At 63.8% G+C, this 218799-nt stretch carries 185 protein-coding genes, 6 tRNA genes, 1 other RNA gene, 2 pseudogenes and 1 riboswitch; of the genes and pseudogenes, 115 read left to right on the top strand and 79 right to left on the bottom strand.

Going from position 1 to position 218799, the window contains the following annotated elements; all coding sequences use genetic code 11:
- On the top strand, positions 1 to 1034 hold a 1034-nt coding region (locus E1809_RS05160; RefSeq protein WP_133203140.1), incomplete at its 5' end, for an L-idonate 5-dehydrogenase.
- Between the two features lie 44 nt (positions 1035 to 1078).
- Here the strand turns inward: E1809_RS05160 and E1809_RS05155 are convergent.
- Positions 1079 to 1807 carry a FadR/GntR family transcriptional regulator gene (locus E1809_RS05155; RefSeq protein WP_133203139.1) on the bottom strand — a complete coding sequence of 243 codons (729 nt, stop codon included), beginning with the start codon at positions 1805 to 1807 and terminating at the stop codon, positions 1079 to 1081.
- A 232-nt stretch (positions 1808 to 2039) separates the two neighbouring features.
- On the opposite strand from E1809_RS05155, the gene gndA reads away from it, so the two are divergent.
- Together gndA and E1809_RS05145 are read left to right on the top strand one after the other, a co-directional pair.
- Positions 2040 to 3476, top strand: coding sequence for an NADP-dependent phosphogluconate dehydrogenase (gndA, locus tag E1809_RS05150; RefSeq protein WP_133203138.1), 1437 nt, complete (start codon positions 2040 to 2042; stop codon positions 3474 to 3476).
- A 143-nt stretch (positions 3477 to 3619) separates the two neighbouring features.
- Positions 3620 to 4453 carry an oxidoreductase gene (locus tag E1809_RS05145; protein ID WP_133203137.1) on the top strand — a complete coding sequence of 278 codons (834 nt, stop codon included), beginning with the start codon at positions 3620 to 3622 and terminating at the stop codon, positions 4451 to 4453.
- Here E1809_RS05145 and epsC read toward each other — a convergent pair.
- The 3 genes from epsC to msrA form a co-directional block, all read right to left on the bottom strand.
- Positions 4450 to 5034, bottom strand: a complete 585-nt coding sequence (gene epsC, locus E1809_RS05140) for a serine O-acetyltransferase EpsC (RefSeq protein ID WP_133203136.1) — start codon at positions 5032 to 5034, stop codon at positions 4450 to 4452. The genes E1809_RS05145 and epsC overlap by 4 nt on opposite strands.
- Before the next feature lie 50 nt (positions 5035 to 5084).
- A complete protein-coding gene (gene cysK / locus E1809_RS05135) occupies positions 5085 to 6020 on the bottom strand; it encodes a cysteine synthase A (protein WP_133203135.1) in 936 nt (311 codons plus the stop codon).
- 75 nt (positions 6021 to 6095) lie between these two features.
- Positions 6096 to 6620, bottom strand: a complete 525-nt coding sequence (gene msrA / locus E1809_RS05130) for a peptide-methionine (S)-S-oxide reductase MsrA (protein WP_133203134.1) — start codon at positions 6618 to 6620, stop codon at positions 6096 to 6098.
- Positions 6621 to 6767: 147 nt separating this feature from the next.
- Here msrA and E1809_RS05125 point away from each other — a divergent pair, with 147 nt between their 5' ends.
- On the top strand, positions 6768 to 7691 hold the full coding sequence (locus tag E1809_RS05125) for a Nif3-like dinuclear metal center hexameric protein (RefSeq protein WP_133203133.1): 924 nt from the start codon (positions 6768 to 6770) through the stop codon (positions 7689 to 7691).
- 69 nt (positions 7692 to 7760) lie between these two features.
- Positions 7761 to 8498 (top strand): zinc ribbon domain-containing protein, encoded by a 738-nt coding sequence (locus E1809_RS05120; protein ID WP_133203132.1) that lies wholly within the window; start codon positions 7761 to 7763, stop codon positions 8496 to 8498.
- Here the strand turns inward: E1809_RS05120 and E1809_RS05115 are convergent, their stop codons facing one another.
- Positions 8499 to 9263: a YaaA family protein gene (locus E1809_RS05115; RefSeq protein WP_133203131.1), complete on the bottom strand. Its 765-nt coding sequence runs from the start codon at positions 9261 to 9263 to the stop codon at positions 8499 to 8501. It abuts the gene before it with no gap.
- A 56-nt stretch (positions 9264 to 9319) separates the two neighbouring features.
- Here E1809_RS05115 and rnpB point away from each other — a divergent pair.
- The 4 genes from rnpB (at position 9320) to E1809_RS05095 (ending at position 12676) form a co-directional block, all read left to right on the top strand.
- Positions 9320 to 9711, top strand: an RNA gene (gene rnpB / locus E1809_RS05110) — RNase P RNA component class A.
- A gap of 257 nt (positions 9712 to 9968) precedes the next feature.
- The gene (locus tag E1809_RS05105; RefSeq protein WP_133203130.1) at positions 9969 to 11462 is read left to right on the top strand and encodes a glyceraldehyde-3-phosphate dehydrogenase; all 1494 of its coding nucleotides are present in this window, start codon (positions 9969 to 9971) and stop codon (positions 11460 to 11462) included.
- 105 nt (positions 11463 to 11567) lie between these two features.
- Positions 11568 to 11777, top strand: a complete 210-nt coding sequence (locus E1809_RS05100; RefSeq protein ID WP_133203129.1) for a hypothetical protein — start codon at positions 11568 to 11570, stop codon at positions 11775 to 11777.
- A 101-nt stretch (positions 11778 to 11878) separates the two neighbouring features.
- Positions 11879 to 12676 (top strand): HNH endonuclease family protein, encoded by a 798-nt coding sequence (locus E1809_RS05095; RefSeq protein WP_133203128.1) that lies wholly within the window; start codon positions 11879 to 11881, stop codon positions 12674 to 12676.
- Positions 12677 to 12700: 24 nt separating this feature from the next.
- Here the strand turns inward: E1809_RS05095 and def are convergent, their stop codons facing one another.
- The 3 genes from def to orn form a co-directional block, all read right to left on the bottom strand.
- On the bottom strand, positions 12701 to 13273 hold the full coding sequence (def, locus tag E1809_RS05090; RefSeq protein ID WP_133203127.1) for a peptide deformylase: 573 nt from the start codon (positions 13271 to 13273) through the stop codon (positions 12701 to 12703).
- Between the two features lie 160 nt (positions 13274 to 13433).
- A tRNA-His gene (locus E1809_RS05085) sits at positions 13434 to 13506 on the bottom strand.
- A gap of 129 nt (positions 13507 to 13635) precedes the next feature.
- Positions 13636 to 14262, bottom strand: coding sequence for an oligoribonuclease (orn, locus tag E1809_RS05080; protein WP_133203126.1), 627 nt, complete (start codon positions 14260 to 14262; stop codon positions 13636 to 13638).
- Between the two features lie 151 nt (positions 14263 to 14413).
- Here orn and mptB (E1809_RS05075) point away from each other — a divergent pair, with 151 nt between their 5' ends.
- Positions 14414 to 16057: a polyprenol phosphomannose-dependent alpha 1,6 mannosyltransferase MptB gene (gene mptB, locus E1809_RS05075; RefSeq protein WP_133203125.1), complete on the top strand. Its 1644-nt coding sequence runs from the start codon at positions 14414 to 14416 to the stop codon at positions 16055 to 16057.
- A 30-nt stretch (positions 16058 to 16087) separates the two neighbouring features.
- Here mptB (E1809_RS05075) and E1809_RS05070 read toward each other — a convergent pair whose 3' ends face one another.
- Both E1809_RS05070 and E1809_RS05065 read right to left on the bottom strand, forming a co-directional pair.
- A complete protein-coding gene (locus E1809_RS05070) occupies positions 16088 to 17326 on the bottom strand; it encodes a glycosyltransferase 87 family protein (RefSeq protein ID WP_133203124.1) in 1239 nt (412 codons plus the stop codon).
- A 49-nt stretch (positions 17327 to 17375) separates the two neighbouring features.
- Positions 17376 to 18689, bottom strand: coding sequence for a glycosyltransferase family 87 protein (locus E1809_RS05065; RefSeq protein ID WP_133203123.1), 1314 nt, complete (start codon positions 18687 to 18689; stop codon positions 17376 to 17378).
- A 332-nt stretch (positions 18690 to 19021) separates the two neighbouring features.
- On the opposite strand from E1809_RS05065, the gene mptB (E1809_RS05060) reads away from it, so the two are divergent.
- Positions 19022 to 20605 (top strand): polyprenol phosphomannose-dependent alpha 1,6 mannosyltransferase MptB, encoded by a 1584-nt coding sequence (gene mptB / locus E1809_RS05060; RefSeq protein WP_235835450.1) that lies wholly within the window; start codon positions 19022 to 19024, stop codon positions 20603 to 20605.
- A 15-nt stretch (positions 20606 to 20620) separates the two neighbouring features.
- On the opposite strand, the gene E1809_RS05055 is transcribed toward mptB (E1809_RS05060), so the two are convergent.
- The 4 genes from E1809_RS05055 to E1809_RS05040 form a co-directional block, all read right to left on the bottom strand.
- Positions 20621 to 21298, bottom strand: a complete 678-nt coding sequence (locus E1809_RS05055; RefSeq protein ID WP_133203122.1) for a DNA alkylation repair protein — start codon at positions 21296 to 21298, stop codon at positions 20621 to 20623.
- 36 nt (positions 21299 to 21334) lie between these two features.
- Entirely contained in the window at positions 21335 to 21868 is a 534-nt protein-coding gene (locus E1809_RS05050) for a GNAT family N-acetyltransferase (protein ID WP_165962204.1), read from the bottom strand.
- A gap of 149 nt (positions 21869 to 22017) precedes the next feature.
- Positions 22018 to 22090, bottom strand: a tRNA-Arg gene (locus E1809_RS05045).
- A 51-nt stretch (positions 22091 to 22141) separates the two neighbouring features.
- The gene (locus tag E1809_RS05040; RefSeq protein ID WP_133203120.1) at positions 22142 to 23431 is read right to left on the bottom strand and encodes a hypothetical protein; all 1290 of its coding nucleotides are present in this window, start codon (positions 23429 to 23431) and stop codon (positions 22142 to 22144) included.
- 245 nt (positions 23432 to 23676) lie between these two features.
- Here E1809_RS05040 and E1809_RS05035 point away from each other — a divergent pair, with 245 nt between their 5' ends.
- The 3 genes from E1809_RS05035 (at position 23677) to ettA (ending at position 26757) form a co-directional block, all read left to right on the top strand.
- The gene (locus tag E1809_RS05035; RefSeq protein ID WP_133203119.1) at positions 23677 to 24258 is read left to right on the top strand and encodes a single-stranded DNA-binding protein; all 582 of its coding nucleotides are present in this window, start codon (positions 23677 to 23679) and stop codon (positions 24256 to 24258) included.
- Between the two features lie 91 nt (positions 24259 to 24349).
- On the top strand, positions 24350 to 25027 hold the full coding sequence (locus E1809_RS27325; RefSeq protein WP_235835449.1) for a DUF6993 domain-containing protein: 678 nt from the start codon (positions 24350 to 24352) through the stop codon (positions 25025 to 25027).
- Between the two features lie 47 nt (positions 25028 to 25074).
- On the top strand, positions 25075 to 26757 hold the full coding sequence (gene ettA / locus E1809_RS05025; protein WP_133203118.1) for an energy-dependent translational throttle protein EttA: 1683 nt from the start codon (positions 25075 to 25077) through the stop codon (positions 26755 to 26757).
- Positions 26758 to 26878: 121 nt separating this feature from the next.
- On the opposite strand, the gene E1809_RS05020 is transcribed toward ettA, so the two are convergent.
- Complete coding sequence (locus E1809_RS05020) at positions 26879 to 27787, bottom strand: acyl-CoA thioesterase (protein ID WP_133203117.1); 909 nt, start codon at positions 27785 to 27787, stop codon at positions 26879 to 26881.
- A 63-nt stretch (positions 27788 to 27850) separates the two neighbouring features.
- Here E1809_RS05020 and E1809_RS05015 point away from each other — a divergent pair, with 63 nt between their 5' ends.
- Positions 27851 to 28516, top strand: coding sequence for a hypothetical protein (locus E1809_RS05015; protein WP_133203116.1), 666 nt, complete (start codon positions 27851 to 27853; stop codon positions 28514 to 28516).
- Between the two features lie 135 nt (positions 28517 to 28651).
- Here the strand turns inward: E1809_RS05015 and E1809_RS05010 are convergent, their stop codons facing one another.
- The 4 genes from E1809_RS05010 to pepN form a co-directional block, all read right to left on the bottom strand.
- Entirely contained in the window at positions 28652 to 29125 is a 474-nt protein-coding gene (locus tag E1809_RS05010) for a globin (RefSeq protein ID WP_133203160.1), read from the bottom strand.
- A 1-nt stretch (position 29126) separates the two neighbouring features.
- The gene (locus E1809_RS05005) at positions 29127 to 29861 is read right to left on the bottom strand and encodes a mechanosensitive ion channel family protein (protein ID WP_133203115.1); all 735 of its coding nucleotides are present in this window, start codon (positions 29859 to 29861) and stop codon (positions 29127 to 29129) included.
- Between the two features lie 137 nt (positions 29862 to 29998).
- The gene (locus E1809_RS05000) at positions 29999 to 30490 is read right to left on the bottom strand and encodes an OsmC family protein (protein WP_133203114.1); all 492 of its coding nucleotides are present in this window, start codon (positions 30488 to 30490) and stop codon (positions 29999 to 30001) included.
- Positions 30491 to 30560: 70 nt separating this feature from the next.
- On the bottom strand, positions 30561 to 33122 hold the full coding sequence (gene pepN / locus E1809_RS04995; RefSeq protein ID WP_235835448.1) for an aminopeptidase N: 2562 nt from the start codon (positions 33120 to 33122) through the stop codon (positions 30561 to 30563).
- A 139-nt stretch (positions 33123 to 33261) separates the two neighbouring features.
- On the opposite strand from pepN, the gene E1809_RS04990 reads away from it, so the two are divergent.
- The 3 genes from E1809_RS04990 (at position 33262) to E1809_RS04980 (ending at position 35800) form a co-directional block, all read left to right on the top strand.
- Positions 33262 to 34275 (top strand): hypothetical protein, encoded by a 1014-nt coding sequence (locus E1809_RS04990; protein WP_235835447.1) that lies wholly within the window; start codon positions 33262 to 33264, stop codon positions 34273 to 34275.
- A 137-nt stretch (positions 34276 to 34412) separates the two neighbouring features.
- Positions 34413 to 34895: a ribose-5-phosphate isomerase gene (locus E1809_RS04985; protein WP_133203112.1), complete on the top strand. Its 483-nt coding sequence runs from the start codon at positions 34413 to 34415 to the stop codon at positions 34893 to 34895.
- A complete protein-coding gene (locus E1809_RS04980; protein ID WP_133203111.1) occupies positions 34895 to 35800 on the top strand; it encodes an Fpg/Nei family DNA glycosylase in 906 nt (301 codons plus the stop codon). The genes E1809_RS04985 and E1809_RS04980 overlap by 1 nt, the downstream gene beginning before the upstream one ends.
- A 130-nt stretch (positions 35801 to 35930) precedes the next feature.
- Here E1809_RS04980 and E1809_RS04975 read toward each other — a convergent pair.
- Positions 35931 to 36004: transfer RNA gene (locus tag E1809_RS04975), tRNA-Gly, on the bottom strand.
- A gap of 194 nt (positions 36005 to 36198) precedes the next feature.
- Here E1809_RS04975 and E1809_RS04970 point away from each other — a divergent pair.
- The 6 genes from E1809_RS04970 to E1809_RS04945 all read left to right on the top strand — a co-directional run bounded on the left by E1809_RS04970 (position 36199) and on the right by E1809_RS04945 (position 41449).
- Positions 36199 to 36273, top strand: a tRNA-Pro gene (locus E1809_RS04970).
- 68 nt (positions 36274 to 36341) lie between these two features.
- Positions 36342 to 37721 (top strand): trigger factor, encoded by a 1380-nt coding sequence (gene tig / locus E1809_RS04965; RefSeq protein WP_133203110.1) that lies wholly within the window; start codon positions 36342 to 36344, stop codon positions 37719 to 37721.
- 254 nt (positions 37722 to 37975) lie between these two features.
- Positions 37976 to 38587, top strand: a complete 612-nt coding sequence (locus E1809_RS04960; protein ID WP_133203158.1) for an ATP-dependent Clp protease proteolytic subunit — start codon at positions 37976 to 37978, stop codon at positions 38585 to 38587.
- A gap of 36 nt (positions 38588 to 38623) precedes the next feature.
- Positions 38624 to 39283, top strand: a complete 660-nt coding sequence (locus tag E1809_RS04955) for an ATP-dependent Clp protease proteolytic subunit (protein ID WP_133203109.1) — start codon at positions 38624 to 38626, stop codon at positions 39281 to 39283.
- A 184-nt stretch (positions 39284 to 39467) separates the two neighbouring features.
- A complete protein-coding gene (gene clpX / locus E1809_RS04950; protein WP_133203108.1) occupies positions 39468 to 40754 on the top strand; it encodes an ATP-dependent Clp protease ATP-binding subunit ClpX in 1287 nt (428 codons plus the stop codon).
- A 125-nt stretch (positions 40755 to 40879) separates the two neighbouring features.
- Positions 40880 to 41449 (top strand): mycothiol-dependent nitroreductase Rv2466c family protein, encoded by a 570-nt coding sequence (locus E1809_RS04945; protein WP_205754101.1) that lies wholly within the window; start codon positions 40880 to 40882, stop codon positions 41447 to 41449.
- A gap of 15 nt (positions 41450 to 41464) precedes the next feature.
- On the opposite strand, the gene E1809_RS04940 is transcribed toward E1809_RS04945, so the two are convergent.
- Positions 41465 to 42340: an Fpg/Nei family DNA glycosylase gene (locus E1809_RS04940; protein WP_133203106.1), complete on the bottom strand. Its 876-nt coding sequence runs from the start codon at positions 42338 to 42340 to the stop codon at positions 41465 to 41467.
- 425 nt (positions 42341 to 42765) lie between these two features.
- Positions 42766 to 45387, bottom strand: a complete 2622-nt coding sequence (gene valS / locus E1809_RS04935) for a valine--tRNA ligase (RefSeq protein WP_133203105.1) — start codon at positions 45385 to 45387, stop codon at positions 42766 to 42768.
- A gap of 82 nt (positions 45388 to 45469) precedes the next feature.
- Here valS and E1809_RS04930 point away from each other — a divergent pair, with 82 nt between their 5' ends.
- The 7 genes from E1809_RS04930 (at position 45470) to ndk (ending at position 53206) form a co-directional block, all read left to right on the top strand.
- Positions 45470 to 45871, top strand: coding sequence for a DUF488 domain-containing protein (locus E1809_RS04930; RefSeq protein WP_133203104.1), 402 nt, complete (start codon positions 45470 to 45472; stop codon positions 45869 to 45871).
- 50 nt (positions 45872 to 45921) lie between these two features.
- Complete coding sequence (locus E1809_RS04925; protein ID WP_133203157.1) at positions 45922 to 46506, top strand: class I SAM-dependent methyltransferase; 585 nt, start codon at positions 45922 to 45924, stop codon at positions 46504 to 46506.
- Positions 46507 to 46515: 9 nt separating this feature from the next.
- Positions 46516 to 47274: an SDR family oxidoreductase gene (locus E1809_RS04920; RefSeq protein ID WP_133203103.1), complete on the top strand. Its 759-nt coding sequence runs from the start codon at positions 46516 to 46518 to the stop codon at positions 47272 to 47274.
- 333 nt (positions 47275 to 47607) lie between these two features.
- Complete coding sequence (gene ileS, locus E1809_RS04915; protein WP_133203102.1) at positions 47608 to 50913, top strand: isoleucine--tRNA ligase; 3306 nt, start codon at positions 47608 to 47610, stop codon at positions 50911 to 50913.
- Between the two features lie 3 nt (positions 50914 to 50916).
- Entirely contained in the window at positions 50917 to 52278 is a 1362-nt protein-coding gene (locus E1809_RS04910) for a bifunctional folylpolyglutamate synthase/dihydrofolate synthase (RefSeq protein WP_133203101.1), read from the top strand.
- Positions 52279 to 52280: 2 nt separating this feature from the next.
- Positions 52281 to 52733 (top strand): DUF4233 domain-containing protein, encoded by a 453-nt coding sequence (locus E1809_RS04905; RefSeq protein ID WP_133203100.1) that lies wholly within the window; start codon positions 52281 to 52283, stop codon positions 52731 to 52733.
- A gap of 53 nt (positions 52734 to 52786) precedes the next feature.
- A complete protein-coding gene (ndk, locus tag E1809_RS04900; RefSeq protein WP_133203099.1) occupies positions 52787 to 53206 on the top strand; it encodes a nucleoside-diphosphate kinase in 420 nt (139 codons plus the stop codon).
- Between the two features lie 73 nt (positions 53207 to 53279).
- Here ndk and E1809_RS04895 read toward each other — a convergent pair whose 3' ends face one another.
- The gene (locus E1809_RS04895; protein ID WP_133203098.1) at positions 53280 to 53978 is read right to left on the bottom strand and encodes a vitamin K epoxide reductase family protein; all 699 of its coding nucleotides are present in this window, start codon (positions 53976 to 53978) and stop codon (positions 53280 to 53282) included.
- 468 nt (positions 53979 to 54446) lie between these two features.
- Between E1809_RS04895 and E1809_RS04890 the strand changes: the two genes are divergently transcribed.
- The 12 genes from E1809_RS04890 to E1809_RS04835 all read left to right on the top strand — a co-directional run bounded on the left by E1809_RS04890 (position 54447) and on the right by E1809_RS04835 (position 67810).
- Entirely contained in the window at positions 54447 to 57695 is a 3249-nt protein-coding gene (locus E1809_RS04890) for an Rne/Rng family ribonuclease (protein ID WP_235835446.1), read from the top strand.
- A gap of 148 nt (positions 57696 to 57843) precedes the next feature.
- Positions 57844 to 57940: riboswitch (TPP riboswitch) on the top strand.
- Positions 57932 to 59452: a bifunctional hydroxymethylpyrimidine kinase/phosphomethylpyrimidine kinase gene (gene thiD / locus E1809_RS04885; RefSeq protein ID WP_133203096.1), complete on the top strand. Its 1521-nt coding sequence runs from the start codon at positions 57932 to 57934 to the stop codon at positions 59450 to 59452. It overlaps the preceding riboswitch by 9 nt.
- Positions 59453 to 59861: 409 nt before the next feature.
- A complete protein-coding gene (rplU, locus tag E1809_RS04880; RefSeq protein WP_133203156.1) occupies positions 59862 to 60170 on the top strand; it encodes a 50S ribosomal protein L21 in 309 nt (102 codons plus the stop codon).
- A 60-nt stretch (positions 60171 to 60230) separates the two neighbouring features.
- A complete protein-coding gene (gene rpmA / locus E1809_RS04875; RefSeq protein ID WP_003803426.1) occupies positions 60231 to 60494 on the top strand; it encodes a 50S ribosomal protein L27 in 264 nt (87 codons plus the stop codon).
- A 141-nt stretch (positions 60495 to 60635) separates the two neighbouring features.
- Entirely contained in the window at positions 60636 to 62228 is a 1593-nt protein-coding gene (gene obgE / locus E1809_RS04870; RefSeq protein ID WP_133203095.1) for a GTPase ObgE, read from the top strand.
- Positions 62218 to 63408, top strand: a complete 1191-nt coding sequence (gene proB / locus E1809_RS04865; protein ID WP_133203094.1) for a glutamate 5-kinase — start codon at positions 62218 to 62220, stop codon at positions 63406 to 63408. The genes obgE and proB overlap by 11 nt, the downstream gene beginning before the upstream one ends.
- On the top strand, positions 63405 to 64775 hold the full coding sequence (locus tag E1809_RS04860) for a glutamate-5-semialdehyde dehydrogenase (protein ID WP_133203093.1): 1371 nt from the start codon (positions 63405 to 63407) through the stop codon (positions 64773 to 64775). The genes proB and E1809_RS04860 overlap by 4 nt, the downstream gene beginning before the upstream one ends.
- A gap of 77 nt (positions 64776 to 64852) precedes the next feature.
- Positions 64853 to 65089 carry a hypothetical protein gene (locus tag E1809_RS04855; RefSeq protein ID WP_133203092.1) on the top strand — a complete coding sequence of 79 codons (237 nt, stop codon included), beginning with the start codon at positions 64853 to 64855 and terminating at the stop codon, positions 65087 to 65089.
- A gap of 55 nt (positions 65090 to 65144) precedes the next feature.
- Positions 65145 to 65768 (top strand): nicotinate-nucleotide adenylyltransferase, encoded by a 624-nt coding sequence (gene nadD, locus E1809_RS04850; protein WP_235835445.1) that lies wholly within the window; start codon positions 65145 to 65147, stop codon positions 65766 to 65768.
- Positions 65769 to 65775: 7 nt separating this feature from the next.
- Positions 65776 to 67128 carry a hypothetical protein gene (locus E1809_RS04845; protein ID WP_133203090.1) on the top strand — a complete coding sequence of 451 codons (1353 nt, stop codon included), beginning with the start codon at positions 65776 to 65778 and terminating at the stop codon, positions 67126 to 67128.
- 63 nt (positions 67129 to 67191) lie between these two features.
- Positions 67192 to 67590: a ribosome silencing factor gene (rsfS, locus tag E1809_RS04840; RefSeq protein WP_133203089.1), complete on the top strand. Its 399-nt coding sequence runs from the start codon at positions 67192 to 67194 to the stop codon at positions 67588 to 67590.
- A gap of 144 nt (positions 67591 to 67734) precedes the next feature.
- A tRNA-Ala gene (locus E1809_RS04835) sits at positions 67735 to 67810 on the top strand.
- Positions 67811 to 68058: 248 nt separating this feature from the next.
- On the opposite strand, the gene E1809_RS04830 is transcribed toward E1809_RS04835, so the two are convergent.
- Positions 68059 to 68316 carry a hypothetical protein gene (locus E1809_RS04830; RefSeq protein ID WP_133203088.1) on the bottom strand — a complete coding sequence of 86 codons (258 nt, stop codon included), beginning with the start codon at positions 68314 to 68316 and terminating at the stop codon, positions 68059 to 68061.
- Positions 68309 to 68590 (bottom strand): hypothetical protein, encoded by a 282-nt coding sequence (locus E1809_RS04825; RefSeq protein ID WP_133203087.1) that lies wholly within the window; start codon positions 68588 to 68590, stop codon positions 68309 to 68311. Before E1809_RS04825 ends, E1809_RS04830 begins: the two co-directional genes overlap by 8 nt.
- A gap of 316 nt (positions 68591 to 68906) precedes the next feature.
- Here E1809_RS04825 and E1809_RS27320 point away from each other — a divergent pair.
- Positions 68907 to 69041, top strand: a pseudogene (locus E1809_RS27320) (NAD(P)H-hydrate dehydratase); the annotation flags it as partial.
- A 15-nt stretch (positions 69042 to 69056) separates the two neighbouring features.
- On the opposite strand, the gene E1809_RS04815 reads toward E1809_RS27320, so the two are convergent.
- The 8 genes from E1809_RS04815 to E1809_RS04780 all read right to left on the bottom strand — a co-directional run bounded on the left by E1809_RS04815 (position 69057) and on the right by E1809_RS04780 (position 81139).
- Positions 69057 to 72479 (bottom strand): error-prone DNA polymerase, encoded by a 3423-nt coding sequence (locus E1809_RS04815; RefSeq protein ID WP_133203086.1) that lies wholly within the window; start codon positions 72477 to 72479, stop codon positions 69057 to 69059.
- An 89-nt stretch (positions 72480 to 72568) separates the two neighbouring features.
- On the bottom strand, positions 72569 to 74068 hold the full coding sequence (locus tag E1809_RS04810; protein WP_235835444.1) for a DNA polymerase Y family protein: 1500 nt from the start codon (positions 74066 to 74068) through the stop codon (positions 72569 to 72571).
- An 86-nt stretch (positions 74069 to 74154) separates the two neighbouring features.
- Positions 74155 to 74811, bottom strand: a complete 657-nt coding sequence (locus E1809_RS04805) for a hypothetical protein (RefSeq protein ID WP_133203084.1) — start codon at positions 74809 to 74811, stop codon at positions 74155 to 74157.
- Between the two features lie 96 nt (positions 74812 to 74907).
- Positions 74908 to 76680 carry an ABC transporter permease subunit gene (locus E1809_RS04800; RefSeq protein WP_133203083.1) on the bottom strand — a complete coding sequence of 591 codons (1773 nt, stop codon included), beginning with the start codon at positions 76678 to 76680 and terminating at the stop codon, positions 74908 to 74910.
- Positions 76680 to 78218 (bottom strand): ABC transporter substrate-binding protein, encoded by a 1539-nt coding sequence (locus E1809_RS04795; RefSeq protein ID WP_205754096.1) that lies wholly within the window; start codon positions 78216 to 78218, stop codon positions 76680 to 76682. Before E1809_RS04795 ends, E1809_RS04800 begins: the two co-directional genes overlap by 1 nt.
- A 45-nt stretch (positions 78219 to 78263) precedes the next feature.
- Positions 78264 to 79535, bottom strand: coding sequence for an MFS transporter (locus E1809_RS04790; RefSeq protein WP_133203082.1), 1272 nt, complete (start codon positions 79533 to 79535; stop codon positions 78264 to 78266).
- A gap of 9 nt (positions 79536 to 79544) precedes the next feature.
- On the bottom strand, positions 79545 to 80345 hold the full coding sequence (locus tag E1809_RS04785; protein ID WP_133203081.1) for an ABC transporter ATP-binding protein: 801 nt from the start codon (positions 80343 to 80345) through the stop codon (positions 79545 to 79547).
- The gene (locus tag E1809_RS04780) at positions 80342 to 81139 is read right to left on the bottom strand and encodes an ATP-binding cassette domain-containing protein (protein WP_205754095.1); all 798 of its coding nucleotides are present in this window, start codon (positions 81137 to 81139) and stop codon (positions 80342 to 80344) included. The genes E1809_RS04785 and E1809_RS04780 overlap by 4 nt, the downstream gene beginning before the upstream one ends.
- Positions 81140 to 81254: 115 nt before the next feature.
- Here E1809_RS04780 and E1809_RS04775 point away from each other — a divergent pair, with 115 nt between their 5' ends.
- The gene (locus E1809_RS04775) at positions 81255 to 81824 is read left to right on the top strand and encodes a hypothetical protein (RefSeq protein ID WP_133203080.1); all 570 of its coding nucleotides are present in this window, start codon (positions 81255 to 81257) and stop codon (positions 81822 to 81824) included.
- Between the two features lie 85 nt (positions 81825 to 81909).
- Positions 81910 to 82281 carry a sec-independent translocase gene (locus E1809_RS04770; protein WP_133203079.1) on the top strand — a complete coding sequence of 124 codons (372 nt, stop codon included), beginning with the start codon at positions 81910 to 81912 and terminating at the stop codon, positions 82279 to 82281.
- A gap of 26 nt (positions 82282 to 82307) precedes the next feature.
- On the opposite strand, the gene E1809_RS04765 is transcribed toward E1809_RS04770, so the two are convergent.
- Positions 82308 to 84029 carry an amidase gene (locus tag E1809_RS04765; RefSeq protein ID WP_133203153.1) on the bottom strand — a complete coding sequence of 574 codons (1722 nt, stop codon included), beginning with the start codon at positions 84027 to 84029 and terminating at the stop codon, positions 82308 to 82310.
- A complete protein-coding gene (locus E1809_RS04760) occupies positions 84029 to 85072 on the bottom strand; it encodes an agmatine deiminase family protein (protein ID WP_133203078.1) in 1044 nt (347 codons plus the stop codon). The genes E1809_RS04765 and E1809_RS04760 overlap by 1 nt, the downstream gene beginning before the upstream one ends.
- 87 nt (positions 85073 to 85159) lie before the next feature.
- Here E1809_RS04760 and E1809_RS04755 point away from each other — a divergent pair, with 87 nt between their 5' ends.
- A complete protein-coding gene (locus E1809_RS04755; RefSeq protein ID WP_133203077.1) occupies positions 85160 to 85795 on the top strand; it encodes a TetR/AcrR family transcriptional regulator in 636 nt (211 codons plus the stop codon).
- 6 nt (positions 85796 to 85801) lie between these two features.
- Here E1809_RS04755 and E1809_RS04750 read toward each other — a convergent pair whose 3' ends face one another.
- Positions 85802 to 86803, bottom strand: a complete 1002-nt coding sequence (locus tag E1809_RS04750; RefSeq protein WP_133203076.1) for a LacI family DNA-binding transcriptional regulator — start codon at positions 86801 to 86803, stop codon at positions 85802 to 85804.
- Between the two features lie 183 nt (positions 86804 to 86986).
- Between E1809_RS04750 and E1809_RS04745 the strand changes: the two genes are divergently transcribed.
- The 4 genes from E1809_RS04745 to E1809_RS04730 are packed head-to-tail and all read left to right on the top strand — an operon-like array spanning position 86987 to position 91435.
- Positions 86987 to 87247, top strand: coding sequence for a hypothetical protein (locus E1809_RS04745; protein WP_133203075.1), 261 nt, complete (start codon positions 86987 to 86989; stop codon positions 87245 to 87247).
- Complete coding sequence (locus tag E1809_RS04740) at positions 87244 to 88752, top strand: sodium:solute symporter family protein (protein ID WP_133203074.1); 1509 nt, start codon at positions 87244 to 87246, stop codon at positions 88750 to 88752. The genes E1809_RS04745 and E1809_RS04740 overlap by 4 nt, the downstream gene beginning before the upstream one ends.
- 45 nt (positions 88753 to 88797) lie before the next feature.
- Positions 88798 to 90402, top strand: a complete 1605-nt coding sequence (locus E1809_RS04735; protein ID WP_133203073.1) for an amidohydrolase — start codon at positions 88798 to 88800, stop codon at positions 90400 to 90402.
- Entirely contained in the window at positions 90383 to 91435 is a 1053-nt protein-coding gene (locus tag E1809_RS04730) for a ScbA/BarX family gamma-butyrolactone biosynthesis protein (RefSeq protein ID WP_133203072.1), read from the top strand. The genes E1809_RS04735 and E1809_RS04730 overlap by 20 nt, the downstream gene beginning before the upstream one ends.
- Before the next feature lie 10 nt (positions 91436 to 91445).
- Here the strand turns inward: E1809_RS04730 and E1809_RS04725 are convergent, their stop codons facing one another.
- Positions 91446 to 92123 (bottom strand): ScbR family autoregulator-binding transcription factor, encoded by a 678-nt coding sequence (locus tag E1809_RS04725; RefSeq protein ID WP_235835443.1) that lies wholly within the window; start codon positions 92121 to 92123, stop codon positions 91446 to 91448.
- Positions 92124 to 92177: 54 nt separating this feature from the next.
- Here E1809_RS04725 and E1809_RS04720 point away from each other — a divergent pair, with 54 nt between their 5' ends.
- The 8 genes from E1809_RS04720 (at position 92178) to E1809_RS04685 (ending at position 101887) form a co-directional block, all read left to right on the top strand.
- Positions 92178 to 93101, top strand: a complete 924-nt coding sequence (locus E1809_RS04720) for an NAD-dependent epimerase/dehydratase family protein (protein WP_205754094.1) — start codon at positions 92178 to 92180, stop codon at positions 93099 to 93101.
- Between the two features lie 234 nt (positions 93102 to 93335).
- Positions 93336 to 93411, top strand: a tRNA-Ala gene (locus E1809_RS04715).
- 448 nt (positions 93412 to 93859) lie between these two features.
- Positions 93860 to 95407 carry a sugar transferase gene (locus E1809_RS04710; protein WP_235835442.1) on the top strand — a complete coding sequence of 516 codons (1548 nt, stop codon included), beginning with the start codon at positions 93860 to 93862 and terminating at the stop codon, positions 95405 to 95407.
- A 195-nt stretch (positions 95408 to 95602) separates the two neighbouring features.
- Positions 95603 to 96682, top strand: a complete 1080-nt coding sequence (locus tag E1809_RS04705) for a glycosyltransferase family 2 protein (protein WP_133203070.1) — start codon at positions 95603 to 95605, stop codon at positions 96680 to 96682.
- A complete protein-coding gene (locus E1809_RS04700) occupies positions 96679 to 98232 on the top strand; it encodes a lipopolysaccharide biosynthesis protein (protein ID WP_165962201.1) in 1554 nt (517 codons plus the stop codon). The genes E1809_RS04705 and E1809_RS04700 overlap by 4 nt, the downstream gene beginning before the upstream one ends.
- A 1-nt stretch (position 98233) precedes the next feature.
- Entirely contained in the window at positions 98234 to 99478 is a 1245-nt protein-coding gene (locus E1809_RS04695) for a rhamnosyltransferase WsaF family glycosyltransferase (protein WP_133203068.1), read from the top strand.
- Positions 99475 to 101013, top strand: coding sequence for an O-antigen ligase family protein (locus tag E1809_RS04690; protein WP_235835441.1), 1539 nt, complete (start codon positions 99475 to 99477; stop codon positions 101011 to 101013). Before E1809_RS04695 ends, E1809_RS04690 begins: the two co-directional genes overlap by 4 nt.
- Positions 100991 to 101887 carry a GumC domain-containing protein gene (locus E1809_RS04685; protein ID WP_133203067.1) on the top strand — a complete coding sequence of 299 codons (897 nt, stop codon included), beginning with the start codon at positions 100991 to 100993 and terminating at the stop codon, positions 101885 to 101887. Before E1809_RS04690 ends, E1809_RS04685 begins: the two co-directional genes overlap by 23 nt.
- 74 nt (positions 101888 to 101961) lie before the next feature.
- Here E1809_RS04685 and E1809_RS04680 read toward each other — a convergent pair whose 3' ends face one another.
- Genes E1809_RS04680 through E1809_RS04660 form a run of 5 tightly spaced genes read right to left on the bottom strand, consistent with a single transcriptional unit; the run spans position 101962 to position 106981 of the window.
- Positions 101962 to 103080 (bottom strand): DegT/DnrJ/EryC1/StrS family aminotransferase, encoded by a 1119-nt coding sequence (locus E1809_RS04680; protein WP_133203066.1) that lies wholly within the window; start codon positions 103078 to 103080, stop codon positions 101962 to 101964.
- 42 nt (positions 103081 to 103122) lie between these two features.
- Positions 103123 to 103773, bottom strand: a complete 651-nt coding sequence (locus E1809_RS04675; protein ID WP_133203065.1) for a NeuD/PglB/VioB family sugar acetyltransferase — start codon at positions 103771 to 103773, stop codon at positions 103123 to 103125.
- A gap of 3 nt (positions 103774 to 103776) precedes the next feature.
- Positions 103777 to 104922 carry a DegT/DnrJ/EryC1/StrS family aminotransferase gene (locus tag E1809_RS04670; protein ID WP_133203064.1) on the bottom strand — a complete coding sequence of 382 codons (1146 nt, stop codon included), beginning with the start codon at positions 104920 to 104922 and terminating at the stop codon, positions 103777 to 103779.
- Between the two features lie 2 nt (positions 104923 to 104924).
- Positions 104925 to 105917 (bottom strand): NAD-dependent epimerase/dehydratase family protein, encoded by a 993-nt coding sequence (locus E1809_RS04665; RefSeq protein WP_133203063.1) that lies wholly within the window; start codon positions 105915 to 105917, stop codon positions 104925 to 104927.
- On the bottom strand, positions 105914 to 106981 hold the full coding sequence (locus E1809_RS04660; protein WP_235835440.1) for a Gfo/Idh/MocA family protein: 1068 nt from the start codon (positions 106979 to 106981) through the stop codon (positions 105914 to 105916). Before E1809_RS04660 ends, E1809_RS04665 begins: the two co-directional genes overlap by 4 nt.
- A gap of 325 nt (positions 106982 to 107306) precedes the next feature.
- Here E1809_RS04660 and E1809_RS04655 point away from each other — a divergent pair, with 325 nt between their 5' ends.
- Complete coding sequence (locus tag E1809_RS04655; protein ID WP_235835439.1) at positions 107307 to 108644, top strand: hypothetical protein; 1338 nt, start codon at positions 107307 to 107309, stop codon at positions 108642 to 108644.
- Between the two features lie 67 nt (positions 108645 to 108711).
- On the opposite strand, the gene E1809_RS04650 is transcribed toward E1809_RS04655, so the two are convergent.
- From E1809_RS04650 to E1809_RS04630, 5 genes are all read right to left on the bottom strand, one after another.
- Positions 108712 to 111558 carry a WecB/TagA/CpsF family glycosyltransferase gene (locus E1809_RS04650; RefSeq protein ID WP_133203061.1) on the bottom strand — a complete coding sequence of 949 codons (2847 nt, stop codon included), beginning with the start codon at positions 111556 to 111558 and terminating at the stop codon, positions 108712 to 108714.
- A 50-nt stretch (positions 111559 to 111608) separates the two neighbouring features.
- A complete protein-coding gene (locus tag E1809_RS27685) occupies positions 111609 to 116300 on the bottom strand; it encodes a DUF4082 domain-containing protein (protein ID WP_133203060.1) in 4692 nt (1563 codons plus the stop codon).
- Between the two features lie 266 nt (positions 116301 to 116566).
- Positions 116567 to 117775 (bottom strand): L-2-hydroxyglutarate oxidase, encoded by a 1209-nt coding sequence (gene lhgO / locus E1809_RS04640; RefSeq protein ID WP_133203059.1) that lies wholly within the window; start codon positions 117773 to 117775, stop codon positions 116567 to 116569.
- On the bottom strand, positions 117772 to 118365 hold the full coding sequence (locus E1809_RS04635; RefSeq protein WP_133203058.1) for an N-acetyltransferase: 594 nt from the start codon (positions 118363 to 118365) through the stop codon (positions 117772 to 117774). The genes lhgO and E1809_RS04635 overlap by 4 nt, the downstream gene beginning before the upstream one ends.
- A 150-nt stretch (positions 118366 to 118515) precedes the next feature.
- Positions 118516 to 118893, bottom strand: coding sequence for a cupin domain-containing protein (locus E1809_RS04630; RefSeq protein WP_133203057.1), 378 nt, complete (start codon positions 118891 to 118893; stop codon positions 118516 to 118518).
- Positions 118894 to 119093: 200 nt separating this feature from the next.
- Here E1809_RS04630 and E1809_RS04625 point away from each other — a divergent pair, with 200 nt between their 5' ends.
- On the top strand, positions 119094 to 120239 hold the full coding sequence (locus E1809_RS04625) for a class I SAM-dependent methyltransferase (protein ID WP_235835438.1): 1146 nt from the start codon (positions 119094 to 119096) through the stop codon (positions 120237 to 120239).
- A 77-nt stretch (positions 120240 to 120316) separates the two neighbouring features.
- Here the strand turns inward: E1809_RS04625 and E1809_RS04620 are convergent, their stop codons facing one another.
- The gene (locus E1809_RS04620; protein WP_133203055.1) at positions 120317 to 121204 is read right to left on the bottom strand and encodes an aminoglycoside phosphotransferase family protein; all 888 of its coding nucleotides are present in this window, start codon (positions 121202 to 121204) and stop codon (positions 120317 to 120319) included.
- A 127-nt stretch (positions 121205 to 121331) separates the two neighbouring features.
- Between E1809_RS04620 and E1809_RS04615 the strand changes: the two genes are divergently transcribed.
- From E1809_RS04615 to E1809_RS04600, 4 genes are all read left to right on the top strand, one after another.
- Positions 121332 to 122585: an ROK family protein gene (locus tag E1809_RS04615; RefSeq protein WP_235835437.1), complete on the top strand. Its 1254-nt coding sequence runs from the start codon at positions 121332 to 121334 to the stop codon at positions 122583 to 122585.
- Positions 122586 to 122689: 104 nt separating this feature from the next.
- On the top strand, positions 122690 to 124045 hold the full coding sequence (locus E1809_RS04610) for an extracellular solute-binding protein (RefSeq protein ID WP_133203054.1): 1356 nt from the start codon (positions 122690 to 122692) through the stop codon (positions 124043 to 124045).
- 9 nt (positions 124046 to 124054) lie between these two features.
- Entirely contained in the window at positions 124055 to 124948 is an 894-nt protein-coding gene (locus E1809_RS04605) for a carbohydrate ABC transporter permease (RefSeq protein ID WP_235835436.1), read from the top strand.
- Positions 124949 to 125022: 74 nt separating this feature from the next.
- Entirely contained in the window at positions 125023 to 125817 is a 795-nt protein-coding gene (locus E1809_RS04600; protein ID WP_235835453.1) for a carbohydrate ABC transporter permease, read from the top strand.
- An 18-nt stretch (positions 125818 to 125835) separates the two neighbouring features.
- On the opposite strand, the gene E1809_RS04595 is transcribed toward E1809_RS04600, so the two are convergent.
- Complete coding sequence (locus E1809_RS04595) at positions 125836 to 126039, bottom strand: hypothetical protein (protein ID WP_133203052.1); 204 nt, start codon at positions 126037 to 126039, stop codon at positions 125836 to 125838.
- Positions 126040 to 126489: 450 nt separating this feature from the next.
- Between E1809_RS04595 and E1809_RS04590 the strand changes: the two genes are divergently transcribed.
- Both E1809_RS04590 and metE read left to right on the top strand, forming a co-directional pair.
- Complete coding sequence (locus tag E1809_RS04590) at positions 126490 to 127458, top strand: methylenetetrahydrofolate reductase (RefSeq protein WP_133203051.1); 969 nt, start codon at positions 126490 to 126492, stop codon at positions 127456 to 127458.
- 51 nt (positions 127459 to 127509) lie between these two features.
- On the top strand, positions 127510 to 129852 hold the full coding sequence (gene metE / locus E1809_RS04585) for a 5-methyltetrahydropteroyltriglutamate--homocysteine S-methyltransferase (protein WP_133203050.1): 2343 nt from the start codon (positions 127510 to 127512) through the stop codon (positions 129850 to 129852).
- Positions 129853 to 129942: 90 nt separating this feature from the next.
- Here metE and E1809_RS04580 read toward each other — a convergent pair whose 3' ends face one another.
- Together E1809_RS04580 and E1809_RS04575 are read right to left on the bottom strand one after the other, a co-directional pair.
- Positions 129943 to 130449 carry a DUF2004 domain-containing protein gene (locus E1809_RS04580; protein ID WP_133203049.1) on the bottom strand — a complete coding sequence of 169 codons (507 nt, stop codon included), beginning with the start codon at positions 130447 to 130449 and terminating at the stop codon, positions 129943 to 129945.
- 51 nt (positions 130450 to 130500) lie between these two features.
- On the bottom strand, positions 130501 to 131478 hold the full coding sequence (locus E1809_RS04575; RefSeq protein WP_133203048.1) for a LysR family transcriptional regulator: 978 nt from the start codon (positions 131476 to 131478) through the stop codon (positions 130501 to 130503).
- Between the two features lie 524 nt (positions 131479 to 132002).
- Between E1809_RS04575 and nrdH the strand changes: the two genes are divergently transcribed.
- From nrdH to E1809_RS04545, 6 genes are all read left to right on the top strand, one after another.
- Positions 132003 to 132245, top strand: coding sequence for a glutaredoxin-like protein NrdH (gene nrdH, locus E1809_RS04570; protein ID WP_133203047.1), 243 nt, complete (start codon positions 132003 to 132005; stop codon positions 132243 to 132245).
- Between the two features lie 92 nt (positions 132246 to 132337).
- Entirely contained in the window at positions 132338 to 132808 is a 471-nt protein-coding gene (gene nrdI / locus E1809_RS04565) for a class Ib ribonucleoside-diphosphate reductase assembly flavoprotein NrdI (RefSeq protein ID WP_133203046.1), read from the top strand.
- An 11-nt stretch (positions 132809 to 132819) separates the two neighbouring features.
- Positions 132820 to 134967 carry a class 1b ribonucleoside-diphosphate reductase subunit alpha gene (gene nrdE / locus E1809_RS04560; protein ID WP_235835435.1) on the top strand — a complete coding sequence of 716 codons (2148 nt, stop codon included), beginning with the start codon at positions 132820 to 132822 and terminating at the stop codon, positions 134965 to 134967.
- 121 nt (positions 134968 to 135088) lie between these two features.
- Positions 135089 to 136063, top strand: coding sequence for a class 1b ribonucleoside-diphosphate reductase subunit beta (gene nrdF, locus E1809_RS04555; RefSeq protein WP_120521948.1), 975 nt, complete (start codon positions 135089 to 135091; stop codon positions 136061 to 136063).
- 106 nt (positions 136064 to 136169) lie between these two features.
- On the top strand, positions 136170 to 136739 hold the full coding sequence (locus tag E1809_RS04550) for an isochorismatase family protein (RefSeq protein WP_133203045.1): 570 nt from the start codon (positions 136170 to 136172) through the stop codon (positions 136737 to 136739).
- A 52-nt stretch (positions 136740 to 136791) separates the two neighbouring features.
- A complete protein-coding gene (locus E1809_RS04545; RefSeq protein WP_133203044.1) occupies positions 136792 to 137649 on the top strand; it encodes a prephenate dehydratase in 858 nt (285 codons plus the stop codon).
- Between the two features lie 18 nt (positions 137650 to 137667).
- On the opposite strand, the gene E1809_RS04540 is transcribed toward E1809_RS04545, so the two are convergent.
- The 3 genes from E1809_RS04540 to E1809_RS04525 all read right to left on the bottom strand — a co-directional run bounded on the left by E1809_RS04540 (position 137668) and on the right by E1809_RS04525 (position 142724).
- Entirely contained in the window at positions 137668 to 138162 is a 495-nt protein-coding gene (locus E1809_RS04540) for a DUF2087 domain-containing protein (RefSeq protein WP_133203043.1), read from the bottom strand.
- A gap of 681 nt (positions 138163 to 138843) precedes the next feature.
- Positions 138844 to 140751 (bottom strand): HNH endonuclease signature motif containing protein, encoded by a 1908-nt coding sequence (locus tag E1809_RS27305; protein WP_235835434.1) that lies wholly within the window; start codon positions 140749 to 140751, stop codon positions 138844 to 138846.
- Positions 140752 to 141833: 1082 nt separating this feature from the next.
- Positions 141834 to 142724, bottom strand: a complete 891-nt coding sequence (locus E1809_RS04525) for a ribonuclease Z (protein ID WP_133203042.1) — start codon at positions 142722 to 142724, stop codon at positions 141834 to 141836.
- Positions 142725 to 142819: 95 nt separating this feature from the next.
- Between E1809_RS04525 and E1809_RS04520 the strand changes: the two genes are divergently transcribed.
- On the top strand, positions 142820 to 143473 hold the full coding sequence (locus tag E1809_RS04520) for a DNA alkylation repair protein (protein WP_133203041.1): 654 nt from the start codon (positions 142820 to 142822) through the stop codon (positions 143471 to 143473).
- Here E1809_RS04520 and E1809_RS04515 read toward each other — a convergent pair.
- Entirely contained in the window at positions 143462 to 144622 is a 1161-nt protein-coding gene (locus E1809_RS04515; RefSeq protein ID WP_133203040.1) for a PDDEXK nuclease domain-containing protein, read from the bottom strand. The two genes, E1809_RS04520 and E1809_RS04515, sit on opposite strands and share 12 nt — an antisense overlap.
- 207 nt (positions 144623 to 144829) lie before the next feature.
- On the opposite strand from E1809_RS04515, the gene E1809_RS04510 reads away from it, so the two are divergent.
- From E1809_RS04510 to E1809_RS04495, 4 genes are all read left to right on the top strand, one after another.
- Positions 144830 to 145024, top strand: coding sequence for a DUF1918 domain-containing protein (locus E1809_RS04510; protein ID WP_133203039.1), 195 nt, complete (start codon positions 144830 to 144832; stop codon positions 145022 to 145024).
- Positions 145025 to 145135: 111 nt separating this feature from the next.
- Positions 145136 to 145687: a DedA family protein gene (locus E1809_RS04505; protein ID WP_133203038.1), complete on the top strand. Its 552-nt coding sequence runs from the start codon at positions 145136 to 145138 to the stop codon at positions 145685 to 145687.
- A gap of 31 nt (positions 145688 to 145718) precedes the next feature.
- Positions 145719 to 146522: a thioesterase family protein gene (locus E1809_RS04500; protein ID WP_133203037.1), complete on the top strand. Its 804-nt coding sequence runs from the start codon at positions 145719 to 145721 to the stop codon at positions 146520 to 146522.
- Positions 146522 to 147316: a lipoate--protein ligase family protein gene (locus tag E1809_RS04495; protein WP_235835433.1), complete on the top strand. Its 795-nt coding sequence runs from the start codon at positions 146522 to 146524 to the stop codon at positions 147314 to 147316. Before E1809_RS04500 ends, E1809_RS04495 begins: the two co-directional genes overlap by 1 nt.
- A 77-nt stretch (positions 147317 to 147393) precedes the next feature.
- Here the strand turns inward: E1809_RS04495 and E1809_RS04490 are convergent, their stop codons facing one another.
- The 3 genes from E1809_RS04490 to E1809_RS04480 all read right to left on the bottom strand — a co-directional run bounded on the left by E1809_RS04490 (position 147394) and on the right by E1809_RS04480 (position 148601).
- Positions 147394 to 147651, bottom strand: a complete 258-nt coding sequence (locus E1809_RS04490; RefSeq protein WP_133203036.1) for a mycoredoxin — start codon at positions 147649 to 147651, stop codon at positions 147394 to 147396.
- 120 nt (positions 147652 to 147771) lie between these two features.
- A complete protein-coding gene (locus tag E1809_RS04485) occupies positions 147772 to 148194 on the bottom strand; it encodes a VOC family protein (RefSeq protein WP_133203035.1) in 423 nt (140 codons plus the stop codon).
- Positions 148195 to 148211: 17 nt separating this feature from the next.
- The gene (locus tag E1809_RS04480; RefSeq protein ID WP_133203034.1) at positions 148212 to 148601 is read right to left on the bottom strand and encodes a hypothetical protein; all 390 of its coding nucleotides are present in this window, start codon (positions 148599 to 148601) and stop codon (positions 148212 to 148214) included.
- A 227-nt stretch (positions 148602 to 148828) separates the two neighbouring features.
- On the opposite strand from E1809_RS04480, the gene E1809_RS04475 reads away from it, so the two are divergent.
- On the top strand, positions 148829 to 150028 hold the full coding sequence (locus E1809_RS04475; RefSeq protein WP_133203033.1) for an MFS transporter: 1200 nt from the start codon (positions 148829 to 148831) through the stop codon (positions 150026 to 150028).
- A gap of 2 nt (positions 150029 to 150030) precedes the next feature.
- On the opposite strand, the gene E1809_RS04470 is transcribed toward E1809_RS04475, so the two are convergent.
- The 5 genes from E1809_RS04470 to E1809_RS04450 form a co-directional block, all read right to left on the bottom strand.
- On the bottom strand, positions 150031 to 151278 hold the full coding sequence (locus tag E1809_RS04470; RefSeq protein WP_133203032.1) for an APC family permease: 1248 nt from the start codon (positions 151276 to 151278) through the stop codon (positions 150031 to 150033).
- Between the two features lie 48 nt (positions 151279 to 151326).
- Positions 151327 to 152577 (bottom strand): Nramp family divalent metal transporter, encoded by a 1251-nt coding sequence (locus E1809_RS04465; protein WP_133203031.1) that lies wholly within the window; start codon positions 152575 to 152577, stop codon positions 151327 to 151329.
- Positions 152578 to 152703: 126 nt separating this feature from the next.
- Complete coding sequence (gene trxB, locus E1809_RS04460; RefSeq protein WP_133203030.1) at positions 152704 to 153681, bottom strand: thioredoxin-disulfide reductase; 978 nt, start codon at positions 153679 to 153681, stop codon at positions 152704 to 152706.
- A 119-nt stretch (positions 153682 to 153800) separates the two neighbouring features.
- Positions 153801 to 154388 carry a TMEM175 family protein gene (locus E1809_RS04455; protein WP_133203029.1) on the bottom strand — a complete coding sequence of 196 codons (588 nt, stop codon included), beginning with the start codon at positions 154386 to 154388 and terminating at the stop codon, positions 153801 to 153803.
- 161 nt (positions 154389 to 154549) lie between these two features.
- A complete protein-coding gene (locus E1809_RS04450) occupies positions 154550 to 155593 on the bottom strand; it encodes an NAD(P)-dependent alcohol dehydrogenase (protein WP_133203028.1) in 1044 nt (347 codons plus the stop codon).
- Between the two features lie 369 nt (positions 155594 to 155962).
- On the opposite strand from E1809_RS04450, the gene E1809_RS04445 reads away from it, so the two are divergent.
- Complete coding sequence (locus E1809_RS04445; protein ID WP_133203027.1) at positions 155963 to 156223, top strand: hypothetical protein; 261 nt, start codon at positions 155963 to 155965, stop codon at positions 156221 to 156223.
- A gap of 111 nt (positions 156224 to 156334) precedes the next feature.
- On the opposite strand, the gene E1809_RS04440 is transcribed toward E1809_RS04445, so the two are convergent.
- Together E1809_RS04440 and E1809_RS04435 are read right to left on the bottom strand one after the other, a co-directional pair.
- Complete coding sequence (locus tag E1809_RS04440) at positions 156335 to 156967, bottom strand: DUF305 domain-containing protein (protein ID WP_133203026.1); 633 nt, start codon at positions 156965 to 156967, stop codon at positions 156335 to 156337.
- Between the two features lie 145 nt (positions 156968 to 157112).
- Complete coding sequence (locus E1809_RS04435; RefSeq protein ID WP_133203025.1) at positions 157113 to 157517, bottom strand: DUF6153 family protein; 405 nt, start codon at positions 157515 to 157517, stop codon at positions 157113 to 157115.
- A gap of 385 nt (positions 157518 to 157902) precedes the next feature.
- Here E1809_RS04435 and hrpB point away from each other — a divergent pair, with 385 nt between their 5' ends.
- From hrpB to E1809_RS04415, 3 genes are all read left to right on the top strand, one after another.
- A complete protein-coding gene (gene hrpB / locus E1809_RS04425; protein WP_205754093.1) occupies positions 157903 to 160599 on the top strand; it encodes an ATP-dependent helicase HrpB in 2697 nt (898 codons plus the stop codon).
- Between the two features lie 41 nt (positions 160600 to 160640).
- Positions 160641 to 161396, top strand: a complete 756-nt coding sequence (locus tag E1809_RS04420; protein ID WP_235835432.1) for a M50 family metallopeptidase — start codon at positions 160641 to 160643, stop codon at positions 161394 to 161396.
- A 126-nt stretch (positions 161397 to 161522) separates the two neighbouring features.
- Positions 161523 to 163679 carry an elongation factor G-like protein EF-G2 gene (locus E1809_RS04415; RefSeq protein WP_133203023.1) on the top strand — a complete coding sequence of 719 codons (2157 nt, stop codon included), beginning with the start codon at positions 161523 to 161525 and terminating at the stop codon, positions 163677 to 163679.
- 2 nt (positions 163680 to 163681) lie between these two features.
- Here E1809_RS04415 and E1809_RS04410 read toward each other — a convergent pair whose 3' ends face one another.
- The 7 genes from E1809_RS04410 to E1809_RS04380 all read right to left on the bottom strand — a co-directional run bounded on the left by E1809_RS04410 (position 163682) and on the right by E1809_RS04380 (position 170083).
- Positions 163682 to 164347 carry an alpha/beta hydrolase family protein gene (locus tag E1809_RS04410; RefSeq protein WP_133203022.1) on the bottom strand — a complete coding sequence of 222 codons (666 nt, stop codon included), beginning with the start codon at positions 164345 to 164347 and terminating at the stop codon, positions 163682 to 163684.
- Positions 164348 to 164349: 2 nt separating this feature from the next.
- A complete protein-coding gene (locus E1809_RS04405; RefSeq protein WP_133203021.1) occupies positions 164350 to 164970 on the bottom strand; it encodes an L-threonylcarbamoyladenylate synthase in 621 nt (206 codons plus the stop codon).
- Between the two features lie 26 nt (positions 164971 to 164996).
- Positions 164997 to 165875: an ABC transporter permease gene (locus E1809_RS04400; RefSeq protein WP_133203020.1), complete on the bottom strand. Its 879-nt coding sequence runs from the start codon at positions 165873 to 165875 to the stop codon at positions 164997 to 164999.
- On the bottom strand, positions 165862 to 166839 hold the full coding sequence (locus E1809_RS04395; protein ID WP_133203019.1) for an ABC transporter ATP-binding protein: 978 nt from the start codon (positions 166837 to 166839) through the stop codon (positions 165862 to 165864). Before E1809_RS04395 ends, E1809_RS04400 begins: the two co-directional genes overlap by 14 nt.
- Entirely contained in the window at positions 166836 to 167912 is a 1077-nt protein-coding gene (locus E1809_RS04390) for a LolA-like protein (RefSeq protein ID WP_235835431.1), read from the bottom strand. The genes E1809_RS04395 and E1809_RS04390 overlap by 4 nt, the downstream gene beginning before the upstream one ends.
- A gap of 90 nt (positions 167913 to 168002) precedes the next feature.
- Positions 168003 to 168842, bottom strand: a complete 840-nt coding sequence (locus E1809_RS04385) for a PaaX family transcriptional regulator (protein ID WP_133203017.1) — start codon at positions 168840 to 168842, stop codon at positions 168003 to 168005.
- Complete coding sequence (locus tag E1809_RS04380) at positions 168839 to 170083, bottom strand: kynureninase (RefSeq protein WP_133203016.1); 1245 nt, start codon at positions 170081 to 170083, stop codon at positions 168839 to 168841. Before E1809_RS04380 ends, E1809_RS04385 begins: the two co-directional genes overlap by 4 nt.
- Positions 170084 to 170250: 167 nt before the next feature.
- On the opposite strand from E1809_RS04380, the gene E1809_RS04375 reads away from it, so the two are divergent.
- From E1809_RS04375 to E1809_RS04345, 7 genes are all read left to right on the top strand, one after another.
- Positions 170251 to 171621: an aspartate kinase gene (locus E1809_RS04375; RefSeq protein ID WP_133203015.1), complete on the top strand. Its 1371-nt coding sequence runs from the start codon at positions 170251 to 170253 to the stop codon at positions 171619 to 171621.
- 106 nt (positions 171622 to 171727) lie between these two features.
- Positions 171728 to 173140 carry a diaminobutyrate--2-oxoglutarate transaminase family protein gene (locus E1809_RS04370; RefSeq protein ID WP_133203014.1) on the top strand — a complete coding sequence of 471 codons (1413 nt, stop codon included), beginning with the start codon at positions 171728 to 171730 and terminating at the stop codon, positions 173138 to 173140.
- Entirely contained in the window at positions 173127 to 177206 is a 4080-nt protein-coding gene (locus E1809_RS04365; protein ID WP_133203013.1) for a Pls/PosA family non-ribosomal peptide synthetase, read from the top strand. The genes E1809_RS04370 and E1809_RS04365 overlap by 14 nt, the downstream gene beginning before the upstream one ends.
- A gap of 52 nt (positions 177207 to 177258) precedes the next feature.
- Positions 177259 to 177756, top strand: coding sequence for an HAD domain-containing protein (locus E1809_RS04360; protein ID WP_133203012.1), 498 nt, complete (start codon positions 177259 to 177261; stop codon positions 177754 to 177756).
- Between the two features lie 170 nt (positions 177757 to 177926).
- Positions 177927 to 179141, top strand: a complete 1215-nt coding sequence (locus tag E1809_RS04355) for an inorganic phosphate transporter (protein ID WP_133203011.1) — start codon at positions 177927 to 177929, stop codon at positions 179139 to 179141.
- Complete coding sequence (locus E1809_RS04350) at positions 179138 to 179359, top strand: hypothetical protein (RefSeq protein ID WP_133203010.1); 222 nt, start codon at positions 179138 to 179140, stop codon at positions 179357 to 179359. The genes E1809_RS04355 and E1809_RS04350 overlap by 4 nt, the downstream gene beginning before the upstream one ends.
- A 73-nt stretch (positions 179360 to 179432) precedes the next feature.
- Positions 179433 to 179984 (top strand): dihydrofolate reductase family protein, encoded by a 552-nt coding sequence (locus E1809_RS04345; protein ID WP_133203009.1) that lies wholly within the window; start codon positions 179433 to 179435, stop codon positions 179982 to 179984.
- A gap of 34 nt (positions 179985 to 180018) precedes the next feature.
- Here the strand turns inward: E1809_RS04345 and E1809_RS04340 are convergent, their stop codons facing one another.
- Positions 180019 to 180486, bottom strand: coding sequence for a hotdog fold thioesterase (locus E1809_RS04340; protein ID WP_133203008.1), 468 nt, complete (start codon positions 180484 to 180486; stop codon positions 180019 to 180021).
- 169 nt (positions 180487 to 180655) lie between these two features.
- Between E1809_RS04340 and polA the strand changes: the two genes are divergently transcribed.
- The 4 genes from polA (at position 180656) to rpsA (ending at position 187274) form a co-directional block, all read left to right on the top strand.
- Positions 180656 to 183298, top strand: a complete 2643-nt coding sequence (gene polA, locus E1809_RS04335) for a DNA polymerase I (RefSeq protein WP_235835452.1) — start codon at positions 180656 to 180658, stop codon at positions 183296 to 183298.
- A 72-nt stretch (positions 183299 to 183370) separates the two neighbouring features.
- The gene (locus tag E1809_RS04330) at positions 183371 to 184675 is read left to right on the top strand and encodes a GNAT family N-acetyltransferase (RefSeq protein ID WP_133203006.1); all 1305 of its coding nucleotides are present in this window, start codon (positions 183371 to 183373) and stop codon (positions 184673 to 184675) included.
- Positions 184676 to 184761: 86 nt separating this feature from the next.
- Positions 184762 to 185631 carry a polysaccharide deacetylase family protein gene (locus E1809_RS04325; RefSeq protein WP_133203005.1) on the top strand — a complete coding sequence of 290 codons (870 nt, stop codon included), beginning with the start codon at positions 184762 to 184764 and terminating at the stop codon, positions 185629 to 185631.
- A 167-nt stretch (positions 185632 to 185798) separates the two neighbouring features.
- A complete protein-coding gene (gene rpsA / locus E1809_RS04320) occupies positions 185799 to 187274 on the top strand; it encodes a 30S ribosomal protein S1 (RefSeq protein ID WP_133203004.1) in 1476 nt (491 codons plus the stop codon).
- A gap of 369 nt (positions 187275 to 187643) precedes the next feature.
- Here the strand turns inward: rpsA and E1809_RS04315 are convergent, their stop codons facing one another.
- On the bottom strand, positions 187644 to 188333 hold the full coding sequence (locus tag E1809_RS04315; protein ID WP_133203003.1) for an IMPACT family protein: 690 nt from the start codon (positions 188331 to 188333) through the stop codon (positions 187644 to 187646).
- A gap of 22 nt (positions 188334 to 188355) precedes the next feature.
- On the opposite strand from E1809_RS04315, the gene coaE reads away from it, so the two are divergent.
- The 5 genes from coaE (at position 188356) to E1809_RS04290 (ending at position 194656) form a co-directional block, all read left to right on the top strand.
- Positions 188356 to 189585, top strand: coding sequence for a dephospho-CoA kinase (gene coaE / locus E1809_RS04310; protein WP_133203002.1), 1230 nt, complete (start codon positions 188356 to 188358; stop codon positions 189583 to 189585).
- A gap of 9 nt (positions 189586 to 189594) precedes the next feature.
- Complete coding sequence (locus E1809_RS04305; protein ID WP_133203001.1) at positions 189595 to 189924, top strand: hypothetical protein; 330 nt, start codon at positions 189595 to 189597, stop codon at positions 189922 to 189924.
- Positions 189925 to 189953: 29 nt separating this feature from the next.
- Positions 189954 to 192041, top strand: coding sequence for an excinuclease ABC subunit UvrB (gene uvrB / locus E1809_RS04300; RefSeq protein WP_133203000.1), 2088 nt, complete (start codon positions 189954 to 189956; stop codon positions 192039 to 192041).
- Between the two features lie 139 nt (positions 192042 to 192180).
- Complete coding sequence (locus E1809_RS04295; RefSeq protein WP_133202999.1) at positions 192181 to 193215, top strand: TerC family protein; 1035 nt, start codon at positions 192181 to 192183, stop codon at positions 193213 to 193215.
- A gap of 76 nt (positions 193216 to 193291) precedes the next feature.
- Positions 193292 to 194656 (top strand): MFS transporter, encoded by a 1365-nt coding sequence (locus E1809_RS04290; RefSeq protein ID WP_133202998.1) that lies wholly within the window; start codon positions 193292 to 193294, stop codon positions 194654 to 194656.
- On the opposite strand, the gene E1809_RS04285 is transcribed toward E1809_RS04290, so the two are convergent.
- From E1809_RS04285 to E1809_RS04275, 3 genes are read right to left on the bottom strand one after another with little or no spacing between them, the layout of a single operon-like run.
- Positions 194619 to 195947, bottom strand: coding sequence for an alpha/beta fold hydrolase (locus tag E1809_RS04285; RefSeq protein ID WP_235835430.1), 1329 nt, complete (start codon positions 195945 to 195947; stop codon positions 194619 to 194621). The genes E1809_RS04290 and E1809_RS04285 overlap by 38 nt on opposite strands.
- Positions 195940 to 196440 carry a GNAT family N-acetyltransferase gene (locus E1809_RS04280; RefSeq protein ID WP_133202997.1) on the bottom strand — a complete coding sequence of 167 codons (501 nt, stop codon included), beginning with the start codon at positions 196438 to 196440 and terminating at the stop codon, positions 195940 to 195942. The genes E1809_RS04285 and E1809_RS04280 overlap by 8 nt, the downstream gene beginning before the upstream one ends.
- 23 nt (positions 196441 to 196463) lie before the next feature.
- On the bottom strand, positions 196464 to 199010 hold the full coding sequence (locus tag E1809_RS04275; protein WP_133202996.1) for a DEAD/DEAH box helicase: 2547 nt from the start codon (positions 199008 to 199010) through the stop codon (positions 196464 to 196466).
- A 170-nt stretch (positions 199011 to 199180) separates the two neighbouring features.
- Between E1809_RS04275 and E1809_RS04270 the strand changes: the two genes are divergently transcribed.
- The 16 genes from E1809_RS04270 (at position 199181) to E1809_RS04195 (ending at position 217909) form a co-directional block, all read left to right on the top strand.
- Positions 199181 to 200920: an ABC transporter ATP-binding protein gene (locus E1809_RS04270; protein WP_235835429.1), complete on the top strand. Its 1740-nt coding sequence runs from the start codon at positions 199181 to 199183 to the stop codon at positions 200918 to 200920.
- A gap of 89 nt (positions 200921 to 201009) precedes the next feature.
- Complete coding sequence (locus tag E1809_RS04265) at positions 201010 to 202890, top strand: ABC transporter ATP-binding protein (protein ID WP_133203141.1); 1881 nt, start codon at positions 201010 to 201012, stop codon at positions 202888 to 202890.
- Complete coding sequence (locus E1809_RS04260) at positions 202887 to 203267, top strand: GntR family transcriptional regulator (protein WP_133202994.1); 381 nt, start codon at positions 202887 to 202889, stop codon at positions 203265 to 203267. The genes E1809_RS04265 and E1809_RS04260 overlap by 4 nt, the downstream gene beginning before the upstream one ends.
- A gap of 64 nt (positions 203268 to 203331) precedes the next feature.
- A complete protein-coding gene (gene uvrA / locus E1809_RS04255) occupies positions 203332 to 206259 on the top strand; it encodes an excinuclease ABC subunit UvrA (RefSeq protein WP_133202993.1) in 2928 nt (975 codons plus the stop codon).
- Positions 206260 to 206357: 98 nt separating this feature from the next.
- On the top strand, positions 206358 to 207074 hold the full coding sequence (locus tag E1809_RS04250) for an HAD hydrolase-like protein (protein WP_133202992.1): 717 nt from the start codon (positions 206358 to 206360) through the stop codon (positions 207072 to 207074).
- Complete coding sequence (locus E1809_RS04245) at positions 207061 to 207729, top strand: lysophospholipid acyltransferase family protein (protein ID WP_133202991.1); 669 nt, start codon at positions 207061 to 207063, stop codon at positions 207727 to 207729. Before E1809_RS04250 ends, E1809_RS04245 begins: the two co-directional genes overlap by 14 nt.
- Positions 207730 to 207864: 135 nt before the next feature.
- The gene (gene uvrC, locus E1809_RS04240) at positions 207865 to 209907 is read left to right on the top strand and encodes an excinuclease ABC subunit UvrC (RefSeq protein ID WP_133202990.1); all 2043 of its coding nucleotides are present in this window, start codon (positions 207865 to 207867) and stop codon (positions 209905 to 209907) included.
- A 70-nt stretch (positions 209908 to 209977) separates the two neighbouring features.
- A complete protein-coding gene (gene rapZ, locus E1809_RS04235) occupies positions 209978 to 210901 on the top strand; it encodes an RNase adapter RapZ (RefSeq protein WP_133202989.1) in 924 nt (307 codons plus the stop codon).
- Positions 210901 to 211917, top strand: a complete 1017-nt coding sequence (locus tag E1809_RS04230; protein ID WP_133202988.1) for a gluconeogenesis factor YvcK family protein — start codon at positions 210901 to 210903, stop codon at positions 211915 to 211917. Before rapZ ends, E1809_RS04230 begins: the two co-directional genes overlap by 1 nt.
- A 9-nt stretch (positions 211918 to 211926) precedes the next feature.
- Positions 211927 to 212907, top strand: coding sequence for a DNA-binding protein WhiA (gene whiA, locus E1809_RS04225; RefSeq protein ID WP_133202987.1), 981 nt, complete (start codon positions 211927 to 211929; stop codon positions 212905 to 212907).
- Between the two features lie 109 nt (positions 212908 to 213016).
- Complete coding sequence (locus tag E1809_RS04220; RefSeq protein ID WP_133202986.1) at positions 213017 to 213640, top strand: superoxide dismutase; 624 nt, start codon at positions 213017 to 213019, stop codon at positions 213638 to 213640.
- A gap of 296 nt (positions 213641 to 213936) precedes the next feature.
- Positions 213937 to 214947: a type I glyceraldehyde-3-phosphate dehydrogenase gene (gene gap / locus E1809_RS04215; RefSeq protein WP_133202985.1), complete on the top strand. Its 1011-nt coding sequence runs from the start codon at positions 213937 to 213939 to the stop codon at positions 214945 to 214947.
- A gap of 9 nt (positions 214948 to 214956) precedes the next feature.
- The gene (locus E1809_RS04210) at positions 214957 to 216183 is read left to right on the top strand and encodes a phosphoglycerate kinase (protein WP_133202984.1); all 1227 of its coding nucleotides are present in this window, start codon (positions 214957 to 214959) and stop codon (positions 216181 to 216183) included.
- A gap of 84 nt (positions 216184 to 216267) precedes the next feature.
- Positions 216268 to 217083: a triose-phosphate isomerase gene (gene tpiA, locus E1809_RS04205; RefSeq protein WP_133202983.1), complete on the top strand. Its 816-nt coding sequence runs from the start codon at positions 216268 to 216270 to the stop codon at positions 217081 to 217083.
- Positions 217084 to 217127: 44 nt separating this feature from the next.
- Complete coding sequence (secG, locus tag E1809_RS04200; protein WP_133202982.1) at positions 217128 to 217385, top strand: preprotein translocase subunit SecG; 258 nt, start codon at positions 217128 to 217130, stop codon at positions 217383 to 217385.
- Between the two features lie 128 nt (positions 217386 to 217513).
- The gene (locus tag E1809_RS04195; RefSeq protein ID WP_133202981.1) at positions 217514 to 217909 is read left to right on the top strand and encodes an RNA polymerase-binding protein RbpA; all 396 of its coding nucleotides are present in this window, start codon (positions 217514 to 217516) and stop codon (positions 217907 to 217909) included.
- On the opposite strand, the gene pgl is transcribed toward E1809_RS04195, so the two are convergent.
- Both pgl and E1809_RS04185 read right to left on the bottom strand, forming a co-directional pair.
- Positions 217862 to 218680 (bottom strand): 6-phosphogluconolactonase, encoded by an 819-nt coding sequence (gene pgl, locus E1809_RS04190; RefSeq protein ID WP_133202980.1) that lies wholly within the window; start codon positions 218678 to 218680, stop codon positions 217862 to 217864. The genes E1809_RS04195 and pgl overlap by 48 nt on opposite strands.
- A gap of 8 nt (positions 218681 to 218688) precedes the next feature.
- Positions 218689 to 218799: pseudogene (locus E1809_RS04185) on the bottom strand (glucose-6-phosphate dehydrogenase assembly protein OpcA); the annotation flags it as partial.

Below are 218799 nucleotides of genomic sequence, written 5' to 3'. Positions count from 1 at the left end.
CCACGCCCGCGGTCGTCGCGCATGCCGCGGGTGACCTGCGCATCGAGGACATCGAACTTGCGGCACCTGCTGCCGATCAGACCGTCGTCGAGATCGCCTACGGCGGGATCTGCGGTTCGGACCTGCACTACTGGCTCCATGGAGCAGCGGGCGAATCGATCCTGAAGGCGCCCCTGGTGCTCGGACACGAGATCGTGGGCACCGTGGTGCAGCAAGCGGCCGACGGAACCGGTCCGGTGGCCGGGACCCCGGTGGCGGTCCACCCGGCCACCCCGGGCCCGGGTGCTGCGAAGTACCCCGAGGACCGGCCGAACCTGTCCCCGGGCTGCACCTACCTTGGCAGCGCGGCACGCTTCCCGCACACCGACGGGGCCTTCAGCCGTTACGCGGCCTTGCCCTCCCGGATGCTCCGGCCCCTTCCCGCAACGTTGGGCCTGCGCACTGCCGCCCTCGTGGAACCGGCCAGCGTCGCCTGGCACGCCGTATCCCGTGCGGGCAATGTGGCAGGCAAGACCGCGCTCGTGATCGGAAGCGGGCCGATCGGTGCGCTGGCAGTCGCTGTCCTGAAGCGGGCGGGTGCGTCCCGGATCGTGGCCGTGGACATGCACGACAAGCCGCTGGAGATTGCCCGCGCGGTCGGCGCCGACGAGGTCCTCAAGGGCGACGACGCCGAGGCGATCGCGGCGGTGGAAGCCGACGTCGTGATTGAATCCTCCGGCAGCCACTTTGGCCTGGCATCGGCCATCAAGGGCGCCGTGCGCGGCGGCAAGGTGGTCATGGTCGGGTTGCTGCCCTCCGGTCCCCAGCCGGTCTTCATCTCCCTGGCGATCACGCGCGAACTCGAACTGCTCGGCTCGTTCCGTTTCAACGACGAGATCGACGACGTCATCACCGCCCTCGCGGACGGCTCGCTCTACGTCGACCCCGTGGTCACGCACGAATTCACCCTGGACAATGGCCTTGAAGCCTTCGAAGTGGCCAAGAATTCCGCCGAGTCAGGCAAAGTCCTCCTGAACTTCGGTCCGGTCGCGTAGGGTTCGCTGGCTTTTGACCGTGTGGGCGGCGCTGGCGTTCCTTGTCAGCGCCGCTCGACCGGAACAAACACCCTCGGCTGGCCTGCCCAGCCGGGGGACAGGTCCGCGATGGTCTCGCGCATGATGCTCGACGAGGCCTCGCGCGCCTTGTCGCCGTCGCCATCGCTGATGGCTTGAGCCACTTCCACATGCCATTGCAACGCGGCTTCCTTGGGGTGCTCGGGCATGAGTCCGTGGACCGTCCGGCCTGTGAGTGTCTCGGTGACCTGGCCGATCAGGTTGGCGAACATCTCATTGCCGGAGCCCGAGAGCACCAAGGCGTGGAAGCGGATGTCGAGTTCCAGGAAGGTGGCCATATCGCCGGCCCGGCCGGCCTCGCGCATGGCCAGGGAGATCTCCACCAATTCGCTCCGCAAGGTGCCGGGAGCGTTTTCCGCTGCAAGTTCCGCTGCCGCGGGCTCGACGGCGAAACGGAGTTCGGCGAGCGAGCGCAACTGGGCGCCGCGTCCTTCGCCGGCCAAACGCCAGCGGATGACCATGGGGTCGAAGGGGTTCCACCGGTGTGCCGGAAGCACCCTGATGCCAACCCGTTTGATGGTCTCCACCAGTCCGAGGGACTGCAGCACTCTGACGGCTTCCCGGACCACAGATCGCGACACCTTGAGCTCGTCCTCGAGGTGTTCGGCCAGCATGACGTGGCCGGTTGGGAGCTTTCCGCTGACGATCCGGGTGCCCAAATGCTCGATGGCGCGGAAGTGGAGACTGGTTGACATAGTCGTAAGCATAATGGCGCCGCCAGGCGCCACCGGGCGCCGTCCACGAGTATCGGCTCCGCACGGGACGGTCTCCGCACATAGACTCTTTTGTGACGCGGGGCGTTCCGAAACGTGGACAGCAGCTTCCCAGGATGCCGATTAAATACGTATGGTTTATTCCAGCTGTTGCTTTGGAAAACGTTTCCTCGCGCTGAGCAGGACTCGATGCACACGAAGAATTGGAGTTTTGATGTCTGCACATATTGGTGTGACTGGCCTTGCAGTGATGGGCGCCAACTTGGCGCGCAACCTGGCTCGCAATGGTTTTACCGTTGCTTTGCACAACCGTTCCGTGGAAAAGACGGATGCGTTGTTGGCCAAGCATGGTTCCGACGGGGACTTCATCCGTACGGAGAGCCTGCAGGAGCTCGTGGATTCCTTGGAGAAGCCGCGGCGGGTGCTGATCATGGTCAAAGCCGGCAAGCCGGTGGACGCAGTAATTGATCAGTTGGTGCCGTTGCTGGAACCGGGCGACATTGTGATCGACGCCGGTAACTCCCACTACGAGGACACGCGCCGCCGCGAAGCAGCCCTGGCGGAGAAGGACCTGCACTTCGTGGGCGTCGGGGTTTCCGGCGGTGAAGAGGGCGCTTTGAACGGCCCCTCGATCATGCCGGGCGGCTCGCGTGAATCCTACGACGCTTTGGGCCCGTTGCTGGAGAAGATCTCCGCGAAGGTCGACGGGCAGCCGTGCTGCGCCTGGATCGGCACCGACGGAGCCGGCCACTTCGTGAAGATGGTCCACAACGGCATCGAATACGCCGACATGCAGGTCATTGGTGAAGCCTTCGACCTCCTGCGTTCGGGTGCGGGCATCGAACCCGCCGAGCAGTCCAAGATCTTCGCCGAGTGGAACAAGGGCGAGCTTGCCTCGTTCCTGATTGAAATCTCCGCCGAGGTCCTGGGCCACGTGGACGCCAAGACGGGCAAGCCGTTCGTGGATGTCGTCGTGGATGCCGCTGGCCAGAAGGGCACCGGACGCTGGACCGTGATTTCGGCCCTCGAGCTGGGCTCGCCGGTCTCCGGCATTGCGGAGTCCGTCTTCGCCCGTGCGCTGTCCTCCCAGGCCGAACAGCGCAAGCTGGGCCAGGAACTGCTCGCCGGTGAGGAAATCGCCGTCGAGGTTCCGGAGAACTTCGTCGAGGACGTCCGCCAGGCGCTCTACGCCTCCAAGCTGGTCTCCTACGCCCAGGGCCTGGACATGCTGACCTCCGCCGCGAAGGAATACGGCTGGGAGCTGAAGCTGGACGAGATCGCTTCGCTGTGGCGTGGCGGATGCATCATCCGTGCCGAACTCCTGAAGGAAATCACCAACGCCTACGCTGCCGAGCAGAAGCCGGCGAACCTGCTGTTCGCCCCGGCCTTCACCAAGGCAATCGCCGAAGCGCTGCCGGCTTGGCGCCGCGTCGTGGCCACCGCCGTGCAGCTTGGCATCCCGGTACCGGTGTTCTCCTCCTCGCTGGCCTACTACGACGGACTGCGCCGCAAGCGCCTGGCCGCCGCCGTGATCCAGGGACAGCGCGACCTCTTCGGAGCCCACACCTACGGCCGCGTGGACGCCGAAGGAACCTTCCACACCCTCTGGAGCGAAGACAAGTCCGAAATTTCGGCCGTCGACACTCACTGACGCACATTTGGAGGAGTGGAGCGGGCTGCCCCGCTCCACTCCTGACAAGGCCGGTGCTTCCCCGATACTGTGGGAGGCGCCGGCCTTTGCCGTACGCTGCAAAGTCGGCCGGGCCTCAACCGTTCGCAGACAAGGAGCAGTCCATGCCGAAACGAGTAGCATTCGTGACAGGTGCATCAACCGGAATCGGTTTCGAGTCGGCCCTGCGGCTGCGCAAGGCCGGACTCCTGGTCTACGCGGGTGCCCGAAGGGTCGAACGGATGGAGCCCCTGAGGGCTGCCGGGATCAAGGTGTTGTCCCTCGATGTCACCGAAGAAGACTCCATGCGGGCCGCGGTGGATCTCATCCTTGCCGAGGAGGGACGGATCGATGTCCTTGTGAACAATGCCGGCTACGGATCCTATGGTTCGCTCGAGGAGGTACCGCTGGACGAGGGGCGCCGCCAATTCGAGGTCAATGTCTTCGGGCTCGCCAGGCTGAGCCAATTGGTGGTTCCCGCGATGCGGGCCGCCGGGTCCGGCCGGATCGTGAATGTCTCCTCCATCGGCGGCAAAATGTACGAGCCCCTGGGCGCTTGGTACCACGCGAGCAAATTTGCGGTCGAGGGCCTCAGTGATTCGCTGCGCCTTGAGTTGAAGCCGCACGGGATCGATGTCGCCATCATTGAGCCTGCCGGTACGGACACCGAATGGGGCACGATCGCCGGTGAGGGGTTGCTGGCGGTTTCCGGTGAAGGTCCGTACAGGGAGCAGGCGCGCGTTGTCGCGGCGGCCTTGGCGTCGACGTCGGGAACTGCTCTTTCCACGCACCCGCGGACCGTGGCGGGAGCAGTGCTCCACGCCGCCACGGCACGTCGGCCCAGGACCCGATACCCGGTGGGCAGGGGAGCCAGGACCATTCTGGGTTTGCGGCGCATCCTTCCGGACCGCGCCTTCGACGCGGTCTTCTGGAACGCCTACGTTCGCTTTTCCGGCTAGATCCGGTATTCGATGTAGTACTCGGCGGGGTCCACCGCCGGTTTGGTTTCGCTCTTGGCGTCGCGGTGGCGCCAGGTTGCAGGGACGCCTGTGATGATGGACTCCGGCGGAGCGTCTTTGACGACGACGGCGTTGGCACCCACGGCGCTGTCCGCGCCAATGGTGATGGGTCCAAGGACCTTCGCGCCGGCACCGATCGTGACGCGGTCTCCGATGGTGGGGTGGCGCTTGACCTTGGCCAAGGAGCGGCCACCAAGGGTGACGCCGTGGTAGATCATGACGTCTTCGCCGATTTCAGCGGTTTCGCCGATGACCACGCCCATGCCGTGGTCGATGAAGAACCTCCGGCCGATGGTGGCTCCGGGGTGGATCTCGATTCCGGTCAGGAACCGGGCGAGTTGGGAGATAAGCCGCGCGGGGAACCGGAGGTCCGGGTTCTGCCACAACTTATGGGTCAGGCGATGCGCCCAGATGGCATGCAGCCCGGAGTACGCAAAAAAGTTCTCAAAGGAGCCCCGGGCCGCCGGGTCATGTGACCGGGCGGCCTCGAGGTCTTCCCTCAGCCTTGCGAAGAAGCTCACAAAGACCTTTCTACAGGAAATGAAAGAAAGCGGTGGAGCGGAGTCCGCAATCAGCCGCGAATGTCGTCAAAAAGGACGGTGGAGATGTAACGTTCGCCGAAGTCGGGAACCACCGCAACAATGAGCTTGTCCTTGTTCTCGGGACGCTTTGCCAATTCCAAGGCCCCCCACACGGCCGCGCCGGCCGAGATGCCGCCGAGGATGCCTTCCTTGGTGCCGAGCGCACGGGCGGTGGCAACCGAGTCTTCGAGGGTGGCGTCCAGCACTTCGTCGTAGACGTTGGTGTCAAGGACTTCCGGCACGAAGTTCGCGCCGAGGCCCTGGATCTTGTGCGGGCCGGGAGCACCGCCGTTGAGGATGGGGGAGTCCTTCGGTTCAACGGCGACTACCTGGATTTCAGGCTTGCGCTCCTTGAGGACCTGCCCGACGCCGGTGATGGTACCGCCGGTGCCCACGCCGCCAACGAAGATGTCCACTGCGCCGTCGGTGTCCGCCCAGATTTCTTCTGCCGTGGTGGTGCGGTGGATCCAGGGGTTCGCTTCGTTGGCGAACTGCTGGGCCCAGATCGAGTTCTCGGTGTTGGCGACGATTTCCTGGGCCTTTTCGACGGCGCCACGCATGCCTTCGGAGCCCGGAGTCAGGACGATCTCGGCACCGTAGGCGCGAAGCATGACGCGGCGCTCGGTGGACATGGTCTCCGGCATGGTCAGGATGACTTTGTAGCCGCGGGCTGCGCCCACCAGTGCGAGCGCGATTCCGGTGTTGCCGGAGGTACCTTCGACGATGGTGCCGCCCGGCTTCAGCGCACCGGACTTCTCGGCGGCGTCGATGATTGCCACGCCGATGCGGTCCTTGACACTGTTGGCCGGGTTGTAGAATTCCAGCTTCACGGCAACCTGGGCTTCGAGGCCTTCGGTGAGCCGGTTCAAGCGGACCAAAGGGGTTCCGCCGATCAGCTGGGTGACGTCGTCGTAGATCCGTGCCATGTATTCATGCCTATTCTCTGAATTCGCTGAAATAGCTACTGCTGAGGTCAGCCTAACGAGCGGTGCTAAACGCTGCTACGCGCGGAGCCACGAAGAGTAATATTTCCTGGCTTTGGCGAGCTTTGGGTTGATGATGACCTGGCAATAGCCCTGTCCGGGGTACTTCGCGTAGTAATTCTGGTGGACCGCTTCGGCTTCGTAGAACTCCGGAAGCCGGACAACCTCGGTCACAATCGGCTTCGACCACAGCTCCTGGTTACGGAGGATGGCTTCTTCGAAGAGGATCTTCTCTTCCGTTGTGGAGTAGAACATCGATGAACGGTACTGGGTCCCGACGTCGTATCCCTGCCGGTTGAGCGTTGTGGGATCGTGCATGGCGAAGAACATGTCCAGCACGATGTCGGCGGGAATGGTGTCTTCGTCGAATGTCACGGCAACCACTTCCGCATGGCCGGTCATTCCGGAACAGACGTCGTAGTAGTCGGGGTTGCGGACGTGGCCGCCGGTGTATCCGGAGACGACGGACGTGACGCCCTTGGTCTTTTGGTAGACGGCATCAAGGCACCAGAAGCAGCCACCGCCAAGTACAAAGGTTTTCATGATCTCTTCAATGGCCGGGGACGCTGGATGATTCCCGCACAAACTTACGGGAGTATGACGTCGCACCCGCGTTGAGCGGTACCCGGTCTTGAAGCCGGAGGAGGGCGTACGCGTGTCCTTCCTCCGGAATGGGTAAGAATGGAAGGCATGGAAGCTGTAAACACCGCCGTTACTGATGCAGGGTCCGGGGAAGAGCCGGAAGACGGTGCAGCCGGAACGCCAGGAACGGGAATCCCGAACCTCGGCCAGGTGTTGCTTGCCGTGGAAGAGCTTTGGCCGGAGTCCCTCGCGGAAGAGTGGGACGAGGTCGGACTGGTGGCCGGACGCCCCGCCGCCGCGGTTTCCAAGATCATGTTCGCCGTGGACCCGACTCTCGAGGCGATCGATGAAGCCATCGAATGGGGTGCCGGGCTACTCGTCACGCATCACCCTTTGCTCCTCAAGGGAGTCACTTCGGTAGCGGCCACGAGCGCCAAAGGCCTGGCGGTGCATCGCCTTATCGAGTCGGGAACCGGCCTCCTGACCGTTCATACCAATGGCGATTCCGCCGTCGGCGGTGTTTCGGACGTCCTTGCTGACGCCTTCGGCCTGGAGAACGTGGTGCCCTTGGCTCCGGCGGCGCACGGACTGCCGGAAGAGGGCATCGGCCGGGTCGGGGACCTTCCCGAACTCATGACCCTGGGCGATTTCGCGGCACGTGTATTCGAAGTCCTGCCCGCCGTGGCCGGCGGAGTGCGGGTGGCTGGTGACAAGGACGGACTCGTGCGCCGTGTCGCAGTGTGCGGCGGGGCGGGAGACAGCCTCTTCGACGCCGTACGGGCAAGCCATGCCGACGTCTACGTCACGGCCGACTTGCGCCACCACCCCGCCTCGGAGGCCAGGGAGGCCGCCGTCGACAGCAGGCCGTACCTCATTGACGTATCCCACTTCGCGAGCGAATGGCTGTGGCTCCCGGCGGCGGCCGAAGCCCTCGGCAATGTGCTCACCGATCAAGGGCACGAGGTGGAGATCCGGGTCGCTACCACCAACAGTGATCCGTGGGACTTCATTCTGACTCCCGCCGGCGACTAGAGTCGAGAAACGGGCCGTTGGCCCGGCCGGAGTGAAGTTCACCCGGCGCGATCAAGCGGAGGTAAGCGCGTGGCCAAGGCAGCACCGGCGGAACAGTTGAAATTGCTTGAGCTGCAGGGGTTGGACGCCAAGCTCAAATCGCTGGCCAATCGCCGTCGTGTTTTGGAAAACGATCCCCGCATCGTCGATCTGCAGGACGCCCTTACAATTGCCAACGGGCAACTGGGGACCGCCAAACTGGCCGTCCACGACGCCGAAGCCGAGCTGCGTAAGTCCGAGTCCGACGTCGAGCAGGTCGCCGGCCGCATCGAGCGGGACGAGGCCCGGTTGAACAGCGGCACGGGGCTTTCGAAGGACTTGGTCGCGCTGCAGAACGATATTGCGTCGTTGAACAAACGCCGCTCCGACCTCGAAGACGTCGAGCTGGAAATCCTCGAACGGCTGGACTCCCTGCGGGGGAGCCAAGCTGCCCAACAGCAGATTGTCGACGACATCCAGGGTTCTTTTTCCGGGATCCGTGCGGAACTTGACCAAGCCATAGCGGAGATTGCGGCCGAGGAAGCTGCCTTCCACGCCGAGCGGAGCAGCTTCGCCGAAGGTCTCGACGCCGGCATGCTCGCGATCTACGAACGGACCCTCGCAAAGCGGGGAGTCGGGGCAGCGCGGCTGTTCCATGGCAAATCGGAAGGCTCGGGGATGACCCTCAGTCCCGGAGACCTCGCCGAAGTCAAAGCGGCCGCGGAGGACGAAATCGTCTTTTGCCCGGACTCCGGCTGCATCCTGGTGCGCTCCGCCGAATGGAACTAGCTAGGCGCGGAGGATGATGTTGAGGCTGTGCGGCTTGCGGGCCGTGCCCTCTACCAGTTCGGCCGTCCAGGCTTCTTCCGTGGCCTTCAAGAGTTGCTCCGGGGTGGACGGAGCCTTGCCGCGCCGGCTCAGCAGGTGACGGGCTAGTTCGCCGCGGGTGTGCTTGGCGAAATGGCTGACGACGGTGCGCTTGCCGTTGGCCTCTGAAAACACGTTCACGGAGACCGTTTGGGCGGCGGGCGGAACCCACGCCGCGGCATAAGTGCTGGACCGGCAATCCACCAGTAGTTCGCCTTCCACGCGGGCGGCGAGGGCCTGCGTGAGCTGCGGCTTCCAGAAGGAGGCGAGGCGTCCGACGTCGGGCAGTGACGTTCCCATGGACAGGCGGTAGGCGGGCACCCGGTCGCCGAACCCGATGGCGCCCCACAGCGCGGAGACGACGAGGATCGATTCGGCGGCCTTGCGCCGCTGTGCCGCGGTGAGGCTTCGGTAGCCGAGAGCGTCGTAGAGGACCCCTGAGTACACCTGGTGGGCGGGTGCCGCCGGTTCAGCGTGCAGGCGGGTGTTGCGTTCGACGTCGTCCTTGAGGGACGCTCCGACGCCCAGCAACGCCAAGGCGTCTTCGTGTGCGCTCACCAGTCCCAGCGCGTCGAGCACTTTGGCGCGGTAGCTGTTGAGCTCCGGAAAGCTCAGCGCTTCCCAATCGACGGAGGGGCCCTTGACGGCAGGTGTCTTGCCTTCGGAAGGCGGGAGGAGAATCAGCACCTGACGATATTAGCGGTCAGAGCGCCGGGCCAAGCGCCGGTAGACTGTACGGCGGATGGGTTGGCCAGGCGGCCGCGCGCCACGCAAGTGGCTCGAGGAACGTCCGGGCTCCACAGGGCAGGGTGGTGGGTAACGCCCACTCGGGGTAACCCGCAGGCCAGTGCCACAGAAAACAGACCGCCCGTGCTTGCTTGTGTCCGCACAGGCAGGCAACAGGTAAGGGTGAAACGGCGGTGTAAGAGACCACCAGCTCCGTGGGTGACCGCGGAGGCTAGGTAAACCCCACCCGGAGCAAGGCCAGACAGGACACGATTGAGGGCTGCCCGCCCGAGTGTCCGGGTAGGCCGCTGGAGGGCGTCGGCAACGGCGTTCGTAGATGGATGGTCGCCACTCCCTTGTTGGCAACGGCAGGGGAACACAGAACCCGGCGTACCGGCCAACCCATCCACCATGAGCGCCGGGGTTGCCATGTGAGTGAATTCACGCGCTCCCGCGGCCAAAGCGCTGCCTGCCTGACTTTAGAATGGACACTGAACGTAGAAGTTCCACCGCCGGGTCTGCGTTCGCAGCCGGCGGTTTTTCCTTGCAACGTTCGAGGTGTCCGGGCAGACCGAAGTCCCGCCGATGCCAGTGCCGCAGGATTACTCCGGGCGGCCGCCAACTATGTACGAGGGCGTATGTAGCTGACCCTAGGAAGGTAGTTCTGTGAGCCAGTCATCAGATTCTTGTCTTGATACGTGGATGAGCCGCGAAGCGCTGGCTGAAGCCATGATCCCGGTGATCGGCCGGCTTTACCGTGAAAACAACGTGGTCACCAGCATCCACGGACGCAGCCTCATCAATAAGTCGTCGATGAACATCCTGAAAGCCCACCGCTTTGCCCGCCGGATGAGCAACGCCGAACTTCCGCTCGAAGAAACAGCACCGTTGCTCAATGTCCTCGCGGGCCTCGAGCTTGGCGCTGCCGCCATTGACATTGCCCGCCTCAATGAGAAGTACAAGGCCGAGGCCGCCGGCACTTCCTTGGACGACTTCCTCCGTGCCGAACTCGCCGAGATCGTCGGAAAGCGCGGCGCGGACGACCGCACCAGCACCGACGTCGTCCTCTACGGTTTCGGCCGCATCGGCAGGCTCCTCGCCCGCCTCCTGATCGAAAAGGCAGGCGGCGGCCACGGGCTTCGACTGCGCGCCATCGTTGTCCGCAAGGGCGCGGAGAACGATCTGGTGAAGCGTGCGAGCCTGCTGCGCCGCGACTCCGTCCACGGTTCCTTCGAAGGCACCATCCGCGTGGACGAGGAAGCCAACACCATCACCGCCAACGGCGTGGAGATCCAGGTCATCTACTCGGACAACCCCGCCACGATCGACTACACGGCCTACTGCATCAACAACGCACTCGTGGTGGACAATACGGGCCGTTGGCGCGATGAAGAAGGACTGTCCCAGCACCTGAAGAGCAAGGGCGTCGCACGCGTCCTGCTGACCGCTCCGGGCAAGGGTGCGCTCAAGAACATCGTGCACGGCATCAACCACGGCTCGATCGAGGACACGGACCAGATCATCACCGCCGCTTCCTGCACCACGAACGCCATCACGCCCGTGCTGAAGGCGCTCAACGACAAGTTCGGAGTGATCCACGGCCACGTGGAAACCGTCCACTCGTTCACGAACGACCAAAACCTGATCGACAACTTCCACAAGGGCGACCGTCGCGGCCGTTCGGCTGCGCTCAATATGGTCATCACGGAAACCGGCGCGGCCAAGGCAGTGGCGAAGGCCCTGCCGGAACTCCAGGGCAAGCTGACGGGTAACGCCATCCGCGTTCCTACCCCGGATGTCTCAATGGCGATCCTGAACCTGAACCTCGAAAAGGGAACCACCAAGGAAGAAGTCAACAACTACCTCCGCGAGATGTCGCTGCACTCGAACCTGCGCAAGCAGATCGACTTCATCGATTCCCCCGAGGTCGTCTCCACGGACTTCGTCGGCTCGCGCCGCGCCGGGATCGTGGATGGCCTGGCGACGATTGCCAACGACAAGAACCTCGTGGTCTACGTCTGGTACGACAACGAGTTCGGCTACAGCTGCCAGGTAGTGCGTGTCATGGAAGAAATGGCCGGCGTCAATCCGCCGTCTTTCCCCGCGCGCGATGCTGTGGCGGCCGAAGTGCCCGCCTCCCTCGCCACGGCCGGCGTCTAGCTGTTCCTGGAGCGCCCAGTAGTCAAGGCGCGGAGTCTGGAAAGACACAGGGGATTCCCAGCTGGGGCGCTAGCGTCAGCTGGGAATCCTGACCAGAATGGTCGCATGGAACACGAAAAGATCCTGGTACACGAGACCACCCTGGAACACGCACTCGACGTCGCGATCGCCAACCAGAAGGAAGCCCAGCGCTTGCTCGACGGCGCCAAGGCAGCGTTTGCCGCGGGAGACATCTCCGAGGAACGCGTGCTTCAGCTGGAGTCGCTCCTTGCTGTCGCCGCGGAAGACGTGAAACGGGTCACCAAGGAGCAATAAAACAGTCGGCGACTTCCCCTCCACACTGTGGATTTCGCCGTCGATGATCAGCTCCTGCCCTAGTCTCAAGGGAGACGCTCCCCTCGAAAGGACGCAATCCCTTGAGCACAACCTGGGCCGCTTACCGGCGTGCCCGCCGCCAGTCACGCCAAGCCTGGGCCTTGATCGCCCTCTTGCTCGCGGGCGCTGCCTCCGGCCTTGTCTGGTTTTTCGCGCACGGCCAGTTCACCGTTTCTGAAGGTCCCGGCAACGGACCGTCCGAAGCGCCCGTCGTGAATCCGGGCTGGATGAAGCCGGTCCAAGCCGTAGAAGCAATCCCCTCCGGACTGGCGGTTGACGCCCTTGACACCCTCCCGGTGAAGGGGCGTGCGGCGAAGGACGACTACCGCCGCGAAGAATTCGGCCAGGCCTGGCTCGACGTCGACCGCAACGGTTGCGATACCCGGAACGACATCCTGAGGCGCGATCTCGAATCTGTCGAGTTCACCGCTGGCTCCACGTGCAAAGTCGCATCAGGAACGCTTCGCGAGCCTTACGTGGGGCACGATGTGCAATTCCGCAGGGGCGCCGAAAGCAGCGCTGCCGTGCAGATCGACCACGTTGTCGCGCTGGGTGACGCGTGGCAAAAAGGAGCCCGGCAGCTGACCCCGAAACAGCGGCAAAGCCTGGCCAACGATCCCGTCAACCTCATCGCCGTCGACGGTCCGGCCAACGTAAAGAAGAGCGCGAGCGACGCCGCAAGCTGGCTGCCGGCGAACAAGCGCTTCCGGTGCCACTACGTAGCCCGTCAGGTATCGGTCAAGGTTGCCTACCGGTTATGGGTCACTCAAGCCGAGAAAGACGCCATGCGGCGGGTCTTGGATTCCTGCCCGGGCCAGCAAACCATCAGGACGTCCTAGGACGCTTCGCGGAGCCTTGCCGGCTCAGTGGCCGAAAGGATCCGGATCGACCCCCGGCATCCAGGTCAGTCCAGGAACTCCCCAGCCGTTCTTCTTGGCCTGTTTCATTGCCTTCTTGGCGTAGCGGTCAACGAGGCGGTTCACGTAGAGCTTGCCGTCAAGGTGGTCGAACTCGTGCTGCATCACCCGTGCGAACCAACCCGTCGCCACGAAATCCACGGGGTTGCCGTGTCCGTCGAAGCCCTGGACCCTCGCCCACTCGGCTCTTTGCAGGGGGTAGTGCTCTCCGGGGAAGGAAAGGCAGCCTTCGACGTCTTCCTCGGGGTCTGGAAGCGCTCCCGGGATCTTCGAAAGCGTCAGGACCGGGTTCACCAGGACGCCTTCGTCCGGAGCGTCGTCTTCGTTGGCGTACTTGAACACGAAAATGCGCTTGCCGACCCCTACCTGGGGCGCCGCGAGCCCGACGCCGTTGGCCGCGTCGTTCGTCTCGAACATGTCTGCGATCAAGGTACGGAGTTCGTCGTCGAAGACTTCCACTTCGCTTGCCCGGCGGTGGAGCACGGGCTCACCCCAGATGGTGACTGGCAGGACGGTCATGTCAGGGTTCCTCTGGTTCTCGGTCCGGGCGAAGAAGTGGCCGCAAATATTTAGGCACAGCATGGTGTGCCGGGACAAGGCGGCCGGGAAAAGAGAAAGGCCGTACTGGATACCAGTACGGCCTTTGTCCCGGCCGGCACACCAGTACCGGCTTCATGAGGGTGAGCGACGGGGGTTGAACCCGCGACCTCCTGGACCACAACCAGGCGCTCTGCCAACTGAGCTACGCCCACCATGTGCCTTGACCGCAACCGGATGACCCGTTCGCTGCGAAGGCAACGACAAAAACTATACCCCGAGTTAGGGGCTGGTTTTGCCACTTTTGGCCGTTTGGATGAAAATTCCCGAAAACGTGCTCTAGATCACGTTTCGCTGGCTGCCTGTTGGCTGGCAGCGACCCCTTTGGCGATCCGTTGGGCCGTTGCGGTATCGGGTCCGGGCGCCGGAACAAAGACTGCTTCGCGGTAGTAACGCAGTTCGTCGATGGAGTCCTTGATGTCACCCAGTGCCCGGTGCCCGCCGTGCTTGGCAGGAGACTGAAAATAGGCGCGGGGGAACCAGCGGCGCGAGAGTTCCTTGATAGTGCTGACGTCGATGACCCGATAGTGGAGGTGCTCCACGATATTGGGCATATCGCGTGCGAGGAACATCCGGTCGGTACCGACCGAGTTGCCGCCAAGCGGAGCCTTTTTGGGATCCGGCACCCACTTCTCGATGTATTCGAGGACGATCGCTTCGGCTTCGGCCATGGTTTTGCCGTGGGGGAGTTCCTCCAGGAGCTTCGAGCGCGTATGCATGTCACGGACGAAGTCGTTCATCTGCTCAAGGGCTGCCGCGTCCGGTTTGATGACGACGTCGACGCCGTCACCCAGGATGTTCAGCTCCGAGTCCGTGACCAGGGCCGCTACCTCGATCAAGGCATCGTTTTCAAGGTCCAGGCCGGTCATCTCGCAATCGATCCAAACGATGCGTTCATTAGTAATAGGCACGCGCCAAGCCTACCGTTCGGCCGCTTCGGAAGCGTGGCGGGACGCCCCGATTCCACGTCCATGGCAGTCTCCGCTGGTAAACTGGGCCGTTGTCGAGCGGTTGATGCCGGCATCGATGAGCTGGACCAAAGTACGTAGGGGCTGGAATATCATGACGGCAGGCGGGACGAGCGTGGGCACTCCAAATAGCCGCGATGAGGCCAAGGAGCCCGGTACGCCGCTGGCGAGGCACGCCGCAGCCGGCTATTCCCGTGGGACCACATCGTCCGAAGCTGCCCGCCTCGAACCGGAGATGCCCCGCCAACCCAAGGCTTACGTGGCGATCTGGCAGGGATTTTTCGGATCCCTCATGATCTTCGCTGGTTCGATCGGAGCCGGTTGGATCGCCAACGGATCCCCGATGTTCAGGCACCCCCTGGTGATCGCTCTTCGCACGGACGGTTGGGGCGTCACCACCTCCACGATTTTGCTCACAGCCGGGGCAATGCTCTTGGTCAGGTCCTGGCTCAGGCTCGGGCAAAGGCTCAAGGAATGGGGTCCAGGCTCACTGAGATCGGTGGTCATCGCCGTTGCGGCCTGGGCTGCTCCCATGATGTTCGCCGTTCCCATCTATTCGCGCGACGTCTATGCCTACACCGGCCAAGGGAGACTGGTCTTGGAAGGGCAGGATCCGTACACCACCGGCATCTCCTCCCTCAGCAACTGGTTCTCGCTCGGAGCCGACCCCGCCTGGGCCGAGGCCAAAACGCCCTATGGCCCGTACTTCCTCTGGATCGCCAAGTGGGTAGTCGGGATAACCGGGGCCCAACCCGATCTCTCCGTGTTGCTTTTCCGGCTCGTGGCGCTCGTTGGCGTGCTCCTTTGCGTCGTGTACATTCCGAGGCTCGCCGAACTGCACGGCATCATTCCGGGACGGGCCCTGTGGATCGCCGTTGCGAATCCGCTCTTCCTGATCAGTTTCGTCGCGAGCGCGCACAACGACGCGCTCATGGTGGGCCTGGCAGTTGCCGGTATGTACTTCGCCGCCACAGGACGGCACATCACCGGGATTCTGCTGGTCACGGCGTCCATAGGCATCAAGCCCATCACCGTGCTCCTCTTGCCCTTTGTCGGCCTGATGTGGGCTGGCCCTGCCGCAAGCTGGGCCCGGAAGTTCTTGTTCTGGGGTGCCACCGCGGCCATAAGTTTCGGGGTCCTTGCCTTGAGCGGGATCCCGTACAACCTTGGCTTCGGATGGGTCTGGGCGATCCTCGATCCTACCCCTGGCTATACCGGCTATTCGCCGTCGGGCTTCCTGGGCCAGCAGGTCGAGGTGATCGCCAACCTCCTTGGCCTCCCTGGCTCGGCGCTGGCCACGGGACTGCGCACTCTCATGAAGTGGGCCGGGATCGGCCTGGTGGTGCTCCTGATGTTCCGTGGCGACTACTCGCGCTTGGTGAGGCGCGCCGCCTTGGCGTTTGCCGCCGTCGTGATGCTTTCACCGATCATCCAGCCGTGGTACATCCTGTGGTTCATCCCGCTGCTCGCGCTGACGGGCATCCGGAACGACTGGCAGATCAAGTCCCTCTACGTGGCCATTACGTTCTTTGTTGCTTTTGGCGCCCAGGACCAGATCTCCGTGTTGTCCTTCGTCGAACTGAACGTCAAGGTATCTTCATTGGCATTCGTGGTGGCAGTGGGCTTCACCATCTACCTCATGGTCCTGGACATTCACACGCGCAAGCTGCTCATTCGTTCGACGCCGGCAGAACTGTTCCGCCGCCTCGAGCGCTGGCTCAGGTTTCCGGCTCAGTAAGCGGCCCGGCGTTCTGCCCGGGCCGGCGCCTCAGATGCTCCGGATTGCTTCCGGAGCGTCCGACCTGCGCCCCAATTCGAGGGACCGCTGCACGGACCACCACAGCAGGACGACAAGCAGGACATTGCGTGCTGTGAGCACGGCCGCCATCACGGGATTGGCGTGGATGAGCGGAGTGTAGAACAACGGATAGATCACGAACGTGGTCATCGCGATTCCCATGAGGAGTGCCGCGGGCACCCGCCAACGTTGCCAGTCATGGGTGAGGCCGGCGACCACCACAGGTGACAGCCAAATGATGAACTGGGGTGAACCCACCTTGTTGAACACGATGAATGCTGTGGTCATCATGAGGGCACCTTCGAGGAACAGTTCTTCCGGTTCGGCGCCGCGACGAAGGGCCCACACCAACAGGGCGGCGCCCGCGACGGCGGCCAGCAACAGGAGCGGTTGCATCATGAACGCGGCAACATTGGCGCCGGGACCATACACCTCGGTCGAGTTGATGGCGACGTTGTCCGCGATTTTGGAACCGCCGATATTGAAAACACTTAGCCAGACCCACGGAGTCGAGAAAGTGGCTTCCAATTGCATTCCGCGTTCGCCCTGGTTGGTCAGGAAGTCGAGGATGTGCGGGAACCCGCCGGATAGGTAGGTGCCCAAGGCGACAGCGGCTGTGACGGCCGCGCCGCACGCGATGACTTTCAACCTCGCACGGCTTGCAATGACGATCGGCGCCAGGACCGCGGCCGGCCAGACCTTGATCCACGTCGCGATGCTCAGGAGTATTCCCGCGGCGACGGGACGCGTGGCAGCGTAAAGCAGCGCCACGAGGACGATGGGAGCCGTGATTCCCTCTACCCGGGCAAAACCGAGGTAGCCCATGAAAACGGTGAAGAACAGCCACCACCATGCGGGAGCAATGCCGCTTGTCTTGCGGGGTCCCCGCGTCAGGATGAGCAGGCCCGCGGCGTTGAGCGCGGTGATGATCAGCGTCCAGACCAACAGATACGGGCCGGGACCGGCGATGTCAGCCAGGAAGATCGGAATCTGGGCCAGGACAGGGTAAACCCACGGGCTGATCGAGCCATTCAGGTCCGCCGGGTTGTAGCCGTTCATCGCCCACTGGCGGTACTGCTCGGTGTCGCTGAAGGTATTCCCGGACAGGAAGAAGCTCGCCATCCAGCCAAGGAAGTAGATGTGGACGACGGCGAAGCCCCACCACACGCTGGACGGCCGGGTAAACCACCCGACGGCGGCAGGGGGCATTACGGTATCGCGCGCCCGGACGAGCGCGTCAAAGAATCGGATGGAAATCTCAGGACTCCTTGGCGACGGGGGCCGGTACGTCGGCCGGAATCTTCTTGCCCAAAAGGTAAAGGCGGCGCACGGACCAACAGAACAAGACCACAAGGAGGATGTTTCGCACGGTCAGGACCATTGCCATCCACGGGTTGTTATGGCTCAAGGCGTCGTAGAACAGGGGATAGATGAAGTAGGTGGCCACGCCGATGGCTATCAGCATGGCCGCAGGGACCCGCCATTCCTTCCAGCTGTGGGCAAGGCCCACCGCGACCGCAGGGGCCAGCCAGACCATGAACTGGGGTGAACCGACCTTGTTGAAGACGACGAAGGCGCTCGCCATGGTCAGGGACCCGGCCAACAGCAGTTCAGTGCGGTCCGAGCCGCCGCTGAGCTTCCCGTTGTGGAGGGCCCAGAATGTCAGTGCCGCGACCAGGATCGCCGCCAAAGCGAGAAGGGGCTGCATGAGGAAGGACATGAAAGCGGTGCCCGGGCCGTCCACCTGCATGGAGTTGATGTCCGTATTCATGTACATCCGTGAGTCGCCGACGTGCAGGACCGAGAGCCACAGCCACGGCGTCGTGAAGGTGGCTTCCAGTTGCATTCCACGGTCGCCCTGCTGGGTGAGGAAGTTGAAGAGCTTCGGTAGTTGACCGACGGCAGCGGTCAAGGCAACCACCAAGGCGGTGGTCAGAATTCCGGCAAGCACTACCTTGGTCCTTTGCCTGACCACCGTGAACAAGGAGAGCAAAACCGCCGCAGGCCAGACCTTCATCCATGTCGCGATGCTGAGGAGAGTCGAGGCGATGAAGGGGTTCGACACTCCGTAGGCCAACGCGATCAGCACGATCGGAGCGGTGAACCCATCTACGCGGGCGAAGCCCAGCCAGCCCAGGATGAAGACGAAAACCAGCCACCACCATGCCGCGGGGATCGCCTCACGACGACGACCCCAACCGGTCAGCTTCGCGATTGCCGCCCCGTTCAGCAGTGTGATCATCACCACCCACAGGAAAAAGAACGGTCCAGGTCCGGCCACACCGGCAATGGCCATCGGAACCAATGCCAAAACAGGGTAGACCCACGGGCTGGGGCCGCCGCTCAGGTTCTCGTCCCGGAACCCCGCAGTGGTCCAATCCCGGTAGATAAAGGTGTCGCTGAAGGCCTCGCCGCGCAAGGAAACAAGCAAGGCGAAGATGAGGAACACCAAGTGCACCACGCAGAAGGCTGCCAGCAGGCCGCCTGGAGAGTTGAGCTTCGACTCGAGGGATGAGGGAATGACACGATGGCGGAACCGTGTGAGCGCGCTGAAGAATGAGTCCGTTGAAATGGGAGGATCCTTGTCAGGTAGTGGTCGTCACAGGTGCCGCAAACCGTAGCGGCGCGGGCCGCTTCGGACATGGCGGTTCCTATGAATTCACGCGGAACCGGCGTGGCCACAGGTCTTCGGCGTCGAGCCAAGGCCTTGTTAATCCTATCTCAGGCCACTTTCGGGGACCGTCTCCGCGCTGGACTGCCCACGGTGGCCGTAATCGTCGATGCTAGAGTTGCAATAATCCGTGAGGCAGGCGCGGCCGCCTCGCTTGGATGCAGCAGGGAACCGGACAGGATTTTTTTTTGATGGCGTCGTCGATGTTTCGTGAGCGTGAGGTGGAGAGTTCGTTGGCTCATCCTGATGCTCTGGAAGGTTCCAACGCCCCGGCACACCGCGCTGTTATTGCCAAGACGGCCAGGACCGCCATCCTCCAAGGCTTCGTTGGTTCATTGCTCATGGTGGCGGGATCGATCGGAGTCGGCTGGCTTGCCACGACAAGCGGCACCCTCATCCGCTTGCCGATCTTCATCATGGCCCGCACTTCGCCGGTAGCCGTCATCCTCTGCACTGTGATGCTCTGCCTGGGCGCGCTCTTGCTGCTGCGCTCCTGGCTTCGCATCGCCCAGCGCATTGGCGGGTGGAACCCGTCCTCCCGTCCGGTTCTGATGCGCGCACTTTGGATGTGGACGCTGCCGCTGATGTTCTCGCTGCCGCTGTTCAGCAGGGACGTCTACGCGTACATCGGGCAAGGCAGGCTCATGCTGCAGGGCCTGAACCCATACACCAACGGAATCTCGGCGCTGAGCAACTACTTTTCCCTTGGCCCTGACACGATGTGGACCGAAGCGCCCACCCCGTACGGACCGTTGTGGCTGTGGATAGAACAGGGAGCGGTCTGGATCAGTGGCGGCAGTCCCGATTCCGGAGTCCCTGAACTCGCTCTGATTCCATTCCGTCTCGCAGCGCTCGCGGGTGTCTGGCTGTTGGCGGTTTACGTTCCTCGCCTGGCCGCGCTCCACGGTATCAACCCGGACAGGGCGCTCTGGGTCGCTGTCCTGAACCCTGTCCTCCTGATCAACTTCATCGCCAGCGCCCACAACGATTCCCTCATGTTGGGCCTGGTGGTAGCCGGCATCTACTACGCCTCGGTCAAACGGCCTGTTCTTGGAATCGTCCTGATCACCGCTTCGATTGCCATCAAGCCGATCACTTTGGTGGCGCTGCCTTTCGCGGGGATGCTATGGGCAGGAGCCCGCGCGGGATGGGGCCGACGGATCCTCCGGTGGGCCGCGACCCTCGCGATTTCGATAGGCCTCCTAGCCGTCGCCGGGGTCGTGAACGGCCTGGGATTCGGGTGGCTCGGCGCACTACAGACCCCCGGCACCGTATGGATCTGGTACGCCCCGGTTGGCCTGGTCGCGCGCACGGCCGGATCCGTCGTCGATCTCATAGGCGGTCCGGGACCCGTGGTGAAGGAAATCATCCAGACCGTTTTCACCGTTGTCTCGGCCCTCGTCATAGTCTGGCTGACCTTGCGCACCCCCGGCCGGGGGATCGGGATGGGGCGGCCGATCGTCGGCGAAGAAGCCTTCAACAAGATCGTCCTTCGCCGGATGGCCTGGGCATTTGCCGCCGTCGTGATCCTGGCACCCGTCATCCAGCCGTGGTATATGGTCTGGCTGCTCGTATTCTTTGCCGTAACGGGTATACCGGATGGCCCGCCGCTCCGGACGGTCTTTTACCTGACCGCGTTTTTCACCCTCATTGGACTGACGGACCAGTTGAGTGTCTTCGGCTGGATTCCGCTTGCCGTGGTGCGCGGGGTGGCGATCGCCATCGCGGTCTTGTTCATTGCGTACTTGGTGTTCTACGACAAGAAGACCCACGTCCTGTTCCGGGCGCGACGCGGGATTGTGAAGTCGCGGTCCTGAGCCTTTCTTCGGTGTTCAGCCGAGGTGCTTCAACGCTTCCCGCAGGGATAACGGACTGAGCGCTGTGCGCTTCGATTCGACGTAATTCCGCACCCATTGCGCGTCGGTTTTCGCGTATTCACGCAGGGACCACCCGATGGCCTTCCTGATGAAGAACTCCTTGTCCGGCAGGTTCGGATCCAAAACCGCCGCGAAAAGTTCCCGGTCGGTGGCCGCCTTTGCCTTGAGTTGGGCGGTGATGGCCGCTCGACGGATCCAGAAGTCCTCGTCCACGGCCCAGGATCGCAGAAGCGGGGTCAGGATGTTCCGGTGGTGCTGTAGAAGGGTGCAGATCCGCTCGGAGACGCCGTCCACGAAATCCCACCAGGCACCTGTCCGGATGATCTCCTCATAGAGGGGCAGCATCTCGAGATCGCCTGCGACGGACTTGAGCGACGTGAGATCGATCGCGGCGTAGCGTTCCTCCCGCCAAGTGGCTTCGCGCCACAGCGTCAGAACGTCGTCGCGCAATTCTTCGGGAGAACCGAACGGCAGTTCCCGTGCCGTCGCGAGTACCATGCGCCGGACCGCCGGAACCCTGACCCCGAGGGACGGAATCGACGATCTCATGTAGGCCTGCGCAGCTTTCGCGCGCTCCGGATCGGATTCTGCCCGCAGCCGTTCCCTGATGATCGCGATTCGTTCACCTTCCATATCGACGACTCTAAGTCACCCGTCGACGCAGCGCGGTCAGCGCCATCGCCGCATGACTTCCCTCCCGGGTACTTTCTTCGAGATGGTCGTGAATCCAGCCGCCGTGAACAGTCCAACAGTTCCCTGGTAGAGGTCCGCGGTACCGGCCTTCGGCCGGAGCGCACGATCTACCGGATAGCCTTCGACGACGTCGGCCCCATTGGCGAAAGCGTGCCCGACGGCGGCACTCAACAATGCGGCCGCCACCCCGCTTCGGCGATGGCCGGGAGCGACGACGAAACAACTGACCGACCAGACACCGGTATCCGCTCTGGCCGCCGGGCCGGCGGCCCTCAACACTTGGGAACGTTCAATGCGGGGGTAGCACTGGCGCGGCTCGACGCCGCACCAGCCGACCACTTCGTCGCCCCGGAAGGCGAGTACGCCTGGTTCGGGGCCGTCGTCGAACTTTGCTTTGAGCTGTTCCTTCCGCGTCCCGGGTGCGGTCGCCTTCCAGTCCTGTCCTGGCAAGGCGAACCACCGGCACCAGCATCGCGACGGCTCCCCACGGACGCCGAAGAGCTTTTCCACGTCAGGCCAGTTTGCTGGACAAGTGGTGATGGGCAGGGCCGGGTCTAATGGGATTGGCGGCATGGGATCAGCGTAGACCGAAGGGGCCGGATCCCGGACGGCGAGAGGCCCCGAACCGCGTTTGCGCAGTTCAGGACCTCTTTTTACGGTGCCCCAGGAGGGAATCGAACCCCCGACCGTCGGATTAGAAGGCCGCTGCTCTATCCTCTGAGCTACTGGGGCAGGGACCGCACCCCAGTGTATCGCCGGGCCCGTCCTGCAACAATTCAGGGTCTACGGAGCCCGCAGGACTTCGCACGGGATGCGGACCCTGCCCTCGAAGAACGTTGGAGATGCAGGAATGTCGTAAAACTCGGTATCGGCAACAGTTCCGCAAAGATTGCGTCCGATAGAGACGTGTTCGGCCCAATCAGGCCCGTTGTCCGTTGCGGTGGTACCGGGGAAGTACATGGATACCGCCAGCAGGGAAAATCCCGCGAGGACGGCGAAGGGAGCGGCTTTCCCGAATTTCGCCACGGCGGCGGCCAAGAGGGGAACGATGGCAAGGACGAACATCGTTGGCGCCACGGAGTATCGTCCGAAGACGAAAAACTGCTTCCAATCCGCCGTGGAGAACGTTGCGTAGTCGAGGTATTGCGCTGGATTGGAAAGGACGCATGCTGCCCAAATGACCACGGACGCCGTAGCGAAGAGAACCGCCAGCCATTTCTCGCTTCTTGTGCCAAGGATCAGCACCGCCGCGAGTCCCGCGAGGACAACGAGTGCCGCAACGATCATGGGTGCGGCACCGAAGTTCACAATCTGCTGCATGACCTTGACCGGTGTGCCGTGGACGATCGGGCCGGCCGTATTAAGGAACCAGCCATAAACCACGGACAACGGGTCAAGGTCGTAATGTCCGGCGCCACCCCGAGGGCGCTTCAACGTCGCGTATGCCTGGCAAACGAGCCCCAGGCCAAGGCCTGCCCGTGCCGGCCACATGTTCTTGTGTCGAATTTTGTATAAAAAGAGCGGGACAAAGACAACGGAAATGATCTCTGTCAGCGAAGTCAAGGCTGCTACGACAAAGAGGAGCCCGCCCTCAAGCTTCGATTTTGCCGGCTTCATCAAAAGCCATGGGGAGAGCCAGAGCAGGTACCAATGGAGATTCGCGAAATTCCCCAGTGTCTCCATCGCCCCGACGTTGACAACCAGTGGGACCGCGCCCCATGCGGCCCGGATCCATCGGTTGTTGCTGATGGCTGAAGCGCAGTGGTAGGTCATGAGGCAGATTCCGGCTACTGCGAGGCAGGCCAGGACAGTGAGTCCGATGCCAAAGTGCTCAAGCCGGAGAAACCGGACCACAAACTCGGCCGCCAGCCGAGGTACAACGTGGAGATATCCGGAGTAGGAGCGGAGCGGCGTGAATGCTTGATCAGGGGCGAGGGCGTCCGTGAGAAACACTGCCCCGTCTTCGGCCCACACCACCCCTTGGGCGCTTTGGGGTAACCGCCAGAGGGAGAGCAACGTCAACAGGATGAGAGCGCCGACGCATGCAGCGCTCTTCGACAGAGCGGATTTCACGATTTTCCCCCAAGAAAAACAAGCCCCAATCCGGGCAATGGGACCCAATTTAGTCCAAGTTTCCAGAAACTCAAAGACGGAATTTGCCCGAGGAACAAAGCCCGCAGCGCGGGTGACTTTTCCTCAACATCCGCAATTTTGCGGAGGGTTTCCACATAGGCGAAGTCGTCACTGCCACGCAGGCCGGATGGGCGTGAAGCTGGAAGGGCCAGACAGGCAGTTCAACTTACGTTAGGACAAACACCATGAACGATCTCATTACTGTCCGCGGCTTCGTTGCATCCGAGATCACAAGTTCCACCACGCCGGGAGGAACGGGAACTTCGTCGTTTCGGCTTGGCTCAACGGAGCGAAGGTTCGATCGCAAGAACAACATCTGGGTGGATGGGAACACGAATTGGTTCACCGTCCAGGCTTTCAGGTACCTCGCCGGAAACATAGGATGCAGCGTCAAGAAGGGCCAGCGGGTCATTGTGGTAGGCCGGCTCAAGTTGAGGCAGTGGGAACATGAAGGCAAGTTCTACCACGCCTCCGAAATCGTGGCTGAGGCTGTAGGGCACGACCTCATGTGGGGGTCGGCAAACTTCATCCGGACCACAAGCGGGACAAATCCGCAGGGCACTACGGCAGTGGCAGACGCTGGACAAAACCACCCTTGGCCCACCGCGGAGGACAGCGACGACACTCACGGCGATGGTGCATCACCTGAGGACGACGACGAGGGCAACACTCCTGATGCGGAACGGGAAATCGTAGTCAATGGTGCAGGTAACGAGCCCGTTCGGGTGAATGCCTCCACGGGAGAACTCGTCGGCTCGCCGGCGTGAACGGGGCGCGGAGGCCTGGATTGCTGTCCAGGGGACTCCTTCGCTGTCGTGGCCCGGCAAGGGGACCTGAATTGAGGCGTGGGAAAGCGTCATGGGTGTAGGTCTTCCGATTGCCCTTCCCATCGCCCTTTCCATCGCCCTTCCCAGCGCAGAGCCCAAGGATGCCGTGCGGCGCAGCGGGCGGTGCGCCGCATGGCAGAATGGCCGGGTGATCACCAGGGGAACTCCGCCAAAATTGCCAGGACGCCAGCACGCACCCGCCAACTTGACGAGGTTCCTTGTCGTCTCCCTGGCCGTCGCCGGGATGGCGGCCGGTTGTTCTGCTCCTGCACCGGTTGTGAGTGGAAGTTCAGCATCGGCATCCGGACCGGTTTCGGCCAGTCCGGCTCCGCGGTCGAGCGGCTCCACCGGTACTCCTTCGACCCAGTCTTCGCCTCAGCCTTCGGCTGGTGCGGGTACCGCGTCGGCAAACGCCGCTACGGCGAAACTGGTCCAGACCATGGAATCCACGCTGAAAGCCGTGGTGTCGGAAACCTCCAAGCCTGCCCAGGATGTCCTGCGGTCGCGCCTCGAGTCCGCAGGAATTCCTGCTTCCGCGGTGGAAGTATCGGCGAGCAAGACTCCCACCGGCTTGGATGTGGACGCCATCGAAGCCGCCGCCAGGTCGGGTAAAGACTGCGTCATGGGCGAGATCAGGGACAGCCAGGTCTCGGTGTCCGTGCTGCCCGTGCTCGCCAGCGGCAAATGCTTCGTGGGGGACTCCCGCTAGGGGCACCGAATGTGAGTTCTGCCGTGCCACCCATTAGATTTAACGGCATGGCGGAATTCATATACACGATGACCAAGGCCCGCAAGGCCGTTGGCGAGAAACTTATCCTGGACGATGTCAGCATGTCGTTCTTCCCGGGCGCGAAGATCGGCGTCGTCGGCCCGAACGGGGCCGGCAAATCGACCATCCTGAAGATCATGGCCGGCATCGACACCCCGTCGAATGGCGAAGCCCGCCTCAGCCCCGGCTACTCCGTGGGCATCCTCCTGCAGGAGCCGCCCCTGAACGAGGAAAAGACCGTCCTGGGCAACGTCCAGGAAGGCGTAGGCGAGATCTACTCGAAGATCCAGCGCTTCAATGAAATCTCCGAGGAAATGGCCAGCCCGGACGCAGACTACGACACCCTGCTGGAAGAAATGGGCCACCTGCAGGAAGCGATCGACACCGCGGACGCCTGGGACATCGATTCCCAGCTCGAACAGGCGATGGACGCGCTCCGTTGCCCGCCGGGCGATGCCGATGTCACCGTCTTGTCCGGTGGCGAGCGGCGTCGCGTCGCGCTTTGCAAACTCCTGTTGCAGAAGCCTGACCTGCTCCTCCTTGACGAACCCACCAACCACCTGGATGCCGAAAGCGTCCTCTGGTTGGAACAGCACCTCTCGAGCTACCCGGGTGCCGTCCTCGCCATCACCCACGACCGCTACTTCCTCGACCACGTCGCTGAGTGGATCTGTGAAGTGGACCGCGGCCGGCTCTACCCGTATGAGGGCAACTACTCCACGTACCTTGAGAAGAAGCGAGCCCGCCTGGAAATCCAGGGCAAGAAGGACGCCAAGCAGGCCAAGCGGCTCAGCGAAGAACTTGAATGGGTCCGCTCCAACGCCAAGGGCCGCCAGACCAAGTCGAAGGCCCGCCTGGCGCGCTACGAGGAAATGGCAGCCGAGGCCGACCGCACCAGGAAGCTCGACTTCGAGGAAATCCAGATTCCGCCGGGACCTCGTTTGGGCGGGCTCGTCCTGGAAGCGAAGAACCTGCAAAAGGGCTTCGACGACCGGACGCTCATCGACGGCCTGTCGTTCACTTTGCCGCGCAATGGCATCGTCGGCGTCATCGGCCCGAACGGCGTCGGCAAGACTACCCTGTTCAAGACCATCGTCGGACTGGAACCGCTCGACGGCGGCGACCTCAAGGTGGGCGACTCCGTCAAGATCTCGTATTCGGACCAGACCCGCGGCGGCATCGACCCCAACAAGACCCTCTGGGAGGTCGTCTCTGACGGTCTCGACTTCATCCAGGTGGGTAATGTCGAAATGCCGTCCCGCGCGTACGTTGCGGCGTTCGGCTTCAAAGGCCCGGACCAGCAGAAGAAGGCCGGAGTGCTTTCCGGTGGTGAGCGCAACCGCCTCAACCTGGCCTTGACCCTCAAGCAGGGCGGAAACCTCCTGCTGCTTGACGAGCCCACCAACGACCTCGATGTCGAAACCCTCAGCAGCCTTGAAAACGCCCTGCTCGAGTTCCCGGGCTGTGCAGTAGTGGTTTCGCACGACCGGTGGTTCCTCGACCGTGTCGCCACCCACATCCTCGCCTACGAGGGCGACGAGGAAAACCCGTCCCGCTGGTACTGGTTCGAGGGCAACTTCGAATCGTACGAGGAAAACAAGGTCGAGCGGCTCGGCCCGGACGCAGCCAAGCCGCATCGCGTCACGCACCGCAAGCTGACCCGCGACTAATACAGGTTTGCGGCAAGAAGGCCGGTGTCTTGGGAAACCAAGGCACCGGCCTTCTCGCTGCGGGACCGGCGCCGCCTAACGGTCAATCCAGTCCACGAAACCCGCTCCACGAAGCCCCCGCTCACGAAGGAATCCGGATCATGCCTTCCTGGGCCACTGTTGCGACGTGCTGGCCGTCCCGGCTGAAGATTTTGCCCGTGGCGAGTCCGCGCGCGCCCTGGGCGCTGGGAGATTCCTGGACGTACAGCAGCCACTCATCGACGCGCACGGGCCGATGCCACCACATCGCGTGGTCAAGGCTCGCAACGCTCATGCCGGGAGTCATCCAGCTCAAGCCGTTATTTCGGAGGACTGACTCGAGGATGGTGTAATCGCTCGCGTAGGCAAGGGCGGCCAGGTGGAGGTTGGGCTCGTCGGGCATGGGACCGAAAGTCTTCATCCACACCGCGTTGGTGGCCGTATGCTCCTTCGGTGCCTGCACATAAAGGGCGGGGTCCACGTGGCGGACGTCGAAAGGCCGTTCGAAAGACATATGGCGCGCCAAGGGGTGGTCGAACTTCCGCAATAGTTCGGCAGTGCTCGGGAGGGATTCGGGATCCGGAATTCCCTCCGGCATGGCTGCCTGGTGTTCCACGCCGTCCGCCGAAGCCTGGAAGGACGCGATCATCGAGAGGATCGGTTGCCCTTCCTGGTAGGCGTGGACGCGCCGCGCTGAGAACGAGCGCCCGTCCCTAAGCCGTTCAACGCTGAAAGTGATGGGTTGGTTGGCGTCGCCCGGACGGAGGAAGTAGCCGTGCATCGAATGGACGGTGCGGTCCTGGTCCACGGTCCGCATGCCGGCCACCAGGGATTGGGCGAGGACTTGCCCGCCGAACACACGGTGGCGGGGCTGCTTCTGGGAGGGGCCAAGGAAGATGTCCTCGGCCGTCCTGGCGCCGTCGAAGTCGGCCAATGACAACAACTCGATGAGGGTGGACGTCGGGTCCTCGAGGGCAACCTGATGATCCGCGCCGGCATGGGTGTCTGTCATGGTTCGACTCTAGACGCCGTCCGGACCCCTCTCAACCGCGGACATGCCGGTAAAGTCAATGATGTGTCCGATGTTTTGACCCAGTCATTCCGTTTCGTCGATCCCCGGGATCTTGCCGATCTACGCACTTATGCCACGCGAGCCAAGAGCATCGACGATGGCGCCATCCGCCTGCAGGCCAGCGGCGGCGTCCTTGCTGCCTACGTTTGCGTCCTGAGGCCGCGGCTGCTCGGCGAATCCACCCCCACCATCCTGGGGCTGCGTACCGTGGCCCTGGCCGAGGACGCCGACGTCGACGTTACCGTCACGTTGGCTTCGGTCCTGGACCGGCTCGCGCGGTCCGGTGCCGACGACGTCGAACTGCCGATCCCGCCGTCGACGGTTTCCGAGTCCTGGACGGGCGTCGGGGCTCCGCGCAGCGGCTGGGAGCCGCTTGGATCAGTTCCCGACGCCGAACTCAAGTCCGTTGCGGACGCCGGCATGGCGGAGGTGGCGGGGATCGTCCCGGAACAGCCGGGGGCTTTGATCGTCAACAACGCCCGGGCCACGGTCTGGGGCCGGGAGATTCCCGGCTTGGGCGGCGTCCCTGCCGGCGCCGCATTCGCCGCTCTGGCCTTGGGTTTCCTGGGCGACGGCGAGCACCGCCTGTTCCGCAATAGCCGGTGGTTCCGCTTGAGCGGAAGCCGCGGGCACATCCTGGCCCGGTCGGGCTCCGGCCTCGGCCTCTAGCGAAAGCCCCTGCCTCCAACAACAGCCGCGGCACCGGAATGGATACGACGGCGCCGGACTGGATACAACAGCGCCGGCTCGGATAATCATCCAAGCCGGCGCAACAACCTCGGAATGGTCTAGTGTCCTGGCGGCTCAGGGCTGCTGGAGGGACGGGCTGTTGATCATGGTGAGGGCAGCCCGCTCCATGTAGTCCCACAGGGTGCCTTCGTGCAGCGGCGACAAGCCGAGGGAATCCACGGCGGTGCGCATGTGGGAAAGCCAGCGGTCCTTGGCTTCTGGCGTGACCTGGAAAGGCATATGCCGCATCCGCAGGCGGGGATGGCCACGTTCTTCGCTGTATGTGCCCGGGCCGCCCCAGTATTGCTCAAGGAACATCAGGAAGCGCCGCTTGGCCGGGCCGAGGTCTTCTTCGGGGTACATCGAGCGCAGCAGCGGATCCTCGGCCACGCCGTCGTAAAAGACGTCAATAAGCTTGACGAACGTTTCGTGTCCGCCCACGGCGTCGTAGAAGCTGTCAGTGTAGGCGGGCTGGCTGAAGGGATCGCCCCGCATCAACTGCGGACGCCCGTCCGGATTCGGGGCTGCGGTTTCCTGCTGGCTGCTCATGTCACTCACTGGCTTTCTGTTCTTGTTCCCTGGCCGCGCCCTTCGCGGTCTGCGGCCCGGTTTGCGGCCCGGTCGGTGCCGGGGCGTTTCCCGGGACGGCGGGGCTGGCTGATGCGTCATCGTCCGCAGGGGCTTCCACCGGTACGTAGTCGCCTTGCGAGCGGTTGCCGACGCGGAGGATCTCACCGTTGCGGAGGTACCAAATCGCGCCGTCTTCGGCCCGTAGCCGTGTGATGCGGAGGCCTACGGACTCAACGGTACCAACCACCTCGGCGGTCACGATCACATCGCCGATCCCGAACTGGTCTTCGATCGTAATGAAGATGCCGGACAGGAAATCCCGGATGAGCTGTTGCGCGCCGAAGCCGATGGCCACACCGAGGATACCGACGCTCGTCAACAGGGGTGCGATGTCGACGTTCAGGAATTTGAGGACGTAGATGATGACGATGACCACCACTACGACGCTCAGGACGCTTGTCAGCAGTGAACCGATGGTGTGTGCCCGCTGGGACCGCCGTTCATGGTCGAGGGCCCGGAAGGCAGGTTGGACCCATCTGAAATGCGGTTTCTTGAAAATGCTCGTGCCTTCGGCAACACTGCGCGTGATGCGAAGGATGATGAACCGGGCTACTACCCAGAACACCAAGCCGATGCCCAAGGTGACGAAGATTGACACGAAATCGATCTTTGCGGCATCGGCCACGATGCTTTCGGTCGATGTGGTGACGTTCATCTACGGGAAAGCTCCTCACGGGGTCCAATTGTTCGCCGGGCCCTGAAATTGCCGGGCGCTGAACATTTTGTCCACGTTCAACCCTATCGCCGCCGCGCAGGGGTACGCGCCATCCGGACCGCTCGGAGCCTGTTAGTTCACTGTGACCGTGAGCCGGGTGCCGCCGTCGTGATCGCTTCGTGGTGTACCGGAAAGTTGACGCTGCGGGCGATGAAGCACAGCTGGTTCGCTTCATGGTGCATTTCATCGGCGAGCGGCAGGTGTGCGGGGTCAACGAAGGCCACCTGCGGTTTCAAAACGACGCTCTCGAACTGTCCGCTGCCGTCGCGGTTGAGCCGCATGGTTCCCTCAGCGGTGTCCACATAGTCCGTGACCACGACGCCGCGCTTGACCGCGACGTGCAGGAAGGACAGCATGTGGCATTGGGAAAGCGCCGTGAGGAGCAGTTGCTCGGGGTTGTAGCGGCTCCTGTCGCCGTGGAACGTCGGGTCTGCCGACCCGGGCAGGACCGGCAGACCGGGGATTTCGACGTCGTGGTCGCGCGAGTATCCACGGTAGCTGGAGGTTCCATTGCCGAGGTTCCCGGTCCAGCGGACGGTCACGGAGTAGTGGTGCTCAGCCAGGCTCATGCCAAGAGTCTAGTGGGCGTGCTCTCGGCGGGTGGCCCCGGCTCCGCTGACGGAACCGGGGCCACCGTTGCTAGACGTCTGCGGCGCGGGCCTTCAAGGCGCGTGCAACGCCGTCGCGGTTTTCGAGCATCATGCGCCGCAGGGCGGCACTTTCCGCGGGCAGCGCGGCGAGGAACTCGTCTGTGCGGTCCACCGTGGCCTGGGTGGTCAGTTGTGAGGGGTAGAGCCCGACGACGATCTGCTGGGCCAGTGCGTGGGTGCGGTTGGCAACGATTTCCGGAACGGCCTCGAAGTACTTTTCGGCGTACGGCTCCAGAAGCGCGGTGTCGAGGACTCGCGTGAAGCCCGCGACGGCGGAGCTCTGGTTGGCGTTGGACATTTCGCCGGTCACCACAATCTTGTTCCACGCGTCGGCCTTGGCCTCGGCGGTTGGCAGGGCTGCCGTCGCCTGGGCTGCGGCGTTCTGGCCGCTGGCCGTGTGGTCGCGTGCTAGTTCCGCGTCAATGCTCTCCTGGCCTTGGCGGCCTCCTACCACAAGGGAAGTAAGGAGCTCCCAGCGCAAGTCCTGGTCAACGGTGAGGCCGTCCAGGACAGTCGTACCTTCGAAGACCGCCTGGACCGTGTCCAATTGAGAACTGCTCGTGGCGAGGAGCGCGAAGGACTTCACGAATTGAAGCTGCGCGTCCGAGCCCGGGGCCACGGCGGAAGCGAGTTCCCAGAGCCGGTCCGCCGCGGCAATTGTTGTGGACTCTTTGTGTTCCGCAGCGACGTAGTAGGTCAGGGTTGTGGCCAGTTGGCGGAGCTGGACAAGGATGACCGAGGAGTCCGTTTCGGACGCGATGTTGGCAAGGATCAGCGTGACATAGCCGCGCGCCGGCGTCTCGCCGTCGCGGGCCCCATCCCAGGCCGAGCCCCAGACCAGGGTGCGGGGCAGGCTCGCGGCGAAGTCCTTCAAATGGGTTGTCGCCGTGGCCAAGGACGACGGGTCGAGGCGGATCTTCGCGTACGCGAGGTCGTCGTCGTTGAGCAGGATGAGGTCCGGCCGCGCACGTCCGGCGAGGGACGGGACCTCGGTGCGCGGGCCGTCGACGTCGAGCTCCTCACGGAAAGTACGCTCGAGCTTGCCGTCCGCAGTGAGCTCGTAGAAGCCCACGGCGAGGCGATGGGGACGGAGCACGGGCTGCTCTTCGGCCGCCGTCTGGAGGATCGCGAACGATGTTATGGTGCCATCCGCACCCACTTCGATCTCGGGCGCAAGGGTGTTGACCCCGGCGGTTTCGAGCCAGAGCTTGCCCCACTGCTCCAAGTCGCGGCCGCTGGCGGCCTCGAGTTCCGTCATGAGGTCCACCAATTCGGTGTTTTTCCACGCATGCTTCCGGAAGTACTCGCGTACGCCTGCCATGAACTGTTCCGGCCCCACCCAGGCAACAAGCTGGCGGAGGACCGAAGCACCCTTTGCGTAGGTGATGCCGTCGAAGTTGACCTCGACGTCCTGGAGATCGTCGATCTCGGCGAAGATCGGGTGGGTGGTGGGGAGCTGGTCCTGGCGGTACGCCCAGGATTTCTCGACGGACGCGAAGGTGGTCCACGCGTGGTCGAATTCGGTGTTCTCCACGGCCGCGAGGTGCGACATATATTCGGCGAAGGACTCGTTGAGCCAGAGGTCGTTCCACCAGCGCATGGTGACGAGGTCGCCGAACCACATGTGGGCGAGCTCGTGGAGGACCGTGATGGCGCGGCGTTCCACCTGGGCTTCGGCGACTTTGCTGCGGAACACGTAACCTTCGAGGATGGTCACCGCGCCGGCGTTCTCCATGGCCCCGGCATTGAATTCGGGAACGAACAGCTGGTCGTACTTCTCGAAGGGGTAAGGGAAACCGAATTCGGCTTCGAAGAATTCAAAGCCCTGCCGCGTGAGTTCGAAAATGTTCTCGGCGTCCAAGTACTGCATGAGCGATTTGCGGGCGAAGACTCCCAGCGGGATCTCGCGGCCGTCGGAACTGCTGACCTTGCTGCGGACCGCTTGGTAAGGACCTGCGATGAGCGCGGTGGTGTACGAGGAGATCCGCGGGGTGGGCGCGAAGCGCCACACGGAGCGCGCACCGCCGTCGTCGCCTGGAGTGGTTTCTTCCGGAAGGGGAGTGGGGGAGTTCGAGACCAGGTCCCAATGGGAAGGGGCGGTGACCGTGAAGGTGAAGGAGGCTTTCAGGTCCGGCTGTTCGAAGACGGCGAACATGCGGCGCGAATCAGGGACCTCGAACTGGGTGTACAGGTAGACCTCGTTGTCCACCGGATCCACGAAACGGTGCAGGCCTTCGCCGGTATTCATGTACGGAGCGTCGGCGACAACTTTGAGCTCGTTTTCCGCGGCGAGGTCCGGCAACTGGATCCGCCCGCCGTCGGCGACTTCGGTCGGATCCAACTCGACGCCGTTCAGCGTCACACTGTGCACGGTTTCCGTGATTGCGTCGATGAAGCTCGACGAACCCTCGACGGCGGAGAACTTGACCACGGTGGTGGAGCCGAAGAGAGAAGCGCCCTTCGTCAGATCGAGGGTGACGTCATATGACGTCACGGTGAGGAGTTCCGCGCGCTGCCGGGCTTCGGCGCGCGTCAGGTTCAAGCCTGGCAAGGTGGTCCCTCCAAGGATGGTTTGCAAAAAGCCGGCTGGCTTCAGCCGACGCCGGCACTGTGAAGTCATTCTTTCACTTGAACACTGCTTGGCAAGGAGGCGCGGCTAAAGTGTCGGCCACCGGGGGTAGCGTTGGATTATGGGAAAAATGCGCGGGAAGATGCGCGAAATTTGGGACCTGCGGGCACTGCGCTTTGCCATTGCCTTCCCGCTCCTGCTGGCCGCGGCTTTTGCCGCTTGTGCCTTGATGCTCCGAAACACCCTCCCGGAACCCGTCGCCATTGCCTGGAACGCCGACGGCGGAAGCAGCTTCGCGCCCTTCCCCGCCTATGTGCTGGGCGGGGGCGGCATCCTGGTGGTCACGGGCTGGTTGGTGTTCATCCAGGCGGTGCCACTTTCCCGGCCCGTGATCATGCGGAGGGTCATGATGGGACTCGGGCTTATGGTCTCCCTCTTTGTCACTGCCGTTCTCGCCGCCGGACTCGTGGGGCAATCCGGGATGGCCGACGCCCGGATGTCGCACGTCGACGCCACTGTACTTGCGCTGGGCTCGGGCGCGGCGTTGCCCATGGGGATCGTCATGATGATGGCGTTCAAGCCCGATCCCCGCTGGACGAGCGAAGACGACGCCGCCCTCGCGGTCGAGGTTGTCCATGCAAAAGATCCTTCCCTCACGGAGGATTCGATGTTGCTGTGGGTCCACGCCAGAAGCTCGGTCTTCGTGATGATCGCCGTTGCCGCCCTTTTTCCCGCCACGTTGATAGCCATCGCCCTCCCTTGGTTGGGAGCCCTGCTGGCGGTGGCAGCCATCGTGGGGGCTTGCTTCCTCTTTGTCCGGGTGCGCGCCGACAGGGGAGGACTCCAGGTCTTCCTCGCAGGGGTGCTGAAGGTCATGACGGTGTCCGCAGCTGACATCGCGGGAGCTGCCGCACAGGATGTCCGGGCGGCGGACTTCGGCGGCTGGGGTCTTCGCCACCACGGGGGCGCCACGGCGATGCTCGTGAGCAGCGGGCCCGCCGTCGTTGTTCGCCAGGTCGACGGCAGGAGGCTCGCGCTCAGCGCGGGAAGCGTAGCCGCGGCGGACAGCCTCGCGGGCTTGCTGAACCGCGTGGCCGCCCGCGCCCAGCGCGGTGAGGAGCCGCCGGTCCTATGATTGCCGGGCCGTTCCGGCGATGTCCTGTCCGTTTGGGTGGGTCGGGCTTGCCCACGTTCCTAGTAACGTAGGAATCGCATCCACCACCGCCGCGCCCGGCTCCGCCGTGTTCGCGCGCCAGACCGAACGGACTTCTCGTGACCACACCCCGCGTCCACATTGCCACGGACCATGCCGGCATGGAGCTCAGCGCCCACCTCGTCAGCCACTTGTCCTCCAAGGGCTACGAAGTCGTCGACCACGGCCCCAAGGTGTATGACGCCCAGGACGACTACCCCTCCTTCTGCATCAACGCGGCCGCCGCAGTGGTCGCCGACCAGGAAGCCGGCGTGGACGCGCTCGGAATCGTCCTCGGCGGCTCGGGCAACGGCGAGCAGATCGCGGCGAACAAGGTCAAGGGTGTCCGCGCTGCCCTGGCATGGAACCTTTCCACCGCCAAGCTCGCCCGTGAGCACAACGACGCCAACGTGGTCGCTGTCGGCGGCCGCCAGCACACCGTGGAAGAGGCAACTGAACTTATCGAAGCTTTCCTCCAGGAACCCTTCAGCAAGGACGAGCGCCACATCCGCCGGATCGGCAAGATCGCGACGTACGAAACCAGTGGCGAAGTCGTCGAATAGTGCCTGAAGGGCATTCCATCCACCGCCTGGCACGCCAGTTCCAGGATGTCTTCGCCGGGCACACGCTCGCCGTGACCAGTCCCCAGGGGCGGTTCGCTGCGGGAGCGGAGCTCTTGGACGGCCACGAGTTGCTCGCGGCGAGTGCGCACGGCAAGCAACTCTTCCTCCGCTTTGACAACGGCTTGTTCCTGCACGTCCATTTGGGTCTTTACGGGGCGTGGAGTTTCGGTGGCGATGAATCGTTCCGGGGAGCCTCCAGCATCGGGGCTCCCCGGCGGATCGGAGAGCGTGAAACCGCCTCCGGGCCCGGTGAACCGGGTGGGGAAGCCCAGGGTTCCTATTCCGGACCACCGGATCCCGTCGGCGCTGTCCGCGCGCGGTTGATTTCCGGGCATGGCTGGGCGGACCTTCGCGGTGCCACCACCTGCGCCGCGATCACGGAGCCGGAGGCGGCCGCCGTCGTAGCCCGCCTCGGACCCGACCCCCTCCATCTCCGTCCTGGCGACCGCGAAGAATTCGTCCGGCGCATCCGGCGCCGCAAGACCGCCGTCGGACTCCTCCTCATGGATCAATCCGTCGTGGCCGGGATCGGCAACATCTACCGCGCCGAGGTCCTCTTCCGTCAGGGCATCGACCCGTGGACTCCCGGTAATGCCCTCGACGTCGAAACCGCCGGGCGCGTTTGGGACGATACCGTCGCGGTAATGTCCGACGGCGTCCGCGACGGCCGGATTGTTACCACGCCTTCGTCGCTATGGAGCGTCGGAAGCGGGAAAGCGGCCGACGACGATGCCCACTTCGTCTACAGGCGCGAGGGCCAGCCGTGCCGGCGCTGCTCCGGAGTTGTCGGGATGGCCGAGATAGGGGCCCGCAAGCTGTATTGGTGCCCGGGCTGCCAAGGGTGACGTGTTGGCGAAATCCTGCCTCAAGCCGGGACATGAAACCGAAAGTCGCAGACATATATCCAAGGGCATGGATATAAGGCACTTGGATATAAAGCAGAAGGGCCCCTCGCACGAGGGGCCCTTCTGTATGTGGAGGGGACGACGGGAATCGAACCCGCGTAATCAGTTTGGAAGACTGAGGCTTTACCATTAAGCTACGTCCCCGGGCAAAACACGCTGTACCATGGGTTTCGGTGTTTCTCCAGGTGGCTGAACTGTGCATTTACAAAACTTCTTGGCATCTCCAAGGCGTCTTGAACTCTGCATCTCCAAGCCGGATATAACTAAACCTAACACATGGGCCACCTGTCAAATGTGCATTCTCGGGCGTGATGCCCGTAGACTGTCCTGTGCATTCACGGGGTGTAGCTCAGCTTGGCTAGAGCGCCTGCTTTGGGAGCAGGAAGTCGCAGGTTCAAATCCTGTCACCCCGACTCTGTGTGCCTGTTCCGATCTGGGACGCGGCAGAAACCCATCCCACAAAACCAGGAGTACTTAGACTGTGAAGAGCGCTGTCGAGAACCTCACCGCCACGCGGGTCAAGCTCAACGTTGAGGTTCCCTTTGAGGAACTGAAGCCGAGCATCGATGCCGCTTACAAGACCGTTGCTTCGCAGATCCAGGTTCCCGGGTTCCGCAAGGGCAAGGTTCCGTCCAAGCTCATCGACCAGCGCGTTGGCCGCGGCTATGTCCTGGAGACCGCCATCAACGACGGCCTCAACGGCTGGTACCAGGCTGCTGTCCAGGAGACCGGCGTCCGCCCGTTGAGCCGTCCCGAGGTTGAGATCACCGAGGTTCCGGACCCGTCCGCCACCGACGGTGAACTGAAGTTCCAGGTCGAAATCGACGTCCGCCCCGAGGTTGAACTGCCGGACTACGCCGGCCTCAAGGTCGAGGTTGCCGCGGCAGAGTCTTCCGACGCTGACGTTGACAAGGCACTGGACGAGCTCCGCGGCCGCTTCGGTACCCTCAAGACCATCGAGCGTCCGGTCGCTTCGGACGACTTCCTGTCGATTGACATCACCGCCTCGATCGATGGCGCCGAGATCGACTCCGCGACCGGCCTGTCCTACCAGGTTGGCTCCGGCACCATGCTCGAGGGCCTCGACGAAGCCGTCACCGGCCTTTCCGCCGATGAGGAAGCGATCTTCGACACCACTCTGGTGGGCGGAGAGCACGCCGGCGAAGAAGCCCAGGTGAAGGTTGTTGTGAAGTCCGTCAAGGAGCGCGAACTGCCCGAGGCCAACGACGACTTCGCCCAGCTGGCATCCGAATTCGACACCCTCGCAGAGCTTCGCGAGGACCTGGCCAAGCAGGCTGCCCAGTCCAAGGTGATGGACCAGGGCGTCGAAGCCCGCGACAAGGTCCTGGACAAGCTCGTGGAGCTCATCGAGGTTCCGGTTCCGGACTCCGTTGTAGAAGAGCAGCTCGAAGCGCACTTCAACCCGGAGAACGCCCACGGTGAGGGCGAGCACGACACCGAGGAGCACCGCGAAGAGGTCAAGGCCAACACCGCCCGCGCGTTCAAGAACGAGATCATCCTTGACGCCATCGCGGACAAGGAAGAAGTCGGCGTCAGCCAGAACGAGCTCATCGACTACATCGTCTCCACCGCGAGCCAGTACGGCATGGACCCGAACCAGTTCGCGCAGATCATCGACCAGAGCGGCCAGGTGCCGATGATGGTTTCCGAGGTCCGCCGCCGCAAGGCCCTGGCTGTAGTGTTGAGCCAGGCCGAGGTTGTAGACAGCGAAGGCAACAAGGTTGACCTCACCGACTTCGTCCGCCCCGCCGGCGAAGCAGCCGAAGAAGCTGCGGTTGGGGAAGAAACCGAAGAGGCGGCAGTTGTCCCCAGCGACGACCCCGCAGCCGTGAAGTTCTAGTTTTGACTGAAGGCGCCCCGGATCTTTTGATCCGGGGCGCCTTTTTTTGGCTGCGATTCACGTTGCGTCAGCAGCGGTCTTGCGCGTAATTCGGCAATCGTGCGCCGTCAGCGAACAGTGCGATTTGGGAGAACAAATCACCACGGAAAACGGTTAGTGTCCAAGTAGTGAAGATCAGGGATGGCAAGTTCAGCAACGGCCCTGTCACCAGCGAGAGGTAAGTACTTATGTCACAGCAAGCAGATGCGCCCAGGATGGCAACTGTCGATCCAGCGGCCCAGGACAACTACATCTACAACCGCCTGCTGAAAGAGCGCATCATCTGGCTCGGATCCGAAGTCCGCGACGAGAACGCCAACGCGATCTGCTCCCAGCTCCTCCTCCTCTCCGCCGAAGATCCTGAGAAGGACATCTACCTGTACATCAACTCTCCCGGTGGCTCCGTGACGGCGGGCATGGCCATTTACGACACCATGCAGTTCATCCCGAACGATGTCGTGACGGTGGCTACCGGCCTGGCGGCTTCCATGGGCCAGTTCCTGCTTTCCTCCGGCACCAAAGGCAAGCGCTACGCCACTCCGAACGCGCGTATCCTGATGCACCAGCCTTCCGGCGGCATCGGCGGCACGGCATCGGACATCAAGATCCAGGCAGAGCTGATCCTGCACATGAAGAAGGTCATGGCCGAGCTCACCGCGGAACAGACCGGGCAGACGGTTGAAACCATCCTCAAGGACAACGACCGCGACAAGTGGTTCACGGCCACCGAAGCGCTTGACTATGGATTCTTCGACAAGATCTCGGCCCACGCAGGCTCCGTGGCCGGTGGCGGCGGAACGGCCAACTCCTCGCCTTCCGAAAACTGACCGGCAAAAGAAACATTCAGATCAGGAGCAATGAACATGAACTACAACTTTGGATGGTCTGCCGGTAATCTCCCGTCCAGCCGTTACGTCCTCCCGCAGTTCGAGGAGCGTACGCCTTATGGCTTCAAGCGCCAGGACCCGTACACGAAGCTCTTCGAGGACCGGATCATTTTCCTCGGTGTCCAGGTGGACGACGCTTCGGCCGACGACATCATGGCACAGCTGTTGGTGCTTGAATCCACGGACCCGGACCGCGACATCACCCTGTACATCAACTCTCCTGGTGGCTCCTTCACCGCCATGACGGCGATCTACGACACCATGCAGTACATCCGCCCGGAGATCCAGACCGTCTGCCTCGGCCAGGCCGCAAGCGCCGCAGCCGTGCTCCTCGCAGCGGGTACTCCGGGAAAGCGGTTGGCCCTGCCGAACGCCCGTGTCCTGATCCACCAGCCGGCCCTTTCGGGTGGCCAGGGCGGACAGGCTTCGGACCTTGAAATCCAGGCAGCTGAAGTCATGCGCATGCGTACTTGGCTCGAGGAAACGCTGGCCCACCACTCAGGCCGCACCTCGGAACAGGTCAACAACGACATCGAACGTGACAAAATCCTCACCGCCGCAGAGGCGATGAATTACGGGCTGATCGACCAAGTGCTTGACTCCCGCAAGATCAAGCCGCAGGCCATCGTCCGCTAGTTTGATTGGAACCCGACGCCGATGCGGTTCAGAAATTTGGACCGCGTCGGCGTTCTGTTTCAACCCAAGCGGCGGATTGTGTCCTACAGTGGAAGTTGTCATGGTGGCGTCCCCGCTGCTCGCCGGTGATCTTGCCGGATAGCCAGGCTGTTTCTCCACCCGCATGAAATGAAGGGATTCCCATATGGCTCGGATTGGCGAGAGCACGGATCTGCTGAAGTGTTCTTTCTGCGGAAAGAGCCAAAAGCAGGTGCGGAAGCTGATTGCCGGGCCCGGCGTCTACATCTGCGACGAATGCATCGAACTCTGTAACGAGATCATCGAAGAGGAGCTCGCGGAAGTATCGGATCTGGGCAGCTTTGAGTTGCCCAAGCCGCGGGAGATCTTCGATTTCCTCCAGGAATACGTCATCGGCCAGGAGCCCGCGAAGCGCTCCCTCGCCGTCGCGGTCTACAATCACTACAAGCGCATCCAGGCCGGTCACGCCCCCAAGACCGGACTCGGCGAAGGCGGCCACCACGAGGACGTGGAGATCGCCAAATCCAATATCCTGCTGATAGGTCCCACCGGTTGCGGCAAGACCTACCTCGCGCAAACGCTCGCCCGTCGTTTGAATGTCCCCTTCGCCGTCGCTGATGCCACCGCTCTCACGGAAGCCGGCTATGTGGGCGAAGACGTCGAGAACATCCTGCTGAAGCTCATCCAGGCCGCCGACTACGACGTCAAGAAGGCCGAACAGGGCATCATCTACATCGACGAAATCGATAAGATCTCGCGGAAGAGCGAGAACCCGTCGATTACCCGCGATGTGTCCGGTGAGGGCGTCCAGCAAGCGCTCCTGAAGATCCTTGAAGGTACGGTGGCTTCCGTTCCGCCGCAGGGTGGCCGTAAGCATCCGCACCAGGAATTCATCCAGATCGACACCACGAACGTCCTGTTCATCGTTGCCGGCGCCTTCGCCGGTCTGGAGGACATCATCGGATCGCGGTCCGGACGCAAGGGGATCGGCTTCGGAGCTCCACTTAACGAGGTCAAGGACAGCGTGGACAGCTACGGCGAGGTCATGCCGGAGGACCTCCTTAAGTTCGGGCTCATCCCGGAATTCATCGGACGCCTGCCGGTCATCACCACGGTGTCCAACCTCGACCGCCCGGCGCTCATCCAGATCCTTTCGAAGCCAAAGAACGCCTTGGTGAAGCAATACCAGAAGATGTTCCAACTGGACGGCGTGGAACTCTCGTTCGACGAAGACGCCTTGGATGCCATCGCGGACCAGGCCCTGGAAAGGGGCACGGGAGCCCGTGGCTTGCGCGCGATCATGGAGGAAGTCCTCTTGCCGGTCATGTTCGACCTCCCGAGCCGTGACGATATCGCCAGCGTAGTCATCACGGCAGACGCCGTCACCAAGAAGGCGCAACCGACCATGATCGCCCATGAGGTAGTAGCGAAGCGCAGGAATAAGTCCGCATAGGCCGAGGTTGGCATTAATGGGTCTGGACGTAGTTTCGTCCGGTTGGCCGTGCCCCTCACATCCTATTGAAGGAGATTCCTGTGCCTGAGCAGACCGCTAACAAGGTTGATTTCTGGTTCGACCCGATGTGCCCTTTCGCTTGGGTGACGTCGCGTTGGATCGGCGAAGTCGAAGGCGTCCGCGGCATCGAGACCACATGGAACGTCATGAGCCTTTCGGTTCTGAACGAAGGCCGTGACCTTCCGGCCGACTATGCCGAGAAGATGACCCACGGCTGGGGTCCGGTCCGCGTCATCATCGCGGCGAGCGAGTTGCACGGACGCCAGGTCATCAAGCCGCTCTATGACGCCATGGGATCCCTCATCCACGAACAGGGCATCAAAGACTTCAACGAGGTCATCGTCAAAGCACTCGCTGAAACAGGCCTTCCGGCCGACTTGGCACGCTTTGCCGACGTCGAAGACTACGATGTCCAGTTGCGTGCAAGCCATGGAGCCGGGATTTCCCTGGTCGGCCAGGACGTCGGAACTCCGGTTGTCGCTGTGAACGGAACGGCGTTCTTTGGTCCGGTCCTGACCCGCATTCCACGCGGCGAGGAAGCCGGAACGCTGTGGGATGCAACCGTGACCTTGGCCGGCTACCCACACTTCTTCGAGCTGAAGCGCAGCCGGACGGAACGCCCCGAGTTCGACTAACCTCGGGGTTCGGCCCTACTTCAGGAACCGCGACGTCCTCCGGTCCGCCAGGATTTTCCCGTTGGTCTGGCAACCCGGGCAGTACTGGAGCGCGGTGTCAGCGAAGGATACTTCCCGGATAGTGGTCCCGCATACAGGGCAGGCTTGACCTGCCCTGCCGTGGACCATCATGTTGCTGCGCTTCGTGTCCTTGAGCTCGCTGGAGGCTTTCCCTATGGCAGCCTCCACGGCCGCTCCGAGCACGGATTCGATCGACTGGTAAAGGACCTGGACAGTTTCCGGGTCGAGTGACCTGGCGATGGCAAACGGAGAAATCCTGGCAGCGTGCAGGATTTCGTCGCTGTAGGCATTTCCGATTCCGGCGATCACGGCCTGGCTTCGAAGCAGTCCCTTGATCTGCTGCGGGCTGCCCGCGAGGATTCCGGCAAGGGTTTCCGCTGTGAACCCGGGGCTGAGCGGGTCAGGGCCAAGGGTCGCGATGCCCGGAACGTCCTTCGGGTTGTTGACCACATAGACCGCGAGGCTTTTCTTCGTGCCGGCCTCGGTCAGGTCGACGCCGACGTGGGTGGATCCGTCTCCTTTGGTGAAGGCGAGCCTGGCCGCGATGTTGCTGCCACCTAGGCGGAGTTGAGTCGTGGAAGGCTGCTCGGTATACCGAAGCCAGCCAGCCTTCGCGAGATGGAAGATGAAGTGGATTCCTTCTGCGTCGAGGCTGAGGAATTTCCCGAAGCGTTCCACACCGAGGATGGTCCGTCCCTCCAAAGCCGAGTAGGGCGGGTCAGCGGTTTTGAGGACGGCAAAAGACGTGATCTGGACCTTGGTCAACTTGGCGCCGAGAAGATTGCGGCCAAGGAAAGCGCCCAGGCCGGCTACTTCGGGAAGTTCTGGCATAGCATCACTGTGCCACAAAGGAACTTCTGCCAGAACCCGGCAAACCGGCCGCATAATGGCGCGCCTGAATTACATGCGAGTAGTTCGCGGCGGGGGCTTGTGCTGGCGGTGCCTCAGGTCAAGAATAGAACTTACCCACTTCGAAAGAAGGGGGACACGGAAACCAAAGATTCAGTGATTTGTAGCTAACGCAGCCATCGGCAAAGTTAGTTACAGGCTACCAGTGACGACGGTAGGAAGACCTGAAAGTCTGAGGATTCCGCCAGACTGTCAAGACGTCACCAGACAGCCGAAAGAGTCGAAGCCCCACCGACGGCTAAACGCTGATGGGGCTTCCCCTTTGCCCGGAAACTTCCTGGTCGTCCTGAAAACTCCCGGGCCATCCGTAAATGTGCTGGACGGCCCGGAAGCCCCGGATCCACGACCTAAGCCTGCGCGGGCTCCTCGGCAGGTGCCAGGACAACGTCGCTCACGGTAAGTTCGCCTTCAGCTGCGACCAGCGAGATTTCCTGGGCATTCGCAGCTGCCTTGAGGTCTCCCAGTCCGGCCTGCAACTGGGCCACGAAGGACTCGCCCGCGGTGATGGTCGCGGACAACACTTCGGTGCGCTGCTTGACCTTTGCCTCGGACTTGGCCTTGCGGATCCCACTGAGCGCGATGCCCACGGTCCCCAGCATGGTGGTGTCGCCGTCGACGATTTCCACGGCCGTTGGCCACGCCGCGCGGTGGACGGAACCGGCACGCCACCAGCTCCAGACCTCTTCGGTAGCGAAGGGCAGGAACGGCGCGAAGAGGCGAAGCAAGGCGTCCAGAGTGGTGGCGAGCGCCGCGAGGACGGACGCTTGCTCGGTTTCCCCGGCAGCACCGTAGGCCCGGTCCTTGATGAGTTCGACGTAATCGTCCGTGAACTGCCAGAAGAACGATTCCGTGATCTGCAGGGCACGGGCGTAGTCGTAGTTGTCGAACGCCTTGGTGGACTGGGACACGACGTCGGCCAGCTGCGCCAGAAGAGCCCGGTCTAAGGGGTTGGTCAGGACGGAAAGGTCCGTACCCACCACCGAGTTCTCGGTTGCGCCCAGGTTCAGGACGAACTTGGAGGCATTGAGGAGCTTGATGGCCAAGCGGCGGCCGATCTTCATCTGGGCGATTTCATAGGCCGTGTCTGCGCCAAGCTTTGCCGAAGCGGCCCAGTAGCGGACGGCGTCGGAACCGTATTCATTGAGCACATCGGTGGGAACAACCACGTTGCCCTTGGACTTGGACATCTTCTTGCGGTCCGGGTCAAGGATCCAGCCGGAGATCGCGGCGTGCTTCCAGGGCGCGCTGTTCTGCAGGGCGTCCGCGCGGACGGCCGAGGAGAAGAGCCAGGTCCGGATGATGTCGTGGCCCTGGGGACGGAGGTCGAACGGGTAGACCTTCCCGAACAGATCCTCGTCCCGGCTCCAGCCGCCAACGATCTGTGGGGTGAGGGACGACGTCGCCCACGTATCCAGGACATCGGCGTCCCCGATGAATCCGCTGGGCTGTTCGCGCTGGGATTCGTCGAAGCCGGGGGCGGCGTCGGCGGCGGGGTCCACAGGCAGGGACTCGTCGGACGGCAGGATGGGGTTCTCGTAGTCCGGGTTGCCGTGGGCGTCCAGCGGGTACCAGACGGGGATCGGCACGCCGAAGAAGCGCTGGCGTGAAACGAGCCAGTCGCCGTTCAAGCCGGAGATCCAGTTCTCGTAGCGGGACCGCATGAAGGACGGGTGGAAGTCGATCTCGTGTCCGCGCGCGATCAACCGTTCGCGGCGGTCCTCATCACGTCCGCCGTTGCGGATGTACCACTGGCGCGATGTCACGACTTCGAGGGGCTTGTCGCCCTTTTCGAAGAAGTTCACGGGGTGCGTGATCTTCTTGGGTTCCCCATCGAGCAGTTCGGCCGCCGCGAGGAGCTCCACCACGGATTCCTTCGCGGAGAACGCCGTCTTACCGGCGATCGCGGCGTAGGCTTCCTTGCCGGCCTCGGTGGTGATCCATTCGGGGGTTTCTGCGATGATGCGGCCGTCGCGGCCCATGATCGCGCGGGTGGGCAGCTGCAGCTCACGCCACCAGGTGACGTCGGTGAGGTCGCCGAAGGTGCAGACCATGGCGATGCCGGAGCCCTTGTCCGCTTTGGCGAGCGGGTGGGCTTTCACCTCGAGCTCGACTTCGAACAGGGGAGACTTCACGGTCTTGCCGAACAGCGGCTGGTACCGCTCGTCGTCGGGGTTTGCCACCAAAGCCGCGCAAGCAGCGAGCAATTCGGGACGCGTGGTCTCGATGAAGATCTTTTGTCCGTCTTCGGTGAAGAACGGGTAGCGGTAGTACGCGCCGGCCACTTCGCGGTCCTCAAGCTCAGCCTGCGCGACGGCGGTGCGGAACGTGACGTCCCACAGCGTCGGGGCTTCGGCCATGTAGGCGTCACCGGCAGCGAGGTTGGCGAGGAAGGCACGCTGGGATACGGCACGGGAGGTGTCGTCGATGGTCCGGTAGGTCAGGTCCCAGTCGACGGACAGGCCGAGGGTCTGGAACAGGTTTTCGAAGACCTTCTCGTCCTCGACGGCGAGTTCCTCGCACAGTTCGATGAATTTCTGGCGCGAGACGACGTCGAAATCGCGCTGGTTCTTCGCAGGCTGTGCCGGCGGCCGGTAGTCCGCGTTGTAGGGAACGGCGGGATCGCAGCGGACGCCGTAGTAGTTCTGGACGCGGCGTTCGGTGGGCAGGCCGTTGTCGTCCCAACCCATCGGGTAGAAGACGTTCTTGCCGGTCATGCGCATGTAGCGGGCCTGGACGTCGGTCTGGGTGAAGGAGAACATGTGTCCCACATGCAGCGAACCCGAGGCGGTGGGCGGGGGAGTGTCGATCGAGTAGACATGCTCCCTGGTGGTGTCCGGGTTGAACTTATAGGTTCCTTCGTCCAGCCAGCGCCGGGTCAGGGCGGCTTCGAGGCCCTCGAGGGCCGGCTTGTCGGGAACGTTGATGGGGGCGGTGGCGGGCGTGTCTGTACCCTGCGTTGATTCAGCCATTGACCCATTGTTTCATCAAACCTCAGTGCCGACTTCAAAAACGTCAATGCCAGGTAAGTCGAACTGCGCTAGCGTTCACTCCATGGGAGCTTCCAAGGACGTTTTCGTGATCAAGCGCATCTATGACGAAGCAGCCGACGACGACGGTTACCGGGTTCTCGTGGACCGGCTCTGGCCGCGCGGGGTGTCAAAGGATGATGCGCACCTTGACCTGTGGCTGAAGGAAATCGCACCCTCACCGCCGCTGCGGAAGGAATTCGGGCACATGGAGGAACGCTTCGCCGACTTCAAGCACCACTATGAAGCCGAACTGGAGAGCAACCCGGCCGTGGAGCAATTGCAGGACCTGGCGGAAGGAAAGAATCGAGTGACCCTGCTCTACGGAGCCAGGGACCCGGAGATCAACCACGCGAAGGTCCTTCTCGAGTACCTTGAAGATTCCAAGCGCGGATCCGCGCACCGGCACGGGAAGGCCGGCAAGTGACGCCACAGCACCCGCGCTTCGCGCGTTCGTACGCACGCGCTGTGGAAGGGATGAACCGGCGTGGCGCAGCCGGTCACCGTCGCGAGCTGCTGGCCGGCTTGCAAGGGACCGTCATTGAGGTCGGGGCAGGGGAGGGCTCATCCTTTGCCTACTATCCGGACACAGTCCGGAGCGTCCTTGCAGTGGAGCCCGACGATTACCTGAGGGCGCTCGCCTCCGAAAAAGCTCGAAGCGCCCCTGTTCCGGTCGGGGTGCTCTCCGGTATGGCTGAGAAGATCCCCGCGCCGGACCACAGCGCGGACGCCGTCGTCGTGAGCCTTGTCCTGTGCAGTGTCCCGAACCAGGAAGCGGCACTCGCGGAGATACGGAGGGTGTTGCGTCCGGAAGGAACGCTGGCGTTTTATGAACACGTGCGTTCGCGCCGCAGGTTCACCGCCGCCGTCGAAGATCTCGTGAGCCCGGCCTGGCAGCGATTGGCCGGAGGATGCCACCCCAACCGGAACACGCTCGACGCAATCGCGGAGGCCGGTTTCAAAGTGGTCCAAAACCGGCGCTTCAGCTTCGCCCCCGCTCCGCTGGTGCCGTCGTTCGAGCACATCCTGGGTCGTGCGATCAGCCCGCGCAAAGCAAGTTAGTGTGGTGGCATGACTGAGGCAGGACAGACCAAAACGGCAGTAGTGACGGGCGCGAGCACCGGGATCGGCGAGGCGACCGTGCGCGCCCTCGCAGCGGACGGGTGGAAGGTTTTCGCCGTCGCCCGGCGCGCTGGACGGCTTGAAGAACTCGGCACCGAGACCGGCGCCGTCCCGTTCGCAGCCGACATCACAAGTGACGACGACGTCGCGGCCCTGCTTTCCGCCGTCGTCGAAGCCGGGGGAGCGGACACCCTCATCAACATCGCAGGCGGCGCCCGCGGCGCGGACACCATAGGGAACGCACAGACCGAAGACTGGGACTGGATGTACCAGGTCAACGTCCTGGGCACATTGAAGCTGACCCGCGCCTTCCTCCCGATGCTGCGCGCCCACGGCGAGGGCACCGTCCTGAACCTGACGTCGACGGCGGGACTCACCGCCTACGAGGGCGGCGGCGGTTACAACGCGGCGAAGTTCGGACAGCACGCGATGACCGGAGCCTTGCGCCTCGAGGAAGCCGAAAACAACATCCGGGTGATCGAAGTTGCGCCCGGCCTGGTCCACACCGAGGAATTCGCGCTCAACCGTCTCGGCGACGCAGACGCCGCCGCGAAGGTGTACGCCGGCGTCGAGAAGCCGCTCACCCCCGAAGACGTCGCCGACGTCGTCAAATACGCAGTCTCCCTGCCGCACCACATCAACCTCGACGAGATCATCATCCGCCCCGTGGCGCAGGCCGCGACGCACAAGCTGATCCGCAAGGGCTAGCCCGGCCCAGAGCGCAGTTGCGGCGCCGCGGTTCCCAAGTGGAGCTCGCGGCGCAGCTGCCGCTAGACTTGTGGCACAAGCATCGACCCGGACATCACCGGTGAGCTTCCGGAAGAAAACCCCGGCAACACGGGGCCAGTAGAACCGGACGGGTAAGCCCGTCACAGCAGCCAATGAGCGGCCGACGCCGGTCCGCCCCTCCGCTGGAAGGGCACGCCGTCGACGGTAAGTGAGGTGGTACCGCGGTACCTGCGCTGTTGGAAGCAACAGCCTGGCGCCGTCCTCGCATCCTGAAGAAACTTTGTGTTCACCGGCTCAACCCAGGATGAAGAGATGACGTATTACCCCAAGGCCTCCGCAGCCCCCTCAGGCGCCGCATCCGGCGTGTCCGCCTCCGTGAAGTTCCCGGAGATCGAGGAGCGCATCCTCAAGTACTGGGACGAAGATGGCACGTTCCAGGCGAGCATCGACCACCGTGATGCTGGACACGATGGCAGCAACGAATTCGTCTTCTACGACGGCCCTCCCTTCGCCAACGGCCTGCCCCACTACGGCCACCTCCTGACCGGTTACGCCAAGGACCTCGTAGGCCGCTACCAGACCCAGCGCGGCAAGCGCGTCGAACGGCGCTTCGGCTGGGACACCCACGGCCTGCCCGCCGAACTCGAAGCCATGAAGCAACTGGGCATGACTGACAAGACCCAGATCGAAGCCATGGGCATCGACAAGTTCAACGACGCCTGCCGTGCCTCCGTGATGAAGTACGCCGACGAGTGGAAGAGCTACGTCACCCGCCAGGCCCGCTGGGTGGACTTCGACAACGACTACAAGACGCTCAACGTCGAATACATGGAGTCCGTTCTCTGGGCCTTCAAGCAGCTCCATGAGAAGGGCCTCACCTACAACGGCTACCGCGTCCTGCCGTACTGCTGGAAGGATGAGACCCCGCTATCCAACCATGAACTGCGCATGGATGACGACGTCTACAAGAACCGCCAGGACCAGACCGTCACAGTGACGTTCCCCCTCAAGGCCGGCGATTCGGAGGTCTCCAAGGCGCTCGCGGGCGTGCAGGCCCTCGCCTGGACCACGACGCCGTGGACGCTGCCCACGAACCTGGCGCTCGCCGTCGGGCCCGAAATCTCCTACGCAGTGGTTCCCGCGGGTCCCAACGGAGTCAAGGCCGCCTCGGCGGATGCGCCGGTCAGCGGCAGCTTCCTGCTGGCGGCAGACCTGCTTGGCACGTACGCCAAGGACCTGGGGTACGACGACGTAGCTGCCGCCGCCGCGGCCGTGACCGCCAGTTACACGGGCGCCCAGTTGGCCGGCCTCGAATACGAGCCGCTCTGGGACTACTTCTCGGATACGGAGAAATACGGCACGCAGAACGCCTGGCGCATCCTGGTGGCGGACTACGTGACCACCACCGATGGTACGGGCATCGTCCACCAGGCCCCCGCCTATGGTGAGGACGACCAGAAAGTCTGTGAAGACGCCGGAATCCCGGTGGTCCTTTCCGTGGACGAAGGCGCGAAGTTCCTCCACCTGTTTGCCCACGGCCCCCTTGCCGAAATCTCCGGCCTGCAGGTTTTCGAAGCCAACAAGCCCATCACCCAGGCGTTGCGCGCCGCCGGACGGCTGGTCCGCCAGGCAAGCTATGAACACAGCTACCCGCACTGCTGGCGTTGCCGCAATCCGCTGATCTACCGGGCAGTGTCCTCGTGGTATGTCGAGGTCACCAAGTTCAAGGACCGCATGTCCGAGCTGAACCAGGAGATCAACTGGATCCCGGGCAACGTCAAGGACGGCCAGTTCGGCAAATGGTTGGCCAACGCCCGCGACTGGTCAATCAGCCGCAACCGCTACTGGGGCTCGCCCATCCCCGTCTGGCAGTCCGATGATCCCGAATACCCGCGCACGGACGTCTACGGTTCGCTGGCCGAACTGGAGGCCGACTTCGGCCGCTTGCCCGTGAACAACGACGGCCAGGTGGACCTGCACCGCCCCTTCATCGACGAACTCACCCGACCGAACCCGGACGATCCGCGCTCGCCGGAAGAGGGACAGTCCACCATGCGCCGCGTAGAAGACGTCCTGGACGTCTGGTTCGACTCCGGCTCCATGCCGTACGGCCAGGTGCACTACCCGTTCCAGAACGAGGAATGGTTCGACACCCACAACCCGGCCGACTTCATCGTGGAATACATCGGGCAGACGCGTGGCTGGTTCTACATGCTGCACATCCTGTCCACAGCGCTCTTCGACCGGCCCGCGTTCCGCAACGTGATCAGCCACGGCATCGTGCTGGGCTCCGACGGCCAGAAAATGTCCAAGAGCCTCCGCAACTACCCGGACGTCTCCGAGGTCCTGGACCGCGACGGTTCGGACGCAATGCGCTGGTTCCTGATGTCCAGCCCGATCCTGCGCGGCGGCAACCTTATTGTCACCGAGCAAGGAATCCGCGACGGCGTCCGCCAGGTCATCCTGCCGCTGTGGAACGTCTACAGCTTCTTCACGCTGTACACCAACGCCTCAAATAATGGTGCGGGCTACGACGCGAAGCTGCGGTACGACGGATACACAGACACTTTGGACCAGTACCTGCTCGCGAACACTGGCGACCTTGTCCGCAATGTCACCGCGAGCCTGGACGAGTACGACATCTCCGGGGCTTGCGACGAACTGCGCGGCTACCTGGACATGCTCACCAATTGGTACGTGCGCCGCAGCCGGCAGCGCTTCTTCGACGAAAACGTGGACGCTTTCGACGCCCTGTACACGACGCTCGAAGCGGTCTGCCGTGTCTCGGCGTCGCTGCTGCCTTTGGTTTCCGAGGAGATCTGGCGTGGCTTGACGGGTGGCCGCTCGGTGCACCTCGCCGATTGGCCCGAGGCGTCGCTGTTCCCGGCCAACCCGGACCTGGTGGAAGCAATGGACCGGGTCCAGCAGATCTGCTCCGCCGGTTCCAGCTTGCGTAAGGCCGCCAACCTTCGCGTCCGCCTGCCGCTGCAGGAACTCACGGTGGTGGCACCCGGGGCGGATGCGCTGGAAGGGTTCGGCGCCGTCGTCGCGGATGAACTCAACCTGCGCTCCGTCAGGCTCCTGGACGCCGCGACGGCCTCGCCGGAGGAGTTCGGCATCGAGCAGAAGCTCGTGGTGAACGCCCGTGCCGCGGGTCCGCGCCTGGGCAAGAATGTCCAGCAGGCCATCAAGGGCTCGAAGTCCGGCGACTGGTCCGTGAGCGATGCGGGCGTGGTCACCGCAGGCGGCCTCGAGTTGGAATCCCAGGAATACACCCTGGAAACGGTCGTCGCGGAATCGGCTGATGGATCGTCCGCGGCTGTCGCAGTCCTGCCGGGCGGTGGCTTTGTTGTCCTGAACACCGAGGTCACTCCGGAGCTCGCCGCGGAAGGCCTGGCACGCGACATGGTCCGTGCCATCCAGCAGGCCCGTAAGGACGCCGGGCTCAACGTCAGCGACCGAATCCATACCTCCGTGCTGGCCGCCCACGACGTCGTCGACGCCCTGCGTGCAAACGAAGAGCTGGTCAAGACTGAAACCCTGTCCCTCAAGCTCGACCCCGTCGTCTCGGGCGACGCCGGCGAGCCGAAGATCACCGTTATCAAGATCGAGGCTTAGTACATGAGCGATGAATTCTCCGTAGAAAGCGTCTACGCCGAACTGCTGGGCCGCGCCCCGGAAAACAAGATGGAACCACGGCTCGCACCGCTGTACCGGGCGATGGACGTGTTGGGGGAGCCCAACAAGGCCTACCCGATCATCCACATCACGGGAACCAACGGCAAGACTTCCACGGCCCGGATGATCGAGGCGGGGCTGCGTGCCCACGGACTGAGCACGGGCCGGTACACCAGCCCGCACCTGTCCAAGGTCACGGAGCGCATCAGCATCGACGGCGCACCGGTATCGGATGAGACGTTCGTCCGGATCTGGGACGAGATCCGGCCGTACCTCGAAATCGTTGACAAGGAACTCGTGGCTGACGGCCAGCCGCGGCTGACCTACTTCGAATGCCTGACGATCCTTGGCTTCGCGATCTTCGCGGACCAGCCCGTCGACGTCGCGGTGGTGGAGGTTGGCCTCGGCGGCATCACGGACGCCACGAACGTGGGCGACGGCCAGGTTTCCGTCATCACGCCGATCTCCCTCGATCACACGGACCTCCTCGGCGACACCACGGAGGACATTGCCTACGAGAAGGCCGGAATCATCAAGCCCGGCGGATTCCTCGTGAGCGCAGCCCAGCCGGTGGACGCCGCGCAAGTGCTGCTGGACAAGGCCCGCGAAGTAGGCGTGCCCTTCCGATTCGAAGGCGTCGAATTCGGCGTCGAAACCCGCAGCGTCGCCGTCGGCGGCCAGGTGCTGACCGTCCAGGGACTCGCCGGGCGTTACGAGGACATTTTGCTGCCGCTGCACGGTGCCCACCAGGCCGAGAATGCTGCCGTGGCCGTCGCGGCCCTCGAAGCGTTCTTCGGCGGCGGCGAGCGGGAACTCGACGCCGATGTCCTCCGCGAGGCTTTCGGCACCGTTTCCTCTCCGGGCAGGCTCGAGGTAGTGCGTACGGCTCCCACCATCATCGTGGACGCCGCGCACAACCCGGACGGCATCCGGGTCTCGGCTGAGGCTCTCCAGGAGTCCTTCAACTTCACCAAGCTTGTGGTGGTGATCGGCATCCTGAAGGAAAAGGACGCCGAAGAGATCCTCCGGCAGCTCAAGGATTCCTTGGGTGACCTCGCCGAGGAGTTCTGCTTCACGCAGTCCAACTCACCGCGTGCCATCCCCGCCGGGGAACTCGCCGATCTCGCCGTCGACCTCGGATTCGGCGAAGAAAACCTACACATCGCCGAGAAACTGGACGACGCGATCGAATGGGCCGTGGAACGCGCCGAGTCGAACGACGACCTCGCGGGCGGCGTGCTCGTGACGGGTTCAATCACGGTTGTGGCTGAAGCCCGCATCCTGCTTGGAAAGGCAGGTGCCTGAGCATGGCAAGGCTGACGAAAGCCCAGCGCGAGTGGCGCCCCGGCATGCCCAAGAAGCGCCGTTCCACCAAGGCGATGTTCGCCTCCACCGTGCTGCTCCTGGAAGCTTTCGTGGCGTTCTTCGCCACGTTGGCCGTATTCGGACTTAAACGCGGTGAAGGAGCGCCTGGACTGATACTGGCCTTTGGCATCGCGTTGAGCGTGGTGCTGGTGCTCGCGTGCGCCGTCATCAGCAAGCCGTGGGGTGTCGCTGTCGGCTGGGCGTTGCAGCTTATTTTGATCCTGACCGGAATCGCGGAGCCGACGATGTTCGTGGTCGGAATCCTCTTCGCTGCGTGCTGGTGGTATGGAATCCGTGCCGGCATGAGGATCGACCGCGAGAACGTCCAGCGTGACCGTGAGCAGGCAGAGTGGGACGCCGCGCATGGTGACGGCGCCACCGGGCAATCTGCCTGAGCCAAACCCCGTAAACTGGCTGGGAAACCCACACACCCATCATTGGAGCAACTGTGAGCATTGAGCGCACCCTTGTACTGATCAAGCCCGACGGCGTGGCCCGCAACTTGAGCGGAAGCATCCTCGCCCGCATCGAGTCCAAAGGTTACGTTCTGGCCGAACTGAAAAAGGTGAACGCTACCCGCGACCTTCTGGAGCAGCACTACGAAGAGCACGTCGGCAAGCCGTTCTACGAGCCGCTGGTCGAGTTCATGCTGAGCGGCCCTGTCGTTGCCGCGATCTTCGAGGGCCACCGTGTGATCGAAGGGTTCCGTTCGCTGGCGGGCACCACGGATCCGACGACGGCGGCACCCGGCACCATCCGCGGCGACTTCGGCCGTGACTGGGGCCTGGCTGTCCAGCAGAACCTGGTCCACGGTTCCGACTCGGCGGATTCGGCCGAACGCGAGATCAAGATCTGGTTCGGGGAGTAGTCTTCCTCCACAAACGGCTAAGGCCCATGTTCGCTTGCGAACATGGGCCTTAGTGCTTGGCGGGACCAAGCGATCAGTAGCCCGAGGTCCCGATGAACAAATTGATGAAGGCAAAGAAAATGGTGGCAATGACGGCTACATAGAGGAGAGCGGAGATGATCCAGCCGGATTCGCCGAGGATCTTAGCCAAGCGGGCGGGGGCTGGAATGACACCGTGGACCACGTTGCGGATGGTCACGAAAACGAACAGCGGGATCATGCATGCCCACACCACCATGCAGAGCGGGCACAGGATGTGGATGGCGTAGAGCGCCTGGGACCAGAGCCACACGATGAAGATGAATCCGAGCGTGACACCGATTTGGAGTCCCACCCAGTACCAGCGGGCAAACTTGGCCCCTGCGAACATGGCCATGGCTGTGGTGATGATCACGGCGAACGCCACGATGCCAATGAACATATTGGGAAAGCCGAAGACCGAACTCTGCGGGGTCTTCATGACGTCTCCACAGGAAATCCAGGGATTGACGTCGCAGAATGTCCCTGCCTTGGGGTTGATCAGGACCTGCAGCTTCTCAAGGACCAAGGACCCGGATGCCAACCAGGCAACGGTGCCGGTCGCCAGCAGCAGCCAGGCGAACGGTACATCGCGGACCATGCGGGGCAAGGCTGCCGCAGCAGCGTTCTTCCCGGATTTGTTCTTGCCGTCCTTATCCTCTTTGAGGCTGCGGGCGTCGTCATTGGCCAGGTTCGGGCTGGCGGGGCTCGGCATGGTTCGCTGTCCTTTTCTGGAGGGGCCCGGCCAATCACCGGGGACTGCTCTTGGGAGGATTCTAGCCGCGGAGGCTGAAGGCGGTGTCCAGCATGGGTGGCGGCACGGGAGCTTTACACCGCATTTTCCCGCTGGCAGCGCGGGCGTATGAGAGAATGGACATGGCCGGAAGCCGATCCACATGCGGATTCCGGTCCGGTATCTTGTTCCCAAGACCGCCAGCCGCCAGCAGGGCATGCCGGATCCGATGATCCCCGGTAGGCCCGCAGCGGCAATGGACGGCACCTGTTGTGGCAATAGAACAACGGGTTTTGAGCAAGGCCGGCTTTCCGTGGATGCCGCACCCGCATGCTGGTGCGAACCGGAAAGACAACTACTGACTTCTGTCAACGCCTGCGGGTTTTGACAAATATTGCCCCTCTGGGCGCCGGATGTGGCGGTTGCGCAAGGGCAGGAGTGTTGCCACATATGGATAATGAGCAAGTTGTAGCCGCCGCCGAAGGCGCGGCGCCGGAAGAAGCCCCGGAGACGCCGAAGAAGGCCACCCGCACCCGCCGCAAGGCCGCTCCGAAAGCTGCTGCGGAGGCATCAGGAGAAGCGCCCGACGCCGGTGCTGCCGCCCCGTCCGCAGGGCAGGTCGCCGACGCACCGGCTGCTGAAGCGCCCAAGGCGCCCGTCCGGCGCAGCCGGGCCCGCAAGAAGGTCGACGCCGAACCGTTGCCTGGCTTCGCTGAAGAAACCTCCCCTGAAGGTTCCAGGGACGCCGCGCAGGCTGCCGCCGTCGAACCCGAAACCCCCCAAACGGAACCGGCACCCGAAAAGCCGGTGCGGCGCCGTCGTACGACGACGAAGGCAGCGGCAGCCGAAGCAGCGGAGGAAACCCCTGCCGAGCCCGCAGCCGAAGAAGCAGCCGCCGAAGAACCGTCAGTTGCAGCCGCGGAAGCGGTCACTGAAGAAGAGGCCGAAGAGCCGGCCGAGAATGCCGAACCGGCTGCCGCCAGCCCTGCCTCGTCGCTCTTCCTCGAACCCGGCTCCATCACCTCCATGCTTTTCCAGGCTCCGGACTTGAGCACGGTTGTGCGCCCTGCCGTTGTCGATGAAGAATCCGAGGGCGGCGAACGGCCTGGCGATGACAACGAGCTGGATGAGGGCGGCAGCCGCCGTCGGCGTCGCAGCCGCGGGCGGCGTGGCCGCCGTGGCTCCGATCGCGATGAAGTTCCCGGTGAAGAGGTATCCGTCGAAGGTGAAGAAACCGCGGAAGCCGAGGCCGAGGAAGCCTTGGAAGAAGGCGTGACCTCGCGTCGTCGCAGGCGGCGTCGTCGCGGCGACCAGGACCTCGAGCTTACTGGCGGCGGAGACGACGATCCGCCCAACACTGTGACCCGCGTCCGCGCTCCCCGCGCGCACGTGGAATCCACGGGCCCGGATCGGGTCACGAGCGTCAAGGGCTCCACCCGCCTTGAAGCGAAGAAGCAGCGCCGGCGTGAATCCCGGGAGACCGGGCGTCGCCGGCAAGTGATCACCGAAGCCGAGTTCCTGGCGCGCCGCGAATCTGTGGACCGGCAGATGATCGTTCGCCAGCGCGACGACAGGATCCAGATCGGGGTCTTGGAAGACGGCGTGCTGGCCGAACACTTCGTGTCCAAGACGCAGCAGGACTCCTTGATCGGCAATGTGTACTTGGGCAAGGTCCAGAACGTCCTGCCGTCCATGGAAGCCGCTTTCGTGGATATCGGACGGGGCCGCAATGCGGTGCTGTACGCCGGTGAAGTCAATTGGGACACCGTGACGCTCGAAGGCAAGCCGCGCCGCATCGAAAATGCCCTTAAATCCGGCGATTCGGTGCTCGTGCAGGTCACCAAGGACCCCGTAGGCCACAAGGGCGCCCGATTGACGAGCCAGATTTCCCTCCCGGGACGTTACCTCGTGTACGTTCCCGGCGGGTCTATGACCGGCATCTCGCGCAAGCTGCCCGACGTCGAGCGGAACCGCCTGAAGCGGATCCTCAAGGACCGCCTTCCCGAAAACGCGGGCGTCATTGTCCGCACTGCCGCCGAGGGCGCCTCCGAGGAAGAGCTGACCCACGACATCAACCGCCTGCGCGCCCAGTGGGAAGGTATCGAGAGCCAGTCCACGTCCACGAAGATCCTTGCCCCGGAACTTTTGTACGGCGAACCGGACCTCACCATCAAGGTTGTCCGCGACGTCTTCAACGAGGACTTCTCCAAGCTCATCGTCTCGGGCGATGAGGCATGGGACACCATCGAAGCCTACGTGACCTATGTGGCTCCGGACCTGGTGGGGCGCCTCGAAAAGTGGACGTCCGAGCAGGACATCTTCTCGGCTTGGCGCGTGGATGAGCAGATCCACAAGGCCCTGGAGCGGAAGGTTTTCCTGCCTTCAGGCGGTTCGCTCGTGATCGACCGCACTGAGGCCATGACCGTTGTTGACGTGAACACGGGCAAGTTCACCGGCAGCGGCGGCAACCTTGAAGAGACCGTCACCAAGAACAACCTCGAAGCGGCGGAGGAAGTCGTCCGGCAACTCCGCCTGCGCGACATCGGCGGAATCATCGTCATCGACTTCATCGACATGGTCCTCGAGTCCAACCGCGACCTCGTGCTGCGGCGCCTGGTCGAATGCCTTGGCCGGGACCGCACCAAGCACCAGGTCGCCGAAGTGACCTCGCTGGGCCTGGTGCAGATGACCCGTAAGCGCATGGGCACCGGGCTGCTCGAAGTCTTCGGTGAGCAATGCGAAGTGTGTGCAGGGCGCGGCGTCGTCACCCACGACGAGCCCGTTGAGCATCGCCGGGCCAACGTTTTGGCTGCCGAGCACCACCACCCTCGCGCCGAATCCCAGCCAGCGGGCCGCACTGAACCGCGGAAGCGCCGCCGCAGCAGGGGATCGGGGCAGGGCGCGCCCGAGGCCCCGGTAACCACTGTGGGTGCCGTCCACGTTGAACCGACGGATCCCGGCCGCCAGGCCGCCACCCGCGCTGCCCTTGCCACCATTGCGGCCGCGGCCCATGCGGCACACGTGCACGACGACGAGCTGCGGCATGCCGCGGAACTCGCCGCGGGCGAGGCAACCCCGGAAGAGTCCGGCGCAGCGCCCGTCCAGGCTCCGGCCGCTACGCCGGCCGCGTCCTCGGGTGGAACTTCGGGTGGGGCAGGGTTCTCGGGTGAACAGGAACCTGCCGCTCCTTCGTCAAGCCTGTTCGGCACCGAGGAACGCGTGAAGCCCGTGTTGCGGTTTGGTGGCGAAGAAGTCGCCTTGCCCTTCGTCCACCACCCTGAGCCCACGGCTACGGGCACTCCGACCATGAGCCTGGACCTGTTGGCGAAGGCGTTTGCCGGCCTCGGCCATGCCCCGGAAGACGAAGCGCCGGAAGCCGCGGCCCCGGAAGCGGAAGCCTCCGGAAGCAAGCCTTCCGAGGGCGAGGTCAGCGTGGAAGAAGCCCCCACTCCTGAACCCGCTGTGTCAAGCGGGTCCGCGGAGTCTGCACCGCGCAGCCGCAGGGCACGCCGCAACCGCAGCGCCAGCCGGGCGCAGGGTGCGGCCAACGCCACGGATGTCGAACACCATGAGGCCTCCGCGGCTGCTTCAGGCGGCTCCGCCCACGAGGCCAAGGTACCTGTTGAAGGATCCGCCAAGCCCACGGCCACGGAGGAGCCGATCATCCTTGGCGTCGGCGTGCCAAAGTCCGAGCTCTGACAACTCCGTCATTCGAAGCCCCGGTGGGTTTCCGCATTCGCGGATACTGCCGGGGCTTCGGCGTTCCGGCCTTCGGGAGGCCCCGCGCCTCCCCAGCGGCTCGTCGAAGGGTCGATCCCAGTACTTCGTGTGATCCGGGTTAAACTAGGGGACTGACACGGGGTGCCGCGCACCAAGCCGGCTGAGACCAGACCCGTTGAACCTGTCCGGTTAGCACCGGCGAAGGGATGTCCCGTATGGCTTCATCACCGCATTCACTCGTGTACCCGCTCGAGGCGACGCGCCGACGCGTGCCCAGGGTGCTCAGCATCGCCGGATCCGATCCTTCGGGTGGAGCAGGAATCCAGGCCGACCTCAAGAGCATCGCCGCCCAGGGTGGTTACGGCATGGCCGCTATTACGGCCCTCACGGCCCAAAACACGCAAGGCGTCACCGGGGTCCATGTTCCGCCTGTGGATTTCCTGCGCCAGCAACTCGAGGCCATCGGCAATGACATCGAGGTGGACGCCGTCAAGATCGGCATGCTCGGGGATGCCGCGGTGATCGAGGAAGTACGCCGCTGGCTCGGCGAGGTGCGTCCCGCCGTCGTGGTCCTCGACCCTGTGATGATCGCCACGAGCGGCGACCGCCTCCTCGCGGAGTCCGCAGAAGCCGCGCTCCGCGAGCTTCTGCCCTTGGCCGACTTGATCACCCCGAACCTGCCGGAACTGGCCATGCTCCTGGGCGAATCCGAAGCCGCTGATTGGGACACTGCACTCGCGCAGGGTAAGCGGCTGGCCGCCGCGTGTGGAAACACCGTGTTGGTGAAGGGCGGCCACTTGGAGGGACCGGGCTGCCCGGACGCCCTGGTGAACACCGTCGGACTGCTGAGCCAGGACGTCGTGGTCTTCCCCGGCGAGCGGGTGGATACCCGCAACAGCCATGGCACGGGCTGCTCGCTCTCGTCCGCGATGGCCACGGCCAAGGTGCGGCTCGGCGATTGGGAGTCCGCCCTTCGCGTGGTCAAACCGTGGCTCCACGGGGCATTGGCGGAATCGGCGGTGTTGGAAGTCGGCAAGGGCAACGGACCGATCCACCACTTCCACGCGCTGGACAACGGCCTCCAGCCCAGGGAATTCGTAGCACGGTTGTGGGACGAAGCCCGCCCTGAACTGGACGCCATCCATGCCTTGGACTTCATCAAGGACCTGCAATCCGGCGCGCTCGGCGAAACCCATTTCGCGTACTACCTGGCGCAGGATGCCATCTACCTCAACGGATACTCCCGGGTCTTGGCGCGGGCAAGCGCACTGGCTCCGAGCGAGGCTGAGCAGCTGTTCTGGGCCCGGGGAGCCCAAACGTGCCTCGAGGTCGAGTCCGAGCTGCACCGGAACTGGCTCGCGACCCGCGAATCCAGCAACAAGCTAGGGCCAGTTACGAAGGCTTACGTGGACCACTTGGTGGCGGCATCGGCGTCGGGAAGCTATGCCGTCCTGGTCGCTGCCATCCTGCCGTGCTACTGGCTGTACGCAGAGGTGGGACGGCAGCTCCACGACGGATACGTCGAGTCGGGCGCACCGGAAGGGCATCCTTACGCCGATTGGTTGCGCACGTACGCTGACGAAGCATTCGCCGAAGCCACCCGGAAGGCCATCGACATCATCGATGTTGCCGCAGGCGTGGCGTCGCCGGCGGAGCGGGAAGCGATGCTTGAGGCGTTTATCCGGTCCTGCCGCTATGAAACAGCGTTTTTCGACGCGCCGCGGGTTCACGGCTGACAACCTCGTCCGTGGTGTGGGCGGCTGCCGCAGCGTGTCGGGCGGCACGTCCGGGGTTTTGCCAGCGTCAAGGGTAAGCTGTATGGGCACGGTATCGGACGGCGGCATTGCAAGTCCGTGGCATCCATCACATGGCGGCCTCCGGACCGGGCCTCATTTGCAGCCGAGGGAGAAACTAGCGTAGTCTAGATCCTCGGTGCTTACGCCAACACTTGGGTTATGCCCAGAGAACCTTTCGTTCGGATCTGTTTCTTTCGAAACCGTTCCTTGATTCGGGACTGTTCAGGGATAACTCATGGACTCCACATAGGGGTCCACGGCGTTGAGGCACAGCGTGAACCAGGCCCGTTTCGGTTCGGGGTTCCGCACGCAAATTTAGTAATAAACGTCGAGAGAAGTGAGTGCCCAAGTGGTGTACGCGATTGTCCGCGCAGGCGGCCGCCAAGAAAAGGTTTCCGTTGGAGACTACGTAACCCTGAACCGCGTCGCCGGTGAAGCCGGCAGCACCCTTGAGCTGCCCGCACTGCTCCTGGTTGACGGCGACAAGGTAACCTCCGCCGCTGCAGACCTTGCCAAGGTCAAGGTCACGGCCGAGATCCTCGAAGACCTCCGTGGTCCGAAGATCGTCATCCAGAAGTTCAAGAACAAGACCGGCTACAAGAAGCGCCAGGGTCACCGTCAGGAACTGACCAAGATCAAGATCACCGGCATCAAGTAACCACTGGTTACGATCCAGGTTTTCAACAGATTCCCAAGAATTTAAAGGCAGGCATTTCACATGGCACACAAAAAAGGCGCGAGCTCCACTCGCAACGGTCGTGACTCCAACGCTCAGTACCTTGGCGTAAAGCGCTTCGGCGGCCAGGTTGTTTCCGCAGGCGAGATCATCGTCCGCCAGCGTGGCACCCACTTCCACCCGGGTGCAGGCGTCGGTCGCGGTGGCGACGACACCCTGTTCGCACTGCAGGCCGGTGCGGTTGAGTTCGGTACTCGCCGTGGCCGTCGCGTCGTGAACATCGTTGCTGCTGCGGCTGCAGAGTAATACAACGTTCTGAACGGGTGGAGCGGGCCGGTTGGCCCGCTCCACCCGTCTTTTTAACCGCACTAGAATCTACTGGGGCGGGGCGGCGAGCCAGCTTCGCCGCAGCATTCAAGCAGCAGGATCCATCTTGAGGAGAAACACGTGGCCACCTTCGTAGACCGGGTAGTACTTCATGTATCCGGCGGAACAGGCGGCCACGGCTGTGTTTCTGTCAAGCGTGAGAAGTTCAAGCCTTTGGGCGGTCCCGACGGCGGCAATGGCGGCAACGGCGGTGACGTCATCCTGCGGGTCGATGCCCAGACCACGACGCTCCTTGACTACCACCATGCCCCTCACCGCCACGCCACCAACGGCGGTCCCGGCATGGGTGACTGGCGCGGCGGCAAGAACGGCGAAACACTGGTCCTTCCCGTTCCCGAGGGAACGGTTGTCAAAACCAAAGACGGAGTGGTCCTCGCCGACCTCGTGGGCCAGGGCGCGGAGTACGTCGCCGCCGCTGGCGGCCAAGGTGGCCTTGGCAATTCCGCCCTGTCCTCCCAGAAACGCAAGGCTCCCGGCTTCGCCCTCCTCGGTATCGAAGGCGATTCGAGTGACATCGTCCTGGAGCTCAAGTCCATTGCCGATATCGCGCTCGTGGGATTCCCGTCCGCCGGCAAGTCCAGCTTGATCGCGGCGATGTCGGCTGCCCGCCCCAAGATCGCCGACTACCCGTTCACCACCTTGATCCCCAACCTGGGCGTAGTGCAGGCCGGAGATGTCCGGTACACCATTGCAGACGTTCCCGGTCTCATCGAAGGTGCCAGCGAGGGCAAGGGCCTCGGCCACAACTTCCTCCGCCATGTGGAGCGTTGCGCCGCCTTGGTCCACGTCCTCGATTGCGGAACGCTGGAATCGGACCGGGATCCCCTTTCCGACCTCGCGATCATCGAGCAGGAACTCGACCGGTACGCGGTGGACATGAGCTACGCCGGCGTGGACGGCGAGGTGGTGCCCTTGAATGAGCGTCCCAAGCTTGTGGTGTTGAACAAGGTGGACCTCCCAGATGGTCGGGACATGGCCGAGTTCGTCCGTCCCGAACTGGAGGAACGCGGCTACCGCGTCTTCGAAGTGTCTGCGACGAGCCACGAAGGCCTGCGCGCCTTGAGCTTCGCGATGGCCGAGATTGTCATGGCCGCCCGCGATGCTGTTACTGCTGCGCCCCCGAAGGTGGCTGCCCCTGTGCTCCGGCCGCGCGCGGTCAATGAGACTGGCTTCCGCATCCGCCGGGAAGAAAAGAACCTCGAACCGCTCTTCCGGGTGTTGGGTGAAAAGCCGGTCCGCTGGGTCAAGCAGACCGACTTCACGAACGAAGAAGCTATCGGATACCTCGCCGACCGCTTGGCCAAACTCGGTATTGAAACCGAGTTGTTCAAGATGGGCGCCGTTCCGGGTGACACCGTGGTGATCGGCGAAGAAGACGACGGAGTCGTGTTCGATTGGGAGCCCACCATGATGGCGGGGGCCGAACTCCTCGGCACGCCGCGAGGCACCGACATCCGAGTCGCCGATCTCGGTGACCGTCCCACGCGCGCCCAAAAGCGCGAAGAACAAATCGAACGTCGTGAAGCGAAAGCCGCGGCGCGCGCCGAGCTTGAAGCCGAGCGCAAGGCGGGAATCTGGACCGAGTCCGCCAGCCGCCGTCGTACATCCCAGCCCCTGAAGGAAAGCGGCCGGGACAACGACGATGACCGCTAATACGTCGCAGGTTCCCGAGCTCAGCGACGTAAGCGACGCCGTCGAACGTCGCGCGTTGGCCCACGCCAAGCGGATCGTGGTCAAGGTCGGTTCGTCGTCGCTGACCAGTATCAAGGGCGGGATCTCCGAGAAGTCCGTGACCGCGCTCGTCCATGCTTTGGCGGAGAAGCGGAACTCGGGCACGGAGATCATTTTGGTCTCGTCCGGCGCCATTGCCGCCGGACTGGCTCCCCTTGGCCTCGCGAAGCGGCCCAAGGATCTCGCTACCCAACAGGCGGCGGCGAGCGTGGGCCAGGGCTTGCTCATGGCGCGCTACTCGCAGGCCTTCGCCGCGCACGGGGTCACCGTCAGCCAGGTCCTGCTGACTGCTGATGACTTGATGCGTCGGACCCAGCACAGCAACGCGTACCGGGCCCTTGATCGCTTGCTGAATCTCGGCGTCGTGCCCGTGGTGAACGAAAACGACACGGTCGCCACGCACGAAATCCGCTTTGGAGACAACGACCGCCTGGCTGCCTTGGTAGCGCACCTTGTCCGGGCGGACGCCCTGGTCCTGCTGTCCGACGTCGACGCCCTTTACGACGGACCGCCGTCGGCCGGTGCCAAGCGTATCCCGCTGGTGACCGGCCCTAAGGACCTCGCTGGAGTCACCATCGGCAAGGCGGGCAAAGCGGGAGTCGGCACGGGTGGCATGACCACCAAAGTGGAGGCTGCCTCGATCGCCGCGAGTTCCGGAATCCACGGATTGGTGACGTCCACCGCCAACGCCGCCGCCGCCCTTGCGGGCGAAGACGTGGGCACGTGGTTCGCCATCAACGGCAGCCGCAAGCCGGTCCGGCTCTTGTGGCTGGCGCACCTGGCGTCGGTGCGAGGCAGTTTGGTGCTCGACGACGGAGCCGTCCGGGCAGTGCGGGACCGCCACACCTCGTTGCTTCCCGCGGGGATCTCCTCCGTCCAAGGAGACTTCGAGCCCGGCGACCCCGTGGAAATGCTGTCCACTGCCGGTACCGTCATCGCCAGGGGATTGGTGAACTACTCTTCCGAGGAGCTTCCCCGCATGCTTGGCCGTTCCACGAAGGAACTCGCGAAGGACCTGGGCCGCGGATATGACCGCGTGGTTGTCCATGTTGACGACCTCGTGCTGGTCCAGCCGCCGCGCTCCACTAAACTTGGAGAATGACTGAGGCACTCACCCCCGATTCTCCCGTGATCACCGACTCCTTGACGACCGGCCAGGCCGCTCAGGCGCCGGAAGCTCCGGAGCCCGGGCAGGTGCCGTCCACGCCCGAACAGGTGGAAGCGGCAGTGCACTCGATCGCGGACCGCGCACGCCACGCGGCGCGGAGCATGGGTCAGGCAAACCGCGCCTGGAAGGACCGTGCCTTGCACGCCATCGGTTCCGCCCTGCAGGAAAACCAGGCCTTGATCCTCGCAGCCAACGCCAAGGATGTTGAGTCGGGACGCAACAACGGGACTTCGGCTGCCTTGCTGGACCGCCTGACCCTGACCGCGGCACGCATCGATGGCCTGGTGGCGGCTTTGGAAAACCTCGCCGGCTTGCCTGATCCCGTAGGCAATGTGGTCCGCGGGCAGACGCTCCCGAATGGACTTCGGCTGCGCCAGGTCAACGTCCCCATGGGTGTGGTAGCCGCTATCTACGAAGCGCGCCCGAACGTCACTGTTGACATCGCCGGACTAGCGCTGAAGAGCGGCAACGCCGTGATCCTGCGCGGCGGTTCCGCTGCCGCCCACACCAACGAAGCTCTAGTCGCCATCCTGCGCGATGCCCTGGAATCCGTGGGTCTGCCGGCCGATGCCGTGCAGACCGTGGACCAGTTCGGCCGTGAGGGCGCGAACGTCCTGATGCGCGCCCGTGGCCGGGTGGACGTCCTGATTCCCCGCGGTGGACGTGACCTGATCCAGACCGTGGTGAACAACTCGTCTGTGCCTGTCATTGAGACCGGCGAGGGCAACGTCCATATCTTCATCGACGAGTCCGCCGGCGAAGACATGGCAGTGGACATCCTGCTCAACGCCAAGACCCAACGTCCAAGTGTGTGTAATACGGTAGAGACGCTCCTGGTGCATTCGAAATCCACGGTATTGCCCGCGGTCGCCGCCGCCCTGCGGTCGGCGGGGGTCACGCTCCACGCCGATGAGCGGGTCCAGGCAGCGCTCTCCGGTACCGTCGAGACGGTGCCGGCGGACGACGTCGATTGGGCCACCGAATACATGGACCTCGACCTCGCCGTCGCAATGGTGGACAGCCTTGACGAGGCCGTTGCCCACATCCGCAAATGGACTACGGGCCACACGGAGGCCATCCTGACGAACAACCTCGCCAACGCGGAGAAGTTCATTGCCGAGATAGACTCCGCGGCCGTTATCGTGAACGCTTCCACGCGCTTTACCGACGGCGGCGAACTTGGCCTGGGTGCCGAGGTTGGCATCTCCACCCAGAAGTTGCACGCCCGCGGTCCCATGGGCCTCACGGAACTCACCACCACGAAGTGGATCGTCCAGGGTGAAGGCCAGATCCGCGGCTAGCAACGCTGTAACATAGAACAGAAGTCCTGGACGGTGGGGATCCGCCGTCGACATCCTTTGAACCGCTAGGGGAGAAAATGCAGTTTCAGCAGATCGCCATGTCAGTCCTGGCCCAAGGAGGAGGCGAAAGCGAGGCGCCTGCACCGTTGTTGGCCCCTCCGTTCGTCATCGGGGGCACGATGTTCTGCATCCTGCTGATCCTGATGTTCATCGCTGTTTCCTACACGAACCTCGGCAACCGGCACGATGCTGTCGAGGAACACTCGGATCCGCACCGCCAGCACCCGGCCAAGCACCCAGGGCTGGGTCACTGACATTTCCGCTGCAAAACCCTTCGAACAGTCGGGGCGCCGGATCCGATTGGGAGTGATGGGCGGGACCTTCGATCCCATCCATCACGGCCACTTGGTTGCCGCCAGCGAGGTGGCAGCCAAGTTCCAACTGGACGAGGTGGTCTTCGTGCCCACCGGGCAGCCCTGGCAGAAGTCGAGCAGGCTGGTCAGCGAACCTGAACACAGGTACCTCATGACGGTCATTGCCACGGCTTCGAACCCCAACTTCACGGTGAGCCGGGTGGACATCGACCGCCCCGGGCCGACGTTCACCATCGACACGCTGCGGGACCTCCGGACTCTGCGGCAGGATGCCGATCTGTTCTTCATTACCGGCGCCGATGCCTTGGCCCAGATCCTGTCGTGGAAAGACGTGGACGAGCTCTGGTCGCTGGCGCACTTCGTCGGTGTCACCCGGCCAGGCCACGTCCTAGACGACATGGGCAGGGGTGATGACGTCAGCCTCCTGGAAGTGCCCGCCATGGCGATTTCCTCCACGGATTGCCGTGCCCGCGTGGGTGCCGGCAATCCGGTCTGGTATCTCGTGCCCGACGGCGTGGTGCAGTACATCGCCAAGTACAAGCTGTACTCGGGCAAACCCGGCCTGGGTTCGTCCGTGCATGCCATGACCGGATCAGACCACCAAGCCCGTACCGAGTGAGTTGTGAATGAGCCAGGAACAGCCTCCTATCCGTAGCCGGCGTGAGCTTCGACGAGCCCGGGATGCGCGTCTGGAACAGCCGGGCGCCAGCCCGGAGACCGTGGATCCAGAGACCGCAGACCTGGAGACCGTAGATCCAGCCAACGCAGGCGCGGCGACCCCGGAGTCGACCCCCCGTGCCGGACGCCCGGCCGGCGGGTCTGCTTCGGCGAACCGGGTTCGGCGTGTAGCCGATGCCCCCTTGGATGCGGAGCCTGCGGCGGAACGTTCTTCACAAGCGCGTGCCCGTGATCGTGCCGCGCTGCGGGCCATCAAGGAACTGGCCGACAAGGAGCAGCAGCTTTCCCGCGGTGGTCCGCCCACCCGCCGGCAAATGCGGCTTCGTGAGCTTCAAGAGGAAGTTGCCCCGGGCACTGCGATGATTCCGGTCATCGGTTCACCCGCGCCGGGACAAAGGACCCCGGGCGGACCTGGCGCAGGTGTTCCCGTGACCAGCGGACCGGCGTCGCAAGCTCCTGTTTCGAACACCCCGGGCAAGGCGAACTCGAAGCCCAGGACCGGCGGTGGCCCCATCGCCACGTCGCCTGACGGAACGGTCCGCGTGACTGCCGGCCCACCGCCCGGCGCACCCGACATGACCGTGGAGCAGGCGCTCATGGCGCGCGAGCTCCTCGCTGCCCAGGCAAGCAACCAGGCCAACAAGCTTGAGCACATTGCCGCGATGGAATCCGCTGTCCAGGTGGACACCGGTGCCCGGCAGTCCGGGGCTGATGCTGATGCGGCCGATCCCCAGGCTTTGGCGGAGCAGATCGCCCAGGCCGAACGCGAGGCGATCCTCAACAAGAGGGCCATGGCCAAGCAGAAGCTGGCCGAGCAGAACAGCCGTCCTGCGGCTCCGACCAAGACCGATCCTTCCGCGGCAAGTAATCTGGCCATGGTCACGCCCTTGGAATTCGTCAAGGTTCCAGGCATGGACCGTCCGGTCATGAAGCCGCCCAGCACAAGCTTCGTACCCCTGGTGACATCGCCCGGACCGAAGCTGAAGCCCGGCCAGTCGTCGGGCAAGCCACGCACGCTGCGCGGCAGGGCAGGTGTCCTGGCCCGGGCGGAAGCCGCAGCGAAGGCGGCAGTCCGGCGTCCGGCGTCGGACATTGAGGCGGAGCGGGGGACCGCAGCGGAAGTCTCCGAGCACCCGCCCCTTTCGGCCAGTTCGGCACACGGACTGGAGCCATTGGACGCGGCGACCGCAGGACTTGGCCGGGCGCAGCGTGCCCGGCTCATAGTCTTGGGGCTCGTGGGCGTCGGAGTTTTGGCCTTGATCGTGGGCATCATCATGATCAGCAGCGGACTATCACGCTGACCATAGGCTTTCGGCCATCAATCAGGCTTCGATCGTCATCGAAGCCGCGTTACAAGGAGTCCCGTGACTGCACATGAAACATCCGTCCTCTTGGCCCGCCACGCCGCCCGCGCGGCGGCGGACAAGCTGGCCGAGGACATCGTCGCCCTGGACGTCAGTGAAAGGCTGGCTCTGACCGATGTGTTCCTCATCGCGTCCGCCCCGACGGAGCGCCAGGTTAACGCGATCGTCGATGGCATCGAGGAGGAATTGCTCAAGCAGGACCTCCGTCCGGTGCGCCGTGAAGGCCGGGCTGAAGGCCGTTGGGTTTTGCTCGACTATGCGGACATCGTGGTGCACGTCCAGCACAGTGAAGACCGCGTCTTCTACGCACTCGAGCGTCTTTGGAAGGACTGCCCCGTGGTGGACCTGGGGCTCGGCGACGACGCTTCGGCGAAGGCCCGGGCTGCCGAGGAATCGTAACCGGAAAGCCTACGCCAAGCGGAATATGCCCGATTTGGAATTTTCGTAAACGCTGGTCTAAGATATTTGAGTTGCTTCGGGGGAAAGAGAAGCTGAACGGGGCTTTCAAAGCCGTTGTTCCAGCGAGCGAAGCAGCAAGAATATGGGGCTGTGGCGCAGCTGGTAGCGCACCTGCATGGCATGCAGGGGGTCAGGGGTTCGAGTCCCCTCAGCTCCACCATAGAGGCCTTACTCGAATCACGGACCAGGTTCATGCCGTCGAGTAGGGCCTCAACTTTTTGGAAATTGAAAGAGCCACCCGGTCGGGTGGCTCTTTTGTTTTCTCTGGTATTTGGCTCTTCGTGGACACCCAATTGCGGCGCACGATACGTGAAATCACCGCGCAAGAATCAGGCGCGTCTCTGTTTGCCGTTTCAGAAACGCGACACTGGATCCGGAGGAACTCATGCGGTCCTCGGCCGTACGAATTTATATTGTTAGTTCTTCCGGGATGCCGAATCGCTTCCCAACGAGTAAGCGAATAGCCCAGAGCGAAGGCTGATCTTCCAGCTCAACGCCTTCACCCCCGTAATACACGCCCGTTTCATCGGCCACGGCGTCGATATCAAAAAGTCTGAGGACCTCGCTCACGCGAAACTGATACTCTGTGGGGGTCATTTCGCGCGACGCACGAACCGGAATTTCGCTGAGTTTGCGCGCGACCTCAGCCTGGATGGGTTCATTCACTCGGGCGGTTCACATTCCATCCGCACCGATCGCTCACCGCGTCGATGTTTCCGCTGCTTTCCACCCTCCAGTTTGCAGTCCTGGTTCCGTAGTTGTAGGCATGGGTGTAGCCGCCGAAGTCCGTGTAGCGCACCGCGGTGCCGGAGTGGAACACGGACTGTGCGCTGTTCTGAGTCGTTACCGATACCCACACGGCCTGACTCACGGGGCAGCTGAGCGACCCGCTGACGGTCGTCGTTGCTGCTTGAGCGGGCATCGAGGTTGCCGCTACCATGCCATTACCGCACAAATTCCGCTCGCACCGATCTTTCGAGTTTTCAGTGCTTCCCGCTCAGTACCGGCACGGGTTTTCTTTGCGCAAGCCTGCCACATGGTTTTTACAGGCCTATAATTTTGAAAATGCCGAGAAGTCATAACTACCCCCAATAGTAAAGGCGAATGAGGCTACCGAGAATAGTCGATGGCACGAGTGCTGTCTAGATTTTCTAACAAACAGGTCGAGGACCCTTTGAGAAATTCCGCAATCAACTTCGGTTAATCAACTATTGTCTTCGGAACCTTTACCATCGCGGCATGCATCTCATGTCCTTCAGGCGGCCTGCTGGGGTTCGCACCTCCACGCGAGCGCGGGCGACAGGCTCGCATGCCGGAAGGGCAGCGTGGGCTACCTTGCGCGGGAACTCGCTGACGAATTGCCGCCGCTCATGATGGAGTTGGGCACGTGAGTCCCGGCGGTCCGGCTACCTGAAATCGCGGGAAGCCGACTTGACCGTCAGGACCAAAGGCTCCAATTTGTCGGCCACAAGGTTGGTGACTCCTTCCTGCGTGCGCTCCAGGAACCCGCGGACTATCAATGCCGAAGATTCCCTGGCCACGCGACGATGCCGCTTCCACAAGCCGATGCTGCAGATGACATTGAGGATTCCGCTCTCATCTTCCAGATTGACGAAGGTTATCCCTTGGGCGGTCTGCGGCCGTTGGCGATGAGTGACGACGCCGGCCACCTCCACCCGGGTGCCCGACCTCACTTGGGCGAGCCTGTCCACCCGCAGGACACCCCTGGAATCCAGCCGGCCACGGGCGTAACGCATGGGGTGGTCATCAGTGCTGATCCCGGTTGCCCACATATCGTAGGCAACGTTTTCCTGCGGCGAGAGTTCAGGCAACAAGGGCGGTTGGACGGGGACATGCGTTCCCGGCAGTTGCCCTTCCCGCTCCAGGGCCGCGTCGCCGGCCTGCCATAGCGCCTCGCGCCGGTTCATGCCGAGCGAATCGAGCGCCCCCGCCGAAGCGAGTGCCTCCAATTGCTCCGCACTGAGGTCCGCGCGTCGTGACAGATCGCCCAGATCCCGGAAGGGGCCATTTTGATCCCTTTCCGCGACGATGCGTTTCGCGACCTCCGCGCCGATGGACGTCACGCCGTCGAGCCCTAACCGCACCGCATGTGAACCGTCGCGGCGGTGCAAGTGGTCTTCGCGGGGCTGGTCCTGCAGGAAGGGACCGATGGGTGGCTGGTGGAACTCGAGGCACGAATCCATGCCGCCCTGATCCCTTTCCTTCGGATCATCGATCTTCTCCAGGGTTGCCTCGGCACGGGAACTGAGGATATCTGGACGCAACACCTGGACTCCGTGGCGCCGGGCATCAGCCACCAACGACTGGGGTGAGTAGAAGCCCATGGGTTGCGCGCGAAGCAGGGCAGCGAGGAACGCTCCGGGATAGTGAAGCTTCAACCATGAGCTTGCATAGACAAGCACCGCGAAGCTCAAGGAGTGGGATTCCGCGAAGCCGAAGTTCGCGAAGGCCTGGATCTTGGCGTAGATGGCATCGGCGTCGTCCTTGCTGATTCCATTGGCGGCCATCCCCGCATAGAGCTTGGCTTCCAATGATTCGATCTTTTCCCGTCCCCTTTTGGAACCCATGGCACGGCGGAGCAGGTCCGCGTCCTCCGCGGTACAGCCACCGACGGCGACAGCCATTTGCATGAGCTGCTCCTGGAACAGGGGCACGCCCTTGGTCCTTTTCAGCACGGGTTCCAGCAGGGGATGAAGATACGTGATTTTCTCCGTGCCTGCGCGGCGGCGGATGTAGGGGTGCACGGCGCCGCCCTGGACCGGGCCGGGGCGGATCAGTGCGATTTCAACCACCAGATCGTAGTACTCCCGCGGTTTCAACCGGGGCAGGGTGCTGATCTGGGCCCGTGATTCCACTTGGAACACCCCGATGGAGTCGGCACGGCAAAGCATGTCGTAGACGGCCTGCTCTTCCCGCGGAATGCTCTCGATGGTCCAGCGCTCGCCGAAATTGTTGTCAATCAAATCAAAGGAATATTGCAGTGCGGCAAGCATGCCCAGGCCAAGGAGGTCGAACTTGACCAGCCCCATCCATTCGCAGTCGTCCTTGTCCCATTGCAGGACGGTGCGGTTGTCCATCCGGGCCCGTTCGATCGGTACCACTTCGCCGACGGGCCTTTCGGTGAGGACCATCCCGCCGGAATGGATGCCCAAGTGCCGCGGGGCGCCCATGATCTGTTCGGCGAGCTTCAGGACCGGCTCGGGGATGTTGTGTGCCTTGCCGTCGCTGAGGTCGCCCCAGTGATCGAGCCGCTTCGACCAGGCATCCTGCTGGCCTTGGCTGTAGCCGAGCGCCTTGGCGACGTCGCGGACAGCGTTCTTTGGCCTGTAGCTGATGACGTTCGCCACTTGGGCTGCGTTGAACCGTCCATATTTGCCGTAAACGTACTGGATCACTTCTTCGCGACGGTCCGAGTCGAAATCGACGTCGATGTCCGGCTCTTCTTCGCGGAGGCTGGAAAGGAAACGCTCGAAGGGGAGGTTGTAGAAAATACTGTCGACGGCGGTGATCCCCAGTGCGTAGCAGACAGCGGAGTTGGCCGCGGAACCACGGCCTTGGCAGAGGATTCCGCGGGAACGCGCGAACTGCACAATATCGTGCACAATCAGGAAGTAGCCGGGGAAGTCCTTGGCTTCGATCACAGCGAGCTCCTGCTCGATCCTGCGATGGACCCGTTCGTCGGCGTCGGGGTACTTATCTTTGATCCCTTCGGAGACGAGGCTACGGAGCCACGAGTTGAGGCTGTGTCCCGGGGGAACGTCGAGCTTCGGCAGTTTTGGCCTGGCTGCCCGCAACTGGAAAGCGAGTTCGTCGGCGATCTCCACGGTCCGTTCGACAGCGCCCGGGTAACGGGCGAACCGGGCCGCCATCTCTGAACCGCTCCGCAAGTGGGCTCCGCTGTTCGCGGGCAGCCATCCGTCCAGTTCGTCAAGGCTGCGGCGGGCCCTGACGGCGGCCATGGCCGTGGCCAAGGGGTAGCCGGCCGGGGCGGCATAGTGCACCGCGTTGCTTGCGATGACAGGGATGCCTGCCTGGTCCGCAATGCGGGCGAGGGCATCGTTGTGGCTGCTGTCGAGCGGATTGCCGTGGTCGAAGAGCTCCACCACCACGTTCCCCTGCCCGAACCTTTCAATAAGGGCGTCGACCTCGCGGGCTGCGGCATGCTCGCCCTCCCGCAAGAGTGCCCTCCTGACTGCGCCTTTGCGGCATCCGGTCAGCACCAGGCAGTGACCGCGCAAGGACTCCGATACGGCGTCGAGGTCGTAGATGGGCCGCCCCTTTTCGGAGTCGGCCGCCAGATGCGCGGCAGTCATTGCCGCCGCCAGCCTGTGGTACCCCTCTTCCTTGCGGGCAAGCACAAGCAAGTGCTCGCCTTCGGGGTCGGCTTCGCCATGTTGTGGCTTGCTGAGCCCGAGCGACAGTTCTGCGCCAAACACTGTCTTCAGGCTGTAGGCCTCGGCCGCTTCCGCCATGCGGACGATTCCGTAGAAACCGTCGTGGTCGGTCAACGCGAGTGCGTGGAGGCCAAGCCGTACGGCTTCTTCCACCAATTGCTCGGGGGAGGAGGAACCGTCCAGGAAGCTGTAGTTCGAATGCGCGTGCAACTCGGCATAAGGCACGACGGCGGTACTCGCCTTGGCAGCTGCCTGTGCGGGATCGAGGGGCGGACGCTGGTAGGGCCCGCGTTTCCTCGACCAAGCCGGGCTGTCCCCGCCGTCCCCTTTGCCTTTGCCGGGGTTCGGCTTTCGCCGGCCTGAAAGCGTGCTTTCGAATTCAGGCCAGGTCATTGGCGGGTTGTTCCAGCCCATCTCCTGCCTTTCTGCCTACACCTGTTCTTACTTCAAGTGTTCTTACTTCAAGCCCGGTGCCCGTTCTTGCGGCTCAGTGTTCTTGCATCTCAGTCGTACCTGGCCTCGGCCCACCAATCTTGTCCATCCAAAAGCAGGAGCCAGGCCTCTCCGTCGCCGTCCACCAATTGGAAGCGGTCCGCTTCAAGCTTGTGGACGGCGTCCCACCACCTTTGGCGAAGCGGCCAGGGACCCGCCCACCTGGTCACCGCCCGTCGTCGTACGGGGTCTCCGGTGGGACAGAACCACTTCGGCGGCGCTTTCAAGCCGCCGCGGTGATCCGTGCTGACTTTTTCCCTGTTCGCATCCAGCAGCAGGACCGGAATGAGCGAAGCGAACACAGTGGCGGGTTGCGGATCCGGAAGCCTTCCCGGCCAAGGCCTGGCCGCCAAACCGGTGGTTCCGGCGGGCAGGGCATCGCCCCAGGGAACCAGGCGGCGCCTCTCGGACAGCAGCCGTCCTCCGGAGATCGCAGGGACAACAACGGCTTCATGGCCCAGCATGCTTTGGATCCGGGTGAGTCCATGATGGATCTGTTCCTCGGCGCCGTCGCCGAAAAGTGCACGTCCGTGATGGGCGATGGAGTCCACCCGGCCGGGGAGGAACTCCACCCGGGTGACTGGCGAGGACAACCCACTTCCCACCCCGCTTCCCGCGGGAGCGGACGATGGAGACTGGAGTTGCCACCGCACCCGGTCCACGACGTCCGGGGCTGTGAAGTGGCGGGGGTGGCCCCAAGTCCTTTCTGAGCGGCTGCCTGCTTCGTCAGTGATGAGGACTTTCAGTTCCGTGCAGACCAAACCCTCCGTCTGCAATCCCGCCACGAAGGCATCCGCCGTGGCTCGAAGCTGGAACGCGAGTTGGTCAACCCGGTCCAGGCCCGGTTCGAAATCCACTGAGTGGTCCAGTTTCCGGGGAGGCGTCCGGGGAACCACGATGCGGGGATCTTGCCCGTTGGCCAAGGCATGGGCATTGATGCCCGCTGCTCCGAAACGGGCGAGGACATCTGTGGCGGGAAGATCCGCGAAACTCCCCAAGGTGCGGATACCGAGGCGCTTGAGCAAGGAAGCAAGTTTCGCTTGCCCCAGGACATCCACAGGAAAGGGTGTGAGGAAGTCCTTGGAGGAACCCGGAGGCAGTACCAGGACGGCAGAAAGCTCAGTGGTGCTCCGGGCTGCCTGTTCCGCAGCGAACACGGAATCGGCAATGCCTACCCGGGCCTCCACCCCGAGGCTGTCGGCGGATTCAAGCACGGCACCCGCAGCCGCTTCCTCCCCGCCGTAGTACCGTGCGGCGCCCCGGGCCCGGATAGCGCAAAGGCCAGGGCGAAGAACCTCCACGCCAGGCGTCCGTTCTTCAAGGGACGTGATGATGGGTTCGAATTCGCGGGCGTCGCGCACCGGATCGACTGGGCAAGCCACGAGATCGGGACAACGGGTCTGGGCTTCGCGCAGCCGCAAGCCCCTGACTACCCCTTCAAGCCGCGCTTCCGCGGAGCAGGCGGCAATGACCCCTTGCCCAATGACTGCCGCCGGTACATTCGAAGGCAAGTCATCTGCCAATCGGGCGGCGACAAGGGGCCAATCAGGAAACCAAGCCACCAGTGCGCGCACCGGCGAATCGACCCGGATCAGCATCAGGCTCCCATCCGGTGCCTGGACAATTCCACTGTGCCGTTGCCCGCAAGGTCTATGGAAGCCCTGCGGGTATTTCCGCGAAGGGCGATTTCGAGCTCAAGCTCTTGCCTGGCGAAATGCCCATGGCCTTCCCCGAGCCCCGCCCACTCATAACCGTTCACTTGTAGCACGGCTTCGCTTTGCGGCCACGGCCCAAGGACGAGGAGGGTGGAACTCCTCTCCCGAAGCCTCGCCCCCAGGCGGGCTGCTTCAGCCGGAGCAACCTTGCCGGGGGCGCAGGCCAGGACCACTGAAAGGACATCCGCCATGGCGGCAATCACCGGAGTCCAGCTGGCACCGGGGTCCGGGACCAGCACCAAACGGTCAAGTGCGATGCCGAATCCTGCCGCGGCTTCGACCCCGAAATCCGGAAGCCCGGCCACGCCACACCAGGAGCCATCGAGCGAAGGCCCGGCCAGCAACGCCATGGCCAAGGACATGGATCCCTGGATGGAGTAGGCCGCACCCGGACGCAGGCCTCCCGGCAAGAGCCTCCTGAGGGAAGGGAGTACGGGCAAGGACCGTTCACTGCCGCGCTTGCCCTGCATGAGGTGGATTTTTGCCTGCAGGTCATCCCGCAGCGAAGCTGTCGAAGCGGAAGTCAGGCTGTGAGGCATACCCAATTTTCGAACATATATTCGAATTAAGTCAATTGAAGGGCGTGTCGCCCAACCCTCGAGTTTGTGGACAGATCAGGCCCCTTATTCGGCCTTTTAAGGGGTGTCAGGTGTACACAAACTCCTAGGGGAGGGGCGGGAAGGGGAGAAGCCGGAGGGGCGGGAGAGGCTGGAGAGCGAGACCGCCAGGACCGAGGCGAGGACCAATGCCGACGCCGGGGCAACGACGGCCCACGGAGCACGCTCCACGTAATTGATCCCCTCGGCCAGGATGAGTCCCCACTCGGGTGAAGGCTGATGCGGGCCAAGGCCCAGGAAACCCAAAGCCGCCAAGGCCAACGTAATCCCCGGCACCCGGAGCATCGAATGCCGGAACACCGGACCCAGGACCACCGGAAGGATATACCGCCACAGCACACGGCCCCTTCCCACGCCCAGGACAGGAAGGATCCTCACGTACGGCCGAGCCCGCGCCTCCTGGACCAAGGAAGCCGTGTGCGCCGCCAAAGGCGCCCAACTGACGACAGCGACGGCGAGCGCGGCACCTTCCGGCGAGGGCCCGGTAATCACCGCCACGAGCAGCCCAGCCAAGATCGGCGGAGCAGCGTTGGCAACTTCGAGGGGGCCGGCTGCGGCCAGCGGGAAGAGCCCGACGACGACGCCGATCACCAGGCACGCCAGCACCACGAGCACTGCCGTGCCGAGCGTCGACACGGCACCGTGCCCCACCCGCGCAAGGAGGTCCCTGCCGCTGGCATCCGCGCCGAACGGCAGGTCCCAGCCCGGAGCGGCGAGCCTCCCATTGCCTGTAGCGAACGGATCCCGGAACAAGCCCGCGACGACGACAAGCACCAACGCGCCGCCGGCGAGGAACGGAACGGCGACATCCCGTCGTCGTGATCCTCCCGACGCCTCTGGAACGGGGACTGTCCCCGAACGCACGGCGGATCCCACCAGGAGGTGACGCGCCGCGGCGCTGAGCAAGCCCGCGCCCAAGGCCAGCACCAGGAGCGCGAGGACCCCCGCTTGAAGGGCCGGGACGTCCTGGGCGCTCGCAGCCCCCAGGACGGCGCGCCCCAATCCTGGAACGGCGAAGACCTTCTCCGCCGCGACTGCTCCGCCGGTGAGGCCGATGAGCACAAGGCCGATCTGGCTCATCACCGACGGCAAAGCCCGGCGCAACACAGCTGCCGTCAACCGGGCCCGGCCAGCCCCCGCCATCGCCCACGTCGCCACCCATTTTTCCGCGAACGCCAGGCTGATCGCTTCGGAAAGCAGCCGACCCATCAAACCGCCGGCCGGCACACCCAAGGCGAGCGCGGGCAACACCGTATTCTGAATTCCCTGCCAGCCATAAGGCGGAAACCATCCCAACCACACCGCACCGACAACCAAGAGCATCGCTGCCAAGAGGAACTCAGGAAAGGCAGTCATGGCCGCGGCTGCGAAACCGGAACCACGCCCGGGGTTGCCCGCCAGTCCCCGCGCCACCGCTGGAACACACACTGCCGCGGCAACAACCATGGCAACCACCACCGCGTAGGCCATCAAGGTCATGGACACCGCCAAGGCATCCACCGTTCCCGGGCCAACGGGAGTGTTGGTGATCCAGGACCTGCCCAGGTCTCCGCGCAGCACATTCGCCGCCCACGCGAGGAACAAGTGCACCGGACCTTGGTCGAGTCCCAGTTCGGCCCGGATCATCCCCAGCGCTTCATCGCTCGGCTCCCGGTCGGCGTACCGCGCTCGCAGGATGGTGTATTCCGGGCTTTGCCCCGAAAGCCACGGCAAGAGCCCGATCAGCACGACGATCGCGCACAGGGCAACCGCGCGGGAAATGGTGGATTTGATGATTGCCGCCCGCCACATCAGTCCGCGAATCCGGTCTGTCCCGTGATCAAGGCCCGTTCGCGGGGATCGCGTTCCACATTGCGGATCCGGGCTGATTCACCTTGGATGACGCGTTCATGCAGGAGCGGCACGGCGGCGTCCTTCGAAAGGATCAATGCTTCCGCGGCGGCGATTGCCGAGCGTCGGCCGGGTCCTGCCGGGACGGCCGCCGCTTTGGCCAATGCGGCATCCACTTCGGCATCGCAGAACTGGGAGATGTTGAACGAGCCCTTGCAGGAGAAATCGCTGAACATGTAGGCCACCGGATCGCCGGAGTCGAGCACGGTTGCCCGGGACAGGATGAAGGCGTCGAACTTGCCGGCGAGTGCGTCGGATTCGATGTGCTGGTATTCGCGGACTTCCTGTTCCACCACGAAGCCCGCTGCTTCGAGTTGTTGCTCGAGCTGCACGGCGACTTCGGGCAGTTCGGCCCGGTCCGTGAACGTTCCGAGCTTGATGCGCTGGCCGTTTGGTTTTGTTGCTTCGGGCCGGGTCTTCAGCACTTCCTGGTAGGAGTCGGTGTCCCGTTCTGCTGCCGCCCAAGGGAGTGCGGGGCCGAGCAGGCCTTGGGCGACGTCGGCACGCCCTTCGTAGACCCGTTCAACGATGGCCGAACGCTCGATCGAAGCGCGCGCGGCAGCCCTGACTGCCGGATCCGCGAAAGGGCCGGTCTTGGTGTTCAGGTACAGGGTATTGGTGCGGGGCATGGGAACCTCGTGGACCAGTTCGGGCTTGATCCGGGATACCTGCCCGACGGGAATCGCCTCGACGACGTCCGCGGTTTCCGTCCGCAGCGCGGCGGCGCGCGCCGTGCCGTCTGGGACGTATTGGACGTCGACGCCGCTGCTCGCCGCTTTCCCGCCCCAATAGTTGTCGAAGCGGTCAAGGGTGGCGGAACTTGTGCCGTTCGCTGCCGTGAGGACGTAGGGTCCGGTGCCGGCCCGGAGGGGGTTGACCACGCCTCCGTCCTTGTAGGCGGACGCGGCAAGGATGGAAAGCTGGGGGCTTGAGAGCCTTTGTGGAACCAGGGGATCGTCCGTCTGGGTTGTGACGACGACGGCGTTCCCGCCTTCCGCGCGGACGCTCAGTTGCACGCCGTCGAGGATGCGCGGTTTGGGGCTCGCTTTTGCGGCTGCCGTCAAGGACGCTGCCACCTGTTCCGCGGTCAGGGGAGTTCCGTCATGGAACGTAACGCCGGGGCGGATTTCGAAGCGCCAGTTCTTGCCGTCGAGTTGTTGCCAGGCAGTGGCCAGGGCCGGTTGGGCGTCGCCGATTGCATCGAGGACCACGAGGGTTTCGGCGGTTTTCCAGCGGGAGAGCTTGAATGCGTCGTCGCTCAGGGGAGTGAGCCCCGAACGGGGTGGCTGCAACATGGCCACTTTGATCCGGGACTCGGGGTTGCCGGACGACGCGGCATTTCCAGGGGCGAAGCAGCCGCTGAGCCCGGCCGCCATTGCTGAGGTGATGAGTATCGTGGCGAGTGGACGCTGAATTGGATGTCGGCGTGGATGTGCCATGGGGTGGCGCCTTTCTTTCGTGGTGGGTTGTTTTGATGCTTGGTTTTAAGCGGTTTGGAGCTTTTGGGTTGCCCTGGCGTGGGCCTGGGCTGGTGGGAAGCGGTGGATGATTGCCGCTGAGGCGAGGGCCAGTGCCGCGGATATGAGCCAGGGCGAGGCCGCGCCCAGTGCCGGGGTGCTTGCCTGCTCGTAGAGCGGAGCGAGGAAGACATTGCCGAGGAGGACCATCGCGCCGCCGCAGCTTGAGAGCAGGCCGTAGAAGGCTCCCGTGGCGCGGCCTGAAGCGAAGGCGGGCACCAGGCTCATAGCGACGGGGGCTACGCACATGTGTCCGAGGGCAAGTCCGGTCACCAGGATCAGTGCCGGAAGGGCCGGGAATGCCATCGGAGGAGGGACGGCTGCCATGGCGGCGAATCCCAGGGCTTCAAGGGAAAACCCGAGCGCGAGCGCCACTCGCGGACCGGTCCGTTTCATGGTCTTGGCGATGGGCCATTGAAGGGCGATGGTCAGGACCGAGGCGTAGGCGAACAGCGCCGGCAGGGTGCCCTGGCCCGCGTCGCTTCGCTCCAGCTCGATCGGCAGTCCGAAGTACAACTGGTTGTAGGCGAACAGGTTGACCCCATAAAAGCCGGCGAACGCGAGGAACCGCCGCTCTTTGAGGCAAGCCAGGATTCCCGACGGCGGTACTGGACCCGGGCGCCGCCGGTTCCCTTCAGGGGCGCGTGGCGGGGGCCCGGGAAGGAAGGCCCGGAAGACCACGGCCATCACGGCGAAGGTCACTGCTCCAGCGAGTAGCGCGACGTCGAAACCGGTGTTGAAAAGTACCGAGCCGATCAGCGGACCAGCCACCGCCCCGATCTCGCCCCACACGACCAAGAGGGCGAACAGCGTGGATTTGCCCGGCTGGATGGTGCGGCGCCGTTCGTCCGCCGCGCCCACGAGGCTTTCGAGGGCGGGGGAAAAGAGGGCGCCGCCGGTGCCGGTCATCACGGCCCCCCAGAGGAACAAGGGGAAATCGGAGGCCAACAGCAACAACAGGTAGCCGCTGCTCCTGGCCAGGCAGCCGGCAATCATCACGGGCCGTGTTCCCCATCGGTCCGCGGCCGCGCCACCCAACAGGAAGAGCCCTTGTTGCGCAAAGGTTCGTGCTCCCAGGACGACGCCGACAGCCATCGCGCCCAGGCCGAAATCGCCGCGCATCGTGGCCGCAAGGAACGGAACAACCGAATAGAACCCGAGATTGAAGATCAACTGGCTGGCGAGCAGCAGCCGGGCCGACGGATCCGTTCGTTGCTTGGACGCGTCCGATATCTTCACTGTGCTCCCTCATTCATTCGGTACCCCTTCGAATGCCGGGAGCCGGGGGATGGCCGCTACGAGCTCGCAGGTTTCGGGAGTGCTCGGTGCTGCATACACCGCTGCCGTGGGTCCTTCCTCCACGATGCGTCCGTGCGACAGGACGATGGTCCGCGAACAGAGCCGCGCCACGGCCGTCAGGTCATGTGAGACGAAAACGAGTCCAAGCCCGTCCCGGTGGACAAGTTGCTCCATGACGTCCAACACCGTGTTCCTGAGCGGGAGGTCGAGCCCGCTCACCGGTTCGTCCGCGAGCAGGATTTCCGGTGAGGGGACGAGGGCCCGGGCAATCGCGACGCGTTGGTTTTGGCCGCCGGAAAGTTCGTGGGGCCGGCGCATCAGCAGCCGCTTGTCCAGCTCGACCCGCTCCAAGGCGTCCAGGATCAGGCTGCGATGGTCGCCGTCGATCCGCAGTTGCTCCAGCGGTTCACGGAGGAGGCGTTCCACGCCCATGCCCGGGGCAAGGCTCGCTGCGGGATTCTGCGGAATGTACTGGACTGCCCGCCGATACCACCGAAGGGACGACGCCGGACCGGGCTCCACCGGCCTGCCGTTGAAAGTCACGGATCCGGCGTCGGGCTTCTGCAAGGCAAGCAAAATGCGCAGGAGGGTTGATTTTCCGGCGCCGGAGCCCCCGACCAGTCCGATGCTGTCCCCGGAGGCAACCGTGAGGCCAACCCCCGACAACGCAGTCCGGACCACTCGTTTCCTAAGGAAGGCAGGGGTGGAATAGGCGACGTCCAGATTGTGGGCGCTCAGTATGGTGGTCATGCCTGGGCCGCCTCCACAAGCCGCTTCGTGTAATCGTGGCGAGGGTGCCTCATCAGCGACTCCACGGACCCTTCATCCACGATCCGTCCGGACTTCATGACAAGGGCGCGCGTACACAGGGCGGAGGCAACGGCGAGGTCGTGTGTGATAAACAGCATTGCGCTGGAAGATCCTGTTGCGGAGGATCCGGTGAAGCCGGCCAGCGCATCAAGGACGGCGGATTGACTCAGGACGTCGAGCGCCGTGGTGGGTTCGTCGGCCACCAGGACCCGGCTGCGGCAAGCGAGGGCCAATGCGATGCAGACCCTCTGCAACTGGCCGCCGGACAGTTCGCCGCTGAAGCTGGAAAGGATTCGTCCGCCGTCCTGGAACCCCACCGAGAGGAGGAGCCTGGCGGCTTCGCTGCGCGCCTCGCGGGGCGTCAATCCTGCGCTGCGCAGCGGGATGCCAAGCTGTTTTCCCAGTCGGACCAAGGGGTTCAGTGCCTTAAGCGGATCCTGGTGGATTGCCGCGATCCCGGTGCCGGTGATCCGGCGCTCGCCGAGGTCCGTCTCATTGCCGTCGATCTCCAACCGGCCCGTGGCGTGCATGCCGGCGGGAAGGTGGCCTGCCAGCGCGGCGGCGGTCAAGGATTTTCCCGATCCGGAGGCGCCAAGGAGGGCCAGGCTTTCGCCGGGCGCGATGGTGAAACTGACTTTGTCCACCAAGGCGCGTCCGCGAAGGGAGACGCTCAATTCGTGAACCAGGAGGGCGTGGTGCATGCGGGAACTTTCGACGGGGAGCGAGGAATTCATACATGCTATCAATAATCATTCTCATTAAAGCGAATCCTGGCAGGATTCTCCCATCCTCAAGTGATATGAAGGCGGATGGGATCCAAAGCAAAGTTTGCAGGAGGTTTGGCAGGAAATGTTCCGCAGTTGGTGGATTGTGGCCGCGTTGGTGCTGTTTTTCGGAGCCGCGGCGGTGCTGGATTTCGGGGCGGGGTTCCGGGCCAAGAGCCTGGCCGCGCGGATGGAGGCGATTGCCGCTTTCGTCCTCGCAGCGATCATGGTGATTGTCGGCCTGGGCTGGGCTCCGTTTGCGGCGGTTCCACTCGGAATAGTGATTGGACTTGTGTTCGTGTCCTTCGCCGTGAGGATATTCCTGCCGGGAACCGGACGGGAAAACGCACAACCGGGCGCCCCGGGGCGAGGCTCAGCGTTCTACGGCGCGTTGACGGCGGCACTCTCTGCGTGGGTGTTGGTTTCGGCAGCACGGAGCGCAGCTTCGGTAACCAACCATCCGGCACACCAGCTCGCGGTCATCGTTGCGGACTCCATTGGAGCGCTGCTCATGGTCTTTGCTGCGATCGGGTGGCTCTTGGGTACATTCGCCATGCCGGAGGAGAGCAAGTCCCACGCGGTTCCGCGCCTCAAAGGCTTACGCGAGGCTTTCATGGCGGCGGGGTTGGCGGTCGCGCTGTACGCAGTGTCCTAGCTTGAGGCAGCGCCATCATCGTAGTCCTGTTGTTCATCCTTGCACCCCGGATTTCCGCGCAAGTTTGCAGATCTAGAATGGAGCCATGATCGACATTTCGATCGAGAAGCTTGCCCTTCTCCTGATCATCGCTGTCTTTGTCCTCGGACCCACGAAATTGCCCGAGTATGCGCGGAAACTCGCACGGCTGATCCGCGAACTGCGGCGCATGGCGTCCGGAGCGCAGGAGAAGATCAGGCAGGAACTCGGGCCGGAGTTCGAGGAAATCGACTGGCGCAAAATGGATCCGCGGCAATACGACCCCCGGCGGATCATCCGGGAAGCCCTCCTGGAGGACGAGCCCGTTCCGAGTGCTGCAGCGGCTGTCCCGGTGACGCCGCCGTCGGCGCCTCCTGCCCGCCCGGTGGTGCGCTTGGCGGAAGGGCAAAAGGCGCCTTTCGACGACGAGTCGACCTGATTGCGTGGTTACTCGCCTACCCTCCCTCAGTCGAGCCGCGGCGTCCGCGAGGGAACCGTGCGGCGTTTACCGGTGGCTTCGAAGGCTGCGGCGAGCGTGAGCAATGCGGTGTCGTCGTAGGCGCGGCCGGCGAAGGTGAGTCCCACGGGCATGCCGGTATCGGACATGGTTCCCATTGGGACCGTGACGGTCGGGATTCCCAGGTGCCGTGGCACGAGGTTGCCGTTGGCTACCCAGACGCCGTTCCGCCAGCCGAGATCGGCTGAGGCCGCGTTGACGTCCATGTCGGCCGGTCCGACGTCGGCGGCTGCAGGGAAGATGACGGCGTCCAGCGCGAGGCCGTTCATCCATTCCTCCAGGTCGATCCGGCGGGTCTCTTCGAGTCCGCGCACGCCTTCTTCGAGGTGCGGGATATCGGTGACGGAGGAGACCTTGTGTGCCCGGATGTGCGCCGGGTAGTCGGCGATGTCGTCGTCGAACCCGTCGTAGCGGTCCTTGAGGGCGCCGTCGGGGTGCGGGAAGATCGTTGAACCGTCGACGTCGGCGAGGCTGTTGAGCGCGGGGTCGCCGTTGGCGGCGAGGAAGTCGTCCCACGACCAGGCTGAGAGGTCGATTATTTCCCGCTGCAGATATTCGGGGCTCACCAGGCCCCTTGTCGCGATGGTCGGCGCTCCGGGGCGGTCGCCTTCATAGTTGGAGACGGCGGGAAAGTCGACCGGCACCACTTCGGCGCCGGCTGCTTCGAGGTCGCGCCGGGCCGCTTCCCACAGTTCGATGACGGAATCGCGGGTCTGGATCCGTTGACCGGTGGGGCCACCGATGCCCGGCGACTCGCTCGTGCCGGCCTCAGGATCCGCGTTGATGTACATGCGCGGCACTCCGAGGCGCTTGCCCGCCAAAGCCGGGCGGCCGCCGTCGTTCGCTGCTTCCGCCAGCGCCGGGTAGGAAGCCGGCCGGATGCGTGACGCGGCGGGAATTTCCACCCAGGGCTGCATCCGCCAGAAGTCGCCGCGGGCCTCGGCGTCGTCGGCGACAATGACGTCCAGCAATTCCAGGAGGTCGGCCATGGACCGGGTGTGCGGCACCACGACGTCCATGGTGGGAACCAGCGGCCAGTTGCCGCGGACCGAAATGACGCCGCGGGACGGCGTGTAGGCGCACAGGGCATTGTTCGACGCCGGCGCGCGCCCGCTTGACCACGTCTCCTCGCCCAGGCCGAACGCACCGAAGCTTGCCGCCGTCGCGGTTCCGGAACCGTTCGAGGAACCGGAGCCGAAGGCCGCGGTGAGGAAGTTGCCGTTGTAGGGGCTTTCGGCGCGACCGTACACGCCGCGCTGCATTCCGCCATTGGCCATGGGAGGCATGTTGGTCAAGCCGAGGAGCACGGCGCCGCCGGCGCGGAGCCGCTCGATGGTGAAGGCGTCGCGTTGGGCCACGAGGTTCTCGAAGGCGGGAGAACCGGCAGCGGCCGTCAGTCCTTTCGCGAGGTAGCTGTCCTTGGCCGTGTACGGGATGCCGTCCAGGGGGCCGAGGACCGCGCCGCGCGAGCGGCGGTCGTCGGAGGCCTGCGCGTCGGCGAGGGCGTCGGGGTTCATGACCACCATCGCGTTGAGCGAGATTCCGTTGCGGTCGTAGGCTTCGATCCTGTCCAGGTACGTCTGGGTCAGTTCCACGCTGCTTGCGTGGCCGGCTTCGAGTGCTTCGCGCAGTTGGGCGATGGAGGCCTCGACGACGTCGAAACGGGCCATCATGCCACCGGCCCGTTGAGTTTGGGCTGCTGCTGCGTGATGCAGTGGATGCCTCCGCCGCGCGCCAGGATCGGGCGGGCGTCGATCGTGACGACGCGCCGGCCGGGGTAGGCCTCGGCGAGGATTTCCGCGGCGAGGGCGTCCGCCCGCTCTTCGCCGTAGCCGCAAGCGATCACGCCGCCGTTGACCACCAGATGGTTGACGTAGCTCCAGTCGACGAAGCCTTCCTCGTCGCGCAGGGTCTCCGGCGCGGGCAGGGACACGATGTCGAACGGTTTGCCTGCGGCGTCCTCCTGGGTTTCGAAGAAGCGGTGCAACGCGTTGCTGACTTCGAAGTCCGGGTGCGCGGGATTGGTCTGCGAATGCAGCAGGACACGGCCGGGGGATGGCAGCGTGGCCACCATGTCGATGTGTCCGCGGGTGCCGAGGTCTTCGTAGTCGCGGGTGAGTCCCTGCGGTACCCAAATGGTGTGGGTTGTTCCGAGCGTGCGGGCCAGTTCAGCCTCGACGCGGGCTTTGTCCGCGGCGGGGTTGCGGTGCGGGTCCAGCTGGACTGTTTCGGTGACGAGCACCGTGCCTTCGCCGTCGACGTGGATGGCGCCGCCTTCGTTGACGAGAAGCGAACTGACCAGCTCCGCGCCCGACTGCCCGGCAACGAAACGGGCCATCCCGGCGCTCTTTTGCCACTCGGACCAGGCCGGGGCTCCCCAGCCGTTGAAAATCCAGTCCACTGCGCCGAGCACTCCGGGGCGTTCGTCGTCCACCACGAAGGTGGGTCCGACGTCGCGCATCCAGAATTCGTCGAGCGGCGCTTCGAGCTGTTCGATTTCCGCTCCGAGCATCCGGCGAGCCCGGTCCCGTTCGCTGGGATCGAGCACCATGGTGACGGGTTCGAATTCGGCAACCGCGTGCGCGACGGCGGTCCAGGCGGCGTACGCTTCTTCGGCCGATGCGGCGTCATCGCCGAGCGTCAGGCCGGTGCGGGGGAACGCCATCCAGGTGCGCTCGTGGGGTGCGGTTTCGGCTGGCATTCTCCAGGCCATGGAAGACTCCTGCGTGTTGAGGGGAGGTGTTGCAAACTTATTGATCGTGTGATCAATAAGGAAAAAGTTACTTTAGACTGTTGTGTGATGTCAAGCACCATTCAGAAGAGGGCCGCGCGGAAATCGCCCGCCGAACGCGCCGCCGAAATCCTCGAAGCAGCCAAGGAAATAGCGCTCGACCAAGGCCTCTCTGCGATTACTTTGCGGAACGTCGCGTCACGAGTTGGGGTGGCTTCCGGCCTCATCGCGCACTACCAGCCGAGCGCCGACGCCCTCGTGGCGGGGGTGTTCACGACCATCGTGGCCGCGGAAACCGAGGAGGTCTCGGCCCTTCTTGACCGCTTGCCTACGGCGTCCGGGCGGCTCGCGGTGCTCCTGGAGACCCTTATGGACGGCAGCCGCCTCGACGTTACGGCGATCTGGGTTGAGGCGTGGACCCTTGGGCGCAGGAACGAAGTGCTCGCAGCCGGCGTCCGCGAGCAAATGGATGCCTGGCAGGCCGTGGTGCAGAGGGTTGTCGAAGAAGGCGTCGCGTCGGGGGAGTTCGAAACTGCCGAGGCGCCTTCCGTCGCCTGGCAGATCCTGGGGATGATTGACGGGCTGAACGCCCAGGCGCTCGTTCGCTGGGCCGGCGTCAGTGATCGCGGGACGCACTTGGCGCGCGCGGTGGAAGGCATGGTGGGCGCCGAGCGGGGCGCCTTGCTGCCTCCCTCGGAGCGGTAGAGTCCCCTAATCCGCTAAATGCACCCCATCTGCTAAATGCACTGTCGCGCCTTCGAACCAGCGGTGGACGGGAGCTTCCTGAGGTGCGCGCACGACGGCGTCAAGCAGTTCCGTCGCGGCCTCGCCATAGCCGCGGGGTTCGAGGTCGATCGCACTGATGAGCGGGTTGCCGACCTCGAGTGCGGCGGCTCCTGCGAAGGATGCGACGTCGACGTCCCTGCCGAGAACCAGGCCGCGGCCCTCGAGGATGATCTGGCTTTGGGCTGCGTGCCCCTGCGCGCCGCACACGAGGGCGTCCGCGCCGTCGCCTTCCACGGCAGCGGAAATGGCGGCGACAAGGCCGCGTGGCGTCGCGTTCGATTCCACCTCGTGGACGAGGGGCTCAATGAGGTTGCGCCGGCACCATTCGAGATAGTTGGTGCGGGTGTCCAGGGTCCAGGACGAAGAGTAGTCGTCGACGGCGAGCAGTGCCGGCCGCTTGCGTCCGCGGGATAGCAGGTGGTCAAGGATCGAGGTCTGCAGTTCGGCGTGATGGGCCTCCAGGGTGCCGAGGATCCGGTCCTGGCCCTCCCCGCTGTAACGGCCGACAGAGACGGTGGGAATTCCGGCGGCGAGGAGCGCTGCGACGAGGGGCTCGCCGGGGGCGGGGTCGATCGCGATGACGCCGTCCACTTGGAAGGCCCGCTCGGGCGTGAATTCGCGTGCGAACAGGGTGACGTCATAGTCGGCTGAAGCGGCGCCTTCCGTGACGCCGAAGGCAAAGTCCATGTAGAACGCGAGCCTGCGGGCGAGGGGCGGAATGAAAAGCCCGATGGTGCCCACGCGATTGACCCTCAGGCTGCGGGCAGCGCGGTTGGTGACATAGCCGAGCCGCTTCGCCGTTTCGCGGATCAATTCGCGCTTTTCCTCCGAGATTCGTCCGGATCCGCCAAGTGCGCTGGACACGGTGGTTTTCGAGAGGCCGAGCTCACGCGCGATGTCCAGGATGGTTGCTCTGCTTCTCGCCATGTCCTCATCCTAGGCGGCACTGTGGCGGGGGTGTTTTTATCGCCCGGCTGAACTCGCAGTCTCTTGACATCGGTGGAGTGACGGCGCACACTTTCATTTGCGGGAACGTTCCCGCAAATCGCATTCCCAATCCCGTTCGCCCCTTTCGCACCGGCCAAAGACGCCCCGGAAGAATGGAATCCCATGTCCCTGCCCATCCCGAAACCGCGCTTCGAAGCGCCGTCATACCAGACCTCCCAGACACAATCCCGCAGGAAGCGCGTCGCCCGGGCGATCGTCGCCGTCGACCTTGTGATCCTGCTCGCCCCGCCCGTCCACTGGCTCTTCGCCAAAGGCGGGAACACGTCGTCGCTGTGGTACTTCCTCGCCGCCAACGCCCTCGTGACCCTGTCACTATTCGCCCTATGGCTGACCGCACGCACCGATGGGGATGAGAAAGAATGAACATGCTCATCGGATACGGCGCCATCGTCCTCTTCACCGCCTTGGTGGTCTATGTCATGAGCCGGGGCAAGCGCGGCGACTCCACCATGAGCGAATACGCCACCGGCGGCCGTTCCTTCAATTCCTGGTTCGGAACAATGTCCTTCCTCAACACCTGGCTCGCCGGCACGGTGTTCATCGCCTTCGCCGGATTGACCGCGAGCGGCGGCGTCCTGGGAATGTACTCGCTGTCCTACTCCCTGCTCAGCGTGGTCCTGATGTTCTTCCTCGGCACACCCGTCAACAAATGGGGCCGGACCCATGACCTGCGGACCCAGGCGGACCTTCTCGGCCTCCGCTACAACTCCCGTTCAGTCAGGGTCATTGCCGCGATCATCGGTGTCCTCGCGTCAGTGCCGTGGGTCGTCCTCGGAATGCAGTCCCTCGGACTCGTCTTCTCCACGCTTTCTTTCGGACAAGTGTCCCCGTACCTTGCCGTAGTGCTCGGTGTCCTCTTCATCGCTGCACGGCAGGTCTGGACAGTGAGGCTCGGCACCCGCGGGCTGATCATCAGCGACATGGTCCAAGGACTCTTCGCCTACGGCGTCGGATTCCTGGTCATCCTCGGGCTGCTCACCTGGCTCTTCACCAACGGCCACGGCTTCGGCAACATCGCGCCCGCCCTCCTCGAACTGCCCGGACCCGGGAGCCCCGCGGGCCCGCTGTACCTCTTCTCCCTCATCTTCACCGGGATGATGGGAGCGTGGTGCTGGCCCGACCTGTTCGTGCGCATGTTCAGCGTCCGCACACCCCGCACCGTCCAGAAATCCGCAGTTCAGGCAGCACCCATCCTCTTCCTGTTCTCCGCCGCACTCACCACCATGTGCCTCTTGGCCTCAAGCGTCCCAGGCGTATCCGCCGCACCGGACACGGTGTGGTTCATCATGGCCGGCGTCGGCGGCACCGGCCTCGTCGCAGTAGCCGGCGTATGCGTCGTCGCCGCCACCATGGGAAACATCGGCGCCAACCTCCAAGCCGTGGGAACCCAAGTTGTCAACGATGTCATCGGTGTCCGGAACCAACACCGCGTCGAGTCCTCCAAAGGCGCAAAAATCGCCGTCGCCGCCATCACCCTCGTCTCCGCAGCCGCGGCACTCCTCACCGCCAACCAAGTCTCAGGACTCATCGTGATCGCCTTCGTTTCCTACCAAGCGGTCTGCCAACTCGCCCCCACCCTCTTGCTCGGCATCTTCTGGCGCCGTGGAACAGCCTTGGCCGCCAACGCAGCCATGGTCTCCGGAATCCTCGTGGCAGCCGTCCTTGAACTCATGTACCCAAGCCCACTCTCCATTCCCTGGCTAGGAGGCCTGACCTCCGGCGTCGCAGGACTCATCGTCAACCTCGCCGTCTACGTCGCCGTCTCGATCGTGAAGCCCGCACCCGCCGCCGAACAGGAACGCGTGGACCGGCTCTTCGACGACCTCAAAAAAAGAGAGCCCGCAGCCCTCGACAACCAGCCCGCCTAGCCCGCTCCACCCCTGACATCGCACACGTACCACCGGGAGATACGCATGAAAGCCGCAGACGCCGTCGTCTTCGCACAACGCATCCACACCCTCGACCCCCAAACCACCGGCGCAACCGCCCTCGCGGTCACCGACGGCCGCATTACCGCCGTCGGAACGCCCCAGGACATCGAAAGGCACCGCGGCCCCGGCACCCGCACCCTGGACTACCGGAACGCAACGATCGTCCCGGGCCTCAACGACAGCCACACCCACGTCGTCTTCGGACTCGAACTAGCCCGAGGCATCCAACTGACGGACCTCGGACCCCTCACCGAGGTGCAACGGATAGTCGGCGACGCAGCACGGAAGACAAAACCGGGGGACTGGGTCATCGCCTGGGGACTGGATCCCAACATCTTCAACAGCACCGGATTCAACGGCAGGCTTTTCGACGACGCCACCGAAGACGTGCCAATGTTCCTCAGGATGCGCGACGGACACTCCGCCATCGTCAACTCCGCAGCGCTCGCAGCCGCCGGAATCACCGGCCCGGTCGAGTTTCCCGACGAGTCCCTCATCGACGTCGACGACGACGGGCGGCCCACCGGTTACATCGTCGAGTTCAGCGCCCTGGACCTCGTGGGCAAAGCCATCCCGCAGGAACCCTTCGCGGTACGCGTGGAACGGCTCGGCACGCTCCTGCACGAGATGGCCGGCGTCGGGATCGCCTCCACCCACGTCCTGGACTTCGTCGACGGATCGGCGGAACTCGCCACTGCGCTCGAAACGAAAGGCGAACTGCCGGTGCGCCTTCGCTTCTCGCCCATGGTCAACGCGGGCGCCGGCCTCGCCGAACTCGAGCGGATCGCCGACCTGCAAGGCACCGGTGGCAGGCGCTGGAGGGTCGAAGGAGTCAAGTTCTTCATCGACGGGACCATAGACAACGGCTCTGCCTGGCTCGAAGAACCCGACATCTACGGCGAAAACAACGAATCGGTATGGACCGACCCCGGCGACTTCCAGAAGGCACTGCGTTTCTTCGTCGAACGCGGGATACCCACTGCAACCCACGCCATCGGAGACCAAGGCGTGAGATACGTCCTCGATGCACTCGCCGCCGCGGGGCCGGACCGGTGCAAGGCAGCGCACAGGATCGAACACATCGAAACGATCCCGGACGACGTCGTCGAACGCTTCGCCGAACTGGGCGTGGCGGCGAGCATGCAACCGATACACGGCACGCACCACACCCGGGCAGACCGCAGTGACAACTGGTCGGTGCGGCTCGGCGAAGAGCGCGCATCCCGCGGCTGGCGGTGCCGCGACCTCAGGGAGGCCGGAGTCACGTTGGCCTTGGGGTCCGACTGGCCCATCACGCCCTACGATCCGCGAGCCATGATGGCGGATTCCATCCTGAGGAGGCCGGTGGAACACCCGGAAACACAGCCTGTCCAGCCCGAACAGGCACTGACCGTCCTCATGGCCTTGGAAGGGTACACGACCCACGCCGCGGCCGCGGCCGGACTTCAATCCGACGCCGGCTCGATTTCGGTGGGGAAGCGGGCGGACCTCACAGTGTTCGAATGCGACCCCCTCAGCCTGGACCCCGAAGAGCTGCCGCGCGCACGCGTCATCACAACGCTCCTGGATGGTCTTCCGACCCATTAAGCCGCGCCCGGCCGGGCGCGGCTCCCCTTCCAGCCTGTTCCCAGCTTCGCCGATGGCCGTTTGGATAAGATGTGGGCATTCAATCGTGGGCCAAGTGACAGTGATGTTGGTTGGTCCGGTAGGTGCCGGGTGGGAATGGGGGGTCCCGATGCGCGAACAAGCGCTCTTTGAGTCTTCCGTGAATCGGGAGTTCGTTCACAAAAGGTCCGTTTCGGAAGTCCTCTTGACCGACTTTGTCGAGTCAGGACCGGACCGGTTCATCGCGGGAGCCCAGTGGCCGCGCTGGCATGTTTTCTACGGCGTGCCGGACGCGTCCCCGGACTCGGCCTTGATGGCGGAGACCTTGCGGCAAGCGGTCATCTTCCTCTCCCACCAGAGCGGGGTGCCCCTGACGCACAAGTTCCTCATGCCGCACATGGGCGTCTCGGTCCGCAAGGCCGCCCTGGACCCCCTTGTTCCGACGCAGGTTGACCTTGAGCTGGAGGTCACGGACAAGAAGTTCCGGGGCGGAGAGCTCTCCAACCTCACGGTCGAGGCGAAGTTCAGCATCGGAGGCGAACCCATCGGCGAGGGGACCGCCGGGGCACGCATCGTGAACCCGGCAACCTATGAGCGGTTTCGCGGGGTCGCCCCCGCGGCCCCGGCCGTCGTCGACGCAGATTTGCTGGCTTGCGACGACGTCGGGCACGCCGCCCAGCGCAACGTCATGTTGGGAACGAGCGTGCGTCCGTCCGTGTGGCCGCTCAGGGTCGACCCGACCCACCCGATCTTCTTCGACCATCCCCTCGACCACGTCCCGGGGATGCTCCTGGTGGAGGCCGCCCGCCAGGCCCTCAGGGCGGCTTCTTCACGGCCCGACGCGGATTTTGCCAGCTTCGAGGCCGAGTTCGTGAAGCTCGTCGAATTCAGCTATCCGATCGATGTGGCGGTAACTCCTGCCGCGGCCGGCCGGCGCTGCGTCCAAGAAGCGATGACGGTCACCATGCTGCACCGCGGCGAGGCCATGATGACCGTGCTGGCAGTGCCCAAGTAACCGCGGTTCTTTACTGGGTCTCTTCCGGCGCCCCTGAAAGGGACTCCGGGCCTTGTGGCGCGGGGGAGAGCGTTGGCATCATGAACCGCCACATGTCGTCGATGCGCTTGAGGACATCGCGCCGTTCGGTCAGGACGTTGGACACCATTTGCACACCGGTGAACGACGCAACCAGGTACCGGGCAAAGTCGGCGGCATCGACGTCGTGACGTACGTCGCCTTCCGCCTGGGCCTGGCGGGTCAGCACCTCCATTGTGGTCACCCAGTCGTGGTAGGGACCCTTGACGTCCCCGTTGAAAGCCGAAGCTTCAAAAGTCAGCCGGATGCCTGCCCGGACGATTGGCTCGTCGAGCAGTTGCTGCCCGAAGGTCCGGCACATGCGGATCATGGTTTCGAGCGCCGGTAATCCGGCCGCCGCGATCTGCTCTCCCGCGACCCGCACGATGTTGTGTTGCTCGGCGATGACCGCGAGGGCCAGGTCTTCCTTCGACTTGAAGTGGAAATAGAGCGCGCCCTTGGTGACCGAGGCACGTTCAGTGACGTCGCTGAGGCTTGCGTTTCCGTAGCCGACCTCTTCGAAGATCGACGCCGCTCCCTCAATCACCGCTGTTCGGGTGGCTTTGGCACGTTGTTGCATGATCAGCCTGGAGACCTCTCCGGTTTCTGCGTCCGCGATACTTGAGTACATGATTCCGAACGAAACTGTGGATTGGTGGGACGTTTGCCAACTTTAGTCGACCATGTGCCCCGAATCCTGGTCCTCGGTTCGTCCGGCTTCATCGGAAGTCGGGTCGCAGCGTCGCTTGCCGCATCCGGGAAGGCGCACGTTGTGGCGGTCTCCCGAAAACCGGACAGCGGGCTACGAAACCACAACGCTACCATTGCAGCCGCCGACATTTCCGTCCCTGGGAGCCTTGCCCCGTTCCTGGCCGGAGCCAGTGCAGTGGTGCACTCGGCATCATATGTGGGCTCCGATCCGGACGTTGCACGCGAGGTCAACGAGGCGGGTACCCGCAACGTCATTGAACAATGCCGGGAAGCCGGTGTTCAGCGGGTGATCTACGTCAGCACCTGCAGCGTGTACGGATCGGGTCCCCACCGCGGCCTGGCCGAAGCCGACGCCGGCTACCACCCCGAGTCGAACACGAGCGCCAGTCGTGCGGCTGCTGAGCAAGCTGTCCTGGCGTACGGCGGCGAGGTGGTCCGGCCCAACCTCGTGCTCGGGGCAGGGGACCGCTGGGTCGTCCCGGGCCTTGTCAAGATCATGAAGGTGGCCGGCGGATGGCCGGGCGACGGTTCGGCGCTGCTCTCGCTCATTGGAGTGGAGGCACTCGGAGAGTTGATTGCCGGATTGGCCCTGGCGCCGCGCCACGCCGGACAAGCGTTCCATGCCGCATATCCGGAACCCGTCACCGTGGGATCGTTGGTGCGCGGAGTCGCGCAAGCATTCGGCGTCGAAAGCCTCAGGTTTCTCGGCGATGACAGCATGGCCTTGGCCGCCTTGCGTGGCGCCGGGTTCAGCAGCCATCGGGTCAACCTGGTGACGACGGATCATTGGTACTCCTCGGATCGTCTCTGGGAGGTCGCGGGCTGCCCGCCCGAGGCCTACCCCGAGGCGCTTCTGTCGGCGTCATATTCAGTCTCCCGAGGCCTTGGGAGGGCCTAAACCGGTTGAACGGTTTGTTTAATTTCACGTCAGAGTCTACACTTCTGGGCAATGGCTCGTTGTCTTTTGTGGGGCAGCTAGTGAGCAACAGGAATGGGGGGGAGGTGCGGCCGAGCAATCGACCGCACCTCATCTGTTTCCGGCCGAAAGCCCGATTTCGTATCTCACACCGTTGTGGTTTAGTATTGACGAGTTGCTCCGGCGGGGATGGAAGTTCCGGCCAGGCAAAGTTTTGGGGCTGTGGCGCAGCTGGTAGCGCACCTGCATGGCATGCAGGGGGTCAGGGGTTCGAGTCCCCTCAGCTCCACCATTTCGGAAATGTAATTCGAATGGTGAAAATGATCGCCCTTTGAGTGCGTGTTAACTATCCTGAAATTGCGAAAAGCCACCCTGTCGGGTGGCTTTTTTGTTTATTCCGCGGCCACTTAATAACCGGCGATGCCGCATCCCCGCGTACAACTACTCGAGTGCCGGACAGGTACGGCAACGAACGCTGCAAGTGTGTCCGTTTGGGAATGATAAGTGGACGTTACTCGTGTGGAGCGGTCCGTTATTCCATAGCCTGATATTCCTTCGGGTGGCCGGCAGTATCCGAAGTTGAGTCCGTCAGGCAAAGAATTTGTATAAGAAGAAGCGGGTGTCGATGTGGCCTGCACCATGTTTTGCTTAGTTTTCCGGCGCCCTTCGGCGCCGGACGGTAAAAGGACAATAGCCTCTTCGTTCAAGGGGATAGCCTTCCAGGCGCCGGAGGTGCGACAGTGAGCCCGGCGGAAGAAGCCGCCGCCGAAGACCTCGGTTTCGGACTGGGCCGGGCCCTTATTGACGATCCCTTGTTCGGGACCTCACAACGTGGCGGGAAACGCTACGCGTCGCCCGTGTCCGGGATCTTCTGGGCGCGCCGGTACTCGAGGCTCTTATGGATCGTCGACGCCGCAGTCATTTGTTCCGTTGCAGGTATCGCCCAGTTTGCCCGCTTTGGAACTAATAATTCCTTCGTTGTTGTGGACGGACATCACCTGGACTATTTCACGGTTTCACTCATCATCGCGTGCGCTTGGATGGGCGCGTTAACTATTTATCGGAGCCGGGACAAACAAGTGGTGGGCATCGGGCCCGACGAATACAAACGGGTCTTCAGTGCGACGATCATCCTGGTAGGCCTCCTCAACCTCGTGTGCGTAGTCTTCGAAGTCGATATTGCGCGCGGCTACGTCGCGCTGGTATTCCCCCTGGGATGCCTTGGCCTGATCGCTTCCCGTTGGGCATTGCGGCGCTGGTTGAGCAGCCAGCGCGCGCACGGTCACTACCTCTCCAAGGTGGTTGTCCTGGGTGCGGTCGAGGACGTGAAATACGTCATCAACCAAATTGAGAAGAAATCAGGGCCCGCCTACGAAGTGGTCGGAGTTGTTATGCCGGGGAAACCTGACCCAGCCGGCCTCTTTGTCAATGGCCAACCGATTCCCGTTGTGGGCGACCCCTATTCCGTTGTTGGCGCCGTTGCGGCCACGGAAGCCGACGCCGTGATCATCGCCGGACCGGTCGAAGGCGGTGGCGCCTATATCCAGGAGCTTGGCTGGCAATTGGAAGAAAGTTCAACCCAGTTGATCCTGACCACGGGCCTGACCAACGTCGCCGGTCCCAGAATTCATTCGCGTCCCGTGGAGGGACTCCCGCTGATGCACGTTGAACTTCCGCATTATGCAGGTGGAAAGCACGTATTGAAACGGCTCCTCGATATCGTCCTTTCCGCTGCGGCATTGATTGTCCTTGCCCCGGTTTTCGTGGTCCTTGCGGTGTTGATCCGGCGGGATAGCCCAGGGCCCGTGATCTTCAAGCAAGAACGCATCGGGCGCCGTGGACAGACATTCATGATGTATAAATTCCGTTCGATGGTGGAGAACGCCGAGGACGCATTGGCCGGGCTTCTCGACCAAAACGAGGGTGCAGGGCTGTTGTTCAAGATGCAAAAGGATCCGCGCGTCACACGTGTCGGTGAATGGATGAGGCGCTATTCATTGGATGAATTCCCGCAGTTTTGGAATGTGCTGCTGGGGAATATGAGCCTTGTTGGTCCCCGGCCTCCGCTGCAACGCGAGGTGGACGGTTACGAGAGCCACGTCCACCGCCGTCTCTACATCAAGCCCGGGCTGACCGGGATGTGGCAGATCAATGGACGCTCGGAACTCAATTGGCAGGACAGCGTCCGGCTTGACCTGTACTACGTGGAGAACTGGTCAATCGTGGGGGACATCATCATCCTCTGGCGGACGGCCAGGGCGATGATCCGGCCCGTCGGCGCGTACTAGCTGTGCTGGCGGGCGGGAGTCAGTGGTCTCGCCCGCCTGAACGAGTAGCGGCCAATCGCAATTCAAGTGACAGGCACTCGCGCTGCCCGGCATGATCGGTCCATAGGCTGAAACCACTGTTCGAAACGGCTGCCAGTCTGGGGTCTCTACTGGAGGGGACGCTCTAACGATGAAATACGTGGACGCGGGGAAATCATGAAAATCATGAGGCCGCGCGCGCCCCGGACCACGCCGCAGGTGACCGTCGTCATCCCGTGCTACAACTACGCAAGATACCTTCCCGCCGTCGTCGATTCCGTCCTGGGCCAAACCGGCGTCGACGCGCGGGTGATCATCGTCGATGACGCCTCCAGCGACGACTCGGCCGAAACGGCACGGGAACTAGCCAGCCGGGAGCCGCGGATTTCCGTGGTGGCCCACGAACAAAACATGGGCCATATCGCCACGTACAACGACGGGTTGTCGAGGGTATCCACCGAATTCGTGGCGCTCCTTTCTGCTGATGACTTGCTCGCTCCGGGCGCCCTGTTCCGTGCCACTGCCCTGATGACCGCCAACCCACGGGTAGGAATGGTCTACGGTCGGCCCCTGGAATTTTCCGACGAGAACGATCTGCCAAGGACCAACGGCCGGATGCGGCACTCGTGGACTGTGTGGCCGGGCCATGAATGGATCGGCTGGGCTTGCCGGCGGGGCCGGTGCTTCATCTTGTCCCCGGAAGTGGTCATGCGCACCGAGGTCATGCGGCAAGTAGGGTCCTACAACCCGTCATTGCCGCACTCAGGAGACCTGGAATACTGGCTCCGCACTGCGGCCCATTGGGATGTGGGCAGGATCAACGGCCCTGTGCAGGCTTACTACCGCGTCCATGGCAGCAACATGCACCTGACGACGTTCGCCACGATGATGGTCGACCTGGGCCACCGCCTCGAAGCCTTCCGCGTCCTGCGGTCGCCCGAGGTGTTGCGAGGCCTTCCCCGGGGCAATCGCCTTTTCGAGCGGGCACAACAAGCAGTGGGACGCGAGGCCCTCATCCTTGCGGCCCGCACCCTTGATTCGGGCGGTCCGACGGCGGACGCGGCGGCACTGCGGGACTTCGCCTCCCGGTCAACGCCCGGACGCCAGGGCCGGCGTCGTATGCAGGGAGTGGGCTGGCGGCTCGCAAGGGCCGACGGCGGCAAGGCGCCGATGGTGTGGCAACGGGCGGCAGAAGCAGGCCGGACCCAACTGGACAGGGTGCGCTGGCGCGCCTGGCGGATGGTGGGGATTTCGTGAGCCAGGCCGAGCCGCGGACCGGGACGCTCGCTTCGCGTTTGCGGCGAGGCACCCTCTGGGGTGCGGTCAATATCGGGCTGTCCCGACTCCTTCAATTCGTTACTACGCTGGTGCTCGCCCGCTTGGTCGCACCCGAGCACTTCGGCGCCCTTGCGGTGGCCCTGGTTGTCCAGACCATAGCGGTGAACATCGCCGAACTCGGGGCGACGGCCGCCTTGGGCCGCGGCGACCGCGATCCGGACGAGATAGCCCCGACTGTCTTCACCATTTCCCTGCTGACGAGCGGCCTCCTGACGGCACTCGTGATCATCCTTGCCCCGCTCCTCGCGGCAGTACTGGGAGATCCCGGCGCGACGCCCGTAGTCCAGGTCATGGCGTTGACTGTCCTGCTCTCGGGACTGACGTCGGTGCCAACCGCACTGATCTGGCGCGACTTCCTGCAGAAGCGCAGAATACTCGTCGACGTACTGAATGCCTTGGTTGCCCTAGGCCTGGTTGTTCCCATGGCCCTATGGGGCTGGGGGGCCATGGCGCTGGCACTGTCACGGGTCGGCGGGCAACTGACCGCGACCATCGGCTACTGGATCATCAGCCCCAAACGGTACAAGCCCGGATTCAACCGGGCGGAAGCCAAGGAGATCCTGCGCCTCGGCCTTCCGCTTGCCATGGCCAACCTCGTGGTCTTTGTCACCCTGAACCTCGACTACATGGTCATCGGCCCGGCACTGGGACCCGTGAACCTCGGCTTGTACCTGTTGGCATTCAACCTGGCGAGCACCCCCAGCAACATCATTACCGCCATTATCAGGACTGTCGCCGTTCCCACCTTCGGCAGGCTCAACGCCTCCGGAAACCTGCGCGAAGCCGCCGTGAAAGTGACCGCCGGGATTGCTTACGTCGGCTTCCCCGTCTCCGCACTGCTGACCGCGCTCGCCCTGCCGCTCATCGTCGCCTTCTACGGCGAACGGTGGAGCGCGGCCGCGGCGGCAATGGTCAGCCTGGGCTTGTTCGGGGCCGCCCGGATCCTCTCCGAAGTCTTCGCGGATCTCTGCGTAGGCGCCGGGAAGACCGTCGGACTGTTCTGGGTCCAGGTGGTCTGGTTGCTTGCCTTGGCTCCGGCAATGTTCTTCGGTGTCCGGCTCGGGGGAATTGCCGGTGCCGGCATGGCCCATGTTGTCGTTACTTGGTTTGTGGTCATCCCGGTGTATCTCGTGCTTGTCTCGAAATCCACCGGAGCGCGGATTCTGTCCCTCGTACGGACAGCGTTGCCTGCCGCGGCAGCTGCTGTCGCGTGCGGCGTCGTGGGGTGGCTCGTGGCAAGTTGGATTTCGATCGCCATCTTCGCAGTCGCCGCAGGGGCGGTGGCCGGCCTGGCCGTCTATGCCGCGTGCACATACCGGCAAGTGCGGACGTTGCTCGGCGGCCTCCGGCAGACCTCCCCGGACGGCGTAGCGCCGCTGGACCCGGCCATGGCGGCTGAGGCCCTAACGGCTGCGGATCTTACCGCCGATGACCTCACTGCCGCCGACCTTACTGGAGAAAGGAAGTGACATGGGCTCTGGAATGAGCGCAAGCCAGTTGATCTCGCACCTTCGGACCGAAGGCGTAGCAACAATCGCGAGGCGCGGCAGCCGGCGCCTCTTCGAAGCACTCGGCGAGCGGCTCGCATGGTCCGAGTTCGACTTCCCCTTGCGCGAAGAGGACATCATGGACTCCAGCGCCCTGGCACCGGCCGCCCCGCGCACAAACAAAGCCGACCGCCTGCACATCGGCTGGGTATGCATGCCGCCCGGTGCAGGATCCGGCGGACACACCACGCTCTTCCGGATGGTGCAGGGCCTCGAAGAACGAGGACACCGCTGCACCTTGTTCCTCTACGACCGGTACGCGGACGATGTAGCCCGGCACGAGGAAGTGATCCGGCGCCACTGGCCCGGCCTGCGCGCAGACGTCCGCAGCGCCACCACAGGCATGGACGACGTCGACGCCGTCGTGGCCAGCTCATGGGCCACCGCGCACGTAGTCGCCGCCCGGGCACATCCTTCGGCACACCGTTTCTACTTCATCCAGGACTACGAACCGTTCTTCTACCCCCGCGGGACCCTTTACGCACTGGCCGAGGACACCTACCGCTTTGGCTTCACCAACATCGCCCTTGGGAACATGATCGCCGGGGTCATGGAATCCGAAGTCGGAAGGGCGCCGGAAGCAATCGTCCCGTTCGGCGTCGACACCGATGTCTACCGCATTCTTCCCGAATTCGAGAAGGTCCCGCGAAGCGGCGTAGTGTTCTACGCGAAGAAGAGCGTTGACCGCCGGGGCTACCTTTTGGCGAAGTTGGCGCTCGAAAGGTTCCACCAAACTCACCCGGAACAAGAGATCCACGTCTACGGCGACCACGTCTCCGGCTGGTCAATCCCCGTCGCCGACCACGGCAACCTGTCGCCCCGGCAACTCAACGAACTCTACAACCGCACGATCGCCGGCCTGGCCATCTCCTTCACCAACATCTCGCTGGTTCCCGAAGAACTCATGTGCGCCGGCAACATTCCCGTGCTCAACGAATCGGCATATTCCCGGGCCGTACTGTCCACCGACGATGCTGTGTGGGCCCTTCCCACGCCGTGGTGCATCGCGGATGCGCTCGCGGCCGCGGTGGAAGCGCCCGACGTCGACGCGAGGGCTGCGCGGGTCGCCGCAAGTGAGCGCCTCGATTGGGAAGTGACGAAGAAGCAGATCGTCTCGACTATCGAATCTGCCTGCGCTGCGTCCGTGGTCGGGAGTCGTGCCCGGTGACTGCCGCGACAACCGTACGGGATATCCCGAAGAACACGCAGCGAAACCGACGCAGGTCGCTGGCGCGCGGCCTTCTGGTCACGCCCCGGCCGCCAGCTGTCACGTTGCTTGACTTCGACCCCGAAACCAGCCGGCCTGGCCGCGTGCCACTCATGCTCCGGGTGGTCGTCTTCAGCATCCTCTTCTTTCCGTCCAGCATGGTCTTGGCGCCAGTGGGAGCGGCGGGAACGATGCCAATGCTGCTCGCATTGGTGCTTTTCGCCATGTGGTTCAGTTCGGCCCTTTTCGGCTTGCACGATCCTTTCAGTCCCCGCCACCCCGGCCGCATCGGCGTGGCGATGCTGTGGCTGGCCACCTGTGCTTCCTACGTCGCCCTCTACCTGGGTTTGACCGGCGGCAGCACGGTCGAAGGCCGGGCCGCAGCCGATCGCTGGGTGTTGCTGATTGTCGCGAGCACCGCCATCGTCCTTGTCAGTGCAGAAGTCGTCCGGACCCAGGGCGACGTCCTGCAACTGGTCCGCGCGGTGCTGGCGGGAGCGCTCTTTTGCTCGGTGGTCGCGTTGATCCAGTTCATTTTCCACATCAATCCGATGGATTGGTTCCAAGTGGCAATGCCCGGGTTCACCACCAACGGAGCGGGGACGACCTTTCAAGTACGTGGAACCCTTGTCCGCGTTTCCGGCAGCACCTTCCATTCCATCGAGCTGGCGGTGGTGAGCGCAATGCTGCTTCCGCTCTCGATCTGGCGCGGCATCTATGACCGCTCGGGACGGAAGTGGCTGCACTGGACCGGGACGGGCCTGCTGGTGTTCGCGATCGCGGCGACGGTCTCACGGGCGGGCATCATGGGATTGCTCGTCGGGATGGTGGTGTTCATTCCGTTCCTTCCGCGGGTGGCCCGGCTTTGGGCGTTCGTCACGGTGCCGGTCGCCGTCGTCGGGCTTTTCCTCGCGGTACCGGGCCTCGTGGCCACGCTCGTGGGGACGTTCACGACGGCGGACAGCGACCCATCGATTTCAACCCGGACGAACAATTACCCACGCGTTGAGGCGATCGTGAGTGACCATCCGCTGTTGGGGCTGGGGCCGGGCAACTACATTCCCGATAATGCGCTGCATATCCTCGATAACCAGTATTTGAATTCCGCGGTCAGTATGGGCCTGGTGGGCCTTGTTGCCATTTGCACCTATTTCATCGTGCCCGGGCTCATGACAGTGGTTGCTGCCCGCGCCGCGCGGTCCGAGGCACTCAAGTGCCTTGCCGGAGCGTTGGCGGCCGGAGGCATCGTGGGCGCTGCGTGCTCCATGACGTTCGATTCTTTGTCATTTCCGTCCTTCGCGTTGATTTATCCGCTGTACATCGGGCTCTCCGGGGCTGTGTGGATCATGGTGAAACGCGAAATCGAGTTGACCGGGCACGGCAAACCAGTCGAATCAGGTGAACCAGTCGAATCAAAAGGGCCGCCCGTCCGGAACAAGACAGCCCGGACATTTCTCACTCGAAAGGAAGACGATGGATCCCTTAGCAGTACTTAAGACAATCTGGCACCATAAATTCGCTGCCTTGCCCGTCGTTTTCGTTACCCTCATCGCGGCGGTATACGTTTTCCAATTTGCTCCGCGTTCGTATGAATCGACCATGACCTATGCCGTCATCAACCCGAGCATTCCTACCGATGCGGACAAGATCGCGAATCCGGCGCTCAAGAAACTGAATTCCAGCAATCCCTATTTGCGGGCATCGGATCCAACCCTTGTGGTGCAGGTGCTGATTACCCGGCTTAAGGACACTTCGACGGCTGACGACTTGGCATCCAAGGGACTCAGCAAACAATATGACGTTGTCCGGGGCGCGATCGGCGGGCAGAATTCGTTCCTTGTTGATATCACTGGTGACGCTTCAACACCGGCCCAATCCATTGCCACCACGAAGCGCCTGGGCGAATTGCTCACGGAAGACCTCAGCTCCATCCAAAAAATCGACGGAGCAGACGACGCCTACCTTTTCACGTCCTTGGTGGTCGCGACGCCGGACAAGGCCACTGAGCAATTCTCCAGCCGCTTGCGTTCCTTGATCGGCGTCCTGGTGGGCGGCCTGGTCTTGATGTTCGGTGCAGTTTCCATCGCGCGGGGACGGGCCAAGGCGCGGCAGCGCCGTGAAGAGGCCGCCCGGGATGCGGACGCTGCTGCGGCAACGGGTTCACAGGCTGACAAGTCGGCAGAAGCCGCTCCCGCCGCGGAGGAGCCTTCGCCGCAAGCGCCCGCGTCCGACGTCGATCAGTGGTTGGGTCCGGACCTGGACACGCTCACGGAGGGCACCGGCCGCCGTCGGGATTCGCGCCGCCAGGATTCACGCCGTCAGGAGGCGGAGGCCCACGAAGAAGTGCGGGAAGTGGAGCCGTCGCGGTGACGTACTGACAACAAACCCGCCCAGAAGAAAGGGGCTGCCCGGTAAGCATCCGGACAGCCGCTTCTTTCTCCCTGCTACACGAGTGCCCGAAGGGTCTCTACGACGAACTTCTGCTGGGCGATGGTGATGTGCGGGTACAACGGCAGGGACAGGATTTCGCGGGCGGCGCGTTCCGCCACGGGGAAAGCACCTTCGGCAAGGCCGAGTTGGGCGAACGCGCCGGTCAAGTGCAGCGGCGTCGGGTAATGGATTCCGGCACCGATTCCAGCCTCGGACAAGCCGGCCAGTGCCCGGTCCCGGGCTGCGGTCCGGATGACGTACAAGTGCCAGACGTCCTCGTTGCCTTCGGCGCTCGTCGGCACGGAAATGCCTGGGACATCGCCGAGCATCTCCGCGTACCGGGCAGCGGCCTCCTGCCTCAAGCCGTTCCACGCCGATAGCCGCCGAAGCTTGGCGTTGAGGACCACCGCCTGGATCGTATCCAAGCGGGAATTGAAGCCGACCACATCATGCACGTACTTCGTCGCGCTCCCGTGGGCCCCCAGCAGTCGGACGCGCTTGGCTATCTCCGGATCGTTGGTGGTGACGGCACCGGCGTCGCCGGCCGCCCCGAGGTTCTTGCCGGGGTAGAAGCTTGTTCCCGCGACAGCTCCGAGTCCTCCCGCCGGCCGGCCGTTCCGGGTCGCCCCCTGTGCCTGTGCGGCGTCTTCGATGATCGTCGCCCCGCAGGACGCCGCTATGTCTTGCAATTGTTCGACCGGCGCGGCCTGGCCGAAAAGGTGCACGGGTACGATCGCGCGGGTGCGATCGGTCACCGCTTCGGCGACCTTGGCGGGGTCGATCAGGAGGTGCGCCGGATCGACGTCGACGAATACCGGAATGGCACCGATCCGCACCACGGCTTCCGCGGTGGCGATGAAGGTATTGACCGGAATGATCACCTCTGATCCGGCGTCCACGCCCGTTGCGCGCAACGCGAGTTCCAGGGCTTCCGTGCCGTTGGCAACCCCCACGCAGTGGGCCACTCCCAGCCACTCGGCGTACGCTCCTTCGAATTGCCCGACGGCGGTGCCTCCAATGAATGCCGTCGTTGCGAAAACGTCTTCCAAACCGCTGAGGACGTCGCTTTCCACTTCGGCGTGCTGGGATGCGAGGTCAACCAGGGGTATGTTCGTCGTCGAGGATGCGTCCATCAGCTCTACCTTCTTGTCCGGAGGGGATTACGCGGGCTTTTTTTATTGGATATGTGCTGCATGCTGCCGGATGGGCTTGGCGGGCACGCCTGCCCAGGTTTCATGGGATGGAAGGTCTTCCAGGAGGACAGCGCCCATTCCCAGGGTTGATTCGCGGCCGATCCGGAGGCCCTGGCGGACGCTCGAGTTCATGCCCAGGTAGGCGGCGGAACCGATGTGCACGCTGCCTCCCAGGGTCACGCCGGCGGCAAGGGTGGCGTAGTCCGCCACGACGTTGTCGTGGGTCATGGTGACCTGCGGCATGGCGACGACGTGCGCTCCCACCGTGACCCCGGCGGTCAGCACGACATTGGCGAGGAGGATGCTGCCGCGGCCAACCGTGCATCCCGGCGGTACCCGTACGCCTTGTTCCAGTACGGTCCCGAAGCGGTCGTCCGTGATGCCCAGGCGGGCCAGCCGCTGCACAATCTCCCGGCGACCGGTTCCTGACCCGACGCAGGCCAGGAAACGGGCGTCGTGGAAAAACGAGGCATCGTCGATGCTGCCTGCCACGGGCACTCCGTCAATGAGCGTGCCTTGGAGGCCGGGAGCGTCGTCGAGGAAGCCGGTGACCCGGTACTGTCCGGAGACGCGGACCGTGGCAAGGACTTCCCTGGCCAGTCCGCTTGCGGCAAGCAGCATCAGTTCCTGCACGGCTCATCGGCCCCCGGTGACCGCGGCCCGTACCGAGTGGATGACCCTGGCTTGTTCCGACTCGGTCATTTGGTGGAAAACAGGGAGGATGAGCGTGTTGTCTGTGAGTCGTTCGGTCACGGGCAGGGGAACGGTTCCGGCGTCCTTGCCCCGGTAGGCAGGTTGGCGGTGTGCGGCCATGATTCCCCGGCGTGCCGAGATTTCGTCGCCGGCTAGCCGGGCGAGTACGCCGTCGCGGTCGGCGGCCGAGCCGGGCAGGATTTCGATCCAGAAGGACTGGAAGTTGCTGGTGCCCCACGGCGGGTCCTGCGCGACGCGGACGTTCTCGAGGTCCGCGAATTGCTTGCCGTACTCCGCGGCGAGGTCCCGTCGTCGTCGAACGACTTCCGGCAACCGGCCCAGCTGGACGAGGCCGACGGCGGCCTGCAGGTCCGTCATCCGATAGTTGAAGCCAACCTCCACGTATTCTTCGGCTGGGGCAAGGACGGACGCGTGGCGGGCGTTGGCAGAGACGCTCATGGCGTGTTCCCTGAGGCGGCGGGCACGTTCTGCCCAGTCGCTCCGGGGCGTTGTCAACATCCCGCCTTCGCCCGTGGTGAGGATCTTGCGGGGGTGGAAGGACCACGCCGAGGCATCCGCCCCGGCGCCCACGGGACGGCCCTTGTACGTTGACCCGGCGCCGCATGCCGCGTCCTCGATGACCACGATGCCCTGGGGATCGCAAAGTTCGCGGAGGGAATCCAGGTCCACCGGAATGCCGCCTTGGTCCACTGCGATCACTGCCCGGGTGCGCTTCGTCAATGCGGCCTCGACGGTTGCGGCCGTCAGGTTTCCGGTGACGGGGTCGACGTCGGCAAACACCGGTCGGGCACCGACGTACGTGGCCGCGTTGGCGGTTGCGATGAAAGAGAAAGACGGAACCACGACGTCGTTTCCCGCACCGATGTCGGCCACCACCAGTGCCAGGTGGAGCGCCGTCGTGCAATTGGAGGTGGCGACCGCAAAGGGGATGTCCTGGCTGGCCGCGAATGCGGTTTCGAAATCGGCGACGCGCGGGCCTTGTGCCACCCATCCCGATTCGATCGCGGCGCTGACGGCGGCGACTTCCTCGCTGCCGAACCAGGGCTGCATGACGTTGATGCGTGTCATGATCACACCCCGGCTGTCCGCGCGGCGCCGATTTCCTGCCGGAGCGGGTGCCACCACTGCACGAGCTCCCGAAGGCCGCCCTCTAGCGGTACCCGGGCAGTGAATCCCAGGTCGGCTTGGGCAGCGGAAATGTCCGCGAGGCGGCGGCTGACCCCATTGACTGCGCGTTCCGGACCGTGTTCCACCGCAAGGTCGGACCCCATGACACGCAGCAGGGCCTCGGCCAGTTGGAGGAGGCTCGTCTCGGTTCCACTCGCGATGTTGTAGACGCCTTCACTGAGGTGGCTGCTTGCCGCAAGCACGTTTGCCCGGGCGATATCGGCGGTGAAAACGAAGTCCATCGTCTGGCGTCCGTCGCCGAAAATCAGCGGTGGCTTTCCGTCGGCGATCCTTTCCATCCAGCGCACGAGGACCTCGGTATAGAGGCCGTGGACGTCCATCCGCGGGCCGTAGACGTTGAAGTAGCGCAACAGCACATAGTCCAGGCCGTACATCGCCCGGAAGCTCCGCAGCATGCCTTCGTTGAACGATTTGGCGGCGCCATAGAAGGTGTCGTTGTTGTGGTGGTGATGACGCTCATCGGTGGGAAAGCTCTCCGCAAGCCCGTAGACGGATGCACTGGAGGCAGCCACCACCTTCCCGACCTTCTGCGCGACTGCGGCTTCAAGCACGTTGAACGTCCCGTCTACGAGGACTTCGAGGGCGAGCCGGGGCTCCTCGGCACACTGCGTGATCCTGATGGCGGCCTGGTGGAAGACGACGTCCTTGCCCCGGGTGACATCGTGCACGAGGTCGCGGTCACGCAAGTCGCCCTCCACCAGGGTGACGCGCCCGCTGTCCAGCGCGTGGCTCAAGTTGTCCCTGCGCCCGCGGACAAAGTTGTCCAGCACGTCGACGTGGGCCACACCGGCGTCGAGCAGTTGGTCCACAATGGTTGATCCGATGGTGCCGGCACCGCCGGTGACAAGGATCCGTGCCCCCTCCAAGGTGCTCACGCTGTCTCCTCAAGTTGTAGTTCGGCACGGTCAACCAGGCTGGTCCGACCGTCTTCGCTGAGGCTCCGGGATGCGGCCTCCAGGACCGACAGGACGCGTAAGCCTGCCGATCCGTCGGTCCGCGACGGCCTGCCCTCCCGGATGCTGCTTGCGTACTCGCTGACCATTTGGGCCAACGGCTCGTGTTCGGAGAGGGCAGGGGACCAGGTATCGCCCAGGCGATAAGAGATGGTCGAGGCTGTCCGGTTCGCGCCGTCCGCGGATTGGCGCTCCAGGTTGACGCCCCGATCGTAGAGGCTGAGCCGTTGCTGCGGATTCAGGTCGTCCCAGACCAACGTCCGCTTGGAACCGCCGATGACCATTTGCCGGATCTTCGTCGGGCTGAGCCAGTTGACGTGGACGTGCGCCAAGCCGCCGGCGGCCAGGGGGAAGCTCAGATGGCCCACGCAGGCCCGGCCTGCGCCGAGGGGATCCGCGCCGTGGGCCGACACATGGGAGGGCTGAAGGCCGTCGGGGAGGATGAAATCGATGATGGAGAGATCGTGGGGGGCCAGGTCCCAGAAGACGTCGACGTCCGGTTGGACCAGGCCAAGGTTGATCCGGACGGAATCGATGAAGTGGATGTCGCCGAGTGAGCCGTTGCCGATCAGTTCCCGGATTTTGAGCACGGCGGGGGTGTAGCAGTAGGTATGGTCGGCCATGAGTACGAGGCCCTTGAGCCGGGCGAGCTCCACCATTTCCTCGCCCTTTTCGCTGCTGTCAGCCAGAGGTTTCTCGACGAGGACGTGCTTTCCGGCCATTAGCGCTGCCAAGGCGATTCTGTGGTGCGTCCGGGCCGGGGTCGCGATGGCCACAGCATCGAGGTCGGACCAGGACAGCAACTCGTCCACGTCGCTCAGGACCGGCACATTGCCGACTTGATCGGAAACCTTCGTGGCCCGGCCGAGATCGAGGTCGCAAATAGCGGCAAGGTCCCAATCCGGACTCGTCCTGAAATTCCGAGCCAGATTCGGCCCCCAGTATCCTGCGCCGATCAGCCCGACGCGCAGCTTTTCGCTGGTCATGGTGAAAGCTCCCTCCATGGTGAAAACCGGGACCGGTCAATTGCATGAACGCTCGCTTCAGCCTATTTGCGGACGGCGGAGCACTACGCGAGTAACAGATACCCGCATTCCCACGGTTGGATACTCGGGCGGTACGCGGAATTTCGTGAATCGAACCCGTGGCACTCGACTTCACCAAAACATCACCCTACTTAGCATTAGGGGGTGTTTTCTGCTCCTGTTGTGGTGGTATCTTGTGGACGAACTCTTGCGCTGACGGTCTCGTTTCGGGTTCTTTGACAAGTGGCCCGGGTATTTCCCCATGACTAAACGGGAGCCAATGGCAATGACGAAATTCCCTTTTTCCCTGACCGTCCGGGCGGGCATCGTGCTGGCCGCTTTATTGGCAATATCCGTTTCCGTCGCCAGCCTGCTGGCACCGTATGCGGCGGCGCCGAGCGCGGCGGCACCGACAGCCGTCCCATTACCCGCCGGCGTGACCGTCCGGGACATCGACGGCGGCGCGCAATACTATGGAAAATTCCCCAATGGCCTGCCGAGTTCGGCAAACTACTTTCCGGTAGGAATATGGTTCGAAAGCGTCCTGAATTCCACGGATGTTCCCTTGGACAAAGCTGCCGGAATTAATACGTACGTCGAGTTGACCGCCGGATCCAACGTACAGTTCATCAAGGACGGAGGGCTGTACGCGATTCCTTCCTGGACCTCGCCACTTGCGTCAGGTTTTTTGCTGTCCGACGAAGCGGATATGTGGGCCGGACCTGGCTCGACCGCCTGGACCGGAAACTACCCGGGCGCCGGGACGGTGTGTTCTCCCGCGGATAGCAAATGTGGTTTCACGGTTCAGCAGACCCTGGTACCGCATGCACCCGCTGGCATGATGGTGTACTCGAATTACGGCAAGGGCGTGACTTTTTGGGAGTCGAGCGCCGAGGCCGGGCAATTCGTTAACAGTTACCAGCAGGTGGTTTCCGCCGACAATTACTGGTTCACCGATCCGAGCATTTGCGCTCCGACCGAAGGCGGCCAGATGCTGCCGACGCCCCGGGCGCTCACTGACGCCGAGTGCCGGAAAGCCTCGAATTACGGGTGGACAGTGGACCGTGTGCGCTCCTTCGTCAGCCCTAAAGGGAACATTCCCGTGTGGGCCTTCGTCGAGCTCGGGCATCCCTTCACTGAAGCAAGCGCTCCAACCATCACGGGTCCGGAGATCAGGGCCGCGGTCTGGAGCAGCATCATCCACGGCGCCCGGGGAATTACGTACTTCAACCACAGTTTTGGCGGGGACTGCCTCTCGCAACATGTACTGCGGGACGCCTGCGGCGCCGCGATCCGTCCCACGGTGACTGCCGTCAATCAACAGATCGCCGAGCTGGCTCCCGTGCTCAATTCGCCTTTCGTCGATGGCGTGGCAACCACGAGCGGAAGCGTCGATGTCGCCGTCAAGGCATACAACAAGAGCCTCTACATCATCGCCAACTCCACGCAGGCAGCCTCACAGTCCGTCACGGTAAGCCTCAAGTGCGGCGGCGGAAGCAGCGCAACCGTCCTGGGCGAAAACCGTTCAGTCGCAATGGCCAACGGCTCCTTCACGGATGCCTTCGCCGACAGCAACGCGGTACATATCTACAAGGTAGAAGGCGGTAACGGCTGCGGCATTTAGCGGCCAAAAAACCGGACCCGGCGGGGACTAATCTCCGCCGGGTCCGGCACGTTTTACCAGTCAGTACCTAGCCCCGGCTGCTTTCGTCCCGTTCCCACGTGGTGGCCTTGGCAGGCCGCTTGCGGAGCCGGGAAACGACCGCGAAGCCGACGTAGACACCGGCGTCGACGCCCGTCCGCAGGCCCCGGATGGAAGAAAGAAGCTCGAGGAGGCTTTGGCCGGAACTCCCGCCCTCATTCGCCTGGTAATCAAGCAGCTGCACGTTGCTCCGGTACGTCCGGCCCAGCACGGTGACGAGCGTACGGGCGTTACTTGGAACGTGGACCTTGATAGGCGGGCAGGCGACGATCTCCTTTTCGGCGTCGGAGAAGTGGCGGTCAACGAAGACGTCGTCGGCTTGTACCGGCGGGAAAGTGCCGAAACGGGAGCGGGCCTCACGGGTGAGGGCGAAGGCACCGGCGCCCCAGAGTCCGCTCTTCGTGGAAGCCATGCGGCCACGCGCGCGGTAGAAGGCCCGGACGAGGGCGGTGGCGCCGTCGGTGTCGTAGCGGGAATCCGGCCGGGCTGCCAGGATGTCTCCTTGGCCGAGCCGGCGGAAAAGCTGTTCAATCGCTGCCGGCTCTACCTCGACATCTGCGTCGAGGTAGAGCCGGGGCCATGCGGTCGCCAAGGAGTCACCGGTATCCATGGCGATTGTCTTTGACGGCTGCTCTATCTCGACTACCCGGATCCCCGGGAAGCTGCGCGCAATCTCGGCGGTGTCGTCCGTGCAGCCGTTGCAGACCACGAAGATTTCCACGGTTCCCGCGGCCGCCACCGGTTCGAGGCTCCGGAGCGAACGGGCAATCACGGCGCGTTCGTTATGGGCCGGAATGATGATCGAGCCGGCGGGGAAAGCACTGGCAGGCCCGCCGTCGTCGTTCTTCCGGGTCGCCGGCACAGCGTGCGGCAAGTCATCCCAGCTCCCCTTATTGAGCAGCGCGCGGAGGGCGGGCCGGTGGTCGTGCTGGTAGGAACGCAGGGCCTCCGAGAGCACGGCGGCCCCACGGAAACCGGCAGCAGAAGCGGGCCTGTGGTGCTTTTCCGCGTACCGGACACGATTGACCGCCATCAACGCCGTGAGGGCGGACGAGGATCCGGAGCCGCCCCGGCGGTGCCGCATCCTCGCGGCGGGTTCGAACCAGTCCCGCGCACCCGCTTTCCGCGCCCGGCGGAAGAGATCGGTTTCCTCGGAGTAGAGGAAGAAGCGTTCGTCCCACGGCCCGATCTCTTCGGCCAGGTGCGCCTCGATGAGCATCGCGGCCCCAGTGGCCCATTCCACGGGATGCGCGTGCTGGTAGCTTTCCCGGTCGTAGTCGATCTCGGAAAGCCAGGCCGGACGTCCCGGAAGGTGGCTGCCGAGGACCGCATCGGCCCAGGCACGGGTAAGGCTCGGCTCCCGACGCAGGGACGGGTAGATTGAACCGTCTTCATCCAGCAATGCCGGCACGACGATGCCTGCCTTGGAGTTGCGCTGCCGACGGATGAGAGCGGCGACTGAGCCGCGTTCGATCACCAGGTCAGGATTGGCCACCAGCAGGTAGTTGACGTCACCACAGTGTTGTTGGGCCGCGTTGATTCCGCCCGAGTAGCCGAGGTTGCCGCCGGTGGCGAACGAAATGACGTCCCCATGGCGGGCGAGGGCCTCCAAGGTCCCGTCCGAGGAACCGTTGTCCGCCACGATGACGCGGAGCCATTGGTCCGCAGCCTCCGCCCGGAGGCTTTCGATCAGGAGGTCGACGTCCTGCGCGTTGTTATAGGTGACCACCAGGACAGCGACGTCGGCTGGTTGCCCTACAGGGGCGAACGCCCGGTTGCCAACCGGGGGCGGCGCGAAGCCGACGGGTGCGGACGCGACGAATTGTTCGCGTTGTTCCTCGGACTGCTCCCGAATGACCGAACTGTTGATGCGCAGCGAGGCGTAAGCCGGGGGACCATCCAGCAGGTAGCGGCGAGCCAGCCGACGCGGCTCCAGGGCGAGGCGCCACGCCCATTCCAGGCCCTTCGAGCTCACCCATTCAGGGGCGCGCTTTACCCGTCCGGCCAGGAAGTCGACGACGGCGCCGAAGGCAAGCAGCACCGATGCACCAGTGAGGGATCCGTATTCAGCGATCCACAGTTCTTGCCGGGGCTTTCCCAACCCGACCACGAGGATGTCCACTCCCGCGGCGGCGATCTCCGCCGCGATCCCTGTCGAAACCTCCGCGTCGGTAAGATCCTCCCTGCTGGGCGACCAGAAACCGGCCAGGATGAGCCCGGGCCGTTCGCGCCCAAGCCTTTCCTTCAAAGACTCCTGCGCTTCGCGGGCACCCCCAAGGAAGCCGACGCTGAGGTTGAGTGAAGTGGCAACATCCAGCAACGGTCCAATAAGGTCGCTACCGGCGAGCCGCGGCCAGTGCCGCCCGGTCAGCCGCTCGGCTTGGGACACCAGCGGGGCGCCGTCCAAGAGGGTAAGCCACTCAAGCGAAGGCGCCCCCTCCGGAACGGTGGAATCGCCACCCAACACCGAAGCCCACCTGCTGCCCGCGCCGAAGTGGTTGATGTGGTCCAGGTTCGCCGAAGCAACCGCCAACGGAGTCGTGTCCTTTCGCAGGGCCCGCGCCGCGATGAGGTCGATCGCAGATGGAAGTGCCAAGAGATCCACCTCGGCTCCGCCCAGGACAACCCGCGCAGCGGTGGCGTCCGCGGAACCGGCCTCGAAGGTTCGGCGCTCGCCGGGTTCCGTAATGCCGGACTCCGGAACGCCGGACTCCGGAGTGCGGGGTCCGGCGAAGCCGTAGAACGCCGGCACGGCATCCGCCATGGTCCGTGTCCCGGTGGTTGGCAGGATCAAGAGTTTGGAAACCATCGTCCTGAGGCCTTGAACGGTTTTCACGCTGAGTCATCCCTTCGGGGCGGGTCCTGGCGGCTTGGTGCTACGGGGTGCTATTGCGTGCTGAAGATGGCGTCGACCCAGTAGTTGGTGTTGTTGTAGCTGTTGGTGGGGAAGGCGGCGTTGCCGTAGTTGTAGACGCCGTTGGGTCCGTCGGTTCCGCTGGCTAGGCCGTGTAGTGGTGGGTTGTCGGCGGCGCTGCTGAAGTATCCGCTGGTGGCGGAGTAGTTGCCGTTGGGGGCGTAGTAGGAGACGAGGTAGGTGGTGTTGGCGGTGATGGCGACGGGGGTGKTGAAGGTTGCTTGTTGCCAGCCGCTGGCGGTTTCGTTGGTGAAGGTGACGGAGGCCAGGAGGGAGCCGGTGCCGGACCAGAGGTAGCCGGTGTGGGTTCCGGTGTTTTGGCTGCCTTTGTAGAAGCGGACGCCGGTGATGTTGCCGGCGACGTCGGAGCGGAACTTCATGCCGAGTTCGACGGCGCTGGTGTCGTTGACGTTGATGGTGGCTGGTGTGGAGGTGGCGCTGAAGACCGTGCAGGGGCAGGAGGATGGTGCGGCTGCGGTGGTGAAGGTCCAGGTGTAGGGGGCGGTCATGGTTTGGCCGGTGGAGTTGGTGGCTCCGCTGATGGTGGCCGTGTAGGTGGTGCTGTAGGCCAGGGCCGCTGTGGGGGTGAAGGTCGCGGTGTTGTTTCCGCTGTTGTAGCTGGAGGTTCCCGGGACTGCGGTGTTGCTGGGGTCCTTGAGGGTGAAGGTGACCGAGGATGCGGTCACGGCCTGGCTGAACGTTGCTGTCGGTGCCGTGCCGACGGGTACGGCGGTGGCGCTGCTGGCCGGGTTTGTGGAGCTGACGGTTGGTGCGGGGGCTTGGCCGGTGGTGGTGAAGATGGCGTCGACCCAGTAGTTGGTGTTGTTGTAGCTGTTGGTGGGGAAGGCGGCGTTGCCGTAGTTGTAGACGCCGTTGGGTCCGTCGGTTCCGCTGGCTAGGCCGTGTAGTGGTGGGTTGTCGGCGGCGCTGCTGAAGTATCCGCTGGTGGCGGAGTAGTTGCCGTTGGGGGCGTAGTAGGAGACGAGGTAGGTGGTGTTGGCGGTGATGGCGACGGGGGTGGTGAAGGTTGCTTGTTGCCAGCCGCTGGCGGTTTCGTTGGTGAAGGTGACGGAGGCCAGGAGGGAGCCGGTGCCGGACCAGAGGTAGCCGGTGTGGGTTCCGGTGTTTTGGCTGCCTTTGTAGAAGCGGACGCCGGTGATGTTGCCGGCGACGTCGGAGCGGAACTTCATGCCGAGTTCCACGGCACTCGGGTCACTGACGCTTACTGTCGCAGGGGTCGACGTAGCGCTGAACACGGTGCACGGGCAAGCCGGCGGCGCCGCTGTGGTGAAGGTCCAGGTGTAGGGGGCGGTCATGGTTTGGCCGGTGGAGTTGGTGGCTCCGCTGATGGTGGCCGTGTAGGTGGTGCTGTAGGCCAGGGCCGCTGTGGGGGTGAAGGTCGCGGTGTTGTTTCCGCTGTTGTAGCTGGAGGTTCCCGGGACTGCGGTGTTGCTGGGGTCCTTGAGGGTGAAGGTGACCGAGGATGCGGTCACGGCCTGGCTGAACGTTGCTGTCGGTGCCGTGCCGACAGGAACAGCAGTGGCATTGCTCGCGGGTGTCGTCGTGGAAACCGTCGGCGGAGGTGGCGGAGCTGCGGTCGTAAAGGTCCACGAGTAAGGCGCGGTCATTGTTTGGCCGGCGCTGTTGGTGGCTCCGCTGACGGTCGCGGTGTAGCTGGTGCTGAAGGCCAGGGCTGAGGTGGGCGTGAACGAGGCGGTATTGGTTGCGGCGGTGTAGCTGGCCGTTCCGGGTACTGCTGTGTTGCTGGCGTCCTTAAGGGTGAAGGTGACCGACGAAGCGATGACGGCCTGGTTGAATGTCGCCGTGGGAGCGCTGCTGGTCGGTACGGCCGTGGCGTTGTTCGTGGGTGCGGTGGAAGAAACGGCCGGTGGCGGCGGAGGCGCGGTGGTCGTGAAGGTCCAGGTGTAGGGGGCGGTCATGGCTTGTCCGCCGCTGTTGGTGGCTCCGCTGATGGTGGCCGTGTAGGTGGTGCTGTAAGCCAAGGCGGCGGTGGGGGTGAAGGTCGCAGTGTTTGTTCCGCTGTTGTAGCTGGAGGTTCCCGGCACGGCCGTGTTGGTGGCGTCCTTGAGGGTGAAGGTGACCGAGGATCCCGTCACGGCCTGGTTGAAAGTCGCCGTGAGGGCGCTGTTAAGGGCCACGCCGGTCGCGTTATTCGCCGGGGACGTCGTGGAAACGGCCGGTGCCGTGCTCGATGGAACGAAAATCGCGTCCACCCAGTAGTACTCGGCGTCGTAGGAATTCGTGGGGAACGCCGATGACGGGCCGTAGTTGTACATGCCGTTGGGGGTGCCGGGCACGCTCCGCGGGTAGTGCAACGGTGCGCTGTCTACCCGGCTGTTTCCGGCGGGCGGCGGCGACGGATGGAGGTAGAAGTACGCCGTGTCTTCGGTGTAGTGGCCGGCCGGAGCGTAGTAGGAGACCGTGTAGATGGTGTTCGCTGTCACGGAAAGCGGTGGTGAGAAGTTCGCGGTCTGCCAGCCTGTGGCGGACTCGCCGGTGAAGGTCACCGTGGCGAGTAGCTGCCCGCTGGCGGACCAGATGTTTCCGATGTGCGTTCCGGTGTTCTTGGCTGCTTTGTAGAAGCGCACGCCCGTGATGGTTCCGTTCACCTCGGAGTAGAACTTCGCCCCCACCTCGATAGCGGTCGGGTCTCCGGCATCAGCGACGGCGGGCGTGACGTTGACACCGGAAAGGCTGCACGGGCAGGCAATGTTGGTGACAGTTCCCGACGACGGCGACTCGATATTGCCGCTGTCATCAACAGCCCGTGAGCGAATGGTCGAGGTGGGGTTGCCGTGGGCGTTCCAGGTGTACGTCCAATTCGTCGTGCCGGCGGCCGGATGCCAGGTGGTGCCGTTGTCGGTGGAAACTTCGACGCCGGTGACCACTCCGCCGCCCGTGTCCGACGCCGTTCCGCTGATCGTGACGATGGTTCCATCGGCGATGTTCGCACCGAAAGCCGGAGAGGTGATGGTCGACGTCGGCGGGGTCGTGTCCGTGGACTTCGTGGCGGCCACCAGCCCGCTGATAAGAGTGGTGGGCTGGATGCCCATGTCGGCGAAGAGGTTGACGGTTGCTTGTTGCATGTTCTTGTCCACCGCTTTACCGGTGGTGAATCCGTCAAGTCCCCACGCCCATTGGACTGTTCCGGCGCCAAAGACGAGCGCCCCGCTTGGCGCCTTGTACATGGTGAGGTTATGGGTGGCTGTTTTCCCGGTGGCTGTTTGTGAACCGTAGTCGGTGAAGACTTCTGCCGACGTGTTCGTTGTGGACGACATGTCGAAGAGACCGGCTGGCCGGAACCCGTTGTCGGCGTCGATATCCCACTCATAGCCCAGCGTTCCTACACCGGGGGCGAGCGTCACGGTGCTTCCCGGCGCCATCGTGGCAACCGAGGTGTTACGCCATAACCGGAGCTTGCTGTACTGGTAGGGAACGGTAATGTCGGTGGTTCCTGAATTGACCAGGAAGAACTGGCCCGTCATTGAGTTTTCGGGATTTCCGCCGCCGGTGGATGTCCCGAAGCGCGGGTCCCTGTACGTGCCTGTCCAGGTGACCGGATCCGTCGGTGCGTTGAAGTGCGTGTCCTTGTAGGCCACGAGGGTCCGCCCGGGAGTGCTGGTTCCGGCGTAGCTCGATTCCCAACGGGTACGCCAGAAGGACTCGTTTCCGCTGAAGAATGCAAGGTTGACGCCGGCGTCCCGGGCGGCTTCGACGTTGGCGCGTTGGTCGGCGGACCAGTATTCGTCATGGCCGGAGGACATGAAGGTCTTGTGGTTGAGGAGCAGGGAGCCGTTGGTGGCTACGTCATTGCTGCTCGTGTAGCTGATGTCATACCCGTTGGCCTCCATGAACCGGATCATGGGGTACTCGGCGTACATCAGCCAGCTGCGTCCCTGGTCGTCTTCGGCCGTGTGGAACGGGCGGTTATAGGAGACTTTGAAGGCCCCTTTGTAGGCCTGCGGGTTGCCTGGCGGGCAGGAGACGGTGCAGCTGTACAGGCTGTTCCCGCCGTACGTGTTGTAGGCCTCCCACGTCGCATCGGAGGTCGAAATCAGTAGGTCCGAATGGGCCGCGTCGTTGCGGACCACGAACGGTATGAGGCTTGCGCCGTTGGTGTCGTTGCGCACGAGCCGGGCGATGTAGACCCCGGAGACGGCTGTGGATGGAACTGCCCAGGAAGCCGAGACTGCCCAGTTTCCGCAGTCGATGAGGCCGGTATCGGAGAACGTGGCGCAGGCCGGCTGCGACTGCGGAAGCGCGACGGAGGGGAGCACGTTCGCGGCGACTTTGCGGGCACCAGACCCCTGGTAGTAGCCGAGCCGGTAGATGTCGATATGGTACGCCGAGGCCGGAGTCAGGATCTTGAACGAGATCGTTTGGCCGATGTTGACGCTCATCGTCGTCCCGTACCCCTGGATGGTGGAGTCTCCGGCTCCGGAGACTTGCCATTCCGAGGCGGGGCTCCCCGGAAGGGTGTTCTCGCAAGCCACCGGACTTGTGATCGGCGCGGTGCACGGATTCGTCGCGGCCACGGCCGGGACAGCCGGAACCTGCAACGTGAGGAGCGCTGCGATCAAAGCCAGGACGGTTGGGAGGACCAAGTGGCGCACTGCCAGGGGGAAAGTTCGGTTGGAGCTCATGTCGCGACCCGCTTCTGTCCAAAGTTGGTTCAGGCACTCAATGACGGAAGCATATGGATGGGCGCGGGGACGGGGCACGAGTAGCGGTACCCGTCTTTTCAGCCTCCGCACGCGGGGTCGGCGACGGGTTTTACCTGTTTTCCGGAGTTGGGCATGCGAGTGTCCAAGATGCCGGAAACCGGACGATGGAAGCGTTGCTTAGATGAAGGTGATGCCTTGGTGCATGGGCGGCAGCTGCCCTTAGCGAGGATGGGCGGGTGCCTCGCTTACGAGAGGCTCGCCCGATCCATGGCTTCGGAGACGATGTGCTCCGCGATGGCCATCGACGACGTCGCGCCGGGAGACGGGGCATTCCGGACATGGACCAGCCGGTTCGTCCCGGTGATCACGAAGTCATCCACGAGGCTGCCGTCCCGGGTCATGGCCTGGGCCCGGATCCCGCGGGGTCCGCGTGTGACGTCGCCTGCTTGGAGTTCCGGAACATATTTCCGGGCTTCCTCGACGAAGGCGCGGCTGTTAACGACGAGCCGCGTTTCCCGTGCGGCGGTGGGAAGGTTGCCGGCGGCGAACCGCCAGAATCCGGGAAAGCCCAGGACCTCGCCCAGGTCACCGGGGGACACCTGCGCGCGGCGGTAGGCTTCGCGTCCTGCGGCCAGGAAGGCATTGGGACCCACCATGATGGCACCGTCGATGCGTTTGGTGAGGTGGACGCCAAGGAAGGGATAACGCGGGTCCGGAACAGGATAGATGAGGCCCTTCACCAGGCCGCGTTTCTCCGGCCGGAGCAGGTAGTAGTCGCCGAAGAACGGCACGATCCTGGGATTGGCGGGGTCTCCGGAAGCATGCGCCAGGCGATCGGACTGCAGGCCCGCGCACGTGATGACGAGGTCGTATACTTCAGTCCCACTTGTGGAGGCTACCCGGATTTCGGGTCCGCGCTCCTCGATGCCCGTGACAGCCACTCCGAGCGCTACAGTGCCGCCGGCGTCGGTGACATCCCCGGCCAGCGCGTTGGTGACCGCGCGGTAGTCGACTATCGCGGTCCGCGGCGAATGCAGGGCCGCCAGCCCGCGCGCGTGGGGCTCGACGGCGGCAAGCTCGTCTGCGTTGATCATGCGGACATCGGGCACGCCGTTGGCGATGGCCCGTCGATGGATGGCTTCGAGCCGGCCAAGCTCGCTCGCGTTGTGGGCCACCACCACTTTGCCGCATTCCTCGTAGCCCACGCCCTTCCCGGCTGTGAATTCCTGGAGCAGTTCGACTCCGCGGCGGCACAGCCTCGCCTTGAGGCTCCCGGGTTCGTAATAGAGGCCGGCATGCACTACGCCGCTGTTGTGGCCGGTCTGGTGCGCGGCCAGTTCATCTTCCTTCTCGAACACGGTCACGTCAACGTTGCCCAGGCTACGGGTGAGCTGGCGTGCGACGGCGACCCCGATGATGCCGCCCCCGACGACGGCCGCGCGGACCCTGCTCATGCCCGGCGGGCTTCTTTGAGTGTGTCACCGTCTTTGATGTAGCGTTCCCCGGTTTCGGGGCAGACCAATTCGTCGCCGTCCGGTTGCAGGCGGTGTCCCGACTTTCCCACCCAGCCGATTTGCCTGGCCGGGACACCGGCGACCAGGGCGAACGCTGGAACGTCCTTGACGACGACGGCGCCCGCGGCCACCGTTGCCCACTTCCCGATCGTGATGGGCGCGACGCAGACGGCGCGCGCTCCGATGGCCGCCCCGTCCTCGATCGTCACGCCGACGGGTGTCCAGTCGTCGGCGGATTTCAGTACACCGTCAGGGCTTACCGCTCGGGGGTAGGTGTCGTTGGTGAGGACGGCAGCCGGTCCGATGAAAACTCCCTCGCCAAGCCGTGCGGGCTCGTAGACGAGGGAGTAGTTCTGGAGCTTGCAATTGGATCCGATGTGGACTCCGGGCCCGACGTAAGCTCCCCGGCCGATGGTGCAGTTTTCGCCGAGGCTCGCATCTTCCCTGATGTGGGCGAGGTGCCAGATCCTTGTGCCTGCACCAATGCTGGCGCGCTCTGAGACATCGGCACTTGGTTCAACTGAAGTCATGGAAGCACGTCCTCTATCGAGCGATTGAATGAGTCCAATGAATCGCGGCCGCGGTCCGTCCGGGATTAAAAGCCGGATGGACCCTGGCCTGCGACGATTGTAAACACGTTTGGCGCCCGATAGCAGGAGATCGTGGACGAAACCGCAACGCTAGTCCGGCTTGACTCCAAACTCTGCCGCGCTGACAAATTCGATGGAGGTGAAGGTCTCGTCACCAACAACCCAGGCGTTGTGGCCGGGGGGAATGGTGTACGAATCGCCTTGGGAGATGGTCATCTTCTTGCCGTCGGTGGTTTCGACTTCAAGCGTTCCGGCGACGCAGAATCCGACGTGGTTTGCCTGGCAGGAGTCCGTCTGGACTACGGGCTTGATGCAGCTTTCCCAGCTCCATCCGGGCTCGAACGTCAAGCGTCCGATGGTGTAGTCACCCACGGTGACGACGTCCACCACGGTCTTGTCCGGGCGGCGTGACTCATCGGGGGAATTATGCGACTTAACTTCGAGCTGCGTGACGACATTGACAGTCATGGTTTTCTCACAGGGGGTGCGGGAGCCTGATGTGACAGGTCCGCAACGTGGCTCTGCGCAACGGACCAGTGGGTCTGGGCTGCACCCGGCACTCACCGTGTGTCGCGGCAGTGGGCAGACGGTCGTTTACTTGCATTCTCTACCATCCTCCGGCGCCCCCGTGTTGTCGAGGGTTCCGGCGGCGGATAGATTGGTGCAGCGTGACTCCACCCGATCTCGAAGCGTCGTTGCAGCCATTGTTTGAAACCCTGAGCCGGTTTCCCGACGTCGAAGCCGAGAACCTGCAGGCCTACGATGCCACCGACCGGCTGCTCCTCGAAACTGCAGCGCCTTTTATCACTGATCCCGGGCTCCGGCTCGCGGTGGTCGGCGACCGTTACGGGGCCCTGACCTTGGGCGCCCTCGCCTCCCTCGGCGTCGAACGCGTCCGCGTGACGCAGGACCTGTACACGAGCCACTTGGCACTTCGGCGGAACGCCGAAGCGTCCGGCTTGTCCGGCCGCTTCGACCAACTGGAGTTGGGAGCCGGGCTGCTCGACGGCGTCCAACTGGTGATCATGCAACTGCCCAAATCGCTCGGCGAACTGGAAGAGGTTTCCGACGCCGTTGCCCGCTTTGCTGCCCCGGGTGCGGTCTTGCTCGCTGGCGGACGAATCAAGCACATGTCCCTTGGGATGAACGCGGTCCTGGAACGGAACTTCGAAACGGTCCAGCCCCAACTCGCCCAGCGGAAGTCGCGTGTCTTGCTCGCGACCGGTCTCCGGCGTCCGGCCACACCTCCGCCCTTCCCCGTCAGCCACCACAACGAAGAACTTGGCATCACTGTCACGGCGCATGGAGCCGCTTTCTCGGGGACAAAGCTCGATATCGGCACGCGCTTCCTGTTGGGTTTCATGGGAGGGATTCCCGAGGCCCGCCACGCCGTCGACCTCGGTTGCGGAACAGGGATCCTTGCCGCGATGTACGCGAAGTCGCGGCCGAATGCCCGGGTGACGGCGACCGACCAATCGGCGGCGGCCGTCGCATCCGCGAGGGCGACGGCGGAAGCAAACGGACTGGGCGAGCGGATCAACGTGGTCCAGGACGACGCGATGTCCGGCTTCGAACCCGGAAGCGCTGACCTCATCTTGCTGAACCCACCGTTCCACCTCGGTGCGAGCGTGCACGCGGGGGCGGCGATAAAGATGTTCGAGGCAGCTTCGAGGGTCCTCGCCCCCGGTGGTGAATTGTGGACCGTTTACAACAGCCATTTGCGGTATCGCCCCGTTCTGGAGCGCCTCATTGGTCCGACAACCGAGGTGGGCCGGAACCCGAAGTTCACGGTGACGCGGAGCGTGAAGCGGTAGCTGAAACCAGTCCGACGACAGAGGTGGGCAGGAACCCGAAGTTCACGGTGACGCGGAGCGTGAAGCGGGACTAACCCTCAATCTCCGCCTAGCAATTGCGTTACCGCAAACCTGCCGACCCCTGCCATTCCGGGGTTGTCGTCCGAGAAGGTGACCATCGCCGTCGCGAGGGCCACGGCCCAGCCACGCGCGCGGACCCAGTCGTCGGCACCGACGGCGGGACCGAGCGCCGCGACGAAACGGTGCCGCGCGCCGTCGTCGAACATCAACCACGCGACGGCGAGGTCGACGGCGGGGTCCCAGGCACCGAGGTCCCCGAAGTCGATGACCGCTGCAAGGCGGCCGTCGGGCTGGAGCAGCACGTTGGCCGGATGGAGGTCCCCGTGGAGCCACAACCCAGGCCCGGACCACGGAGGAGCGGCGCAGGCCCGCAGCCAGATGTCGCGCAAACGGTCGCCTTGGGGATACCGCCGTGAATCGTCCAGTCGTTCCTGGACCACGCTGGACCGGGCCGCCAAGGGAACTCCGCGGACCGGGTTGACGGGCGCGCCGGCCGCGGCGGGCACGTGGATGGCGAGAAGGAAAGCGGCCAGGTCTTCGGCGGCAGCATTCCGGGACTCTTGTAGAGCGAGCATCGCCGGGGTGCCGTCCAACCACGGGACTACGCTCCACGGCCACGGGTATGTTCCGCTCGGGCGTCCCGCGTGGATCGGGGCAGGAACCGGAACGGGCGAACGCAGGGCATATCCGGCCAGATATTGCTGTTCGTGGAGCACCAAATGCGCTGCGGCTTCGCGCCGGGGCATCCGGACAGCCATTTCGTCGCCCAGCCGGTAGATGACGTTGTCCCATCCGTTGGCGAACAACGTCAAAGGAAGATCGGAAAACGCCGGCGCTTGTTCCTTGAGAAGCGCTTTCACGAGCTGCGCGGTGACGTCCACTTCGGCGCGGGGCATCACCGCCATGCCGTGCCTCCAGCCTGCGTTCCCGGTGTCCGTTCCAGATGACCAGCGTGTGGGCATACCGGGACGCGCACACGTGCCGTACCATGCAAAATGCAATAGCATTCTTCCAGCGATTTTAGGGGAATACGTGACTGAGATCCGCCAGCCCACTCCGAGGCGCGGAACCAATCTGCCACGCATGGGGGACTTCAATCTGACCGTCATCCTGGACGCCATCAGGCGTTCGTCGGGCGGCCTGAGCCGGGTGGAACTCGCCCAGATCGTGGGTCTTTCGCCCCAGACCATCTCCAATATTTCGCGCCGCCTTCTGGACCAACGGCTCATTGTCGAAGCAGGCAAGGAAGGCAGCGGTCCGGGCAAGCCCCGCACCATCCTCCGCTTGAACCCCGCCGGGATGTACGCTCTCGGCGTCCATGTGGATCCCGCGGTCATCACGTCCGTAGTCCTGGACCTCGTGGGCGACGTCGTGAAGCATTCCCGCATTCCCACCCCCGCCGGCAGCAATCCGCAACGGGTCATCGCCGCCATCGCGGACGAGATCAAGGGGTTGATCGAGGACTCCGGCGTCGATCCGGGGAAGATCGCCGGGCTGGGGGTCGCGGCTCCCGGGCCTATCGACCTCGACGAAGGGACCGTGGTGGATCCGCCTCTCCTGGTCGGCTGGGACCGGGTGTATCTTCGGGACGCACTGGCCGAGGCCACGGGACTCGAAACCCTCGTCGACAAGGACGTCACCAGCGCCGCGGTCGCGGAGACCTGGGCCGGTGGGGCCAGCGGCACAGGGAGCTTTGTCTTCATGTACATGGGTACGGGCATAGGTTGCGGAATTGTCCTGAACGACGAAGTGGTCCGTGGAACGTCCGGCAATGCCGGCGAAATCGGGCACATCATTGTGGACCCGGACGGGCCCCCTTGTGACTGCGGCCTCCGGGGATGCGTCAAATCATCGTGCATCCCGCAGGTCCTCGTGGCCGAGGCCGAAGAACAGGGCATCCTGGACGGCGGGCGCAAGGGCACGGAAGGCCCGGAAGTGCAGGAAGGTTTCGCCAGGCTGTGCGATGCCGCCGATTCCGGCGATGAACGCGCCATCGCAATCATCGACAAGTCTGCGGTCCTCGTGGCCCGGGCCGTCGCCGTCGTCACCAATACGCTTGACGTTGAACGCGTTGTCTTCGGCGGGCCCTTCTGGGCCCGCATGTCCGAACGCTACCTGGAGCGCATCCCGGCCCTGCTTGCCGCGAACAGCGCGGCAAACAGCATCCACGGGATTGAGGTCGTCGGGACTGGAGTGGGCGAAGACGTGGGCGCCATCGGCGCGGCCTGTCTGGTCCTGGAACATACGCTCGCGCCGCGCGCCCAGCGGCTCTTGTTGGAAGGTTGAGTTTTCCACGAAGCTCCGCTTGCGGAGTCACAAATATCAATATCGGTAACAGGCTGGGCCAGCTGAAGTGTGGGGGGCTGCAGCCGCTTGAAGATCGGAGCATCATGCGTCGTCGTGCCCGGATGGGGGCAGCATTGTTCGGCGTATTGGCCCTGCTGGCCTCTGCCGCGTGTTCCAGCCAACCGCAAACCAATGAGAAGCAGACGATCAAGGTCGTCTACCAGAAAACCGACTCGTTCACGGCTTTGGACAAAGTGTTCAAGGACGCGAAACAGGAGTTCGAAGCCGCCAACGCCGGCGTCACCGTGGATCTTCAACCCATCCAGGCGAACGACGACGATTACGGCACCAAACTCGCGCTCGCCCAGCGTTCTCCGGACACCGCGCCGGATGTCTTCTATGAGGACACCTTCAAAGTCCGCTCCGACGTCGACGCCGGATACCTGCTGAAGCTCGACGATAAGCTCGCCACGTGGAGCGACTGGTCGACCTTCAACGAAGGCGCCAAAGCCGCGGGGCGGGGTGACGACGGCGGCATCTACGCTGTTCCGCTCGGCACCGATACGAGGGCCATTTGGTACAACAAGACGGTCCTCCAAAAGGCCGGGATCCCCGTCCCGTGGCAACCGAAGACCTGGGATGACATCCTGTCCGCCGCGAGGAAGATGAAGGCAGCCGACCCAAGCCTGGTTCCGTTCAACATGTACGCCGGCAAAGCGACGGGCGAGGGTACCGTGATGCAGGGTTTCTACGAACTGCTCTACGGCACGGGAAACTCGCTGTATTCCGAGAGCGACAAGAAATGGGTGCTCGGATCCAAGGGATTCATTGACTCGCTCCAGTTCCTGAAGACGCTGTACGACGAGAAGCTCGCGGTGGATCCGGCGGATGCCCTCGACTCCAACGTATGGAAGAAGGTCTTCGGAGAGTGGCTTCCGCAAGGAAAGATGGGCGCCACAGTGGAAGGTTCCTACGCGCCGTCGTTCTGGCAGAAGGGCGGGGCCTACGAATGGCCCGGTTACGCCCAGGACATGGGCGTGGCCATGTTCCCCACCCAGTTCGGGCAGGATCCCGGGGGAGTGAGCATGTCCGGCGGATGGACGCTCGCGGTCGGGGCGAAGTCCAAAAACGCGGACCTGGCCTTCAAGTTCCTCACCACCGCCCTGAGCAAGAAGAACGCACTGGCCTTCGACGTGGACAATTCGCAGATCGCCGTGCGCACTGACGTAGCGTCCGATCCCGGATACCAAGCCGCCAATCCGTTCGTGAAGGATGTGTCCAACCTCGTGGACGTGACCCATTTCCGCCCGGCGACAGCGGATTACCCGAGCATCTCGCTCGCGGTCCAGGAAGCCACCGAGGCCGTCATTACAGGCAAGCGGAGTCCCGCCGAGGCCGCCGCCGATTACGACGCATCGGTCAGGAAACTCGTCGGCGATGCCAAAGTCATCCAAAAGTGACGAACGGCAGTGCCTGACTCAACCCGACGCAGGGCAATAAAGCACCGCTTCCTCCGGCTCCTGCCGGTGGTGCCGTCCATCCTCCTCCTGGCCTTGTTCTTCCTGGCTCCGGTGGCGTGGTCTTTCGGTGCGTCCTTTACTGACGCCGCACTGACCGGAAAGGCCGCCCTCCATCCCCAGTGGGTCGGTGTGGACAACTACGCGAGGATGCTGGGCGACGCGGTCTTTCCGCTCTCGGCATGGTTGACCGTGGTTTTCGTGGGCGCTTCCGCGATCCTCGGGCAAAACCTGTTGGGCCTGGCCATCGCCGTTCTCATGGGCAAGGCCGGGGGAACCATGAACTCGTTCGTCGGCACCGCGGTGGTTGCGGCGTGGGTCCTTCCTGAGATCGTGGCTGCCTTCGCGGCGTACGCATACTTCAGCCAGGACGGCACCCTCAACCAGGTCTTGGGGATGTTCGGCGTGCACGGCGCGAACTGGCTTTATGCCCTCCCGATGGCCACGATCATCCTCGCCAATATCTGGCGCGGCACTGCGTTCTCGATGCTCGTCTACCGAGCGGCGCTCTCGGAGGTTCCCCGCGACGTTTCCGAAGCCGCGCTCATGGACGGTGCGCGCGGCTGGCAGCGTTTGGCCTACATCACGCTCCCGATCATCCGGGGCAGTATCGCCACCAACTTGATGCTGATCACCTTGCAGACGCTCGCGGTGTTCACGCTGATTTGGGTCATGACGGCGGGCGGCCCCTCCAACGCGAGCACCACTTTGCCCGTTCTCGCGTACCAAGAGGCGTTCAAGCTCGGCGATATCGGCTACGGTACCGCGATTGCTTCAGTACTGATCCTGATCGGCCTGGTTTTCGGGGCGGCCTACGTCAGGTTGCTCCGCGGGGAGAAGCAGTGACAGTCTTCCGAGCGGCCCAAGCACTTACTGTAAAGCGCCCGACGGCGGCACGCGCCGGTGCGCGCCGGGCGCGGCTGGCTGCCAACTCGGCTTTGGCTGTGATTGGCTTGTGCTTCGTGCTTCCCTTGGCGTGGCTTCTCCTGGCGTCTGTCGACCCGCACGCCGGTTACCAGACGCGTTGGCCCGCATCGCCGTCGTTCGCCAATTTCGCGGCTGTCCTTACGCCCGAGTTGTTGTTCCAACCACTAGTTAACAGTTTGCTGTTGTCGGCCGGCACGGCGATCGTGAACATGGTGGCCGCCGTCCTGGCTGCCTATCCGCTGTCCCGTTACAGGTCCCGGTTCAACAAGCCATTCATGTACGCGATCTTGATCGGCACGTCCCTCCCGGTCACCGCGATCATGGTGCCGGTCTATGGCTTGTTCGTACAGTTGCAGTTGCTGGATTCGATGCCCGCCACCATCTTCTTCATGGCGACCACCACGTTGCCGATGGCCATTTGGATGACCAGGAACTTCATGGACTCGGTGCCCTTGGAACTGGAAGAAGCCGCTTGGATGGACGGTGCGTCCGGGCCGGCGACGCTGCGGAAAATCGTCCTGCCCCTCATGCGCCAAGGATTGGGCGTGGTGTTCGTCTTTGTCTTCATGCAGGCGTGGGGGAACTTCTTCGTCCCGTTCATCCTCTTGCTGACCACGGCAAAGCAACCGGCCTCCGTTTCGGTCTTCAGCTTCTTCGGCCAGCATGGCGCGATCGCCTACGGGCAACTCGCCGCGTTTTCCATCCTGTATTCGGTTCCCGTGCTCGTCCTTTACACCGTGGTGGCACGCGGTTCAAAGTTCGAGCTTTCCCCGTCGATTGCTGCGTAGGTGCAGCAATCAAATGGACTAGTCGATGTCCTCCATGATGGTGCCGTAGGGGAGTGTTTCATCCAGGTGGGCCTGGTGGCCTGTGAGGCCCGGGTTGTAGATCACCCGGACACCGTGGAGCTTGTCAGCCGCGGACTGCATCAAAATGGGTCGGATGGTCTGTACGAACTTTTCATCCTTGCCGTCGAGGTACTCCTGGTAACTGTCTGGTAGCTGGATCATGGCAAAAGGATAGTCCCGGGCCGGCGTCCTGAGGAGGGTTCGGGCGGGGCTTGTCCGGGGGAGTTTCCGATCGGACATCCTGCGGAGAAAACCGGGGCGAAGAATGTTCAGAAATCAGCCGAAACGTAACGTAAAACTGCGTCTTAATTCGGCAGACGATTTGTGGCGCCCCCGCCCCCGATCTAGAGTCGTACACAAGTTACCGCGGTAACGTGTCAGCGATCCTCCGCCGGATCTGCTCCTTGAGGGCAGGCAGGAGGGTGTGGGTGCCCCCATGTGGGCCTGACATTTGCACACGGGCAACTTCATTCCAGGCGTAACAGTCGCGGCTGCGTCCTGCTGGAGTTCGTTGCGTGTATCCCCAAACTCAATTCACCGATTCTGCAGTCCATGGCCTTGGTTATCAAGTCCATGAACCCAGGCCCGCTGACACACAGCCTAAGGACGCAAATGTCACCACCAAGCCTCATCGACACACATCCAAATTTGACCGGCGCCGCCCCTGTCGCACTGTCGTACGAACTCTTCCCGCCGCGCACACCCGCGGCCGCCGCGTCGCTGTGGACCACCATCGGCGAGCTTGAAGCCACGGACCCGGACTACGTCTCGGTCACCTACGGCGCCAGCGGCTCCAACCGGGACACCGCCGTCGAACTCATCAACCGGCTCCTGCTTGAAACCACCCTGCGTCCCCTGGCCCACTTGACGTGCGTTGGAAACACGCCGGAAGAGCTGGCGGGAATCATCGGCGAGCTCCTGGACAACGGCGTGCGCGGCATCCTGGCCCTGCGCGGCGACCTGCCCAAGGACAGCGGCCAGCCCGTAGCCGGTTCATTGCGGTACGCCCAGGACCTCATCGAGCTGATCCGTCGGGTGGAACAGCGCCGTTCGGCATTGCTCTGCGCGGGAAAGATCGCCGTCGGTGTGGCCGCGTACCCCACCCGCCACCCGGAATCCCCGAGCGTGGAGCACGACGTCGAGGTGCTGCTCGCGAAGCAGCGTTCCGGCGCCGATTTCGCCATCACGCAGGTCTTCTTCCACGCCGAGCAGTACACGGACCTGATCTCCCGCGCCCGGCGTGCCGGCGTTACCATTCCGATCATCCCGGGCGTCATGCCGCTCACGAGCCTCCGCCGCCTCAAGCGACTGGGCGAGCTGACCGGCGTCGAACCGGCACCGGAGCTCATCGAACGCCTCGCCGCCGCGGATACCGACGCGGAACGTCGCAGGATCGGGGTGCGCGCCACGGTGGACCTCGCCAACGCCGCCTTGGACGCCGGCGCACCCGGCATCCACCTCTACACCTTCAACGAGCAAGCGTGCGCCCTGGACGTGTTGGACAAGCTTGCCTTGCCCCGGCCCGCCCGCCCGGCGAGCCGGCTCCACGCCATCGCCCGCCGCCAAGAACTCGTCAGCTGAACAGCCGGTCTCCGGTCCAACGATTTGCACCTACTGCCCAAGGAAACCCCCATGACTGAACAGAACACCACCACCGCCACTCCCTTCCCGTCCGCTTCGCTCCTCGGCTACCCGCGCATCGGCCGCCGTCGCGAGCTCAAGAAGGCCGTCGAGGCTTACTGGGCCGGCAAGATCGACGCTGCAGCCCTTGACGCCGCTGCCAAGGACATCCAGCTGACGATCGCGAAGCGCCTGCAGGAGCTCGGCCTCACCGAAGCCGCCGCCGTGCCGGGCACCTTCTCCTACTACGACCAGGTCCTGGACACCACGGCCCACCTCGGCGCCGTGCCGGCCCGTTTCGGCAAGCTCCTCAACGCTGAGGGACAGCTGGACATCGACGGCTACTTCACCCTGGCCCGCGGCAACAAGGAACAGCAGCCGCTCGAAATGACCAAGTGGTTCGACACCAACTACCACTACCTGGTGCCGGAAATCGGACCGGAGACCGAGTTCACCCTCGCGTCCACCCGCAAGGTCGAAGAGTTCGAGTTCGCCCTGGCCAACGGCGTCGAGACCCGCCCGTACATCGTGGGACCGGTAACCTACCTGCTGCTCTCCAAGGCTTCCGACGACGCCCCCGCCGGTTTCGCGCCGCTGTCCCGCCTCGAGGACATCCTCCCGGTCTACGTCGAACTCCTCGGCAAGCTCGCTGCTGCGGGCGCCAGTTGGGTCCAGCTCGACGAGCCTGCCCTGGTTGTTGACCAGGACACCCCGGCCGCGGAGATCCAGGCCGCTGTTGCCCGTGCCTACGAGGTTCTCGCCGGTGCGGCTGCCCGTCCGCAGCTCTTCGTCTCCACGCCGTACGGTTCGCTTGACGGCCAGCTTGGTGCCCTCGCTGCGACCAACATCGACGCCCTCCACATCGACGTCTTCAAGGGTGCGGTCCCGTCCGCGGCAGCCCTTGCGGGCCTTGGCGACAAGACCTTGGTTGCCGGCGTCGTCGACGGCCACAACATCTGGCGCAACGACCTCGCGGCTTCCGCCGCGAAGCTCGACGAACTGAAGGCCGCAGCCGGCAAGCTCGCCGTCAGCACCTCCACGTCCACCCAGCACGTCCCGCACGACACCGCTGAGGAGACCCAGCTCTCCGAGCAGCTGCGCAGCTGGCTCGCGTTCTCGGACCAGAAGGCCGTCGAGGTCAAGACCCTCGCCGACTACCTGGCCGACCCCGCGTCCGCCAAGGCTGCCATCGACGAAGCTTCCGCCGTGATTGCTTCCCGCGCCACCGCGGAAGGCGTCCAGCGCGCAGACGTCCGTGCCCGCACCGCCGCCCTGACCGAAGCCGACTTCAACCGCTCCGAGTACTCGGTCCGTGAAGCCGCCCAGGAAGCAGCACTGCACCTGCCGCCGCTGCCCACCACCACCATCGGCTCCTTCCCGCAGACCTCCGAAATCCGTTCGGCCCGTGCACGCAACAACAAGGGCGAGCTGAGCGACGCTCAGTACGAGCAGCTCATGAAGGACGAGATCAAGCGCGTCGTCGACCTGCAGGAAGAGCTCGGCTACGACGTCCTGGTGCACGGCGAGCCCGAGCGCAACGACATGGTGCAGTACTTCGCGGAGAACCTTGAAGGCTTCGACGTCACGGTCCACGGCTGGGTCCAGTCCTACGGCTCCCGCTGCACCCGTCCCTCCATCCTGTGGGGCGACGTCACCCGCTCGGCTCCCATCACGGTTGCCTGGGCAGAGTACGCACAGTCCCTGACCAACAAGCCGATGAAGGGCATGTTGACCGGTCCGGTCACCATCCTGGCCTGGTCCTTCGTCCGTGACGACCAGCCGCTGGGCGAGACCGCCAACCAGGTAGGCCTCGCTCTGCGCGACGAGATCGCAGACCTCGAGGCCGCCGGCATCAAGGTCATCCAGGTGGACGAGCCCGCGCTGCGCGAACTCCTCCCGCTGCGCAAGGCCGACCACGAGGCTTACCTGAAGTGGTCCGTGGACTCCTTCCGCCTGGCCACCGCCGGGGCCGCGGACTCCACCCAGATCCACACCCACCTCTGCTACTCGGAGTTCGGCGTGATCATCGATGCGATCGACGGCCTCGACGCCGACGTCACCTCGATCGAAGCTGCCCGCTCCCGCATGGAGGTTGTCCACGACCTCGAGTCCCACGGCTTCGGCCGCGGCGTTGGTCCGGGCGTCTACGACATCCACTCGCCGCGTGTCCCGGGCGAGGCCGAAGTCACCGAGCTCCTGGCAACCGCTGTCAAGCACGTCCCGTCCCGCCAGCTCTGGGTCAACCCGGACTGCGGCCTGAAGACCCGCGGCTACGCCGAGACCGAAGAGTCCCTGCGCAACCTCGTCAAGGCGACCAAGACGGTCCGCGCGAGCCTGCTGGAATCAGCTAAGTAGCACGCAAGTAGTACAAACGACGGCGGCCGGTCACCTCAATGGTGACCGGCCGCAGTCGTTATTTGCTCTTCGATCCCGTTTTGGGTCCGCCTACGACTCCCAGACGATTTCGTCGTCTACGACGCCGTCTTCATCGGCCGAAACCACCAGCAGTTCGTCGGTGAATCGCGAACCCAGCGTGAAATCGAGGACAAAATAGCGTTCCGGCTGGCCTGGATAGATCGCCACGTGGCCGAGTTTGAGGGCCTTGAGGAAGACCTCGTTGGTCAGCTGCGTTTTGTCCCGCACGCCGAAGACCGCTTCCAGTTGCTCTTCCTTGAGCTGCGTGGAGTGGAAATGGAGGAACTGCTGGGAGTTGGTGCCGTCCTGGCCCAGCTCGTCGGCGATCATGTCCCGGACTTGGTCCACCAGCTCTGGGAGGTAGCCCAGGCGGTAATCCACTTTGTGGAGTGCCTTCTCGTCAAAGTGATCGTGCGCTGTGACGTTCAGGTCCAGTTCGAGGGGATTTCCTGCGAGCTCGTGTGAGGCCACATAACAGTGCTCCCGCCCGTGGTTGAGCTCGATATCCCCAAAATGTTTGCTCGCAACCTTGCTCATGTCTTCAAGATAATCCCAAACAAGCGGCGTGTTCCACCTTCCTGGAAGATTTCAGGTAAGCGGTTTTGTCGTTGACTTTTGGCGGGTTTTGGGCGTCGTCGCCGCGACTCCGGCCCGCACGGCCGATGCGCTTCCGCGAAGCGTGTCGGCGAGCAGCTCCGTGAAGAGCTGAACATGCGCCGTGCGTTTCTCGTTGATGAGCAACGCGAACACGTTCCGGGCCAGCCGGATGTCCGGAACGTCGAGGAGCACGACGCCGGGCGGCCGGTTCCGCAGTGCCAGTTCCGGCACCAGCGCGGCGCCGAGGCCGGCCGCGGCCATCTCGAGGCTCGCGTGGAAGTCGTCGCTGTACGCCACCACGTGGGGGTGGAGGTTGCAGCTCGCGAAAAGGCGCTCGATCACCACTGCATCGCTCGTGCCCGGATGGTGGATGATCCAGGGCATGTCCGACAACTGGGATGCCTGCATTTCCGCGTCTTCCCGGATTCCCCAGGATGCGGGGAGCACAACTTTGAAGTCGTCGTCGCCGATCCATTGCCGTTCGAGGGTGTGGGGCCAGGCAAGCCCCGATTGGCCCACCTGGTAAACCAGGGCGAGGTCGAGGTCGCCGCCGGTGCGCAGCCCCTGGATGGTCTGGACCGGTTCCGCCACGGACACGCGGAGTTCAATTCCCAGCTTCTTCCAGCGCGGATTCCGGAGGATGTCCGGCAGGACATATGTGGCGAGGCTCGGGAAGATGCCCACCCGCAGCTCCTGAACTGGGGAGTCCGTGCTCCTTGAGGCGGCGGCCAGCAGAGTTTCGACGTCGGTGAGCACCTTGGTGGCGTGCCTCACCATGGTGAAAGCAGCTTCGGTGGGAACCACGCTGCGGGCGGAGCGGTGGAAGAGTTCGACGCCGGTATCGCGTTCCAGCGCAGCCATCTGTTGGGAGACGGCTGAGGAGGTATAGCCGAGGCGCGTTGCGGCCGCCGCGAATGAACCCAGGCGCGTGACCTCAAGCAGCGTCCGCAAGTGGAGGAGGTTGACCATCAGTGTTCCTTAGGCTCGTTGCCGGTCGAATCCGTGCCAAGCCAGCATAGCGGTGTGAATTGCATCTCTGATGGTGTTCCCGCCATCCCCGCGAGTGTGCCGCAGACCTCATCGGAGCGCTGCTTGAAAGGTGGCGCGACACGCCGGGAACCGGGCGACACGCTGCCGATTAAATGTGGCTAAGTACTCCACAGGGTGTGGATTTCGTCTCCGGATTTGGCGGATTTCCGGACATTTTTGACCCCTCGGCCTGTGGACTACCGGTGTGTTAAATGACATACTTGTAATACATCATCTTGGGGGTCCGCAGAGGCGCTTGCACTACATGTAGTATCGACTGTACGGATTGAGCGGGAAACCAGCGCAAGACACGAAGCGCTGGAAGCGCTAGACGGAAACAGCGCAGGACGTAATAGAGCGTTTGGTTGCCTCGGTGGCCAGCGGGCCGGTATCGGAGACGGAACAGTTCCGGTCGGGGCCTGCCAATACGAAGAGTTAAGACTTCAACTAAGGGGACAGGGACCATGACTGTAACGGTGTACACGAAGCCGGCCTGTGTTCAGTGCAACGCAACCTACCGTGCACTTGATAAGAAGGGCATTGCCTACCAGAGCGTTGACATCTCCCAGGATGCCGAGGCCCTTGAGCGCCTGAAGGCCCTTGGATACATGCAGGCTCCCGTCGTGGTGACCGAGCAGGACCACTGGTCAGGATTCCGTCCGGACAAGATCGAGGAACTGGCTCAGGCTGCCGCGTCCGTGGCCTAGCCTTTTTCAAGCCGGGCCTCCATTCAAGACCGGGCGCAGGCGGCACGCAACGCACGGATTAGCATTTCAAAGTAGTAGTCGAGGTGACTCCCATGGCAGCGCTGGCAACAGCATCTGCGCAAGGACACGCTGAAGCGGTCAGTACGAGGAGTCACCTCATCTACTTTTCCTCCACATCTGAGAACACCAAGCGCTTCGTCGAGAAGCTTGGCGTTGACGCGGCACGCATTCCGCTCCATGCCAAGGACGCTCCGCTGCTCGCACTCGAGCCTTTCGTCCTGGTTCTGCCTACGTATGGTGGTACCAACGGTGAAGGGTCGGTGCCCAAGCAAGTCATCAGGTTTCTGAACAACCCGCGGAACAGGGAACTGATCCGCGGAGTGATCGGAGCAGGAAACACCAACTTCGCGGACAACTATTGCGCAGCGGGAGACATCGTCGCCGCCAAGTGCAAGGTGCCGCATCTTTACAGGTTTGAACTCATGGGGACGCCGGAAGACGTCGTTCGGGTCAATCAAGGATTGGAAACGTTTTGGACACGACTGTCGCAGAAACAGAAGTAACGAAGGGCGCTGTGGACACCACTAAGGCCAAGAAGCCGTTGCCGGAGGCCTACAAGGGCCTTGGCTACCATGAGCTCAACGCAATGCTGAACCTCTACGGCGCCAACGGAGAGATCCAGTTCGAAGCCGACCGTGAGGCCGCGCACCAGTACTTCCTGCAGCACGTCAACAACAACACGGTTTTCTTCCACGACCTCGAAGAAAAGCTCGACTACCTGGTCAAGAACCAGTACTACGAGCGCGAGACCCTCGACCAGTACACGATGAACTTCATCCGTGACCTGTTCAACCGCGCGTACAAGAAGAAGTTCCGTTTCGAGACCTTCCTTGGCGCCTTCAAGTTCTACACCTCCTACACGCTCAAGACGTTCGACGGCAAGCGTTTCCTGGAGCGCTATGAGGACCGTGTCTGCATGGTCGCCTTGCACTTGGGCCGTGGAAACGAAGAGCTCGCCACGCGTCTGGTGGATGAGATCATCGAAGGGCGCTTCCAGCCGGCGACCCCCACGTTCCTCAACGCGGGAAAGGCGCAGCGTGGCGAGCTGGTTTCGTGCTTCCTCCTGCGCATCGAAGACAATATGGAGTCGATCGCGCGCGGCATCAACTCGGCGCTGCAGTTGTCCAAGCGCGGCGGCGGTGTCGCCCTTTCCTTGACGAACATCCGTGAGCACGGCGCGCCGATCAAGCAGATCGAGAACCAGTCCTCCGGCGTCATTCCCGTCATGAAGCTCCTCGAAGACAGCTTCTCCTACGCCAACCAGCTCGGTGCCCGACAGGGCGCGGGTGCCGTGTACCTGCACGCTCACCACCCGGACATCTACCGCTTCCTGGACACGAAGCGCGAGAACGCCGACGAGAAGATCCGCATCAAGACGCTGTCCCTCGGCGTCGTGGTTCCGGACATCACCTTCGAACTGGCCAAGAAGAACGAGGACATGTACCTCTTCTCGCCGTACGACGTCGAACGCGTCTATGGTGTGCCGTTCTCGGATGTTTCGGTCACCGAGAAGTACTACGAGATGGTGGACGACTCCCGGATCAAGAAGACCAAGATCAACGCCCGCGAGTTCTTCCAGACACTTGCGGAGATCCAGTTCGAGTCCGGCTACCCCTACATCATGTTCGAGGACACTGTGAACCGGGCCAACCCGGTTGCCGGCAAGATCACTATGAGCAACCTGTGCTCGGAGATCCTGCAGGTTTCCACGCCGTCCATCTACAACGAGGACCTGACCTACGAGACCGTGGGCAAGGACATCTCCTGCAACCTCGGTTCGATGAACATCGCCAAGACCATGGATTCCCCGGACTTCGGCCTCTCGATCGAGACGTCCATCCGGGCCCTGAGCGCCGTTTCGGACATGTCCTACATCAACTCGGTGCCGTCCATCGCGCAGGGCAATGCCCAGAGCCACGCGATCGGCCTTGGCCAGATGAACCTGCACGGCTACCTTGCCCGCGAGCGGGTCCACTACGGTTCCGAAGAGGGCCTGGACTTCACGAACATCTACTTCTACTCGGTGCTGTTCCACGCGCTGCGTGCCTCGAACAAGCTCGCCATCGAAACAGGCGAGCGGTTCGGCGGCTTCGAGAACTCCGCCTACGCAAGCGGCGAGTTCTTCGACAAGTACACCGAGCAGGAATGGGCTCCGGAAACCGAGCGTGTGCGCGAGCTTTTCGCCGGGATCGACATCCCCACGCAGGATGACTGGCGCGAGCTGAAGGCTTCCGTTATGGAGCACGGCATCTACAACCAGAACTTGCAGGCCGTACCGCCCACCGGTTCCATCAGCTACATCAACAACTCGACCTCCTCCATCCACCCGGTTGCCTCGAAGATCGAGATCCGCAAGGAAGGCAAGATCGGCCGCGTCTACTACCCGGCGCCGTACCTGACGAATGACAACCTGGAGTACTACCAGGATGCGTACGAGATCGGTTACGAGAAGATCATCGACACCTACGCCGCTGCCACGCAGCACGTGGACCAGGGCCTGTCCCTGACCCTGTTCTTCAAGGACACCGCCACCACGCGCGACATCAACAAGGCTCAGATTTACGCCTGGCGCAAGGGCATCAAGACGCTCTACTACATCCGCCTCCGCCAGCTCGCGCTGGAAGGGACCGAGGTTGAGGGTTGCGTCAGCTGCATGCTGTGACAACCGATTTAGGTTGATGAATTGCGGCAGCCGCCGCGCCCTAAAACTGAAGAGTACGACGCCGGGTGAGCGCCCGGCGTCGTACGCTTACCTTAAAGAACACACACCTTAAGGGGACGAAATGACCGAGAAGGTCAAGCTGCTCAGCCACGTCGAGGCGATCAACTGGAACCGCATCCAGGACGATAAGGACGTGGAGGTCTGGAACCGGCTGGTCAACAACTTTTGGCTGCCGGAGAAGGTTCCGCTGTCCAACGACGTCCAGTCCTGGCACACGCTGACGCCGCAAGAGCAGCAGTTGACCATGCGGGTGTTCACGGGCCTGACCTTGCTCGACACCATCCAGGGCACTGTCGGCGCGGTCTCCTTGATTCCGGACGCCCTGACCCCGCACGAAGAGGCTGTCTACACGAACATCGCCTTCATGGAGTCGGTGCACGCGAAGTCGTACTCGTCGATCTTCTCCACTCTCTGCTCCACAAAGGAGATCGACGACGCATTCCGCTGGTCCCTCGAGAACGAGAACCTGCAGAAGAAGGCCCAGATCGTCATGGACTACTACCAGGGCGACGATCCCCTGAAGCGCAAGGTCGCATCCACGCTCCTGGAATCGTTCTTGTTCTACTCCGGCTTCTACCTGCCCATGTACTGGTCTTCCCGTGCGAAGCTCACGAACACGGCAGACCTTATCCGCCTGATCATCCGCGACGAAGCCGTGCACGGTTACTACATCGGCTACAAGTTCCAGAAGGGCCTCGAGAAGGTTTCCGAGGAGAAGCGCCAGGAAATCAAGGACTACACGTTCGAACTCCTCTTCGAGCTGTACGAAAACGAGGTCCAGTACACCCACGACCTCTACGACGGCGTTGGCCTGGCCGAGGACGTCAAGAAGTTCCTGCACTACAACGCCAACAAGGCACTCATGAACCTCGGTTATGAAGCCATGTTCCCTGCGTCGGTCACGGACGTGAACCCGGCAATCCTCTCGGCGCTGTCCCCGAACGCCGACGAGAACCACGACTTCTTCAGCGGCTCCGGCTCCTCTTACGTGATTGGCAAGGCAGTCAACACGGAAGATGAGGACTGGGAGTTTTAGCTTCTTTCTTTGGATGATGGCGGGCAGCGTTGCTGCCCGCCATCTGTTTGCCGCCTCAACTACTCAACCTCGGTCTTAACTACCGCCGCCTCTCGAAGGAGTCTCCATGAGCATCGAACTTGAGCAGGTACCTGCCCTTGTTGTCATCGACCTGCAGTCCGGCATTGTCGGTCAGCCCGCTGCGCACCCGATCGACCAGGTCATCAGGAATTCCGCGGACCTCGCTGAGGCGTTCCGGGCGAAGGGTTTGCCCGTTGTGCTCGTCAATGTCGATGCCACGGCACCCGGCCGCACTGAGCGGAGCAAAGCACTGGGCCGGTCCGGTCCGCAGTCATTGCCGGCTGAGGCCACCGTTCTCGTTCCGGAGTTGAACCAGCAGCCGAGTGACATCACCGTCACGAAGAGGACTTTCGGTGCCTTCTTGTCCACCGATCTCGATGCGAAGCTCAAGGGAGCCGGGGCCAACCAGATCGTGCTGACCGGGGTCTCCACCACTTCCGGTGTGGAGTCGACAGCCCGCTCGGCATACGAGCTTGGTTACCACGTTGCCTTCGTGCTGGACGCGATGACTGACGGTAATGCCGAAGCGCATGAGGCGTCAGTCAAGCACCAGTTCCCGAAGCTGGGGGAGCTCGGGACCACCGCCGAGGTGCTGGAGGCATTGGCTGCCCGCTGACCCGTTTACGACATAGTTGGGCCGCCAAGCGGCGCGTGAAACGATGGGCAGCATGACCCAGATGATTGCGTACCAAGGAGAGCCCGGGGCCAACTCGGATATGGCGTGTAGGGAAATGTTTCCCGATCTCGGGAGCGTGCCTTGTGCCAGCTTTGAGGACGCGTTTGAACAGGTCTCCGGAGGGTCCGTGGATTTGGCCATGATCCCGATCGAAAACTCGATCGCCGGCCGTGTCGCCGATATCCACATCCTGCTTCCGCAGTCCAAGCTGCAGATTGTTGGCGAGTACTTCCTGCCCATCCGTTTCGACCTTCTGGGCATACCGGGAAGCACCATCGAAGACGCCACCGAGGTGCACAGCCACATCCACGCCCTCGGCCAGTGCCGGCGGATCATCCGCCAGGCAGGCTTGAAGCCGGTTATTGCTGGAGATACCGCCGGCTCTGCCCGGGAGGTTCGTGACTGGAACGATCCCCGAAAGCTCTCGCTGGCTCCGCCCCTGGCAGCCGAGCTGTACGGGCTCGAGGTGCTGGCGTCCAGCGTCGAGGACGACCCCACCAACACCACCCGCTTCGTGGTCTTGGCGAGGGAAGGAGACCTTCCCTCGAGGGACGAGCTCACTGGTCCAGCGATCACGAGCTTCGTTTTCAGCGTCCGAAACGTCCCGTCCGCCTTGTACAAGGCGCTGGGCGGTTTCGCGACTAACGGCGTCAACATGACCCGTTTGGAAAGCTACATGGTGGGCAACGAATTCACCGCTACCACCTTCATTGCCGACGTCGAGGGCCACCCCGAGGACCCACGTCTTCGGCGGGCCCTGGAAGAGCTGGAATTCTTCACCACGGACATTCGGATTCTCGGCGTCTATGCCGCTGATGCCTACCGCGCCCGGCAATCGGCGAGTGTGTAGGGGATTGTGGCAAGCCGCTTACGGTGCCATCTTCCGTGAGTACGACGAGCCTGACGGTGTCCGATCCAATAATTCGAAGTCGATCAGGTAGCGGCGCAGCATGACGACGTCGTCGGTGTAGCCGAGGAGCCGTTCGTTCACCTGCCTTTCGGTCAGGTGTTCTCCGGGGCTGAATGCTTCACTGACGATCCGGGCCAGCAGTTCCCGTCGTTCGCCCATGTTGGCTGGATACCTCTCGATTCTGCCCAGCCGCATGAAGCGGTCCAACCCCGTCTGGGCGTGGCGTCTGGGCTGCTGCGTGAGCAGGTCGCGAAAGATTGCCTCGGACGCCGCTAGTTGGTTCCCTGCCTTCCGTTCGATGAGTCCGGATTCGAGCAGGAGGGCGGTAGCTTGGTTTCGACGACGGTCGCTCAGCCTGCTTCCGTGCGGACCGCCGGGGATGTCGGGGACTTGCGCGCCGAGCACTGTTTCTGCGTAGACGATGCGCGCGTCCTTATTGGCGAGGGCTGACATCACTCTCCGCCAGTGTGGACCTCCCGGCTCGGTTCGTCTGGTCACAACGCTGTCCTCACGACTTTTTGCTTTGTTATTTTCTTTTGCTGCCGCGGCACTTGGCCCAATCTATTGGGCCCGAGGAGAAAATCGTAGTCTGGCCCGGGCTTCGTGGACAGGCCTTGTGGGCCGTCGCCGCCTGTGAGCAGCGACAGGTTTGCGTCAACAGCTGAGGCCGGTTGGGCGGCGGCGCCGGGGCACGCTCACTGGATGCCACCGTGCTGGGTACTGCCGGACGCCGAGATCTTGCCATCTTGTCGGCACCCCATATCCTCACCGGCGTGGCGATCATAATGGCTCGGTCCACGATGAATCGCGACCTCTTCGGTCCCGGGCGGACGGCTCAGTGCCCGACGACGGTGCGTGCGTTGGGTTGTTGTCTTGCGGTTGTTCTGGTGTCGGTGCCGCTGTTTGTGGCCGGGGTGCTGGGGATTGAGCCTACGTTCTGGGTACGGTCACCATTTCCGCCGGGTCTGCCACTCACGGCGCAGCCCACGTTCACGGCTCAACGCACGTACACGGCGCATCTGCCGTTGCAAGACGCAGCCCGCATTCAGGAGTATTGCCCTAGCTCTGGGCCCGACGGCGGCAGCCGAGTTGGTTTGTTGTCTTGCGGTTGTCGGTGTCGGGGTACTGCGTGCTTTAGGCGGTTTGGATATAGGCGTGGTCCCGAATCGGGTCGTCGATGGGCGCAGGGTAGCTTGGCAGGGCTTCGTCTTCGGGTAAGTCGTGGTGGTCTGATTCGGGCCAAGGGTGTGCAGAGATGAAAGCGCGCCAGTCCGGCAGCGGGTCCGGGGGCAGCTCCCGGTCTTGCTGCAAGTCAGGGTCTTCGGGCAACAGGTCCTCGGGCAGATTCGGATCGTAACCAGGCACTGCTTGGTACGGCAGGTCCGTGTCCGGAGAGATCGCCGAAGAGCCGTCCCGGCCTGGGGATGGGTTCCGGTGGGTGATGGTGCCGGGGAGGTGGGGTGGTTCCCAGTCTTGGTGTTCGCTGGAGTATTGCCGTCCGGTGGGTGAGGTCCAGCCGGGCGGGCGGTGTTTGTCCGCGCCGGTCGGTGTCCAGGCGGTGCCGTGTTTGAGGCGGTGGTGTTTCGGACAGGGTTGGCCGAGGTTGCTGATCCCGGTCGTTCCGCCTTTCGCCCAGGCGAGCAGATGGTCGGCTTCGTTGTCCGGGGACTGGTTGCCGCAGCCCGGGAACGGGCACTTGCCATCACGGAGCCGCAACCATTGCCGCATCGCCTTCGTCAACCGGTAACTCGTCCGCCCGATTTCCAACGGCGCACCGTCTCGCGGATCGGTCAGGACCCGGTAAAACGACCCCGCCCCGCCCGCGACCAATTCCCTGGCCATCGACGGCGGGATCGGCCCGTACCCGTCCAGCATCGCCGCTTCCTCCGTAACGCCCAGCAACGAGAGCACCGGCACCGTGACCAGCACCTGGGCCTGCGGCACCGGAACCGCACCGAAAGGCATGCCGCCACTAGAAGCGGCCTCGAGCGGCACGACATCGGGAATGACGTCGGCGCCGACGGGAAGTCCGGGCACGGTGTCGGGGAGCCTTGGTCCGTTGCGGAGGATATCGGCGTCGCCGGTTTCGCGGTCGGGAAGCCGAAGTACGCCGTCGTCGTCAGGTGCCTCCGGGTTGCCGGGCACGGCTAAACCAGTGGTGCGTGCGCTGCCGGGCACGGCTACACCAGTGGTGGGCGCGCCGCCGCGCACGTGAGCACCAGCCGAGGGCGCGCCGCCGCGCACGGCTACACCGGTGGTGGGTGCGCTGCTGCCCTTGACTCCGGGACCGCCGTCGGGCAGGCCACCTAAGCGGGGTAGTTCGTTGGTGGTGAGGAGCCAGGTGGCGGTGATGTCGGCGCGGAGTTGGGCCAAGGTGCGGGGTTCGTCGGGGCCTTGGCAGGCGCGGGCGGCGGCGGTGGTCCGGTTCCAGATGCCGGCCGCGGTCCCGGCCGGCAGGTAGGCCGAGAGCCAGGCCATCCCGTCGGCGTCGGGGACGTATTCGACCCTGCGGTCGCGGGCGCTTTTGGCGTGACGTTCTTCGATGCTGTCCCGGTGGTGCCGTTCCCGCCACGTACGCACCTTGGACCGGAATCGTGCCGGCACCAGTTCCCCGGCCGTGCACCCTAGGGCAGGGGTGTCCGGGTGCAGGAAATGCTCCTCCAACGCTGCCGTTCCGGCACAGTCCAGGGTCCCGGTTTGGTCGATAATGATGCGGGCATGCTGCCAGGAAATTCTCCCGGCACCCAACGCGGCCGCGGTCAACGGCAGCCCCGTCAGGGCGTGGGCGTCCCCGATCAGTCCGGACGCGGTGCGTTCGGACACGGTCAGCACGCACGCGACTTCGGCCACCACGGACAGTTCCTGCGCAGTCGCCTCGGTCGGGGAGCCTGCGGGCGGTGCCAACGCCGTGGCCGCGTTCACATACTGCGTGAGCAGCCGGGCCTTTAACGCCGCCGTCCTGGCCTCCAAACGCGCCACCTCTGCCAACGCATCCAGACACCCATCCGCCACCACCCGCAACGGATCAGAATCGTCCGACACCTCAACTCCCGCACGGGAAGACTCCGGACCAGCGTCCCCGGAAGGTTTCAGGCCTTGGGGGCCGGCACCGAAAGTCTCCGAGCCCAGGGCCCCGGATGGGCCAGCGTCACCGGAAGGCTCCAGGCCCTGGGGACCAGAACCGGTCCCGGCTGGCTTAACCGCATCGGTTGGTTCAACTGCACCACTTGGTTCAACCGCGCCAGCTGGTCCCGAACCGCTGACCACGCCGTCGGGACCAGCCACCCCGCGGTCGCCGACTACCCCGTCAAGACCGGTCACGTCCTCAAGACCAGCCCCGCCCCACGGACTGGTCCCGCCCGTCACGAGCGAAGACAGCACAGCAACGGACGCCGCAACAGCCCCAACTGCCGCCGCGCCCTCCGCGCTCCACGCTGCCCCTCGATCCATACTCCAAGCCTGCCAAAGGGGTACGACATTATTAGCCACCTGCTCGATCCCCAGCGAAAAGCCGGACAGATCCCGTTATCCACTTTCGCGATATGAGTCCACACCAGGAATGGCCGCCCCGCTCCTGACCTCTTTTGACCAGACCTCGACGGCGGCGCGCCGGTAAACCACGGGTTGTCGGACGTTCGCGGACTCAAGAGGGTCAGGAACAGAGGCCGCCACTCAACCTCAACCGAAACGAGCAGCTAAGCTGACATTCCCCGGTCAGCGCATCAAACTGCTTCGATGAAAGAAGGACAGTCCACTATTGCGGGATACAGGAGTCGGCCGCGGAAGGCCTTGGCCCACCAAAGAGCGGCTCGTGCCAACGACGTCGATGGTATTTTCTCGTACCGCAGATGTAGCGGCCCGCAGGATCTCGCGTCCAACAAGCCGCCGCACAAAAGCAGCACAAGAAATGGGGGGCCGGCGGCGTCTGGGGTAGAGAGCCCCGAGCCCCGGGCTCCAGGGGCCCTCCCGCCGTCGGCCCCGTCTTTGCCGGTCCCGTAGGGCCGGTAGCTCATCGACTGCCGGATGTTCTATTAGTAATATTCAACCGCGAACGCGGCTCCATCGCACGAGTATCGCCTACCTGTTTTCCGGCTGCCGTTCACCTAAGCGGACTTTCCTCCCAGTTAAGTTGACCTTTGCCGCTTCGGGAAGGGGATCCGGTCAAAATCGTTCGCGGCCACCACCGTGGTTGCTCCAGCGCGTGCCCTGGCCTGTTCGGCGAGCACTCCGACGTCGGGGTAGCGCGACGAAAAGTGGGTGAGGACAAGCGCGCCGACGCCGGAAGTGGCCGCCAGAGCGCCGGCCTGCCCGGCGGTGAGGTGGCGATAATGCGCTGCGAGTCCGGCGTCGTCGTCGCTGAAGGTGGACTCCGCGACTAGGAGGTCGACGCCGTCGGCCAGCTCCTCGGCGCCGGCGCAAGGTTCCGTGTCCATGACGAAGGCAAAACCCTGCCCGACCCTCGGAACGCTTACATCCTCCAAACGCACGCCACCCAAGCTGCCTTCGCGCTGCAAGCGCGCGATGTCGGGTCCCGTGATCCCGGCAGCTGCCAACCGCCCGGGGAGGAGGCGCCTGCCAGCGGGCTCGGTCAGCCGGTAACCGAAGGCTTCGATCCTGTGCAGGAGGGGTTGCACTTCCAGTCCGGGGGCGATTTCTCCCGCGCCGCCATGCGGATGGAGCCGGAGGTCCAGGCCCGGGGTCGCGACTGAGAGCAGCGCACGGATCGCGCCCTCGCCGGAGGCCGGATAGTGCAGGTGGACTGGGTGTTGCACTCCGTCCAAGACCATGCGCGACACCACTCCGGGCAAGCCGAGGCAATGGTCGCCGTGGACGTGGGTGATGCAAATGTGTGTGATCTTGTTCGACGAGACGCCGGCATGGATCATTTGGCGCTGCGTTCCTTCGCCGGGGTCGAAGAGGTAACCATCGCGGTCCCAGATGAGCACATAGCCATTCTGGTTGCGCTCCCGGGTAGGAACGTGGGAAGAAGTGCCAAGCACCACGAATTCGCGCATGGAGTCGAGTCTTCCACTGCTTGGTGCGCGTGTCCCGGCCTCTCCATCTACCGGCCAATTCGTTGAGCCAGAGCCAGCTGCGAAAGAATGTCTGCATGAGTGAGGCCGCTGAGTTCATCGATGAGACTTTGCAGAGGGAAAGCTCGTGGCTCCGGGCTGAAGAAACCGAAGCTCGGCTCGGGGCGGACCTCCGATTCTATGGATCGTCGGTAGGCGCCATTCGCGGAACCGTGCGGGACGCGCTACGGCGCCACCCGGACCTCACGCACGATGACGTCACCATGCTGAGCTCGGAACTGTGGGAGCCTCCGGTTTACGAGCGTCGGCTCGCGGCGGTTGTGCTGTTGCAGTCCAAAGTCCATTTGCTCAATAACAGCGACCTGACACGCCTCGAGGGATTTGTCCGCGAGGCGCGCGTCCGCGAACTCGTGGATCCCCTCGCGGCGGATGTGATCGGACCCTTGATCGCCGGGCTGGAAGGTCAAGCGAAGTCCCGTGCTGAGGGCGTCCGGCAACGTTGGTTGACCGGGTCCGACAAGTGGCTGCGCCGCGCGGCGCTGATGTCGCCCCTGGCCGGCCTCCGAGCCGGAGGAGGGGACTGGGATGCCTTCGTCAAGGACACCTCCTCGGCGCTCGATGCGGCCCGGGGCAGCGAAGACGAAGCGGAAGTCCGAGACGCAATTTCCACCATCTTGGCTGAATTGGCGAAACGCCGACCGGAATTGCAATTTCCTCCGTCAGTTGCGTGAGTTGCGGCTTGTTGTTGAGTCGTGCAGCGGAGGGCCGCCGGCCAGCTCGGCTTCGATGAGTTCGATGCTGGGCAGGTTGGAAGCGAATTCCTCCGGCATCGACTCCATGATTTCGGTCTTCCACTCCGAGACTCCGATCGGCATGGATGTAGTTCGCAGGGCATATTCAGCTACCAGGCTGTCCTTGGATTTGCACAATAGGAGCCCGATTGTCGGTTTGTCGTCCGGGTGGGCCAGCAAATCGTCCACGGCTGCCATGTACATCCCGAGCTGGCCGAGGTATCCCGGCTTGAAGTCCGTGGCCTTGAGTTCGATCACCACGAAGCAGCGGAGCTTGAAGTTGTAGAAAAGCAGGTCCGCGAAGAACTCCTGGTCATTGATAAGGAGGCGAACCTGGCGCCCGACGTAGGCGAAACCGTGCCCGAGTTCCAAGAGGAATTTCTCAACGTGCTTGACCAATTGCGATTCCAATTCACGTTCGTTGCGCCGGTCCGTCATGGCTACAAAGTCGAACACGTACGGGTCCTTGGTGGCTTCCTGCGTCAGATCGGAATCGACAGGCGGCAGGGTCGCGCCGAAGTTGCTGATGGCCTTGCCTGAGCGTTCCATGCGTTTTGTCTCGATGTGGTGGACCAGCACGTTCCGTGACCACCCGTGCTCGACGGCGGCAGCTGCGTACCAGAGGCGGCTTTCGGGATCGCTGAGCTTCTGGATCAAGGAGATCTGATGGATCCAGGGCAATTGTGCAATGCGTTGCACAATTGCATAGTCCGGCCACGCTTCGGCGAATGCGCGCATGTATTTGAGGTTGCGGGGAGAAAATCCGGCAGCCCCGGGGAACGCGGACTGGAGGTCGGCGGAGAGCCGGTCGATGACTTTTGCACCCCACCCCTCACTGCCTTGCCGATCGAGAATGAGCTTGCCGATGGCCCAATTGGTAGCGACGAGTTCGCGGTTGACGGCGGTTGTAGCCGCGCGCCGGCCAAGCTCAACCCTTTGCGAGATGGAGCGGAGTAGCTCGTTGTACCACCCGGGCATGGTGCTTTTTGCCGGAGTGCACGGAAAAGAAGCGCGCCCCGAATGCTTGCGCGTGCCTGGCCCGGTGTCCACCTCGGTAGACGGGCTGCTCTGCGCCCCTCGACTCGACATGCTGCTCTCCCTCCTCGACCTGTTGGCCTTGTTCGATCACGGTTGGTTCCGGAACTTCCGAATGCTGTTCTTGAAGTTAGCGAGGGGGTCGGACATTGAAGGCAAGGGACCATCAGCGCAGGCAGGACAAGTCCTGCACAATAGGTCAACGCGCCCTGTTCCTTCTCCGGGCCGGGACTCGTAGTCTGATCCTGGGAGGTGGTTCCTGTGGAAGCAGCCCAGGGAGATCGCATCATCATTCATGGCAGGACGGTCGGCGCGTCGGACCGGCACGGAGAGATCATCGAAGTCCGTGGTGACAACGGTGCCCCGCCGTATTTCGTGCGCTTTGACGATGGCCACGAAACCATCCTGTATCCGGGAGGCGATTTCAGCATCGATCACTCAAGCCGGACAGGCTAGGGAACGGGCGGCAGGATAGGGAAGCAGCCCGCCAGGCCAAGGCCCAGGCCTGCGTCCGGCAGTGAGGTAAGGTAAGACTTACTTTGCTTATGACACCGGGGAGGGCGGCGCGTGGACCAGATCCTGGACTTGCCCTTTGAAGCGGCACTCGCAGCCCTCTTCGGGGTGGTGATGGTTCGCGTCAATGCTACGTATTGGATCGGCAGGGGCGCGGCAGCGGGCGTCGAACGCACGCGGTTCGCCGCGGCGTTGAAGCGCCCCCAAGCAGCCAGAGCCCAAGTCCTGATACAGCGCTTGGGTCCCTACGCCGTCGTACTGACGTTCCTGACAATCGGACTCCAGACCGCCGTCAACTTCGCGGCCGGTGCCGCGAGGATGCCGCTGCGGCGTTACCTCCCCGCGGCAATCGCAGGCTCAGCGATTTGGGCGTTCGTCTACGCCACGATCGGGCTTGCGGCCATCGATGCTTGGCTCACAGTCATGGCGGCCTCGCCACTGACTGCACTCATTCTCGCCCTTGCACTTGTAGGTATCGTCCTTGGAGCGGTTGTTTGGCGCAGGCGGCGGACAGCCGAGGTTCGGGGACAAAGAATCCCGGAACAGGCAAAACCGGAACAGGACCTCCGGGGGGATACAGTGGCTCCAGAAGATACAGTGGTCTGAGTTTCCACTTCCGGCCAGCGAAAGGGCGAGCGTGGGTATTGAGCTTCCGGAACTTGCGGAAGGCGATTTCTACTACGAATCGCAGGGAGGTGGACGGTTCAGGTCCACTATTCACGCCCAAGGTGCGTGGAACCCACAAGAGCAGCACATGGCCCCGGCGTCGGGCATCATGGCCGATGCGCTTCTCCGCCATGAGCCTCGTGGGGACGTCCGCATGGCCCGGCTGAGCTACGAGATCCTGGGCCTTATTCCCGGTGGCGAGTTCGAGGTCACCACCAAGACTTTGCGCCCCGGCAGGACCATCGAATTGGTCCAAGCGGAACTCACGGCGGCCGGTCGGGTAGCCATCCGTGCCACCGCTTGGCGAATGGCGACGAGCGACACAAGCGCCGTAGCTGCCATAGAGGACTTCCCGATGCCCGCGCCGGATGAATGCAAACCGTGGGACGGCGCGAGTGTGTGGCCAGGCGGCTATATCCGGTCACTCGAGATGAGGATCGCCGAAGGACACCGCTCAGGTTCGGGGAAGGTCTGGATCCGCACAGACCACCCCCTCACCGATGCTGGTGACAGCAGCGACGTCGCGAGGCTCGTAGGACTCGTGGATACCGCGAATGGCATCGCAGCCCGGGTGTCACCGGGCAAGAACAGCTACATCTTTCCCAACCTCGATCTCCAGATCCACATGTACCGCGAGCCGGCGGGCGAGTGGCTCGGGGTGGACAACATGGTTTCCTTTGGCAGCGACGGCATTGGGTTGACCTCCTCGGTCCTGCACGACCTCGAAGGACCGTTCGGCCGCGCCGAACAGATCCTCACGGTGAGGAAGAGCTGATGGCCGCCGACATGCAGGGAGCAAACCGTACGCTCACCGTGGTCCGCCAGCAGGAATCGCTTGGCGCCACCGAGGACCTCGACTTCGGGATAGAACTGCTCAATCGCGCGCGCAGGGGACTCTTGGCGCCCACGCTGCGGCTGTACCGGCCGCAGCCCACGGTTGCTTTCGGCCAACGCGACGCCAAGCTGGCGGGATTCCCGGCCGCCGCCGAGGCCTGCCGCGAACTCGGTTTCGAGCCACTGATCCGCAAAGCCGGGGGACGGGCCGCCGCCTACCACCGGGGCACCCTGGTGATCGATCACGTTGAGCCACACGTGGACGCAATCGCCGGGGCGAAGGCGCGGTTCGCACTCTTTGGCGAGCTCCTGGCGGGCGCGCTGCGCCGGGTCGGACTCCAGGCCGGCGTGGGGGAAATTCCCGGCGAGTACTGCCCGGGTGAATTCAGCGTCCACGGCCTCGACCCGGACTTCCCCGCCCACCAGATCAAGCTGATCGGGACCGCGCAGCGCGTGGTGTCCGGCGGTTGGCTCTTCAGCTCGGTGGTGGTCGTGGAGGACTCGGCGCCCATCCGCGCGGTCTTGACTGCGAGCTATGAGGCTTTGGGCCTCGAATGGGATCCTTCAACCGCGGGGGCGGCCAACGATCTCCTGCCCCAATTGGATGTGCCAGCCGTCGAGGATGCGATTATCGCGGCTTATTCGGATTACGCAGAATTGCTCGACGGCGACTTTCGGAGCTTGATGCCGGCGGCAAGCACCGTGTCGTCGGCGAGCCCGGTGCCGCCCCTATAGGGCGGCACCGTACAAGCAGGGCGGCACGGCACTAGCAGTGCGGCACCGTACAAGCAGTGCGGCACGGCACCCGGTTCTCAGGCCGCGAGGCGTGCTTCAACCTCGGCTGCGGATGGGTTCGTCGCCGCGGAGCCGTCCGGGAACAAGACAGTGGGAACGGTCTGGTTGCCGCCGTTGAGCTTCTCCACGAGTTCGGCGGTGCCGTCAACCTCTTCAATGTTGATTTCGTTGTAGCCAATGCCCTTGGCGTCCAACTGCTTCTTCAAGCGGTTGCAGTAGCCGCACCACGTGGTCGAGAACATGGTGATGGTGCCGGCTTCGGGAGTGAAGTCCACGGATTTCTCCTGTCGATGCTGTAACGAACTATTCGCATCAACGGTAACCCGATGCCGACTATTCCTTGGAGCGCATGTGTCACATGACACGCACCGCCCACGGAGGCGCCGAAGCCGCGCTCACACGGTGACCTTTCCGCCGTCGTCGACCGTCCAGGTCGGGTTGTAGGCAATCTCCCAACGGAACCCGTCCGGGTCCGCGAAGTATCCGGTGTAACCGTCCCAAGGCTGGGACTTCGGGGGAGCGACGACGACGGCGCCCGCGGCCTGCGCCTCGGACATCATCCGGTCGACTTCTTCGGGACCGGAAACGTTATGGCTCAACGTGATGCACGGCACGCCCGTGGGTGGGTCGACGGCGGCTTCCCCTTGCATTTGCTCCACGTTCCACAAGGACAGCATCAGCCCGTGGTTCACCTGGAGGAAGAGGACGTCCCCGGGATACTCGGCGTGGACCGGCCAGCCAAGGCCGTCCACATAGAAACGGCGCGACGCATCGACGTCACGCACGCCCAAAGAGATGAAATCGACGCGCGGCTCCACAGGGCCAGGACCGAACCCTAGATGGCCTCGTTGACGGCGACGCCCGATTGGAAATCCCGGCCGTCCGCTTCGCTGAAGGCCGTCATCACGTGCCCCTTGCCAAGGCCGTTGATCGCGGAAAGCGGGAAATGGCCTGTGATGGTGCTTCCCTCGTGTTCCACGCCCTTGAGGTCGTAGTTCTCTTCGGCGCTTTGGTCATGGTTAAACGAGAAGAAGGCGATTGCTTCCCCGTTCATGAATTCGATGCCCAGTCTTCGCTGGGAGGAATAGTCAGGACTCGCAGCGACCAAGCCCACAACGAACGCGCCGGAACCGGGGATGTTGCCCTCGATCTCGAACTTGGCCACGAGCGTGGCTTCCGTGGCGGTGATGCTGGCCTGCTTCAGAAGTGCGTCATCGTTGCTCATGGCTCAATCCTGCTCTGTGCGCCTCCCGCCGTCCACCCCTGATTCAGGAAATTGTCCGAGCTGATCCCCGGCCCGGACGCTCACGGGTGGACGACCGAAAAGTGCCCCTGAGCAGCGGGAAGGCCTGGTAATACAGGTACCGGCAGGCCCTCCCACGCGGATAGCCGCGATTCTAGGGTGGAATGCATGGATCGATCGATTGAACCCCACCAGTGGAGTGCCAGGGCATGAGGCGTTTGCTTGTGCCGTCCGCGGCGTTGTTGTGGGGACTGCAGTTCGCTTTCCTCAACCCGGCCTTGGCCCTCCTCTTGGTGGCCCTCTTCAACGCGACTCCGGCCGAGGTGGGCTGGGTGCTTGCTGTCTACAATGCGAGCGGGTTCGTTGCCTCGCTTCTTTTGCCCGCTTATGCCGACCGTGCAAAGGACTACTTGCGGCCCATGTTGGCCTGCGGGGCACTGACGCTGGCGTTGTCCGCGCTGCTCGCGGCCAGCACGGCCCTGCCGCTCGCCGTCGTGGGCTTGATTGTCTTGGGAGGGCCGGCCGGGGTGGGCAGTTCCCTCTTGTTCGCCCAACTCAAGCATTCCGGGGCAGGCCCGGCGGATGTGATGAACACGAGGGCGATTGTTTCGTTTGCCTGGGTCGCTGGCCCGCCCTTGGCAACCCTCATTATGGGGACGCTGGGCAATCGCGCCATCTTGCTGGCCCTCGCGGGGGTGGCGATCCTGAACGTCGCCACCACGGCGGCCATGCTGAAGCAGCGGCGCCCTGTTGACGCGGACGTCCAGCCGCGGCACGAGGACCCCGACGGCGGCCGCGGCTTCTCGAAGGCGGGAGTCGCCGCCGTCGTCCTCGGCTTTATCGCCTTGCAGGCGACCAATAGCGCGGCAGTATCGATTATGGGACTGTTCGTCACGCAGGGGCTCGGTGCGGGCATCGTGTGGGCAGGTATTGCGCTGGGCGTCTCGGCCGCGCTCGAAATTCCGGCGCTCTTCCTGATCGGACGGCTGGCCCGCCGTTTCTCCAGCCGGGCGCTTATCGCCTCGGGCTGCGTGGCAGGAATCGCCTATTACGGATTGATGGCTTTCGTTAGTAACCCTGCCGCGCTGATAGCCCTGCAAGTGTTGAACGCGTGGTTCTTCGGCATTGTGGCGGGCGTGGGCCTGACGCTGTTCCAGCGGTTGATTCCGCGGCCCGGCCTCGCTTCAGGCCTCTACACCAACACTCGGCGCCTTGGCGCTATCGTCTCGGGTCCGATCATCGCCTTCGGTTCGACGACGGCGATCGGCTACCCGGGTGTCTTCGCCGCTTGTGCCGCCCTCACTGTTCTGGCGCTGGCGCTCATCGTGTTGAGCGGCAGGAAGGCACGCGGCATTCCGCCGACCGAGCGACAAGCCGAAGCGGTGCCGCCGGCCGCAGCGTCATCGTGATGCTAACGGCGAACCCGCACCATGCGCAGGACGACGCCTACGGCGAACATCAAGACACCGAGCCCGGCCGATAGCGGCGGTAGTGTGGCGACGAGGATCACGCACGCCACCGCGCCGAAGACCTGGAGCGCTTTCGGGTACCGACGGTCCGTGGCCGGTTGCGTGAACGCGGCGATGTTGGCCACCAAATAGTAGATGAGCACGCCGAAGGACGAGAAGCCGATCGCCCCACGCAGGTCCGCGACGCTGATGATCACGCAAATCGCTACCGCAAGAGCGATCTCGGCCTTGTGGGGAACGCGGTAGCGAGGATGGACCGCCGCGAGCCAGTGCGGCAGGTCATGGTGACGGGCCATCGCCAAGGTTGTCCGGCCCAGTCCCGCGATGAGGGCGAGGAGGGCGCCCAAGGAAGCAACGGCGGCCCCGACCCGTACCACGGGTGCGGCCCACGAGAGGGAGCCGTGCCCGACGGCGGCCACCAGCGGTGCCGCTGTGGCCGCGATTCCGTTCGGGCCAAGCGTCGCCAAGAGCGTCAGTGCAATGGCGGCGTAAACCACGACGGTGATTCCCAGCGCGATCCCGATGGCTCGGGGGATGGCGCGGCGCGGGTTCCTGACTTCTTCTCCCATGGTCGCGATCCTCGCGTAACCCGCGAAGGCGAAGAACAGAAGCCCGGCTGACTGCAGGATCCCGTACCAACCATGCGCGAGGAGCCCATTCCCGGGGACGTTGGCCAGCGTGGGTGCGGAACCGCCCAAGCACGCGGCCACCGCCACGGTGAGGGCGGCCAGGACAGCGATCACGAGGACGCGCGTGAGGGCTGCCGTGCGGGTGACGCCGTGGTAGTTCACCGCGGCAAGGATGACGACGGCGGCAATCGCCACGGGACGCTCCCACCCGGCAGGTGCCGCGTACGCTGCGAAGGTCATGGCCATGGCGGCCGCGCTGGCGGTCTTTCCGATCACGAACCCCCATCCGGCCAAGTATCCGGGCCAGGGTCCCAATCGCTCGCGTCCGTAAATGTAAGTTCCGCCGGACGTCGGGTAGGCGGCAGCGAGCTGGGCGGACGACGTCGCGTTGCAGAAGGCCACAATGGCCGCGGCGGCCAGCGCGATCAATAGTCCGGAGCCGGCGGCGGCAGCAGCCGGGGTGAACGCGGCAAACACTCCCGCACCGATCATCGAGCCCAGCCCGATCAAAACCGCGTCAAACGTTCCCAGCCGCCTGGCCAGGGTTGGGGGATTGCTCATGGGGGTTCCTCCTGGGCTCGCCCCAAGCCCACGTGCCCTTGAGGGGGCCTAAGAATTCCCCGTGACGGTCAGCACGATCAGGACGCAGTTGAGTCCCACGATGAGTACCGCGCTGGTCCATCCTGCGATTTTCAGGGCGGGAGAATCGGCGTGGATGCCCATGACCTCGCGTTTTCCGGTCAGCCTGATCAAGGGTATCAAAGCGAACGGGATGCCGAAGCTCAAGAGGACCTGGCTCGTGACCAACGCCAATGTGGGTTCGATTCCCGCTCCGAGGATGATCAAGGCTGGGACGAGCGTGATAACCCGGCGAAGCAGCAAGGGCACGCGGAACTTGAGCAGTCCGCCCATGATGGTCGCCCCGGCATAGCATCCCACGGAGGTCGAGGCCAGGCCGGAGGCGAGGAGGCCCACCCCGAAGGCGACTCCGATGACAGGGCCCAACGCGGAGGTGACGGCGGCGTGGGCCCCGGCGATGGTGTCGGTTCCCTCGACGCCGCGCAGGCTGGTGGCGGCCAGCAGGAGCATGGCGATGTTAACGATGCCTGCGAGGAGGAGGGCGCCGACGACATCCACCCGGGTTGTGCGGATGAGCTTGGTCCGTACAACAGGGTCTGCCGAGAAGCCGTGCCTGTCCCGCGCGAGGGCAGAGTGCAGGTAGATCGCATGTGGCATCACCGTGGCTCCCAGCATGCTGGCCGCGAGGAGGACGGTGTCAGGGCCTTCGAACCGCGGCACGAGGCCGGACAGGACGCCTCCGGCCTGCGGAGGGCTGACGAATAGCCCGGACACGAATCCGACGGCGATGACCGCGAGGAGCGCGATGATGGCGGATTCGAATGTCTTTTGGCCCCGCGATGATTGGAGTGTCAGGATCAGCATGGACGCGAACCCGATGATCACTCCGCCCAAGAGGAGCGGCACGCCGAATAGGAGGTTGAGCGCCACGGCGCCGCCAATGACCTCGGCCATGTCCGTGGCTCCTGCGACGAGTTCCGCCTGAGCCCAGAAGAGCCTGCGTTGGCGGGTTCCCAGCCTCTTGCCGAGGAGTTCGGGGAGGCTGTGGCCGGTGGCCAGGCCAAGCTTTGCCGATTGGTACTGCACGAGGACCGCCATGATGTTGGCGGCGACCAACACCCAGACGAGCAGGTATCCGTAGTTCGCGCCCGCCGTGAGGTTCGCTGCGACGTTTCCCGGATCAACATAGGCGATTGCCGCCACGAAAGCCGGACCGAGCAAGAGCAGCCTGGAACGCCACCGCGAAGTGGTTACAGGTGGCCGGGCGAGGGTGGAAGCCATGGTTTCCTCATCATCGGGGATACGGACACAATGAGGATACCGCAAATTTAGGCACACCGAAAAGTCATTTTTAGGCGCGCTGTATAAATGGCGGAACTGCCGCTCCTTCCTACGTCCGGTCCGGATTCACGCGTGGGTGGTTTCTTCCACCAGTGCAGTGGCGATACTGTCCGCATCATCAAGGGCCGCCAGATACCGTTCGGCATCCAAAGCAGCCGAGCAACCCGTGCCTGCCGCTGTGATGGCCTGCCGGTAGCGATGGTCCACGGCGTCGCCACAGGCGAAGACTCCCGCGAGGTTGGTCACCGTGGTGGGCGAGACCACCCTGATGTAGCCCTCATCGTCCAACTCCACTTGGCCCTCGACAAGGTCCGTGCGCGGGACATGTCCAATGGCCACGAAAATACCGGTGGCCGGATGCTCACGTGTTTCACCGGTCCGGGTATCCGTGATGGTGACCCCGCTGACCTTGGTGTCGCCGTGGATCGCGGTGATGGCCGAGTTCCAGGCAAAGTGGATCTTTGGATTGCCCTTGGCCCGCTGCGCCATGATCCGTGAGGCACGGAGCTGTTCGCGCCTGACGACCACTGTCACCGACGTGGCGAAGCGGGTGAGGAACATCGCTTCCTCCATGGCGGAGTCCCCGCCGCCCACCACAATGATGTCCTGCTCCCGGAAGAAAAAGCCGTCACACGTGGCGCACCAGGAGACGCCGTGCCCGCTGAGCTTTTTCTCCTCCGGCAAGCCGAGTTCCTTATAAGCGGAACCGGTCGCCAGGATCACGGCCGGTGCCTGATGGGTTTTGCCGCCCCCTGTGACCACGCTCTTAAGGTGGCCTGACAACCGGACCGTCGTGACGTCGTCGAACACTATCTTGGCGCCGAACCGTTCTGCCTGCTCCTGGAGGCCGTCCATGAGCTCCGGACCCTGGATACCCGCCGGGAACCCTGGAAAGTTCTCCACTTCGGTAGTGTTCATCAGGGCACCGCCGGCTGTCACCGATCCGGCGAGGACCAGCGGGCTCAAGCCCGCACGCGCGGCGTAAATTGCCGCCGTGTAGCCGGCAGGGCCGGATCCTATGATGATGAGCTGCTCGTTACTCATGGGACACTCCTGGCCGGGAACGGAAGTAGCGTTTCCACGGAGCATAGTGCCGGCGGAGCGGGCTGGACAATGGCCTAACGTTACGCCGCGGAGTGCGCGCGGGGTCTGGAACCTGTCCTTTACTCTTGGTGCGCCGTGACGACGTAATGCTCCACCCGGCGGTCCGGTACCAGCCAGATCAAGGCCACCACGGTGTAGGCGGCAACAGCCAGGAGCGGGTGCACGAAGCAGAGCCCCAGGCCCGCCAAATAGATGAAAGGCGAGGTCTTGCCCTTCCAGTCGCGTCCAATGGCCAGGGAGAGTGCGCCTTGCCGGCCCTGCTGGCGGATGAACCTCTGCTGCAGGACGAAGTAGGCAACCGCGGCGCACAGTAGGTTGAACCCATACGCCAGCACAGGGACTTCGACGAACCCTGTCTCATCCATCCAGCGCGTGCTGAACGGAAAGAGGGACAGCCAGAACAACAAATGCAGGTTGGCCCAGAGGATTCCGCCGTTGACGCGATCCGCCAGGTGGATCATGTGGTGGTGGTTGTTCCAGTAGATTCCCACGTAGACGAAGCTGAGCAGGTAGCTGAGGAATGTGGGCAGCACCTCAAGCAGGCCATGCCATGTGGGTTCCGGAGGCGTGCGAAGCTCCAGCACCATGATGGTGATGATGATGGCGAGGACGCCGTCGCTGAATGCCTCGAGCCGGTTCTTGTTCATCGGGTTGCCTCCATGAGCACATCATCGTTGGTGGCGCGTCACCTTCGCAAAGTGCACCTTCGCAAAACCCTCCGCAAAACCCTCCGCCAACGCAGAACGCCCCTGCGGCACGAAACCGCAGGGGCGTTCACTTACGCGAAGCGTCTGATCAGAGCAACTGATCAGGCGAATGTGGAGGTATCGATCACGAAGCGGTACCGCACGTCGGAGGCAAGGACGCGCTCGTAGGCGTCGTTGATCTTCTCGGCCGGAATGACCTCGACCTCTGCTCCCAGGCCGTGCTCGGCACAGAAGTCGAGCATTTCCTGGGTCTCCCTGATGCCGCCGATGGCGGATCCGGCGAAGGACCTGCGGCCCCCGATGAGCGCGAACGCGTTGACCGGCAGCGGTTCGGCCGGCGCTCCCACATTCACCAGGGCACCGTCGAGTTTCAGCAACTGAAGGTAGGAGCTGATGTCGATCGACGCGCTGACCGTGTTGATGATGAGGTCCAGCGAGCCTGCCAGCTTTTCGAAGGTAGCGGGATCGGACGTGGCGTAATAGTGGTTGGCGCCCAGGTTCAGGCCGTCTTCCATCTTCTTGAGCGACTGGGACAGGACGGTGACTTCAGCGCCCATCGCGTGCGCGAGCTTGACTGCCATGTGTCCCAGTCCGCCGAGCCCGACGACGGCAATCTTCTTCCCGGGTCCGGCACCCCAGTGCCGCAGCGGCGAATAGGTGGTGATTCCGGCGCACAGGAGCGGAGCAGCGACGTCGAGGTCGATCCCTTCTGGAATCCGCACCACAAAGTCCTCGGTGACCACGACGTGGGTCGAATAGCCGCCCTGCGTGATGGTCCCGTCGCGGTCGACGGCGCCGTAGGTACCGACGTTGCCTTTGAGGCAGTACTGCTCTTCGCCGGCGAGGCAGTTGGCGCACTCCCGGCATGAATTCACCATGCAGCCGACGCCTACGCGGTCGCCGACTTTGTGCCGGGTGACTTCCGAGCCGACTTCGGTGACGATGCCGGCGATTTCGTGGCCAGGTGCAAGCGGGTACGCCTGGGGTCCCCAGTCGCCGCGCACAGTGTGGATATCGGAATGGCAGATGCCCGCATACTTGATCTCGATCAGCACGTCGTGTGGGCCGACGTCGCGTCGCTCGATAGTTGTCGGAACGAGGTCTTCGCTCGCGGACGGGGCGGCGTATGCATTAACGCTAAGCATGTTTCTCCTGCTTGTGGACGGAGGATCGGTGTTCGCGGTGTCTTCCAGGGCGAGTGCGGCGCCATGCCGTTTGAGTCTGGGATGGCCCTTCGGCCCCGAACGACTCTATCCATCCAACAGGACTTTCCCGAACCGAGGGAGTCACTGCTGATAGGGGTACTGGGAGTGCCCCCTTTAATCGGCGTCAGAGCATGTTAATCGGGGTCACCGCGTGAGTTCGCGGTCGGCTTCGCTTGATGACTTCATGATCGGGTTTTTAACCATTTGTCCCTTGCCACGCACCATGCCCGGGCTTAATCTTCTTGGCATGCACCAACGGCTGGGGCGACGGCGCAAACCTTTCCGACGGACCGACAGGACGGTGCCTCCATGTGCGATATTCCGGGATTGATCAGCCGGCTCGAGGCCGAAGAACTCGCGCGATTACGTGAATCCGGCAGGGAACGATCCCTTGACTCCGACTTGATCGACGCGATCGATACGGCCGCTGGAGGTCCGGGAGAAGGCCGGGGCTACTACGTCGTCAGTGGCTCCCTCTATCCAGTCGAAGCCAGGGACTACCACCTCCGCGAGGATGTGGCCGAAGCCGTACTGCTGGCTACGGAGGATCCCGCGGACGCCCTCGCTTGAGCCTGCTTGTTCCGTGTGCGCCGGCCTGCTGCGGTGAAAACCACAGCAGGCCGGCGCGCTCTGTTTAATTCCTAGAGGCTCTGTTAACCCCTAAGCGCCCCTGTTTAATCCCTAGAGGGTTTTCAGCAGCCCCTGCATTTCGGCAATCTCCGCTTGTTGCGCGGACACGATGTCCTTGCCGAGCGCCAGGGCATCCGCGTTCGTGCCGCCCTTGATTTCCGCCTTGGCCATGGCGACTGCCCCTTCGTGATGGGCGATCATTTGGGTGAGGTACAGCTTCGCCGCCGCTGCACCTTGGGCGGCATCCAACGCTTTCATGTCGCTATCGCTCATCATCCCGTCCATGTCATGGCTTCCCGCCATCTCCGCCGGTTGGTTCCAGGCCTTCAGCCAACCCTGCATCTTTTCGATTTCCGGGCCCTGCGCGGCCTTGATTCTGTTAGCCAGTTCAGAGACTTGGAGCGGGATGTCTTTCTTTGCGAGAACCACGTCGCTCATGTGGACGGCCTGGGTATGGTGCGGGATCATCATTTGCGCGAAGGCGACGTCGGCCGCGTTGCGGTCAGTCGAAGCCGCCGGTCCTGAGGCGGTTGCGGAGGCAGTCGGGGATGCGGCTGCCGACGTGCCTTGGTGGTTCATACCGGACATGGCGCCTTCGTTGTTGCTGTCGCTACCGCTTGCACAACCGGCAAGTCCGATCGCGGCGGCAAGGGCAACGGCAGTGAAAGTCACGTTTTTCTTCATGTGTGTAGTCCTTCAATCATCAGCCGGCAGGTCGCGGCTGCATGGAGCGCGCATGGGCATGGGACGCTCACGGCAAAGCCCGCGAATGCGCGCGTGGTGGCGAAATCTGCTGCACCGGATCGGCAGGACCGGTGCGGGGAGCAATTTACGTGCGACTGATGCAGAGATCGCCCGGGGAAGGACTCTCCGGACGGTGCGGGTAACGCGAAATCCCGGCAGCCATCGAGCCTGCCGGTTCGGTCACGAAAGCAAGGACGCCCGGCAGGGGCGCGGCCAAAGTGGTATGGCTCGGCGCAGGAACGCAGGTGCCGGCGCCTGCTGACATAGCGGTGCACGTACCTGGACTTTCGCAGGAGTGACCGGCCATGGCGGTCTGTTCGTGGTGGTCGGCATGCGCGATGATGCCGTGCCCGGTGCCTACGGTATGGGTGCCGTGGCCGGGGGACAGGACGTGCATCCCCAGGATGCCGGCGACGACGGACAACAAAGTCGCGAACAGCCCCACGCGGCGAAGGAAGGCGGGAGAACGGCGCCGGCGGGGGTCGGTCATGGTCTTCCTCCTTCGCTCATGCTGTTCCCAAGGCTACTGGCTTTGGAGGTCCGCAAACGAAAGGAACGCCCCTCCTGGGGCATTCCTTTCATATTTCCTGCTTAGACCCTCTCGCGGGTCCGGTCGATAACAGGCTCGGGATCGTTCGTGAACTCACGGTGGCGGCGAGGGAAGGGCCAGAACGTAAAGTCCTTTACCTCCACCTTGGGCTCAGGGCGTTCCTCGGGTTCCGGCTTCGTTTCCGTCTTTGTTTCCCGCCGGTAATCCTTGTAGTACCCGTAGCACATCACAGACCTCCTTCCAGCGACTGCACATTAATCCTCCTCCCGATCCGTTACGCAGTCCATCGTCCTCTGCGTGTCCCGCGGCTAGGGAGAATGGAGGGGTGAACCCCACTGACACCACACGTGACGCCTGGCCCGGCTACCGACCTTTTGACCTTGAGTCGATCGGTGCCGGCCTGGTGTTTCGGGATTCGTTGGAGGTCCTCGCCGCAGCCCTCGCCGCTTCTCCGGGAGCCGCGGGCGCCGCCGTCGTGCAAGCTCCTCCGGGAACCGGCAAGACGACTCTTGTTCCGCCCCTCCTGGCGAATCTCGCGGCCCGCACTATTCCCGAAGGTGAGCTTCCGCGCGTTGTGGTGACGCAGCCGCGCAGGGTCGCCGCGCGATCGGCGGCGCGTCGGCTCGCGGCCCTCGACGGCGGAACCCTTGGCGGGCGCGTCGGCTATACCGTCCGGGGAGAACGGAAGGCGGGCACGGGGACGATTGTCGAGTTCGTCACTCCCGGAATCCTCCTTCGCCGCTTGCTCGACGACCCCGGCCTCGAAGGCACCCACGCGGTGATCCTGGACGAAGTCCACGAACGCGGGCTCGAAACAGACCTGCTGCTCGGAATGCTCATAGAGGTCCGCGAATTACGGAACGACCTCACCCTGGTGGCTATGTCCGCCACCCTTGACGCCCCGCGGTTCGCGGCCCTCATCGGCGGAGCTGACGGTGCAAGTGCAAGCCAGGGAGCAGCGTTCGACGGCGGGAATCCAGCCGCCGTCGTCGACTGTCCTTCCGCCCTCCACCCCTTGGAGGTGGACTGGGCACCGGCGGCCGTGCCGCGCGTGGACGGGCGCGGCGTCACGACGGCCTTCCTCGAGCACGTCGCAGACACAGCCGCGGCGGCGCATGCGGAAATGCTCACGGGCAATCCGGACATTGACGCCCTGGTGTTCGTGCCTGGTGCCCGGGAAGTATCCCTGACAGCTTCCCGTCTCCGCGGCAGGATCGACGCGGAAGTCCTCGAGCTCCACGGCCAGGCCAGCCCTGCGGAACAAGACAGGGCAGTGTCCGGCCGCGAGCCTGGCGGACCGCCCCGCATCATCGTGTCGACGGCGCTGGCGGAGTCCTCGCTCACCGTCCCCGGAGTACGGCTCGTCATCGACTCCGGGCTCTCCCGCGAGGTGCGGCGTGACGCTGGGCGGGGCATGTCGGGATTGGTGACCGTTTCGTGTTCCCGTGCATCTGCGGAGCAGCGCGCGGGACGCGCGGCGCGGCAAGGCCCGGGACGGGTGGTCCGCTGTTACGAGCAAAAGGCGTTCGCCGCTGCACCGGCACATCCCACACCGGAAATCGCGGTAGCCGACCTCACAAGCGCGGCACTCATCCTCGCGTGCTGGGGATCCCCGCGAGGGGCCGGCCTCGCACTGCCTGACGCGCCGCCCGCGGCAGCAATGGATGACGCCGTCGAAGTCCTCAGTGAACTGGGCGCGATCTCGGATGGCGGCCACGCGAGCGAACTGGGGAAGGCACTGGCGCGGATTCCCGCCGATCCGCGACTGGCCCGCGCAGTGCTGGACGGAGCCGGCGCCGTCGGTCTCCGGACGGCCGCCGAAGCCGTGGCCCTCGTCGCGGGGGACCAGCGGGCACCGGGAGCCGACCTCACCCGACTCCTGGCGGCGCTCCGCCCAGGCAAGGACCCCGCAAGCCGGCGCTGGTCAGAGGAGGCACGGCGCTTGGAGGGAATCGTACGGCAGGCCGGATCCGGCGTCGGGCGCTCCCTCGAAGCGACGGCGAAGGTACCGCATCCGGCGAGTCCGTCCGAATCCCTTGGTTACGTCGTCGCGCTTGCGTTCCCGGACCGTGTGGCAAGGCGTGTTCCCGGCGCGGGGCCGGAACGCTACCTTCTCAGTTCCGGGACGCGGGCGGGGCTCCCGTTCGGAAGCACGCTCAGCGGACACGAGTGGCTTGCGGTTGGGGAGGTATCGCGCTCGGACGGGCGCGACGCCGCAGGCACGGGCGCAGTGATCCGATCGGCAGCCCCGTTGGACCCGGAGTCCGCGGAAGCGGCCGCCAACCACCTCATCCGCGAATCGGTGGAGGCGGAGTTCCTCCAAGGCCGCGTCACGGCCCGCAAGGAACGCCGGCTCGGGGCGATCGTCTTGTCTTCGACGCCAGTGCGTGCGTCGGCCGAGGACGGGCGCAGGGCGGTAGCCCGCGGACTGGCTTCCGAAGGACTGGGGATGATCGGATGGTCGACGGCGGCGGACGGGTTGCGACGGCGGCTTGCCATCCTGCACAGGGAAATCGGCGATCCGTGGCCCGACGTCTCAGAAGCGGCGCTGCTGTCCAGCCTCGACACGTGGCTCGGTCCCGAAGTCGACGCCCTGGCGAGCGGAACTCCCGCGCGGGGCATCGACCTTGCCGAGCCGCTGCGCCGGCTGCTCCCGTGGCCCGAAGCCGCGAACCTCGGCGAGCTGGCCCCTGAGTCGCTTGAGGTGCCGAGCGGTTCGCGCGTGCGCATCGACTACCCGGACGCAGCGGACGACGGCGGGCGGCCGGTGGTCGCGGTGAAGCTGCAGGAGTGCTTCGGCTGGTCCGAAACCCCGCGGGTGGCGGGAGGGCGGGTGCCCGTCCTGTTCCACCTGCTTTCGCCCGCGCGCCGACCCTTGGCCGTGACGGACGACCTGGCGTCGTTCTGGTCCGGACCCTACGCCCAGGTCCGTGCGGAAATGCGGGGCCGGTACCCGAAACACCCTTGGCCCGAAGATCCCTGGACGGCGCCGGCAACGGCCAAGATTAAGCGGAAGATGTGATGCTGGCACGGATTCACAGGCTGTCCCTTTAGGATGCCACGGTGACGAATTTGGATCCGGGGCCAGCTGACCTTGCGGCAAACTGGTGGCACGCCGTAATCAGTGGCTTCAGCACTACGCAGCTTCCTCCCATCTCTACTCCTGTTGTCCTCGGCATACTCATTGCCGCGGTCCTGCTGAGCGGTCCGCGGCAGACGTGGCGATGGTTCGGCCTCTATGTGACGTTTATCCACGAGCTCGGGCACGCCTTCGCTGCGCTGATGACGGGAAGGGTGGTTCACGGACTGAGGATCGGGCTGGACCATTCAGGGCAGCTGCTTAGCAGCGGCCGCGGTAGGTTCGGCGCGATCTGGTCCGGGTTCTGGGGATATCCGAGTCCCGCGGTAGTCGGGCTGGCACTCATCTGGTCTGTCTCAGCCGGCCACTCCGGTGCTGCGATGTCTATCGGCGCGCTGGTGTTGCTGGTGGCACTGGTCTTCCTGAGGGGGTTCGCCGGCATCTTCGTGGCCGTTTGCTGCGCCGCGATTGCCCAGCTGCTTCTGGTCTTCGCAAACGCCGCCACGGTGAGCCACGTCGTGCTGGGCCTTGGAATGGCGCTGGAAGTCGGAGCGGTGCGGGACTGGTGCAAGGTGGCTGCCGTCCATACCCGGCGCCGCAACCGCCTGGCGTCGTCGGACGCATTCATCCTTTCCCGATCCACCGGCGTTCCGTCGTGGTTGTGGCTCTTTGGCTTCGCCACGGTCATCGCCACGAGCGCTGCCCTGTCTGTTCGCCTGGTGTGGAGCATGCTCATCTGAGCCTTGGTGTGCACCGAACCACGCACCCTGGCCGGGTCCCTGGTTTCTGTCGAGTCTGCCTTGACCCCTTGCCGTCCGTCGCCCCAGGGTGTGGAATCGGTTGCAAAGCGACTCCAGGAGGTGCTCATGTCGGTGAAGGGGCCGAACAGGGTCAATCCCGACCTTCGACGTGCGGACGCATCGGCGGCATCTGCCGATCGGCCGGAGAATATCCGCAACGTAGTGCTGATCGGACGTTCGGGTGCCGGGAAGACCATGCTGCTCGAATCGCTCCTGTATGCCACCGGCGTCGTATCCCGCATGGGATCGATCGTGGAAGGCACCACAGTGGGCGATTCGGAGGCGACCGCAGTCCACCAGCAGCGCTCCACGGGGTTGTCCGCAGCGCCCCTGGTTTTCGACGACATCAAAGTGAACCTCCTGGACACGCCTGGCTACGCGGATTTCATGGGCGAACTGCGTGCTGGACTGAGGGCGGCGGATGCGGCGCTGTTTGTGGTTTCCGCTGTTGACGGCGTCGACGCCGGGACGATCGCTTTGTGGGGCGAATGCGAACGGGTCGGCATGCCGAGGGCCGTTGTGATCAGCCGCCTGGACCATCCCCGGGCGGACTTCGATGCCGTCCTGGCCGAGTGCCGGCACTCTTTCGGCGACTCCGTCCTCCCTCTCTACTTGCCGGTTCGTGCCGGGGGCAGTGTCACGGGATTGCTCGGTTTGCTGTCCGGATCCGTTTCGGAATATTCGGCGGGCGAGCCACGTCCCTCGACCCGCCCGGCGGAGGCCGCCGAACTAGCTTCGTCCGAGCAGCAACGCGGCGAGCTCATCGAAGGTATCATCTCCGAGAGCGAAGACGAGACCCTGATGGACCGTTACCTCGAAGGCGAGGACGTCTCCGTGGATACCCTCATCGAGGACCTGGAAACGGCTATCGTCCGCGGTACGTTCTTCCCGGTCATCGCCGCATCCTCCACTACAGGGCTTGGCACCGCCGAACTGCTTGAAGTCCTGACCCGCGCCTTCCCTTCGCCGGCGGAGCGGAGCCTTCCACCTGCCACCGACCTCACCGGCAACCCCGTCGCACCCCTAACGTGCGATCCCGACGGTCCGATCGCCGGAGAGGTAGTCCGGACCACCGTTGACTCCTTCCTAGGCCGAGTCTGCTTGGTCCGCCTGTTCTCCGGGACGCTCCGCGAGGACTCGGCCGTCCACGTGGGCGGCCATGGATTGGCGGATCGCGGACACCCGGACCACGACAGCGATGAGCGGATCACGCATCTCTATTCGCCCTTGGGAGCCAACCTCCGCCCGGTGCCGTTTGCCGTGGCGGGAGACATCTGCGCGCTGGCCAAAGTGGCGAGTGCCGAAACGGGCGATACTGTCTCGGCACGCGAGGCCCCCTTGCTGGTGGAAACCTGGGACATGCCCGAGCCATTGATGCCCGTGGCGGTCGAGGCCGCTTCGCACGGCGACGAGGACGCCCTGTCCAAGAGCCTCGCCAAAGTCGCCGCCGGCGATCCGACGCTCCGGGTGGAACGCAACGCGGAGACCCACCAATTGGTCCTGTGGTGCATGGGGGAGGCGCACTCGGAGGCAGTCCTGGACCGCCTGCGTGAGCAAGGCGTGAAACTCCAGACGGTCGACGTCGTCACACCCCTCAGGGAGACCTTCGCCGCCCAAGCAGCCGGCCACGGGCGCTACGTCAAGCAATCAGGCGGCCATGGCCAATACGCCATTTGCGATATCGAAGTGGAGCCGCTTGAACGTGGGGCCGGTTTCGAGTTCGTCGACAAGATCGTCGGCGGAGTCATCCCCGGCACGTACGTCGTCTCCGTCGAAAAAGGCGTCCGTTCCCAGATGAACAAGGGAGTCCGGGCAGGCTTCCCCGTGGTGGACATCAGGGTGACCTTGGTGGGCGGCAAGACGCACAGCGTGGATTCTTCGGATGCCGCATTCCAGGCCGCCGGAGCGCTGGCGCTCCGCGAAGCCGCTGCTGCGAGCAACATCCAACTTCTCGAACCAATATCCGCCGTCACCGTACTCGTCGCCGACGACCACGTGGGGGCCGTCATGAGCGACCTTTCCTCCCGCCGCGGCAAGGTGACGGGAACGACGTCGGTGGGCGGGGAAAACACGGAAATCAGCGCCGAAGTGCCGGAACAGGAGTTACTGAGGTATGCGATCGTGCTGCGGGGATTGACCGCCGGCGGCGGCCGTTTCCGGCGGGAGTACTTGAGGCACGAACCACTCCCGCCGGGCATTGCGGTCGCTGCAGCGAGGGCGTGACGCTAGCTGTTCGCGCGGAGGAACGCCGACACTTCAGGGGCCAACGAAGCCCCCACTGATCCGGCGCCCTCCTTGACTCCCTTGCGGGCAAAGGAATGGTCGCCGCCTTCCCGCCAGCCGATGGTGGCCGAAGGCCCGATCCGGGCAATGACGCCTTCCAGCAGTTCCGGCGTTGCGAAAGTGTCCCGGGTTCCTTGCAGGAAGAGCATGGGAAGCGTGAGCCCGTAGAGATGCTCGTCGCGGAGCTTGTCCGGCTTCCCTGGCGGATGCAGGGGATATCCGAGGTAGACGAGTCCGGCGGCCGGCATTCCCTCAGCTACCGCCATGGATGCCATCCTGCCCCCGAAGGACTTGCCCGCAGCCCAAAGTGGCTCTCCGTCGGAACGTGCTGCCGCCTCATTCATGACCGCTTTCCAGGCGGCGATCGCCGCGGGCGGCCGGTCGGGGAACTTTCTGCCGGCTTCACGGTAGGGGAAGTTGAAGCGCAAGGTGGCTACGCCGTCGTCGTTCAACGCCTGGGCGAGGCCGCCGAGGAAGGGGTGCTCCATGCCCGCGCCGGCACCGTGCGCAAGCACGAGGGTAGCGAACGGCCTTTCCGGCCGGGCGTAGATGGCGGAGATCTGCGTCCCGTCCACATCAATGGCGATACGGGATTCTTCGGGCCGCACGGTCACTCGAATCGCGAGGGGTCGCCGGTCCCGCGCCGCACCACTTCCGGCGTGCCGCTGGAAAAGTCCACCACGGTAGTGGGTTCCGCGCCGGTGTCGCCCGAATCGATCACGGCATCCACCACGTTGTCCAGGCGCTCCTTGATTTCCCAACCTTGGGTCAACGGTTCTTCCTCGTCGGGCAGGAGCAATGTGCTGGAGAGAAGCGGCTCACCTAGCTCGGCCAGGAGGGCGTGGACGACGTTGTGGTCCGGAATCCGGACGCCCACCGTCTTCTTCTTCGGATGCAGGAGGCGGCGCGGAACTTCCTTGGTGGCGGGCAGGATGAAGGTGTAGCTACCGGGAGTGACGGCCTTGATGCTCCGGAAGACGTCGTTGTCGATCATCACGAATTGCCCCAGCTGGGCGAAATCCTTGCAGACCAATGTGAAGTGGTGCTTGTCGTCGAGTCGCCGGATGGAGCGGATGCGGTCCAAGGCCTCCTTGTTGCCCAACTGTGCGCCGAGTGCGTAGCAGGAATCGGTGGGGTACGCGATCAGCCCGCCGGACCGCACGATGTTGACTACTTGGGCAATGGCCCGCGGTTGGGGGTCCTCGGGGTGGACATCAAAGAATCTCGCCATCCCTCGAGCTTACGGCAGCCTGCTGTTCAGGACAGGACATCCTTGCCCGTGAACTTGCCGAAAGCCACGGCGCCACCTGCCAGGATGTACCCCGCTTGCAGGATGGCATTGTTGCCGAAGTCGGCCCAGGAAATCGGCTGGCGCAACAGATCGGCGAAATTGAGCCAGTAATGGCTGAACAGCCACGGATGCAGCCAGTCCAGTTGCGGGAGATTGTCCATGACTTGGGACGCCACAGACAATACGATAGTGGCCGCCATGGCTCCGACCGGCACGTCCGTGAACGTGGAAATGGCGAGCCCCACGGCCGACAGCCCCAAGAGGGACACCGTGACGTACGCGGCGATCAGCAGCAACCGCACCACGGATTCGCCGACGTCGATAGTGTCCCCGGACAGCAGCGTCGCCGGGCCTATGGGAAAGAGCACGACGCCGGCCAGCGCACCGGCGGCGGCCACGGTCAGGGTCGCTGCCAAGCAAAATGCGGCCGCGGCCGCGTACTTGACGAGCAGCAAGCGGACCCGGCCGGCAGGCGCCGCGAGCAGGTACCTGAGCGTGCCGAGGTTCGCCTCGCCGGCGATCGTGTCTCCCGCCACGACGCCGATGGTCAGCGGCAGGAAAAGGGGTACGGAAACCACCATCGCAGTCACGCCGACGAAGAGCCCGTTCTGGGTGATGCGGTCCAGGAAGGGCGGGCCGCGGCCCGGGGCTACCGGATGGGAACTGAGCTTGACCGCCGCGGCAATGAGGAGCGGGATCGCGGCGAGTGCCAGCAACAGGGCCCACGTCCGCAGCCGTCCGAACAACACCGCGAGCTCCGAGGCCAGGAGTGCCCACGGGCTCGTCGGTCGCGGTGCCGTCAGCCGCGGGATCGTTACTGGGGGATTGGCTTCAGCCGGCAACATCAAAGCCTTCTCCTGTCAAAGAGACGAAGCGCTCTTCCAATGAGGCGTTTTCGACGCCGAAACCCCTGACCCGCACGCCCCCGGCCACGAGTGCCGCCACCACGGTTTCTGGAGCCAGTTGCAAGCTGGACGGTCCGGTGCTGACCAGGTTTAGGCCATCGGAGCCGGGGCCTGTCGTCGAAAGTTCGGACTGCAGGCCCAGCCCGGCCAGGACGCGGATCGCCGTTTCGATGTCCGGCGTCTGCAGCCGGATCGTCGCCGTCCCGTCCGCCCGAAGTTCGCGCAGCGTGCCTTGTGCCACGAGCCTGCCGGTGCTCATCACCCCCACATGGGTGCACATTTGCTCCACCTCGGCCAGCAGATGGCTGGACACGAAAACGGTGGTTCCTCCGGCAGCCAGGGACCGCACGAGGCTTCGCACTTCCCGCGTGCCCTGGGGGTCGAGTCCATTGGTGGGTTCATCCAGCACGAGGAGTTCCCTCGGCCGCATCAGGGCATGGGCAATCCCCAGCCGCTGTTTCATGCCGAGCGAGTACGCGCGGACCTTTTTGTCCGCGGCGTGGGTCAGGCCCACTCTCTCCAGCGCTTCGTCGATACGTGCCGCCCTGGATTTCGCCGGGGCGTGGGGATCAGCGCTGTCCAACCGCCGCAGGTTCGCGGCGCCGGAAAGAAAAGGGTAGAACGCTGGTCCTTCCACCAAGGCGCCCACGCGGGGCAGGACGGCGGAGAGCTGGCCGGGCACGTCCCCGCCGAGCACCCGGATGCTGCCCGTCGTCGCGCCCGCCAGCCCTAGCAGGAGGCGGATGGTGGTTGTCTTGCCGGACCCGTTCGGTCCGAGGAAGCCAAAGACGGAGCCACGCGGCACGGCGAGGTGGACGTCGTCGACTGCGGCTCGGTGGCCGAAGCGCTTGCTCAGGTTACGGGTTTCTATCGCCAGTTCAGCCGGCAGGGTAGCTTCCGTCATTTCGCGGCGGCCACAGCCTGCAGCCGCTCAAGTGGCACCATCCCCGCGAAAACGCGGCCGTCGTCGAGCATGAGAACCGTCACCAAACTGGTGGTCAGTGCGCGACCGCCCGGAACGGCTTGCGTCAGCTGGGACAGCAACGGTGCGGTCCTGGCCTGGCTAGGCATCGCTCCCGCCGGGAATGCCATGACGGCGTCCCATCCGCTGCCTGTGATCGTCGGATGGACCGGGAGGGCCTTACCGGACGCGCCCGGCACCATTGGCATCGCTTTTTGCGCGGGAACCGCTGGAAGCGACTTTTGCTCGACGGCGGCACCGGGAGGCGGCGTGAACGCGAACAGCCCGACGTCAGGCGCCGACAGGTTCACCTCCGTGAACGCGAGCGAGAACGCCGAAGCGGCCTGGCCGCGTGCCCGGACGTCCACGCTCAGGGGGAGTCCTGTCGCGGAGTCGACGGCGATCGTCACCGACTCCACGAGCGTTCCGTTGCTCTTCGGGGCGATGACGAGCGGATACGCGGTGCGCCCGGCCACCATGGTTCCATCGCCCACAGTCACATCGGTGCTGGGTTCGACGGCGGCGAGGAAGCGCTGCGCAAGGGCCTCGGGAGTGGTCATTCCCGGTGTTGCCGGAGCGGACGGAAGCGTCCTTTCCGCGGACTGCCGGGCCGGAAGCGTCACGTGGGCCGCGCTGTTGTCAGCCGAGTTGTATAGCCAGACGTCGTTCCCGTTGCGGACCAGGTCACGTTCCGCTAGGAGGTCCATGACCTGGAACCGGGCTTTCGAGGGCCCGTCCATGTAGACGCGGGCAGTGTGCGAACCAGTCAATAGCTCGAGCGTGGAGGCTGGACCCTGCGTGGCGGCCGGTCCCGTGGTTGGGAGGCTCGGAAGACCGAGGTCGGAAGTCTGCTGGAGCGTGCCGGACAAGGCCTGCACATTGGCGTGGCCCATCATGGCGATGACATCCGCCGGTGACTTGTGCGGCAGGCTCGTCGCTGCACCCGCCTGGTAGGAACCAGCCAACGCCGCGGCCGTAAAGGCAACGGGAACCAGCGCCGCCGGCAACCAACGCATCCACGCACGTTTCATGGCAACCTCGCAAACCAACCGCCGTCGGGAAGCTTACGAATCCAGACTACTCCTGGTCTCCCGGGGCATCACGTACTAGTTGCCCGCTACCGAGCGGACAAATTCCTTGCTTGGCTGCGAGGATGAGGAAACGATCCGTCGGAAGACACTGGTCCCTTCCGCGCCGGGCCAGTCCGTCGGGAGGAACTCCGGCGGCAAACCGGGATCAAGATACGGAATGGTCCGCCAGTGGTCGATGCACCGCACGAACGTGGCGAAGGTTTCGGCGGAGACTTCGACCGAAGCATCCTGGTTGGACGCAAACCCGCCGTATTGGCGGATGAAATCGCGATGCAGTTCCGCCACGGCGTCAAGGTCCCACCAAGCGGCCGCGGCCTCGCGCAGGCTGCCTCCGACCTGCGGAGTGTCCGCGGTAAACATGGTGGCCATGCCGCGCAAACCGAGGTCTTCGAGGATCTCTTCAACCTCGTCCCGCAGGAAGTCCGGGCTGATCCACAGTCCTGCCGCGACCATCCCGCACCCGACCCAATGCAGCCTGCGGCGCAACTGGTGCCGCTTTTCCCGTTCCTTCTCCGGTATGGAAAACGAGACAAGGCACCAGCGGTCGCCCGCGGACATCAAGCGCGGATTGAAGATACGGCGGTCGCCGCGGGCGAGCATGGCGGCGGCGCCGTCCGTGAGCACGAAGCCGGCCGTGCCCTGGCGCACCTGCGGGACGACCACGCCCTTCTTCTTCAGCCGCGACAATGCAGTCCGCGTGATTGCCGGGGCGACGCCGAGCGCCTCCATGAGGACGACGAGGTGCTTCGTGGGCATCCATCCGCCGGCGTCACGCAGGTACAGGCCGATTACCGTCCGGAGCAACGATGTGGTGCTCCCCGGACGGGAGTCCATGTCATCGAGGACGGCACTCACAAGAGTTCGGCGAGGGCATCGCGGATGGCGGTCATGCCCAGTTCGAGTTCACCGTATCCCGTGCTCAGCGGCGACAGCCCGATCCGCAGGCCGTGCGGCGGACGGAAGTCCGGAATGACGCCACGTTCCCAAAGAACCGTGGTGACTTGGCCGAACAAGGGATGGTCAACCGTGATGTGGGAGCCGCGTTCTGCCGGGTCACGCGGGCTCGCGATTTCGACGCCCAGCGGGACCAGCAGCTCATCCGCCAGGGAGATCGCGTGTTCGGTGAGTCTGATGGATTTCTCCCGCACTGCCTCCATGCCTACGGACGCGATCAATTCCACCATGTCCTTGAGCGGTTGCATCGCCAGTACCGGCGGCGTTCCCGTGATGAAGCTCCGGATACCCGTGGCCGGTTTGTAGCTTTCCGTCATGCCGAAGGGGTTGTCCGCCCCCATCCAGCCCCAGATAGGCTGCCGCAGACGGCCCTGCTGCGAGGCATTCACGTAGGCAAAGGCCGGCGAGCCCGGGCCGCCGTTGAGGTATTTGTAGGTGCAACCCACTGCGAGGTCCACGCCCCACTCGTCCAGCTCCAGGGGCACTGAGCCCACGGAGTGGCAGAGGTCCCAGAGCATGAGCGCGCCCGCGTCCTTGACCATCGCCGTGATCGCCCTTGCGTCCGCGAGGAAGCCCGAGCGGTACGCAACATGGCTGAGCACGACGACGGCGGTGCGTTCGCCGACGAGTCCCTCCAGGTCGCCGGTGCGGACTCCGCTGGCAGGATTGGCGGAGACCCACACGATGGACGCGCCTTTTTCGGCGGCGATACCTTCGATGATGAAGCGGTCGGTGGGGAAGTTGTCCCGGTCCACGACGATTTCGTCGCGGCCTGGTTGTGCGTCGACTGCGGCGCGGATGAGCTTGTAGAGCATCACGGAGGTTGAGTCGCCCACCGTGACTTGGCCCGCTGCCGCCCCCAGGGTGACCTCGCCGATGCGGTCTCCGACCACGGTGGGTTCGTCCATCCATTGTTCGTCCCAGCCGCGGATCAGCCGGCTTCCCCAGGCGTCCTGCACAAAGGAGGCGAGGTTCGAGGCTGTGGCCTTGAGGGGGCGGCCAAGCGAATTGCCGTCCAGGTACGCCGCCAGTTCCCCTTCGTCAGGAGAGTAGAAAGCCGCTCGCTGCGCGGCGAGGGGATCTGCGGCGTCGAGTTCGGCGGACGTCGGGGAAGTGCCGGAACCCGGAGTGTGGTTTTCCATACTTCAAAGATATCACTTTCATGACGAACGTCAAGATTTTGAATTGCATGAGCCCGGCGTGCTGTATTTCCGCGCCCGAAAGCGGAGTTTTAAGTTGCCTAAGTGAACCGCCGGTGTTGCCAAAACGTTGTAATCTCAAAAAGGGGGTGCGGTCTTCAGGAGGCACCATGTACCAACAGGCAGTCGGGGTCCGGGCCCGCCCGGATTCGGCAACATCCCCGACTTTGGACCCGCTTCGTCCGCCTACAAATCTTCGAGCCGAGGATCTCATCGTCCAGAAATACGGTGGCTCATCGGTCGCTGACGTTGCCGCCATAAAGCGTGTTGCCCGGAGGATCTCCGACACACGCAGGGTCGGGCATCCGTTGGTGGTGGTGGTATCGGCCATGGGTGATACCACCGACGAATTGCTCCACCTCGCCGCAGCCCTCAGTTCCCGGCCGCCTGGCGACGAACTTGACGAGTTGCTGACCACCGGTGAACGGATTTCCGTCACGCTGCTGGCGATTGCGCTGGCAGACCTGGGGGTTCCCTCCCGGACATTCAGCGGCAAGAAGGCGGGGCTCATCACCGACGGCATCCACGGCAGGGCGCACATTGTCGCAGTGGATCCGCATCGCATACGCGCCTGCCTGAACCGCGAAGAAGTGGCTATCGTCGCCGGTTTCCAAGGCAAGGGCCGTAAGAGCAAAGGGGTGACAACCCTGGGCAGGGGCGGTTCAGACCTCACGGCGATCGCTCTGGCCGCCGCATTGCGTGCCGGCATATGCGAGATTTACACCGACGTGGAGGGCGTCTTCACCGCGGACCCGCGGATCGTTCCAATGGCGCGGAAAATCGACGTCATCTCCACCGAGGAAATGCTGGAACTAGCAGCGTGCGGTTCCAGAATCCTGAACCCCAGGTGCGTCGAATATGCCCGCCGTTTCGACGTCCCCATCCATGTACGCTCTTCCTTCAACGGCTCGGCGGGTACGTTGGTCCTCCCGGCACCCAATCACGGGTCGCACTGGAACAAGGCGGCGTCCGTTGAGCAGCCTGTTGTATCGGCGGTCCTCGGTGACACGTCGATGGGGAAATTGACGGTGGTGGGAGTGACGGATGAAGTGGGAAGATCCGCCGGAATCTTCGAAGTAATAGCCGATGAAGAGGCCAACGTCGACATGATCGCGCAAAACGTCCCGTCCGGGAACGGAGCCACGAGCGACCTCTCGCTGTTGGTCCATCGCCGGGACGGGTACCGCCTACGCGCCGCATTGTCAGCGGCCCAGGCCCCCATCGGCTTCGAGGACCTTCAATACGACGCCGGCATCGCAAGGCTTTCGTTGGTGGGGCTGGGGATGCGTGCCGGAGGAAAGGTGGTATCCCGGCTCTTCAGGTCCCTTGCAGCCGCAGGAATCGACGTCGAACTGATATCGGCCTCGGACATCCGGATAGATGTAGCCATCCGGGCGGAGGTCCTTGAGGACGCCCGGAATGCTGTGCTTCGGTCCTTCGGGTTGGACGACCGGAAAGTGGAGGCCACGCCAGCGCCTTAGCGGGGCCAATGCGTCCCCGGTTCTTCCCGCAGCTGGACACCTGAGCCCGGAAGGGCCACGTAATCCGACCCGCTTCTGCGGATCCGTGAGATAAGGACAAATCGCCATGAACGTTCTCCCGCAGCCGGCTACGTTTAGCGCGGCCCACGTGACCGGACCCCTGCCGGGACCCAGGTCCGCCGAACTGCTGGCACGCCAGGAACGCGATGAATCCAACGCCCGTACATACCCGCGGCACTTGCCCATAGCCATTGCCGAGGGCGCGGGTGCGTTCGTCCGGGACGTCGATGACAATGTGTTCATTGATTTCCTGGCAGGCGCAGGGGTTTTGACCTTGGGCCACAGCCATCCGGAGTTGACTGACGTTGTGGCAGGCCAAGCGGGCACGCTAACCCATGGACTTGACCTGCCAACGCCAGCCAAGGACGCGTTCATGACGGCCCAACTGTCCATGCTTCCCCCGGGGCTCGCGAACCGGATGAAGATGCACTTTTGCGGACCGACCGGTGCAAACGCAGTCGATGCGGCCATCAAACTATGCAAGACGGCAACGGGACGGGGTGACATAGTTTCCTTCCAGGGCGGATTCCATGGGAGCAGCGCGGCCGGCATGGCTTTGTCGGGACTCCTCGAGCAGAAAGAACCGGTCGCGAACGGGTTGCCAGGCGTTCACTTCTTTCCTTATTCCTACTGTTCGCGGTGTCCGGTTGGCCTTCGGCCCGAAACCTGTTCGACCAACTGCGTCCAGTTCTTCGAAAATTCGCTCAAGGACCCGCTCGGGGGGATTCCGCGCCCGGCGGCCGTCATCATGGAGATGATCCAGGGAGAAGGCGGCGTGGTCCGCGCGACCCCGGAATTCGTGCGGACAGTGCGGCGGGTAACCCGTGAACTCGACATACCGTTGATTGTCGATGAGATCCAAACCGGAGGCGGCCGCACAGGGACCTGGTTTGCATTTGAGCAGTTCGGGATCGAGCCGGATGTCATCATCGCGTCGAAAGCCCTGAGCGGGTTCGGCCTCCCGGTTGCCGTGATTATGTACGACAGGAAGCTTGACCGGTGGCTCCCCGGCGCCCACACCGGCACGTTCCGCGGCAACCAGCTTGCTTTCGCTGCGGGAGCCGCGGCAGTGGAGATTATTCGGCGCGATAACGTCTTGGAAAACGTCCGTCGGCGTGGAACGCAGATCGGCCTCCTTCTCGAGCCGTTGGCCAGCAATCCCTGGGTGCGCGAAGTGCGGGGCTGGGGCCTCATGTGGGGAATCGAGCTGGCCGATCCGGAGACAGGCCGCCCCGCCGGACACATGGCGCGGGCTGTGCAAAGGAGGGCCCTGCAGCATGGCCTGATCCTCGAATGCGGTGGGCGGGACGATTGCGTCGTCAGGCTCCTTCCTCCCCTGATCATCACGGAAGAGACCACCGACGAAGCGTGCAAGCTGCTGCTGGCCGCCTTCGCCGAAGAGACTGCCGCCGCAAAGGGTCGCGCCACCGCAGGGATCCCGGGCGATGCGCCACGGTAGAGTCCCGGACCGTTCCCCGGTCCTTGCCAGTGCCCTTCGTGACAAGAGCATCCGGTGGAGTCCCGGCGAGCGGCTGGAACAGCTCTTCGAGGCACGATGCGACCAATTACAGACCGAAGGACGTGGCCACCATCCAGCCGTTGAGACGCCGGACGGCGCGATAAGCTATCCGGAACTGGACGCCCGGGCGAACATGCTCGCCCGTTACCTTATGGCCCGCGGAGTGCGCCAAGGCGATCGGATCGCGCTGTTCTTCGATGAGGCCGTGCGGTCATACGTCAGCATGCTTGCAGTCCTCAAGGCGCATGCCGTCTATGTACCCATCGACACGGCTTTCCCCTCCGAAAGAATCTCCTTTATTCTCGCCGACGCCGAGGTAACCGTCGTACTGACCTCGTCCCACTTGGCGGAGCGCCTGCCGCAGGAAGGTGCGGCACACGTCATCTGCGTCAACGAAGAGGACCCTCGCATCGCGGCGTTTGATCCAGGGCGGGTGGACTGGGCGGGGCCGGAGAACGCGGATGATGGCCTCGCCTATATTATCTACACCTCGGGATCCACCGGATTGCCCAAGGGCGTGGCCATAGCCCATGCCAGCATCTGTCACTTCGTCCGGGTTGCTGCCGATGTCTACGGATACGAATTCCACGACCGCGTGTACCAGGGCATGACCGTGGCTTTCGACTTCTCCGTCGAGGAAATCTGGGTACCGTGGAAAGTCGGAGCAACGTTGGTGCCTCGACCGGCCGGGAACAACCTCCTCGGGCCGGACCTGGCAGAGTTCATCGGAACCCGGAACATCACTGCGCTGTGCTGCGTACCGACGTTGCTCGCCACGCTCGACGACGACCTTCCCGGACTGCGCTTCCTGCTCGTTTCGGGGGAGGCCTGCCCGCCCGACCTCATCGCGCGTTGGCATAGACCCGGCCGTCGGTTCCTCAATGTCTACGGACCCACCGAGGCCACCGTGACAGCTACCTGGGGAGTGGCGGACCCGCGCCGGCCCGTCACCCTTGGGACCCCGCTTCCCGGCTATTCGGCGGTGATCCTGGACCCCGAGACTGATCGCGCCCTGCCTTACGGCGAGCTGGGCGAAATCGGCTTGGCCGGCATCGGCCTCGCCCGCGGCTACATCAACCGCCCCGAGCTAACGGAGAAGTCATTCATTGGGGACTTCCTCGGCCTTGAGGGAAATCCTTCGCACCGCATCTACCGCACCGGCGACCTCGGTCGGTTCAACGACAATGGGGAAATCGAATACCACGGCCGGACAGACACTCAAGTGAAACTTCGCGGATACCGGATCGAGCTGGCCGAGATCGAAAACGTACTACTGGAGCTGCCAGGGATTGCGTTGGCTGTAGTGAAGACCTGGGAGCCCGAACCGGGTACAACGGAACTTGCCGCGTACTACACGGTGCGCCAGGACGGGATCGTGCTGGAAACGGGTGACATCCTCGCTTGGCTGCGGCGGCGCCTTCCCGGATTCATGGTGCCGGGCTATTTCCAGTTGCTGGGGGCCATGCCCATGCTGGCAAGCGGCAAGGCGGACCGCAAGAGCCTTCCGAATCCCATCGGTCCGCGCGCAATCAGTGCGGACTTTGCCGATACCAAGCCTGCATCACCCACGGAACGGATACTCGCCACTGCATTGGCGGCGGCACTAAAGCTCGAGAGAGTGTCCACTTCGGCAAACTTCTTCAACGATCTCGGGGCAAATTCCTTACTGATGGCTCATTTTTGCGCCAACGTCCGGCGTGAATCCAATTCGCCGTCGGTCTCGATGAGTGATGTCTATGCGAACCCGACCATCACTGCCTTGGCGTCGGCCCTGGACGCCGCCAGCAACGCCGACCTTTCCGCCGACCGTGCAGGACACACGGAAATCGCGGTCGCCGAACCATTCCTGACGGTCGGGAACTTTCCGTACTTCCTGTGTGGTGCATTGCAGGCGGTGGCAGCCCTGGCGTACGCCTACGTATTGATGGTCATCCCGCTTGCCGGTGAACAATGGGTTGTGCAGTCTGCGCAGCCCGGCGACGCCGTGGCGCGTGCCGTCGTCGTCGGCACCGCGACCTTCCTGATGATGACCTCAATGCCGGTCTTGCTCAAATGGGTACTTGTCGGCCGGTGGAAGACCCGGGAATTTCCGGTCTGGTCCCTGGCCTACGTCAGATTCTGGTTCGTCAAAACGTTGATCACCACCAGTCCGATTCGAATGTTCGTCGGGACGCCGGTCTTTCCCCTCTACCTCAAGGCCTTGGGCGGGAAGATCGGCCCGCGCGTCACGTTCCTCTCTTCCAGGATCCCAATCTGCACCGACCTATTGACGATTGGCGCGGATACCGTCATTCGGAGGAACTCCAGCTTGAACTGCTACCGCGCCATCGGAGGCAGGATCCAGACCGGTCCCGTCACCTTGGGGCGAAATGTCCTGATTGGTGAAATGACCACGTTGGACATCGACACCGCAATGGGCGATGCTGCCCAGTTGGGTCACAGCTCATCGTTGCATCGCTTCCAAACGGTTCCCGAAGGCGCCGCGTGGAACGGCTCGCCGGCGCAGCCCACGGGCACGAACTACCGCCAAGTTGGAGAGGCTGACTGCGGAATTCTTCGCCGGGCCGGTTTCGGTTTCTGGACCATCGTGACCCATGCAGTGATCGCGTCTTCCCTCGGGCTTGGAGCCATAGACGCCGTGCTCACGCTACTTCCCATGAGCGAGTCCGATCTTTCACAGGCCGGATTTTGGCTGGCGCTCCTGCTTCTTTCCACCGTCCTCCTCTTCGGGAGTATCCTTGCCGCTTTCCTGTCCGCAGTGACTTTGCCCAGGCTGCTTGCGCCGATCCTCACGCCGGGCACGGAGTACCCCCTTTATAGCCTTCGTTACGCGATCGTGCGGACCAGCCAGCGGCTTACCAACCTCAAGGTCCTGCTCCGGCTCACCGGAGACAGTTCCCTCATTGCGCATTACTTGAACGTGTTGGGCTACGAGCAGCCGGACATGGTGCAGACGGGATCCAATTTCGGTGTCGGGCTCAGGCATGACAGTCCCGTTCAGACTACGGTCGGCAGCGGCACTATGGTCTCGGACGGCCTGTCCATCATTAATATCGACTACTCGAGCACCGCATTTCGCCTCTCCCCGGCAGTTATCGGGGCCAGGAGCTTCTTCGGAAACAACATTGCCTATCCGGCCGGAGCCAGGATGGCGGACAACTGCCTCCTGGGCACCAAGACCATGGTGCCGTTGGATGGACCGATTCGCCGAGGAGTGGGGCTGCTTGGCTCACCACCATTTGAAATACCGCGCACTGTGGAGCGCGACAGTGCTTTCGATCGGTTCAGGACGGAGGCGGAATTGCGGCGCCGCCTTCCGGCCAAGAACCGCCATAACGCCGTGACTGTGCTGCTCTACTTGCTGGCACGGTGGACAGAACTGTCAGCGATTCTCTTGGTTGCTTGGGCAACGGAGGCGCTCCTCCCGGGCGCGGGAGTCCTCGGAACCCTCGCAGCGCTGGCTGGCACGGGAGCTGTGGTTATCGTCACCGTCACGCTCACCGTTTTCGCGGAAAAGGCCTCCCTGCGCTTCTCCAGGCTGACTCCGTTCATGTGCTCAATCTATGAACGGCCCTTCTGGCGGCATGAGCGCTACTGGAAGCTCACGGCAGGCGGCATCGTCCAGGCGTTCAACGGCACGCCGTTCAAACCGGTGGTCTGGCGGATCCTCGGGGTTCGCATGGGCAAGAAGGTCTTCGACGACGGATGCGGAATACCCGAAAGGACGCTGGTTTCCATCGGGGACTATTGCACCCTGAATGCGGGATCCGTGGTGCAGTGCCATTCAATGGAGGACGGCGCCTTCAAGCTGGACGCCGTCTCCATCGGTCCCGGCTGCACCCTTGGCGTCGGTGCCTTCGTCCACTACGGCACCACGATGCATGAGGGCGCCGAACTCAAGGCCGACTCGTTCCTGATGAAAGGCGAAGACGTCCCCGCGAAAGGCGTGTTCGGCGGTAACCCGGCACGCGAACTGGTCCGGCACAGCGCCGCATCACGGCCCTGACATCCCCTGGGTGCCTTACTCTGGGTTTGTGGCCACGTCAGGGAGGGGATCCATGACCACCGTGTCGCTGTATCTCGATGTCGACGGCGTGGTGAACCCCTTCGGTCCCATGGGCTTCACGGACTGGGGTACTGAATGGAAAATCGCCGACGCCGGCATCCTCGACGTCATCTACGCCCCCGAATTGGTGGAGGGCCTCAACGAACTTGCTGCGCACCCCCGCGCCAGGTTCGTCTGGCTGACCACGTGGCAGCACCTCGCCCCGGAGCTTCTTTGCCCGGCGATCGGCCTCCACGGCGAGGACTGGCCGGTCCTGACCAGCGAAGGCTGGGACCTCAGTCCCGAGTGGTGGAAACTGGACGCGGTGCAGAGGGACGTCGAGGTTTCCGGAGCTGAACGCATCGTCTGGATGGACGACCAGCTCAACTTCGAAGCCGCGGCCCGCTCATGGGCCGAATTCCTTGGAAACCGTGTGCTTTGGATCTCACCGGACCCGCGGCGTGGCCTGTCGCGCGGCGATATCGCGGCCATTCGCCGGTTCCTCGACTGATTCTTATGTTTGGCCTCGTAGGCATAGCCACGTAGGATTCATAAGGTTCCACGCCCGCCATCATGAATATCACCACTGCGACCAGATTAACTCTTGCTGAACGTTTGGTGCGCAAGGCCGGCCCGGGGGAGTGGAACTGCGCATCTTAGACTCTGCAGATTGGGCACCAGGTGGAAATCACCTTCATGGTCGCGCTTGTCATAGCGTTGGCCCTATTCTTCGACTTCACCAACGGGTTCCACGACACCGCGAACGCGATGGCCACGCCCATTGCCACCGGTGCCATCAAACCCAAGACGGCCGTTGCCCTCGCGGCGGCCCTCAATCTCGTGGGCGCGTTCCTCTCCACGGAAGTGGCCAAGACCATTTCCGGAGGAATCATCCGAGAAGGCACCGACGGCGTCCACATCACCCCGGAGATCATCTTCGCCGGCCTCATGGGCGCCGTTCTGTGGAACATGTTCACTTGGCTCAAGGGACTGCCTTCGAGCTCGTCGCACGCCCTCTTCGGAGGCCTGATCGGCGCCGCGATCGTGAGCATCGGATTCAACTCAGTCAACTTCGATACTGTGCTGCAGAAAGTCATCCTGCCCGCCGTCTTCTCGCCCATCCTCGCCGGGATCGTCGCTTATGTCTGCACAAAGCTCGCCTACGCCCTGACTTCGCGGCATGACCCCGAAACCGGCGACAAATTGACCCAGAAGCGTGGCGGTTTCAAGACCGGCCAGATCTTCACGTCGAGCCTCGTGGCATTGGCCCACGGCACCAATGACGCCCAAAAGACGATGGGCGTCATCACCCTCGTCCTCATTGCGGCGGGCACCCAACCGACCGGCAGCGGCCCGCAGATCTGGGTCATCGCCGTCTGTGCCCTCGCAATCGCGATCGGCACGTATACAGGCGGTTGGCGCATCATCCGGACCATGGGTGCCGGGCTCACCGAGGTCAAGCCAGCACAAGGGTTTTCGGCGGAAGCAAGCACCGCGTCCGCCATCCTCGCTTCGTCCCATCTCGGTTTCGCCTTGTCCACCACCCAGGTCGCCTCGGGTTCGGTCATCGGTTCCGGGCTTGGCCGTCGCGGCACGTCGGTGCGATGGGGCACGGTCGGCCGGATCGCCGTCGGTTGGCTCTTCACGCTGCCGGCCGCCGCCGTCGTGGGCGCGCTGACCGGCCTCCTGGTCGGTGCCGGCACCGTGGGCGTGGTCATCGCGGCGGTCGCGGGTATCGGCGTCGTGGTTTACATGTTCTGGTACTCCAGGAAATCGCACGTGGGCCACCACAACGCCGTCGAAGTCGAGGAAGCCGGAACCGCTGTCCGCTTCCGCAAGAAAAAGTCGGGGAAACAGCGGTCCGGAAAGAACGTCAGTAAGGATGTCCAGGCATGAAATGGTTGGAACTGCTCGAGGTTGCGGGGGCAACCCTCGTGGCCGCCGTCGTCCTGGTGGTCCTGTATGCGCTCGGTGTGCGCCTGACCGCCATCGCGGGCGATCCCGAGCGCAAGTCGCCCGTCGCCGTCCGTTCCCTGGCTTATGTCTGTTTCGGCGCCTGCGGCGTCGCTGTGCTGGCCGGGATCTATTTGATCGTGCCGTACTTCAACAAGTAGCGGTCACCACAACCAGCATTTAGCAGGCGCGGTGAGTCTGGGAACCCAACCCCGGGTTGAGTAGGGTAAGGCCATGTCGGATTTCCAGTACTACGTGGCCGCTTCCGTCGACGGATACATTGCCACCAACGAAGACGATCTCGCGTGGTTGCTCCAGTTCGAGGAAGCCGAGGGAGTCACGGAAAACTACGAAGACTTCATGGCTGGCATCGGATGCATCGTCATGGGCGGCCAGACGTTCCGGTGGCTCATGGACCACGAACCCGGCAAATGGCCGTATCCGGGCGTTCCCTGCTGGATCTTCACGCACCACGAGTACGCGGCCCCGCCAGGCGCCGACGTCACGTTCGTGCGCGGCGACGTGAAGGAGTTCGCGCCGGACCTCGTGTCCGACGCGGGCGACAAGAACGTCTGGCTCGTCGGCGGCGGAAACCTGGTGGCCCAGTTCAGCAAGGCCGGCTTGCTGGACGAGATGATCGTCACGGTGATACCCGTCGCTTTGGGCTCCGGCAAGCGGCTCCTGCCCGTTGAACGCCCGACGGCGCCACTTGAGTTGGTCTCGTCGCGCACCTTGGGCGGGGCGGCCGTGGAGCTGCGGTACCGGTTCCCGCGCCAGGCGGGCTGAGTCGGGGCAGCCCGGCTTCGGCGCGAAGGGCCTGCTAACGGTGCCTGTTCTCGCGGATCATGTTGGTGATCCGCGCCGTAGATAGGCGACGCCCGTGCTCATCGGTCATGACGATCTCGTGGGTGGCCAGCGTGCCGCCGAGGTGGATGGCCGTGCAGGTGCCGGTGACCAGGCCGCTGGAAACCCCGCGGTGGTGGGTGGCGCCCACCTCGATTCCTACGACGTGGCGGCCTTCTCCGGCGTGCAGGGCGGCGGAGAACGAACCCAGGGTTTCCGCCAACACCACGTGCGCTCCGCCATGGAGGATCCCGGCGACCTGAGTGTTTCCCTCCACCGGCATGGTCGCCACGCTCCGCTCGGGTCCGAGCTCAAGGAACTTGATGCCCATCTTCACCACGAGAGTGCCCACGCCATAACGGGAAAGCCAGCCCCGCAACTCCTGCGGAACACCGGTGGCGTCGAACTCGTCAGCGAACCGGTCCGGCGTGAAATTGTCCATCATGGCAACTAGGCTGGCACTTGTGAGCGAAACAACCAAACCGGATTCAGCACCTACAGCAGCGCCCGTGGCCGCGACTACGGCCACAGCACCGGCACCAGACCCTTCAACAAGCAATGCGGGCTCCGTGCCGGGCGGCCGGCAGCGGCTTCTGGTCCTGGACGGGCACTCCATGGCATTCCGGGCTTTCTATGCCTTGCCGGCAGAGAACTTCGCCACTTCGTCAGGGCAACACACCAACGCCGTGCATGGATTCACGTCCATGCTCATCAACCTCATCAAGGACCAGCAGCCGACGCACGTGGCCGTGGCCTTCGACGTCTCTGACGACACCACGTTCCGCAAGGCCGAGTACAGCGAGTACAAAGGTGGCCGCAACGAAACACCGCCGGAGTTCCGCGGCCAGATCGACCTCATCGACCAAGTCATGGAAGCCTGGGGCATCAAGACCATCAAAATGCCCGGCTATGAAGCCGACGACATCCTTGCCACCCTTGCCGCCCAGGGCGACGCCGCCGGGATGGAAGTCCTCCTCGTCTCGGGAGACCGCGATGCCTTCCAGCTGATCACGGACAACGTGTTTGTCCTGTACCCGAAGCAGGGCGTTTCCAACATTCCGCGCATGGATGCCGCGGCCATCGAGGAAAAGTACTTCGTCCCGCCGTCCCGTTACTCGGACCTCGCCGCACTGGTGGGGGAGTCCGCCGACAACCTCGCTGGAGTGCCCGGCGTCGGGCCCAAGACCGCAGCCAAGTGGATCAAGCTCTACGGCGGCCTCGAAGGGATCCTTGAGAACCTGGATTCGATCGGCGGAAAGGTCGGCGGCGCCCTCCGGGAGAACATCGATGCCGTCAAACGAAACCGCCGCCTCAACCAGCTCCTGAAGGACCTTGAGCTTCCGGTCACGCTTGCCGACCTTGAGGAACCGCGCCCCAACCGCCAGGACGTCGAGACCCTCTTTGACACCCTCGAGTTCAAGACGCTCCGCACCCGCTTGTTCGCACTTTACGGCGACGACACCGTCGGAGCGGCGGCGGAGACCATCGATGCCCCCGCGTTCCAGGTCCTTGAGGACGCGGCCGCCATTGAGGCCTTTTTCGCCGCCGGAAGCGGGAGCCGGGCTGCTGTCGCCGTGCAGTTGGTTCCCGGCCGGATCGGCGACGACGCCGAGGCCCTTGCCATCGTGCGGGCCGATGCCGCGGCCTACATCAGCCTTCCGTCGCTCGACGCGGCCGCCGAATCCGTGGTTGCGAAATGGCTGCAGGATCCCGAGGAAGCGAAGGTCCTGCACGAATTCAAGGACGCGCTCAAAGCCTTGCATCACCGTGGGCTGGGGCTTGAAGGCGTTGTGGACGACACCGCCATTTCGGGCTATTTGATCCAGCCGGACCGCCGCAGCTACGAACTCGCGGACCTGGCCCAGCACCACCTCCGGATCACCCTGAACACGGTCGCCGCCCCCACCGGGCAACTGGAACTCGAACTCGGAGACGCACCGGACGGCGCCGCGGCTTCCGCGCTCGTCCAGCGGGCCGCCGTCGTACACACGCTCAGCAAGCACTTCGAGCGGGAACTGGCCGAGCGCAAGGCCGAAGCGCTCCTGACCACACTTGAGTTGCCTGTGGCACGCGTCCTCGCCCAGATGGAGCTCTCGGGCATCGGGATCTCCACCGAGCGGTTGAATGAACAGCTCACGGACCTTGCCAAGGTGGTGGACAACGCCCAGGAGCAGGCCTTCGCCGCCATCGGGCATGAAGTGAACCTTGGCTCTCCCAAGCAGCTCCAGACTGTCCTCTTCGAAGAACTCGGCTTGCCCAAGACCAAGAAGATCAAGTCCGGCTACACCACGGACGCCGCTTCGCTGAAAGCGCTTCTCGACAAGACCGGACACGAGTTCCTGGTCCAGCTCATGGCACACCGCGAATCCTCGAAGCTCGCCCAGATGCTGGAGACACTCAAGAAGTCGGTGGCCGAGGACGGCCGCATCCACACCACCTACGCGCAAAACGTGGCAGCCACCGGACGCATCTCCTCGAACAACCCCAACCTCCAGAACATCCCCGTCCGCAGCGAGGAAGGCCGGCGGGTGCGGGGGATCTTCGTGGTCAGCGAAGGCTACGAGTGCTTGCTGTCCGCGGACTATTCGCAGATCGAAATGCGCATCATGGCCCACCTTTCCGGGGACGAAGGGCTCATCCAGGCGTACAAGGACGGCGAAGACCTCCACCGCTACGTCGGCTCGCACATCTTCAACGTGGCTCCCGAGGACGTGACCAGTGCCATGCGCTCCAAGGTCAAGGCCATGTCCTATGGACTTGCCTACGGACTGACGTCGTTCGGCCTGTCCAAGCAATTGGAAATCTCGGTGGACGAAGCACGGACACTCATGAAGGACTACTTCGATCGCTTCGGCGCGGTGCGCGACTACCTGCGCGGAGTCGTGGAGCAGGCCAGGATCGATGGCTTCACCTCCACGATCGAAGGTCGGCGCCGCTACCTTCCGGACCTGACCAGCACGGACCGGCAGCACCGTGAGATCGCCGAGAGGATCGCCTTGAACTCGCCGATCCAAGGTTCGGCCGCGGACATCATCAAACGGGCCATGTTGGGTGTTGCCGCCGAGCTCGCCAGCCAGGGGCTGAAGTCGCGGATGTTGCTCCAGGTCCACGACGAACTTGTCATCGAGGTGGCAACGGGTGAGCGCGACGCCGTCGAGAAGCTCCTCGCCGAACAGATGGGTGCTGCCGCTCAGCTCACGGTTCCGTTGGACGTGCAGATCGGTGTCGGCTCGAGCTGGTACGAAGCCGGCCACTAGCAACGAACCCGCGGAGCGGGGCACGCCGCCCACACGGTGGCGTGCCCCGCTCCGTCTGGTTAGGCTCGGGTGGTGGCTGATTCCCAGGAAACGTACGGCAAATACACCATCAAACGCTTCGCTTCGGCCGGCGCCGGGGACCCGGGCCACGGTCAAGCCCGTGACTGGGTACACGCGGTCGGTTTCGGGTTCCACGATGAGAAGCGAAGCGATGAGCTCATCGACAAGATCCTTGCCATGTACCAGGCGGACAATCGGGAGCTCACGGGCGTCTACGTCAACGAGGAACCGCCGCCGCACGCGCTGCATCCGGGGTTCCCTGTGGCGACGTTCGGCACCATGGCGAACAAGCTGAACATCGGCTACGGCCAGGAGCTGCCCACTCACCAGATCACCGCCGTCACCGTCCGGGGAACGCATCGCCGCCAAGGCATCCTTCGCGCCCTCATGACGACGGACCTCGCTGCGGCCAAGGGCTCCGGATTCGCCATGGCTGCGCTCACCGCCTCGGAGGCCTCGATCTACGGTCGCTTCGGCTTCGGCGTCGCTACCTTTGAGCGGAGCATCAAAGTGGACACGGGACGACGGTTCCGCATCAACCACGAAGCGGCCGGCCGGGTCGAGATTGCGGACCCCAAAGTCCTCCTCTCGCTCGCGCCCGAGGTCTTCCAGCAGCTCCACAGCCGTACGCCGGGCTCCATCGTGCGGCAGGAATCGTATCGCCACCATATTTCCGGCGCCATGAATCGTGACGGCAGCGAGGACAAGGCGATCAGGTGTGCCTTGCACTACGGGTCCGACGGAACCGTTGATGGTTACGTCGCCTACAAGTTCCTGGGTTGGGACAGCAAGCCGTACACGGTGGAAATCGTGGACCTCGTGGCCGCCACGGACTCCGGGTACCTGGAGTTGTGGCAGTTCCTCGGCAGCATAGACCTCGTCGATCAGGGTTCCTGGGCGGACGCCCCGGTCGCGGACCCCCTGGGCTGGGCACTCGACGATGCCCGTTGCGTTACCGCGTCCGACGAGCGGGACATGTTGTGGTTGCGTGTCCTCGATGTCCCTGCCGCCCTCTCCGCCCGCCGCTACGGCACGGACGGCCGCCTCGTGCTGGGTGTCCGGGACAGCCTCGGCCTCGCCGAAGGTACATGGGAAATGATGTCCGACGGCGGGGCTGTCACCGTCCGTGAGGCGCGCGGCGAGGACGCCAACCTGAGCATGGATGTCGCCGATCTGGGGTCGGTCTATTTGGGTGCCGTCAATCCGGTAACCTTGGCTTCGGCAGGTCGGATCCGGGAACATACGCCCGGAGCATCTCTGGCCGCCCAGCACTTGTTCGCCGTCGAACGCCCAGCCCATTGCCTGACGCATTTCTAGGCAACCCCACGCCCAAAAAACGAGACAACTAGAAGGATTCCATGGGGGAATTCCCGCCGGGGGGCCGACTCGCCGGCCCTTCATCCATGCCTGCCAGGAGGCTGTTCCTCGCAGCTGCCGCAAGCCTTGCCGCGACCACGTTGGCCGCATGCTCCCCGCAGCATTCGGCCGCACCCGCTCCGTCTCCCGTTTCGACGCCGTTCGCAGTTCCCGTGACGCATGACGACACACCTCCGCCACCGCCGTCGAAAGCACAGATCGTTGCCGAGTATTCCAGTCGCAAGCCGGTCGAATGGGGGCTCTCGGTAACCGGGGTTGTCACGAATACGGCGTCGGCCCACGCTGTTCTGACCTTCGACGCGTGCGGTGGCCCGCGGGGAGCCGATTGCGACCGGCGTCTGCTCGCGACCCTCCGCAAGAACAACGTTCCGGCCACGCTGTTCGTGAACGGCCGGTGGATCAAGGCCAACCCGGGACTCGCCGCGGAACTGGCTGCGGATCCCTTGTTCGAGCTCGGCAACCACGGCTTCAAGCACGAGCCGTTGTCGGTGAACGGGCGTTCGGCTTACGGCATCGCCGGCACTTCGAGCGTCAGCGACGTGTATGACGAAATCATGGGCAACCAGGAAGCCATGCAGCAGCTATCCGGGAGGGCCCCGCGGTTCTTCCGGCCGGGCACCGCGTTTTACGACGACGTCGCAGCGGCCATCACCCGCTCGCTCGGCTTGATACCGGTGAACTTCTCGGTAAACGGCGACGGCGGTGCGACCTTTCCTGCCCCCGTCGTGGCCAACGAGGTGGGCAAGATCGTGGCCGGCCGTGGCGCGGGGCAGATCGTGATTTCGCATTTCAACCAACCGGCGGGCGGCACGGCGGAAGGCTACGCGCGGGTGCTGCCGTTCCTTCTCGACCGTGGCGTGACGTTTGCGCGACTTGGTGACGCGTTGCCGCTTTGACCCTTGTTGAGCCGAACGACTAGAATGAACGGGCGCGTACTAGGTGTGCGCAATTTAACAATCCACAATTCAGGATGACCCGGCATTTTGTCGTGTCCTGCGAACCGGGAACGGCGAGCGGGCGGTTTGCCTGACCGATACTCTATCCACAACGGAGCCCCTACTACATGACCATCACCTCCACCGAGAAGCCCGGTACCCCCGTAGTCGCGATTAACGACATCGGTACCGCTGAGGACTTCCTCGCAGCCGTCGACGCCACCATCAAATACTTCAACGATGGCGACCTCGTCGAGGGTACCGTCGTCAAGGTCGACCGCGACGAAGTCCTGCTCGACATCGGTTACAAGACCGAAGGTGTCATCCCTTCCCGCGAGCTTTCCATCAAGCACGACGTCGACCCCGGAGACGTCGTCTCCGTTGGTGACCAGGTCGAAGCTTTGGTCCTCACCAAGGAAGACAAAGAAGGCCGTCTGATCCTCTCCAAGAAGCGTGCTCAGTACGAGCGTGCCTGGGGCGACATCGAGAAGGTCAAGGAAGAAGACGGTGTTGTCACCGGTACCGTCATCGAGGTTGTCAAGGGTGGTCTTATCCTCGACATCGGCCTGCGCGGCTTCCTGCCGGCATCCCTCGTCGAGATGCGCCGTGTCCGCGACCTCGCTCCGTACATCGGTCAGCAGATCGAAGCCAAGATCATCGAGCTGGACAAGAACCGCAACAACGTTGTGCTGTCCCGCCGTGCATGGCTCGAGCAGACCCAGTCTGAGGTCCGCTCCACGTTCCTCAACAAGCTGGAAAAGGGCCAGGTTCGCCCTGGTGTGGTTTCCTCCATCGTCAACTTCGGTGCATTCGTGGACCTTGGCGGCGTAGACGGCCTGGTTCACGTTTCCGAGCTCTCTTGGAAGCACATCGACCACCCGTCCGAGGTTGTCGAGGTCGGCCAGGAAGTCACCGTCGAGGTCCTCGAAGTGGATCTGGACCGCGAGCGTGTCTCCCTGTCCCTCAAGGCTACGCAGGAAGACCCGTGGCAGACCTTCGCCCGCACCCACGCCCTCGGCCAGGTTGTTCCGGGTAAGGTCACTAAGCTGGTTCCGTTCGGCGCGTTCGTCCGCGTTGAGGACGGCATCGAAGGCCTGGTCCACATCTCCGAGCTGGCAGTCCGCCACGTTGAGCTTGCTGAGCAGGTCGTTTCCGTTGGTGACGAGCTCTTCGTCAAGGTCATCGACATCGACCTCGAGCGTCGCCGCATCTCCCTCTCCCTCAAGCAGGCCAACGAGGGCGTGGACGCCGACAGCACCGAATTCGATCCTGCTCTGTACGGCATGGCCGCAGAGTACGACGAAGAGGGCAACTACAAGTACCCCGAAGGCTTCGACCCCGAGTCGAACGAATGGCTCGAGGGCTACGAAGCACAGCGCGCCGCTTGGGAGCAGCAGTACGCTGACGCCCAGGCACGTTGGGAAGCCCACAAGAAGCAGGTTTCCCAGCACGCTGCTGACGACGCCGCTGCCGCCGCTTCCGGCGACAACGAGTCGGGTGCAACCAGCTACTCCTCCGAGCCGGCTGCTGCCGAGTCCAACGCCGGTACCCTGGCGTCCGACGAAGCCCTCGCAGCACTGCGCGAGAAGCTGACCGGCAACTAATTGCCCCATGCTCAGGATTCCGGACTATCCCGGAATTCCGGACCATAAAGAACAGCGGGCCCCGCGATTCAGCAATGAATCAGCGGGGGCCGCTGTTTTTCTTTAACTCGGATTCTCTGCGGATTCACTATTTCGGATTCCCAAGGGACATGCGCCGCGTTGCCCGCGAGGAACGGACATATAGGCATTATGTCCAGCCCTTGAGGCAAGCGATGGGCATGCGCTGTGTTGCCTGCGAGGAGCGGACATGTCGGGATTATGTTCAGCCGTTGAGGCAAGCGATGGGCATGTCCCTCGCAGGGTTGCGCCACCTTGGCACTATGTCCATTCATTCACGGTGGAGAGGGACATGCGCCGTGCGGAGTTGCGTCAGGCGGGGAGGTCCACCCATTCCGTTCCCTCTGTGTGGATTTCCGAGGATCCGGCGGTCATCGCGGCCACTCTTTCGCCAGCGTTGAGTATCTCCTGCGCATCGTCGGCGATGGCGAGGCGAAGGATGGCTCGGCTCGATTCGTAGCTTGTGCCTGCCATGACGAAACCTGCGGACCGTAAGTCGTTCTCAAGCCGTCCGGCTGCTTGGTGGGCCACCGGAATTGCGCAAATCCTCAGCCTTCTCCTTTGGACCAGGGGAGCGGAATCCAACGCTGCCGAGACCGATTCGGAGTAGGCGCGCACCAGCCCTCCGGCACCCAGGAGGATCCCGCCGAAATAGCGCACGACGACGGCACTTACGTCGCTGAGGTCGGTCACCCCGGGTTGGGTCTCCCGTTTGATGAGGGCTTCGAGCATTGGAATGCCGGCCGTCCCCGAAGGTTCGCCGTCGTCGCTGGAACGCTGGACGTCCCGATCCGGTCCGAGGACGAAAGCCGAGCAGTGGTGTCCGGCGTCGTGGAATTCCTTGCGGAGTTCCGTGACCAAGGATCGGGCGGCATCTTCGTTGGGGGACCTGCGTAATACCGTGATGAACCGTGAACGCTTGATCTCGAGTTCGTGGCGGAAATCTTCGCCATCGGCCAACGTTGTATACGCGGTTGCCCGGCTCTCTTCTTGTTCTGCCACCGACCCAGTCTAGTGTGGAGGGGTGCTCAAGATTGGACTGACCGGCGGCATCGCTTCCGGTAAATCGCTCGTGTCCGCCCGGCTCAAGGAGTTGGGCGCAACGTTGATCGACGCGGACGTCCTGGCCCGGGAAGTGGTGGAGCCCGGCACTACCGGCCTTGCCAGGATCGTTGCCGAGTTCGGCGAAGACATCGTGGACGCCGCGGGACGGCTTGACCGTGCGCGTCTCGGTTCGATTGTGTTTGCCGAGCCGGACCGCCGCGAGGTCCTCAACGGCATCGTCCACCCGCTCGTGCGCGAAAAGGCCGCGGCAATGCTCTCCATGGCGAAGCCGGGAGACATTGTGGTGCAGGACATTCCCCTCCTGGTCGAGACAGGCCAAGGAAGCAACTTCCACCTGGTACTGGTGGTCGATGCCCCGGAGGAGGAACGGATCCGACGCATGACGTCGATCCGCAATATGAGCGCCGAAGAGGCCGTCTCCCGGATGGCAGCGCAGGCGGGCAGGGACGAACGACTGGCCGCGGCGGACATCGTGGTGGACAATTCCGGAAGCGTTGAGGATGTCCGGGTCCTCATCGACACCTTGTGGGTGGAACGACTCGAACCGTTTGCCCGGAATCTCGCGGCGGGCCACCCCGCACCCCGGGATGGCGGACCCGTGCTGTCGTCGCCGAACGTCGATTGGCCGGTGCAGGCGGAGCGGCTGCTCGCGAGGATCCGGAAGGCGTCGCCGGACGTACTTGGTGCAGACCACATCGGATCCACGGCAGTGCCAGGGCTTCCCGCAAAGGACGTCATCGATCTCCAAGTCACGGTCCCTTCGCTCGAAGCGGCTGATCGCCTGGCTCCCGCCCTCAGCGCCGCAGGATTCCCGTTGCGCAAGTCGGTCGACCAGGACACTCCGAAACCACCGCAATTGGATCCGTCTGTATGGATGAAGCGACTGCATGGGAATGCCGACCCGGGGCGTCCCGCGAACGTCCATGTGCGAGTCCTCGGGAGCCCGGGCTGGCGCTACGCACTGCTCTTCCGTGATTGGCTTCGCGCGAATCCGGAGGCCAGGGAAGCGTATGCCGGGCTGAAAAGGGAACTCGCCCAGGCGTACGCGTCCGAGCATGGAACAGCCGGCTATGCGGACGCCAAGGAACCGTGGTTCACGGAGGTAGCCTGGCCGCTCATGGACGCGTGGGCGAAACGCTCGGGCTGGCAACCGCCGTCTTACTCCACCGTCCCTGGGCAGAACGGCTAGGCGGCCCGTATGACCCGCGAGCGACGGATCGTCCGCCACCTTGAGGGGCAGCGCCTTGGCGCTGTCCGCTGGTTGGCGTGGACCGGCGTCGTACTCATGGCCGCTGCGGCCTTGTTGTGGTTCCTCGCTGGCGGGCGGGACGAGTTGGTCGCGGGACTGCGGCCGGCCACGTGGCGGGTACTTGTCCCCGCGACGGCGTTCTGGCTCGCCTGGCTGGTGTGGCTAGTGGCTGCAGTGCTGTTTGGAGTAAGGATGTTCCGCTCCATCATCGGGCGTTTGGACGGTACGTGGACAGGCTCCGGCAAGGGCGGCGGAACCTCCCGAAAACGCGGACCGTAACTGTCCGCGGGCGGGGGTACATTGGACTCATGAGCCTTGCCCAGGAGATCAACCGAGTCGTAGCGCCGTTCGAGGTCATCAGCGAATTCAAGCCCGCCGGAGACCAGCCGACCGCCATCGCGGAGCTCACCGAGCGAATCAACAACGGTGAGAAGGATGTTGTGCTCCTCGGTGCCACGGGTACCGGCAAGAGCGCCACGACGGCATGGCTCGTGGAACAGGTCCAGCGGCCCACGCTCGTCTTGGTCCAGAATAAGACCCTCGCTGCGCAGCTCGCCAACGAATTCAGGGAATTGCTGCCGAACAACGCCGTCGAGTACTTCGTCTCGTATTACGACTACTACCAGCCCGAAGCGTACGTCCCGCAGACGGACACCTTCATTGAGAAGGACTCGTCCGTGAACGAGGAAGTGGAGCGGCTGCGGCACTCGGCGACGAACAGCCTCCTGACCCGCCGGGACGTCGTCGTGGTAGCTACCGTCTCCTGCATCTACGGCCTCGGCACGCCGGAAGAATACATCGCGGGAATGGTCACCCTCACCAAGGGCGCCGAGCTCAACCGGGACCAGCTCCTGCGCAAGTTCGTCTCGATGCAGTACACGCGCAATGACATGGACTTCCACCGCGGCACGTTCCGGGTGCGTGGAGACACCGTGGAGATCATTCCGATGTACGAGGAATTGGCCGTCCGCGTGGAGTTCTTCGGGGACGAGATCGAGAACATCTACACGCTGCACCCGGTCACGGGGGACGTCATCCGCGAGGAAACCGAGATGTACATCTTCCCGGCTTCCCACTACGTCGCCGGACCGGAACGGATGTCCCGCGCCATCACTTCAATCGAAGCCGAACTTGCGGAGCGGCTCGCGGCGCTCGAAGGCCAAAACAAGCTCGTCGAGGCCCAGCGCCTGCGCATGCGCACCACGTATGACCTCGAAATGATGCAGCAAATGGGCTTCTGCAACGGAATCGAGAACTACTCCCGCCACATTGACGGCCGCGGATCGGGCACGGCGCCGCACTGTCTTCTCGACTATTTCCCGGATGATTTCCTCCTGGTCATCGATGAATCCCACGTGACCGTTCCGCAGATCGGTGCCATGTACGAAGGAGACATGTCCCGCAAGCGCACGCTGGTGGATCACGGGTTCCGGCTGCCGTCGGCAATGGACAACCGGCCCCTCAAATGGGACGAGTTCCTTGAGCGCGTCGGGCAGACCGTCTACCTTTCCGCGACACCAGGCAAGTATGAGCTGGGGAAGGCGGATGGTTATGTCCAGCAGATCATCCGTCCGACCGGCCTGATCGACCCGGAAGTGATCGTGAAGCCCACGAAGGGCCAGATCGACGACCTCCTTGGCGAAATCCGCACACGTGTGGAACGGGACGAGCGCGTACTGGTCACCACCCTCACCAAGCGCATGGCGGAAGACCTCACGGACTACCTCCTGGGCCATGGCGTCAAAGTGCAGTACCTGCACTCCGACGTCGATACCCTCCGACGCGTGGAACTGCTCCGCGAGCTCCGCTTGGGAAGTTTCGACGTCCTGGTCGGCATCAACCTTTTGAGGGAAGGCCTCGACCTCCCCGAGGTCTCGCTGGTCAGCATCCTGGATGCGGACAAGGAAGGCTTCCTCCGTTCATCGACCTCCCTCATCCAGACCATCGGCCGTGCAGCCCGAAACGTCTCTGGCCAAGTGCACATGTACGCGGACCGCATCACTGATTCGATGGCGCACGCGATCGAGGAAACGAACCGCCGCCGTGCCATTCAAGTGAAGTACAACACGGACAACGGGATCGATCCGCAGCCGCTGCGGAAGAAGATCGCCGACATCACGGATCAGCTCGCGCGTGAAGACGCCGACACCCGGGAGTTGCTCGCGGCATCAGGCAAGAGCGGGCGTAGCGGAAAGGGGAAGGGAGCAGCGACAGTACGGCACGACGGCCTCGCAGCCGCTCCCGCCGAGGACCTCGTCGGGCTCATCGAACAGCTGACCGAACAGATGCATGGAGCCGCGGCTGAACTGCAGTTCGAGGTTGCGGCCCGGCTCCGCGACGAAGTGGGAGAGCTCAAGCGCGAGCTGCGCCAGATGCAATCGGCGGGTCACGCGTAAGGTAAGGTTGAGCGTACGTAGGGGAGTATCCCAAGCGCTATGTACGTCAACACGCAAGGCACAGACGCCTCGCCGGGCATAGCGGGCTTCAAGCCGGAGAGACTTACGCCGTTTCGGCGTATCCTCGAAAGGTTCTTTAATGGAACTTCCTGCTTGGTTTGAGATCGGCTCCCTCGTCCTTCTCGGCATCATCCTCCTTGTCGATCTCCTCCTGGTCCTCAAACGTCCGCACGAACCTTCCATGAAGGAAGCCGGCCTGTGGGTGGCGTTCTACGTTGCCTTGGCGTTGGTATTCGCTGGTGCAATGTTCGCTTTCGCCGGTCCGGAGCACGGAGGCCAGTTCATCGCCGGCTGGGTCACTGAGTACAGCCTGAGCATCGACAACCTCTTCGTTTTCATCATCATCATGGCGCGCTTCTCGGTACCCAGGAAGTACCAGCAGGAGGTCTTGATGGTGGGCATCATTATCGCCCTGGTGCTGCGCGGCATTTTCATCGGCCTCGGCGCCGTGGTCATTGAGCAGTTCAGCTGGGTCTTCTACATCTTTGGCGCTTTCCTCCTCTGGACCGCGTGGAAGCAGGCGACGGACCACGGCGAAGACGAAGAAGACACGTCCGAAAACCCGCTTATCTCCCGCCTGCGCCGCGTGGTGCCGATGTCGGAGAAGTTCGACGGCGGCAAGCTGCGCACCATAGTCGGCGGCAAGAAGGTCTTCACGCCCATGCTGATCGTCTTCGTGACCATCGGCATGACGGACCTCCTGTTCGCCGTCGATTCGATTCCTGCTATTTTCGGCCTGACCCAAAGCGCGTTCATCGTCTTCACGGCCAACATTTTCGCCCTCATGGGGCTCCGCCAGTTGTACTTCCTGCTCGGCGGACTCATGACCCGCCTCGTGTACCTCAAGCACGCACTGTCGGTCATTCTGGCGTTTATCGGCGTCAAGCTGGTGCTGCACGCCATGCATGTGAATGAATTGCCCTTCATCAACGGAGGCCAGCACATTGAATGGGCTCCGGAGATCCCGACGTACGTTTCCCTCGCCGTCATCGTCGGCACTATCGTCGTTGCTGTCGTCGCGAGCCTCCTGACCCCGGCCGCCAGCAAGTCCAAGCTGGACGCGCGGCTCGAGGAAGACTCCCGCAAGAGCATGCACAAAGTCTCCGGCCACTAGCGGCCGACGGCAACAGGGAAGCCCTGGACACGTGAGTGGCCGGGGCTTCCCGCCGTGGTGGGGATATGCTCTGGGGATGGCCTTGACTTCTCCCGCTGCCGTGGATTCAGCGGCGGTACAGCGGCGCACGGTCCAATTCCTTGCCGCAGCCCAGCTGCTGAGCGGCGTCGGCAACGGGGCCGCCTTGTCCATCGGTTCACTCCTGGCCGTCCAACTCAGCGGATCGAGCGCATGGGCGGGATCAGTGACCACCATCCTCACCCTCGCCGGGGCTGTCTCCGCCTTGCCGCTTGCCGGCCTGGCCGAACGCCGGGGTCGCCGGGTCGGACTGGTGACCGGCCTCGTGTCGGCCATGGTCGGTGCAATCCTCGTGATCGTGTCGGCCGCAACCGGCGTGTTCGCCGTCCTGTTGCTCGGGGGTGCCTTATTGGGACTGGGGACGGCGGCAAACCTCCAGGCACGCTTTGCCGCCGTCGACCTCGCAGCGCCCGAAAGCCGCGGGCGCTCCCTTGCCACAGTGGTTTGGGCCATCACCGTCGGCGCGGTGGCCGGCCCCAACCTCATCCAGCCCGGAGCCGTCGTCGGTTCGGCATTGGGGCTGCCGGCAATCGTGGGACCGTTTGTCTTTTCCGTCGCCGGACTGCTGCTCGCGGCGGCGCTGCTCATGATCGGGTTGCGTCCCGATCCGCTGCTCCTGGCCAGGCGGTTGGCGGAGGCAGATGACGACGCCGGCATTCTAGCTGGAAAGGCCGCGCCCGGACGTGCGCGCCGTTCGCTGCGTGAAGGCTTGCGGGCGGTGAGGTCTTCGCCGCATGCGATGCTCGCTTTGGCTTCGGTCATTGCAGCGCACGGAATCATGGTGGCTGTCATGTCGATGACGCCGCTTCACCTGCAGGAACTTGTTTCGAATGGTGCGGCCGGCGCGCATATGGGCCACGGCGACTCGCATGACATGGGCACTGATGCCTTGGTGATCATCGGATTCACCATTTCCCTGCATATCGCCGGAATGTTCGCCTTGTCCCCGGTCATGGGATGGCTGACGGACCGCGCGGGCAGGATCCCGACGATCGTGCTCGGATTCTTTCTGCTCGCTGTAGCTGTAGCTGTAGCTGTGGCCGGTTTCGGGCAGCAGGACCCGGCGCTGGTGACAACGGGGTTGGTCGTCCTCGGCCTGGGGTGGTCTGCGGCGACAATTTCCGGCTCCACGCTCCTGGCCGAGAGCGTGGAGCAACGGCAAAGGGTGCTGGTCCAGGGCGTTTCCGACACTCTCATGGGTGCCGCCGGAGCGCTTGGCGGCGGACTGTCAGGCGTCGTGCTGAGCTGGGTTGGCTACCAAGGCCTGAACATGGCTTCGGGTGCGTTCGCGTTCGTGATCCTGGCTGTCGCCGCCTCTGCGTGGCTCAGTTCTGCCCGCGGACCATCCCCAGTAAGCGGTTGAATATTCCGTCTCCATCTTCGCCGATGCCGTCGTGGTGGAAATCGGCAGTGGTCCAGGTTTGGAGGCCGCGTACCGTGGCCGCCGTTTCCATGGACAAGTCGAAGTCCACATAGATGTCGTTTTGGTACACGGCAGCCGCTACGGGGACCGTGTTCGCTTCCAAGCGGGCGATGTCGTAGAGCGGTTTCCAATCCCTCTTCTCCGCCAGGATCGACGCCACGTCCCGAAGGGGGACTAGGGCCGGGTCCTGGTCGAAGTACCACGGGTAGACCATCTCGCCGGTCAGGAGGGGTTCTTCCGCTTCGGGTTTGAACTCCGGGAATTCCCCCAGCACACGCCACGCCGCCCACTCAGTAGCGTCCGATTGGGCGTAGATGGCCTCGTGCAGGACGGCGTAGAGCGGATTGGACGCCCTGGACACCAATCCGTGGACCTGCTCCAGGAACGGGTCGGAGAGACGTTCCCCGTCAGGCGACGGGCAAAAAGCGTCCTCGAGGAGGCTGTGGAGGGCATCCACGCGGGTGTTTCCGCCGAGGAACGACCCCACCATCTGGAAGCGCTCGGAGGTCAGGCGTTCGCCGCTCGGAAGGAATTCCGCCTTGGTCTCAAGATGCCGCGCAATGCGGGACACGACGTCGCGGTCCTCCGGATACCAGCTGAAATACTCGGCGTTCCGTGCAGCCACTCTCTGGAAGGTCGCGCGGTACACGCGGTCCGCCGGTCCGTGGAGCGGGGCCAGCCCACCAGTGATGAGCACCTCCCGCAGTCCTTCCGGAGCGAAGGACAGGTATGTCAGCGCGCAGAAACCCCCGAAGCTCTGCCCAAGGATCGTCCAGGGATCCGCACCAAGGGTTTTCCGGATGAGCTCGGCATCGGCGACGATCGAATCCGCCCGGAAGTGGGTGAGGTAGCGCGCCTGAGCGGCGGCATCCCCTCGCAGCGGCAGTGTATTACGGTCGGCCGGCGTGGAGAGCCCGGTGCCTCGCTGGTCGAGCATCAGGATGCGGAAGTGCCGTGCGGCAGCCTTCATCCAACCTGAAAGGGATGTGGTGCGCGTTCCGCGTCCGCCGGGGCCCCCTTGGAGGAAGAGCAACCACGGGAGCCGTTCGACGTCGTCGGGCGCGTGCTCGGCGGAAACGAATTCGCGGGCGAAAACAGTAATTTCTTCCGTCGACTCCGAGGTGCCCCCTTCAGGCCAATGGTCGAGGGGAACGGTGAAGAAGTGCTCGGCGGTCCGGATGCCGCGGAACTCGTGCCGGGCGCGGATCGTGTGCGCCGCTTGCTCAGCCACGCGCCAGGACCCTGTCGCCGCTACCGAAAGTGCCAAGGGCGTCGCCGCTGAGCCTGAAGGTGGACCAGCCGTCCATCGGTTCGGCGCCGAGGCTCCGGTAGAAGCCGATGGACGGTTCGTTCCAGTCCAGGACGCTCCATTCGACCCTTGCGTAGCCGCGTTCGACGGCGATCCCCGCCAAGTGCTGCAAGAGCGCCTTTCCGTGGCCTAGCCCCCGCGCATCGGGCGAGACATATAGGTCTTCGAGGTAGATGCCGTGCACACCTTCCCACGTGGAGTAGTTCAGGAACCACAGGGCGAAGCCTTGGACGTCGCCGGCCGCGTTTTCCGCCATGTGTGCGAAGACCCGGGGATTCTCACCGAAGAGCGCTTCGGTGAGTTTTTCCGGGGTGTTCCGTACGGCGTCGGGCTCCTTCTCGTAGATCGCAAGGTCATGGATCATCTGCAGGATCGCGGGAACGTCGGACACAATGGCAGGCCGGATAACACTCATGGATCGAGCTTACTAGGAGGGACTCAGAGCCGGTTGACGTCGGTGACCGTGACCACCGCTGTTCCACTCTCGTCCGAAGCTGCCAAGTCGACTTCCGCGGAAATGCCCCAGTCGTGGTTGCCCGCGGGGTCGTCGAAGATCTGGCGCACGCGCCACTTGCCCGCTTCCTCGGTGATCATGAGCAGGGCGGGACCCCTCGCATCGGGACCCGTGCCGATGTCGTCGTGTTCGTCGAAGTAGTCGTCCAAGGCGTCTTCCCAACGCTCCGCATCCCAGCCGCTACCGCCGTCGAGCTCGCCCAACGCAGTGGCGTCCTCATCCGCGAAGAGCTCGACGCGACGGAACATCTCGTTGCGGACCATGACCCTGAAGGCCCGGATGTTCGACGTCAGCGACGGCGGCGGCGGGGGAGGAGCGTCGTGCGGCGTCGGAGCTTCGCCCGAGGTGAGTTCCTCCCATTCGTCCAGGAGGCTCGAATCGACCTGGCGGACCAGTTCGCCCAGCCACGCTACAAGGTCCTCGAGGTCTTCGCGCAGTGCGTCCTGCGGGACGGTCTGGCGGAGCGCCTTGAAGCCGTCGGCCAGGTACCGCAGCACGATGCCTTCCGAACGGGCCAATCCGTAGAACTGGACGAATTCGCCGAAGTTCATTGCGCGCTCGTACATGTCGCGGACCACCGATTTGGGGGCCAGTTCGAAGTCGCCCACCCACGGCGCGGCCTTGCGGTACACCTCGAACGCTTCGCCAAGGATGTCCGCGAGGGGCTGCGGGTAGCTGACCTCGTCGAGCATCGCCATCCGCTGGTCGTAGTCGATGCCGTCCGCCTTCATCGCGGCGACCGCTTCACCGCGCGCCTTCTTCTGCTGCGCGGAAAGGGCCTGGCGGGGCTTTTCGAGGGTCGCCTCGATCACCGACACGACGTCCAAAGCGTACGACGGCGACTCCGGGTCCAGGAGTTCCAGCGCCGCGAGCGCAAACGGTGACAGCGGCTGGTTGAGCGCGAAGTTCGCCTGCAGGTGGACGGTCAGCCGGACGGCACGGCCTTCCCTTTCCTGTTCGTCCTTGGGAATCCGCTCCACTACGCCGGCCGCAAGCAACTCGCGGTAAATCCCGAGGGACTTCTTCATCAACTGAAGTTGGGCGGACCGGGATTCGTGGTTTTCGGTCAAGAGGCGTCGCGCAGCGGCGAAGGGGTCGCCGGGGCGTTCCATCAGGTTGAGCAGCATCGCGTGAGTGACGGTGAAACTCGACGACAACGGGTCCGGCACCGATTCGACCAGGCGGTTGAAGGTCGGCTCGCCCCAGGAAACAAATCCTTCCGGCGGCTTTTTCCGCACCACTTGGCGCAGTTTCCGTTGGTCGTCACCGAACTTCGCGGTGGCTTTGGCAAGGGCTTTCGCGTTTTCCACAACGTGCTCCGGCGCTTGGACCACCACCGTTCCCGCTGTGTCGTAGCCTGCCCGGCCGGCGCGCCCGGCGATTTGGTGGAACTCACGGGAGTTCAACAAGCGGGTGCGGACGCCGTCGTATTTGCTCAGGGCGGTCAGGAGGACGGTGCGGATGGGGACGTTGATTCCGACGCCGAGGGTGTCGGTCCCGCAAATGACCTTCAGGAGGCCCGCTTGGGCCAGTTGCTCCACGAGGCGGCGATACTTGGGCAGCATCCCGGCGTGATGGACGCCGATTCCGTGCCGGACCAGGCGGTTCAGTGTCTTGCCGAAACCGGCGGCGAAGCGGAAGCCGGCAATGAGCTCGGCGATCCGGTCCTTTTCTTCGCGCGTGCACATGTTGATGCTCATGAGGTTCTGGGCACGTTCAATTGCTTCGAGCTGGCTGAAGTGGACTACATAGACGGGAACCTGCTTGGTGCTCAGGAGTTCCTCAAGGGTCTCGTGGACCGGGGTCTCCTGGTAGTAGTAATTCAGGGGGATGGGCCGTTCCGCCGAGCTGACGGTGGCGGTGGGCCGTCCGGTAAGCTCCGTCAACCCGGCCTCAAAGCGGCTGACATCGCCCAGGGTGGCGGACATCAGCAGGAACTGCGCCTGTGGCAACTCGAGCAGCGGGACCTGCCAGGCCCAACCGCGCTGGGGATCGGAGTAGAAATGGAACTCGTCCATGATCACGGTTCCGAGTTCGGCTTCCTTGCCTTCGCGCAAAGAGATGTTCGCGAGGATCTCGGCCGTGCAGCAAATTATGGGAGCGTCCTGGTTGACGCCGGAATCTCCCGTGATCATGCCGACGTTCTCGGCCCCGAAGATCTCGCACAGGGCGAAGAACTTCTCGGAAACCAGCGCCTTGATAGGCGCGGTGTAATAGCTGCGCATTCCCCGCGCCATGGCCTCGAAGTGCGCGGCGATCGCCACGAGGGATTTTCCGGAGCCTGTCGGGGTGGCCAAGATGACGTTCGACCCGGACGCCAGTTCCATGATGGCTTCGTCCTGTGCGGGGTACAGCTGCAGTCCGCGGCTCTCCGTCCATTCGACAAACCGCGTGTAGACATCGTCCGGATCCACGCCGCCCCCTCGCGATCCGGCGTCGGAGGTTCCCGGGAGCTGCTCAAGAAGTTTCATTGCCTTCCAGCTTAGTGGGGACGCGGGCAGGTCAGGTGCCGGTTCCGCGACTATCCGAAAGACCAGGAAGTGCACGGTTTCCCGGTAGTTTCTGAATTAGAATGACAACGCGATCGCGAGGCGGCATCGTTAGGAGTCCGTTCGCGCGGAGACCAACGAATGGAGGCGAAGTGCTGGCATCTTTCCTGCTGCAGCGCCTTGCCCCCCACAAGGCCCACGTCCTCGCGATTGTCCTCCTGCAGTTGGTGCAGATCGCGGCCACGCTCCTGCTGCCCACCATCAACGCGAAAATCGTCGACGACGGACTGGTCGCCGGGAACAGCGACGTGATCCTTCGGTTGGGTACCTGGATGTTGGTGCTCACCGTCGTCCAGGTGCTTGCCGCCGTCGTGGCCGGCTACCTCGGCGCCGTGGTGGCTATGAAGGTGGGCCGCGGCCTCCGGCGGGAGCTGTTCGACAAGATGCATTCCTTGCCCGACCAGGATGTCGCGGCATTCGGTCCCGCCAGCCTTGTGGTGAGGACTACGAATGACGTGCTGCAGTTGCAGAACATCACGGTGCTCGTCTTCAGCATGCTGGTCGCCGCACCGGTCATGGGAATCGGTGGCGTGATCCTCGCGGTCCAACAAGACGTCGCCATGTCCTGGATCGTGTTCGCCATCATTCCGGTCTTGCTGGCCATCATGCTGTTGATTGTCCGCAAGCTCGTTCCCCTTTATCGTGAAGGTCAAGGCCTCGTGGACCGGATGAACTCCGTGATCCGTGAGCAGATCCTTGGCACGGCGGTCATCCGGGCGTTTGTCCGCCAGCCGATGGAGATGCGGCGCTTCGAGACCGCAAACGAAGCCCTCACCACCAACAACCTCCGCTCCGCCCGGATTGTCGCCGCGATGCTCCCTCTCGTGATGATCGTCGTCAACCTCTCTTCAGCCGGAGTGGTGTGGCTCGGCGGACACCGCATCGTTGCGGGACAGATGCAGTTGGGCGCCCTTACCGCGTTCATCGCCTACATCATGCAGATCCTCCTCGCGATCATGATGGCGATGTACGTTTTGAGTACCGCCCCCCGCGCCACAGTCAGCGCGGAACGCGTCACCGAGGTCCTCGCGACGGAGTCCGAACATGTCCTTTCGGAACGCGCAGCGGAGATGGGCACGGCCGTTGGCCCGTGTCCGGGGTTGTGTTTCGACAACGTCAGCTTCGCCTATCCGGGGGCGGAGGCGCGGGTGCTGGACGGTGTGACTTTCACGGCACTGCCGGGAACCACGACGGCGGTCATCGGCGCAACCGGCAGCGGCAAGTCGACCGTTGTGACGCTTGTGCCGCGACTGCTCGATCCGAGCAGCGGAACGATCTCTCTGAATGGCCGGGATACCGCGACTATTCCGCTAGCGACTTTGCGCCGGAAGATCGCCGTCGTGCCCCAGGAGTCCTGGTTCTTCCGCGGCACCATCGCGGAAAACCTGCGGCTGTCGCATCCCTCGGCCACCGATGCCCAGTTGTGGCACGCGCTTGAGACGGCCCAAGCCGCCGATTTCGTCGCCCAGCTTCCGGATGGCATGGACACCGCGTTGTCGCAAGGTGGCGCAAACTTCTCCGGTGGCCAACGCCAGCGTTTAAGCATCGCGCGGGCCATCCTGAGGCCGGCATCGGTCTATGTGTTCGACGACAGTTTTTCCGCCCTGGACACCGTCACCGAGGCACGGCTGCGGGACGCCCTCGAACCGGAACTGGCCAACGCGATCGTGCTGATTGTCGCGCAGCGGGTCAACACGATTGTCTCGGCGGACCAGATCCTGGTCATTGACGAGGGCCGTTTGGTGGCGCACGGAACCCACCATGAATTGTTGGATTCCTCGGAAGTGTACCGGGAGATTGTCGCCTCCCAGCTGGAAACGGAATCCGCGTGAGCAGCGACAACACGCGCCGGACCAACTCGGAAAAGCCGCTCGGGGCGCTTCTCCGGCTCGCCGGCCTCCTGAAGCCCGCCCGCGGAATCATGACGGCCGCGATTCTTTGCATTTGCGGCTTCGTCACGCTCAACGTCGCTGCTCCCAAGATCCTCGGCGACGCAACCGACGTTATCGCGGACACAGTGTTTGGCGCCCGGTTCGACACCGGCCGTTTTGTAGCCCTCCTTCTTGTGGCGGCCTTGATGTACGCCGGCTCGGCCCTGCTCAGCTGGGCACAAGGCCGGCTCAACGCCCGGGCTGTCCAACTGCTTGCGCACGATCTTCGCGAGGCGGTGGAAGCGAAGCTGCATCGACTCCCTGTCTCGTACTACGACGGGCAGGCCCGCGGCGATGTGCTCAGCCGCGCCACCAACGACCTCGACAACGTGGCGCAAACACTGAACCAGCTTCTTGCCCAGCTCCTGACGTCCACGTTGATGGTCATCGCTTCCCTAGGCATGATGCTGCTCCTCTCGCCCGTGCTTGCCCTGGTATCGCTCATGGCGGTTCCACTGTCCGCGCTGGCCTCGGTGGTCGTGACACGAAGATCCCAAAAGCACTTCGTCCGGCAATGGGAGGCCACGGGCGACGTCAACGCGTTGGTCGAGGAAACCGCCACCGGCCACGAGACCATCAAGCTCTTCGGCGCCCAGGAAATGATGGCGAAGCGTTTCGCAGTGCACAACGAAGGGCTGTATTCCGCCAGTTCCAAGGCCCAGTTCGCCTCCGGACTGATCATTCCGCTCATGGCGTTTGTCTCGAACGCCAGTTACGTGGGGGTCGCCATCGTGGGAGGCCTGCAGTTCCTCGCCGGCGCCATGAGCATTGGCGGGATCCAAGCGTTCATCCAGTTCAATCGCCTGTTCAGCCAGCCACTGGGCCAGATTGGCGGCATGGCACAGGTGCTGCAGTCCTGTGCGGTGTCCGCCGGCCGGGTCTTCGAGCTTTTGGACGCGCCGGAACTCGCGGGCGAGGCCGCATCCGCAGTTCGGACCGGCGCGGGTGCCACGGTGCGCCCCAAAGCAGCGTTCGACGTCGGCCCTGGCGCCACTGCCGTGGGGCGCGGCGTCCCGGACACCACGGATGCCGTGGAAATCACCGCCGGGCAGGTTTCCTTTGAGCACGTTTCGTTCAGCTACCTGCCGGAGATGCCCCTCATCGAGGACCTGACCTTCCGGGTCGAGCCCGGCGAAACGGTTGCCATCGTGGGACACACGGGTGCCGGCAAGACCACCCTCGTCAGCCTGCTTATGCGCTTCCGCGAACCGGCCGCCGGAAGGATCAGCATCGACGGCGCGGATACCGCTGGAATGGACCGGGACGCGCTTCGCCGGAACTTCGGTGTCGTCCTCCAGGATCCGTGGATTTTCACCGGGACCATCCGGGAGAACATCGAGTACGGCCTTCCCGGAGCCAGCGAGGCGGAAATTGTTGCGGCCGCGGAAGCCAGCCACGTGGACCACTTTGTCCGTTCGCTGCCCAACGGGTACTCGACGATGCTCAGCAATGGCGGCGAACCCTTGAGCCAAGGACAGCGGCAATTGCTCAGCATTGCCCGCGCGCGCCTCTCGGGGCGGCCCGTCCTGATCCTGGATGAAGCCACAAGCTCTGTGGATACCCGGACCGAAGTGCTGATCCGGCAAGCGATGCACAGGCTGCGGAGCAACAAGACGTCCTTCGTCATTGCGCACCGCTTGTCCACTATCCGCGACGCTGATCTAATTCTCGTCATGGACCATGGACGGATCGTCGAACACGGAACACATCAATCGCTGTTGGAGCTGGGCGGGTACTACGCCCGATTGCACGACGCGCAGTTCGCCATGGGAGACGGCGAGTTCGCGGCAGTTCCAGCCCATGCTGCCAAGCATCGCGCGCCCCAAGTCAATGGGCAACGGTCAAGCCATCGGACGAGGGAGGCATCATGAGCGCGTCGGCCGGGTTTCCAGGATCGTGGCACCCTAACCAGTCGAGCACTGTCGCGCTGTATGAACAGCTGCGGCTGCGGATCATCGAACTCGCCGACAGCGGAGCACTGCCTGCTGGAACGCGGCTTCCGGCCGTAAGGGGCCTGGCCGACCAGTTGGACGTAGCTCCGCATACTGTGGCCCGCGCCTACAAAGAACTCGAAGCCGCAGGTGTCGTGGCCACCCGAGGACGCAACGGAACAGTCGTGTGTGCACGGGACGACCGGTGGAGCGCCTTGGCAGCTGTGGCAGCGGACTATTCGGCTGCGGCCAAGGCCCAGGGCGCCAGTTTCGCGGAGGCTGTGCAGCTTCTGGCCGCGGCCTACGACGCCGATTGACGCCTGTCCGCAGGTGAGCAAGGCCGCATGGAAATTCGAAGAAGTTTTCGATTAGCATTAGTGGGTGCCTAAAGCCGTAGCTGAAGAACCAGCCGTCGAATCCATCACAAGCATCTCCGCACAGGAGCTTGACCTGCCCGTGCGGCACGATCTGTCGCGCCTCGTCGTCAAGGGAGCCCGCGAACACAACCTCAGGAACGTCGATCTCGACCTTCCCCGGGACGCCATGATCGTGTTCACCGGACTTTCCGGATCGGGGAAGTCGTCCCTGGCATTCGACACCATTTTTGCCGAGGGCCAGCGCCGTTACGTGGAATCATTGTCGGCCTATGCCCGCCAGTTCCTCGGCCAAGTGGACAAACCGGACGTCGATTTCATCGAGGGCCTTTCCCCGGCAGTCTCCATCGACCAGAAGTCCACGAGCAAGAACCCGCGGTCCACGGTGGGCACCATCACCGAGATCTACGACTACATGCGACTCCTGTGGGCCCGCGTCGGGAGGCCGCACTGCCCGGTGTGCCATGAGCCAATCACCCGGCAGACGCCGCAGCAGATCGTCGACCAATTGCTGGAACTCGAGGGCGGCACCCGGTTCCAGGTCCTCGCCCCGGTGGTGCGCGGACGCAAGGGCGAATTCGTTGATCTCTTCAAGGAGCTCAGCGCAAAGGGCTATTCCCGGGCGCGAGTGGACGGCGAGCTTGTCCAATTGACCGACCCGCCCAAGCTCGGCAAGCAGTTCAAGCACTCCATCGAAGTGGTGGTGGACCGACTGGTGGTCAAGGAGGGTATCAGCCAGCGCCTCACCGACTCGATCGAGACGGCTCTCGGCCTCGCCGAGGGCCGCGTCCTGGTCGAATTCGTGGATCTCGACGCGGAAGATCCCGCCCGGATCCGGGCATTCTCCGAGAACCTCGCTTGCCCCAACGAACACCCCTTGGCCATCGACGAGATCGAACCCCGCTCGTTCTCCTTCAACAACCCGTTCGGCGCGTGTGCAGCCTGCAGTGGCATCGGCACCAAGCTCGAGGTTGACGAAGAACTCGTGGTTCCCAATCCGGAGCTCTCCTTGAACGAAGGCGCCATCGCGCCTTGGTCGTTGGGTACAGCCACCACGGAGTACTGGAACAGGCTGTTGGACGGCCTCGCCTTCGAGCTTGGCTTCTCGATGGACACGCCATGGGAGAAGCTGCCCAAGGATGTCCGGAATACTGTGCTGCACGGCAAGGACCACAAAGTGGTGGTCCAATACCGCAACCGCTTTGGGCGCGAGCGCAAGTACAGTACCGGATTCGAAGGCGCTATCCAGTATGTCCACCGGAAGCACGGCGAAACGGACTCCGACTGGGCGCGCGACCGCTACGAAGAATACATGCGGCAGATTCCTTGCCCCGCTTGCAACGGTGCCCGGCTCAACCCGGCGTCGCTGTCGGTACTGATCAACGGGAAGTCCATCGCGGAGGTTTCGGCCCTGCCCATGCGTGATTGCGCAGCGTTCCTCGGTGGCCTCACGCTCACCGAACGTGAGGCGCAGATCGCCCACCAGGTGCTCAAGGAGATCCAGGCCCGGCTCACGTTCTTGCTCGACGTCGGGCTTGAATACCTCAATTTGGAGCGCCCGTCCGGAACTTTGTCCGGTGGTGAAGCCCAGCGCATCCGCCTGGCGACGCAGATCGGTTCCGGGCTGGTCGGTGTGCTGTACGTGCTTGACGAACCGTCCATCGGTTTGCACCAGAAGGACAACCGCCGGCTCATCGAAACGCTCACCCGGCTTCGTGACCTCGGGAATACCCTGATCGTCGTCGAACACGACGAGGACACTATCCACGAGGCCGACTGGGTGGTGGACATCGGACCCGGTGCCGGTGAACACGGTGGCCAGGTGGTCCATTCCGGTTCCTACAAGGCATTGTTGGAGAATAAGGATTCCCTGACGGGCGACTACTTGTCCGGCCGGCGGAAGATCGACGTTCCGGCGAAGCGCCGCAAGTACGACAAGAAGCGCGAGCTGAAGGTCGTCGGCGCCCGTGAGAACAACCTGAACAACGTTGACGCGACCTTCCCGCTTGGCCTCTTCACCGCTGTCACCGGAGTGAGTGGCTCCGGAAAGTCCACCTTGGTGAACGAGATTCTGTACAAGGTGCTCGCGAACAAGCTCAATGGCGCCAAGCAGGTGGCAGGACGGCATAAGTCCGTGATGGGACTTGAGCACCTCGACAAGGTGGTCCACGTGGACCAGAGTCCCATCGGACGGACTCCGCGTTCCAACCCGGCCACGTACACAGGGGTGTTCGACAACATCCGTAAGCTCTTTGCCGAGACCACTGAAGCAAAAGTACGCGGCTACCAACCCGGCCGGTTCTCCTTCAATGTCAAGGGCGGACGCTGCGAGGCCTGCTCGGGTGACGGCACGTTGAAGATCGAGATGAACTTCCTGCCGGATGTGTATGTTCCGTGCGAAGTGTGCCACGGTGCGCGCTACAATCGGGAGACCCTCGAGGTCCACTACAAGGGCAAGACCATCGCCGATGTCCTCAACATGCCCATTGAAGAGGCGGCCGGGTTCTTTGCGGCGTTCACGCCGATAGCCCGGCACTTGAACACCCTTGTCGACGTCGGCTTGGGCTATGTGCGGCTGGGACAGCCCGCCACCACGCTGTCAGGCGGTGAGGCGCAGCGGGTGAAACTTGCTTCGGAATTGCAGAAGCGCTCGAACGGCCGCAGCGTCTACGTCCTGGACGAACCCACCACCGGTTTGCATTTCGAGGACATCCGGAAGCTGCTTCTTGTCCTCCAGGGACTGGTGGACAAGGGAAATACCGTGATCACCATCGAGCACAACCTCGATGTCATCAAGTCCGCCGACTGGATTGTGGACCTCGGTCCCAACGGCGGTTCCGGCGGTGGCCGGATCGTGGCAACCGGCACGCCCGAACAGGTAGCAAAGTCTTCGGACAGCCACACCGCCACGTTCCTCGCGGAAATTCTGGGCTAGTTGGGAGCTTGCGCCGGGGAATATTCAAAGGTTGCCAATGTATTCCCCGGCCGGCATGTGAGTTTCAGGCATGCCTCAACTCGTGAGAAACTAACCCGGTGACTCAAACAATGGTGCCCGTAATCTTCGATCTGGACGGCACCCTTGTCGATCCTGCAGGCGGAATAACCGGCGGAATCGCCGCTGCGCTGGGTGAAGTTGGCCTTCCAATCCCCGAACAATCGGTGCTGGATTCCATGGTGGGCCCCAAGCTCAGCGATTCCCTCGAGCACATTGCCGGGGTTCCCGCCGCGAAGGTCGACGAGGTTATCGACATCTATCGCAGCTACTACCGTTCCGTGGGCATCGGGCAAAGCCGGCTCTACCCCGGCATCGATGAACTGCTGGAGTTTTTTGCGCTCTCGCGCCGCCCCGTCGCGGTGGCCACGCAAAAGCCGCAGGGCTTGGCGCGCATCGTTCTTGAGCATCACGGGATCGCCGAGTATTTCGTCTCCATTTGCGGCGCCTCGGACGATGAATCCATGGCGGCCAATACGGCTCCCGGAAAAGTGGAAATCGTGGGTGCGGCGCTTGCCACCCTGAAGTGCCAGCCGGCCGTGATGGTGGGAGACAGGCACCAGGATGTTGCCGGTGCCATGGCCAACGGACTTGACTGCATCGGCGTCACTTGGGGATTTGCGCCCGACGGCGAACTTCAGATGGCAGGGGCCGTCGCGGTGGTGGATACCACGGCGCAGCTGCTGAAGAAGATCGAGGAACTTGACGCTGTCCGCGCGGCGGCACTGAGTGAGGTGCAGAACGATGGAAGCCTTTGATGTCATCCGTTGGACTACGCGAGGACTGATTTCCGGTACGTGCCGGCCCACCGTCGTCGGGCTCGAAAATGTTCCCAAGAACGGCCCGTTCATCGTAGCCCCGAACCATTTGTCGTTCCTCGACAGCGTTATCGTCCAGGCGCTGATGCCTCGACCCGTAGCCTTCTTCGCCAAAGCCGAGTACTTCACCACCAAGGGCTTCAAAGGCCAGGCCATGAAGGCCTTCTTCCAAGCCGTAGGCTCCATCCCGGTTGAACGTGGTGAACAGGCGGCAAGCGTCCAAGCGCTCAAGACACTCCTCGACATCCTCGAGAACAACAGGGGCATTGGCATCTATCCCGAGGGGACCCGTTCACGCGACGGTCTGCTCTATCGCGGCCGCACCGGTGTCGGCTGGTTGGCGTTGACTACCGGCGCGCCCGTCATTCCCGTGGGACTGATAGGAACGGACCAATTGCAGCCGGTAGACCGCAATACCGTCCGTCCGCAGCACTTCATCATGAAGGTGGGGGAGCCGTTGTACTTCGAGAAGACCGGTCCGGACCACTCGCTGCCGGCCCGACGCGAAGTGACGGACAAGATCATGGATGCCATCGCAGCATTGAGCGGCCAAGAGCGCTCGACGAGCTACAACCAAAGCAAGTCCGCGGAATAGCAGGCTTTCGGGCGACGCGCGCGCAGTTTTGGCTGGCTTTCGGGCGACGCGCGCGCAGTTTTCGCGTCAATCTGGCGTTCGGCAGCTGTCCCGGGGCGTGCAATGGCAGCAGGCTCGGCTTATTAGACTTGATCTGTGGCAGATCCAGCGAGCTATCGACCCCAAACGGGAGAAATCCCCACGACCCCCGGCGTCTACCGATTCCGGGATCCGCACGGCCGTGTCATCTACGTCGGCAAGGCGAAGAACCTGCGTTCCCGGCTGAACTCATACTTCGCCAACCCGGCGGGCCTGTTGCCGAAGACCCATGCCATGGTGCATGCGGCAAGCAGCGTCGAGTGGACTGTCGTGGGAAGCGAGCTTGAGTCCCTGCAGCTTGAATACACCTGGATCAAGGAATTCAGCCCTCGGTTCAACGTCGTGTTCCGTGACGACAAGACGTATCCCTACCTCGCTGTCACCATGGGGGAGAAGCTTCCCCGCGTCCAGGTCCTGCGCGGAGAACGCCGCAAGGGGACCCGCTATTTCGGTCCGTACACAGCCGGCGCCATCCGCGAAACCATGGACACCTTGTTGCGCGTCTTTCCGGTGCGAAGCTGCAGCGCCGGCGTACTCAAGCGCGCCCAGGCAAGCGGCCGCCCGTGCCTGCTGGGCTACATCGACAAGTGTTCCGCCCCGTGCGTCGGCCGTGTCACCCCCGAGGAGCACCGCGCGCTTGCCGAGGATTTCTGTTCTTTCATGGGCGGTGAAGCGGGCAAGTTCATCAGGCGGCTCGAGAAGGACATGGCAGCAGCCGTGGCCGAGCTCGACTATGAACAAGCGGCCCGGCTCCGCGACGACATCGCAGCATTGCGCAAGGTGTTCGAGCGCAACGCGGTTGTCCTTTCCGAAGACACCGACGCCGATGTGTTCGCCTTGCACGACGACGACCTCGAAGCATCCGTGCAGGTCTTCCACGTCCGGGGCGGACGCGTCCGGGGCCAGCGCGGCTGGGTGGTAGAGAAAGTCGAGGATGCCACCACTCCGGAGCTCATCGAGCATCTCCTCCTGCAGGTTTACGGCGAGGACAGCGAAAACCAAGGCCGGATCCCGCGCGAAGTCCTGGTCCCGGAGACACCGAGCAACCACGACGAACTGGTCGAATGGCTCGGCGGCCTCCGCGGAGCCAAGGTTGACATCAGGGTTCCGCAGCGGGGCGACAAAGCCGCCCTCATGTCCACGGTCCGCGAGAACGCAGAACAGGCGCTCAAGCTGCACAAGGTCCGCAGGGCCGGCGATATTACGGTGCGTTCCCAAGCCCTCCAAGAGCTCCAGGAGGCGCTCGAGCTTCCCGTGCCGCTCCTGAGGATCGAATGTTTCGACATCTCGCACGTCCAGGGAACTAACGTCGTCGCATCGATGGTGGTTGTGGAGGACGGGCTCCCCAAGAAGTCCGATTACCGCAAGTTCTCAATCACCGGCGCCGCCGCGACGGATGACACCGCGGCGATGCACGACGTCCTGACACGACGGTTCAAGCATTACTTGCAGGACAAATCGGCACAGCCTCCCACGTCCGGCGAAGTGCCAAACCCGGCCGGGCCGCCGTCGTCCGCTACCGCAGACGGGACCGCAGACCGGACCGCAGGCGTGTCCGCCGAGGGCTCCGCGGACGCGGCTGTTCCAAGCAAGGCGAAGTTCGCCTATCCGCCCAACCTCGTCGTCGTTGACGGCGGTCAGCCGCAGGTCAACGCGGCGGCCCGCGCGCTGTCGGAGCTGGGGATTGACGACGTCTACGTCGTCGGCCTGGCCAAGCGGCTTGAGGAAGTCTGGCTTCCCGACAGCGACTTCCCGGTGATCCTGCCGCGCACGTCGCAAGGGCTCTACTTGCTGCAGCGGATCCGTGACGAAGCCCACCGTTTTGCCATTACGTTCCACCGGCAAAAGCGCGGCAAGGCCATGACGGTTTCGGCGCTCGACGGCGTCCCCGGTCTGGGCGAAGCCAAGCGGAAGGCGCTCGTGGCCCACTTCGGTTCCTTCAAGAAAATCAAGGCAGCCACCGCGAGCGAGCTTACCGCCGCCAAGGGGATCGGGCCCGCTTTGGCGCAAGCCGTCGTCAGCCATCTCGCGGCGGCCGGCGCCCCCGGAGAAGCCGCCCCTGCCGTGAACATGACCACCGGCGAAATCCTCGAATATTAGCTAGGGTAAGTAACGGGCCGCTGCCACAGGCGGCCCGGCTTATGGACTATCTCAGGAACGGGGACACTCGATGTCAGAGTCAGTGGCAGCAGCCGGCGCGGAGCAGGACGGCCTTACCCCCGTCAAGCCTGTCGAAGCGGAACTGCTGGTGGTCACTGGCATGTCCGGTGCAGGCCGCAGCACGGCGTCGGACGCGTTGGAGGACCACGGCTGGTACGTCGTCGAGAACCTTCCGCCGCAAATGCTCGGTACCCTCGCGGACATCGTCTCCCACGCGCCGCAGTCTATCCCCAAGCTGGCCGTCGTCGTCGACGTCCGCAGCAAGGGTTTGTTCACGGACATCAGGACGGCGCTCGGCGCGCTCAGTGCGAGCGGCATCACCTTCCGCCTGCTATTCCTCGACGCGAGCGACAACGTCCTGGTCCGCCGCTTCGAGCAAGGCCGCCGCCCCCACCCGCTCCAAGGCGGAGGGCGCATCCTCGACGGCATCGCCGCCGAGCGGGACGTCCTGAAGGAACTGCGGGAATCGGCCGACGTCGTCCTGGACACGAGCACGTACAACGTCCACGGCCTCGCCACAGCCATTACTGAGCTGTTCACCGATACCGGTCCTGTCGCGGTGCGCTTGAACGTCATGAGCTTCGGCTTCAAGTACGGCCTTCCCGTCGACGCCAACTTCGTGGCGGACGCGCGCTTCATTCCCAATCCGCACTGGGTTCCCAAACTCAGGCCGCACACGGGACTCGATGCCGACGTCAGCGATTACGTCCTGAACGCTGACGGCGTCAAGGAATTCGTGGACCGTTATGTCCTCGCGCTTGAGCCGGTGCTCGAAGGATACCGGACCGAAAACAAGCACTATGCAACGATCGCCGTGGGCTGCACAGGCGGGAAGCACCGCTCGGTCGCGGTCGCCGTCGAACTCTCCAAACGCCTCGCGCAATATCCGCGGGTGACGGTCACAACGAGCCACCGCGATCTGGGACGCGAGTAATGGGCGTTCTGACCGGCCCCCTTCCGCTTGTTCCGCCGAAGGGGACTCCGGGCAGCCAGCCGGCAAAAGGCCCTACCGTCGCTGCGCTTGGCGGCGGGCACGGACTGTCCGCATCCTTGTCCGCGTTGCGGTTGTTGACCTCCGAACTCACCGCGATCGTCACGGTAGCGGACGACGGCGGCTCTTCCGGGCGCCTGCGCGAGGAGTACGGGGTCCTGCCGCCCGGCGATCTCCGGATGGCGCTCAGCGCGCTCTGTGACGACACCGACTGGGGACGTACTTGGCGCGATGTCATGCAGCACCGCTTCAAGACTCCGAGCGGCCGCCACGGTTCACTCGACGACCACGCGATGGGCAACCTCCTGATCGTCACCCTCTGGGAACTGCTTGGCGACGCCGTTGCCGGGCTCAAATGGGCCGGTGCCCTCCTGGGTGCGCGTGGCCAGGTCTTGCCGATGTCCACCCAGCCCTTGAACATCGAAGGCGATGTCCGGGTGCCCTTGCCCACGGGAGGCTACGAATTCCAGAAGGTCACCGGCCAGGCCAAGTGCGCCGTCGCGGGGTCCCTCGAAAACGTCCGGCTGTTTCCGGAAGATGCCCGGGCGTGCATCGAAGCGCTGACGGCCATCGAGCTTGCGGACTGGATCATTCTCGGGCCGGGTTCGTGGTATACCTCGGTCTTGCCGCACCTGCTGCTCCCGGAAATGCGCCAGGCCCTCTGCAACACGCCGGCAAAGCGCTGCCTCACGATGAACCTCGCCATGGACACGAAGGAAACCTCCGGCATGTCCGCGGCGGACCATTTGGACGCTCTTCGCTCGTACGCTCCGGAGTTCAGCGTGGACGTGGTCCTCGCCGACCCTTCCTCGATTTCGGACCTGAACGAGTTCGAACGCGCCGCCGGGATGATCGGTGCGGAGGTGGTCTTGGGTAAAGTGGGGGCGTCGAGCCGCCGTCCAGTCCATGACCCGCTGCGCCTGGCATCGGCGTATCACGATATTTTCGGGAATAGTTAGGAACACGCGATGGCACTGACCGCATCGGTCAAGGAAGAACTTTCCCGTCTGGATATCAAAAAGTCGTCCGTCCGCAAGGCCGAGGTCTCGGCCATGTTGCGTTTTGCCGGTGGACTCCACATCATTTCGGGCCGCATCGTCATCGAGGCCGAGGTGGACCTCGCCTCGACCGCCCGGCGCCTGCGCGCCGCGATTGCCGAAGTGTACGGGCACCAGAGCGAGATCATCGTCGTTTCCGGCGGCGGCCTGCGCCGCGGGAGCCGCTACGTCGTCCGGGTAGTGCGCGACGGCGAAGCCCTCGCCCGCCAGACGGGGCTGCTGGACGGCCGGGGACGGCCGGTACGCGGCCTGCCGTCCGCCGTCGTCAACGGCTCGGCCTCGGACGCCGAAGCCGTGTGGCGCGGCGCTTTCCTCGCGCACGGTTCGCTGACGGAGCCCGGGCGCTCCTCATCGCTTGAGGTCACTTGTCCCGGCCCGGAGTCCGCCCTCGCCTTGGTGGGCGCCGCCCGCCGTCTCGGCATCCAGGCAAAAGCGCGCGAGGTGCGCGGCGTGGACCGCGTAGTGATCCGCGACGGCGACACCATCGCTGCGTTGCTGACGCGCATGGGCGCCCATGACGCCCTCATGGTTTGGGAAGAGCGCCGGATGCGCAAGGAGGTCCGTGCCACGGCCAACCGCCTCGCGAACTTCGACGACGCCAACCTGCGCCGTTCCGCGCAGGCAGCAGTCGCCGCGGGAGCACGCGTTGACCGCGCCCTGGAGATCCTGGGAGACGACGTGCCGGACCACCTGAAGTACGCAGGGGAGCTCAGGGTGGCGCACAAGCAGGCGAGCCTGGACGAGCTGGGCCGCCTCGCCGATCCGCCCATGACGAAGGACGCCATCGCGGGCCGGATCCGCCGCTTGCTTGCAATGGCCGACAAACGTGCGGGCGATCTCGGCATCCCCGGCACTGAGGCGAATGTGACTCCTGAAATGATGGACGAGTAGGGCACCCGCCCTAGAATCGTCATGGCTAGGTTTCCGGCCGGTTTGCCCGGTCGGATGAAGAAAACGAGAGTTACCAACCGGACCCAGGTCCACTACATTGGAGGATTTCGTGACAGAGTACGTACTGCCCGAGCTCGGCTATGACTACGCAGCGCTCGAGCCGCACATTTCGGCGAAGATCATGGAGCTGCACCACAGCAAGCACCACGCCGCCTACGTCGCCGGTGCCAACAACGCCCTGGCACAGCTTGCCGACGCGCGCGACAAAGGCGATTTCGCCAACGTCAACCGTCTTTCCAAGGACCTCGCGTTCCACACCGGTGGCCACATCAACCACTCCGTGTTCTGGAACAACATCTCCCCGGACGGCGGCGACAAGCCCGAGGGTGAGCTGGCAGCGGCGATCGACGACGCTTTCGGTTCCTTCGACGCTTTCCGCGCCCACTTCTCCGCTGCGGCCCTCGGCTTGCAGGGTTCGGGCTGGGCTTTCCTGGCTTACGAGCCCATCGGTGGCAACCTCGTCATCGAGCAGCTCTACGATCAGCAGGGCAACGTAGCAGTCGGCACCACCCCGTTGCTGATGCTGGACATGTGGGAGCACGCCTTCTACCTGGACTACGTGAACGTCAAGGCTGACTACGTCAAGGCGTTCTGGAACATTGCCAACTGGGCCGACGTCGCCAAACGCTTCGAAGCAGCCCGCGCAAACGCTACTGGACTGGTCGTTCTTTAGTCCTTGAGCGATTTTGCCGCCTGTTTCCGGTGAGTGATGTGCGCTACATACCTGTGTAACAAACTTCACATTCAGGTTAATTTCGCCCAAATACCGGATTGTCTGCCCCCGCAGTTGCGGGGGCAGACGTAGTTAAACGTAAGATGGGTCACGGAAGGCGGTTAGCCTTCAGCAATGTGGCTGGTCGCCCTCCGATCTGATAATCACTTCTGCCCAATGACGTGCGGGAATTGTTAGTTGGAATCAAGATCCGACTCACTAGGTGTGCTTGCAAGAGCACCAAGGAGACTGAAAAAGTGACCACCCGTATTGGTATCAACGGCTTTGGCCGCATCGGCCGCAACTACTTCCGCGCAGCACTCGCCCAGGGAGCGGACCTCGAAATTGTTGCGGTCAACGACCTCACGAGTCCCGAGACCCTTGCCCACCTGCTGAAGTACGACTCCGTCGGCGGCCGCCTGGCCCAGGACGTTGAAGTCAAGGAAGGCAACATCGTTGTCGACGGCAGCATCATCAAGGTCCTGGCCGAGCGTGACCCTGCAAACCTCCCGTGGGCGGAACTGGGCGTCGACATCGTCATCGAATCCACCGGCTTCTTCACCAAGGCAGCTGCCGCGAAGAAGCACATCGAATCCGGTGCCAAGAAGGTCCTGATCTCCGCTCCCGCCTCGGACGAAGACATCACCATCGTCATGGGCGTCAACCACGAGGCGTACGACCCCGACACGCACCACATCATCTCCAACGCTTCCTGCACCACCAACTGCCTCGGTCCGCTGGCCAAGGTCGTCAACGACGCCTTCGGCATCGAGCGTGGCCTCATGACCACGGTGCACGCGTACACCGCCGACCAGAACCTGCAGGACGGACCCCACGGCGACCTCCGCCGTGCCCGCGCCGCCGCCATCAACATGGTTCCGACCTCCACCGGTGCCGCCAAAGCAATCGGCCTCGTCCTTCCGGAGCTCAAGGGCAAGCTGGACGGCTACGCCATCCGCGTTCCGGTCCCCACCGGTTCCGCCACTGACCTCACCGTGACGGTTTCCCGTGAGGTCACCGTTGCCGAAGTCAACGCAGCGCTCAAGGCTGCTTCGGAGTCCGAGCAGTTCAAGGGCATCCTCAGCTACACCGACGCCCCGATCGTGTCCTCGGACATCGTCGGCGACGCTTCCTCTTCGATCTTCGACTCCGGATTGACCAAGGTCATTGGCAACCAGGTCAAGGTTGTGTCCTGGTATGACAACGAATGGGGCTACTCCAACCGCCTCGTCGACCTCACGGAGCTTGTCGCATCCAAGCTGGGCTAGGGTAGACACATGACTTCTCACACCCTCAACGAACTGATCGCTGAAGGTGTCCGCGGGCGGTACATTCTCGTCAGAAGTGACCTGAATGTGCCGCTCGACGGCTCTACAGTGACCGACGACGGCCGCATCAAGGCCTCGCTTCCGGTCATCGAAAAGCTCTCGGACGCCGGTGCCCGCGTGCTCGTCACCGCCCACCTCGGACGCCCCAAGGGCGCCACGGATCCCAAGTACTCCCTCAAGCCCGCCGCGGCCCGCCTGGCAGAGCTCGCACCCTTCAAGGTGCAGCTCGCGGAGGACACTGTTGGCGAGTCTGCCAAGGATCTGGCCGCATCCCTTGACGACGGCGACGTCCTCATTCTCGAAAACGTGCGCTTCGATGCCCGCGAGACCAGCAAGGACGACGCCGAGCGCGGCGCCTTCGCGGATGAGCTTGTAGCGCTCACCGGCGAAAACGGTGCGTTCGTGGATGACGCCTTCGGTGCCGTCCACCGCAAGCACGCCAGCGTCTACGACGTCGCGACCCGCCTTCCTTCCTTCCAAGGTGACCTCGTGCACACCGAGGTAGAGGTACTGCGCAAGCTGACCACCGAAACCCAGCGTCCGTACGTCGTGGTCCTCGGCGGGTCCAAGGTTTCGGACAAGCTTGCCGTGATCGACAACCTCCTTGGCAAGGCGGACACCATCCTCGTTGGTGGCGGGATGCTCTTCACGTTCCTCGCAGCCGCCGGCCACAAGGTAGCAGGCAGCCTGCTCGAAGCGGACCAGATTCCGGTGGTGCAGGACTACCTCAAGCGCGCCGAGAGCGTCGGTACCACTTTCGTCATCCCCACGGACGTCGTGGTCGCCAGCCGCTTCGCCGCTGACGCCGAGCACGAAGTTGCCAGCGCCGACTCCATCGAGGACAGCTCGTTCGGAGCGACGGGCATTGGCCTGGACATCGGACCGTCCTCCGCAGCCGCCTTCGCCGAGCAGATCAAGGGCGCCCAGACGGTGTTCTGGAACGGTCCCATGGGAGTCTTTGAATTCGAAGCCTTCTCGAGCGGCACCCGTGCTATCGCCCAGGCTTTGACCGAAGCATCCGCGTTCACCGTAGTCGGGGGCGGGGATTCGGCCGCGGCCGTCAGGACCCTTGGCTTCAATGACGCCCAGTTCGGCCACATTTCCACCGGCGGCGGGGCCAGCCTGGAATACCTTGAGGGCAAGGATCTTCCTGGTCTGAGCGTTTTGGACCGCTAACGCATTACGGCCGGTGGGACGCACCCCTTTGTTGAGGGGTGCGTCCCACCGGTTTCCTTCTCAACGCAAACCTTTGGAGCACACGTGACAACTTCTGCCAACGGAAATTTCGTCCGCAAACCCTTCATTGCCGGCAACTGGAAGATGAACATGGACCACGTCCAGGGCATCACCCTTTTGCAGAAGCTTGCCTGGACCCTGTCCGACGCCAAGCACGACTACAGCCGGGTTGAGGTTGCGGTTTTCCCGCCGTTTACCGACCTCCGCGGCGTGCAGACCCTGGTCCAGGGCGACGAATTGGAAGTTGTCTACGGTGGCCAGGATCTTTCGCAGTTCGACTCGGGAGCGTACACCGGGGACATTTCGGGCCAGTTCCTGAACAAGCTGGGCTGTGCATACGTTTTGGTCGGCCACAGCGAACGCCGGACCATCCACAACGAGGGCGACGAAGTCCTCAACGCCAAGGTCAAGGCTGCCTTCCGTCATGAGGTCACCCCCGTCCTCTGCGTCGGTGAAGGACTTGAGATCCGCCAAGCCGGAACACACGTCGAACACACCCTGGCCCAGCTGCGCGCCGGGGTTGAAGGACTGACGGCTGAACAGGCAGCAGAACTTGTCATCGCCTACGAGCCCGTTTGGGCCATCGGCACGGGCGAAGTGGCGGGTCCGGAAGACGCTCAGGAGATGTGTGCAGCCATCCGTGCGGAACTCGTTTCCTTGTTCGATGACGCCGTCGCTGCCAAGACCCGCCTTCTCTACGGTGGCTCGGTGAAGGCAAACAATGCTGCCGCCATCATGGCCGAGGCCGACGTCGATGGACTCCTGGTGGGAGGCGCGAGCTTGGATCCCGCTGAATTTGCTAACATTGTGAGGTTCGAGAGCCACATCAATGCGGCCTAGCCCGCTTCGGGTTCCGCTCCGTTTCCATACTCTGAAAGGCCGTCGTGGACGTTCTCCAAGTCATTCTGCAGATTCTGCTGGGTATCACCAGCCTTCTGCTGACGCTGCTCATTCTCCTGCACAAGGGGCGTGGCGGCGGTTTGTCCGACATGTTCGGCGGCGGCATGACCTCAGGTCTTAGTTCCTCCGGCGTTGCCGAGCGGAACCTCAACCGCTTCACGATCGTCCTGGGCTGCACCTGGGGTGTCGTAATCATCGGACTTGGCCTCATCATGCGCTTCACTTCAGGCGGAAACTCTTAAAAGTCCTGTTGGCCGCCTTCCGGAGACGGAATCGGCCGATATGCAAGACTGCCGTCGTTCACATCCCCACACTAAACTGTCCTTCATGGCGTTCCGCGCCACGAAGCCGACTCTCAAGGGGATCGACGATGGTTCACGGTACTTCTGGATTCCGAGGCACACGGGCCGGCGTAACGGCTGGTTCAGAGCCTAGAAACCAATCCGACTCTGTAGTTGGCGATAGCTTGCCGCGTATTCGTGTTCCCTATTGGTGCGCCAAGGGACACGAGACGCGGCTTGTTTTCGTTAAGCTGCCGGAGGACCAGATTCCGCTCCGGTGGGACTGTCCAAAATGTGGATTGGTCGCTGCGCGCGAGCAAGGCCAAGCGAACTTCGAACGGGCGGATGAAGAGATCTTCAAAAGCCACCTGGATTACGTTAAAGAAAGACGCTCCAGCCAGGACGCTGAAATCGTCTTGGCTGGAGCGCTTGAGCGGCTACGCGCCCGCAGGATCCTTCCGGATGAGCTGCTGGGGGACGCGTGAGGCTGCATTCTCGTCAATGAGCCACAGTGTCCGTGAACGGCCCGCAGGGCCGGACGCAGGTACCTGGACCGGGTTGGCGCCGGCAAGGGCGAGCCCCACGGCACCGGCCTTGTCTTCGCCGGCCACGACCATCCAGATCTCCTGGGCGGAGTTGATGGCCGGCAGCGTCAGTGAAATCCTCGAGGGTGGCGGCTTCGGCGAGTTTTCTACTCCAACTACCGTCCGATCCTTGACCCGGATACCCGCTTGCTCCGGGAAAAGGGAAGCGATGTGCGCGTCCGGGCCAACCCCGAGCAGCAAGATATCGAACCGGGGGAGTTCCCCAGCCTCTTCCGGCCGATTGTCCGAAGTGTCCGCGGCATGCTCGGCCTCCGCAGCCGCCTTGAGGCGGGCTGCGTAGTCGGCTGCGGCGTCCTCAGCCGTCGCAAACTCGTCCGCAGAACCGGGCTCATGCACGCGATCCTGGTCCACCGGCAGCGCGGAAAGCAGCGCTTCACGGGCTTGCACGGTGTTCCGATCGGAGCTGTCTTTCTCCACGAAGCGCTCGTCACCCCACCAGAAGTTCACGCGGGACCAATCAACGGCGGGTGCCGCGGGTGATTCGGCAACCGCTTTGAGGGTGCCGATACCGACGGTTCCTCCGGTGAGGACCACAGTTGCTTCACCGTGCTTGTCCTGGACGTCCACCAGCTTGGTGATCAGCCGGGCCGCGATTGCGGCCATCAGGACAGCGGAGTTGGGATGGATGCTTACTCTGGGGTCAGCGCTCACTGGGACAGTCACTCCTTGCTATTCGTTCGGGGCAGTCCCATAGTAATCACTTCTCCGAATACGTCGTCGGGGTCGAGGCGGCGGAGTTCTTCGGCGAGGCAGTCTTTGAGGCTGCGGCG

It is taken from the genome of Arthrobacter terricola (assembly GCF_004354015.1).
GTDB lineage: Bacteria > Actinomycetota > Actinomycetes > Actinomycetales > Micrococcaceae > Arthrobacter > Arthrobacter terricola.
This window is presented reverse-complemented; position numbering and strand designations above follow the sequence as displayed.

Excerpts from the sequence above, each read along its gene's own strand:
- E1809_RS05155 (WP_133203139.1), bottom strand. The coding sequence starts at position 1,807 with ATGTCAACCAGTCTCCACTTCCGCGCCATCGAGCATTTGGGCACCCGG.
- gndA (WP_133203138.1), top strand. The coding sequence starts at position 2,040 with ATGTCTGCACATATTGGTGTGACTGGCCTTGCAGTGATGGGCGCCAAC.
- E1809_RS05145 (WP_133203137.1), top strand. The coding sequence starts at position 3,620 with ATGCCGAAACGAGTAGCATTCGTGACAGGTGCATCAACCGGAATCGGT.
- cysK (WP_133203135.1), bottom strand. The coding sequence starts at position 6,020 with ATGGCACGGATCTACGACGACGTCACCCAGCTGATCGGCGGAACCCCT.
- msrA (WP_133203134.1), bottom strand. The coding sequence starts at position 6,620 with ATGAAAACCTTTGTACTTGGCGGTGGCTGCTTCTGGTGCCTTGATGCC.
- E1809_RS05125 (WP_133203133.1), top strand. The coding sequence starts at position 6,768 with ATGGAAGCTGTAAACACCGCCGTTACTGATGCAGGGTCCGGGGAAGAG.
- E1809_RS05100 (WP_133203129.1), top strand. The coding sequence starts at position 11,568 with ATGGAACACGAAAAGATCCTGGTACACGAGACCACCCTGGAACACGCA.
- def (WP_133203127.1), bottom strand. The coding sequence starts at position 13,273 with ATGACCGTCCTGCCAGTCACCATCTGGGGTGAGCCCGTGCTCCACCGC.
- mptB (WP_133203125.1), top strand. The coding sequence starts at position 14,414 with ATGACGGCAGGCGGGACGAGCGTGGGCACTCCAAATAGCCGCGATGAG.
- E1809_RS05070 (WP_133203124.1), bottom strand. The coding sequence starts at position 17,326 with ATGCCCCCTGCCGCCGTCGGGTGGTTTACCCGGCCGTCCAGCGTGTGG.
- E1809_RS05055 (WP_133203122.1), bottom strand. The coding sequence starts at position 21,298 with ATGGAAGGTGAACGAATCGCGATCATCAGGGAACGGCTGCGGGCAGAA.
- E1809_RS05035 (WP_133203119.1), top strand. The coding sequence starts at position 23,677 with ATGAACGATCTCATTACTGTCCGCGGCTTCGTTGCATCCGAGATCACA.
- E1809_RS27325 (WP_235835449.1), top strand. The coding sequence starts at position 24,350 with ATGGGTGTAGGTCTTCCGATTGCCCTTCCCATCGCCCTTTCCATCGCC.
- ettA (WP_133203118.1), top strand. The coding sequence starts at position 25,075 with ATGGCGGAATTCATATACACGATGACCAAGGCCCGCAAGGCCGTTGGC.
- E1809_RS05020 (WP_133203117.1), bottom strand. The coding sequence starts at position 27,787 with ATGACAGACACCCATGCCGGCGCGGATCATCAGGTTGCCCTCGAGGAC.
- E1809_RS05010 (WP_133203160.1), bottom strand. The coding sequence starts at position 29,125 with ATGAGCAGCCAGCAGGAAACCGCAGCCCCGAATCCGGACGGGCGTCCG.
- E1809_RS05005 (WP_133203115.1), bottom strand. The coding sequence starts at position 29,861 with ATGAACGTCACCACATCGACCGAAAGCATCGTGGCCGATGCCGCAAAG.
- E1809_RS05000 (WP_133203114.1), bottom strand. The coding sequence starts at position 30,490 with ATGAGCCTGGCTGAGCACCACTACTCCGTGACCGTCCGCTGGACCGGG.
- E1809_RS04990 (WP_235835447.1), top strand. The coding sequence starts at position 33,262 with ATGGGAAAAATGCGCGGGAAGATGCGCGAAATTTGGGACCTGCGGGCA.
- E1809_RS04960 (WP_133203158.1), top strand. The coding sequence starts at position 37,976 with ATGGCAACTGTCGATCCAGCGGCCCAGGACAACTACATCTACAACCGC.
- E1809_RS04955 (WP_133203109.1), top strand. The coding sequence starts at position 38,624 with ATGAACTACAACTTTGGATGGTCTGCCGGTAATCTCCCGTCCAGCCGT.
- clpX (WP_133203108.1), top strand. The coding sequence starts at position 39,468 with ATGGCTCGGATTGGCGAGAGCACGGATCTGCTGAAGTGTTCTTTCTGC.
- E1809_RS04945 (WP_205754101.1), top strand. The coding sequence starts at position 40,880 with ATGTGCCCTTTCGCTTGGGTGACGTCGCGTTGGATCGGCGAAGTCGAA.
- E1809_RS04940 (WP_133203106.1), bottom strand. The coding sequence starts at position 42,340 with ATGCCAGAACTTCCCGAAGTAGCCGGCCTGGGCGCTTTCCTTGGCCGC.
- valS (WP_133203105.1), bottom strand. The coding sequence starts at position 45,387 with ATGGCTGAATCAACGCAGGGTACAGACACGCCCGCCACCGCCCCCATC.
- E1809_RS04930 (WP_133203104.1), top strand. The coding sequence starts at position 45,470 with ATGGGAGCTTCCAAGGACGTTTTCGTGATCAAGCGCATCTATGACGAA.
- E1809_RS04925 (WP_133203157.1), top strand. The coding sequence starts at position 45,922 with ATGAACCGGCGTGGCGCAGCCGGTCACCGTCGCGAGCTGCTGGCCGGC.
- E1809_RS04920 (WP_133203103.1), top strand. The coding sequence starts at position 46,516 with ATGACTGAGGCAGGACAGACCAAAACGGCAGTAGTGACGGGCGCGAGC.
- ileS (WP_133203102.1), top strand. The coding sequence starts at position 47,608 with ATGACGTATTACCCCAAGGCCTCCGCAGCCCCCTCAGGCGCCGCATCC.
- E1809_RS04910 (WP_133203101.1), top strand. The coding sequence starts at position 50,917 with ATGAGCGATGAATTCTCCGTAGAAAGCGTCTACGCCGAACTGCTGGGC.
- E1809_RS04905 (WP_133203100.1), top strand. The coding sequence starts at position 52,281 with ATGGCAAGGCTGACGAAAGCCCAGCGCGAGTGGCGCCCCGGCATGCCC.
- E1809_RS04895 (WP_133203098.1), bottom strand. The coding sequence starts at position 53,978 with ATGCCGAGCCCCGCCAGCCCGAACCTGGCCAATGACGACGCCCGCAGC.
- E1809_RS04890 (WP_235835446.1), top strand. The coding sequence starts at position 54,447 with ATGGATAATGAGCAAGTTGTAGCCGCCGCCGAAGGCGCGGCGCCGGAA.
- thiD (WP_133203096.1), top strand. The coding sequence starts at position 57,932 with ATGGCTTCATCACCGCATTCACTCGTGTACCCGCTCGAGGCGACGCGC.
- rpmA (WP_003803426.1), top strand. The coding sequence starts at position 60,231 with ATGGCACACAAAAAAGGCGCGAGCTCCACTCGCAACGGTCGTGACTCC.
- proB (WP_133203094.1), top strand. The coding sequence starts at position 62,218 with ATGACCGCTAATACGTCGCAGGTTCCCGAGCTCAGCGACGTAAGCGAC.
- E1809_RS04860 (WP_133203093.1), top strand. The coding sequence starts at position 63,405 with ATGACTGAGGCACTCACCCCCGATTCTCCCGTGATCACCGACTCCTTG.
- E1809_RS04855 (WP_133203092.1), top strand. The coding sequence starts at position 64,853 with ATGCAGTTTCAGCAGATCGCCATGTCAGTCCTGGCCCAAGGAGGAGGC.
- nadD (WP_235835445.1), top strand. The coding sequence starts at position 65,145 with ATGGGCGGGACCTTCGATCCCATCCATCACGGCCACTTGGTTGCCGCC.
- E1809_RS04845 (WP_133203090.1), top strand. The coding sequence starts at position 65,776 with ATGAGCCAGGAACAGCCTCCTATCCGTAGCCGGCGTGAGCTTCGACGA.
- E1809_RS04825 (WP_133203087.1), bottom strand. The coding sequence starts at position 68,590 with ATGGTAGCGGCAACCTCGATGCCCGCTCAAGCAGCAACGACGACCGTC.
- E1809_RS04815 (WP_133203086.1), bottom strand. The coding sequence starts at position 72,479 with ATGGGCTGGAACAACCCGCCAATGACCTGGCCTGAATTCGAAAGCACG.
- E1809_RS04805 (WP_133203084.1), bottom strand. The coding sequence starts at position 74,811 with ATGCCTCACAGCCTGACTTCCGCTTCGACAGCTTCGCTGCGGGATGAC.
- E1809_RS04800 (WP_133203083.1), bottom strand. The coding sequence starts at position 76,680 with ATGTGGCGGGCGGCAATCATCAAATCCACCATTTCCCGCGCGGTTGCC.
- E1809_RS04795 (WP_205754096.1), bottom strand. The coding sequence starts at position 78,218 with ATGGCACATCCACGCCGACATCCAATTCAGCGTCCACTCGCCACGATA.
- E1809_RS04785 (WP_133203081.1), bottom strand. The coding sequence starts at position 80,345 with ATGACCACCATACTGAGCGCCCACAATCTGGACGTCGCCTATTCCACC.
- E1809_RS04780 (WP_205754095.1), bottom strand. The coding sequence starts at position 81,139 with ATGAATTCCTCGCTCCCCGTCGAAAGTTCCCGCATGCACCACGCCCTC.
- E1809_RS04775 (WP_133203080.1), top strand. The coding sequence starts at position 81,255 with ATGTTCCGCAGTTGGTGGATTGTGGCCGCGTTGGTGCTGTTTTTCGGA.
- E1809_RS04770 (WP_133203079.1), top strand. The coding sequence starts at position 81,910 with ATGATCGACATTTCGATCGAGAAGCTTGCCCTTCTCCTGATCATCGCT.
- E1809_RS04765 (WP_133203153.1), bottom strand. The coding sequence starts at position 84,029 with ATGGCCCGTTTCGACGTCGTCGAGGCCTCCATCGCCCAACTGCGCGAA.
- E1809_RS04760 (WP_133203078.1), bottom strand. The coding sequence starts at position 85,072 with ATGGCCTGGAGAATGCCAGCCGAAACCGCACCCCACGAGCGCACCTGG.
- E1809_RS04755 (WP_133203077.1), top strand. The coding sequence starts at position 85,160 with ATGTCAAGCACCATTCAGAAGAGGGCCGCGCGGAAATCGCCCGCCGAA.
- E1809_RS04750 (WP_133203076.1), bottom strand. The coding sequence starts at position 86,803 with ATGGCGAGAAGCAGAGCAACCATCCTGGACATCGCGCGTGAGCTCGGC.
- E1809_RS04745 (WP_133203075.1), top strand. The coding sequence starts at position 86,987 with ATGTCCCTGCCCATCCCGAAACCGCGCTTCGAAGCGCCGTCATACCAG.
- E1809_RS04740 (WP_133203074.1), top strand. The coding sequence starts at position 87,244 with ATGAACATGCTCATCGGATACGGCGCCATCGTCCTCTTCACCGCCTTG.
- E1809_RS04735 (WP_133203073.1), top strand. The coding sequence starts at position 88,798 with ATGAAAGCCGCAGACGCCGTCGTCTTCGCACAACGCATCCACACCCTC.
- E1809_RS04730 (WP_133203072.1), top strand. The coding sequence starts at position 90,383 with ATGGTCTTCCGACCCATTAAGCCGCGCCCGGCCGGGCGCGGCTCCCCT.
- E1809_RS04725 (WP_235835443.1), bottom strand. The coding sequence starts at position 92,123 with ATGTACTCAAGTATCGCGGACGCAGAAACCGGAGAGGTCTCCAGGCTG.
- E1809_RS04705 (WP_133203070.1), top strand. The coding sequence starts at position 95,603 with ATGAAAATCATGAGGCCGCGCGCGCCCCGGACCACGCCGCAGGTGACC.
- E1809_RS04695 (WP_133203068.1), top strand. The coding sequence starts at position 98,234 with ATGGGCTCTGGAATGAGCGCAAGCCAGTTGATCTCGCACCTTCGGACC.
- E1809_RS04685 (WP_133203067.1), top strand. The coding sequence starts at position 100,991 with ATGGATCCCTTAGCAGTACTTAAGACAATCTGGCACCATAAATTCGCT.
- E1809_RS04680 (WP_133203066.1), bottom strand. The coding sequence starts at position 103,080 with ATGGACGCATCCTCGACGACGAACATACCCCTGGTTGACCTCGCATCC.
- E1809_RS04670 (WP_133203064.1), bottom strand. The coding sequence starts at position 104,922 with ATGACACGCATCAACGTCATGCAGCCCTGGTTCGGCAGCGAGGAAGTC.
- E1809_RS04660 (WP_235835440.1), bottom strand. The coding sequence starts at position 106,981 with ATGACCAGCGAAAAGCTGCGCGTCGGGCTGATCGGCGCAGGATACTGG.
- E1809_RS04655 (WP_235835439.1), top strand. The coding sequence starts at position 107,307 with ATGACGAAATTCCCTTTTTCCCTGACCGTCCGGGCGGGCATCGTGCTG.
- lhgO (WP_133203059.1), bottom strand. The coding sequence starts at position 117,775 with ATGAGCAGGGTCCGCGCGGCCGTCGTCGGGGGCGGCATCATCGGGGTC.
- E1809_RS04635 (WP_133203058.1), bottom strand. The coding sequence starts at position 118,365 with ATGACTTCAGTTGAACCAAGTGCCGATGTCTCAGAGCGCGCCAGCATT.
- E1809_RS04630 (WP_133203057.1), bottom strand. The coding sequence starts at position 118,893 with ATGACTGTCAATGTCGTCACGCAGCTCGAAGTTAAGTCGCATAATTCC.
- E1809_RS04620 (WP_133203055.1), bottom strand. The coding sequence starts at position 121,204 with ATGGCGGTGATGCCCCGCGCCGAAGTGGACGTCACCGCGCAGCTCGTG.
- E1809_RS04610 (WP_133203054.1), top strand. The coding sequence starts at position 122,690 with ATGCGTCGTCGTGCCCGGATGGGGGCAGCATTGTTCGGCGTATTGGCC.
- E1809_RS04595 (WP_133203052.1), bottom strand. The coding sequence starts at position 126,039 with ATGATCCAGCTACCAGACAGTTACCAGGAGTACCTCGACGGCAAGGAT.
- E1809_RS04590 (WP_133203051.1), top strand. The coding sequence starts at position 126,490 with ATGTCACCACCAAGCCTCATCGACACACATCCAAATTTGACCGGCGCC.
- metE (WP_133203050.1), top strand. The coding sequence starts at position 127,510 with ATGACTGAACAGAACACCACCACCGCCACTCCCTTCCCGTCCGCTTCG.
- E1809_RS04580 (WP_133203049.1), bottom strand. The coding sequence starts at position 130,449 with ATGAGCAAGGTTGCGAGCAAACATTTTGGGGATATCGAGCTCAACCAC.
- E1809_RS04575 (WP_133203048.1), bottom strand. The coding sequence starts at position 131,478 with ATGGTCAACCTCCTCCACTTGCGGACGCTGCTTGAGGTCACGCGCCTG.
- nrdH (WP_133203047.1), top strand. The coding sequence starts at position 132,003 with ATGACTGTAACGGTGTACACGAAGCCGGCCTGTGTTCAGTGCAACGCA.
- nrdI (WP_133203046.1), top strand. The coding sequence starts at position 132,338 with ATGGCAGCGCTGGCAACAGCATCTGCGCAAGGACACGCTGAAGCGGTC.
- nrdF (WP_120521948.1), top strand. The coding sequence starts at position 135,089 with ATGACCGAGAAGGTCAAGCTGCTCAGCCACGTCGAGGCGATCAACTGG.
- E1809_RS04550 (WP_133203045.1), top strand. The coding sequence starts at position 136,170 with ATGAGCATCGAACTTGAGCAGGTACCTGCCCTTGTTGTCATCGACCTG.
- E1809_RS04545 (WP_133203044.1), top strand. The coding sequence starts at position 136,792 with ATGACCCAGATGATTGCGTACCAAGGAGAGCCCGGGGCCAACTCGGAT.
- E1809_RS04540 (WP_133203043.1), bottom strand. The coding sequence starts at position 138,162 with ATGTCAGCCCTCGCCAATAAGGACGCGCGCATCGTCTACGCAGAAACA.
- E1809_RS04525 (WP_133203042.1), bottom strand. The coding sequence starts at position 142,724 with ATGCGCGAATTCGTGGTGCTTGGCACTTCTTCCCACGTTCCTACCCGG.
- E1809_RS04520 (WP_133203041.1), top strand. The coding sequence starts at position 142,820 with ATGAGTGAGGCCGCTGAGTTCATCGATGAGACTTTGCAGAGGGAAAGC.
- E1809_RS04515 (WP_133203040.1), bottom strand. The coding sequence starts at position 144,622 with ATGTCGAGTCGAGGGGCGCAGAGCAGCCCGTCTACCGAGGTGGACACC.
- E1809_RS04495 (WP_235835433.1), top strand. The coding sequence starts at position 146,522 with ATGGCCGCCGACATGCAGGGAGCAAACCGTACGCTCACCGTGGTCCGC.
- E1809_RS04480 (WP_133203034.1), bottom strand. The coding sequence starts at position 148,601 with ATGAGCAACGATGACGCACTTCTGAAGCAGGCCAGCATCACCGCCACG.
- E1809_RS04475 (WP_133203033.1), top strand. The coding sequence starts at position 148,829 with ATGAGGCGTTTGCTTGTGCCGTCCGCGGCGTTGTTGTGGGGACTGCAG.
- E1809_RS04470 (WP_133203032.1), bottom strand. The coding sequence starts at position 151,278 with ATGAGCAATCCCCCAACCCTGGCCAGGCGGCTGGGAACGTTTGACGCG.
- E1809_RS04465 (WP_133203031.1), bottom strand. The coding sequence starts at position 152,577 with ATGGCTTCCACCCTCGCCCGGCCACCTGTAACCACTTCGCGGTGGCGT.
- trxB (WP_133203030.1), bottom strand. The coding sequence starts at position 153,681 with ATGAGTAACGAGCAGCTCATCATCATAGGATCCGGCCCTGCCGGCTAC.
- E1809_RS04455 (WP_133203029.1), bottom strand. The coding sequence starts at position 154,388 with ATGAACAAGAACCGGCTCGAGGCATTCAGCGACGGCGTCCTCGCCATC.
- E1809_RS04450 (WP_133203028.1), bottom strand. The coding sequence starts at position 155,593 with ATGCTTAGCGTTAATGCATACGCCGCCCCGTCCGCGAGCGAAGACCTC.
- E1809_RS04445 (WP_133203027.1), top strand. The coding sequence starts at position 155,963 with ATGTGCGATATTCCGGGATTGATCAGCCGGCTCGAGGCCGAAGAACTC.
- E1809_RS04440 (WP_133203026.1), bottom strand. The coding sequence starts at position 156,967 with ATGAAGAAAAACGTGACTTTCACTGCCGTTGCCCTTGCCGCCGCGATC.
- E1809_RS04435 (WP_133203025.1), bottom strand. The coding sequence starts at position 157,517 with ATGACCGACCCCCGCCGGCGCCGTTCTCCCGCCTTCCTTCGCCGCGTG.
- E1809_RS04415 (WP_133203023.1), top strand. The coding sequence starts at position 161,523 with ATGTCGGTGAAGGGGCCGAACAGGGTCAATCCCGACCTTCGACGTGCG.
- E1809_RS04405 (WP_133203021.1), bottom strand. The coding sequence starts at position 164,970 with ATGGCGAGATTCTTTGATGTCCACCCCGAGGACCCCCAACCGCGGGCC.
- E1809_RS04400 (WP_133203020.1), bottom strand. The coding sequence starts at position 165,875 with ATGTTGCCGGCTGAAGCCAATCCCCCAGTAACGATCCCGCGGCTGACG.
- E1809_RS04395 (WP_133203019.1), bottom strand. The coding sequence starts at position 166,839 with ATGACGGAAGCTACCCTGCCGGCTGAACTGGCGATAGAAACCCGTAAC.
- E1809_RS04390 (WP_235835431.1), bottom strand. The coding sequence starts at position 167,912 with ATGCGTTGGTTGCCGGCGGCGCTGGTTCCCGTTGCCTTTACGGCCGCG.
- E1809_RS04380 (WP_133203016.1), bottom strand. The coding sequence starts at position 170,083 with ATGGAAAACCACACTCCGGGTTCCGGCACTTCCCCGACGTCCGCCGAA.
- E1809_RS04375 (WP_133203015.1), top strand. The coding sequence starts at position 170,251 with ATGTACCAACAGGCAGTCGGGGTCCGGGCCCGCCCGGATTCGGCAACA.
- E1809_RS04370 (WP_133203014.1), top strand. The coding sequence starts at position 171,728 with ATGAACGTTCTCCCGCAGCCGGCTACGTTTAGCGCGGCCCACGTGACC.
- E1809_RS04365 (WP_133203013.1), top strand. The coding sequence starts at position 173,127 with ATGCGCCACGGTAGAGTCCCGGACCGTTCCCCGGTCCTTGCCAGTGCC.
- E1809_RS04360 (WP_133203012.1), top strand. The coding sequence starts at position 177,259 with ATGACCACCGTGTCGCTGTATCTCGATGTCGACGGCGTGGTGAACCCC.
- E1809_RS04350 (WP_133203010.1), top strand. The coding sequence starts at position 179,138 with ATGAAATGGTTGGAACTGCTCGAGGTTGCGGGGGCAACCCTCGTGGCC.
- E1809_RS04345 (WP_133203009.1), top strand. The coding sequence starts at position 179,433 with ATGTCGGATTTCCAGTACTACGTGGCCGCTTCCGTCGACGGATACATT.
- E1809_RS04340 (WP_133203008.1), bottom strand. The coding sequence starts at position 180,486 with ATGATGGACAATTTCACGCCGGACCGGTTCGCTGACGAGTTCGACGCC.
- polA (WP_235835452.1), top strand. The coding sequence starts at position 180,656 with ATGGCATTCCGGGCTTTCTATGCCTTGCCGGCAGAGAACTTCGCCACT.
- E1809_RS04325 (WP_133203005.1), top strand. The coding sequence starts at position 184,762 with ATGCCTGCCAGGAGGCTGTTCCTCGCAGCTGCCGCAAGCCTTGCCGCG.
- rpsA (WP_133203004.1), top strand. The coding sequence starts at position 185,799 with ATGACCATCACCTCCACCGAGAAGCCCGGTACCCCCGTAGTCGCGATT.
- E1809_RS04305 (WP_133203001.1), top strand. The coding sequence starts at position 189,595 with ATGACCCGCGAGCGACGGATCGTCCGCCACCTTGAGGGGCAGCGCCTT.
- uvrB (WP_133203000.1), top strand. The coding sequence starts at position 189,954 with ATGAGCCTTGCCCAGGAGATCAACCGAGTCGTAGCGCCGTTCGAGGTC.
- E1809_RS04295 (WP_133202999.1), top strand. The coding sequence starts at position 192,181 with ATGGAACTTCCTGCTTGGTTTGAGATCGGCTCCCTCGTCCTTCTCGGC.
- E1809_RS04290 (WP_133202998.1), top strand. The coding sequence starts at position 193,292 with ATGGCCTTGACTTCTCCCGCTGCCGTGGATTCAGCGGCGGTACAGCGG.
- E1809_RS04280 (WP_133202997.1), bottom strand. The coding sequence starts at position 196,440 with ATGAGTGTTATCCGGCCTGCCATTGTGTCCGACGTTCCCGCGATCCTG.
- E1809_RS04275 (WP_133202996.1), bottom strand. The coding sequence starts at position 199,010 with ATGAAACTTCTTGAGCAGCTCCCGGGAACCTCCGACGCCGGATCGCGA.
- E1809_RS04265 (WP_133203141.1), top strand. The coding sequence starts at position 201,010 with ATGACGGCCGCGATTCTTTGCATTTGCGGCTTCGTCACGCTCAACGTC.
- E1809_RS04260 (WP_133202994.1), top strand. The coding sequence starts at position 202,887 with ATGAGCGCGTCGGCCGGGTTTCCAGGATCGTGGCACCCTAACCAGTCG.
- E1809_RS04245 (WP_133202991.1), top strand. The coding sequence starts at position 207,061 with ATGGAAGCCTTTGATGTCATCCGTTGGACTACGCGAGGACTGATTTCC.
- rapZ (WP_133202989.1), top strand. The coding sequence starts at position 209,978 with ATGTCAGAGTCAGTGGCAGCAGCCGGCGCGGAGCAGGACGGCCTTACC.
- E1809_RS04230 (WP_133202988.1), top strand. The coding sequence starts at position 210,901 with ATGGGCGTTCTGACCGGCCCCCTTCCGCTTGTTCCGCCGAAGGGGACT.
- whiA (WP_133202987.1), top strand. The coding sequence starts at position 211,927 with ATGGCACTGACCGCATCGGTCAAGGAAGAACTTTCCCGTCTGGATATC.
- E1809_RS04210 (WP_133202984.1), top strand. The coding sequence starts at position 214,957 with ATGACTTCTCACACCCTCAACGAACTGATCGCTGAAGGTGTCCGCGGG.
- E1809_RS04195 (WP_133202981.1), top strand. The coding sequence starts at position 217,514 with ATGGTTCACGGTACTTCTGGATTCCGAGGCACACGGGCCGGCGTAACG.